The following is a 230686-nucleotide window of genomic DNA, read 5'->3' as shown; positions in this document are numbered from 1 at the left end:
GGTCCGCGCGGTGCGCCGCATCCAGAAGATCATCCACGTCACGAGTGCCACCGCGACCAGGCTCAGCAGGCCGCCGAACACCGCCTGGGCCGTGATCGACAGCTCGGCCCGGGAGAACGCCAGCACCGCGCCGAAACCCAGGGACAGCAGGGCCGCCGACAGCACGCCCAGCCACACCGGTCCGGTGCCGCGCCCCTGGCCGGCCCGGCGCACCGCGGCCAGCAGGATGCTCACGACCAGGCCGATCTCCAGCCCCTCGCGCAGGCCGATGACCAGATTGGGCAGCCCGTCCAGCCCCACAGCGGCACACTCCTTCGGTAAGGCTTACTTAACTCCGATCGGGATACTACACCGCTGTAGAGGCCTGCCCAGGATCTACTACAGTGTTGTAGTAGTTACCCGAGCGAAGGCGAGCGCGATGTCCGCACCCACCTATCCCGAGATGATCGTCGTCGGCCTGCTACAGGGCGTCAGCGAGCTGTTCCCGGTGTCCAGCCTGGGCCACTCGGTGCTGCTGCCGGCCCTGCTCGGCGGCCAGTGGGCCGCCGACCTGGACATGTCGACCAAGGGCTCGGCCTACCTGGACACATTGGTGGCCATGCACGTGGCCACCGCGGCCGCGCTGGTGATCTTCTTCTGGCGGGACTGGGTCCGCATCGTCGGCGGGCTGCTCACCTCCATCCGCGACCGCCGGATCGCCACCCCCGACCAGCGCCTGGCCTGGCTCCTGGTCGCCGCCACCGTCCCGGTCGGCATCGCCGGCATCGCACTGGACAGCGTCATGCGCCAGTACCTGGGCAAACCCGTGCCGGCGGCGGCGTTCCTCCTCCTCAACGGCGTTGTTCTCCTTGTCGTGGAACGCCTTTACCGGCGACAGCATGCCGACCCGGAGGCGACGACGGTCATGGCCGCGGTCTCCACGGAGGTCGCCAGCGACGCCCGCCTGTCGCGACTGGGCGTGTGGGAGGCCGTGGGCATCGGCGCGTGCCAGATATTGGCTCTGCTGCCCGGAATCAGCCGCTCCGGCGCCACCATGGCCGGCGGCCTGCTGCGCGGCCTGCGCCACGAGGACGCCGCCCGCTTCGCGTTCCTGCTGGCCACCCCGGCCATCGCCGGCGCCGGCCTGCTCAAGCTGCCCGAGCTGGCTCGGCCCGAGATGCACAGCGCCATCGGCCCCACCATCGTCGGCAGCCTCGTCGCCGGCGTCGGCGCCTACCTCTCGGTGCGTTTCCTGGTCCGCTACTTCGAAACCCGCACCCTGACCCCGTTCGCCGTCTACTGCGTGCTCGCCGGCCTGGGCTGCCTCGGCTACTTCACGCTCGTCCAGTCCTGACTCAGCGGTATTGGCTGCGGCAATCGTCGCCACCTGCGCCGACCGGTTGGCACGCGTGACGATCATCAGCTGCGCTTCAGACTGGCTCGTTACGTTCCGCTCATGACCGTGAACGGAAAGAACCGCCGCCGCTGGGCGGTCGCCGCGATCGCGCTGGCGCTGGGCACCACCGCCTGCGCGCTGCCCGGGGCGCAGGCGGCCTCCAGCGCCGCGCCGGCCAAACCGAACATCGTGTTCGTGCTGACCGACGACCTGGCCACCAACCTCGTCCAGTACATGCCGCACGTGCAGGCGCTGGCCAAGGCCGGCACGTCCTTCAGCAACTACACCGTGACCGACTCGCTGTGCTGCCCGTCCCGCTCCTCGGTGTTCTCCGGGAAGTTCCCGCACGACACCGGGATCTACACCAACGGCGGCAGCGACGGCGGGTTCGGCACGTTCCACGCCCGGGGCGAGGAGAAGGACACCGTCGCCACCTCGTTGCAGGCGGCCGGCTATCGCACCGGCATGATGGGCAAGTACCTCAACGGATACCAGCCGGCGTCCACTCTGGACGGTCAGGCGAACTATGTGCCGCCGGGCTGGTCGGAGTGGGATGTCGCCGGCAACGGCTATCCCGAGTTCAACTACAACCTGAACGAGAACCACAAGGTGGTGCACTACGGCAGCCAGCCGAAGGACTACCTCACCGATGTGTTGAGCGGCAAGGCCTCGGACTTCATCAACTCGTCCGCGTCCGCGCACTCGCCGTTCTTCCTGGAGGTGGCGACCTTCGCGCCGCACGCGCCGTACACGCCGGCGCCGGCCGACGCCAACTCGTTCCCCGGGCTCAAGGCCCCGCAGGGCCCCGCCTATGACACCCTGCCCAGCGATCCGCCGGCCTGGCTGGCCGGTCGCGCGCCGCTGACCGCGCAGGAGCAGCAGAACATCAACGCCGACTTCCGCAAGCGGGTGCAGGCGGTTCAGGCCGTCGACCGGATGCTCGCCTCCATCGAGCACACCCTTTCCACGGCCGGCGTCGCCGGTGACACCGATGTTGTGTTCAGCTCCGACAACGGTTACCACATGGGCGAATACCGACTGAACCCCGGCAAGATGACGGCGTTCGACACCGACGTCAACGTGCCACTGGTGGTGTCCGGGCCCGGGGTGCCGGCCGGCCGCACCGTCGGCGCGCCGGTGGAGAACATCGACCTGCGGCCGACCTTCGCCGATCTCGCCGGCGCGAACACCCCCACTGATGTCGACGGGCACACGCTGAAGCCGCTGCTGGCGAACAACAATCCCACCGGCTGGCGCACCGCCGGGCTGATCGAGCACCATGGGCCGGACACGGACCCGTCCGACCCGGACTTTCCCGCCGCCAACAGCGGGAACCCGACCACCTATGAGGCGCTGCGCACCGCCACCTACACCTACGTCGAGTACAGCGATGGCGGGAAGGAGTACTACGACCGGCGAACCGACCCGTCCGAGCTGCACAACACCGTGAAACAGCTGCCGGCCGCCACCCTGGCCGCGCTGCACAAGGATCTCCAGGCGATGACCGCCTGCCACGGCCAGACCGCGTGCTGGCAGGCGGCCCACGTGAGCTCCTAGGCGAGGGCTTCCGCCCGGCGGATCACCTCGCGGCAGAACGGGCCCACACCGGCCGGATCGTCGATGAACTGGCCGGGCTTGACACAGAACGTCGTGTAGCCGGCGGCGAGTTGGTCGGGGAGGTCAGCCATGGCCTCCCCGAGGTCGGCCGGCGACGTGGCGTCGGGAAAGGTGGCCCGGAGGCCGCCGATCAGTTCGAGGTCGGCGAGGTCGCGGCCGGCGCCGGCCAAGACGGTCGACAGGGTGGCGAGGTCGGCGGGAGTGGGCGTGCCAAGGGGATGAAAGCCGTGGCCATGGTCGCGGATCCGGGCGGCCAGGCGGGGGTGCATGTGCTGGCCGCCGAACCACATTCGGGGGCCGTCGGGACCGAAGGCCTTCGGCTCGAAATAGACGTCCTTGAAGGAGAAGAACTCCCCGCTGTGGGAGACGGGGGTTTGCCGCCACAGCAAGGCGAGGACGGCCAGCTGCTCGTCGAGGATGCGACCGCGTTGTGCGAAGGGCACGCCCAGCGCGGCGTATTCGTCACGGCTCCAGCTGACGGTGGGCTGCACGACCAGGCGGCCCTCGGACAGCAGGTCGAGGGTGCCGAGTTCGCGGGCCAGCAGCAGCGGGTGGCGCAGCGGGGCGAGCACGGCGCCAGCGACCAGGCGGATCCGGGTGGTCACGGAAGCGATGGCGGACAACAACATCAGGGAACTGGGCCAAGGCGTGGCCGGGTCCTGGTTGCCGGGCAGGGCGTACTCGCGGGGATTGGTCATCAGGCCGTCGGCGCCGGCGTCCGGGCCGAGCACGACGTGTTCGCTGATCATGACGGCATCGAAGCCGGCGTCCTCGGCCTCACGGGCCCAGCGGACCAGCGTGGGCAGGTCACGGCCGTCGGCCATGGTCCAGTTCTCGCTGAGGATCAACAACATTCGCGGCGTCATGAGTCGGCCACCGGCACGGACGCGGGGCGGCGCACGGCGGAGACGACGAGGCCGACGACGAACACGCCGATCGCCGCGTACGGCGCGTAGATGGTCGGCGCGGCGACGTGGTAGACGGAGCCGAAGATCGCGGCGGCGGTGACCAGCACACCTACCGTGCAGGCGAGGTAGACCGCCCACGGCTTGCGGTGATCACGCAGGCCGCGAATGGCGCCGACCGACATCAGCAGGTAGATCACGGACAGCGCGAAGCCGCCGAACGTGCTGCCCCAACTGAAGATAGCGGCGTAGTGGGGCATGCCGGACTGGGCGAACAGGTCGGGCCACAGCGCCGTGACGAGGATGGTGGCCAACCCGATCCCGAGCACGACGAGGCTGGCCGCCAGCGGACCGCCGCGCCGGGACACCCGGGACAGCACATGCGGCAGCCGGTGGTCACGGGCCATCGCGAACAGGCCGCGGGAGGCCGACACCGAGCAGCCGATCAGCACGGCCAGCATGTCGAACACCACCACCAGCTCCAACACCCGGCGCACCGCCGTGGAGCCGAAACCGCCGTCGGACACCGGTCCGGCCAGGCCGAACAGCGGCGCGCCGGCGTTCTTGCCGACCGCGTCCAGGTCGAAGTGGAAGCCGGCGACCTGCGCATAGGAGCCGATAACGTAGAAGCCGGCCACCGTGAGCACGGAGATCAGCACCGCACGCGGGATGTCCCGCTTGGGGTGCGCGGTCTCCTCCCCCAGGTTGGCCGCGGCCTCGAAACCGGTGAACAGCAGCACTCCGTAGAGCACGCCGAAGAACACACCGCCCAGGCCCTGCGGTGATCCGCTCGGGCTGAACGCGGCCGCGACCTGGTTGCCGGGGCCGACCTGGACGATCACGAAGATCATGAACGCCAGCACCACGGTGAACGAGACCAGGGCCAGCGCCAGCTGGGCCCGGGTGGACAGCGCGACGCCGAGGTAGAGCACGACGGCCAGGCCCGCCAACAGGATCAGGTCCCAGACCACCTCGGGCAGCGGCGTGATGCCGAACTCGCTCTGCAGGGTGTCGTGCACGGTGCCGCCGATCATCACCAGAATGCCCGAGCCCAGGGCAAGAATCCCGGCGTAGTACAGCAATCCGGCCGCGCCGCCGGCCCGGGCCCCGAGGCCGTCGGTGACGTAGTCGTAGAGCGAGCCGGCGGCGTGGATGCGCCGGGCGTACTCCGCGACAATCCAGCCCAGTCCCAGCACGCCGACGGCCGAGATCACCACCGACAGCGGGGCCGCCGTGCCCGCGCCGCTGCCGGAGGCGTTCAGCCCGACCAGCAGCGGCACCAGGAACGCAATGGAGAAGACCGGTCCGATCACGCCGACCGACTGGGCGGTGGCGTCGAGCAGATTCAGTGAACCGCCGAGGCGCTTGCCGTCCACGCCGGATTCCGTGCCAGCCATGAGACTCCTCCCAAGTCGGTCCCCCAGGAGATCGCTGGATCGTACGGGGTCAAACGTTCTGACCGCAACAGTGGATCGTCGTCAGATAGCCGGAAACCAGCGCCCGGGCCCGCTCCCGTGCCTCCGCGGCCAGCAGCCGCGCCTGCGCCAGCAGGTCGGCCGGCTCGATGCCCAACGCCCGCGCGTGGGCCGCGCCGCCGTTGTCCACCCACACCTCGATGCCCTCGGCCGTCGCCTCCGGATGGAACTGCACACCGAGGCACCGTCCGATCCGGTACGCCTGGGACGCGGCCGAGTTGCGGGCGATCTCCACCGCGCCCGGCGGTGGTGCGAATCTGTCGAAGTGCCACTGGAACCACGGCCCGGCCGGCACCACTTCCGGCACGTCCGAGTCCACCGGCACCCAGCCGATCTCCGGCGTCTCGGCCCGCCGCACACCGCCGCCCAGCGCGCGGGCCAACGCCTGAGCGCCGAAACAGATGCCCAGCACCGCGCCGCCGCGCGCGACCGCGTCGGCCAGCCAGCGCAGTTCCGGCGCGAGCCAGCGCCCGATCCGCTGGTCGTCGTAGGCGCTCCACGGCGCGCCGACCGGGACCAGCAGGTCGTAGTCCGCGCTGTCCGGGAACGACATCGCCACATTCGGTTCGTGGTGCGAGGAAGCCGGGACAACAGTGATCTCATCGACCCGCCAGCCCTGCTCACGCAGCGCGTCGCCGACCAGACCGGGGCTGGACATGGCGTCGTGCAACACACATAACGCCCGCACGTCAGTTGGCGCGGACGCGGATCGGGAACTGCTTGATACCGTTGACGAAGTTGCTGCGCACGCGCGTCACCTCGCCGGCCGGCTCGACGTTTTTCAGGCGGGGCAACAGGGTCTCGAACATCAGTCGGACCTCCAAGCGGGCCAGGTTGGCCCCGAGGCAGAAGTGCGGACTGTTCTTGCCGAACGTCAGGTGCGGGTTGGTCGTGCGGGTGACGTCGAACCGGTCGGGGTCGTCGAACACGGTCTCGTCGCGGTTGCCCGAGGCGAACCACATGACCACCTTGTCGCCGGATCGGATGTGCTGGCCGCCGAGTTCGACGTCACGGGTGGCGGTGCGGCGGAAGTGGTAGATCGGGCTGGCCCACCGCAGGATCTCCTCGACGGCGTTGGGGATCAGCGACGGATCCTGTTGCAGCAGGCGGAGTTGGTCGGGATGGTGCAGCAGGGCGTGCATGCCGTGGCTGATGGTGTGCCGGGTGGTTTCGTTGCCGGCCACCACCAACAGCAGGAAGTAGTTGTCGAACTCCCTGGCGGACAACGGCTCGCCGTCGACCGGCACCCGGTTGACCAGCTTGCTGACCAGGTCCTCGCCGTCGCCGCCGCGCCGCTGCCGGGCCAGCGCCCGACCATACTCGAAGACCTCCAGCGAGGCCGGCGAGCGGAACGGCACGTTCTTGTAGTGCTCGCTCGCCGCGTCGGACAGCAGCACGTCGGTGTACTCGGGGTCGGTGTTGCCGATGATCTGGTTGACCCACCTGATCAACTGCCCGGTGTCCCCCTCGGGCACGTCGAGCAGCCGGGCCAGCACCTGGATCGGGAAGTCGGCGCTGACTTCGCTGACGAAGTCGAACTCCCCCTTGCGCAGCGCGGCATCCACGGTGACGGCGGTCAGGTCGCGCAGGAAGTCCTCGAACCGGCGCAGGGCCGGGCCGCCGAACTCGCGCAGCAGCAGCTTGCGCAGGGCCCGATGCCGGACGCCGTCGGACTCCAGCATCGACCGACGGATCCGGATCTGGTCGTCGTCGACCTCTTCCAGGTTCACGAACTTGGTCGAGGTGAACGTCTCGGTGTCCCGGTCCACGGCGACGATGTCGGCGTGCCGGGTCACCGACCAGAAGCCGGAGTTGGGCGCCGGCTCGGGATTCCAGTGCACCGGCGCGTCCCGGCGCAGTCGTTCGAACACCGGCCACGCGGCGTGCCGCTCGAACAGGTCCAGGTCGGCGAGATCCACGTCGACCAGCACACGATCACCGAAGTCGCCCATGACGCCCTCCGCTACTCGTTTGCTTCCAAACGGTAGCGCTCCGGGCGGCGGCCGACAAGAACCAGGTCAGGGACCCGGCGGCTGGTCGGTGTGCTCACCGGGTGGCGGGAGCAGGAAGTTCCAGGCGTTCACCACACCGCTGAGGAACGCGACGAGGGCGGCCGGCACCAGCAGGTACAGCCCGGCGCTCGCCCCCGCGATCAGGACAGCGCCGCTGGCCACGACCAGCAGCATGACGATCACATTGGTGTCACGGCGATCGAAGACACTGACCAGCCACTTGTCCTCGGCCGGCTCGCGCCTCCGCCGCCCGATGTTCAGCAGGCTCACCGCCGCGCCCAGCCCCACGGCGATGAGCTCCGCGCCCAGCGCCCACTCGGGCTGGCCAGGGACGAGCAGCACGGTGGCCATGATCAGCGGCACCAGGAACAGCACCAGAGTCTGCCCGGCGCTGGCCCGTAGGGCCCGATGTCGGGCGATCCGGTTGGCGTTCAGGGACACCGCGACGAACAGCAGACCAGTGAGCGCGCCGCTGGCGCCACCGGTCATCACCGCGAAGCTCTGCCAGTCCGCGACCGAAGCCATGGCGAGAGGTCAGTGCACGTGGCTGCGCCAGTCGGCGGGCACCCGGTCGGCCGGGCCCGGGATGGCGGCGTCCACCGGGTGGTGCTGCGGGTCGGCCAGCGCCGGCCCCTCGTATGCCTGCTCGGTCTCGTAGTTCCAGAACCAGTCCTCGCCCGGTTCGAAGCTGCGGATGAACGGGTGCCCGGTGGCGGCGGCGTGGGCGCTGGCGTGCTGGGCCGGGGACGAGTCGCAGCAGCCGATGTGGCCGCACTGCGCGCACCGGCGCAGGTGCACCCACCAGCCGCCGGCGGCGTCGCACTCGACGCAGCCGGTCCCGCTCGGCGGCACGGACGGGTCGATCCCGGGAACGGTCATGGGGTTGCCTCCTGGGTGGTGAGCGGGATGCGCACCTGGAACCGGGTGTCGCCGGGCACCGACTCGACGGACAGGTCCCCGTGGTGCTTGTTGACCACGATGCGCCAGGAGATGTCCAGGCCCAGCCCGGTGCCCGAGCCCACCGGCTTGGTGGTGAAGAACGGTTCGAAGATACGGCTCCTGATCTCCGCCGGCACCCCGGGACCGGTGTCGCCGATCTCCACCAGCAACCGGTCCTCGTCGCGGGCGGTGCGCACGGTCAGCGTGCCGACGCCGTCCATCGCGGCGATGGCGTTGTCGATCAGGTTGGTCCACACCTGGTTCAGCTCGGCCGCGTACACCGGCACCTGGGGCAGGCTGTGGTCGTACTCCTTGACCACGGTGACCCCGTCGCCGATCTTGCGGCTGAGCATCAGCAGCGTGCTGTCCAGCAGCTCGTGCACGTCCACCGGACGGAACGGCGCGCGGTCCAGCTGCGAGTACTGCTTGGCCGCGGTGACCAGGGTGGACACCCGGGTGGTGGAGTCCTCGATCTCGGACATCAGCAGCTCGGTGTCGATGGTGTAGTTCAGCCAGCGCAGCGCGCCTTCCAGGATGGAGGCGTCCACGCTGCCGGCCACCGAGTCCAGCCACTCCACGTCCAGCCCGGCCTGCACGTAGGTCGGCGCCAGGTCCCAGCCGCCGGCGATGTCGTGCTCGTCGAACCAGTCGGCCAGCTCGTCCTCCCGGTCGGCGGCCTCCAGCGGGCTGAGCGGCTTGGCCTTGGCCACGTGCTCGACGGCCTGCTCCTGGAGCTTGATCAGCTTCTCCAGCGCCGTCCGGTCGTACGGACCGGCGGCGATCATGCCCAGCTTGTGTCGCATGCCGGCGACCCGCTCGCGCAGCGCGGAGGTGGCCCGCACGGCCGCGGCGGCCGGGTTGTTCAGCTCGTGGGTCAGCCCGGCCGACAGCGAACCCAGGGCCAGCAGCCGTTCCCGCTGCCCGACCGCCTGCTGGGTGTTCTGCATGCCGAAGAACAGGCCCTCCAGCATGTGCAGCGCCATCGGGAACCAGTCCCGCATCAGCTGCTCGAACAGCGCGGCGTCGAGCACGTAGAACCGGGACGGCTCGGTGACCCGCATCGAACCGTCGTAGTTCTGCGGCACCCGGTCGCCCAGGAACGCCCGCCACGCGCCGGCGTACACCCCCCGGGAGGTGGTCCGGGTGATCTCCACATCCTCGGCGCCGACCTTCCGCGACAGCGCCAGGCCGCCCTCGATCAGCACGTAGAAGCAGGTCGCCGGATCGCCCTCGTGATAGACCGGGCCGGGCTCGAAGTGCTCGATGTGCCCGTGCTCGCACAGCCAGTCCAGCTGCTGTTCGTCGAGCTTCTCGAACAGGAACAGTGTGCGCAGCTCAGCGATGTCGCACGGCAGATGGCTCATGTGCGCTCCAGATAACGGTGCACCAGCATGACCGCCATGGCTCCCTCGCCTACGGCGGAGGCGACCCGTTTGCCCGAGTCGCAGCGCACATCGCCGGCGACGAACACGCCGGGCACGTTGGTCTCCAGGTGGTACGGCGGCCGGTCCAGCGGCCAGTCCCGCAGCGCCTTCTCGACATCCAGATCCGGGCCGGCGATGACGAAACCGCGGTCGTCGCGGGCCACCACGCCGTCCAGCCAGTCGGTGCGGGGCGCCGCGCCGATGAACGCGAACAGGAACGACGCGTCCACGGTGTGCACCTCGCCGCTGCCGTTGTGCCGCAGGGAGATCTTCTCCAGGTGCTCGCCGCCGTGCGCCTCAACGACCTCGGTGCAGGTCAGCACCGAGATGTTGGGGATCGCGGCGATCTGCTGGATCAGGTAGTGCGACATGGAGTCGGTCAGCGAGCCGGCCCGCACCACGATCGTCACCGACCGGGCCGTGCGGGCCAGGTACACCGCGGCCTGGCCGGCCGAGTTGGCCCCGCCGACGATGTAGATGTCCTGCTCGGAGCAGTTGGTGGCCTCGGTCAGGGCGGAGCCGTAGTACACGCCGCGGCCGGTGAACTCGTCCAGGCCGGGCGCGACGAGCTGCCGGTACGACACGCCGGTGGCCAGGATGACCGCGTGCGCGTCGATGGCCTCGCCGTCGGCGAAGCGCACCGTGCGGGCCGAGCCGTTGACCTCCACGCCGACCACGTCCCGGGTGGTGATCAGCTCCGCCCCGAACCGGGTGGCCTGCCGCCGGGCCCGGTCGGCCAGCTGCGCGCCGGACACGCCGTCCGGGAAGCCCAGGTAGTTCTCGATCCGCGAGCTCTGGCCGGCCTGGCCACCGGTGGCCGTGCGCTCGATGAGCACGGTCCGCAGCCCCTCGGAGGCGCCGTAGACCGCCGCGCCGAGACCGGCCGGTCCGCCGCCGATGATGGCCAGGTCATAGAACCGCTCCGACGGCTTCGTGCTCAGACCCACCCGGTCGGCCAGCGCCGCGTCGGACGGCGCGATCAGGGCCTCGCCGTCGGCGGTGACCACCACCGGCAGGGTCCGCCCGTCCGCCCCGGCCGCGGCCAGCAGCCGCTCACCCTCCGGCTCGTCGACCTGGTACCAGCGGTAGGGCACCTGGTTGCGGGCCAGGAACTCGCGCACCTCCGAGGAGCGGGCCGACCACTGGTGGCCCACCACCTTGGTCTCCGGCACCCGCCTGTGGTCGGTGGCCGCCCAGGCGTCGAGCAGCGAATCCACCACCGGGTACAGCTTCTCCTCCGGCGGGTCCCACGGCTTGAGCAGATAGTGGTCCAGATCCACCAGGTTGATCGCGTCGATGGCCGCCCCGGTGTCGGCGTAGGCGGTCAGCAGCACCCGGCGGGCCGACGGGTAGAGGTCCATCGCCTGTTCGAGGAACTCGATGCCGTTCATGTCCGGCATCCGGTAGTCGGCCACCACCACCGCCACCAGCTCGCCACGCAGCTTCATCTCCCGCAACGTGTCCAGGGCCTGCGCCCCCGACTCGGCACGGATGATGCGGTGCTGGTCGCCGTAGCGGCGACGTAGGTCTCGGGCGACCGCCCGGGACACTCCGGGATCGTCGTCGACCGTCAGGATCGCGGTCCGCGCGGCGCGGGTCGGCGCGGTCACGCGGCCGTCATCGGGATATACCGTGGATGCACGAGCCAACAATACGACCGCCGTCTGGCCGGTGCGAACACGATCAGAGACGGGAGGCCGTCGTCGTGGCGTTGGTGTCGGTCGGTGCCGGGTGGCGGGGTACCCGTTGGGGGTATTTTCGGTGTTACTCAGGGTATGCGGTTGGTTTGGCTGTGTGGTTGTGCGTTTTGAGGGGTGTTGGGTTGGCGGTGTTCGCTGGTGATGGTTCTGGGGTGGATTTTTGGGTTATCCCCGGGTGGATTTTGCGTGGAGCCTCTGGGCGATGGCAATCGAGGCAATCATCAGGCAGGCTGCGCCTGCCTCGATTCGCGGACGAGCGTACGCCATCGCCCCCCTCCACGCAAAATCCACCCTCAAGCTGAGAGTGGACGGTTGTTGGGTTTGCGGGGTGACTTGGCAGGTTAGGGTTGCCAAATGAGCATGGGAGCGAATTCACCCGTTAGGGATTCGAGTTCGATCTTTGATCGGCGTATTCTGGAGGCATGGAAGAACTCACCCGAGAGTTGGAGAGTAGAGAGCCTTATGGGGCCCTGCTGGATCTGCTCATGGGTGTGGACCTCAACGCTCTGACCGCCGATCAACAGGTGACCGCATTCGTTCTGGCGCGGAAGATCAAAGCCTTCGCTGATCATGTGCAGTTGTCGATTCTGCGGGATGTGGAGGACACGGCTGAGATGGCGATGGCGGTGCATGAGCCGGAGCAGTCGGTAGTCCGGCAGAAGCGGTGCAGCGAGGTGTTGGACCGGTTGCCCCGACTGTCGGAACTGCTACGGCGAGGAGAGCTGGACCTGCGCAGGCTGGAGACCGTGGACGAGCGGATCGTCAACCTGCCCAACCCGGCCATGATCGCCAACGTCGAAGACGAACTGGTCGAGGTCGCCCCGAAGCTGACCCGTACCCAACTGGCCCGGCGCACCACCGCGCTGGTCGCGAAGGTCGATCCGACCGGGTACGACCAGCGTCGTCTGAAGGCCAAGCAGGACCGTCGGGTCGAGTTCACGCCCCTTCCGGACGGCATGGCCCAGCTGCGGATCACCCTGACCGCCTTGGATGCCCGCGAGGCGTACGACGTGCTGACTCAGGATGCGCGGGCCCTGGTCAAGGACGACCGCACCACCGACCAGAAACGGGCCGACGCCTTCCTGGACCGCTTCCTGGGCTACGGGGTGGACCGCAAGGTCAAGGTCCACGTCACCATCTCGCTGGAGACCCTGATGGGCCTGACCGAGGACCCCGGTCTCCTGGACGGCTACGGCCCCATCGCCGCCGACTCCGCCCGCGAACTGGCCATGCACGCCCCCTGGCGCGGCCTGCTCCTCGACCAGTACCGGCGGGCCTCCGAACTGAGCACCGACACCTACCGCCCCACCACCCGCATCAAGGAATTCGCCGAACTCAACGCAGGTGGAGTCTGCTCCGCCCCCGGCTGCACCACCCCCATCCAAGAACTCGACCACACCACCCCCTGGCCCACAGGAAAGACCGCTGCCACTCAGCTCAAGGGCTACTGCGCCCATCACCACCACCTCAAACACGGCAACCACACAGTCACCCTGGATACAGACAACACCCTCCACTGGGTCACCCCACTGGGCCGCCACTACACCACCCACCCCCACCAATACTGACCACCCGCCCCACCTGTTCTTTGACCACTCCACAGCGAAACCAGCCCAGCCCACTCAAGAACCCACAAGAACTCGAATCGGAGGGTGGATTTTGCGCGGAGGGGGGCGATGGCATACGCTGATCCGCGAATCGAGGCAGGCGGAGCCTGCCCGATGACGCCTCGATACGCCATCGCCCAGAGGCTCCGCGCAAAATCCACCCGGAGCCACTTCGTCAATCCAATCCGGATCGCCAAACCGAGCGACCTAGCCAACCTCCCCACCGGCCCGCAACCCCGAACCGCCCCGCGACAACGCCACAAACCACTACCTTGGCCAGATGACCGCGACAGAGGAAACTCCCGCGAGCGAGAACTTCCTGCGCGCCTATCACGACCGGACACCCGGATCGATGGCGAGCAGCGCCCTCGCGACTCGTATGTCTGACGGACGGACGAGTTACCAGTTCCTGGCCGATCACGTGACCGGTGCACAACACGTGCTCGATCTCGGCTGCGCCGACGGCACGCTGCTGGCGGTGCTGGCCGGCAACGGCGCGGACGGGCTCGCCGGAATCGATCTGTCGGAGGGGGAACTGGCCCTGGCCCGCAAACGGCCCGAGCTGCGTGACGCCGACCTCCGTCTGGGACGCGCGCAGCGGCTCCCGTTCGCCGACGACTCGTTCGACGCGGTGGTGTCCCACATGGCGTTGATGCTCATGTCCGACGTCGAGCGGGTCATTGCCGAGACGGCCCGGGTGTTGAAGCCCGGGGGCCGATTCGCGGTCGCGGTGGGGGCCGGTCCCGCACCAGGCAGCGGCTTCGACCTCTTCCTGTCGCTGGCCCGACCGATCTTCGCCGCCGTGCCGCCGGAGCGGCGTGTCCCGCGTATGGGTGACCGCCGCACGCGGAACCGGGCCGGCCTGGACGAACTGCTGGCGCCGGCTGGTTTCGACGCGGTCTCCTGGCAGGAGATCACGCTTGAGCTGACCGGAACTCCCGAACAGGTATGGGAATCCGCCGTCCCGAGCTACTACGACATGGCCACGCTCGACAGCGAAAACACCAACCGGCTCCGCCAGGAATTCCTCGCCCAGGCCTCGGCCTTGTTCCCGTCCGGTCGGCTCGACGGTGGGGCGCGCGTCGCGGTCGCCGCCACTCGGCTCGGGGCACGGTAGGGGGATCATCCGACCGCTGGACACGATCACGCCCGACGCGGACAATTCCGTCAGGGGGTGAGGCGTGCCTCGACGCGAGCAGCCGTTGCGACCGGGAGAGGAATCGCTGTCGGCCTTCGCGGCTGACCTGCGGGCGCTGCGGGTGAAGGCGAACAGTCCAGCGTATCGGGAGCTCGGACGGCGCGTGCACTACTCGGCGGCGACGTTGTCGGAGGCGGCGTCGGGGCGGAAGCTGCCGAGCCTGCCGGTGACCCTGGCCTACGTGCGGGGCTGCGACGGGGACGTGGTGGCCTGGGAGCGGCGCTGGCGGGAGATCGCGGCGGAGTTGGCCGACGAGACGTCCTCGGTTCAGGAGGACGACCGGGAGTCGCCGTACATCGGGCTCAACGCGTTCCAGCCGGAGCATGTGGGCAAGTTCTTCGGCCGCACAAGGCTGATCGACGAAGTGCTGGAGCGGCTGACGGCGCATCGGCTGGTGGCGGTGTTCGGACCGTCGGGCGCGGGCAAGTCGTCGCTGCTGAGGGCGGGGGTGATCGCCCGCTGGCGGGGGCCGTCCCGGCAGGTGGTGCTGTTCACGCCGGGGGAACACCCGCTGGCCGAGCTCGACGGGCTGCCGGAACGCGGCGAGACGCTGATCGTGGTGGACCAGTTCGAAGAGGTGTTCACCCGCTGCGCGGACGCCGCCGAACGGGCGGAGTTCATCGCACATCTGGTGGCGCTGGCCGACGAGCCGGCCGGACCACATCGGCTGCTGCTCGGCGTCCGCGCCGACTTCTACGGCCACTGCATGGATTCTCCCGACCTGCTGGCCCATCTGCGGGACGCGGTGGTGGCTGTCGGCGCGATGACCACCGAGGAGCTGCGCGAGGCCATCGTCGAACCGGCGGTGCTGGCCGGGACGCGGGTGGAGGGTCCGCTGCTGGCGGCGCTGGTGGCTCAGGTCGGCGGGCACGCGGGCCTGCTCCCCCTGTTGTCGCACGCGCTGCTGGAGACGTGGCGGCGGAGACGGGGCAACACGTTGACGCTGAGCGGTTTCGAGGCGGCGGGCGGCATCGACGGCGCGCTGGCCAAGACGGCCGAGGACCTGTACACGGAGTTCGATCCGGAGCAGCGGCTCCTGGTGCGGCAGCTGTTCCTGCGGCTGACGGCGGTCGGCGACGGCGTCGGCGACCTCAAGGCGAGGGTCGGTCGGGACGAGCTGGACAGCGACCCGGCCATGGCGGCGGTGCTGGAACGCCTCGCCGCGGCCCGGCTGGTGATGCTCGACCGGGAGTCGGTGGAGCTGACCCACGAGGCGCTGCTGCGGGCCTGGCCACGGTTGTGCGGCTGGCTGGCCGAGGATCGCGACGGCCGCCGCGTGCACCGGCAGCTCACCGAGGCCGCCAACACCTGGGAGTCGCTGGACCGGGATCCCGGCGCGCTCTACCGGGGCAGCCGGCTGGAGTCGGCGCGCGAGTGGGACAGCCGCGCCAACGATCCGCTCAACGCGCGGGAGCGGCAGTTCCTCGACGCCAGCATCGCCGCTCAGGAACAGGAGCGGACCCGCGAGCGGCGGCAGCGCCTGCGGCTGCGGCAGCTCGTGGCCGTGCTGTCGGTGCTGTTGGTGGTCGCCGTCGCCGCGACCGTGTACGCGTTCCGCTCCGAGCACAACGCCGGCCAGGAGCGCAACATCGCTGTGTCCCAACGGGTCGCGGTCGAGGCCGATGGGGTGCGCGCGGCGAATCCGGCCCTCGCCGCCCAGTTGTCCCTGGCCGCGTACCGCCTCTCGCCCACGCAGGAGGCGCTGAGCTCGCTGCTGAGCACGTTCGGCGCGCCGTACGCCACACAGCTGGCCGGCCACACCGCGGCGGTCGGCGGGGTGGCCTACTCCGCCGACGGCAAGCTGATGGCGACCGCGAGCATGGACCGCACGATCCGGCTCTGGGACACGCGGGATTCCCATCACCCCAAGCAGATCACCGCCCTCATCGGGCACACCGCCGGCGTGAACGCGGTCGCCTTCGGGCACAACGTGCTGGCCAGCGCGAGCTGGGACGGCACCGTGGGGATCTGGGACCTCACCGATCCCGCCCACCCCACCGGACCCATCATCCTGAAGGGGCACAGCGGGAACGTGACCTCGGTGGCGTTCTCCGCCGACGGGCGGACGTTGGTCTCCGGCGGCTTCGACCACACCGCACGGGTCTGGGACCTCAGCGACCCGCACCACCCCGCCCCGCTGGGCGATCCGATCCCGGCCCACGACGACATGGTGCTGGCGGTGGCGCTGCGCCCGGACGGAAAACTGCTGGCGACGGCGAGCGCCGACCACACAATCCGGCTGTGGGACTTGACTGATCCCCACCATCCGGTGGCCGACGGCGCCCCGCTGGCCGGCCACACCGGCGGCGTCGGGGCGGTCGCGTTCAGCCCTGACGGGCACATGCTGGTCAGCGGGAGCGCTGACCGCACGCTGGGGCTGTGGAACGTCACCGATCCCGGCCACGTCGTCCGGACGTCCTCCATCACCGCCGCGCAGGGCGACGAGATCCGGGCGGTCGTCTTCGCCCCCGACAGCCGCACCGTCGCGAGCGTGAGCGCCGATCGCACGGTTCGCCTGTGGGCCGTGGGCAACGGCGGACTGTTCGGGTTCGCCACGCTGGCCGGGCACAGCGCCGCGGTGTACGGCGTCGCGTTCAGCACCGACGGCCGCACCCTGGCCACCACCTCCGACGACCGGACCGTCCGGCTCTGGGACGTGACGGGAACGCAGCTCGGCGGGCACACCAACGCCGTCTACCACGCGGCGTTCTCCCCCGACGGCAAGACAGTGGCGACCGCTGGCTACGACGGCGAGATCCTGGTGCGCGGCATCGGAGATCCGGCCCGACCGGACGAGCCGACCGTCCTGAATGGACACTCTGGGCCGGTGAACTCCGTGGTGTTCTCCCCCGACGGCCGCACGCTGGCGTCCGCGTCGGCCGACCGCACCGTGCGCTTCTGGGACGTCCACGACCTGGCCCACATCACGCCGCTCGGCGACCCGCTGACCAGGTTCACCGACGCGGTGAACAGCGTCGCCTACAGCCGTGACGGCAAGCTGATGGCCACCGGTGGCAGCGACCGCGTGGCGCTGGTGTGGGACATGACGCAACCCGGATCGCCACGGGCGATCGCGTCGATGGACGTCGCCGCGGGCATCGACGAGGTCGCGTTCAGCCCGGACGGGCACCGGCTCGCCGCCGCCGGGGACGACGGCCGGATCCGGCTGTGGGACATGGCCGACCCCTCGCACCCCGCACCCTCCGCCACCCTGGAAGGGCACGCGGACGCCGTGAAGTCGGTGGCGTTCAGCCCGGACGGCCACATCCTGGCCAGCGCCAGCCAGGACCACACGGTTCGGCTCTGGGATCTCGACAACCCCACGGACCAGACCGCTCCACTCGCGTTCACCGACGCCGTCTACTCGGTGGCGCTCAACGGCAGCATGCTGGCCACCGCGAGCGCCGACGGTCAGGTGCGGCTGTGGGACGTCTCCGACCGCGCGCACCCCACCGAGCTCGCTGATCTCAGCGGACACGCCGAACGCGTGTACTCGGTGGCGTTCAGCCCCGACGGCCACACCCTGGCCAGCGCCAGCCAGGACCACACCGCACGGCTGTGGGACACCGACCCGGACCGCGTCGCCGCCCGCCTCTGCGCGACGGCCGCCCCGCCGCTCAGCCGCGCCGACTGGGACCGCTACTTCCCGGGCATGGACTACCAACCACCCTGCTGACCTGGGTGTTCGGCCGGCGATTACGCGGAAAGGCTGTGCAAGCCGTCGAAGCGGTCACCGCCGGGCCGCGAGGGCGTTGTGCCGGCGCTGGCCCGAATCAGGCACGATTCGCAGGGCATGCCGGTCAGGTCGGTGAGCAGGTCCGTCTCTCCCACGACCATCCGCTCGCCGCACAGGGCCTTGATCCAGCTGAACCCGCGGTCGACGGCGGTCACGTCCACCAGGTGAGTCGTCCGCTGGGACTCACCGACCACACCACGCCGCAATCTCACCAACACGAAAACGGGAGACGATTCGCGCCGATCGGAATCGGAAGCGTATTCCACGCCGTTCTCGGGGGCCATGCGCCAACTGTAGACAAAACGATCACGAATGGCTTCGTGTCCGGAACCCAAGGATGCGCCGCCACCTTGTGTCATCGAACCCGAGTCCGTCTCGTCTCGCCTCACCCCACCGTCAGCACCGCCGGGCCCAGCCACCGGCACAGCGAGAGGGCGGTCTCGACGTTGAACCGGTTCTCTGTCACGGGGTGGCCCAGTAGCTCCTCGGCCCTGCGCACCCGGTACTGCACCGAGTTCTTGTGCAAGGTCAGCGCGGCGGCCGCCGCGGTGTAGCTGGATCCCGCGGTCAGAAACGCCAGCAGGGTCTCGCGCAGCCGGCCGTGTGACTCGTCGTCGACCGCGAGCCGCCCCAGCGTCTGCCCCACCCACACCCGGGCGGCGGGCAGGTCGTCGGCCATCAATGCGATCGGGCCGATGGTGCGGAAGCGAAGCACCGCGTCGTCGCTGCCGTTGGCCACCAGCGCGAGCGCGTGAATCCGGAGGGCCTGCTGATGGGTGCGTCGGAATCCGTCCAGGCCGACGCCGGGCTCGCCCACCGCGATCCGGACGCCGCCGCCGGCCGTCGCGGTCTCGAACACGTCCGGTTCGATCGGGCCGTCGTGCTCGATCGGCAGCCACACCCACACCGTGTTCTCGTCGTGGGCGACCATCAGCGGCTCGCTCGCGCACCGCAGCCGGTCCGCCAGCCGGTCCACCACCGGCCCCAGCTGGTCGAGCACGTCCCGGCCGACGGGCGAGTCACGGTCACGGCACCAGCCGACCAGCCCGAGGTGCGTGCCGGACAGCTCGTACCCCAGCGCGGCCTCGGCCTCCCTCGTGCTCGTCTGAGTGTCGTCGAGCAGGGCGCGGACCTTCACCGCGCGCATGGCGCTGCGGTTGAGCTGCCAGTGGTTGCGTTCCTCCTCATAGGCGGTGACCGCCTGCTGGATGACCCGGTCGATCAGGGTCGCGGACACCGTCATCACGTGACGAATCATCGTCCCCAGCAGCGCGGCGTCGTCTATGTGTTTGATCCCCTCCCCCAGCGCGTGGTCGAGCATCAGGGTCTGCCCGAGGTTGTACGCCCGGACCAGGTCGACGACCGGGGTGCCGCGCTGCGCGAGCCGGCGCGCGTACTCCAGCGCGGCCGCCGGCGCCTCCACGTTGGCCGGATCCATGTTGTGCTGGAACAGGTGCACGGCCGTCTGCACGTTCTCCAGCACGCTCGCGGCCAGCAGCCCGACCATCTGCTCGTCATCCCGGACCAGCCGCGGCACCTCGCGCTCGTAGTGATGGACCATGCTCGCGGCGAGTTCGGGAAGTCTGGCGCTCATGTCCGCGGCGATTCGCGACGTCCATTCCACGGCAACCGGGTCCACGAGCACCTCGGCACGTTAGCGCTCACACCCCACGTCCAGCAGCCCTCTTCGCGCGCCGATGCCCAACCGTTGCGTCAGGCCGGCGTGAGACGAAGGGACAGGACCTGGAACGGCCGCAGCCGCAGGCGTACGGCGCCGTCCGGCTCCGGTCGCAGGTCCTGGCCCAGCGGGCGCTCCAACAGGTCGACGACCTGGGCACGGGCGACGGCGAAACCGGGGCGCAGGACGGTCTCCGCCCGGCCGCCGAGCGACTCGTAGAGCCGCACGACGACGTCACCGGACTGGTCGTCGGCCAGTTTGACCGACTCCACGGCGGCCTTGCGTCCGTCGAGTGTCACCAACGGCGTGGACGCCTGCTCGCCGCCGGGCACCACCCGCAGCGGCAGGTTGAGGGCGTAGCCGCCCTCAACGGCGTCGGCGACGGTGGCCCCGGGCAGCAGGGAGTAGGTCATCCGGTGCAGGCCCTGATCAGCCTGCGGATCGGGGCTGCGAGGCGCGCGGACCAGGCTGAGCCGCACGGTCGTGGTGGTGCCGCCGTCCTCGCGGGCGGTGCGGCCGACGTCATGGCCGTAGGTGGAGTCGTTGAGCACGGCGACGCCGTAGTCGGGCTCGGCGACGTGCACCCAGCGGTGGCCGAAGACCTCGAACCGGGCGGCCTCCCAGCTGGTGTTGGTGTGGGTGGGCCGGAAGACGTGGCCGAACTGGATCTCCGCGGCCGACCGGTCGGCGTGCACGTCCAGTGGGAAGGCGACCTTGATGATCTTCTCCCGCTCGTGCCAGTCGATCTCGGTCTCGATGTCGATCCGCGGCGAGCCGGCCCGCAGCCGGATGGTCTGCGCCAGCGTGGAGGACCCGAAGCGGCGTTCGACCCGCAGCGCACCGACCAACGGCCCGCGTTCGACCACGGTGATGGCCGAGGCCTCGGTGAGATCCACGTACTGGTGACGGTAGTGCTTGTCGATGTCCCAGGCGTCCCAGTGGTTCGGGAGATCGGTGTGCAGTCGAAGCAGGTTGCCACGCGCGCCAGGGGCCAACACCTCGCGGTCGTGGACCAGGTCGTAGACGGAGCAGAACAGGCCGTCGTCGTCGAACTCGACCCGCACCAAACCGTTGTCCAGCAACCGATCGCCGACCACCACGTCCGACTGCCCGGCGGCGGCGACGAGCGGACCCGCGCCGGAGCCCGGAGCGTCCACCAGCACGGCCACCGTGCCGTCCGACAGTTCCTGCCCACCGGAGGCCAATTCCTTCGGCAGCGCGATGACTTCCGTACGCTGACGAGGACCGGCGTTGAGCACCCACGGCACATCGTGCGAGGGGCCGGCCAGCGCCACCGCGGCATCGGCGATGATGGCGTGCAGCTCGTCCGAGACGCGTGCGTACGTCGCCTCGGCCTCGCGGTGCACCCAGGCGATCGAGCTGCCGGGCAGGATGTCGTGGAACTGGTGCAGCAGCACCGTCTTCCACAACCGGTCCAACTCTTCGTAGGGATAACGGAATCCGACCCGCAAGGCGGCGGTCGCGGCCCACAGCTCGGCCTCGCGCAACAAGTGCTCGCTACGGCGGTTGCCGGACTTGGTGCGGTGCTGGCTGGTGTACGTGGCCCGGTGCAGCTCCAGGTACAGCTCACCCGACCACACCGGCGCGTCGGCGTACTCGGCCTGCGCCTCGCGGAAGAAGGTGTTGGGATCCTGGACGACCACCCGCGGCGAGCCTTCGAGATCCCGCAGCCGCCGGGCCTTCTCCATCATCTCGCGGGTGGGGCCGCCACCGCCGTCGCCGTGCCCGAACGGCACCAGCGAGCGGGTGCCGCCGCCCTTGTCGGCGTAGTTGCGCACGGCGTGGGCCAGCTCCTCGCCGGAGAACACCGCGTTGTAGGTGTCCACCGGCGGGAAGTGGGTGAAGACCCGGCTGCCGTCGATGCCCTCCCACCAGAACGTGTGGTGCGGCATCTTGTTGGTCTGGTTCCAGGAGATCTTCTGGGTGAGGAACCAGCGCATGCCGGCCAGCTTGGCCAGCTGCGGGTAGGCCGCGGTGTAGCCGAAGGAGTCCGGCAGCCACACGCCCTCGCAGTCGACGCCGAACTCCTCGATGAAGAATCGCTTGCCGTGCACCAGCTGCCGGGCCAGCGCCTCGCCGCCGGGCAGGTTGCCGTCGGCCTCGACCCACATGCCGCCGACCGGAACCCAGTTGCCGGCCTTGGCCGCCTCCTGCATCCGGGCGTAGACGGCGGGGTGGTGTTCCTTGGCCCACGCGTACTGCTGCGCCTGCGAGCACGCGAAGACGAACTCCGGATAGTCCTTGGCCAGCGCCGTGACGTTGGAAAAGGTCCGCCCGGTCTTGCGGACCGTCTCCCGCAGTGGCCACAGCCAGGCGCTGTCGATGTGCGCGTGGCCCACCGAGGACAGGGTGTGCGCACTGGCATGTGCCGGCCGGGACAACACTTCGGCCAGCTCGGCTCGGGCCGCGGCGGCGGTCGACGAGACGTCGGCGATGTCGAGCGCGTCGAGCATCCGTTCCAACGCGCGGAGCAGTTCGTGCCGACGCGTGTCGTGTTCGCTCAGCTGCTTCATCAGCTCGCCGGCGACCTCGATGTCCAGCACCAGATGCCAGACGTCCTCGTCGAGCACGGCGAGATCGGCGCGGGCGAAGGTGTAGAGCGGGTCCGGCGGCGCGGTGAGCTTGTCGCCCAACGGGGTCGGGATGAAGCCGTTGGCCAGGATGTCGGGATTGCCGGCCGCCTCAAGGAGAAGCTCCACCGGCTCGCCGCCGGCAGCGGGGTTAGCCACCGGCACGTACTGGTTGCGCGGCTCGATGCCCTTCACCGGCTGCCCGGACGCGTCGTACACCAGCGCCTCGGCCTGCCCGCCCGGCCAGTCCCCGATGAACCCCAGATCGAAAACGGCCTCCACCCGCTTGCCGGCCCACTCCGCCGGCACAGTGCCGACGGCGCGAATCCAGCTGGTGGACCACGGCTTTCCCCAGCGCTCCCCCACGGCGAACGGCTCGTACGCCGCGGCCAGCGCCTCGGTCACCGGCACCGGCTCGTCCGGGACGTGCCACGCGGTCAGCGTCAGCGGGATCGCGGCACCGTAGACCGCGGGCCGGATCCGCTGCGTCAGCACGCGGTCCAGGCGGTCCTCGACCTGCTTGCGGTCGTCAAACACGGCTCTCCTCACGCAGGTAGTCCAGGCCCGGGGCGGTGGTCAGATAGCCGTCGAGCAGCCGCCGCGCGACGGCCACCGAGTCGACCAGGGGATGCAGGGCGAAGGCCCGCAGCGCGGCGGTCCGGTCGCCGGTGGTGGCGGCGCGAATGACGTCCCGCTCCACGGCCTTCACCGCCGTGACCAGGCCGGCGGCGTGCGCGTCCAGCGGCGAACCGATGATCGGCCGCGCGCCGTTGGCGTCCACATGGCAGTTGGTCTCGACCACTGCCTCGTCGTCCAACGGCTTGAGCGCACCCCGACCTCGCACGTTGAGGATCAGCGTGGTCCGCTCGTCCAGCGCGATGGCCCGCATCAGGGCGAGGGCGACCTTCTCGTAGCCGCCGGAGTCCAGGTCGCAGGAGTTGCGTTCGCCGGCGTCCACCGCCTCGCGGTTCTCCGCCATGTACGTGACTTCGCGCTCCAGCCGGGTGGCGTCCCAGGTGGCGAACGCGGGCGTGCCGGGGGCTTCCATCCGCTCGTAGAACCGGGACTGCTGGTCCAGCAGGAACGCGCCGCGGGTCTGGGCGGCCGCCTTGGCCCCGGCCACCGCCTCGCGGTTGAAGTAGTAGTAGTGCAGGTACTCGTTGGGCAGCGAACCCAAGGCGCGCAACCAGTCCGCGCCGAAGAGCTTGCCCTCCTCGAACGACGTCAGCGCGTGTTCGTCGGCCAGCAGCCGCGGCAGCACGTCCACGCCGTCGACCCGGATCGCCCGCAGCCAGCCCAGGTGGTTGAGGCCGGCGTAGTCGAGCCAGGTCCGCGCGGGGTCGATGCCCAGCGCCTGGGCGGCACGCCGGCCGAGGCCGACCGGCGAGTCGCAGATGCCGATCACCCGGTCGCCCAGGTGCGCGGCCATGGCCTCGGTGACCATGCCGGCCGGGTTGGTGAAGTTGATGACCCAGGCCTCGGGGGCCAGCCGGGCGATCCGCCGGGCGATGTCCACCGCGACCGGGATCGTCCTCAGTCCGTAGGCGATGCCGCCCGCGCCGACCGTCTCCTGGCCCAGCACGCCCAGCTCCAGCGCCACCCGCTCGTCGGTGGCCCGTCCGGCGAGGCCGCCGACCCGGATCGCGGAGAAGACGAAGTCGGCCCCGGCCACCGCCTCGTCCAGGTCTGTTGTCACGTCAACAGCCGGCGCGTCGTCGTGACCGGCAGCCTGGTCCCGCAACACCTTCACGATGGCGTCCAACCGGCGCGGATCCAGATCGTGCAGGGTCACGTGGGTGACCCGCCCCTCGCCCTTGTCCGCCAGCAGCGCCCGGTAGACCAGGGGAACCCGAAAGCCACCGCCACCCAGGATCGTCAGCCTCATACCGTCACGACCTCCACCCCAGCCTCGCGCAGTGCCTCACACGTCGCCGCGTCGGCGGCCGTGTTGGTCACCACGACGTCGAGATCCTCCGGCCCGCACACGCGGGCCATGCCGGTGCCGGGGAACTTACCGGCGTCGGCGGCCAACACCACCTTCTCGGCGGCGGCGATCATCGCCCGCTTCACCGGCACCTCGACCGCGGTCGTGTCCAGCACGTGGCCGTCCGGGCGGATTCCGCTCGTGCCGAGGAAGAGGACGTCGGCGTGCACCTGGCGGAGGTTGTCCTCGGTCAGGAAGCCGACCAGCGACCGGTAGTCGCGGCGGACCACGCCGCCCAGCAGGATCAGCTGGATGTCCTTGTCCTCCACCAGTTCCTCGTAGACGGCGAGGTTGCTGGTGATCACCGTGAGCGAGCGGCCGCGCAGGTGCCGGGCGATGCGGTGCGCGGTGGTGCCGATGTCCAGCAGCGCGGTCTGGCCGTCCCGCACCATCGACGCGCAGCGGGCGGCGACCGCGTCCTTGGCCTCGACCCGCACGTCGGCCACGTCGGCGAACGGGTCGTCGTGGCCGTTGACCGGCACCGCGCCGCCGAAGACCCGCCGCAGCAGGCCCTCCTCCTCCAACTGGAGCAGGTCACGGCGGATCGTCGCCTGGCTGGTGGCCAGCAGGTCGGCCAGCGCGGTCACCGTGCTGGGGCCGTCCGAGCGCAGTGCGCGCAGGATCAGCTCGTGTCGTCGGGCGGGAAGCACAGTCCGGACCCTACTCTTCAAACTCGCTCAAAGTCACGCAGCTATTGCCATTCTCGTGCACGCGGTGCAGTCTCTAGCTCAACTTCGAGCGGAACAGAAGGTTGCGCAGTGGCAACACCAGCCGCGGTCCCCGACGTCTTCCTGTCGGGCCTGCTCTTCTACGACATCGGCTTCGCCGGGCTGCCCGCCGCCCCGGCCGCCGGCGTCGAGGTGTGGGCCCGCGAGCGCGGCACCAGCCCCGGCGGAATCGCCAACTTCGCCGTGACGCTGAGCCGGCTGGGCCTGCGCACGTCGCTGGCCGCCGCGGTCGGCGACGACGTCACCGGCCGCCTGTGCTGGCAGGAACTCGAGTCCGACGGCGTCGACCTCTCGTTGTCGCGGCAGGTCCCGGACTGGCCAATGCCACTCACCGTGTCCCTCGCGTACGACAGCGACCGCGCCCTGATCACCCATGGCTCCGCCCCGCCGCTGTCCCCCGACGACCTCATCGACACGCCGCCGCCAGCCCGGGCGGCCGTCGCCCACCTCGGCCCGTCGCCGCAAGCCTGGATCGGCAAGGCCGTCGCCCAGGACACGCTGGTGTTCGCGGCCGCCGGCTGGGAGGAGGCATCGCTTCATCGCGAGGCGATCCTGGCCCAGTTGCCCGGCTGCCACGCGTTCCTGCCCAACGACCGCGAGGCCATGGCCTACACCCGCACGGATAGTGCCTCAGCCGCACTGTCTCGACTGGCCGATCTGGTGCCGCTCGCCGTCGTCACCCGCGGTGCCGACGGTGCGATGGCCATCGACGGCAGCACGGGCGAAACCGCCACCGTGCCCGGCGTCTCCGTGGACGCGATTGACACCACCGGCGCCGGCGATGTCTTCGGCGGCGCCTTGGTCTACGCCACCTTGGCCGGTCTGCCGCTGGCCGACCGACTCCGCTTCGCCGCCCTGGTCGCCGCGCTCTCCGTGCGGCGGATCGGCGGCGCCACCGCCGCGCCCCACTGGTCCGACCTGGAGCCCTGGCGGCGTCACGAGAACTACGCCTTCCTCGACGACCTCCCGCACGAGTAGGAGCGAGCCCATGGAACTCTCCCGCAGACGATTCCTCCAGGCGTCCGCGCTGACCGCCGCCGCGGCCGGATTCACCGCCGCCTGCGGCAGTTCCGGCTCCAGCGCCAACGGCAAGGACCTGACCCTGTGGTACTGGGGCGGCGGGCTCAGCGACAAGGTGGTGGCCGACGCCAAGACCCACTTCGCCGCCGACATCTCGCTGACCGCCAGCTCGGTCGGCGGCGACTTCAAGCAGAAGCTGGTGACCACGCTGGCCGCCGGCGGCAAGTCGGTGCCGGACATCACCGGCGTCAAGGGCGAGGACATGGCCTCGTTCATCCCCAGCGCCAGCCGGTTCCTCGACCTCAACGACCTCGGCTTCAAGGACGTGTCGTCGCAGTACCTGGCGTGGAAGATCAAGCGCGCCCAGACGCCGGACGGCAAGCAGATCGGCTTCCCGATCGACATCGGCCCGACCGGCATGTACTACCGCGTCGACCTGTTCGAGCAGGCCGGCCTGCCCACCGATCCGACCCAGGTCGCCGCGCAGGTCAAGTCCTGGGACGACTTCTTCGCCATGGGCGCGCAACTGCACCGGGCCGTGCCGAAGTCCTTCCCGATGCGCAACCTGCCCGAGCTGTTCAGCATCGTGATCAACCAGGGCACCAAGCGGTTCATCGACGAGAGCAACCACTTCATCGGCGACCAGGACCACATCCGCAACGCCTGGAACACCGCGGTCAAGGGCTTCACCGCGGGCCTGGACGGCAAGGTCGACGACAACAGCTGGAACGCCGCCATCGCCACCGGCACGCTCGGCGTCGAGCTCGGGGCCGCCTGGCACGCGCTGGACATCGAGCAGGCCGCGCCCGATCTGAAGGGCAAGTGGCGGGTCGCGCCGATGCCCGGCGGGCCCGCCAACGACGGCGGCTCGTTCCTGGCGCTGCCCAAGCAGTGCCGCAACCCCGACCAGGCATTCAAGATCATCAGCTGGATTCTCAGCCCCGAGAACGACGTCCGCGGCTTCACCGACGCGGCGCTGTTCCCGGCCGCCCCGGCCGCCTACAAGCTGCCGGCGATGACCGCGGGCGACCCGTACTTCGGCGGCCAGAGCACCATCGACGTGTTCGGCCCGGCGGCGCAGGCCATCCCGATCAGCTACGAGGCCCCGGCCGACGCGGCGGTGATGGCGCCGTACCGCACGGAACTGGGCAACATCGAGGCCAGCGGCAAGTCGCCGGACGCCGCCTGGCAGGACGCCGTGAGCCAGGCCAAGCAGATCGCCCAGCGGCAGGGGGTGAGCTGAGGTGGCGTCGCCGCCCGCCACCCGCCCGCGGCCGCTTTTCCGGCCCCGGCGAACACCCCCGCTCGACGCCCGACCACCTCGGCGCGGTGTGCTGTCGTACTGGCGGCAGTACCTGGCGATCTCGCCGTTCTACCTGGTGTTCGCGGTGTTCTCGCTGTTCCCGGTGTTCTTCTCGTTGTTCCTGGCCTTCCAGCACTGGGACGGCCTGGGCGAGATGCAGTTCGTGGGTCTGCAACAGTTCCAGTTCCTGGTGCGGGACCCGGTGTTCTGGCAGTCGGTGGGCAACACGCTGGCGATCTGGGTGCTGTCCACGGTGCCGACGCTGTTCGGGGCGCTGGTGCTGGCCGCGCTGGTGCACTCGGTGCGGCGCTTCAAGGGCTTCTACCGGATCGCCCTGTTCCTGCCCAACGTCACGTCCATCGTGGCCGTCACCATCTTCTTCGGCGCGGTGTTCAGCAACAACTTCGGTCTGGTCAACGCCGTTCTCGGCGCCGTCGGCATTCCGCCGGTGGCCTGGCTGACCAACCCGTGGCTGATCAAGGTGGTCATCGCGCTGCTGATGACCTGGATGTGGACCGGCTACAACATGATCATCTACCTGGCCGGGATGCAGGCCATCCCGGCCGAGATCCACGAGGCGGCCCGGATGGACGGGGCCGGGCCGGTGCGGTCGTTCTTCCGGATCACGCTGCCGATGCTGCGGCCGATCATCCTGTTCACCGTGGTCATCTCCACCATCAACGGCCTGCAGAGCTTCAGCGAGCCGCAGGTCCTGTTCGGCACCAACGCCGCCAACGCCGCTCTCGGCGGCCCGGGTCAGGCCGGCCTGACCACGCTGCTGTACTTCTACCAGGAAGCGTTCATGAACAACGACTACGGCTACGGGGCCGCGATCGTGTGGGCGTTCTTCCTGCTGATCATCGTCCTGGTCGTGGTGAACTGGCGGCTCGTGCAACGCGGGAGGAAGCCATGACCCGACGCTGGGGCGGGATCAGCACGCACGTCCTGCTCGTGGCAGCGGTGCTGATCTCGGTGTTCCCGTTCGTGTGGACGGTGGTGATGGCCACCAACACCACCACCGACATCTACCACAGCCCGCCCAAGCTCACCCCCGGCTCGCACCTGCTGGACAACATCGGCAACGTGCTGGCCAACGTCGACTTCTTCGGGTCGATGCTCAACACCCTGATCGTCGCCTGCGTGACCACCGCGCTGGTGGTGTTCATCGACTCGCTGGCCGCCTTCGCCTTCGCCAAGTTCGACTTCCCCGGCCGGAGAGTCCTGTTTGGACTGTTGCTGGTGTTCATGATGCTGCCGCTGCAACTGGGCACCCTGCCGCAGTTCATCATCATGTCCCAGATCGGCTGGGTCGGGACGCTGCAGGCGCTGGTGCCGCCGGCGCTGGCCAACGCGTTCGGCATCTTCTGGATGCGCCAGTACATCAGCGGCGGCGTGCCCGACGAACTGCTGGACGCAGCCCGCATCGACGGCTGCGGCTTCTTCCGCCAGTACTGGAACGTCGCCATGCCGCTGATGCGGCCCGCCCTGTCGTTCCTGGCGATCTACGCTTTCGTCAACGCGTGGAACGACTACATCTGGCCGTTGATCGTGCTCACCGACCCGGACCGGCTGACCCTGCAGGTCGCCCTGGCCCAGCTCAACGTCGGCCACAACACCGACTACAGCATGGTGATGGCCGGCGTGCTGATGGCCAGCGTGCCCATGGTGGCGGTGTTCGCGCTGTTCGCCCGCGGCTTCATCGCCGGCGCGACCGAGGGAGCTATTCGGGGATGACCTGGTTCCAGGACGCCAAGTTCGGCATCTTCATGCACTGGGGCGCGTACTCGGTGCCGGCCTGGGCCGAGCCGATCGGCGAGTTGGGGACGTTCGACTCGGAGTACTGGTTCGCGCACTGCCCGTACGCCGAGTGGTACTGGAACACCAGCCAGATCCCGGGCAGTTCTGCGTTTTCCTACCACGAGTCAGTCCATAATGGACGGCCGTACGACGAATTCCTCGACTCGTGGCAAGCCTCGCGCTTCGATCCGGCCGACCTGGCCGACCTGTTCGCTCGGGCCGGCGCCCGCTACGTCGTGCCGACCACCAAGCACCACGACGGCATCACGCTCTGGGACGCCCCCGGCACCGGCACCCGCAACACCGTCCACCGTGGGCCCCGCCGCGACCTGGTCGCCGAGCTGGCCCAGGCGTCTCGGAGCGCTGGCCTGCGGTTCGGCGTCTACTACTCCGGCGGCATCGACTGGCACGCCGGCCGTCGGGCCGTCATCCGGCACGAGGACCAGATCGACGATCACGGCCGAGCCAACGAGGCGGCCTACGCCGCGTACGCGCTGCGCCAGGTCCGTGACCTCATCGACCGCTACCGGCCCGATGTGCTGTGGAACGACATCGGCTGGCCCGACCTCGGTCTGGACGATCTGCCCGGACTGTTCGCCGCGTATCGCTCCGCGGTGCCGGAGGGCGTGGTCAACGACCGCTGGGAGGGCACCCATGGCCGCCGCCCGTCGGTCCAGGTCGACTTCCGGACCAGCGAATACCAGGCCAGCCGGGAGAACGAGGCCGGCGGGCCGTGGGAGAACTGCCGTGGCATCGGCTTCTCCTTCGGCTGGAACCGGGCCGAGGGCCCTTCGCACTACCTCAGCGTCGCCGATGCTGTGCGGCTGCTGGCCGACATCGTCTCGCGGGGCGGCAACCTGCTGCTGAACGTCGGGCCTCGTGATGACGGCACCCTTCCGTCCGAGCAGCGGGCCGTCCTGGAGGGCATGGCCTCGTGGATGGCCGTCAATTCCGGTGCTGTTCATGGGAGTCGGCCGTTGGACGACGTGACGCCTGTGGAGGGCTGTTGGGTCCGGTGGACTCAACGGGGTGATCACGCGTACGCCGTGCTCGCCGATGTCCCTTCGGGCGAGGTGACGCTGCTGCACCGCTCGGGCCTGCTCGATCCCGGGAGTGTCGTTCGGCTCGACGGCGAACCGGTCACGGCCCGGACTGTTCCGCAGGGCACGGTCGTCAGCGTCGGCGAGGTCGGGGCGCTGCCGGTCGTCGTGCGCTTCTCCTCACGGGAGGTCAGTGCTCGGTGAGATCGTCCCGGCCAGGAATTCCTTGCGCAGCTTGGAGTCGAACTTCTCGATGGCGTAGCGGAGCATCGTCCGGGGCATAGTCCGGTGGTGCCGGGCCAGCCAGGCCAGTGCCGCCTCGCGGTCCCGCTCGCCGACCTCGCGCAGCATCCAGCCCACTGCCTTGTGGATCAGGTCGTGGTCGTCGTGCACGAGCTTGTCGGCAAGGCGCAGTGTCCACTCGTGGTCGTCCCGGCGGATGAACGCGAAGGTCGCCATGATGGCGATCCGCCGCTCCCACCAGGCCTGTGACCCCGCCAGCTCGTTCAGCAGGCCTCGGTCACGGTCGATCAGCCACTCCCCCAGCAGCTGGAAGGCCGAGGAGTCCACCAGATCCCAATTGTTCACCGCCGCCGTGTCGGCGAGGTAGAGGTCGATGATTTCCTTCCTGCTGGCTTCGTCGGCCTTGGCGAACTTGCGCACCAGGATGAACAAGGCCGTCAGTCGCTCCTCGTGGGCACCAGTGATGAGCAGCGTGCGGACCTGGTCCAGTCCCAGCTCGGCAAACCGCCGCGCCACGCGCCGCTGATCCGGAACCGTCACACCCAGGAACCGGTCCCCCTCCCCGTAACCACCCGGCACGGCCTTGAAGAACCGGGCCTTGCCGTCGATCGTTCCCGGATCGGCCAACTCGACCAGCGCCTTCGTGACATCCCCTGCCTCCACGGCCGCCAAGCTACCCCGAGACTGTGCACGCAGCGCGGCGACTGTGCAGATCGCGCGACGATCATGGCTGGGGCGGGAGAACGGCCATACGGTCGGACGGGTGGCAGGAATCGACATGCACGCGCATCTGGCGCCACGGCACGACCTCGCGCCGATCTCATCGGACGTTCCCTCGGCGCTGTACGACCCGGACGAACTGGCACGGTGGCTGGACCTGACCGGCTTCGCCGAGGCTGTCGTGTCGGTGCCGCCGCCGTTCTTCCGGCAGCACCTTCCCGAGGAGGCGGCCGCCCGGTGGGTCGAGGTGGTCAATGACGGGATCTGCGCCGCCGTGCGTGGATATCCGCGGCTGCGGCCCCTGGGCTATCTCCCGCTGGAGCACCCCGAACTCGCCGTCGCCGAGTACGAACGGCTATGCGGCCTGCCGGTCGTCGGGGTGTGTGGCTCGGCCGGCGGCGGCTCCGTCTCCCTGGCCGACCCGCGGTTCGCCCCGCTCTGGCGAGCGCTGGACCGGGACGGCCGGATGCTCATGCTGCACCCCGGCACCGCCCCCGACCCCCGGCTGAAAGCCTTCTACCTGGCCAATCTGCTCGGCAATCCGACCGAGACGGCACTGGCCGCGGCCCAGCTGATCTTCGGCGACGTGCTGGCGCGCCACCCCGGCATGCGCGTGCTGCTGGTGCACTGCGGCGGCGCGGTGCCGGCGATGATCGGGCGGTGGCAACGGGGTTACGACACCAGCCGCCCGGGCATCAAGCCGCTGCTGGAGCCGCCCCGCGAGATGGTCCGCCGCCTGTACGTGGACTGTCTGGCCCACGATCCGCTGCTGGTGCGGCACGCCGTCGCCGTGTTCGGCCCGGACAAGCTGGTGGTGGGCAGCGACTGGCCGTTCGCGATGGGGCTCGACGACCCTCGCGGGCAGATCCGCGATCTCGGCCTGGACGACGCGGTGACCGCCAACGCGGTACGGCTCCTAGGATTGTGACCGCGCGCGACGCCACCAGAGCGAGACAGCCAGCACCACCACGACCAGGATGCCGGTGCTGGCCAACTGGCTGCGGGCGCTGGGGTCGGCGATCATGAGCGCCATGATCGCCACCATGGCGACCAGCGCCGCCCAGGTCAGGTACGGGAACCCCCACATCCGCACGGTCAGGCTCTCCGGCGCGGTGCGCTCCAGCTCGCGGCGCAGGCGCAGTTGCGCGCACGCCACGATGATCCACACCAGCAGCAGCATCGAGCCGACGGCGTCGAGCATGTACTGGAAGATGGTGTCGGGCCAGAACACGTTCAGCACCACGGCGACGAAGCCGAACACCACCGACACGGCCACGGCCGGGTAGGGCACGCCCCTGCGGTCCACCGTGGTCAGTGCGCGCGGGGCCTGGCCGCGCTGGGCCAGGGAGTACATCATGCGCGCCGCGCCGTACATGTTCGTGTTCAGGGCGGACAGCAGCGCCAGCAGCACGATCACGTTCATGATCTGGCCGGCGGCCGGGATGCCGATGTGCGTCAACACCGCCGCGAACGGACTCTGTCCGATTTGGACGCTCGTCCACGGCAGCAGGGTGACCACCACCAGCATGGAACCGATGTAGAACACCGAGATCCGCACCACCGCGGCGCGCACGGCCCGGCCGACGGCGTACGCCGGGTTGTCCGACTCGGCCGCCGCGATGGTCACGACCTCCAGGCCGCCGAAGGTGAACACCACCGCCAACAGCCCGGACACGACCCCCTGCCAGCCGTTGGGCAGGAACCCGCCGTTGCCGACGAGGTTGGCCGTGCCGACGAAGTGCGTGCCCGGCAGCACACCGAGGAAGGCCAGCACACCCAGGGCCAGGAACACCACGATCGCCGCCACCTTGAGCAGCGCGAACCAGAACTCGAACTCGCCGAACCTGGCCACCGCGGCCAGGTTGACCACGGTGAACACGGCCATGAAGGCGAACACCAGCACCCAGCGCGGGATGTCCGGCAGCCAGCCGTTGACGATGATCCCGGCGGCGGTGGACTCGACCGCCAGCACGACCACCAGCGTGGCCCAGTACAGCCAGCCGATGCTGAACCCGGCCCAGCTCCCGAACGCCCGCTCGGCGTGCACCGAGAACGAGCCACTGGTGGGGATGGCCGCGGCCATCTCGGCCATCATCCGCATCACCAGCATGGCCAGCGTCCCGGCCAGCACGAACGACAGCACGATGCCGGGGCCGGCCAGCCTGATGCCGGCGCTGGAGCCGACGAACAGACCGGAGCCGATCACCCCGCCCATCGCGAGCATGGTGAGGTGGCGCTGGCGCAGGCCGGCGGCCAGCCCTGGTTTCGCGGTGACTTCGGAACTCATGGGGAAATCCATAGCAGACACCGACGGACCCCCGGCCGTCGAGCACTCCTGGCAGCGCGACGCCGACCGACCCAGGCAATATGACTTGATAATCAAGCATCTCGGTTGGCAGGCTAGTTTTAGCTTAAACACCAAGTTAGTTGATAATCGAGAGATGTGATCGGCATGCGGCTGGTCAACGCTGTGCCCGCGTTGCGGCGCAAGTTCACCGAAAGCCTGTACGCCGACCGCAAATCCGACCGCGAGGACTGATCCCGGCCGCTACACCCCGACGATCCGCGCGGTGAACACAAGGTCGTCGAAGTCGGGCCCGCCGATGCCGTCGCTGCACCGGAAACGCCAGTGCCGCTCCCCCAGCTCGGTTACAGTCATGCCGGCATAGCGCAGCCCGGCGTCGATGCCGTCCGCCCCACGCCGCCACGCGTTCCACAGCACCACCTCGGCCGGCACGCGGTTGGTCAGGGTCGCGGTCACCACCCGCGGCGAGTTGTCGGCCCAGAACACCAAACGCCGGGACTTCTCGCCGTCGACCTCGAACATTCCCTTGGACGTCGCGCAGCACACCGCCTGCACCGGCTCGTCGACGTAGTCCTCGAACTCCACCACGAGCCGCGAGCCGCCGGCGACCGCGGGCACGACGTGTCGCAGCCGCACGGTGACGCCGTCGAAGTCAATGGCGGCGCCCTCGCTGAGGTATCGCTCGCCGAACTCCTCGGGCTCGATGTGCATGTCGCTCATCCCATCCCCTGTCGCCTGGATCCCTCGGGTCAGTAAATACCCGCCCGCTCAGACCCGGGCCGGCGCGGGGAAGCGGACTCCCAGGTCACGCAGCGCCTGGGCGATCACGTGATCGTCGGCGTCGTCGGCGGCCCACCAGACGTGCCCGTCGGGCCGGATCAGCATCGTGCTCTCGGCGGTGATCACCTCGATGCCCAGTTCCTCGGCCGCCGCGGCGGTAGCCGGTCCCAGCGCGGGCGTGCACAGCACCGGTCGGCCGTCCAACGAGACGTGTCCCCGCACCCTGATGCCGATCAGCGGATGGCCATCGGACTTGTAGGCGACGTCCAAAGCGGACAGTCGGCGGGCCAGGGCCAGCGCGAACTCGGGGACGTCCACGACCATGCTGTTCAGCAACGACCGCAGGGCCACGGTCTCCGGGGTGGTCGCGGCGATCAGCGCCGACTGGGCCATGGTGTGCTCGATGAGCTCTTCGCCGACTGCATGCCGCTCCTCGTGATAGTCGTCCAGCAGCGCGGGATCCGCGTCGCCCCGGGCCACGGCGGCCAGCCGCCAGCCCAGGTTCATCGCGTCCTGCACGCCGACGTTGAGGCCGACGCCGCCGGCCGGCACGTGCCGGTGGGCCGCGTCGCCGGCGAGCACCACCCGGCCCTTGCGGTAGTGCTCGGCCAGCCGGGTGGCGTTGCCGAACCGGGACAGCCAGGCCGGATCGTGCATGCCGAAGTCGCTGCCGGAGACGCGTTTCACCGTGGCCCGCAGGGCCTCCATGGTCATCGGGCCACGGTCGTTGTTGTCGTGCGCGTCGGTCCCGGCGAAGCGGTAGCGGCCGTCGGGCAGCAGCACGCTGAGGAACGCGCCGTGCTCGTTCTGCGCGCTGACCACCGGCGTCTCGGTCACCCGCACCTCGCCGAGGTAGTGGTAGCCCGTGGTGTCGGTGCCAGGGAAGGCGATCCCTGCCGCCGTGCGCACCACGCTGCCGACCCCGTCAGCGCCGACGACGTACTGGGTGTCGAGGGTGTAGTCGCCGTCCGGGCCGGTCACGTGCAGCCGCACGCCGTCGTCGTCCTGGTCGAGGCCGGTCACGGCGTGGCCGCGCCGGATCTGCACGCCCAGCCTGACCGCCTGCTCCTCCAGCAGCCGCTCCGTGCGCAGCTGGGGAATCGCCAGCATGTAAGGGAAGGGCGTGTCCAACACGCGGTAGTCCAGGCGGTTGGGCAGCATGCCGAAGTGCCAGGCCGGGACCTTCCGGCCCTCGTCGATCAGGCGCTGCGCCAGGCCACGCATGGCCAGCACCTCCAACGTGCGCGGCTGCACGCCCAGCGCCTTCGAGTACGGGCTGCGCTCCACTGCCCGCTCCAGGATCACCGCTCGGACGCCGCCCAGGGCCAGTTCCGCCGCCGTCCACAGGCCGACCGGGCCGGCCCCGACCACCACGACCGGTTCCCTTGATTGGATGCTCGTTGAATTCATAAGAATGACGTTACTACGAACTTGGGCGGGTAGCATCCTCCGCATGGCTGAGCGCGGCTACCGGTCCCCGGTGCGGGAGAAACACGCCGAGGACACCCGGCGGACCATCGTCGAGGCGGCCGCGGCGCTGTTCGCCGAGCGGGGCTACGGCCGGACCAGCGTCGCCGCCGTGGCCGCGGCCGCCGGCGTCGCCGTGAACACCGTCTACACCAGCGTCGGCGGCAAGCCCGCGCTGCTCATCGCCCTGGCCGAGGACGGCATCGCCGACGAGATCGCCGTGGAGATGGACGGGCGTGTCGCCGCCAGCACCGATCCCCGGGAGATCATCGGCCTGGTCGCCGACGCCACCGGCCGGGTGCGCCGCCGCCGGCAGCAGACCCTCGCCGTGCTGCTCGACAACCGCGACGCCGACCCCAACGTCGCCGCCGCCGCCGACGTCGCCGTCAAGGGCATCCGCGACCGCCTCGCCGTCGTCGCCGCCCGGCTCGTCGAGGTCGGCGGCCTCCGCGAGGGCTTGTCCCGCAAGAAGGTCGAGCAGATTCTCTGGTTCTTCTTCGGCATCGAGGCCTGGCGCACCGCCCGCGGCTTCGGCTGGAGCTGGTCCGAGGCGGGCAGCTGGCTCGCTGAGCAGGCCGGCCGGGCGCTGCTGCCCTGACGGGTGCCGGCTTGGCGATCCTGCGCCACGGCGGCCGGTAGTTGTGCCAACCTGGTTCGTTCTCGGACGACGGGGAGGCGCGGATGGCCGGCAGGGTGGCGTCGCGGATCGCGCTGTTCGTGGTGGGTGCGATACCGGGGGCCGCCGGCTTCTTCGCCGGTCAGCCGGTGTTGGGCGGTGCGCTGCTGGTCGCGTGCGAGGCGCTGGTCGCGGTCGGCTCGATCGCCGGCGACGTCGCCGCCGAGCTCCGGAAACGCTGGACGGCCCGGCTCGTCGACCGGGTGGACGCCGCCTTGAATCGTCGCGTCGCCGGCTTCGAGCGCGTCTACCGCGACAAGATGCTGAGCACCTTCCGTTTCATGGACTCCAAAGGCTTGCCCACCAAGGGCTTCTTCACCCCCGAGCTCGACGACGTCTACGTGCACGTCAAGGTCGCGCCCGGCGTCCCGCACAAGGTTCGAGCCGATCTGCTGGCCTCGGCCGAAGTCGCCGAACGGCACCAGCTCGGCGATTTCCTCAGCCATGCCGGCCCGCAGATCCTGGCCGTCGTCGGCGCGCCCGGCAGCGGCAAGACCACCCTGCTCCGGCACACCGCCAAGGAGGCCTGTGTCCGGCGGCGGGCCATCCCCGTGCTGCTCTACCTGCGTGATCACGTCGCCCAGATCGTGGAGGATCCCTCCGTCGCGTTACCCGTGCTGATCCGCTCGGCCCTGACCCGGCAGGGCATCACCGATCCCGACGGCTGGTTCGAGGACCGCTTGCAGACGGGCCGCTGCCTCGTCCTGCTCGACGGCCTGGACGAGGTCGCCCGTGCCGCCGACCGTCGTCTCATCGCCGAGTGGGTCGACGCCCAGGTCGCCCGCTACGCCAAGAACGACTTCGTCATCACCTCCCGGCCCGCCGGCTACCGCTCCGCCGAGATCGACAACGCCCGGGTGCTCCAGGTCTGCAACTTCAACTCCGAGCAGGTGCGCAGCTTCGTCCAGCGCTGGTACCTGGCTCTCGAGAAGGCCGTCACCAAGGCCGACGCCGATGTTGTCCAGAACCGGGCCCGCGAGTCCGCCGCCGACCTGCTCGAACGCCTCGACCGCGCCCCCGCCCTCTACGAGCTCACCGTCAATCCCCTGCTACTCACCATGATCGCCAACGTGCACCACTACCGCGGCGCCCTCCCCGGCAACCGAGTCGACCTCTACGGCGAGATCTGCCAGGCCATGCTCTGGCGCCGCCAGGAAGCCAAGAAGCTCTCCGCCGACGACGTCCCCGGCGAGAAGAAAGAGGCTCTCCTTCGCCGCCTGGCCTTCACCATGATGGAACGCGAACTCCGCGACCTCCCCCGCCCCGAAGTCCTGACCCTGCTCCGGCCCGCACTGCGGCGAGTGTCCCGTGACCTCACCGCCGAGGACTTCCTGGCCGACGTCAGCTCCAACGGCCTACTCATCGAACGGGAGAGCAGCCTCTACTCCTTCGCCCACCTGACGTTCCAGGAGTACCTGGCGGCGAGCTACATCCGCGACCGTAGCCTGGCCGGCGTCCTCGCCGCCAACGTCGACAACGTTTGGTGGCGGGAGACCACCCTCCTCTACACCGCCCGCTCCGACGCCGACGAGATCGTCCTGGCCTGCCTGGAGTCGGCGACCGTCCCAGCGCTTTCGCTGGCCTTCGACTGCGTGGACCAGAACAGCGAACTCGATCCCGAGCTTCGGGAGCAACTGGAAGAACTGCTCGCCACCGCGTTCAAACCAGACACGAACCCCGAGCAACGCCGCCTCATGACGGCCGTTGTGGTCATCAGGCACCTCCGCCAGCTCGTGCGCACCGACACCGGCATGGTGTGCGCCCGCCCGATCACCAACCAGATCTATCGGCTCTTCCTCATGGACACCGGCCGCCCGGAGCCCGACGGTTTCGACCCGTCCAGCCCTGACGACCACCTGGTCGTCGGTGTGCACGCCTCGGACGCGGCGACCTTCGCCGAGTGGGCCAGTGCTCTCACCGAGCACCAGACCGTCTATCGGTTGGTCCGGCGGATCGAGCTGTACAACGCCGATGTGAAGCGGACCATCATGGCATCGGCACCCAACGCCCCGAGTTGCGGCGTCTGGATGGACCCAAACTTCGATGACCAGTCCGATGTCCCGCACTTCTGGCCTTCCTCCACTGCAAACGAGGACCAGTACCGGGTCACGGCCCCGGAATTCACCGCGCAGGTACGGCGTGACGTGGAGCTCTTTCTACCCGACCTCATGCGACTGGCGCTGGTGCGCATGCTCATCGCAGTTGGCATGGAGGGCTACAACGCCGTTGAACTGGAAACTCACCTTCGAAGTCGACAGTTCCCCTTCGATCCCCAGGGCCGACAGACATTGGACACCGTCGTAGCCAACTTCCTGGAGATGCTGACGCCAGCCAACCACAATCGTGCCGACAAAATCATGGCGGCCGTCAGCCCGGAGTTGGCCAGCGTCCTCGCCCTCGAGCCGAGTTTCGACGGCACTCGAAGCGCGGACCAGACCATGGGAGTCGTCTGGTCCAGAACACTCCTCGATTTTCTACTCCAGAAAGCCAACATCACATCTTCGGATGATCTCGCCGGCACGTTTCTCCGCAACGTCGGCATGGCGGACAATGTCCACGTGTTGGCGCCGGCTGATGTGGCGGACAAAGCCGCCTTGCTGCGTGCGCTCGGGCATCTCGACCACACATGGGGCGGGCGGGTCGCCGCCGCGGTCGCGCAGATGGCGGAGTCGTTCGGCCGCTACACCCAGATGACCGAACGAGCCGCCGCTGCGCTTCGGCTGGCGGTGCTGTGTCTGGATCACGAGGAGGTCATGCGACTGGATCTCGACCTCGTCTTCGTCCCGCTGAAGATCGCCGCTGGCACGATGCTCATGGAGAAGCGCGCCCGGGGCGAGTCGCCGCCGACGGAGACGATCGTGCTGGCCGTGTCCTGAGTCGGCCTCGACGAACGACTGTGACCGGGGCTTGACGGCGGGAAAGGCGGGCGGCCAACATCCACCCCATCACCGTCTCATCGGGGAGCGGGTCGCATGCGCGGAGGACTGATCGGGTTAGCGGCGGTGCTGGCGCTGGTCGCGGCGTGTGCGCCCGGGCCGCTGGAGACCGGGGATAGTGACACTGGCCCGGTGAAGGTGGACTTCGCCAGCTTCAAGGGCAAGCACATGACGTACCTGTACTTCACCGACGGCCCGGATCTGGACGCGACGAAGGCGGCGATCGGGCGGTTCGAGCAGGCCACGGGGGCGACGGTCGACCTGCAGGTAGTGCCGTTCGCGGATCTGCAGCGGTCGTTGCAGGCCCGGATCTCGGGCAACACGGCGCCGGAGGTGGCGCGGGTGCAGGACTGGCATCCGTACGCGGGTGAGCTGCTGGACTTCGGGGACTACTTCGGCAAGGACTACCGGGGTGAGTTCACGGACGGCGCGGCGGCGACCACAGTGGACAGTGCGGGCCACATGTACGCGGTGCCGAGCGACCAGACGATCAACGGGCCGTTCGTGAACGTGGACGCCTTCAAGAAGGCCGGTGTGCCGGTGCCCGGTGGGAAGTTCACGTGGCCACAACTGGTGGACGCGGCGACGAGGGTGGCGGCGGCCAACCACATGCCGTCGGCGATGTCCATTGACATATCAGGAAACCGGCTCAGCACGGTGCTGAGCCAGTATGGCACGGCGCTGATCGGCGCGGACGGCAACGAGGGCCTGGACCAGGCCAAAGCCGAGCAGGCGCTGGGTATGGTCAACGACCTGCTCCAGCAGGGCAAGCTGTCCAAGGACTTCTGGCTCGGCGCGGGCACGAACTACAAGGGCGGCAACGACGCCTTCCTCGCCGGCCAGGCCCCGGTCTATCTGTCGGGTCCGTGGCAGATCGGGGCGTTCGCCAAGTCGGCGCCGTTCGCCTGGGCGGCGGTGCCGAACCCGTGCGCGGCCCAGTGCGGCGGCTTCCCGGGCGGCAAGATGATGGTGGCCTTCAAACACAGCAAGGAACCCACGCTCGGGGCGGCGTTCACGCAGTGGATGAACCGGGCCGAGAACCAGCGGGAGATCGACAAGACCGCCTACTGGCTGCCCACCCGCAAGGACCTGGTGTCCTCCGGTGTGCAATACCCGTCCCGCGACGCGGACATGAACATGTACATCTCGCAGATCACCACCACCCCGCAGGTCGACTTCACCACCCAGGCCAGCCCGGCGTTCACCGCGGCGGCGCTGGCGCTGATCAAGGAGTTCGACAAGGCGGTAGCCGGGCAGGAGAGCATCGCCGACTGCGTGCGGAACCTGAAGACGCAGGTGGCCCAGATCGTGCAGGCGTCCAAGTGACGGGGCGCAAGCTCGCGCCCTATCTCTTCGTGCTGCCGAACATGGTGGTGTTCGGACTGTTCACGATCTGGCCGGCGATCAACGGCTTCAACGTCAGCTTCTACACCAGCCACAACGGCCGCACCTTCCGCGCGGTCGGGCTGGACAACTACCACCAGATCCTGACCAGCGACGAGTTCTGGTCGGTGGCCGGCCACACGGTGCTGTTCGTGCTCGGCTTCGTGGTGCTGAGCACGGTGCTGGCCACCGTGTTGGCCTTGCTGCTGAACGGCCAGCGGCGCGGCCGCGGGGCGTTGAGCGCGGCCTACTTCCTGCCGGTGGTGGTGTCGCCGGTGGTGGTCGGCCTGATCTGGAATGCCGCGCTGCAAAGGCAAACCGGCCTGGTCAACGAGGCGCTGTCGGCGCTGGGCCTGGGCCAGCCGGCGTGGCTGGTGGACGGAAACCTGGCGCTGGTCTCGGTGATCGGCGTCGGGGTGTGGATCCACCTCGGCTTCTACGCCATGATCCTGTTGTCCGGCTTGCAGTCGATCGACGGGTCGGTGCACGAGGCCGCCACCATCGACGGCGTGACCGGCTGGCAGCGGATCCGGCTTGTCACCCTGCCACTGCTGCGGCCGACCACGACGGTGGTGATCACGCTGGCCACCATCACCGGCTTCCAGGCCTTCGACTTCATCTACACACTGACCGGCGGCGGCCCGGTGCAGGCGACCACGCTGATCATCCAGTACATCTACCAGAACGCCTTCACGCCGCCGATCGCCTACGGCCTGGCCAGCGCGACCGCGGTACTGCTGTTCCTGGCGGTGTTCGGGCTGACGCTGGTGAACTACCTCATCGGCCGACGGCGGGAGGCGGTGTGAGCCGCCGCGCGCCGACGTGGACGTCGACCAGCGGCCGGACCCCGTCCACCGGCGCGGTGCTTCGGACGACGGTGCTGATCGTGGGGGCGATCATCGTCGTCGCGCCGCTGCTGTGGGCCGGGCTGTCGTCGTTCAAGGGGCCGGCCGAACTGGCCGCCCAGCCGCCCACGCTCTACCCGCACGATCCCACCGCCGACGGCTACACCACCGGCCTGGCGGCCTTCGACTTCCCACGGTTCCTGGCCAACAGCGTCATCGTGACGGCGGCGGCCACCGCGCTGACGCTGCTGATCAACTCGCTGGCCGCGTACGCGTTGGCCAAGTACAACTTCCGCGGCCGCAACCTGCTGTTCCTGATCACCCTGGCCACCATCATGATCCCACTCCAGGTGATCCTGCTGCCGGTCTACCAGGTGGTGTCCGCGCTGGGCCTGACCAACTCGCTGCTGGGCATGATCATCCCGCCGGCGGCCACCCCGACCGGGGTTTTCCTGCTGCGCCAGTACATGCTCAGCCTGCCCGACGAGACCCTGGAAGCGGCGCGCATCGACGGCGCCGGCGAGTTCCGCATCTTCTGGCGCATCGTGCTGCCGCTGTGCCGGCCGGCCCTGGCGGTGGTGGCGATCTTCTCGGTCATCTGGCGGTGGAACGACTTCCTGTGGCCGCTGATCGTCGCGCAGGACGAGTCGGTGCAGACGCTGCCGGTGGCCATCGCCAGGTTCGCCGGGCAGCAGTCCATTCCGTTCAACCAGATCCTGGCCGTGTCGGTGGTCTCCATCGTGCCGGTGATCGTGCTGTTCCTGGTGCTGCAACGGCAGATCATCGCCGGGCTGGTGCGCGGCGCGGTCAGATGACCAGCCGCCGCAACTCCTCGGCCAGCAGCGCCGGCTGATCGGTGGGGATCATGTGGCCCGACTCGCTCGCGTAGACGTGACGACCTCGGGGCGACTGCTCCGCGCGGTGCCGGTGGGCCTTGTTCAGCGCCGCCCGCACGGTTTTGGTCATGCCCCGCGCGCCGGAGACGACCGTGACCGGGATGTCCGGCAGCGTCGGCGGATGGTCCCGCATCATCCGCAGGCCGTCGGGAACCTCGGCCAACTCGGCGGCCCGAGTGCGCATTGCCGCCGTGGTGAAGGCATTGGTCCGCATCTCCGCGCGGGCGTCCTCGGGCAACGCGTCCAGCAGTGAGCCGTACGCGAGGTGCAGCACCCCGAGACGGGCGGCCAAACTGCTGGCGACCTGGTTGACCTGCTCAGCTCGGCGCACCGACGGTCGGAAGGCCCATTCGCAGGCCTCGTCCGACGGATCGACCAGCAACAGAGCCTTGATCCGCTCCGGCGTCGCCGCGGCCGCCAGCCGCACGATCAGCCCGCCCCAGCTGTGTCCAACCAGGACAAACGGCCCGTCCAGCTGATCCAGCACGTCGCCGAGATCCTGGGCCATGCGTGTCAGGCTGCGCGGCTGGCTGTCCGGCACGCTCAAACCCAGGCCGCTTCGGTCGTACGCGACCGTCGGGGCCCACTTGGCCACCAGCGTCTGCACCGGCGCCCAGTACGAGCACGTGCCGGCCAGGCCGGCCTCGAACACCACCGTCGGCGTGGCGTCGACGAGCCCGAGTCGCCGGCAGTACAGGCCGCGTCCGTCCCGGGTCGTCAGCATCTGGCTGTTCACCGAACCTCCTCCACCCGCTTCGAAGTTAGGCTACCCTAACTTCAAGTGAGTGGAGGCGAGCGACGGTCGGGGCTATCGCGAGGACCACGTCCGCCGCGCGGGGGTCGTCGCCCCGGAGGACTTCCGCGCCGACAAGGAGGGCCAGACGCGCTGGCGGCGCTCGGGTTCGATGGACACGACAGCCACCGAGGTCCGACGGGCCGTCGGGCCGTCGGTTCCGGCTCAGGGCAGATGTACAGGGATACGGACATCCCCACTCCTCGTGGACTGCTTTGTTGCTGATCTGACCATGAGGGCGTCTATGTGGTGTCTATGCGAGTGTGAATGTTCGGGGTTAGGGTGGTATTATTGGGTGGCTCCGGGTGGATTTTGCGTGGAGCCTCTGGGCGATGGCGTATCGAGGCGTCATCGGGCAGGCTACGCCTGCCTCGATTCGCGGATCAGCGTATGCCATCGCCCCCCTCCACGCAAAATCCACCCTCCGAGGTGAGGGGTGAGGGTTCTTGGGGTGGAATGGTTGACAAAGGCTTGAATTCACCCATTAGTGAGTCGAGTTCGATCATGTGTGCGAGTATTCTGGAGGTATGAAGAAAATCACCCGAGAGTTGGAAGCCATGGAACCCTCAGGGGCCATGGTAGACCTGCTCCTGGGTGTGGATGTCGAGAGCCTTACCGATGATCAGAAGCTCACCCTGCTGATCGCGGCCCGCAAGGCAATGGCAGCTCTCCACTACGTCGAGCTCAGCCTCGTGCACGGGATCGAAGACACGGCCGAGATTGCTATGGCGGTTCACGAGCCGGAGCAGTCGATAGTCCGTCAGAAGGAATACAGCGACGTCCTGGACCGGCTACCCCGATGCGCGGAACTACTGCGGCACGGGGAGATCGATGCCCGCCGGCTCAAGACCGTCGATGACCGGGTGGTTCACCTGACCGACCGGGAGTTGGTCGCCCAGGTGGATACGGCCCTAGCGGACGTGGCCCCTGGCTTGACCCGGACCCAGTTGGCCCGTCGGGCCACCAAAGCAGTGGCTGAGGCGGACCCTCTCGGCTACGACCAGCGCCGCCTGAAAGCCCGCGAGGACCGGCGGGTCGAGTTCACTCCGCTGCCCGATGGCATGGCCCAGCTCAGTATCGTCCTGCCGGCCATCGACGCCCGCCAGGCCTACGACCTCCTCACCCAGGATGCGCGAGCCCTGGTCAAGGACGAGCGGACCACCGACCAGAAACGGGCCGATGCCTTCCTTGACCGCTTCCTGGGCTATGGAGTGGACCGCAAAGTCCAGGTCCACGTCACCATCTCGATGGAGACCCTGATGGGCCTGACCGAGGATCCCGGCCTGCTCGACGGCTACGGCCCCATCGCCGCCGACTCCGCCCGCGAACTGGCCATGCACGGCCCCTGGCGCGGCCTCCTCCTCGACGAGTACGACCGCGCCGACGCCTTGAGCAGGGAAAAGTACCGCCCCACCGCCAGAATCAAAGAATTCTCCGAACTCAGCGCCGGCGGAGTCTGCTCAGCACCCGGCTGCACCACACCCATCCAAGAACTCGACCACACCACCCCCTGGCCGGTCGGCAAAACCTCCGCCAACCAACTCAAGGGCTACTGCGCCCATCACCACCACCTGAAACACCGCGACTACACCGCCACCCTCGACCCCGACGGAACCCTGCACTGGCACACCCCACAAGGCCGCCACTACACCACCCAACCCCACCAGTACTGACCCACGCCCCACCCGTTCTTTGACAACTCCACAGCGAAACGGCCGACACAGGAAGGGGATGGAAAGCCGGGAATGGAGCGAAGGAGATCCATATCCAGCCAAAGCGCCGACGCCGAAAGGGCCCGATCCCCCAAGCACCCCTCACCCCAAACCTCGGAGGGTGGATTTTGCGTGGAGGGGGGCGATGGCATAAGCTGTCGGCGATCGAGGCAGGCGCAGCCTGCCCGCTTCTTTGCCTCGATGCCATCGCCCAGAGGCTCCATGCAAAATCCACCCGGAGCCACCCACAATCACCCGACTACCGCCACCGATACAAATCCCTCAACAACGATATCTCCGCCCCATGGTGCAACAATTCCCGATGAATATGCAACACCAACTCCGCCATGGTCAGCTCAGCAAACTCCCCCTCAGCCGGCCCACACTTGGCCGCCAAATCCACCCCACGCACCCCTTCGATCCAAGCGTGATACCCGGCATCCAACTGCGCCAACGCCGTATCAGCGTCCCCCGGATAGTCATGGCTGACATAATCCATCGCCGGCCCCCCGAAATGCGAAGCGACCCGCATCCCGAACACCCCGACCACAACATGTCCGATACGCCAGGCAATCGTCGTCACCGGCGCGGGATCCGGCGTGGGAAACTCCCAGTCGATAACGAAGTCCCCGACCCCCGCGGCCATCGGCGTGTGACTACTCCCCCGAGGCCGCACGTTCCACGCCCCGTCGACCGGCTCCCACAGGTATTCCGCGTCCGTCAGCCCTTCCAGCCGTGGCCGCAGCTGGTTCCGCCAGTGCCAGTCCGCCTGGTCGATGAGCAGCTCGTTCCAGTTCATGGCCGCGACGCTACGACCGATCGCGGACAGCTACTGTCCTCAACGCATCACGACTTCTTGGCGTACTCCAGCAGCGGTCGCATCGGCGACACGTCCACCCCGGCCCCGCGCAACGCCGCGATGATCTGCGCCGCCCGCCGGTACTCCTGCTCGTCGGCCAGCCGGTAGGCCACCTCGAACTGGTCGATCGGAACGGTCGTCGGCCGCAGCCGCACGCTGGTCTGGTCCCGCCAAGCCCAGCACTCGGCGACGGTGCCCTTGGCATCAGTACCGGTGACCCACACGAACCGCCCCTCGTCGACCCACAGCGTGTTCGGCGCGACCGACCTGACCGGCGCCGCCACCGGCGGCGGGGCAGCCGCCGCAGCCGCAGCAGCTCGACGCGACAGCCGTGTCGAAGTCCCACTGCTCACCGTGGGCGGAGCGGACAAACCCCCGTAACCCGCCAGCAGCGCGTCGTGGTCGGCCGCGGCCCGCAGCAACCCGGCGTAGTCGACGATCGCCCCGGCGGCCTGGATCTGCTGGATCACGGTGCGGGCGAGGTCGGACGCGGGGTGCGGCCCGGAACCCCGGTCGACCTCGGCCGCCGCGGCGTCCAGGGCGTCGGCGAGCCGGCGGAAGTCGTCCGCCGCGCGGCGGATCGGCGCCTGCACGGCGCGGCGGTACGGCGCCAGGTCGGACGGGTTGGCTGTGGTCATGGGTGCAAGGTTAGGAGAGGATCCGAATGTTCCGAGTCAAGGAGGTTCCCATGCCTGTGCTGGCCGGCCTGCTGTCCGCGTTGCGGTCCGGCGCCGTCGAGGTGCTCGACCTGACGGCGCCGCTCTCGGCGAGCACACCGGTGTTGCAGCTGCCGCCGCCGTTCTCCAACACAACGAGCTTCCGGCTGGAGGAGATCAGCCGCTACGACGAGCGCGGCCCCCGCTGGTACTGGAACGACATCCACACCGGCGAGCACGTGGGCACGCACGTCGACGCCCCGAATCACTGGCTGTCCGGTAAGGACGGCGCGAGCGTGGACCAGATCCCGCTGAGCACGTTCGTCGCCCCGGCGGCGGTGCTGGACGCCTCGGCCAAGGTCGCGCAGAACCCGGATTTCCTGCTGGGCGTCGACGACATCCGAGCCTGGGAGCGGGAGCACGGTCCGCTGCCGGACGGTGGCTGGCTGCTCTACCGCACCGGCTGGGACGCGCGCTCCGGCGACCAGGACGATTTTCTCAACGACACGCACACCCCGGGCGTGTCGGCGGAGTGCGCGCAGTGGCTGGCCGACGAGGCGCCGATCGCCGGCTTCGGGGTGGAGACCGTCGGCACGGACGCGGGCCAGGCGGCCGGCATGGAGCCGATGTTCCCCTGCCACGACCGGCTCCTGGGTTCCGGCAAGTGCGGGCTGACGCAGCTGCGGAATCTGGCGCAGCTGCCGCCGACCGGGAGTGTGCTGGTGGTGTCGCCGCTGCCGATCGTCGGCGGCTCGGGCAGCCCGGCCCGCGTCTACGCCCTGGTGGAGCGGTCGTGATCGTCGCCGAGGCGGTGGGCCGGGTGCTGGCCCAGTTGGGCGCCGGCCCGGCGTTCGGGGTCGTCGGCAGCGGGAACTTCCACGTCACCAATGCGCTCCGGGCCGGTGGCGTCCCGTTTCACGCCACCCGGCACGAGGGGTGCGCCGCCACGGCGGCCGACGCCTGCGCCCGCATGAGCAACCGGGTCGGGATCGTCACGACCCACCAGGGCTGTGGGCTGACCAACGCCGTCACGGGCATCGGCGAGGCGGCCAAGAGCCGGACGCCGCTGATCGTCCTCACCGCGGACACGCCGGATTCCGATCCCCTCAACAACTTCCGCATCGATCAGGATGCGCTGGCCCGCGCGGTCGGCGCGATCCCCGAGCGCGTCCACAGCCCCGAAACCGCTGTCGCCGACACGATCCGCGCCTACCGGACAGCCCTGGTCGAACGCCGCACCGTCGTGCTCAACCTGCCGCTGGACGTCCAGGTCATGGCGGTCCCCGCGTTCGAACCCGTTACGCCACCAGCACTTCCCGCCGTCACAGCACCCGATGTCACGGCATTGACGGCGCTGATCGCCGGCGCTCAACGACCGGTGTTCATCGCCGGTCGGGGCGCTCGCGCCGCCGGGAGGGAGATCGCCGACCTGGCCGAGGCCTGCGGCGCGCTGCTGGCCACCTCGGCCGTCGCACACGGTCTGTTCCACGACAGCCCTTGGTCCCTCAACATTTCCGGTGGCTTCGCGTCGCCGCTGACCGCCGAGCTGATCCGGGACGCCGACCTGGTTGTCGGTTGGGGCTGCGCGCTCAACCGGTGGACGACCCGCCACGGCAAGCTGCTCGGCCCCGACGCCCGGTTGGCGCAGGTCGACCTGGACGAGGAAGCGCTTGGCGCGCACCGGAGAATCGACGTCGGCGTGGTCGGCGACACCGCCGCCACGGCCCGCGCGGTGCTGGCCGGCCTCAGCCCGCAAGCCGGCTACCGCTCCCCCGAGCTCCGGGAGCGGATCGCCGCCCACGTCCGCTGGACCGCCGCCGACTTCACCGACGAGTCCACCGCCGACCTCATCGACCCCCGCACGCTTTCCCTGGAACTGGACCGAATTCTGCCGGCCGAGCGGGTCGTCGCCGTGGACTCCGGCAACTTCATGGGCTATCCCAGCGCCTACCTGAGCGTGCCCGACGAGTTCGGATTCTGCTTCACGCAGGCGTTCCAGTCCATCGGCCTCGGGTTGGCCACGGCCATCGGCGCTGCCGTCGCCCAACCTGACCGGCTGCCGGTGGCGGCCCTCGGCGACGGCGGCTTCCACATGGCCGCCGGCGAGCTGGAGACCGCCGTCCGGCTCGGGCTGCCGCTGGTGGTGATCATCTACAACGACGCCGCCTACGGCGCGGAGGTGCACCACTTCGACGGCGACCACGGCACCGTCACCTTCCCGCCCACCGACATCGCCGCCATCGCCCGCGGCTTCGGCTGTGCGGGCCTGACCGTGCGGACGGTCGACGACCTGAAACCCGTGCAGGACTGGCTTGACGGGCCACGGGACACGTCGTTGGTGATCGACGCGAAGATCACCAACGACGGCGGCTCGTGGTGGCTAGCCGAGGCCTTCCACGGGCACTGACCAGATGCGGCGCGAGGCCGCGAGCGGGTCGTCGACGTCTCGCGGCTCAACGTCCCAGATCCGGGTCCGGCGCTCCGCCCCGTAACGGGGCCAGCCGGGGTCGCCGGTGGCGGCGAAAGCCGTCCAGGCGCGACGGATCTGCGCGGACAGCGGTCCGAACGAGGCCGGCGGCGGCGAACCGAGATACCGGCCGGCGAACCGGGTCTCGGGAATCCCGAACACCAGAGGGATGTCCACGCCGTGGCCGGCCCCCAACCCGGGGCTGGCCCAGGCCAGTTCGTACACCCAACTCCGTCCGTGCGCCTCGGCCACCCGGACGGTCGGCATCCGAACCAGGGCATCGGACAGCATCGCGGTGAACGGATCGTCGAAGCCCTGGCGATAGTCCTCGGCCGCTTCCCCGGTCAGGCCAACAGAAGAAGCCACGACGGCAAGATCCACGCCGGGTGGAGCGGGTTGCCCCTGGCCACGGTATTCCTCACGGGTGTAGCCACACACAAGATCCACATCACGATCGGTCGACGCCCACGGCGGCCCGGTCACCAGCTCGCCGTCGACCACGGGACCGAACGCCGTGAACCCCTCGCGCACCGGAGTGTCTTGCACGGCAAGGATTGCCTCGGGCGGCAGTGCCGCGAGCCCATCCCACGTTGGCTCGACGCCGGCCGCCCGCGCGATGGTCGCCGTGACATCAGCGGCTTCGGCCGGGGATCGGTGGCCAGCGGGAATGCTCTGGGCGATCGCCCGCCGGAACAGGCCCTTCGTCGCCGACATCAGGAAAGCGATCGACGCCGCACCCGCCGACTGGCCGAACACCGTGACAGTGAAAGGATCCCCGCCGAAGCCCGCGATGTTCGCCCGCACCCACTCCAACGCCGCGATCTGGTCGCGCAGGCCGCGATTGTCGGCCGTGCCGTCGATGTGGCCGAATCCCTCGAAGCCGAGCCGGTAGTTGATGGTGACCACCACAACCCCGGACCGGGCCAGCACAGCACCGTCGTACTGCGGCATACGCGAGGACCCGTGCTTCCACAGCCCGCCGTGGATCCACACCATCACCGGCAGTCCAGCAGCGCCGAGGTCCGGGCTCCATATGTTGAGCGACAGGCAATCCAGGCCATCACCCGGCCGCCACACCGGCGGCGCACCCGGCGCGGGCGCGAGTTGCGGGGCGGCCGGCCCGAACTCCACGGCGGGACGGGTGCCCTCCCAGCCCGGAACCGGCGCCGGTACCCCGAACCGCGGCGCGGCGGCGTACGGAATGCCCTTGAACGCCTTCACGTCGCCGAGGTCCAGTCCTTCGACCCGACCAGAGCCCGTCTCCACCACCGGCCCATCCACCACGCGAGGGATCCTGCCACACACCTCGGAATAGATCGCCCGGGCCGGAGCTTGACCCCTGTATGGCGACTCTTGGACTGATCGGCAGCGGACACATCGGCAGCACCCTGGCCCGGCTGGCCGTGGACGCCGGCCTGGACGTGGTGCTCAGCAACTCCCGCGGCCCCGAGACCCTGAAGGACCTGGTTGCCGAGCTCGGTCCGAAGGCCCGGGCGGCCACCCCGGAGCAGGCCGCGGCGGCCGGGGACTGGGTGGTGGTGACCATCCCACTGCGGGCCGTCGACCAGGTGCCGGTGGCGCCGCTGGCCGGCAAGACGGTCATCGACACCGGCAACTACTACCCGGGCCGCGACGGCGACATCCCCGCGCTCAAGGAGGGCGCGAGCACCGACGCCCAGCTGCTCCAGGCCCACATCCCGGACGCCAACGTGGTCAAGGCGTTCAACAACATCTACTTCGGCCACCTGGCCGTCCTCGGCCGGGCGAAGGGCGCACCGGACCGCACCGCGCTGCCGATCGCCGGCGACGCCCCGGCCGCCGTCGCCCACGCCACCGAACTCCTGGACATCCTCGGGTACGACGCCGTGGCCTACGGCACGCTCGCCGACAGCTGGCGCTCCCAGCCCGGCACTCCCGTCTACGGCCCGCCGTACTCGGGTGGCTCCATGGACCTCGCGACTGCCCAGGCCACGCCGGCTTCGGCCGACGTCATCCGGACCGCGCTGGACGCTGCCACCCGGTAAGTCCACAGACGCAGCGCGCAGATGCCGGACCGCCCGGCAGTACGGTGCGACGCCGGCGGAATACCGTCCTCAGTAGACCACCGGCGTCACCCGATCGGCCGATCGCGCGCTTCGTGGGGGGAAACCCCACCGCTCGTCCACGACCATGGCGGCCACACCACCCGCAGTGCTTGGCTACGTACAGTCAGCGCGAGAGGTGGGAACCATGCATAGCGGGAGTGTGCCGTCATTTGGGCTGGTCGACCAGCTCGCCGCTGACGTTGAGCACCTCCGCGCAGCCGCTGGCCTGCTTGCCGGTGGCCGGCGTGCCGGGCGTGGCGCAAGTCACGTCAGCGCTGACCGTGGCGCCGGCCGGCACCTGGATCGGCGTGACCCAGTGGTAGTCCTGGTTGCGGAAGGTCTCCAGGGCGATGGTGGTGATCACCTGCGGGCCGAAGGACACGGTCAGCACGCCGACGTCACCCTGGAAGTTGGCCAGCACCAGGTCGGTCACGCGGAACAGCTTCTTGTCCGGCACCGTGTAGGCCTGGGTGGTGTGGCCGCCGCCCGCGGTGGTCACCTGGATGGTCGCCGAGTGCTGGACCCCCGCCCCGCCGCTGCTCACCCCCGGCTCGGGACTGCCGGCCGGCTGACCGCCGCCGGGCTGGCCCTTGGGCGCGTTGGTCGCCGACGGACCCGGCGCGAGCTGCCCGGACTGCACCTTCTGCTGCACGGCGTCGTCGGCGGCCTGCTTGGCCGCGCTGTCCACCGCCGGGCGAACCAGGGTCAGCCAGAACAGCAGCAGGGCCAGCAACAACGCCAGCAGGGCCAGCAGCCAGCGCGGCAGCACGGCCATCTGGACGAGTTCGCCGTCCAGCTCCTTGGCGCTCTGGTCGAGCTGAGGGTCGCTCGTCGGCGTGGCCACGACGTGGAACGGCGTGGTCACCGACTTGCCGAACCACATCGGCTTGGTGCGGCGGACCCGCAGCGGGGCCTCGGCTTCCTCACCCGGTTCCAGGGCGGTGCTCGACGCGATGCCGCGGTAGCGCAGCTCCTCGCCGGCGTCATTGGCGTCGAGGGCGACCGAGATCGGCGTGTTGCCCCGGTTGGCCAGCCGCACACTGAACCGCCCGCCGCGCCACCAGGTGCGCCGGCGCTGGGGCTCCAGCACCGCGTCGAGCTGCCCGTACGGCGCGATGGTCACCGTGGTCTCGGGGACCGTCGCCAGCTCGGGACGCTCCGCGGGCAGCACCCGCACCGCCAGCGGCAACTCCCCGGCCCGCACCTCGGGCGACCGGGGCGGGCTCAGCCGCACGGCGACCGTCCCCGAAGTGCCGGGATACAGCGAGAGCCGCTCCGGCTCCACCGCGGTCCACGGCGCGCACGGGCCCACCACTTCGAACGTGTAGGCCTCCACGATCTCGCTGTCGTTGCGAACGGTGAGGCTCGTCGTCTCGGTGTCGCCCGGGGCGACGACGACGGAGGCAAAGTCCAGTTCCGGTGAAGTCGTCACGGGCCCAACGCTAAGCGCGTGGGCCCTTTATCAGGCAGGTAACGGCGGGCAATCGCCCGGCAGACCCGATGTCCCGACGGGGCAGGGGCTTCTGCCCTACGCGCCGGGGGCGCCATAGCCCCGGCAGGAGGGAAACGGATCATGGGTGTCAGGGTTACGGTGGCGACCTACGCGGAGGACCCGGTGCTGCGGGCCGGAATCGCGCACCAGCTCCGGCCGCGCCCCGAGGTGGAGATGGTAGCCCCGGGCGAGGAGACCCGGGCCGCGGTCACGCTCGTGGTCGTCGACCAGATCGGGGACGACACTGTACGGCTGCTGCGAAAGCTGCGCCAGGGCAAGGGTTCCCGCACCGCGCTGGTGGTTGGCCGGTTCGAGGCGCCCGCGCTGCGGACGGCCATCGAGTGCGGGGTGGCGGCGGTGATCCGCCGCAGCGAGGCCACCGGGGACCGGCTGGTGTCGGTGGTCACAGCGGTGGCCCGGGGTGAGGGGGTGCTGCCCGGCGATGTGCTGGGGCAGCTGCTCGATCACGTCGGGCAGCTGCACCGGTCGTCGCTGGATCCGGGTGGGGTCACGCTGTCGACGCTGTCCGCGCGCGAGACCGACGTGCTGCGGCTGGTGTCAGAAGGCTTTGACACCAACGAGATCGCCGGCAAGTTGTCGTACTCCGAGCGCACCATCAAGAACGTGCTCTCGGAGATCAACACCCGGCTGCGGCTGCGCAACCGGGCGCACGCGGTGGGCTACGCGATGCGCAGCGGGCTGATCTGAGCGTGCCCGATCCACCGGTCGGGACTTCCCCGCGCGGTGCCCGCGCGACCCTGCCTACGGCCATCGGCTTCGCCGCACGATGGCCGGGCAGGCAGTCGCATGGAGGTGGATTGTGTCCGGAGCCCGACGGTTCGCACCCGGTGGGATCGCCGCGGTCGCGGCCGTCCTGGTCGCGGTGTCGGCGATCTCGGTGCCATCGCTGGAGAACGCGCCGGCCGCCGCGGCGACCTCGGCCCCGTCGGGGCGGATCGCCTACGCCGGCACGGCGCACCGCAGCCTCGGCGAAGTGACCAATCCCGTCAAGAACCAGCCGCAACCGTCGCAGCCGCTGTTCGGCGGCGGTCCCGCGCACCTGGACGACGACCCGGCCGCCCGCGGCGACATGATGGTGTTCACCAGCCTCCGTGACGAAGCGAAACCGCAGGTGTATCTGCGGGACGCCACCGGCGCGGTGAAGCGGCTCACCACCGCCATGAACGCCGCGCACCCGCAGCTGTCCCCTGATCGCCAGCTGGTCGCCTTCGATTCCGGCAACGCGATCTGGCTGGTGCACACCGACGGCACCGGGCTGCGGCGGCTCACCGACGGCGACGCCGCCGAGGTCTGGCCGACGTTTTCCCCTGACGGCCAACGCATTGCCTTTTCCAGCACCGTGACCGGCCGCGCGCAGATCTTCGCGCGCCCGGTCGACGGCGGGGCCGCCACCCAGCTCACCAACGAGCCGGCGGGCGCGGCGATCCAGCCGGCGTGGAATCCGCTCGACGACGACGGCCACCGCAACCAGATCGCCTACGTGCTGGAGAACGACGGCACCGACAGCCTTCGCCTGACCCCCGGCGCCACCGTGCTCAGCGGGGATCAGGCCGGCTGGCGGAGCTGGTCGCCGGCGTGGCAGCCGGACGGCAACGGCCTGCTTTTTGTCAGCGACACCGCCGCGAAGTTCGCCCAGGCGTACGTGATTTCCTGCCGCTGCGCCGGGGAGCAGGCCGACCTGTTGCTGGGCGAGAACCGGAACGTGGACTCGCCGACCTGGCTGGTGGACCAGGCCGGCACCCACCTGGTGGTCGCCCGCACCACCCAGGCCAGCCCGAACGTGGCTTCGTTGCAGGACATTCGCCCGGACGGCTCCGACCCGCGGGATCTCGGCACGGTCGTGCTCACCGAGGATCCCCGGGCCGCCACCGACAACAAGTACCTGTTCGCCCCGGATCCCCGCTTCGATCCGTGGACGATCCGGCAGACCTTCTCCCCCGACGGCCGGCAGCTGGCGGCGAGCCGGTTCGTGCGCGACACCAACGGCAACGCCTCGGAGCAGATCTGGATCAGCGACCCGGACGGCTCGCACGCCCACCTGCTGCCGATCGCCGACCGCCAGCCCGGCGACTGGGAGACCGACGCGGAATGGTCCCCCGACGGCACCATGATCGCCCTGGCTCGGCGCTCGCCCGGCGGGATCAACCGCACCGGCGGCCCGAGCCGGATCATCGTGGTCAAGGTGGCCACCGGCGAGATCGTCGCCCGGATCGCCAACAACGCCGACGTGGATGACGATCAGCCGGCGTTCTCCCCGGACGGCAAGCAGTTGGCGTTCAGCCGCGGCACCGTGGCCGGCGGCCCAGACGGGCAACCGCGCGACCAACACATCATGCTCACCAGCCTGGCCGCGCTGGACCAGCAGCGGGACCTGACCGCGGCGGTGTGCGCGGCCGGCTGCCGGGTCACCGACGACAGCCCGGTGTTCGCGCCGGACGGCCACAGCCTGGTGTTCAACCGGGAGACCGACGGCCTGCTCCAGGTCACCCTGGCCGACACGTCGTGCCGGGTGCTGCTGCCGGCCGGCGGCTCCTGCGCCGGACCGGTCGCCGCTGCGAACGGGCCGTACCAGCCCCGGGATGTGGCGTTTTCCCCGGACGGCAGGCGAATGGTGCTGACCACGCGGCGGTCCGCCGACCTGAACTCGCCGGAGATGCTGACCCTGTTCGACCCGGCCACCGGTGTGCTGACCTCGTTGACGCAGGCCATGCCGGGCCGGCAGAAAGAGCCGACGTGGCAGGCCAACGCGCACGTGACCTTGACGGCCCAGCCGAACACGCCGCCGCTGCCGGTCGGCTCGGAGACTTCCGTGACTGCCACCGTCACCAATCAGGGGCCGGCACCCAGCGGAGCCACCGTGACTGTCGCCGTGCCCGCCGGGTTGAAGCTCGACAAACTGACGCCGGCCCAAGGAAGTTGTGACGTCGCTGGGCTGGTGTGCGACCTGGGAGTGATCCCTTCCGGCGACTCCGTGACGATCACCGGGACGGTGACCGGGCTCGTGCCGGGCAACCAAGCCATTAGCTGGGCCGTCACCGGCGTCGTGCTCGACACGACCCCCGGCTCCGGCTTCGCGCAGACCGTGGTTCCGGTGGTCGCCGCGCCTTCCGCGCCACCGCCACCGCCGCCCGCGCCGACCGCCACTCAGCCCGGTGTTTCCGTTGTGGCGACGCCTGATCCGGCCTATGTGGGCGGCCGTGCGACCGTCCAGTACACGGCCACGAACAGCGGCAATGCCGCCGTCATCGGGCCTCGATTGACTCTTGGGCTGCCCACCGGCATGCCTGTCGCCGTGTTGCCCCCGGGCTGTACGCCGACCGAGTGTGCGCTGCCAGACCTCACGCCAGGGGCGACGGTGGTGATTCAGGTCGTGCTGGCCCCGGCCGCGCCGGGGACGTCGACGATCACGGCCACGCTGACGGCCGCCAACGGCGACCCGACCAGCGGCGAAGCCACGTTGCGAGTGTTGCAGCCGAAAATCGTCGCCGTGCCGGCGATCGGCAAGCCGGGCTTCGTGACCACCGTGCGCGGCACCGACTTCCCACCGGGTGTGCCGGTCGTGCTGACGTGGAAGCCGGGCATCACCGCCTCCGCCGCGCCGACCAAACCCAGCGCTGACGGGACCTTCATCGCCCAGCTGCTGATCCTGGCCAAGGACGAGACCGGGCCGCGCACCATCACCGCGACCGGCCCCGGCTTCGCCCCGGCGGTGACGCCGTTCCTGGTGGTGGCCGGCACGATCGGCCCGCCGTCCATGATCACCCGGCACTAGGAGACGACCGTGATCCACGAGGTGGACGAGGGGCTGCGGCTGCTGCTGGCCGACTCCGGGCTGCCCAGCGAGAACACCGAGCTGGTGTTCGACGCGCCGACCACGGAGTGGGCGGCCAAGCGCACCGTGCCGACGGTGAACGTGTTCCTGTACGACCTGCGCGAGGACCTGTCCCGGCGGGCCAGCGGCCAACTGGCCGAACACAACGCCGACGGCACCGTCGCCGGTTGGCGGACACCGCCGCGCTGGTACCGGTTGTCGTACCTGCTGACCGCGTGGACCGCCCGACCGACCGACGAGCACCGACTGCTGTCGGACGTGCTTCGAGGCGTGTCCCGGCACGACCAGCTGCGGCGGGAGTGGCTGACCGGGTCGCTGGCCGAGCTCGGGCTGGCGGTGCTGATCGACGTGGCCGCGCCGGCCGCCGAGGGCAGCGCGTCGACGTCCGACATCTGGCATTCCCTTGGCGGGCAACTCAAGCCGTCGATCAGCCTCCAGCTGACCGCGCCGCTGAGCGGCGAACGGGAGGAGGCGGGTCCGCCGGTGACCGAAGGCGTGGTCGTGCAGACCAATCCCGTGGACGGACAGGGCCGGCGGATGCGCTACGACGGCCCGACCACCGCTCAGGGCCAGGGTTTCTCGTCGAGCCGGCCACGGCCCCAGGCCGGCATCATGCGACGCCGCGGCGGCCACCTGTGACCTATCTGTCCACTGTGGAGGATCAGGTTCGGCGAGCGGTGACGGCGCGGCGGGCCGGCGACCCCAATCCCGACGACCCGTACCGGGGCCTCTACGTCAGCGACGACCAGGCCGGCCGATTCGTCGAGGACTTGACGCCACTGCCCGACCTGGACGCCCGGCTGGCCTCGTTGGCCGAGGCGTTCCGCCTGGATCCGCTGGATGTCGCGTTCCTCGTGCTGGCGCTGGCCCCGGAGCTGGACTTCCGGTTCGAGCGGCTGTACGGCTATCTCAACGACGACGTGACCCAGCGCCGCCCCACCCTGCGGCTGGCCCTTGAGCTGCAAGGACTTCCGACCACCGGGCCGGCGCGGTTCCGGCTGGCCCCGGGATCGCCGCTGATCGACGCCGGGCTGTTGGAGATCCACGACCAGGACCGGCCGGCGCTGTCGCGGGTGCTCCGGGTGCCGGACCGGGTCGTCGGCCATCTGCTCGGCCACGACGAGCCCGACGCCCGACTGGCCGGCATCGCCGCCGTCGTGAAGCCGGATCCCTTGCCCGAGGCCATGTTCGCCGCCGACGCGCTGGCCGCCGGCATTCCGTTCGTGTACCTGCGGGACGGCTGGCCCGGAGCGGCCGCCGCGGCCTTCACCGGCCGGCCCGCGCTCGTCGTCGACGCCAATGCCATCGACCTGGAGGCGCTTCCCGTGCTGGCCCGGGAAGCCCGCCTGCGCGGTGCCGGCATCGCCTTGGGGCCGGTCGAATCTGCCGTTCCGCTACTGCGTTCCATCACCGACCTGGCCCGGCACGTGCCGTTGGTCATGTACGGGCGACAGGCCTGGGATCCATTGTGGGCTAGGGAATCCCCGCTCACGGTGTCCATCGCCCCCGACGACACCGCGGCCCGGCTCGGGCGATGGCTGGACGCCGTGGGCTCTGAGGAGTTGGCCGTGGCCCTGTCCAGTTATCGGCTCGGTCCCGACCAGATCACCGCCGCCGCCCGGATCGCCGCGCAACGGGCCCGGGCCGCCGGGCGGCCGCTGTCTTTGGCCGACCTTCGGGCCGGGGTGTTGAGCCACAACGGAACCGGCCTCGAACGGCTGGCCCGGCGCATCGCCCCCGCCGTCGGCTGGGCCGATCTCGTCGTGCCCGAGCCCACTCGCCGTGGCCTGACCGACGTGATCGCCCGGGCCCGGCACCGGGACACCGTGCTCGGCCGCTGGCGGATGCGTCCCGGCGGCGGGCGCGGGCGTGGCGTCACCGCATTGTTCGCCGGCGAATCGGGCACCGGCAAGACCCTCGCCGCCGAGGTCGTCGCCGCCGAGCTCGGCATGGACCTCTACGTCGTCGACCTGGCCACCGTCGTCGACAAGTACGTCGGCGAGACCGAGAAGAACCTCGACCGCATCTTCACCGAAGCCGCCGGCGTGCAGGGCGTGCTCCTGTTCGACGAGGCCGACGCCATCTTCGGCAAACGCTCGGCCGTCCAGGACGCGCACGACCGCTACGCCAACCTCGAATCGGCCTTCCTGTTGCAGCGCATGGAGTCCTTCGACGGCATCGCCGTGCTCACCACCAACCTGCGGGCCAACCTCGACGACGCCTTCACCCGGCGCCTCGACGTCATCACCGACTTCCCCGTGCCCGACCAGGCCCAGCGCCTCTCCCTCTGGGACCGCTGTCTCGGCCCTTCCCTGCCCCGCTCCCCCGACGTCGACCTTGCCCTGTGCGCCGCCCGCTTCGAACTCTCCGGCGGCTCCATCCGCTCCTGCGCCGTGACGGCGGCCTACCTCGCCGCCGCCGCCGACCGCCCGGTGACCATGGCCGACCTCGTTTCCGCCGTGCAGCAGGAGTACCGCAAGCTGGGTCGCCTGGTCCGGCCCGACGAGTTCGCGGGCCTGGGGTGAGGTTCAGTCCGGGCAACGCCGGGTGCAGTCTCCGCTCACTGAGGGTGTCCGGACAGGCAACGGCGCTGCCCCGGGCGCGGGACGGCGGAACCTGCCCTGTTCCCACCGTTGCGGCGATGCTGGAGACCGAGCCAATCCGGGTCGACGAAGGAGCGAGCATGCCGTCCTATCTCTCGCCAGGCGTCTACGTGGAGGAGGTCCAGTCCGGCGCCCGGCCGATCGAGGGAGTCGGCACCGCCGTGGCCGCCTTCGTCGGCTTCGCCGGGCAGGGGCCGTTCCACCAGCCGACGCTGGTCACCAACTGGGACCAGTACGCCCGCACGTTCGGCGGCTTCGACGCGGACAACCACCTCGGTCACGCCGTGTACGGCTACTTCGCCAACGGCGGCGGCAGCGCGTACATCGTGCGCGTGGGCGGGCCGCGCGACGGGGCCGCCGTCCCCGTCGAGCGGCCCGCGCCCACGCCGGTGCAGTTGGGGGCGCTGACCATCGCCGCGCTGCCGGCCACCAGCGCCGACGTGACCGTTGAGGTCACCGACGTGGACGGGGAGAACCCGCCCGAGGACCGGTTCCGGCTCCAGGTGAGCCAGGGCGGGCAGGTCACGGAGACCTTCGACGTGTCGACGCGGCGGAACGTCCGCGGCTACGTCGTCACCCAGGTCAACGAGCGGTCCAAGCTGATCCAGGTCACCGAGCAGCCGGACGGGCCGCTGGCCCGGCCGGACAAGCAGACCGTCACCGTGCCGGCCGCGCCGCAACTGCCGGCCACGCCCGCGGCCAAGGGCCGGTTCGACCCCGCCGAGTACGTCGGCGGCCTCGCCGACCGGACCGGCTTCGGCGGCCTGGAGACCATCGACGCGGTCACCATGGTCGCGGTGCCCGACCTGATGAGCGCCTACCAGCGTGGCCTGATCGACGCCGAGGCCGTGCGCACCGTGCAGTTGGCCGTGATCTCCCACTGCGAGCAGATGGGCGACCGGGTCGCCGTGCTGGACGCGCCGCCGGGGCTGAACGCGCAGCAGGTCCGGGACTGGCGGATGGACGAGGCCGGCTACGATTCCCGTTACTCCGCACTGTATTACCCGTGGATCTCAGTGTTCGACCCGGCGTCCGGCCGCAACCGGATGGTGCCGCCCAGCGGGCACGTCGCCGGTGTGTGGGCCCGCAGCGACACCGAGCGCGGCGTGCACAAGGCGCCCGCCAACGAGGTCATCCGCGGCGCCGTGGACCTGGAGCTGTCGCTGAGCAAGGGCGAGCAGGATCTGCTCAACCCCATTGGCGTCAACTGCATCCGGCCGTTCCCCGGCCGCGGCATCCGGATCTGGGGCGCCCGCACCCTGGCCTCGGATCCGGCGTGGCGGTACCTGAACGTGCGGCGGCTGTTCAACTTCCTGGAGGAGTCGATCCTGGTCGGCACCCAGTGGGTGGTGTTCGAGCCCAACGACGACCGGCTGTGGTCCAGCATCCGCCGCAACATCAGCGCTTTCCTCACCGAGCAGTGGCGGGCCGGGGCGCTGTTCGGCCGCACCCCCGACGAGGCGTTCTACGTCAAGTGCGACCGGGAGAACAATCCCCAGGAGTCCATCGACCTGGGCCAGGTGGTCTGCGAGATCGGTGTGTCGCCGGTGAAGCCGGCCGAGTTCGTGGTGTTCCGGCTGTCCCAGTTCTCGGACAGCACCAGCCTGATCAACGAGTAGTCGCGAAAGGACGGTTGGCACCATGGCCACCGGAGACACCCTTGCCACGCACCGGTTCGGCGTCCAGCTCGGCGGCGTGACCGTGGAGTCCGTGAAGGAGATCAGCGGCCTGGTCGTCGAGCAGGACGTGGTCGAGACCATGCAGGTGTCGGCGCAGGGCAAGCCGATGAACAAGAAGCAGCCCGGGGCGCACAAGGGCGGGGAGGTGACCATCACCCGCGGCATGGACCCGAGCAACGCGTTCAGCGACTGGATCAAGAAGACCCTCAATGGCGACGTCGACTCGGCCCGGCAGAACCTGACCATCGAGATCATGGATCCCGACGGCAAGACCGTGCGCCGCATGCAGCTGTTCGACGCCTGGGTCAGCAAGTGGGAGGGGCCCAGCCTCAGCGCCTCCCAGTCCGCCGGCGCCGAGGAGAAGGCCACCGTCACCTTCGAGCGGATCGAGATCGAATGAGGCGCCAGATCACGTCCCTGCGGGAGCTGGACGAACTGGCCCGCGACCGCCCGGAGCCGGCCGCTGAACCGTCCACTTCGGACCTCCAGACCGAGTTCGAGTTCGAGCTCCCCCGGGGCTACCTGCACTCCGACGGCACCCTGCACCGCACCGGCCGGATGCGGCTGGCCACCGCCCGGGACGAGCTGCGCCCGCAGATCGACATCCGGGTCAAGGAGAACCCCGCCTATCTCAGCGTGGTTCTGCTGGCCCAGGTCATCACCCGCCTCGGCACGCTCACCGACATCCATCCCGGGCTCGTCGAGCAGATGTACGCCACCGACATCGCCTTCCTCCAGGAGTTCTACCGGCGTGTCAACAGCGAGGGCCACACCCGGGCCGCGATGCAGTGCCCGTCGTGCGGCTCCAGCTTCGAGGTCGACATCGCCGGCGGCCGCCTGGGGGAATCGTGACGTACGCGGTCGACCAGCTGCACGAGGAGATCGCGTACGTCGCCTATCACTTCCACTGGCCCCGCGCCGAGATCCTCGACCTCGAACACCATGAGCGCCGACGCTGGGTCCAACACATCTCCGACATCAACCTCCGAGCCCGCGAAGGCAGGTGATTCCCTTGTGGCGGCGGCTCTTCCGCAAAGCTTCCCCTCGCAATCCCCTTCCTTCTGGGGCGCCTTCCCCTCCCCCGCCGCCACGGCGGGAGTGGCCCCGGGTCTCCCCCATGGCCGGGGTCATCACCCCTTCCCCGTCCACCCTGGGCTCGGCCTTCACCGGCTCCCTCGCCACCTGGCAGAACCCTTCCCTCACCAGCGGTCTCGGCCACGCCGTCACCCCCGCCGCCCCCTCCGGCCGGGTCGACGGCGTGGTCCGGGTCGTCGCCGACTCCGCCCTCCCCATGCGGCTTCTGGCTGAGCCGGCTCCGATCGAGGTTCCCCTTCCCCCCGCCCGCCGCCTTCCCACCGTGCAGCGGCCGGTCGCCCCACCCGCTCCCCCGCTCGTGACCTCTCGCCCAGTGCCGACCAGTCAGCCGGCGGCGGGCGCCCATCCCATCCAGCGCTCGACCGCCGACCCGGCCGACCAGCCCGTTGTCCCCGCGGCCCAAGCCATCCAGCCGACGCTGCCGGACACTCAACTCTCGGCCACTCACCCAACGGACCAGCCCGCCGCACCGAAACGTGAAGTCGCTCCACTGGCGGGTGCCCATCCAACGAGCAAGGCCGCCCCGCTCGCGGGCAAGGCTGCCCCACTGACAACCGATTCTGCCCCGCACGCGGGCGAGAGTGCCCGGCCGACCGGCAAGGTGGGCGACATTGGCCAGGCAACAAGCCAGTCAGCGTCGCCGGCAGGAACGTTTGTCCGACCAACAGGCAAGGCAGCGCCACTGCCGGGCGAGAGTGCCGGACCGACTCGCGACGTTGCCCCACTGGCGGCTCGCGCCATCCAGCCCGCGCTCCAGCCGACCCTTCCGGACACCCGAGCCACCCAGCCCTCGGCCGTCCATCCGACAGCCCCTTCGGTTTCGCCGGCGGGCCCTTCGGTTCCACCGGCGGTCCAGTCCTCCCCACTGGTGCCCCGCTCCACCTTGCCTGCGGCGCAGCCCACCCACTCGGCAGTCCAGGCCGTTCATTTGCCGACCCGCGCCTTTCAGTCGGCGACGCAGGCGATTCAGCGAGTGGCCCGGGCCGTCCGGTCAACGCTCCGGCCGACCCGGCCGACCGTCCACCCCGCCGAGCCGGCATCCACACACTCTGCGGCCCATTCGGCCGCCGAACCGGCAATCCAGGCCGCTCAGCGATCCGCCAAGCCGGCGCAACCGGCTACTCGGAAGTCCGCCAAGGGCGGTCGATCGGCGGACCGGGCAACCAAGCAGGCCGCCGGACCTGCCCAGCCAGTTCAGCGATCCGCCGAACCTGCCCAGCCGAAGGGCCACGCAGCCCAGCGATCTGCCGAACCCACCCACCCTGCGGGTCTCCCTGCCGCTGAGCCGATCCGGCCGACAAGCCAGGCCGCTTCCCCACTCGCCAAGCCCATCCGGCCAACGGGTCCGGCCGATTCCCCTACTGCCGAACCCACGCATCCGGCGGACCAGACCGCTCAGCGACCGCCTGCCCCGATCCGACCAGCGGACCAGGCGATCAAGCAATCCGCCGCACCGATCCTGTCAACAGGACAGGCCATCCAGCGCTCTACCGCACCCACCCACCCGGCGGGTCCGGCCATCCAGCGATCAGCGGCAACCACCCAACCGACAGCCCAGCCGATCCAACAGTCCGCCGCGCCCACCCATTCGGCAGACCAGGCGACTCAACGGTCCGCTGCGCCCACCCATTCGACGGGCCGAACCGCCTTCCCGTCTTCCGAAACCAACCGGCCGGCAGACCAGGCGACTCAGCTGCCCGCCGCGCCCATCCTGTCGGCAGGGCAAACGCCCCAGCGCTCCGCCACGCCCACCAACCCAACGGGCCCGGCCATCCAGCGATCCGCCGAAACCACCTACCCAATGGGCTCGGCGGCTCTCCCCTCCGCCGAGCCCATCCAGCCGACGACCCCGATTAGCCAGCCGAGTCAGGCCGACCCGCACCCCATTCAGCGGGCAGCGCAGCCGAATGCTCGCCCGGCAGTGCAAACTGACCACCGCCAGCAGGCTCTGCCGGCGGACCAGGCTGTGCGGCCGACACTGCAGCCAACTCAGCCGACCACCCAGCCCGCCCCATCGACGGCCACCCAACGGACAACCCAGGCCACGGCGCCCACCTCCCCGGCGACCCAGCCGATTCAGCGTTCGGTGGAGCCCAGCCAAGTCGCTCAGCGATCCGCCGGGCTCGGCGAACCGCTGGCCCAGGTCACGAGGCAAGCCGTCGACTCCGTCCGACCGGTCGGCCCGGCCACGCAGCAAGCACTCCTGGTCACCCAGACCGCCCCGGCCATTCAGCGGGTGCGGCGACCGGATGCCCAGCAGGCGCAGGCCATCAAGCCGACGTCGCCACCGGCCCCAGCCGTCGAACAACCGCCGGCATCGCCGGCCCCGACCGAGGCGCCGGCGATTCAGCGCGTTGCCCGCGCGGGCACGAAGCCGGTGGTGCAAAGGCGAAGCATCGGCGAACCGCTGACCAGCATGCCCGATACGGCGACGCCGGTGGCCCGGCCATCTGAGCCGGTGGAGCCGCCCCCTGAGCGCGAGCCGGGACTCACCCCCATGCCTGGCTCGCACCGGCCGCCGGCCCGTCCCCAGAACGGGTCGGCGGCCCCACCGGCGGATCCGATCGACGGGCTGGACATGGACGAGCTGGCGAGACGGCTGTACGAGCCGCTGAACCGGATGTTGCGGGCGGAGATCCGCCTCGACCGGGAGCGGGCGGGCCGCGGTCACGAGCGTCGGTACTGAGAGGACGAAGGCGATGGCGAACTTCGGGTCAAGTGTGTTCTTCCGGCTCACGGTGGGCGGGGACGACCTGGGGGCGTTCCACACGTGCGCGGGACTGGGGGCGAGGGTGGAGATGGAGGAGTACGCCGAGGGCGGCAACAACGGGTTCACCTGGCAGCTGCCGTCCAGGATCACGTGGTCCAACATCACGCTGACCCGGCCGCTGACGCCGGACACGACGAAGGTGGCGACCTGGCTGGAGCAGATCATCCGCCAGGTGGAGCGCAAGGACGGCGAGATCGTCGCGCTGGAGCCGAATCTGACGCCGATCGCCCGCTGGCAGGTGCTGGGCATCGTGCCGGTGAACTGGCAGGGCCCCTCGTTCGACCCAAGCCGGTCGGAGGCGGCGGTGGAGACGCTGGAAATCGCCCACCAGGGCCTTCGGGCGTCCTAGAAGGAGCGAAGAGACATGGTTGTGGGCACCAGCCTGGCCCGGGCGCAGCTGCTGATCCGAGAGCCGCCGCCGCGGGTGGGGGCGCAGCCGGGGGCGACGATCGGCCGGATCAAGTTCCAGTTCAACCCGAACCGCCTGTCGCTGAACAAGACCACGGAGTGGCGGCGCAAGCCGGCGCGGATGGCCAAGAAGTCGGCGATGCCGGAGTTCGTGGGCAGCGGCCCGCGAACGCTGTCGCTGGAGATGTTCCTGGACGCGACGGCCGAGCACGACGACTCGGTGGAGCGGCAGGTCGAGCGGCTGATGGACGCCTGCGTGCCGACGCCGAAGAGCCTGAGCGCGAAGAAGCCGGCCAGCCCATGGGTCCGCTTCGACTGGGGCACGGCCCGGACGACGTCGTTCGACGGCGTCCTGTCCAGCCTCCAGGTCACCTACACGCTGTTCGACGTCGACGGCACGCCGCTGCGCGCCACCTGCGCGCTGTCGATCAGCGAGGCCAGCAACGACGTGCCCGGCCAGAACCCGACCTCCGGCGCTCTGGAGGCGACGAAGACGCACCAGGTGGTGGCCGGCGACAGCCTGGCCCAGATCGCCTGGCGCGAGTACGGCGACGCGACCGCCTGGCGGATGATCGCCGAGGCCAACAACATCGACGACCCGATGGCGCTCACGCCGGGCAGCGAACTGCTGGTGCCGGCGGTGTCGTCGTGACCGCGCCGGACCGCTCCTACGCCGCCGACCCGGTGATCGGCGTGCCGGGGCCGCTGCCACCGGCCTGGCAGGACCAGCTCACGCGCACGGTCGTCGACCAGAGCCTCGGCCGGCCGGACGCCGCGTTGCTGGCTTTCCGCGACCCGCACCAGGAACTGTGCGCGCAGACCGGCGTCACGATCGGCCGGCCGCTGACGGTATCCGTGGTGGTGCCGGAAACCCAGTCCACCACCCGGCTTTTCGTCGGTGAGGTGACGGCGCTGGAGTTGGAGGTCGACAGCACCGGCAGCTACACCGTGGTACACGCGCTGGGGCGGGCGCACCGGTTGCAGCGCGGGCGTCGTGTGTTGGCGTTTCGCGACATGAGCGCCGCCGCGATCGTGCGCAAGGTCGCCGCGAACGCCGGCCTCACGCCCGGCGCCATCGACGTGCCCTCGGTGATCTACCAACACCTGTCCCAGGCCGGCGTGTCCGACTGGGAATTCCTCCAGGACCTGGCCGCACAGCTGGGAGTCACGGTCCAGGTCGACGATCTGGGCCGACTCGACTTCGCGCCGCCCAAGCCCTCGGGCGTCCCGATGGAGCTGGCGCACGGCAAGAACCTGCTGGCGCTGCGGGCCGCGCTCACCTCGGCCGACCAAGTCGACACCGTACAGGTGCGGGGCTGGCATGTGGACGCCAAGAAGGCCTTGGTGGCAACTGTTCCCACCAAGCCCAGCAACACCGTCCAATCCGGACTCAAGGACGCGAAGATCGGCTCCGCCACGGCCCTGGTCGTCGGCACGCCCTACGGCACGCAGGCCGAGACGATCGCCGCCGCCCGTTCGCTGGCCGAGTCGATGAGCTCGGCGCTCGGCGAGTTGGAGGCCGTGGTCACCGGCGAGGCGGAGCTCAAAGCGGGAACCCAGATCAAACTCGCCCAGTGCGGACCCGACTTCGACGGCCAGTACACCGCGGCCTCGGTGCGGCACGCCATCGACGCCGACACCGGCTACCGCACCACCGTGCTGGTCGCCGCCACCCCGGACCGCTCGCTCGGCGGCCTCACCGCCGGCGTCGGACCCCGGGCTCGGGGTCCGCGTTTCCCCGGTGTGGCCACGGGAATCGTCACCGACATCCGGGAACCCGACGGCAAGCAGCGCGGCTGGGTGCGACTGAAGTTCCCGTGGCTGGACGACACCTACGAGACGGACTGGGTGCGCACGGCGCAGCTGGGCGGCCAGGGCGGCGGGGTGTTCAGCCCGGAGGTCAACGACGAGGTGCTGGTGGCGTTCGAACAGGGCTGCCTCGACCTGCCGTACGTGATCGGCGGCCTCTACAACGGCCGTGACCTGCCGTCGAAGCACGACATGCCGCTGGTCAACGGCTCCGGCTCGGTGAACCGCCGTTCCCTGGTGTCGCGCAAGGGACATCGGCTGGAGCTGATCGACGGCGTCGCCGGACCGCCGGGCGTGCGGGTGGCCAGCGGGGACGGCCAGCTGGAGATCAAGCTCAACGCCGCCCGCGACACGATCACCCTCAAGGCCCACGGCAGCTCGATCACCCTGTCCGCGCAAGGCATCACCGTCGACGCCGGGGCCGGGAAGCTGGAGCTCAAGGGCGGGACGGTGGCCGTGACCGGCACGACCGAGACCACTGTGGACGGTGGCCTGCTCGCGAGCCTGCGCGCGGCCCTGGTCAAAATCAACTAGAAGGGAGACGGACGTGCCGCCCGCAGCCAGGATCGGGGACGCCACCGACCACGGTGGCACGGTGCTGCCGCCGGTGCCACCGGTACCCGCCGCTCTCACCGTGCTGATCGAGGGCAAGCCGGCGGCGGTGGTCGGCAGCCTGCACGGGTGCGTCGTCCCGCCGCACGCCGCGATGGGCCCGGCCAACCGGGTGCTGCCAGCCATGGGCCCGCCGCGCACGGTGCTGATCGGCGGCCTGCCGGTGGCCTGTGTCCGCGACCAGACCTCCTGCGGGGCGCACATCGTGGTCGGCGCGTTCAACGTGCTGATCGGGGGTGCGCTGTGAGCTCGCCGTTCATCGGCCGGGGCTGGTCGTTCCCGATGGGTGTCGCGCCGACCGGCGGCGTGGCAATGGTGTCCCAGGACGTGGAGATCGAGCAGGCCATCCGGATCATCCTCGGCACCGCGCCCGGGGAGCGCCCGATGCGGCCGGAGTTCGGCTGCGGCATCCACGACTACGTGTTCGCGCCCGGCGACGGCGAGACCGCCGGCCGGCTCGCGCACGAGGTGCGGGTGGCGCTGGACCGCTGGGAGCCGCGCATCGAGGTCACCGACGTGGTCGTCGCCTACGACACGGTCAACGAGGGCGTGCTGTACCTGGACGTCCGCTACACCGTCCGGTCCACCAACAACCAGCGCAACCTGGTTTTCCCCTTCTACACCATCCCCGAGGACTGATCGTGCTGCCAGCACCCAATCTGGACGACCGCCGCTTCCAGCAGCTCGTGGACGAGGCCAAGCGGTACGTGCAGCAGCGCACGCCGGAGTGGACCGACCACAACGTCTCCGACCCCGGGGTGACGCTGATCGAGACCTTCGCGCACATGGTCGACCAGCTCGTGTACCGGCTCAACCGGGTGCCCGACCGAAACTACCTGGCGTTCCTGGACCTGTTGGGAGTGCGGCTTTTCCCGCCGACGACGGCCCGCGCCGAGGTGGTGTTCTGGCTGTCCGCGGCGCTGCCGGACACGGTTCTGCTGCCGGCCGGCACGGAGGTCGCCACCGAGCACCCGGCGGCCGGCGAGGCGGTTGTCTTCGCCACGGTCGAGGAGCTGCCGCTGCCGCCGTGCCAACTCAGCCGGTTGGTGACGGTGTCGGCCACCGGCGAGCAGGCGGACCGCACTCGTGATCTCGGCTCCGGCCGAGACGTGCCGTGCTTCCAGTCCCGACCGGCGCCTGGCGATGCTGTCCTGTTTGGACTGTCCAATGCGGTCCCGCGCTGTGTGGTGGCGGTGAGCCTGGACAGCCAGGTCGAGGGCATCGGCGTGGATCCGAGGCAGCCGCCGCTGGTCTGGGAGGCCTGGAACGGCACGGACTGGGCGCGGTGCGACACCTACGAAGACAGCACGGGCGGCCTCAACCGGCCGGGCGAGGTCCTGCTGCGGGTGCCGGCCACGCACGTGGTGTCGGCGGTCGGCGGCGTGCGCGCGGGATGGCTGCGCTGCCGGGTCATCTCGGCGGTTGAGGGCCAGCCGTTCTACTCGGAGTCCCCCACCTTGCGGGTCGCCGAAGCCGCCACCGTCGGCGGCGTGACGACCGTCGAGCACGCCGAGGCCATCGACAACGCGCCCCTGGGCGTGTCGGAAGGCGTTCCTGGACAACGGTTCCGTGTCGCTCGGACGCCGGTGTTGACCGACGGCGAGCCGATCGTGGTACAGGTGTCGGACGGCCAGGGCTGGCAGGAGTGGACGGTCGTCGAGCACTTCGCCGCCTCCCGTCCGACCGACCGGCACGTCACGCTGGACCCGACCACCGGTGAGTTCTCCTTCCCACCGGCCGTGCGAGAGGCCGATGGCGGCCTGCGGCACTACGGGGCCACGCCGCCCAAACAAGCGAGAATCCGGGTGCCACGCTACCGCACCGGCGGCGGCCGGGCCGGCAACGTGTCTCGCGGCGCCATCTCCGTGCTGCGCAGCTCGATCCCTTACGTGGCAAGGGTGGAGAATCGCGAGGCGGCCAGCGGCGGTGTCGACGGCGAGACGGTCGACGAGGCCAAGGTTCGCGCGCCGCAACAGCTCCGCGTGCAGGAGCGGGCCGTGACGGCCGCGGACCACGAGCACATCGCCCGTCTGGCCGCGCCGGCGGCGGCCCGGGTTCGCTGCGTGCCGACCGATGGCGGGGCCCGGGTGCTGGTGGTGCCGGACGCCGTCGCGGACGAAGGCGACCGCTACCGGTTCGAGCAGTTGATGCCGCCCGGCCCGATGCTCGCGACGATCGCAGAGCAACTGGAGCAACGGCGAATGCTGGGTGCCCGGATCGCCGTGGAACCTCCCTACTACCAAGGTGTCACGGTAGTGGCGCGGTTGACCGCCAATGGCCAAGGCGTGGACCGCGCCGCGGTCGACGCCCTCTACCGTTATCTCAGCCCGCTGCACGGCGGTGTCGACGGCACCGGCTGGACGTTCGGGCAGTCGCTCTACTTCGGCGAGATCTTCGCGGTGCTGCAACGGGTTCCCGGCGTGACGGCGGTGCAGGAGGTGCGGCTGTTCCCGGCCGATCCGATCACCGGACGACGCGGCAGCGCCGGCGACCGCATCGAACTGGCCCCGCATGCCCTGCTGTTCTCCCATCAACACCAGGTGGTCCTGTCATGACCCGAGCCGCCGTCCCCCACCTGCCCAGCCGCTACCCGATCGGCGATCGGCTGCCCTCGCTCTACGCCGCCGACGACTTCGCGCAGCGCTTCACCTCCGGCCTCGACGTCGTGCTGGCCCCGATTATGTCCACATTGGACACCATCGCCGAGTACCTCGACCCGATGCTGACGCCCGAGGATTTCCTGGCCTGGCTGGCCGAATGGGTCGCCGCCGACCTCGAACCCGACTGGCCGGAGCACGCCCGCCGCAGCGCGGTGGCCGAGGCGGTCGCCGAGCACCGCTGGCGCGGCACTGCCCGTGGACTGCGGGAACAGCTGCTGCGACACGCAAACGTGCACGCGCGGGTGCGCGACGGCGGCGGGGTGGCCTGGTCGACGACTCCGAGCGGCCAACTGCCCGACAGCCCGACCCGGGAGGTCGTCGTCGAGGTCTGGCCGGCCGGCCCGGAACCGGTCGACGAGCGGCGGGTGGCCGCGCTGGTCGCCGCCGCCTGCCCGGTCCACCTCAGCAGTTCCGTCCGCGTAGTCAGCGGGGAGTCGTAACATGCGTCCCTGTCCAGTGTGCGGCACGCTGACCGCGCCAACCGACGAGTTCTGCGGCAACTGCGGAACCTACCTGGGCTGGAACGAGTCCGCCCCAACAGCTTCGGCCACCGAGGCCACGGTGGTGCAGCCGCGACCGGTCCAGCCCGCCGTCCCGGCCACGCCGCGCCCGACCCGGGAGGCGGCGGTCGCCGAGCCGAGGATCGAGGGCCCGCCCTGCCCCAACTGCGGCACCGCGAACCCACCCGGCCGCAAGTTCTGCCGCAAGTGCGCCTGGCCCCTGACCGAACAGGAGCAGGTCGCCGCACCGCAGCGCCGAAAGAAGCGCAGGCGCGGCGGTTCCGGCCGATTGGCCCGCACATTGGTGCTGCTGGGAATCGTCGTCGCGCTGGTGATCGCCGGCTTCGTCCTGCGTCCGTACGGCGCTGATCTCGTCCAGGACATCCTGGACAAGACCTCGCGGCCGGCCCCGATCCACCCGACCGGCCAGACCGCCAGCGCCGACACGCCCGACCATCCCGTGGGCGACGCCGTGGACGGCGTGAGCAACCACTACTGGGGCGCGCCGGGCGTCGGGGCCTGGATCGACTTCACGTTCGATCACCCGTTCCGGTTGCTGAGCCTGGTCATCACCACCGGGGCGTCCATCGAGCCGAAGGAGTTCGACCAGCAGGGTCGGCCGACCCAGTTCGACCTGGAGGTCACCACATCGGACGGCACGGTGGCCACGGCGCCGGTGTCGCTGGCCGACCAGCCGGGGCCGCAGACCGTGCAGACCGGTGTCAGCGACGTGGTCCGGATCAGACTGGTGATCCGCTCGGTGGCCGGTGTCCAGCCGGGACGGCTCGCCGCGCTCGGCGAGGTCGAGTTCTTCCAACGGTCCTGACGTCGCCATACTGGAGCGCGTGAACCGTACGTGTCCAAACACGCACGCATCGTCTTCCTGGTGCCGGTGGCCGTGATGCCGGCGTCGGGAACCGAGGCGCCGCGGCTGGTCGGCCGCGACGAAGCGCTGGCCGATGTGCTCGCGGGGGCCGCGCCGGTCACGCTCGTCACCGGTCCGGCCGGCATCGGCCGCAGCGCGCTGCTGGCGGCGGTGCGGGCCGAACTGGTCCGCCGGGACGTGACGGTCGTCGAGATCCGGCTGACCCAGCCGGAACACGCCCAGCCACGCGCCGGTCTGCTGCGGCTGGGCAACGAACTGCTGGGCCTGCGCCGGCAGTGGCTCCCCACCGCCAACGCCGACACCCGGCCCGTGCTGGCCAAGGCCCAGCTCACCCAACTGCTCGCCGCGCTGGCCACGACCGGCCGGCCATTGGCCATCCTCGTCGACGACGCGCAGTGGCTGGACCCGCAGTCACTGGACACCATGCTGGCCGTCGCCGAGTCCATGACCGACATCGGCATCCGCGTGGTCTGCGCGCACCGCACGCCCACACCCGTCAAGGCCCCGGACACTGTCCACGAGGTACGGCTACGTCCCTTGCACCGCAAGGAAACCGAGCTCCTACTGACTCGGTCGCTGCAAGCGCGGCCGTCCCGGGACCTGCGCGCCGCCGTGCATCGGGACTGCCGCGGGATCCCCGCCCTCGTGCTCGCGGCCGTGGCCGGGCACCGCGGCTCCGGGGCGCTGAAGATGATCGACCAGCACGCCTATGTGGTGCCGGCCGACCAGCCCCCGGTGCTGCCGCCGGACAGCCCGGTGCTGCGCCAGCTCCAGCGGGACGACCCGCTGGTGTGGGAGATCTGCAAGGCGCTGGCCGTGTTCCAGCCGCTCGGCGACGCCGTCGTCGGCCTGATCGCCGAGGCCATCGAGGCCGACGAGCAGCAGGTGCTCACCGTCCTGACGGCGCTGCGCGCGGAGGGGCTGCTGTTGGAGGGCCCGTGGCGGTTCCGTGCTCCCCTGCTGGCCGCTGCTCTGCTGTCATGCCTTGGCCCGTACGACGCGCGCAGTCTGTCGGCGCTGGCCGTGACGGCGATCTGGGAGGGAACCGCGAAGAGCCCCGATCCCCGCTATCACCTGGACCGTCTCGTCGCCGCCGGCCGATTGGTCGCCCCCGATCGGGCCGCCGCCGAGCTGTTGGACGGCGGGAGCGCGCACCTGGTGACCGAGCCCGCGACAGCCGCCCGCTGGCTGGCCGCGGCCGCCGAGCGCAGCACCGACCCGGACCAGCGTGCGCTGGCCGTGCTCCGGCAGGCGGCGAGCTGCTCGATCGCCGGCGACCCGGCCGGCGCGGTGGCCAACGCGCGCATCGCGCTGGCCCGCGACGTGAACCACCACCCGTCGGGCGCGCTGCTGGAGCTGACCATCATCGAGCTGGTCGGCCTGATCATCAGCGTCGGGCCGGACGCCGTGCGGGAGTTCGCCGACAAGGGCTGGCGCTCGGCCCCGGGCGGCGAGACCAACCGACTGGTGGCCCGCGCGGCCGCGCTGAGCCTGCTGGACCAGGTCGCCGAGGCCCATGACCTGCTGTCCGCCTACCGGTCCGACTGGCTGTCAGCCGGCGCCACGACCACCTCGATGGGGTTGACCCTCAGCTCGTCGGCCGGGCTGCTGGGGCGGTGGGCCAACTTCCAGCTCGACCGCGAGCACGCGCCGCAACTGGCGCTGTGGCAGGAGGAACGGCACAAGGTCCTCGTGGTGACCACGTGGAACTGGGTGTGGCTGCTGTACGGCGAGCTCGGGGCGGCACGCCGGGTGCTGGACGAGAACGGCCTGTCGCCGGAGCAGCTGAACCCGCTGAACCTGATGCTGCACGCCAGCCTGGCCGGCCGCTGGGACGAGGCGCTGGACCTGGGCCGGCCGGCGCTGGCCGGCCCGGACACGACCACCGCCACCGGGGCCCGGGTCGTCGCCCACCAGCACCTGGCCGCCATTCTCACCGCCCGCGGCCTGCCCAACCGGGCCCGCAAGATGCTCGCGATGGCCCGCACCGAGCCGCCGTCCCTGGCCCACCTGCTGGCCGGGCCGGACGCCGACCTGGCCCGTCTGCTCGGCGCCCCGGCCCGGGCCCGGAGCGTGCTGACCGAGGGCATCGAGTACGCCGCGAGCCAGCAGCTGGTCGTCGGCGTGGACGAGCTGCGCTGGCGGCTGATCGAGCTCGACCTGGCCGTCGGCGACACCGACGCCGCCCGTCGCGGGCTGCGGGACCTGGTGCACGACGCCGAGTTCGCCGGCACCGAGCGGGCCCGCCGGCACCTGCTGCTGGGCCGGATCGCGGTGCTGCGGGACGTCGACGCGGCGGCCGAGGCCGTGCGGCTGGCCCGGCGGCGGGGCCAGCTGCCCGAGCTGGCCGGCACGCTGGCCATCGTCTGCGGCTACGGCCTCGGCGACCGGAACCTGCTGCTGGAGGCGTACGAGCTGTACGGGGAGCTCGGCGCGCTGGTGCCGCGGGCGCTGCTGCGGTCGCTGATGCGGGCCCAGCGGGTGACCGTGCCCGGACGGCAGGAGACCGTGCTGGAGACCGAGCGGCTGCTGGCCCGGCTGGTGGCCGAGGGGCTGACCAACCGCGAGGTCGCGTCCCTGCTGGAGACCACCGAGAAGAGCGTGGAGGGCCGGCTCAGCCGGCTGTTCCAGCGCATCGGCTACCAGTCCCGGGCCGAGCTCGCCAACGCCCAGCTGACCGGCGAGCTCGACTGCTGAGCTAAGCGCTCAGGCTGGCGGCGATCAGCTCCACCCGGGACCGGGTGCCGGTCTTGGCCAGCAGCTTGGTCAGGTAGAGCTCCACGGTCTTCGGGCGCAGCCCCAGCGCGGAGGCGATCTGCTGGTTGGTGCGGCCCTGCCGGACCATCGCGATCACGTCCAGCTCCGTCGCCGTGAAACCGTCCCGCACCGGCGCGTGCGGCATGGCCAGGCCGCGGGCGCGGATCACGTTCAGGGCGAGCTCCCGCAGCGAGGGCGCGCCGACCCGGTCGGCCAGCTGATACGCCTCGTGCAGCACCGCGTCGGGCTCCTCGGCGATCTCGCCCAGCCGGATCTGCCCGACCAGGATGTCGAACGTGTGGTTGCGGTCGCGCGCCAGGTCCACCGCGGCCGCGGCCGCCCGCGGATCCTGGTTGACCATCGCCCGCGCCAGCAACACGAACTCCTCGCCGATCCTGGTGGGGTCGGCCCGCCGGTGGGCTTCCAGCGCGCGCAGGAAGGACTGCGCGCTGATCCGGTCCCCCGAGGTCACGCCGGCCGTCGCGGCGCGGCTGAGCAACCGGTCGAGCCCGTACGACACGTTGTCGTGACAACGCTCCTGTCGGGCCAGCCGGACGGCGGCGTTCACGTCGCCGCCCCGCCACAGCATGCCGAAGCGCACCCAGACGTGCAGCGCTTCGTTGTCGCGATCCGGTGTCACGTCCGCCAGCCACTGCCTGGCCTGCTCGGTCTCGCCGTGCAACGCGCTGATCTCGGCGGCGAACAGCCGGCCGAACGCCAACGCCCGGGGCGAGGGCGCGCCGTGCAGTTCCAGCTCCCGGGCGGCCGACAGGGCCTCGGTCCACGCACCGTTCACGTAGCCGCGCAGCAGCCGCTGGTAGACGGCCGCCGGCCCCCGCTCGGGGACCTGGTACCGCTCGCCGAGCACGATCTCCAGCACGGTCGCGACGTCGCCGAGGCGGCCGGCGTTCAGCAGGTCGCCGAACTCCGGCCGGTCGCCCAGCCGGGCCCGGCACGCCTCGGTGTCGCCCTCCATGGCCAGGCGCACCAGCTCCATCTCCGCCGTGGAGACCAGCCGATGCCGGCTGGCGGCGTCGCCGATCGAACACACCTCGCTTCGGGTCTGCGCGGTCAGGTCGAACCACGCGCACGCGGCCGGCGACAACGACCGTCCGGTGTGGACAGTCGCCAGCCAGGACACCGTGTACAGCCCGGCTCGGGTCGCCACGGGCAGATCGCTCGGCCGCGGCCAGGTCTCGTCGATCCGGTGCACCCAGTCGTACCAACCGGTTCGCACAGTGAGCGCCAGCACGCGGTCCAGCACCGCCGCGCCCTGCCGCCCGAACCGCAGCGCCGTCACGTAGTGCCGCAACGCCCCGTCAGGGTCGATCGGCTCCACGTCCCGGGCCAACTCGACCAGCCACGCCGGGTCGGCCGGCGCGTGATCCACGTGCGCGAGGTGCTCGGCCAGCGCCCCCGGCTCCACCTCGGCGGCAGCCAGCACCTGGTGCACGTCCTCGGCCAGCTCCAGCACCGCGGCGGCCAGCGCCGGACAGGCCGGCCGCACCCGGAACCCGTCGGCCACCAGGACACCGGCTTCGACCAGCAGGTCCAGCATCCGGCCACAGGCCGCCAGGTCACCGTCGAGCACGTCCAGCAGCGGCGGCAGCTCGTCCACGTCCAGCTCACCGCGAGCGGCCACCGCCGCCGTCAGCCGCTCGGCCAGACCACCCATCCGTCGCATGACGGCGAGCAGTCCGTGGTTGGCCGGCAGGGCGATGGGAATTTCCTGATCCCGCAAGCACAACCGGCCGCGGTGCTCGACCAGGCGACCCCGTTCGTCCAGCGCGCGCAGGGTGTCCGCCGCGGTGCCGGGGTTGCCGAACCACGGGCCCAGCGCCGTGCGCAGCGCGTCGACCAGCCCGGCGTCCAGCGGCGCCGCCGCCTGCCTGTCCAGGATCGTCTCGATCACCTCATCGGCCAGCGGCCCGAGTTCGATCACCTCATCGGCCATCGCGACAAGCTCGGACGCCCCGTGATCACGGCAGGCCGCGACCACCAGACAACCGGGCCGGCGGACCGCTCGCAAAATTGTCGCGGGAATTAATTGAGCGTTATCGACCAGCAATGCCACTGGGCCGTTCGTGGCAATCCGATCGAACACTCCGCCCAACTCGACGGTAATCCGCGGCATCGCCCCGGCCCGCCCGTCGCCCACGATTTCGCGCAGGCGGCGCACCGCGTCGAGCACGCCGACGTGTTCGAACTCCTCGCGCAGGCCGGCGACGATCGCCGCCACGCCGTAGCCGTCGCCAACGTCCTCACCTGTGGCGATGACGCGCACGGCGTCGGCCCGCAGGGCGCGTCTGGCCGCCGACAGCACGGTGGTCGCGCCCATGCCGGCCGGGCCGCGCAACACGACCAGGCGGCCGTCGCGCCACTCGTCGCCGAGCAGCGCCGCGAGCTCGCGGTCACGACCGCGAGCCGTCAAGTGACTTCGAGTCATCACAGGTTCCGTTCCCCCGAGAAATAAACCGAACCGATAGTTCAAGACTAGAGCGCCACCGCTTGGATACGCATCCACCCCAGAAAAATGTGCACCCAATCAGGTCCAAAATAACCCTGGACAAAAGTCCCAGTTTCGTTGCCCGATCGGTCGGTGAGGGATAACCCCACGCTCGGCATTTTCCCCTCGCCCGGCGGGGCCGCCCTCTGCCAGCCTCGGCGAACATGAGGATCACTCTTGCCGTCACCCTGGTGGCGACTGTCATCGCCCTGGCCGGCTGCGGCTCCGCCATCGCCGCCGCCCCGAGCTCTCCCGCCCCGGCGCTGACCACCACCGCGAGCTCCGCCGTCCCCGCCGGCGCCGACGAGCCACCGGGGCGCTCGGCCCGCTGGTGCGCCGCCGGCAACCTGAACATCCACATCGACGAGGGCCACTCCCCCACCACCGCCAACCGCCTGTTCGTCGTCCACCTCGCCGCCCGTGCCGGCGTACGCTGCGTCATCGGCGGCGCCCTCGGCGACTTCACCTTCCGCGACGACGGCGGCACCCCACTGCCCGTCGACATCAGCCACAACGACGTCAACCACCCGCGGATCACCGTCCACGGCAACGCCGAGGCCGTCGCGTACGTCAAGACCGGCCCGACCAGCGGCAGCATCCCGGCCGCCTCCGTCAGCTTCGTCCTGCCCGGGCGGTCCGGCCCCAGCGCTGGCGTCTCCGTCATCTGGCCCGCCCCGGTCGACGGCCCGGTCGAGATCACCAACCTGATGTCCCCGGTGAGCTGAGAACCTGAGATTTCCCTTGTGCAACAAACACGCGACCAAGGCGAAGGTCAGCATCGCGCAGGACGGCACCGCTACCGTCGAGACGCGGCGGGGCAGACCTACACCACCAAGCCGGAACCGGTGGAAGAACCGCCGTTCTGAGAGCGTGTTTTGAGAAGGATCGACGCAGGGCTGATCGACTCCCAGACGGTGCAGGGTGCCGACGCTGTCGGGCGCGACTCCCGCGGTCAGAATGTGGCGATCGGGTTGACCGGGCTGCCGGACGTGCCGGCGAAGCGGACCGGCGCGACTGCCAGGTGGAAGTCCCACTGGCCGAGCTCGGCAGCCGTCGTCGCGCACACCTCGAGGTCGCAGTTGTCGAGCAGCCACAGACCCATCGCAACGAGGCCCACGGCGTGAACCGGCATCAACACGTCGTCGTACCCCGACGGCTGAACGTCCTGGGGCGTGTCAGCGCCGATCAGCGCGACCTCCCGTTCACGCAGCCACGGCAGGCAGGACGCGTGCCAGCCGGCCTGCGTGAAACCGCTGGCCGCACCGGCCTCGTGCCGGACGCGGCCATAGCCGGTCCGCAGGAGTACCGCGTCGCCGGGTCGCACCCGCACACCCTGGCGACGCTCGGCCTCCTCGAGATCGTCGGGAAACACACCCTGCCCCGGTTCCAACCACGGCACATCGCGAACCCTCGCGATGTCCAGCAGGACACCACGCGTGATGATCCCGTTCGCCGCCGCCGTGACGGCCGCCCACGCCGATCCCGTTGCGGCGTCGACCAACGAGTGCGACCGCCCGTTGTACATCGTGCCGTCCCAGAAGATGTGGCACGGCGAGTCGATGTGGGTGAGGGTGTTGCCGTGGAACGTGATGCCGAGCCGCTCGGACGAATAGCCCCAGCGCCGGTCGTTGCGGAATCCGGGCAGCGGCATGTTCTCGGCACCTGGCATGTCGGCGGCGCACGGGCACGTCGTCGTCGACCGCTCCATGTCTTCCGGTACGGCAACCTCCCATGCGCACGACACGCTCCTGCCGTGGCGCACGGCCCGCGCCGCCGCCAGCCGGACGTCGTCGGTGATGTGGTTCAGAGTGCCGAGCTCGTCGTCGTCGCCCCACCGTCCCCAGTTCGACAGCGTGTTGAAGTACCCGAGCACGTCATCCTGTGTGGGCATCGGTCCCCCTGCCGTCATCCCAGCATCGACTCCTCAGGTCACGCGGTTCGAGGCACCAAGGCCTGCCGAAGTGGTGTCACTCGCGTTCGACGCGACGCAGGCCGGCGGTGGGCGTCCACCATTCGACGACGAGGAGCGTGGCGGCCTCGTTGAGGTGGGTGTGCACGACCTCGGTGACGTCGACGACAAAGCGGTCGCTGTCCTTGCCCTCGGTGAGCACGGCCCGGCCGGCGATCTTGGCTTCGCCGGGCCAGTCCTTCTCGGCGCCTTCGACTGGATCGACGGTGGCGCTGTGCAGCGCGAACCGGGGATCACGGCGCAGGTCCGCGCCCTTGCGGGCCCGAGGCATCGAGCCGAAGACCAGCTCCCCGTCCTCAAACACGGCCTCGATGCCGGAGATCCGCGGCGAGCCGTCGGCCCGCAGGGTGGCGATGGTCTTGTGCCTGTGCGCGTCGAACAGCGCCCGCACCCGGCCGGCGAACTCCGGAGCCGACCGGTCGACGTCCTGCCAACTCGTCATGCGATCACTATCGCAGCTATTCGGTGCGGTGCATCACGAGCAGCGCCACATCATCCGTGGTGGGCTGGCCCGCGACGAACTCCGCCATGAGCTCGGCGCACACCGTCTCCGACGGCACGGCGGCGACGGCGTCCAACAGCTCGGACAGGCCGACATCGATGGGACGATCCCGACGCTCCACCAGTCCATCGGTGTAGAAGCACACCGTGGCGCCGGGCGGAATGTCGACGACCCGGCCACGGCGGGGCCGACCCCGCAGGGCGAAGCCGATGGGCGGATCAACAGGGACGTCCACGAACTCGCCCCGACAACCGGGCACAGCCAGCACCGGACGCAGATGCCCGGCCAGGCACAACGTCAACCGACCAGCAGCCGGCTCAACCACGGCATACGCCACCGTGGCCATCACACCAGCCTCAAAATGACTGGCCTTGCGGTCCAACTTGTCCAGCACCACCTCCGGAGCATCGTTGTCCAACGCATACGCCCGAAGAGCACTCCGCAGCCGACCCATCACCACCGCAGCAGGAAAACCATGCCCGGCCACGTCACCGATGACAATGCCAATCCGACCATCCGACAACGAAAACACGTCATACCAGTCACCACCGACCCCCAACTCCGCACCCGGGGCATAACGACCCGCGAAATCAAGACCGGCAACCGCCGGCAGACGACTGGGCAACAGGCTGCGCTGCAACGCAGTCGTCGCAGCGCTCTCCGCATCAGACGCATGCGCCTGCACAGCCAGCGCCAACCGGTCAGCAGCGACCTGAAGCAGACCCAGGTCGTCGTCGGTGAACACACGGTCCTCGTCACCGACCCTCAGCACGCCGACCAGTACGCCGTCGGCGATCATGGGCGCGGCGGCCAGGACACGGATCCCGTTCTCCAGCAACGACGGCACGTCGACCCGGTTGCTCGTCATCGCCACCCGCTCGGCGACCACCCGGCCGACCAGCCCCTCGCTCAGCGGTATCCGCACCGAGCGGACGATCTCCCGCTCCAGGCCGACCGCGACGGCGGCGACGAGATGATCGCCGGCACGGTCGTAGAGCAGCACGCTCGCCGTGTCCACCGACAGCTGGTCATACACCCGGGTCAGCAGCGCCCCGAGCACGTCGTCGGCGTCCAGCCGGGCCAGCGCGGCGTCGGTCATCGCCTCCAGGAACCGCAGCCGGGCCGACTGCCCGGTCGGCCAGCGCATCCGCACCGTGGTGCCGCTGGGCGACGGCATGACCGTCACATGCTCGGCCAGCCGCTCGATCAGCGCCAGCCCCCGGCCGCGGTGCAACTGCTCGGCCGGCGTGGTCACATGCCAATGACCCTCGTCGCCGACGATCGCCGCCACGGCCCCAGCCTCGTACCGCAGCTCCAGGTCCAGCGGCCCGGGACCGCCATCGCGGTAGGCGTGCTCCACGACGTTCGCCATCGCCTCGTACACCGCCAGCGACACCATCTGCGTCAGATCGACCGGCAGCCCGGCCCGCTCGCACCACTCATCGACCGACCGGCGGATGCCGGTGAGCTGTTCGGCCTTGGCCAGTCCACGCCATCTCAGCGGATCCACGCCGCTCACCCGGCGATCGCGGCGGTCAGGCTCGGCAGGATGGAGAGGTCTTCGGTCAGGCCGGTCAGCTCCAGCGGGCGCAGCACCGCCGCGTCGTTGGCCACGACCCGCAACTGGGTGCCCTCATCGGCCTCGCGGTGGGCCAGCGCCAGCACCGCCAGCCCGGCCGAGGAGAAGAACCGCACCTCGGTCAGGTCGATCACCAGCAGCCGCGGCTTCTCCCCCACCAGCGTCACCACCCGACTCTCCAGCGCGGGCGCGGTGATCATGTCGACCTCCCCCGACGCCCGGACCACCACGATGTCGTCGGCCGGCCGCTCGACGACCACGTTCGGACTGCTGAAGCTGGTCACCCGCTTATCATGCCTCCTGGGCCGCGCGTCCACCGATCGAGCGAACCCTGTCCGTTCGGGAACATTCGTCCGTGAGCCAGCACCCATTCCGGCGAATCAAGGAACCTTTCCGGCTCGCCGCCCGTAATTGATATACGTGACGTCCTCTAGCAGACCCCGGCTGGGAGCGATCGCGGTCGCGGCGGTCCTGGGGGCCGGCGCGGCCTCTGCCTATACCGTGACGACGCAATCACACCCCGCACACCAACAACCAGCCCGTAACACCGTGCTCACCGCCGGTAGCGCCGAACGTCCCCAGGTGACGACGCCGACGACGACAACCCCGCGGCCTGCGCCGATCCTGCCGTTCAACGCAAAGCTCACATCACCCGACATTCCCACCCCGGCCGGCGGTTTACGCAGCGGAGCCTGCAGCGGTTCGCTGGTGGCGCCGTTATGGGTCGTGACGGCGGGGCATTGCTTTCACGATGTAAATGGCACGAGAGTCAGCGGGGCGCCGCGCTATCACATGACGGTGACGGTCGGAAAGCTGAAGGACAGCGACCCCGGCGGCGAATCGGCGCAGGTCATGGACGTGCGCCAATCCCCGGTGAACGACCTGGCGGTGGTCCGGCTGGACGCGCCGATCACCGACATCACGCCGATCGCGCTCGCCGACCGGCCGCCGACGATCGGCGAGCCGCTCCAGTTCGCCGGCTGGGGGTCGCACTCCGCCGCCGGCGGCACTCCGTCCGACCACCTCAAGCGAGGCCAGTTCACGGTCGCCCACATCAACGCCGTGACCCTCGACGCGGCCCCGTCGGTCCCGCGCACCGTGGACAACAGCCCGTGCCCGGACGACTCGGGCGGCCCGTTCTTCACCTCCGCCGACGACCGGACCGGCACTCTGGTGGCGATCGTGGACAACGGCCCGGCCTGCCCGTCTCCCGGCCTGGAGGTCATCGCCCGGATCGACGCGGTGTCGCCCTGGATCCACCAGCAGATGAACGGCTAGTCAGGCGCCGCGGTCCAACTGGTCGGCGATGTCGCCCGGCACCCGCAGCCCGGTGCTGCGAAGATCACTGACCAGCTGGGTGACAAGCGGGTCGCGCGGGCCCGTGGTCATAGCGACCAGGCGTCGTGTCCACCGGGGTTCGAATGGCCGCACCGCCCCCGAGAAGCCGGCGGCGACGGCGCTGACCGGAACCACGGTCAGGCCAAGTCCGGCCGCCGCCAACTGGGGCGCGTGGGTCGTCACGGCGGTGCGCGCCACGACCGACGGCCTCAGGTCGACCTCGTCAAGGTGGCTCTCGATCCACGCGCCGAGCCTGTTCTCGGGCGTGAAGCGCACGAACGGCTGCCCTTCGAGCTCCCGGGGCCGAATGGCCGGCTGGGCGGCGAGCGGGTGCCGCGCGGGGAGGGCCACGACGACCTCCTCCTCGGCGACGGCGGTCGTCTCGAACCCCGCGTCGCCGAGATCAGGGAACAGCAGGAGGTCGGCCTCACCGGACTCCAGCATGGCGAAGGCCGCCTCCGGGTCCGTGCTCTCGCGCAGAGCGATCGTGACCCCGGGGCGCTCAAGGTTCCACTGGGTCAGCACGGGTGCCAGCAGTGCCACCGTGAGGCTCTGCGCGCACACCACCCGGACGACGCCGCCGACGCCCTGCCCGACCGCGCGGGCAATCCGCATGGCGTCGTCGGCCGCGGCCACGGCCCGGCGCGCTTCGGGCAGCGCCGCCCGCCCAGCGGCGGTCAGCCGGACACCGCGGCGCTCGCGGATCAACAGTGCGGTTCCCGCCTCCCGTTCGAGAGCGGCCAGCTGGTGCGAGATCGCGGGCTGTGAAAGATGCAGGCGCCGTGCCGCGCGGGTCACCGACCTCAGCTCGGCGGCGGCCAGCAGGCACTCCAGTGCTCGCAGACTTGGCATGAACAAAACTTATCGTAACTCGTACTTCTATCGATTGTGAGACGGGAAGAGCCGCTTCTCACCGGCCGTTGGACCGGTCATGAGCAGCATCAGCGTCATCGGTCTCGGCGGGATGGCCCGCGCCATCGCCATCCGCGCCCTCAAGGGCGGCAACGCCGTCCAGATCATCGGCCGCGACCCGGCCAAAGCCGCGGAACTGGCCCGCACACTCGGCGGCGGCGCCACGACGGGGACGTTCGGCGCCGTCCCGGCCGGCGACATCGTCGTCCTCGCCGTGCCGTACGCCAGCGCGGCGCCGGTCGTCCACCAGTACGGGGAATCGTTGGCCGGCAAGGTGATCGTCGACATCGCCAATCCCTTCGCCCCATCCTTCACCGAACTGCTCACCGCCTCCGCCGCGCGGGAGGTCGCCGGGGCCGCCCCCGCGAGCGCACACGTCGTCAAGGCGTTCAACACCGTCTTCGCCACCGTCCTGGCCACGGGCCGCCCGCTGGACGTGTTCATCGCCGGTGACGACACCCAGGCCAAGGCGAGCGTGTCGGCGTTTGTCGAGAGCCTCGGGCTGCGCCCGCTGGACGCCGGTCCCCTGGCGATGGCGGGCCCACTGGAGCAGACCGGCCTGCTAATGATGGGCCTGGGAAGCCACGGCGTGGGGCACTACGACTTCTCCCTCGGCGTGGAATCATGAAATTCGGACTGGCGCTCCCGCACCTGGGAGAACAAGCGACCACCGAGAACATCCGGGACTTCGCCCTGTACGCCGAGCGCAACGGCTGGGATTCCCTGTGGACCGGCGACCGACTGCTCTACCCCGTCAATCCGAGAACGCCCTATCCGGCCAACGCCGACGGCCGGCTGAGTCCGGCGGCCAAACGGGTCTTCGAGCACCTCACGGTGCTGGCCTACGTGGCCGCGATCACCGACCGGGTCCGGCTCGGGGTCAGCGTGCTCAACCTGCCCTTCTACAACCCCGTGGTACTGGGACGGCGGTTGGCGACCCTGGACCAACTGTCCCACGGCCGGCTGACGGTGGGGATCGGACTCGGTTGGTCGGAAGACGAATTCGAAGCCGCCGGGGCGTCGTTTCACGAACGCGGCAAGGTGGCCGAGGAGTCGGTTCGGGCGCTGCGCGCGGTGTGGGGCCCCGACCCGGTCGAATTCGCCGGCGACTACCACACCATCCCGGCGTCGATCATCGGCCCGAAGCCGGTGCAGAACCCGCTGCCGATCGTGATGGGCGGTTTCAGTCCGAAGGCGCTGGACCGGGTGGGCCGCATCGCCGACGGTTTCACCCCCGCCGCCGTTGACGTCGACCGTCTCATCGAGATGATCGGTCTGGCCCGGGCGGCCCGCGTGAGCGGGAACCTACCCACGTTGGTCCGCGCCCACGTCCAGCCGACCGACTCGGAACTTCCGGAGCAGGGGCGGCACATCGCCAACGGCAGCTGGGACCAGATCGCCAAGGACATCGACCGGATGGCGGCGGCCGGCATCGAGGAGGTCTTCTTCGACCTCAACTACGCGCCCGGGGCCGAAAACCTGCGGACCCAGGTCGACATCGCGAGGCGGCTGAAGGACATCTGCCAGTGAGGTGTCGGCTCCCGGGCCTTGACCAGCCCGGGAGCCGACAAGCCTCAGCCCTCCACGCGGTGCGAGGCCCAGAACGAGGTCAGGTCCGTGGACCCGGCCGCCGCCTGCGCCGCGGCCTTGAACTCGGCCACGGTGGACACCCCGTACCAGTGCGCCTGGGCGTACGACTTGAGCAGGGTGGTCATCGCCGTGTCGCCGATCAGCCGCCGCAGGTCGTGCAGCGTGCACTTGCCGTAGTTGTAGACCACGGTGGAGTACCGCGACGAGTGCGCGTCCCAGTACGCCATCGAGTTGGTCAGCTTCTCGGCGCTGGACTGCCACGTGATGCCGCAACCGGAACCGGTGACGCCGCGGTACAGATCGGTGGCGTAGTCGGTGAATCCCTCGTCCAGCCAAGGGGTGTTGTACTCGTCGTCGCCGACGATGCCGTACCACCACTGGTGCGCGATCTCGTGCGGCAGCGCCACATTCGACACCAGGTCCATCACGAAGCCCGGATACTCCATGCCGCCGAACCAGAAGTTGTTGTCCAGCACCACGTCCAGCTCACCGTACGGGTAGTCGCCGAAGCGGCCCGCGTGCACGTCGACCGCGTCGGCGGCCAGCGTCAGCATGGAGTTGGCGCTGCTGCTGGAGATCCCGCTGACCGAGTACACGTTGACCCGCACGCCTTTGCCCGAGGTGGTGCTGATCTTGGCGAAAGGCCCGGCGCCCCAAGCGAAGTCCCGCACCTTCGTGGCCACCGCGTGCGTGGTCGTGGTGCTGCCGCTGGTGGTCTCGGTGGACGTCCCGGTGGCCGGGGTGAGCAGGCTCGACGGGTGCGTCAGCGTCACGTCGAAGTCGCCGATCACCGTGTAGAACGACTCGCCGTTGTTGGTGTACGGATCGAGGTGCCAGCCGGACCCGTCCCGCACCGCCAGCACCGGCAGCGCGTTGCCGATCATGTTGTACGCGCCGTCGTGGCCGAACCGGTCGGCCCCGCTGGGCACCGCGATGCTCAGGTCGAAGCCGATGGTGGCCGACTGGTTCTGGGCCAGCGGCGACGGCAGCGTCACCTTCATCGCGGTGCAGCCGACGGTCAGCTCCGAAGCGGTGCCGCCGGTGAGGTTGGTGACGGTGATCGGCGTGGTCGGGCAGGAGCCGTGGTAGTTGTCCCACAGCCGCAGGTACACCTCGGGCAGCGCGGTCGGCGAGCCGTTGGTGAAGGTCACGCTCTGGTGCCCGGTCCACGTGTCGCCGGCGGCGTTGGACGTCAGGCTCGCCGTATACGCCGGGTTGATCGGCGTCCGGGTCGCGTCGGTGGTCGGCGGCGCGCCGGTGCCGGTGCTCAGCACGAAGTCGTCGAGCACGAAGTTGGTGGCCAGGCTGGAGTCCTCACGCCCGGTCAGGGTCAGCGTCATCGTCTGCCCGAGGTAGCGCGACACGTCGAAGCTGCGCTGCACGTAGCCGGTGTTCTTGTCCAGGTTGGAGTAACTGGCCAAGGTGTCCGACCCGATCTGCACCGCCAGCGTGTCGTACTTGGTGCTGGTGGTGGTCTCCTTGGTGTCGATGTGCGACCAGAACGTCAGCGTCGCCGACGAACACGCCGCCGGCAGCGTGATCGACTGGGACAGGGTGTCGGTGTGCGTGCTGCCGGTGCCGTCCAGCCGGGCCAGTTGGGTCCCGCCGTGCGCGGGTTGGGCCGTGGTGCCGGCGATGATCGCCGCCGTCGACCCGGTCCACGGCGCGCTCCCGGTCTCGAATCCGCCGTTGCCGATCACTTGGTCCCCGCACGCCGCCGCTTGGGCCGACGGGGCGACCGCGACTACGCCTAACAGTCCCGCCGCCAGTGTGAGGGCAGCACAGAACACCCTGCGACTCATGGGTTTTCCCTTCATGGCCCCGTCCGTCGGCGCCATCCAGAAGGGTCCCTAATCGGCCAACCGGCCAACACCCGCCATCAGTACTGTTTCCACTCACCCGGGGACAAATCGAGCACGTGCCGGCCCACGAGACGGAACCCGTACCGACGGGCCAGCTCCAGCGCCGCCGCGTCCTCGCCCAAGCCGATCAGGGCCCGGCACTCCTCGTGGCGGGCCACGATCTCCCGGGCCAGGTCCAGCGCTCGACGGTGGTCGTCGGAGGCGTCCTCGCCGAGCCCGGTCCGCGCCTCGGCGAGGGCGTTCAGGGCCAACACCTGGATCCGGGGGTGGGCCTGCTCGGCCAGCGTGACGGCCTGGCGGGCCTTGGCCAGAGCCTCTTCGTGGTCGCCGCCACCGGCGAGCACGAAGGACAGGTGCGCCAACGACGACGCCTCGTCGCTCGTCGCCTGCGTGCGATGGAAGGCGTCCACGGCCTCCTGGCACAGCCGGCGTGCCTCGTCGTGGCGTCCTCGCAGACTGGCGACCAGGCCCAGGGCGTAGAGGGCATGGCCGGGACCGTCGTTCCACTCGTGCCGGTCGGCCAGCTCCAGCGATTCGGCGGCGTCCTTGGCGACCTCGTCCAACTCGTTGCGCATCAGGTTCGTCAACGCCCGGTTGAGCAGCGCCGCGCTCGCCATCTGCCGCAGGCCCGCGGACCGGGCCAGGTCCACCGCACGGCCTCGATGCCCGACGGCGGCGTCGAGTCGGCCCAGGTCCTCCTCGATCCCACCGAGATTCGAGTGCACGGCCGCCTGGCCGTGCAGCCAGTTCATCTCCTCGTACATCCGCAGCGCGACCTCGTAATGCCCCATTGCCTCGTCGTGGTCGTCCGCGAGGTTGCCCAGGCTGAAGTGCGCCGCGCCGATCGCCCGCAGATCGCCGTCGGCCTCGGCGGCGGTCAGCGCCGCGGTCGCGACGATCCGCCACTCCACCCGGAGCGACTTCTTGAGCAGGTAGAACCGGAGCGAGTCGGCCAGCTCCCAGGCCGCCCGCCAGAACCCGTGACGCACGGCGTGCTCGACCGCGGCGACGAGGTTCCGCCGTTCGGCGTTCAGCCAGGCCAGCGCCCGGGCCGGCGCGTCGAACGCGACCGGGTCCGGCAGGTCAGTGCTGCGGACGAGCCGGACCGTGCCGGGATACAGGGACTCCACCGCGGCGACCGCCGTCCGCCGGTAGTACAGGAACAGCCGGTCCAGCGCCGCCTGGCGGTCCATGCCGGAGTCGGTGACCATGGCGGTCTCGCGGGCGTAGTCCCGGAGCAGGTCGTGGAAGCTGTAGCGACCATAGGACGGTTGGTCCACCAGGTGCGTGGTGGCCAGGTGATCGAGCAGCACTCTCGGACGGGCCGTGGCCGCCATACCCGCCATGGCTGTCATGGCTTCGGCGGAGATGTCCAGGCCGGGGGCGATGCCCATCAGCCGGAACACCCACTGCGCCTCGGGTTTCAGCGCGCCGTAGGACAGGGCGAACGTGGACCGCACAGCCACGGTCTCGTCCAGCTCCAACGCGTCCAGCCGGCCCTCGCCCCGCAGCTCGGCCAGGTAGTCGACGATCGGCCGGCCCGGGTGGTTGCTCAGGCTGGTGGCCGCGATCCGCAGGGCCAGCGGCAGGTAGGCGGCGGTGCGGGCCAGTTCGGCGGTCGCCTCCGGCTCGGCGTCCGTGCGCCCCCGGCCCAGGATCCGGGCCAGCAGATCCAGGGCCTCGGCGGCGGGGAGCACGTCCAGGCTGATCCGCCGGGCCGCGTTGATCACCACCAGACCGTCCAGGCGGTTGCGGCTGGTCACCAGCGCCACGCAGGTTTCACTGGCCGGCAACAGCGGCCGCACCTGCTCGGCGCTGGCGGCGTTGTCCAGCAGCACCAACACCTTCCGGTCGGCCAGCACCGTCCGGTACAGGCCGGACGCCTCGGCGAGATCGGCCGGCACCTGCTCGGCCGGCACGCCCAGCGCCCGCAGGAACTGGAACAGCACCTGCTCCGGGCGTAGCGGCGGGCCGACGGCGAAACCGTCCAGGTTGGCGTAGAGCTGGCCGTCGGGGAACCGGTGGCGAACCCGGTGGGCCCAGTGCAGGGCCAGGGCGGTCTTGCCGACCCCGGCCGTGCCGGCGATCGTGCTGATCACCACCGCGTCGCCGCCGGCCGTGTCCTCGTCCAGCCGCTTCAGGTGCTCCTCGCGGCCGGTGAAGTCGGCGACGCCGGCCGGCAGCAGCGCCGGCACGTCCAGGCGCACCGCCGCCGGGTCCAGGGCCGGGTCGTTGCGCAGGATCGCCAACTCCAGCCGGTGCAGCTCCGGGCTCGGATCGATGCCCAGGTCCTCGGCCAGCATCTCCCTGGTCCGGCGGAACACCTCCAGCGCCAGCGCCTGCTGCCGATCCCGGTACAGGGCCAGCATCAGCTGGCCGACCGGGCGTTCGCGGGTCGGATGGCGGTTCACGTAGGCCGTCAGCTCGTGGATCAGGTCCCGGCCCTGACCCAGGCGCAGCATCGCGTCGTAGCGGTCCTCCGCCGCCAGCAGCCGGCGCTCCTCCAGGCCGCCGCAGAGGCGTTCCCGCAGCTCCGGGTCGGCGACGTCGGCCAGCGCCGGACCCTCCCACAGGGCCAGGGCCTCGTCCAGCAGGGCCACCCGCTGCTCGTCCTCGGCGTCCTTCGAGCGGGTGACCAGGTCCTGGAAGCGGTGCGCGTCGATGCCGTGGGGGTCGGCTTTGAGGACGTAGGCCGGTCCCTGGGCGACGATCTCCGCGTCTGCCAGCGCCGACCTGAGCTGGGAGACATGCACCCGGACCGCGTGTTCGGCCCGGCGGGGCGGATCCGGCCAGATCCAGTCGATCATCCGCGACACCGCCACCGGCTGGTTCACGTGCAGTGCCAGCACCGCCAGCACCAGCCGCTGCTGCCGGCCGCCGAGCGGCGCCTCACTGCCGTTCACGATCACCCGCACCGTGCCCAGCAACCGAAGCTCCACGCCCGCACCCCGATGCCTTCAACGACGGCTGTTCTTCGGTCCAGTTTAGGCGTTCTGGCGCATTCGAGTACCCCTCGGCGGTTTGAAGATTATTTTCAGTCTTCACTGAAGTCATAGGGTCTTATATCTTCAGGGCGTCACACCCAACATCTCCTTCCCCGACCACTTCACCATCAACATCCCCCCCCACCCCACCCACTTCCCCTCGGCCCTCAAACCTTTCCACCCACCCACTTTCCCTCACCCGCCAAGCCTTCCACCCACACCATTTCCCTTATCCCCCAACAATTTTCCACCCGCCCGAGTGACGAGTTTGATCTTTGCGACGAGTAGAATCGCTGGTATGGAAGAGAAAGTCGCTCGCTTGATCGAATGCGAGCGAGTCCTTCGCAAGACTCAAGCCGAGCGGCTGCGGTTGATCGCCGAGTTGCACGTCGATGACTGGGCCGTCAATGACATCGGCATGGCCTTGCAGTTGTCGCCCAGCAACGCCTCCTCGCTTGTCGAGTGGGCTACCCGTGTGGCCACGGTGTTTCCTGACGTGCTGGACGCCATGGACGCCGGGGTGATCAGCGAGTGGTCCGCACACGGGTTGGTCGATCCGACCGAGAACTACAAGCCCGAGCTCGCACAGAAGGCCGTCACGAAGACCCTGGAAACCGCCGAAGGCCGGTGCTGCCAACAACTGCGGCGGTCGGTGCGGAGTCGGTTGCAGCGGGCGGATCCCGCCGGGCATGCGCAGCGGTGCGCGGAGCGGCGGCGGGACCGGAAAGTCGTGCTCTACGACGAAGACGACGGCATGGCCGCGATCAAGTGCGAGCAGCCGGTGGAGATCGCGCAGGCGATGTATGCGAAGGTCGATCGGTTGGCGCGGCAGGAAGCCAAGAACGGGCGGTCGATGGATGCGGTGCGGGCGGATGTGGTGGCCGCGTTGGTGTTGGAGGAACCGAAAAGCGCCGGGTCGAAGGCGCTGATCCAGGTCACCGTGCCGATCACCGCGCTACTGGGTGTCGACGATCGGCCGGGGCAGCTGGATGCCGGGCAGGTGATCCCGGCCGACGTGGTGCGGGACCTGATGGCCCATCCCGGGACAGTGTTTCACCGGTTGCTGACGGATCCGGCGGGGAACCTGTTGGAGTACAGCCCAGGGATCTACCGGCCCAAGGCCGAGGTGGATCGCTTCATTCGCACCCGGAACAGGACGTGTGTGATGCCGTGTTGCTCGCATCCGTCGAGATCGTGCGATGTCGATCACGCGGTGGCGTGGCCGGAGGGCAAGAGCACCGGCACCAATCTGGGGCCGTTGGATCGCAGGCATCACCGCTACAAGCACGCGACCAAGGCGAAGGTCAGCATCGCGGAGGATGGGACCGCTACCGTCGAGACGAGGTGGGGGCAGACGTACATCACCAGGCCGGAACCGGTGGAAGAGCCGCCGTTCTGAGATCGTCTCGGCGGCCCCGCCCTAACGGCTTGGAACATCACCGACTCCTGTGCTGGTGATCCGCTGCCGCGGCCACGACGGCCGACTCCTCCGCTGACGACTCCGGGGTGCCGTCGCGGCCTTGCCACCCGACACCGTGGCTGGGGTCCGTAGGTGCGTGCGTCAGGTGGGGGCGTTGGGTGGGTCGGCGGCGGGTGCGTCGTGGTCGGGTTGCGGGGCGCGTCGTGGGGCGTCGTGGTCGCCGTGGGGGCGCGTATGCGTTGCGGGGTGCGTGTTGGGTTGTTTCAGGTGGTGGTGCGGATTATGAGCTGGGGGGCCAGCAGGGTGCGGGCTATGGCGTGGTTGGGGGATTGGATGAGGGTTCTCAGGATTTCCGCGGCCTGGCGGCCGGATTCGGCGAAGGGTTGGCGGACGGTGGTGAGGTCGAGGCCTTCGGCCAGGGGGCCGTCGTCGATGCCGGTGACGGCGACGTCTGTGGGGACGGTGGCGCCGGCGGAGCGGAGGCCGGAGAGGAAGCCGGCGGCCAGGAGGTCGTGGTGGCAGATGACGGCGGTTGGGCGGGACTCGCGCGGGCGTGAGAGGAAGTCAGCGGCGAAGGAGCGGGCGGTGGACAGGTCGCTCTCTGGGAGGTCGAACTCCTCCAAAGGGGTTTCGCCGAGGGCACGATGGATGCCGGCGCGGCGAAGCATGCCGGGCGAGACGTAGTCGGGAGAGCGCTGGGTCTCGTGCAGGTAGCCGATACGGCGGTGGCCACGGTCCACAAGGTGGCTGGCCAGGAGGAAGCCGGCCTGCTCGTCGTCGAAGGTGACGCTGGTGAAGGCGGGATGCGAGGAATCGACCAGCACGGTGGGGGGACCCCAGCGGCGAAGGCGGTCGGCGCCCTCGTCGGCAAGGGGGATGCCCATGATCACGAGGCCGTCGACGTCGCCGCGGACGGGCAAGGTGGCCAGCAGGGGTGAGCCGGCGGCGGCGACCGAAGGGGCGTCGTGCACGACCACCTCGACGTCATCGGGGCCGAAAGTGTCGAGGATGCCGATCAGCCTGGTGCGATACGACTCGTAGCTGCTGAACGGGGCGACCACGGCGATCCGGCCGGTACGCCGCTTGGCCCGCGCAGACGGGGTCGCGCCCGGGCGGTAGCCGAGCTCGCCGGCCACTTTGATGATGCGCTCCCGGGTCCGTTCGCTGACCCGGTCCGGATGGTTGAGCGCCAGCGACACCGTCGAGATGCTCACCCCAGCGGTCTCGGCCACCTGGTAAATCGTCACGTCCGAACTCCCCACCCGATCACCCTATCCGCCGCAGCCGAGCGTTGACGCTCATCCACTCGAAGTTTAAAGTCCTTTGTCGAAGCACTTCGATAGGGGGTTCGATGACGACCTCAGCCGCGCTGGCCCGCTGCGAGCCGGCCGTGCTGGACTGGATCGGGGCGATCGGGGAGGTCGCCGCGGGCTTGCCCGATCTCCAGTCGACGGACTGGACCCGAGGACGGAAGGCGGCGCGAGAGCTGGCCGATGTGTTGGCCAGGAGATTCACGCTGCCGGGGCCGGCGGAGTGCCAGGTCGAGGAGTATCGGGCGGGCGCGGTCACGGTGCGGCGGTATCGAGCGCCGGGAGACGGCGTTCGGGCGGCGCATCTGTCGATCCACGGGGGCGGGTTCGTCCACGGCAGCATCTACGAAGAGATCAATGAGCGGCTGTTGCGGCGTAGGGCCGTGGACAGTGGCGTGGACATCTTCGCAGTCGCCTACCGGCTCGCGCCGGAGCACCCGTTCCCGGCCGGACTGGAGGACTGCATCGCCACGCTGGTCTGGCTCATCGACTCGGCACCGGAGCTGAGGATCGACCCGGAGCGCATCGGCGTTGGCGGCAGCTCGGCCGGGGGCAACCTCGCGGCGCTGGTCGCGGCGCACGCCCGCGACCTCGTCCACCACCAGGTGCTGGAGGTGCCGGCGGCGAGCCTGGACATCAGCCAGGACCGCTCGTTCCACGAATTCGGCGAACTGGAGCCATTCGGGGACCTCACCGAGCTCCGCGCCGTGTACCTCGGCACCAGCGGTCCGGTGGACGAGTGGACCGCACCCAACGAAGTGTCCCTTCTGGACGGTCTGCCGCCGGCCTTTGTGCTCACCGCCGAATGCGATCCGCTACGGGACTGCGGACAGGCCTACGCGGCCCGGATGGCCAGGGCCGGTGTCGACGTCCAGACCTGGTGCGGGCCCGGGCAGACCCACGGCTCCCCCAGCATCACCCGGACCTCCGCCATCGCACGGGAATGGCACGACCGGGTCAGCGACTACCTCCGAACGATCACCGCCGCCTGAACGGAGAACCACCATGCCCCTCGATCCCATGTTGCTCGCCGCCATCGTCGGCACCGGGATACTGCCGCCCTCCGAGGCGAAGGATCCTGAAGAGCAGCGGAAACTCGCCGTCGAGTACGAGCGGGCGGTGTTCCCGACGCTCGGCCTCGACGGCCCGGACGCGCCGACCAAGGACCACGTCCTGTCCATGGACGGCTACCCGGATGTGCTGGTACGCCTGTTCTACCCGAGCGAACCCGTTGCCGGGCAAGCGATCCCGGCATGCCTGTTCTTCTTTGGCGGTGCCTGGCGGCAGGGCGGCCTGCACCACCCGAGCGTGGCCGCGACGTGTGCTCGGCGGGCGGTCCAGGCCAACGTCGTCGTCGCGGCCGTTTCCTACGCGCTGGCGCCGGAACACCCCTACCCGGCCGCGCTGGAGCAGGGCTACGCGGCGCTGGAATGGCTGGTGCGCGAAGGGGAATCCCTCGGCGTTGACCCGAATCGCATCGGGGTGTCGGGACAGTCGGCCGGCGGGAACCTCACGGCGGCGCTGACCCACCTCAACCGCGCTCGCGCTCGGCATCCGCTGGCGTTCCAGATTCTTGAGGTCCCGGCGCTCGATCTGACCATGGGGAACCTCGACCATGACGCGGTCGAACTGCCCGAGGAGCAGTGGGCGTCGCTCCGACAGATGGTGGACGACTACGCGCCGAACGCCGAAGACGTGCTCACGCCCACGGTTTCACCGCTGCTGGCCGACAACTTCGACGGTCTGCCGCCGGCCTACATCTTCACCGCCGAGGTCGATCCGCTGCGCGGCGACGGCGAGGCGTACGCGATGGCGCTGGCCGCCGACGGCGTTCCGACGGCGGTGACGCGGCTGATCGGCCTGCCGCACGAAGGCCCGGCCTACGAACGGGTTTCCAGCACCGCCCGCGTCGCACAGGCCGCGATCGTCGACATCCTGCGTTCCCTGCACACCTGATCCGGGACCGTTCGCTAGGAGACGCGGTCGTTGATCAGGTACAGGGCGCGGGCCGTGGCCAGGGTGTGCCGGCCATGGGTTGTGGTCGGTGACTGCCCGGTGAGCTGGCCGATCCGCCGCAGACGGTAGTCCAGGGTGCTGCGGTGGATGTGCAGTCGGCTGGCGGCGAGGGCGCGGTTGCCGTCGGCGGCGATGAGGGCGGCGAGGGTGTCCATGAGCACCGGATGCGCGGTCAGGGGGCGAATGGTCTCGGTGAGGCCTTCGCACACGTCGGGGTTCTCGGCGGCGGCGTACTCGGTGAGCACGTGCATCACACAGTACGTCCCAGTCGGGCGGCCGGCGGCGACCAGCGCCACGACCTTGCTCGCCTGCCGTCGTCCCTCGGCCAGTTGCCCTCGCGGCCGCCAGGTGGCGGCGAGCCAGCATTCGCCGATCAGCTCCTGTAGCTCCTCGGCGCGGGCCCAGGCCGAGGGGATGTCGTCGGCCGACAGCAGGACCACGCCCCCGTTGGTGCCGAGCTGCGTATACGTGCCGTCGCCGCCCCAGGCCTTGATCCGCTCGGCCATCTGCTCCGGTGACCGCGGTTCCTGGTAGTACAGCGCGCAGAGGCTGTAGCTGTCGGGGACCGGGACCGGCACGGGCTGATCGGCCAGCAGCAGCGTGGCCATGTCGTGGGTGCCGCTGAACCCGTGCAGGAACTCGTCCACGACGGCGTTGCCGGCGGTGACCATGGTGGCCAGCACAGTCGGGTCGACCTGAGGGTGTAGGGCGGCCAGGGTGTTGACCAGGCGCGACGGGAGGTCTCCGAGCGCGCGCACGACGTCGTCGGTCCGCTGCGTAGTGTCCACTCAGGTCTCCCGGGGATCGTGGCTACTCGACCATGAGACGACGGTGGCGGGCGGTCATGACGCCGGTCGGCGGTACGTCCTTCCGCGATGTGCGGATGAGGGTCGCTCAGAATTCCGCGATGTGCGCGATTGCTGATTAAGAAACTCTCAGCCAGGATTCAGTTCGTACGGCGGACAAACTAACGAAGGACTCTCTCCCATGTGGACAAAACGTGTCGGCGCGCTTGCCGTGCTGGGCGCCGCGGCCATTGGACTCACGGTGGTCCCGACCGCCTCCGCGGCCAACTCCGACTGCGATTTCTCGACGACCACGGGCAAGTACTCGTGCAACGGCAGCAGCCAGGTGCGCGGCCCCAACGACGTCGTCGGGGCCAAGTTGTTCACCGGCCGCGACTACTCCGGCAACGAGGTCACCATCTGGGTGCCGAAGCCGTGCCCGAAGAACAACAAGGTCGACTATTCCATTGATCTGCACAACGAGCTGCGCAACAGCATTTCCTCGGTGCAGGGCTGGTCGACCTGCTGGGTGTGGCTGTCGCGGGCCGACGGCTATCGCGCCGGGCCGTTCCAGGGCAATCACCCCGACGTGGGCAGCGACATCGACAACCAGGCCGTCTCGGTCGGACTGAGCTGAGAGGAAACGAGCATGCGCGCGAAAGCACTCGGCGTCATCGCCGGACTGGCCACCATGACCGCGGTCGGCCTGGCCGCCCCGGCCTCGGCGGCCGACCAGCCCACCACCCAGCAGCTGCTGGACCAGTGCGCCCAGCACCGGACCGACTCCTGCGTCTTCCACCCGTCCGGCTCGATGGTCGTCTACACCGGCAGCCGGCGGTTCGTCGGCGGGGCCACCAACTGCACCAACGCCCCGGTGACCAGGACGTTCAAGTTCGAACACGCCGAGACCACCACCAACAGCTTCGGTGTGTCGATCAGCGCCGAGGCTCCGCTGGGCAAGATCTTCACCGCCGGCGTGGAGTCCAGCTACCACCGGGAGTGGTCCTTCACCGACACCCGCGGCGACGAGGTCCAGGCCACCGTGAACCCGCACACCGCGGTCCGCGCCTACGCCGCGCCGTCCAAGGCCAAGGTCAAGGGCACGTACGAGCTGCACTTCGGCAGCCGCTACTACGGCCATTACTACTGGTATGTCAACGGCGAGGTCGACGGGCAGACCGAGGGCCAGGCCTGGGAGACCACGGTCGATCCGGCTCAGGTCAACTGCCCCTGACCGCCGCGCCGATCAGGTCGGTGAGCTCGACGGCGACCCACTCGGCGTCGCCGTCGAGCGATTCCCCGACGGAAACGGCCAGCACGGGCCGGCCGGCGCCGACGAGTAGTTGCACAGCCAACGAATATCGAACCTTCGACCGAGCCGATCTCACATCACCAAAAATCGATGGTGTCAGAAAGATCACATGACTTCACCCGGGCGAACCAGGAAATCTGAACACCAGCTGGGAGTCGGCACACTGTCGCACGATCTGTCCCAATATCTCCCAGCCAACTTCCAGACTGCCGACAGCTGTTCTTCAGCTTCCACCAGGCGTCATTTGCCTGAAAAAACCCTGTGAATAAATATGGGGTAAATATGGTCGAGTTGGTTTCTTTCGGCCATGGAGGAACAGTGAGCGAGACGCTCTGGGGGGCGAATCGGTCCATCGACATCGTGCATCGGGAAATCGGCGCGGTGTGTCACGGGGGAAGCGCGGCGGCGGTCAGGACGTTGACGGACATTCTCGACGCCATGGCGGCGGCGTGCCCGGACGCGACGGCCATCGACGACGGCACCGAGGTGCTCACCTATCAGGACATGCTGCACCGAGTGGCCGGGTTCGCCGAACGGCTGCGTACCGCCGGCATCGGCGCTGGTGACCGGGTCGGGGTGCGCATCGCCTCCGGCACCGCCCGGTTGTACGTCGCCATTCTCGGGGTGCTCACGGCCGGCGCCGCGTACGTCCCGGTGGACGCCGACGATCCCGACGAGCGGGCCGAGGTGGTGTGGTCGCAGGCCGAGGTCTGCGCCGTGGCCACCGACAACGGCGGCCTGGAATACCGCAAGAATCCTCACGGCACAACAAACACGCCAGGTCCGGACAATGACGCGTGGATCATTTTCACCTCGGGTTCGACCGGCCTGCCCAAGGGTGTCGCGGTGACCCACCGCAACGCCGCGGCGTTTGTCGACGCCGAGGCCCGGCTGTTCTGCCCCCGCCGCCCGATCGGCCCTGGCGATCGAGTGCTGGCCGGCCTGTCGGTGGCCTTCGACGCCTCGTGCGAGGAGATGTGGCTGGCCTGGCGGCACGGCGCGTGTCTGGTGCCGGCGCCACGACAGATCGTGAAGGCCGGGGCCGAGCTCGGCGACTGGCTGACCGAGCACCGGATCAGCGTGGTGTCCACGGTGCCGACGCTGGCCGCGATGTGGCCGGTGGAAGCCCTCCACACGGTCCGTCTGCTGATCCTCGGCGGTGAGGCGTGCTCCCCCGAGTTGGCGGCCAAACTGGTCAAGGACAACCGTGAAGTGTGGAACACCTACGGCCCCACCGAGGCGACGGTCGTGGCCTGTGCCGCGCTGCTGACCGGCGACGGGCCGGTGCGGATCGGTCTGCCGTTGGCCGGCTGGGACCTCGCCGTGGTGGGGCCGGATGGTGTGCCGGTGGACTGGGGTGAGACCGGCGAACTGGTGATCGGCGGTGTCGGGCTGGCCCGCTACCTCGACCCCATCAAGGACGCCGAGAAGTACGCGCCGCTGCCGGCGCTGGGCTGGGATCGGGCCTACCGCAGCGGTGACATGGTCCGCGCCGAACCGGCGGGGTTGCTGTTCGTCGGGCGTGAGGACGACCAGGTCAAGATCGGCGGCCGGCGGATCGAGCTCGGCGAGGTCGACGCCGCGCTGCTGGCCGTGCCCGGCGTGGCCGCGGCGGTCACGGTGGTGCGCAAGACCGAGACCGGACGGCCGGTGCTGGTCGGCTACGTCCTGCTCGACGACGACGTCACGACGCTGGACCGGGACCTGGTCAAGCGGCGGCTGCCGGCGGCGATGGTACCGGTGATCGCGGTCCTCGACGACTTTCCGACCAAGACCTCCGGCAAGGTCGACCGCACGGCGCTGCCCTGGCCACTGGACAACAAGGCCGAAGAACTCGCTGGCACGCAAGGAGAGTTGGCCGCGTTGTGGGCGCGGGTGCTGGGTGTGCCAGCCGGCGCGGACACCGACTTCTTCGACGCCGGCGGCGGCAGCCTGGCCGCCGCGCAGCTGGTTTCCCTGGCCCGCAAGGACTACCCGGATCTGTCGGTGGCCGATGTCTACGCGCACCCGGTGCTGGCCGACCAGGCGAAGCGGCTCGACGAGCTCGGCGGACGCCAGGTCACCGAACGCACGGTGCGGCCCGTGCCGAGGGCCACGGGACTGGCCCAGCAACTGATTCTCGTCGCGCTGCTGATGGTTCGCGGCCTGCGCTGGCTGACCCTGTTGGGGCTGTTCGACAATCTCACGGACGCGGTGTTCGGCAATGACGTGTGGACGCCGAACGTGTCGTGGGCCGTGATCATCGTGTGCTGGCTGGTGCTGATCTCCCTGCCGGGCCGGCTGACCACCACGGTGCTGGCGATCCGTTTGCTGACCAGAGGGATGAAACCCGGCGAGTATCCCAGAGGCAAAAGCGTTCACTTGCGGCTGTGGACGGCCGAGCGGATCGTGCTGCTGAACGGCATGGCCGGCCTCGTCGGCACGCACTGGGCCCCGCGCTACGCCCGGCTGCTGGGCTGCCGGGTCGGCGAGAACGTGGAACTGCACACGCTGCCGCCGGTCACCGGCATGGCGACCTTCGGCGACGGCTGCACAATCGAGTCCGAAGTGGACCTCGCGGGGTGGTGGCTGGACGGCGACGTGCTCAAGGTCGGTACGGTGGAAATCGGCGTCGGGGCAAGGGTTGGCACACGCACGACGATGATGCCCGGGTCTGCCGTGGTGTCCGGGGCCGACGTGCTCGCCGGCAGCTGCGTGACCGGTACGGACGCGACACCCGTGCAGGACGAGTGGCCGGCGGCCCGCACAGCGCGGTCACCAAGGCTGCGCTGGGCGTGGTCGCTGGGCCTGCAAGTGTTGTCGTTGCTGCCGATCGTCGCCGCCGTGCCGGGCGTGCTGTACACGTGGCTGATGGTCGACAGCGACGCCACGCTCAGCCAGGTCCTGCTGGGCATGCTGGCGACGCTCGTGCCGGCGACCCTGCTGAGTCTGTTCTGCTACGCCGGATTGATCGTGGTCGCGGCGCGGTTGGCCGGTCGGTTCGTGCGTCCGGGCACGCATCCCTCGGACGGCGCGGTCGCCTGGTGTGCCTGGTTCACCATGCGGCTCACCGACACCGCCCGCAGCACGCTGTTCCCGATCTACGCCGGCATGCTCACCCCGTTGTGGCTGCGGCTGATGGGCGCACGCATCGGTCGCGACGTCGAGGCGTCCACCCTGCACGCCGTGCCCAGCCTGCTTCGCATCGAGGACGGTGCCTTCCTCGCCGACGACACTTTGCTGGCACCACTGCAATTCCGCGGCGGCTGGCTCAAGCTGGGGCCGGCCCTGATCGGACGGCGCGCGTTCGTCGGCAACTCCGGAATCGTCGACGCCGACCGGGAAGTGCCCGACGAGGCGCTGATCGGTGTGCTGTCCACCGCGCCGCAGGACGCGGCAGCCGGCTCTTCGTGGCTCGGGCGGCCGCAGATCAGCTTGCCCCGCAGCGCCGACAGCAGCGACGTCGAGCGCACCTTCGCCCCGCCGCGACGGCTCAAACTGGCCCGGGCCGCCGTGGAGACCGGCCGGTTGCTGCCCATCCTGGTGGCCGCCATGCTGGCCGAGATTGTCGCCGTCGCGCTGGAAGCCGCCTGGCAGCACTGGGGTTTCACCGTCGCGGTGCTGGTCTCCGGACCGGTGCTACTGGTCACGGGCGTGCTCGCCTGCTTGCTCGCCAGCGCGGTGAAATGGTTGCTGATGGGCCGGTTCCGCACCGCGCAGCACCCGTTGTGGAGCTCCTTCGTGTGGCGCAACGAGTTGGCCGACACCTTCGTCGAGGAGCTGGCCGTGCCGTGGCTCGGCCGGCTGGCCGGGGGCACGCCACTGTTGTCGGTGTGGCTGCGCACCCTCGGGGCGAAGATCGGCCGCGGCGCGTGGCTGGAGACGCACTGGCTGCCCGAGGCCGATCTGGTGCGCATCGGGGCCGGGGCGAGCGTCAACCGCGGCTGCGTGCTACAGACGCACCTGTTCCACGACCGGCTGATGCGGCTGGACGAGGTGCGGGTGCTCGACGGCGCCACCCTTGGCCCGCACAGCATCGTGCTGCCCGGCTCCACGCTCGGCGCGGCGGCCACCGTCGGCGCGGCCTCGCTGGTGATGCGGGGCGAGCAGGTGCCGGCCAACACCCGTTGGCTCGGCAACCCGGTTCGCGGCTGGCGGGACTGATATGGACGCTGGTGGGCCTCATCGCGAGGCCCACCGGCTCAGTGCCAATGGAAGTAAGCACCCTTGCCCAGTTTGCAGTCCAGCTCCATCGTGGACACGACCTTGTCGCCGGCGTCAAGGGCAGTCGTGGTCAGAGTTACTGCCCCGTCGGGCATCACGTGGTAGCGGATGAACTCGGTGATGCGGGTGTTCTGCGCGGTCAGCGACTGGTGCATGTCGGAGAACGCGATGTACTTTCCTTGCACCACCTGGAACGTGGCGATGTGCAGGCCGCCCGTGACCGCCGGGCCGGCGGCGCCCTGCGGCGTCGTGCACTGGGTGAGCTCGGTGGTGATCTCGACGTCCTTGCCCGCGGTCAGCTGGGCGACGATGTCGTCGTAGCCCAACGAGGAGGACACGTTGGCCACCTCAACCTGAGGTGTGCTCGGATTCGATGTGCCGCAGGCCGTGAGCACCCCGGCCGACAGCAGGACCATCACTAGGATTCGACGCACGCCGGTGATCGTACTGACCGCGAACCGCCTCGACCAGAACAAGTGCCACCCCGAACCAGACGTAGGAATTGCCCAGCAGCTGTTGCCATGGCGTCCACAGCAGCTCGCGGTTGTCGCTCTGCGGCAGGAGCCAGAACGGCCCGATGGCGAAGAGTAGCGCGGCGAGCACCCGGCGGCGCAGGCCCAGCACGAGCAGGACGGCCCAGACCCAGTGGTGCGACCACGAGACCGGCGAGACCAGCAGGCCGACGAGCCCGGTGAGGGCCACCGCCCGGACGTGCTGACGAGCGGAAATGGCCCGGTGGATGCCGATTGCGCCCAGCGCCACGACCGTCCCGGCCAGCAGTGCCCACAGCCAGGTCTGGTGGTCCAGGCCGTAGCGGGCCAGCACACCCTTGATCGATTGGTTGGTGGTGAAGGCCGAGCCGCCGACCCGAGAGCTGTCGAACACCAACCGCGTCCAGTACTCGACGGACGCCCGCCAGCTCACCAGGAAGCCAAACCCGGCCACCAGAACGAAGGTCACGGCGCTGACCGCGGCGGCCCGGAAGTCCCGACGTAGCAGCAGATAGAGCACGAACACCGCGGGCGTGAGCTTGATCGCCGCGGCGAGGCCGATCAACAGCCCGCGGGGCCAGCGGGGCGAGACCGCCAGGCAATCGACCACAACGAGGGCCATCAGCGCCAGGTTTATCTGGCCATACATCAGCGTCGAACGGGCAGGCTCGAAGAGCAGTGCCGCCGGACCGACCAACCACCACAGGCGCGACACGGTGGCCGTACGCAGAACCAGTGCGAGACAGCCGAGCGAGATCACGGTGATCACGGCGCCGACCACAGGTAACGGGACAAGCGTTAGCGGCGTGAACAGGACCGCCGCGAACGGCGGATAGGTGAAGGGCAGGTCCACACCGGGCAGTGGGCCGTACAGGTCGCCGCCGTGCAGCAGCACCGACGCGCCGATCCGATAGACATCCAGATCGAGGTGATAGGTGACGCCGTAACAGACCGCGACCACGGCTGCGGCCAGCAGACAGATCCGTTTGAGCACCGGCGGACCGTAGGAAAAGTCGACTATGGACACCGTTCGCGTGACGCTTATGCCGCGTTGACGCGGCCGCTGTTAGGGTTCCGCCGGAGGGAAGATGAGGGTTCTTGTTGCCGAGGACGAGGAAACTCTCGCCCACGGAATCGCCGAGGCACTGCGGCGCCGGTCCATGGCGGTGGACGTCTGCCACGACGGCGGCACGGCGCTGGAGATGCTGTCTGTCGACCCGTACGCGGTCCTGGTGCTGGACCGGGATCTCCCGGTGGTGCACGGCGACGAGGTGTGCCGGCGAACCGTGGCCGGGGGTGGTGACACCCGGATCCTGATGCTCACGGCGGCGATCAGCATCCGGGACCGGGTGGAGGGTCTGGGGCTGGGCGCGGACGACTACCTGACCAAGCCGTTCGCGCTGGCCGAGCTGATCGCCCGGGTGCAGGCGCTGGGCCGGCGGGCCCGGCCGGCGCTGCCGCCGGTGCTGGAGCTGGCCGGCGTGACCCTGGACGAGCCGCGGCATCAGGCGTTCCGGGACGGGCGGCTACTCTCCTTGTCCCCCAAGGAGTTCGCGGTGCTGACGGTGTTGATGCGGGCGGAGGGCGCGATCGTCACCGCGGAGCAGCTGTTGGAGCAGGCATGGGACAGGAACATGGATCCGTTCACCAACACGGTGCGGATGGCGGTGATGACGTTGCGGCGCAAGCTGGGCGACCCGCCGGTGATCACCACCGAGGCCGGCGTCGGCTATCGTTTCGCTCGCTGAGCGGGATCCGGGCCCGGGTCTGGCTGATCTGCGTCATCGCGGCGGTCGTGGGCACGGTGGCCGTGCCGGCGGTCATGACAATCGCCGTCGACATCCGGCTCCTGTTCCCCGGCCCGCCGTACATCACCGCGTGGCCCGGCCACGCGCTGAGCATCTTCCCGGTGGTGGAGCTCTGTCGAACGCCGGTGTTCGACTATCCGTGCTTCGGCGGCGGCCGACCGAGCTCACAGCTCGGCAGCCTGCTCGCGGCGTTGCTGGTATTGGCGGCGGCGGTGCTGATCGGCTGGGTGGCGATCCGGTGGGCGCTGCGCCCGCTCGGCCTGGTGTCCACTGTGGTCGATGAGCTCGGGCCGGGTAACCTCGGCCGGCGCGTCCGGCTGAGCGGCCGTCCCGGCGATCCGTTGAAGCAGCTGGCCGATTCTGTGGACGGCGCGCTGGACCGACTGGCCGCCGGCTACGAGGGCCAGCGCAGCTTCGCCTCCAACGCGTCCCACGAACTGCGCACTCCCCTTGCCGTGCAACGGATGCTGGTCGAGCTGGCCCTCGACGACGAGGACAGCACGCCGGACCTGAACCGCCTGGGCAGCTTGCTGCTGCGGGCCAACGAACGCAGCGAGCGGATGATCGAGGGCCTGCTCACCCTGGCCGAGAGCGAACGCGGGCTGACCGCCCGGGAACCGGTGAACCTGGCCGACATCACGCGCGAGGTGTTGGCCCTGCACGCGGACACCGCCGCCGCACGGTCGATCACGATCACCGCCGAGCTCGCGGAAACGGTGGTGCTGGGCGATTCCGTGCTGTTGGAGCGGATGATCGGCAACCTGGTGCACAACGCCGTCAAGTACAACCTGCCCAACGGCTGGGTGCGTGTCGAGCTGGCCGACCGACCGTCCATCACCGTGGCCAACGGCGGCGAGGTGATCCCGGCGGCGGTGGCGCCCACGCTGTTCGAGCCGTTCCGGCGGATGGCCGGCGAGCGCAGCGCCAAGCAGGGTGGTTCCGGGTTGGGCCTGTCGATCGTGCGGGCGATCGCCACCGCCCACGGCGGCACGGCGACGGCGCGGGCCAATCCCGACGGCGGCCTGACCGTCGAGGTCGACATTCCGTGACGGCACCAAAGTTGCCGGCGAATCCGAGCAGATTTCGGTTTACTTCGAACTTGGCGCGTGCACAGGAGAAGTCACGCGGATAGCCCGCGCCGGCGTTGACAGCGGTGGTACAAAGGATGTGTCGGTTACGGACAGTCGCTACTGGGGAACTGACCGACACGAGCCGACGTCAGGCCGCTGGGGGCGGAGAGCGGGGCCGAGGATCAGCGCGGCGTCCCGACTCTTCTCGACGACACGCTTCAATCGGGGGATTCCGCGTGGGTCAACACTTGCACTTCAATATTCTGGGGCCACTCGACGTGGTGGTGGACAACCGATCGGTGCCGATTCCGGTCGGGAAGCAGCGGATACTGCTGGCCGCCCTGCTGCTGAAGGCGAACGAGATCGTGCCGGTCGACGAGCTGATCGAGCGGTTGTGGGGGCAGGACCTGCCCTGCCGCCCGCGCAGTGCGCTGCACACCTACCTGACCCGGCTGCGGCACACCCTGTCCGAGCTCTGCCCGGGCCGGGCGATCCGCATCCACACCTCGGCCGCCGGCTACCTGCTGGAGGTCGGCGCGCACGACCTCGACCTGATCCGGTTCCGGCAGCTGCTGGCCCGCGCGCGCTGCGCCGCCGACGACAACGACCGGATCCGGGAGTCCACCGCGCTGACTGAGGCTCTCTCACTCTGGCGCGGGCCGGTGCTACCCGACGTACGCTCGGATTCACTGCACCGGGACGTGGTCCCGGAGATCACCGAGGACTGGCTGCGGGCGCTGGACCGGTTCTTCGAGCTGCGGCTGGCCCTGGGGCAGTTCGACGACCTGGTCGGGCCGCTGCGCGTGGTCACCCAGAAATACCCGTTCCACGAACGGCTCTGGCAGCGGTTCATGCTGGTCCTGCACCGCTGCGGCCGCCGGGCCGAGGCCCTGGCCGCCTACGCCGAGCTGAGCGACAACATGCGGGCCGAGCTGGGGGTCGACCCGAGCCCGGAACTGCGTCAGCTGCACGTCTCGATGCTGCGCGGTGAGGCCGACTCGGAATACGCCTTGTCGGCGAGGTGACGGCTCGCCCGTCGCCGGCGCAGCACGACCACCAGCACGAGCACCGCGACCGCCAGCACGGCCCCGGCGATGAGCGGGCCGCTGTCGCCGATGTCCAGCGCGTCGTAGGAAGTGGCGGCCAGATAACCGATTCCGCTCTCGGTGCAGGCCCAGAGCAGACCGGCCGCCACGCTGTAGGGCGCCAGCCGTCGGTACGCCATGCCGGCGATCCCGGCCAGGTGCGGTGCGATGGTCCGCACGATCGGCACGAACCGGCAGGCCAGCAGGGCCAGGCCGCCACGCCGCTGGATCACGTCGGCGGCCCGGTCCCAGGCCGTCTCCGGCAGCCGGCGGCCGACCCGGCTGCGCCGCAGACCTGGGCCGAAGTGCCGGCCGGTGTGGAAGGCGAGCAGGTCGCCGGCCACCACCCCGGCCGCGGCCGAGACCACGACGAGCGGCCACAGCAGCGTGCCCGCATGGGCGAGCACGCCGGCGAACAGCAACAGGCCGAGGGTGGGGACAAACGGGCCGAGCAGCAGCACCGACTCCAGCACCACCATCCCGAAGATCACCGCGTAGGCCAGCACCGGCGACAGGTCGCCGAGCACGGCGGCTGGAAAGATCATCGGGCCGGGGCCTGGAGGTGCGGCACGCGGGCCGGTGGCAGGTTGCGCCAGACGACGCTGCTGCCGACCCCGTAGCGCTGCTGGAACTCGTCCAGCACGGCCCGCACCGCCCGGTGCCGCGCCAGCTCGGTGCGGCTGTCGAAGACCGAGCGGGCGGCCTGGGTGCCCAGGTAGCCGAAGTAGGTAAGGTGCCCGCCGGGCACGAGGGCCGCCAGGTACCGGTCGAGGATGGCACGGACCTGCTCCGGCGGGAAGTTGGTGAACGGCAGGCAGGAGACGATCACGTCGTAGCGGCGGTCCAGGTCGACCGCGGTGATCGACTCGGGGATGAGCCGGATCCGGTCCGCGGCGCGGGCCAGCACCGGGTCGGTCGCCAGGGCGTGGGCAAGCACCTCGACGAAGTCCGGGTTGACCTCCACGGCGTCCAGCCGGTCGGCCGGCCCGAGCAGGCCGGCGATCTCCCTGGTGACCACGCCGGTCCCGGAGCCGACCTCCAGCACCATGGCCGGGTGGCGGACCTGGCCGCCGCGCAGCGGGGCGGCCAGCCGGGCCGCGAGGTACCGGCTGCTGGGCGCGAGGGCGCCGGTCGCCTGGAAACTGGTCCGGGCCACCCGCAGGAAGGTCAGCGCGCCACCGCGCGTCGTTCGGTCGATGGTGTTCCTTGCGTCCATGCCACCAAGCTAGGGACGGGCCCCGGCGGCCCGGATCCGTCGTTGTGCGACGACGTCCCGGTACCAAAGTAGGGGGTCGCCACCGTCCGACGTCCGGGGTGCGGTGACACGGCGCAGCCCTATGCTGACGCTGTGCTGATCAGGGGACGCCGGACGTGGCCGTGGTGGGCCGAGGCGCTTCTGGTCGGCGGCGTCACGGCGTTGTCCGTGCAGGAGGCGTACATCGGCGCCGGCGCGACGCTGCTCAGCCCACGGGTCGGCATCGTGGCCGTCGCGGGACTGGCCCTGCTGCTGCGCGAGCGGGCCCCGCTGGTCTCGGCGGTGTTCGCGGTGGGCGTGGCGGCCGGGCTCGGCTCCGTCCTGCCGTTGCTGGTGGTGCTGTTCACGCTGGCCGCGCGCGGCTGGATCGTGGCCGGGGTGGTGTGCGCGACGGTGGCGATGCTGGGCAACCTGGTGCTCCAGCCCCAGCTGAGCCTGTGGGTCACCCGGTCCTACGGCCCGGTGCTGCTGCTCGTCCTGGTGCTGTCGCTCGGTCTGTGGACCGGCAGCCGACGCCGCCTGGTCACCAGCCTGGCCGCGGAGGTGGACCACCTGCGCGTCGAACGGGAGCTGCGGGCCGAACAGGCCCGGCTGAACGAGCGGGCGCGCATCGCGGCCGAGATGCACGACGTGCTCGCCCACCGACTCAGCGTGCTCGCCCTGCACGCGGGCGCGTTGCAGCGGCGCTCGGCCAGTCTCCCGCCGCAGGTGGCCGACCGGATAGACCTGTTGCGCACCACGTCGACCGAGGCGCTGGGCGACCTGCGCGACGTGCTCGGCGCGCTGCGCGACCCGAACCTGGTGGAGACCAGCCATCGACGGGAGCCCGGGGTGCCGGAACTGCCCACCCTGCTCGCCGAGGCGAGGGCGGCCGGTCAGGTCGTCGAGGCGGTGATCGACGGCGACGCCGCAGACGTGCCGGTCAGCCACCGGCTGGCCGTGCACCGGCTGGTGCAGGAAGGGTTGACCAATGCCCGCAAGCACGCGGCCGGCACCCCGGTGCGTGTCGAAGTCCGTTACGGGCCATCGGTTTCCACCGTGTCGGTGGAGAACTCGGCCGGCGGATCCACCGCCGGGCCCGCGGTCGCCAGCGGGTTCGGGCTGATCGGGCTGACCGAACGGGTCGCCGCCCTCAACGGACAGCTCAGCCACGGCCCCTCCGGGTCCGGCGGCTGGCGGATCACCGCCAGCATCCCGCTCACCGGCCACAACCCCCAGGACACGCCATGATCCGCACGATGATCGTCGACGACGACACGCTGGTTCGGCTGGCACTGGCCGACATCCTGTCCGATGCGCCGGGCATCTGCGTGGTGGCCCAGGCCGGGGACGGGATCGAGGCCGTCGAGCAGGCGCGGGCGCATCGGCTGGACGTGGTGCTGATGGACGTGCGGATGCCTCGGATGAACGGCATCACCGCCACCGAACGGCTGCGGGCGCTGCCCGAACCGCCGCAGGTGATCACGCTGACCACCTTCGACCTGGACGAGTACGTGTACAGCTCGATCTCCGCCGGCGCGGCCGGGTTCCTGCTCAAGGACACCGATCCGGCCGAGATCATCCGGGCCGTCGAGGTGGTCGCCGCCGGGCAGGCCATGCTGCACCCGGTGGCCGCGCGACGGCTCATCGACCGCTACCACCACACCGCGCGGACCGAGACGGTCGCCGCCCGGTCCCGGGTCGACCGGCTCACGCCCCGTGAGCGCGACGTGCTGACCCGGCTGGCCGTCGGCGCGTCCAACGCCGAGATCGCCGCCGAGCTGCGCATGCAGCTGAGCACGGTCAAGTCGCACGTCAGCCGGGTCCTGGCCACGCTGGAGGTCGGCAACCGGGTGCAGGCCGCGCTGGTCGCCCGGGACGCCGGACTGACCGACTGACCTGGCGTGAATGCCGACCGAATGCGCAGTGAAAGCACGCCGCAGCTGAAGTGAAAGTGGGCTGAAACTCGCCCCTCCTACCCTCGATCCCAGCGGACGACCCGGGATTGGGGAGACATGAAGAGCGCGAAAGAACCGACGATTTATCTGGATGTCGACGTCATTCGCCGCGTTCAGGAGCTGATGGTGCTGTGCTCACTCCTGCCGCCGGACGGGAAACTGCGCGAGGTCCTGCAGCTCGCGTTGGAGCTGCACGAGGAGCCCACGCTCTCCCGGCTCTCCCCCGTCACCGACCTGCATCCACACGCCACGAAGGCCTGGCTGGAGTCGCTGTGGCTGCGGGATGGGCTGTCCGCGCCGGAAAAGAAGCTGGTGGCCTGGCAGAACAAGACCGAGAACATGGGCCCGGCGCTTCAGGAGCTGAAGAACGTCGAGCAGCAGACCGGCATCGCGCTGGTCGCCCAGCTGGTCACCCGGAAGTGATTTCCCGAAATTCATCCATCGCGAAGGAGTTCACATGTCGAGCACCATTGCACAGCAGGCCGCTGTCGACGCCGACTTCCGCAACGCGCTGATCGAGAATCCGGCGGCGTTCGGCGTGTCGGCGACGGACCTGCCCGCCCCGGTCGAGCAGACCGACCAGGACTCGCTGGACTACTGGGCCGAGGGCGTCGCCTCCGTCGAGCTGTACGCCTGCGTGCAGAGCTGCAGCTGGGGCCCGTTCACCGCCGTGTGCGACGGCAACACCAAGTGATCCGAGGGTAGTCCGCGCGGACGCGGTGAACCGGTGGCGGTTCGCCGGTTCACCGCGTCCGGTCATCCGAACCGAGAAACCAGGAGTCCTGCCGACATGGGTGAGACCTATCCACTGGACATCGCCGGGCGCGCCAGCAACCTGACGGAGCGGATGCGGATAGTCGCCGCCCTCGGCGACCGGCCGGCGCCGGCCGGCGAGCTGACTCCCTTCGACACGTGGAAGATCACTCGGCTGGCGGGCAAACTGGCCGACAAGTTCCAGCAGGAGTCGCTGCACCGTGGCCTGCCGCCCGAGCACACCGAGGCGGAACTGGTCGACGTGCTCACCGGCTACCAGCTGCGGCACGACGAAGCCGCGGAGCTGCTGGCCGAGGTCCACAGTGGATGGTTGCCGACCTATCGCGCCGCGCTCGACGGGTTCACCCCCGCTGCCGAGCCGGCGGCGAGCTGGCGGCAGTTCGACGTGTACTACGGGCGGTTGGCCAAGGCATGCGAACCGTTCCTGGCCGAGCTGGGCCGGACCCTGGACGCTGTGCTGACCAGCCTGTCCGGGCAGCCGGGCAAGATCGACCACCAGGTGGTCGACGACCTGCAGCGGCATTTCCTGGACCGGTTCGAGCTGACGCTGGCCTGGGCCCTGGAAGCCGACGCGAACGTGCACTGCGCGCGGACCGGCGTCGACCGGGCCAAGGCCAGCCGCGAGGACTACCTCCGTTATCTGGACTCGACGTTCCAGGATCGCGAGTCCTACCACCAGTTCTACCTCCGCTTCCCGGTGCTCGGCCGCTGGCTGGCCCGGGTGACGAAGCTGTTGGGCGACTACGGCTCAGAGCTGATCCGGAACCTGTCGGCCGATTCGGCACGGGTCGGCGAGGCGTTCTTCGGCCAGCCGGTCACCGCGGTGCGCACGGTCCGGCTGGGCAACTCCGACTATCACGCCGGGGCCCGCAGTGTCGCGCTGCTGGAGGTCGAACTGGCCGACGGCAGCGCGGAATCGGTGTACTACAAGCCGCGCTGCCTGCGGTCCGAGGCGGCGATGCAGGACCTGCTCGGCCGGTTGGCCGGGGACGGGGTGGTCGGGTTCGCGACCCGGCCGGTGCTGCCGATGGCCGGCTACGGCTACGAGGCGGCGATCCCCAGTGGGCGCAACCACGCCGAATCCATCGAGCAGGTGCGCCAGGTCTACCGGGAACTGGGCGGCTATCTGGCCGTGTTCTACGTGCTCGGCGGCGGTGACCTGCACTTCGAGAACATCCTGGTCGCCGACGGGCACGCCTTCGTCTGCGACGGCGAGACCACGCTCGGCGTGCTGCCCCGGGGCCGGGGCCGGTCCGCGGGCACCCTGCTCGACTCGGTGTTCAAGACCGGGCTGCTGGAATGGCCCCGGGGCGTTTCGGAGTCCGACGAGATGCGGATCAGCGGGTACGCCGGAGGTGAGGAGTACCAGATGCCCACCGCGGTGCCCCGGGTCAACGACCGGCGGCTCAGCTTCGAGGCCGCGGTGGTGCACCAGTCAGGCATCCAGGTGCGGCCCAGCGCCGCCAACCGGGTCTTCCTCGACGGCGAGCTGGTGCGGCCGCAGGAGCACGCCGCCGACATCATGGCCGGGTTCGACCAGGTCTACGCGTGGTTCCGGCAGCGGGCGGACGCCGCCGACGTGGTGTCGGCGACCTTCGACGGGGCCAACGCCCGGTTCATCAACTGGGGCACGCAGATCTACTCCCAGCTGCTGATCGCCGCCCGGCACCCGAAGTGCCTGACCGATCCGATCGAGGTCGACCTGCTGGCCAACACCGTGCGCACCTTCCCCCGCACCTGGGACGTCGAGGGCGTGCTGGCCACCCGGGAGGTGGCCTCGATGTGGCAGCTGGACGTGCCGATCTTCACCACCGACGCGCACGGCCGGCAGCTCACCCACGACCACCGCGAGCAGCTTCCCTCGTACCTGGAAACCTCCCCGATCGACTACGCGACGGAGCGGATCCGGCAGCTGTCCGAGGCCAACCAGGCCCAGCAAGGTCAGTACATCGCGGCCAGCCTGGCCACCGGGGAGGTCACCAGCGAGTCCTTTGTCTCGACGGCGCTGGACTACGCGGTCAAGATCGGCACGCGGCTGTGTCAGATGCTGCGGGACCCGGCCGCCGACGCGCCGTGGACCTCGTACCAGCTGCTCGGCGGCAAGGTCACCGGCGTCGACATCGAGGCCGACCTCTACCAGGGCTCGGCCGGCATCGCGTTGTTCCTGGCCTATCTGGACGATCTCGTGCCGCGGCCGGAGTTCCGCCAAGCTGCCCGCCGGGCCCTGGCTCACGTGCTGCGGTCGTGGGACCGGGATCGGCTCGGGACCTTCACCGGGCTCGGCGGCGTGATTTACCTGCTGACCCACCTCGGTTCCCTGTGGCACGACCAAAACCTGCTCGACCAGGCCGTCTCGCTGACGGCGGATCTGGACCAACGCATCGATCGCGACGAGCACCTTGACGTGCTGCACGGCAGCGCCGGGCTCATCCCCGTGTTGCTCGGGTTGGCCGAGCAGACCGGCGGGCAGGGCCTCGACCAGGCGCATCGGGCCGCCCAACACCTGCTGCGGCACGCCGAAGCCGTCGATGGCACGCTGAGCTGGCCGTCGTCCACCTCGGCCGAGGCGACCGCGAACCTGACCGGGTTCTCGCACGGCGCCGGCGGTGTCGGCTGGGCCCTGATCGCCCTGGGGCAACACACCGGCCGTGCGGAGTACGTCGATGCCGGGCGTCGGGCTTTCGCTTACGAGGCAACGCATTTCGACAGTGACGAACTGGACTGGCACGACCTGCGCAAGAGCCCGGGCGGGGTCCCGCGCAAGGGCCGGCACTTCGCCAACGCCTGGTGCAACGGCGCCGCCGGCATCGGCCTGAGCCGGATCGCCAGCTGGGCGATCCTGGGCGGGACCGACGAGGGGTTGCTGCGCGAGGCCCGCCAGGCGCTGACCGCCACCATGCGCAACTTTCCCAAGCTGGGCAACCACACCCTGTGCCACGGCACCTCCGGCAACGCGGAACTGTTGCTGCGGTTCGCCCTGCTGCGCGACGAACCGGCGTTCCGGCTGGAGGCCAACGTGCAGGTGCAGTCGCTGTGGCGGAGCTTCGACGACGCCGAGCACGGCATCGGCGAGAACAGCGCCAACTTCTTCCCCGGGCTGATGATCGGCATCACCGGCTTCGGCATGCACTTCCTGCGGCTGGCGCGGCCGGACCGGGTCCCGTCCGCGCTGCTGCTGGACCCGCCCTCAGCACACCTGTAGAAGGGGAGTCGCCACCATGTCCTTCCAAGCCTGCAAGGAGTTCATGCGGGTCGCCACCGACTCCGGCGAGGTCAGCCGGCAGCTGCGGGCGGTGACCGGCATCCGGGAGATCGTCGCGCTCGGCCAGCGGCACGGCTACGAGTTCACCGTGGCCGACGTCATGCGCGGGTCGGCGGAGTTCACCGGCGACGCGCCGTCCTCCAGCACACCCACCGCCGCCGTCACCACCGAGACGACCTCGTTCCTGCACCACGAGTACCAACTGGCCGACATCCCCGGCTTCGAGGCGGTCATCGACGAGCTGCCCCGGCTCAAGATCAAGCCGCCGTCGGTGGACCTGGACCGGTTCGACCGCGAGTTCGTCGAGGCCGACCTGCGGTCCACGTCGATGTCCCCCGACGACCCGGAATTCCAGGCCTGGCACCAGGACATGACGCGCCGGCACTGGCGGGACACCGGCGTGGACAACCCGCCCCGGCGGGACTTCCACCTGGTCAACCTGGACGAGCACACCGATCACGCCGGCTACGGCGGCTACTTCGAGGCCAAGACCCGGGTGATCGCCGCGCTGGAGAACGTGTTCGGCGGCGAGGTCCGGTTCTCCGGAGCCATGTGGTACCCGCCGTCGAGCTACCGGCTCTGGCACACCAACGAGAACCAGCCGGGCTGGCGGATGTACGTCATCGACCTGGACGAGCCGTTCACCGATGCCGAGGACACCTCACTTTTCCGGTACATGAACCCGCAGACCAAGGAGATCGTGACGCTGCGCGAGGGACCCAGGATCGTCCGGTTCTTCAAGACCGAGCAGGCCCCGAGCAAGCTGTTCTGGCACTGCATCGTCAATCCGACCATCCGGCACCGGTGGAGCTTCGGCTTCGCCGTCCCGGAAAACTGGATGGAGCGCATCCAGCCCTGAGGAGGGGACACCGTGCGCGCAGCGGAGCGGGAAACGCCGGCCATCGAGGTGGTCGGCGTGCACAAGAGCTACGGGCCGGTGGCCGCGGTGCGGGGCATCGACCTGACCGTCGCCCAGGGAGAGACTTTCGGCTTCCTCGGCCCCAACGGGGCGGGCAAGACGACCACGATCGCGATGCTGTGCGCCCTGGCCGTGCCGACCGCCGGGCGGATCGAGATCGCCGGACACGACACACGGACCGCTGCCAGGCAGGTCCGCCGCAACATCGGCCTGGTGTTCCAGGAGAGCACTGTGGACGGTGATCTGACCGTCGCCGAGAACCTTCGCTTCCACGCCGACCTCTACGCGCTGCCAACGGCTTCGCTGCCGGCTCGCATCGACGCCGTGCTGGATCTGGTGGGAATGGTCGACCGGCGGGACACCCTGGTCCGCACTCTGTCCGGTGGCCTGCGACGGCGGTTGGAGGTCGTCCGCGGCCTGCTGCACGGTCCACGGGTGCTGTTCCTGGACGAACCGTCCATCGGCCTGGACCCGCAGACCCGTGCGCAGATGTGGACTCATCTCCGCGACGTCCGCGAACGGGAGGCGACGACGGTTTTCCTCACCACGCACTATCTCGAAGAGGCCGAGCAGTGCGACCGGATCGCGATCATCGACGAGGGCCGCGTTGTCACGCAGGGCACGCCCGCGGAGCTGAAGTCCGTGCTCGGCGCCGACCGCGTCGAGCTGCGCACGGGCGACAACCCGGCGGCGGCCGAGCTGCTGCGTTCCCGATTCGGTCTGGATCCCGTTGTCGGCAAGGACAGTGTGTGCGTGCAGGTGGAGGAAGGCGCGCGGCTGGTGCCGATGTTGTGCGCCGGCCTGGACGTCGCGGTGTACGAGGTGACGGTCGCCCGGCCCAGCCTGGACGACGTCTTCATGCACCACACCGGGCGGGGCATCCGGGAAGCTCCCCAGCCAGTAGGAGGCCGAGCATGACAACACTGGTCGCCGAACCGCACCCGCTGGCGGCTGAGCTGCGGGCCGGGCGGATGGTGTGGCGCCGGGAGATGATCCACTTCTTCCGGGACCGCACCCGGGTCGCCGTCTCACTGCTGCAACCGTTGCTGTTCCTCTACATTCTCGGCATCGGCATCGCCCGCCTGGTCGCCGGCTCGGTCGGCGACTATCTGCTGTTCCTGTTCCCCGGTGTGCTGGTGATGGCCGCGCAGGCGCCCGCGATCTCGGTCGGGGCGTCCATCGTCTGGGACCGGCAGAGCGGTTTCCTGCGCGAGATGCTGGTGGCACCGGTGCGGCGCAGCACTCTGCTGATCGGCAAGTGCCTCGGCGGGGCCACCGTGGCCACCTGCCAGGGCGCGGTGGTGCTGGCCAGCGCGGGCCTGATCGGCGTGCCGTACCGCGTTGACCTGTTCGCCGCCCTGCTGGCCGAACTGCTGTTGGCGGCGCTGGCGATGACCGCGGTGGCCGCCGTCGCCGCGGTCACCATTCGCCGGGTGCAGACCTTCAACACCGTGCTGACAGTGCTGACCACGCCGATGATGTTCCTGTCCGGCCTGATGTTCCCGGTCAGCGCCATGCCGGCCTGGATGGCCACGCTGACCCTGGTCAACCCGCTGACCTACGCCGTGGACGCGATGCGGCGCACGGTGGTCGGCAGCAGTGACGACCTGCTCTTCCAGCCGGTCACCTGGGGCGGCTGGCAGGTGCCGCCGACGCTGGAACTGGCTCTGGTCTTCGGTTTCACGCTGGTGACCCTGGTGGTGGCCAGCCGCCGTTTCTCCCGGGTCGGCTGAATCCCGTTCAGTGCCGGGGAATACCGGTCACCGGGTGCCGGGCGGCCGACGCCGAGGAGGCGATCAGCGCCCGCACCGCGCGCTTGGAGCTGTTGTGCAGCGAGTGCACCACCGATGAGTCGAACTGCACGGAATCCCCTGGTGCCAAGGTGATCTCGTGGTCGCCGAGGCGGAGCAGCAGCGCGCCGGTGAGCGGATGCAGCCACTCCTCCCCGGTGTGGTGGGCCTCGGCGGTGCTGGCGCCGGCCGGCAGTTCGAGCGCCACCACGGAGATCGCGGCGTGCGCTCCGCTGAGCACTTCGTAGCGGGCGTCGCCGCTGTGGTGCACGGTCGCCTCGCCGGCCCGCACCAGGTGGTAGTCCCGCTCCGGCAGGTCCTCGACCAGGGCCCCGATCGACAGGCCGTAGTTGCGGGCCAGTTGGAGCAGGCTGCCGACGGACGGCTGCCGCTCCCCCTTCTCGATCCGGGACAGGTGCGCGACGGAGATACCGGTCTGCTGCGCGAGCTGGGTCAGGGTCAGGCCGCGGTCCAGCCGAACCTGGCGCAGCCGGCTTGCGACCAGCCGGTCAATGTCTCCGTCACTCATGGCCTCAGACCTTATTCCAGCACGTCCGGCTGGTCCGCGAGCACCACGTCGGCCATGATCCGGAAGCTCTGCCGGGCCATGGTGGCGTTGCCGAACTGCCGGTGGGCCAGCGTCGCCTCCTCGTCGGTCATGATCCGGGGCGTGCCGGCGGCGTCGGCCAGCAGCTGCATCTGGCAGGCCCGGTCCATGGCGATGAACCACCACGCGGCCTCGGCCACCGAGCGGCCGACGGTGAGCAGGCCGTGGTGGCGCAGGATGGCGGCCCGCTGATGCCCCAGCCGCCGCGCGATCCGCTCGCCCTCGGCCTGTTCCAGCACCAGACCCCGGTACTCGTCGAACAGCACGTGGTCCTGATAGAAGGCGCAGGACTCCTGGATGATCGGGTCCAGCGTCTTGCCCAGCGCCGCGAACGCCCGCCCGTGCACGCTGTGCGCGTGCGCGACGGCCACCACGTCCGGCCGGGCCTCGTGCACCGAGGAGTGGATCCAGAAGGCCGCCTTGTTGGTGCGGCGGCCGCCCTCGGCGACGTGGCCGTGCTCGTCGATCAGCAGCAGGTCGCTGACCTTGATGCGGGAGAAGTGCACCGCGTACGGGTTGACCCAGAACCGGTGCGGGAACTCGGGGTCGCGGACCGTGATGTGACCGGCGACGCCCTCGTCAAAGCCGTAGCGGGCGAACAGCCGGAAGGCGATCGCCAGGTCTCGTTTGCGGGCCAGCCGCTCCTCGGCCACCGAGTCGGCCACGGCCGGCAGATCACCCAGGTCGAGCAGGTCGTCCATCGCGCTGCCTCCTTGTCGGGGCTCCCAGTATCGGTAAGATTTGCCTAATAGGCAACAGGCATGCCTGTGTGACAAAGTGGCGGCAGGTCAACCGAAGGAGAGGAAGCCATGTCGCTGAGGGACAAGTCGGTCCTGGTCATCGGCCGGCCCAGCGGGATCGCCCGGGCCATCGTGGACGCCGCGCTGGCCGAGGGCGCGCGGGTCACGGTCGCCGGCCGTGACGCGGACAAGCTGCGCGAGGCCTACGGAGAGACCGCCAGCGCGGAGACGGTCGACGTCACCGACGACAACAGCATCCAGGCCCTGGCCGAACGGGTCGGGTCGCTCGACCACCTCGTCACCACCGCCTCGGCCCGCGCCCGCGGGCGGCTTCAGGACCTGGACCGCGAGTCGCTGCTGAAGTCCTTCGACACCAAGGTGATCGGGCCGGTCATGCTGGCCAAGCACTTCGCGCCGCGGATCACCGAGGGCGGCTCGTTCACCCTGTTCTCCGGCGTCGCCGCGTTCAAGCCTGCCGTCGGCTACCTCGGCGTGGCGATCACCAACGGGGCGGCCGACTTCCTGACCCGCTCCCTGGCCCTGGAGCTGGCCCCGATCCGGGTCAACGCACTGTCCCCGGGCGTGATCGACACCGGCATCTGGGACGCCCTGGGTCAGGACGGCAAGCGTGACTACTTCGAGCACTTCCGCACCCACAACCCGGCCCGCCGGATCGGCGACGTCGAGGACATCGCCCAGGCCGCGATCTTCGCGATGACCAACCGCTTCCTCACCGGGGTCACGTTGCGGGTGGACGGTGGCGAGCCGCTGACTTGATCGACTGGAGGGCGGCACGCCCTGGGCCGAAAAGGCCGTGCCCGCCCGGGACGTGGGAAATGTGAACGAGGCCCGTCAACCGGAAGTTGGCCGCACGCTCACCTGACCGGTGAATACTCGACCCGCCCTGCGAGATGAAATGGTTGGGAGACAACGATGAGCGATGTGACCCGGCGGGAGTTCCTGGCCGGCACGGCGGGTGCGGTGGCCTTGGCGGCCGTCGGCTCCGGCGTGGCCCAGGCCGCGACACTACCCGCGCCCGAGCAGTCGGGCATCGACCACATCGTCGTGGTGATGATGGAGAACCGCTCCTTCGACCACTACCTGGGCTGGCTGCCGGGCGCGGACGGCCGGCAGGCCGGGCTGACGTTCACCGACAAGGACGGCGTCGCCCACGACACCCACCACCTGACCGCGCCGCACGGCTGCGGCTTCAACGACCCGGACCACTCCTACGAGGGCGGCCGGACCGAGCTCAACAACGGCGCCTGCGACGGCTGGCTGCGGGCCGGCGACAACGACCTGCTGTCCATCGGCTACTTCGAGGCCGACGACCTCGGCTTCTACGGCAGCGCCGCCCGGGACTGGACGGTCTGCGACCGGTACTTCGCGGCGATGATGGCCCCGACCTTCCCGAACCGGTTCTTCCTGCACTCGGCCCAGACCGATCGCACCACCACCTCCGTGGACAAGCTGGCCACCATGCCGGCGATCTGGGACCGGTTGGATGCCGCCGGGGTCAAGGGCCGCTACTACTTCACCGACGTGCCGTACACGGCGCTGTGGGGCACCCGGTATCTGGGGATCAGCCGCCTGATCGGGGAGTTCTACGCCGACGCCGCGGCCGGCACGCTGCCGGCGGTGTCGTTCGTGGAGCCGGGTTTCCTCGGCGAGGCGATTCCCGGCCTGTCCCAGGACGAGCACCCGCTGGCCGACATCCGCCTCGGCCAGCACTTCCTCGCTTCCGTCTACAACGCCGTGGTGTCCAGCCCGAACTGGGAGCGGACCGCGCTCGTCGTCACGTACGACGAGTGGGGCGGCTTCTTCGACCACGTGGTGCCGCCGGTGGGTGAGGACCCCAACCCCGACCTGGGGGCCGGGCTGCGCGGCTTCCGCGTGCCGTGCCTGGTGATCTCGCCCCGGTCCCGGCGCAGCACCGTCGCCCACGGCCTGTACGACCACACCTCCATCCTGAAGATGATCGAGTGGCGGTTCGGGCTGGCCCCGCTGACCGTGCGCGACGCCGCCGCCAACAACCTCGCGGAGGTCCTGGACTTCGCCAACCCGCCCCAGCTGGCCGCGCCCCGCTACGACGTGCCGCTGCCGATCACCCTCGGCTGCCTGCTGCCCCATTCCGAGGACCACGCCCACCACGGCGAGGACTGGACCGACCTGGCCGCCCACGCCCTGACCCTGGGCTTTCCCCACTGACCGAGTAAGCGGGGTATAGTCCGTTTAAGCGCCGCCGGGCCGCCGGCGGCGCGACGGATCGAGCGATGGGGACGACAGACATGCCTCTCACCGGTGAATACGAGCCGAGCACGTTCGACTTCAGCCGCAACCAGGTCGAGCTCTACGAGCGCTCCGGCGGCACCGAGGGCACCGACAACCAGGGCCACCCGGTGATCGTGCTGACCTCGGTCGGGGCGAAGTCCGGCAAGCTGCGCAAGACCCCGCTGATGCGGGTCGAGCACAACGGCCAGTACGCGGTCGTCGCCTCGCTGGGCGGCGCCCCCAAGCACCCGGTCTGGTACCACAACCTCGTCGCCAACCCGCACGTGGAACTGCAGGACGGCCCGGTGAAGAAGGACTACACCGCGGTCGAGGTGGACGGCGCGGAGTACCAGGCCTGGTTCGACCGGGCCGTCGAGGCGTGGCCGGACTACGCCGAGTACCAGAAGAAGACCACGCGGATCATGCCGATCTTCGTGCTGACGCCCATCGAGGCGTGACCTCGTCCCGATCGGCGACGTCGCACGGCGTCGCCGATCGTGGCGCGTAGCGTCAGCGCCGTGGAACCGATCTCCCTGGGCCCGCCGCGCGAGGAGCGGGCCGACGCCGCCCGCAACCGGGCCCACCTGCTCCAGGTCGCGCGCCTGATGGTCGACGAGCTCGGCGCCGACAAGGTGACCATGGACGGGCTGGCCGCGCGGGCCGAGCTCGGCAAGGGGACGGTGTTCCGGCGGTTCGGCACCCGCGCCGGCATCTTCCTCGGGCTGCTGAACGAGGAGGAGACCCAGTTCCAGCAGCGCATCCTCAGCGGGCCGCCGCCGCTGGGCCCGGGCGCGCCGGCGGCGCAGCGCCTGGTCGCCTTCGGCCGGGCCCGCCTGGAGTTCCTGGTCCAGCACAGCGCCCTGTGCCGCGCGGCCATCGACCCGGGGCAGCCGGTCCCAATGGGACACAGCCCGTCCCGGTTCCACGTGCAGACCATGCTGCGCGAGGCCTGCCCGGACGTCGCCGACATCACCACCCTGACCCTGCAGCTGCTGGCCGCGCTGGAGGGCCCGATCCTGCTGTACGTCTACTCACCGGACAAGACCGACCCCCGCCCGCTGGTGGACAGCCTCGCCGAAGGCTGGCGGGTGCTGGTCGAGCGGGTGTGCGGTTAGGCTCGCGGCCATGATTACCGCCGTGCACACGCTGGTGTACGCCGAGGACGCCGACGCGGCCCGGGCCTTCTTCCGTGACGTGCTGGGCTGGCCGCACGTGGACGCCCACGACGGCTGGCTGATCTTCAGGACCGGGCCGTCCGAGCTGGGCGTGCATCCGGCCGAGGGCGCGCCCACTCACGAGATATCGCTGATGTGCGACGACCTCGAGACGACGATGGCGGAGCTGGCGGCCAAGGGCGCGGAGTTCGCCGGCGAGGTTCATGCCCGCGCCTTCGGCCGGGCCGTGCAGCTGAAGGTGCCCGGCGCCGGCGAGATCATGCTTTACCAGCCGCGGCATCCGACCGCCTACAATCTGTGACCCGGCGGGAGAACGTCACCACCGCGAGCACAGCGGCCGCCACGGCGGCGACGACTGTCGCGGTCGGCACGTCGACCACGCGGGCGACGACGCCGGCCGCCAGCGGGGCGATGGCCAGGCCGGTGGTGTAGGCCAGGTTGTAGAGCGCGAACGCGGCACCGTAGGCCGGCGGGCGGGTGTGCTCGGCCAGCACGCTGATCAGGACCAGAGTCGGGGCCAGCACGAGCTGGGCGCCGAGGCCGACGACGATCACGCCGGCGATGCTGACCGGCGTGGCTGCCATGCCGGACAACAGGAAGCCGACGGCGGCGAGCAGTGCGCCGATGGCCGCGGTCCGACCCGGGCCCAGCTTGTCGGCGCAGAAGCCGGCCAGCGGCGCGGTCAGCGTGCCGACCAGCGCCTCACCACTCCACACCAGGCCGATCGCCGTGCCGCCGAGGCCGAGCCCGCTGAGGTGCAGCGGCAGAATCGGTTCCAGGAAAGCGATGCTGGCCGCGCCGACCGCCGTCAACAGCACCAGCAGCGGCACGTTCGGACCCCGCGCCACCGTCCTCAATGGAGTCTGGGACTCCGACACGGGGACCGGCTTGATCAGGATCAGCCGGGCCACCGCGTCGCCGACCGCCAGCGCGGCCACCACGAGGAATGGCGCGGCCGTGCCGAAAGCGTCGGCCAGCGCCCCGCTGACCGCCGGGCCGAGCAGGACCCCGACACCGATGGCGCTCAACGCCAGACCCATCACCCGGCCGCGGCGTTCGACGTCGTGCGTGGCGGCGATGAGCGCGAGGCCGGCGATCCACGACGCCGCCGCGGCAACGCCCTGGGCGGCCCTCGCGATCAGCAGCACCGCCAGGCTGCCGCCGGCCACCCCGGCGAACAACACCGTCGTGACCGCCAAGCCGACCAGGCCGGCCAACATCGCCGGTCGCGGCCCGGCGCGGTCGACCCAGACACCGACGAACGGCGTCGCCACCAGCAGCGCCACGGCGTAGCTGGCGAACAGCAGGCCGGAGATCAGCGCGGATCCGTTGACTGCCGGCAGTTTCGGCAGGATCGGGACGATCGAGCCGTAGAGGAACATGTCGACGCCGAGCGCGATCACCGTGACCGCGACGGCGGCCCCGGGCTTGGTGGTGGTCATCCGAGCATCCCCCTGAGCAGTGGTGCGACCCCGTCCGCGTCGGCCGGCGGCAGCAGGCCCGGGGCGGCCGTCGCGACCATCGCCGTGCCGCACAGCCACGACAACAGATGGGTGGCGTTCTCCCCGGCGACCGGAGTCAGGCGGGCCAGCCAGTCGTCCAGCCCCCAGGCCTTGGCCGACACCTCGTCCGCGCCGGGCGGCATCGGATCGCGGCCGCTCATCGTGATCGTCAGCAACGCGCGGAAACGCTCGTCCTCACGCAACAACCGCAGCCAGGCGATGAGGAAGGCGGCCAGCCCCTCGCTTTCCAGCTCGGCCCAGACCTCGACGGTCAGCGTGTCCCAGCATTCGTTGAGGACAGCGGCATGCAGCGCCGCCTTGTCCTCGAAGTGGTGGTAGACGGCGCCTCTGGTCGCGCCGGCTCTCGTGGCGATGTCGGCGAGCCGGGCGTTGGCCACCCCGGTCTCGGCGAACACCAACAAGGCCGCGTCGAGCAGCGCGGACCTGGTCCTGGCGGCATCCGCCGCGGTTCGACGCATGCCCTATTCATACATGCATGTACGTATGTTAAGCAACCCGTCGTTGTCGGTCGTCACGTCCCGGCGCGGCGGAGACGGTCGGCTGCCTGGTCACGAAGTGCGGCGCCACACAGGGGGTTGTCGCCGTGCAGGGCCTCCCAACGGGCGTTGTGCACCGCGGGCCAGAGGCTGGCCGCCCAGGCGACCTCCAGCTCCGCGGCACTGAACGTGCGGCCGCGAAGGTCTTGGTAGGCGGTCAGGAACGCCTCGGAGCTGGCGATCGGGGCCAAAGTCGGCGGCCCGGAACTGGCGAAGGAGCCACTGGCGGCGCCGGCCAGGGCGGCCTCGGGCTGCCACGAGAGGCTGTCCCAGTCGTGCACGATCCACAGGTCCTGCCCGCGCCAGCGGAGGTTCTGGGCCTCGAAGTCACCGTGCCCCAACACATGCGGCAGGTCAGCGGCCAGCAGGCGTCGGCGGACCTGCTCCGCGGTGTCGACGACGTGCGCGGACACGAGGCTCTGGTCCCGGTCATCGAGGAAGTCGATCGCGGGCCAGAGTCCGGGATCCTTGTGGTCCCAACGGATCCAGCGCGGATTGGGGAGCGGCGGCGGTACTTCCACGGACGCCAGCTCGGCCATCAGGCGGGCGAACACCTCGGCGTAGTGCACCGCCACGTCCGGCGAGTCGCCCTCCAGGATGTCGCCGCCCTGGCGGAACTCCTCGGCGTGCACTGCCAATGAGCCAACGGCGACCACCGGCGTGAGGGGCCGGGCGCAAGGAAATCCGCGCTCGGCCAACAGGGCCTGCGCCGCGACGCACGACGAGGTCCGGCCGTCGTCAAGGCGGGTCTTGACCACTACGTCGGCGCCGTTGGTCAGTCGGAGACCGAACACCGTCGAAATCGACTCCCGCCAGAACAGCACCTCAGCCGGCGCGGCGCCCAGATGGTCCCGGCACCAGGCAGTTATCAGCTCACTGGGGCATGCCATGAGGACAAAATACGCAGCGCCTCGTGGGACGGTGATCCTGGCTCGGCGGTGAGCACCATCAGCCGTTGGTTGCTGTCGTCGGGACTGGCCCACATGTCACAGTCCAAGGTCAGGTCGCCGACGACGGGGTGGCGGTAGCGCTTGACGCCGTTGCTGGCGTCGGTGGCGTGGTGCGCGGCCCACCAGGTACGGAAGTCGTTGTCCTGCACGGCAAGTTCACCGACCAGGGCGGCGAGAGCGGCGTCCTGCGGGTCGTCGGCGGCCTCCATCCGCAGCACGGCGACGCCGGCGCTGGCCGCCTCATCCCAGTCCAGGTGCATGGCCCGCACGCCGGGATGGGTGAACACAAGGCGGACATAGTTGCGTTGGTTCGCCGGCAGGGCGTCGAAGTCCACGTACAGGGCACTGGCCAGCCGGTTCCACGCCAGGATGTCCAACCGGCGGCCGAGCACCAGCGCGGGGGCCTCGGTGAGCTGGTCGAGCAGCCGTCGCATGGCCGGCCGCACCCGCTGCGCGGCCCGACGCCGCGGCCGAGCCGGGGCCTTCCCGGCCAGGGTGTACAAGTAGGCCTGCTGCGTGTCATCGAGCCGCAAGGCCCGCGCAAGCGTGGCCAGCACGGCCGCCGAGGCGGCGACCCGCCCCTGTTCCAGGCGGGTGTAGTAGTCGACGCTGATCGACGCGAGCCGGGCGACCTCCTCCCGTCGCAGCCCGGCCACCCGCCGGTGCTCGTCGGCGTCGGGCAGGCCGACGTCATGGGGCGTCAACTCCGCCCGACGAGCCTTGAGGAACTCGCCGACACCTGAACTCATGGGTTCATTCTCCACCCGGGACGCCCCGGCGTGGGAGGGCAGGATCCTGCCCAGGAACACACCTGATCTGGTACGACGCGTCCAGCCGGACGACTGTGGTGGCCATGCGAACCGATGTGAGTTTCGACAGCGCCGGCCTGACCATCGCCGGCCACCTCTACGTCCCCGACCGCCCGGCTCCCGGGCCGGCGATCGTGGTGAGCCACCCCGCCGGCGGGGTCAAGGAGCAGGCCGCCGGCCACTATGCGCGCCAGCTGGCCGAGCGCGGATTTGTCACCCTGGCGTTCGACGCCGCCCACCAGGGCGAGAGCGCCGGCCTGCCGCGCGGCCTGGAGGACCCGGCCCAACGTGTCGAGGACGTCAAGGCCGCCGTGTCCTTCCTGACCACCCGCGACGAGGTCGACCCGGAACGCATTGGGGCGCTGGGCATCTGCGCCTCCGGCGGCTACGTCGTGGCGGCGGCGACCGACCAGCGGATCAAGGCCGTGGCGACGGTCAGCGCCGCCGACATCGGCCGACAGTTCCGGCGGGGCGCGGAAGACGACCAGGATCCGGCTGTCGTGCAGGGCATGCTCGCCGCCGCCGCGGCGGCCCGCACCGCCGAGGCCCGGGGCGCCGCGCCGGCGACGTTTCCCCTCTTCCCCTCGGACGAGCAAGCCGCGCGGGCCGGCGGCCAGCACGTGTTCGACGGCTGGGAGTACTACTGCACCGACCGGGCCCAGCACCCCCGCTCCGCCAAGGAGTTCACTCTGTCCAGTGTGGACCGAATCGTGGCCTTCGACCCGTTTCGCTTCATCGGCCTGATCGCCCCGCGCCCACTGCTGATGATCGTCGGCACCGAGGCCGTGACCAAGCACATGACCACCGAGGCGTTCGAACGCGCCGGCGAGCCCAAGCGTCTCCACTGGATTGACGGGGCCAGCCACGTCGACCTGTACGACAGGTACGTCGAGCCGGCCGCCGCCGAGCTCGCCGGCTTCTTCGGGAACGTGCTCTGAACTACCGCGGGCCGATCACCGGCAGCACCAGCCGACTCGGCGTCGACGGTCCCGAGTGGACAGTGTTCGCCGCGACCACCATGTCCGCCTCGGCGGTCTGGGCGATCACTCCCCCGGTGTTGCAGTTCCGGTCGTAGCGGGGGAAGTTGCTGCTCGACACCTCCACGCGAATCCGGTGGCCGGGCCGGAAGACATTGGCTGTCGCGCACAGGTCGATGTCCAGCTCGTAGACCTCGCCCGGGGTGGCGAGTTCCTCGTGTTCGAGCGAGTTCCGGTAGCGCAGCCGCTGGATGCCCTCGCACAGGATGATCGCCCGGCCGTCGGGGTGCACGTCGACCAGTTTGCCGGTGAAGTCGGTGTCCCGGGCCGAGGTCGAGACGTGCAGGGTGAGCCGCACAGGCCCGGTGACCTCGATCGCCTCGGTCAGCGGCGGCGTGCTGAAGCACAGCACGTCGTCGCGGGCCTCGACCTCGCGCTGGTCAACCGGTCCGGCCCAGGCGTCGGTGGTCATCGCGAGGATGGGGCCGCCGCGGGTCGGGACCGGTCGGCGCGGGTCGTAGTCGTAGGTCCGGGTGGCGTCCTCGGTCGGCTCCTCGACGGTCAGGACATCTCCGTCCAAGTGAAAGTCCGTGTACATGGTGCCGGGCAGCGGCCAGGACTGCTCGTCGCGCCAGGTGTCGATGCCCATCACGAAGATCCGCACCGGGGCGAAGGAATCCAACGCGTGCTCGTCGCCGCGCAGCCACCGGTCGAAGAACGCCACGTGCGCCTCGGTGATCTTCGCGGCCGCCATGCCGCTGAGCAGGCCGAAGCCACGGTCGGGGAACTTGCCCAGGTCACCGCCGGGACTGTGGGCCCACGGGCCGATGATCAGCCGCTGTCCCTCGCGGGCCTCCGGACTGCCGCCGTGCTCCCGCATCACCTGGTACGACCGGAGCGTCTCGCCGAGGAACAGGTCGTACCAGCCGCCGATGTTGAGCGCCGGCGCCGTGATGTCCGAGGCCTGGTCCAGGGCAGCCAGGTTCTGCCAGTACTCGTCCCTGACCGGATGGGCGATCACGTCGGCCAGCCACGGCAGGTATTTGGTCACCAGCGGCTGGTCCGCGACCGGGGTGTGGGCAAAGGCCGGAACCGGGTCGGCCATCACGCCGCCCAACGCCACCAGGTCCGCCTTGGCGCCGTCCTCGTGGTCGACCTTGTTGGCGGCCATCATCGTCGCCCAACTGAGCGCGCAGTCCAGGGACAACGCACCGCCCGGCGAGTACCACGGGGCCCGGTACAGGTCGCCCGAGGTGACGCTGGGGACCATCGCCTGCAACGCCCCGGTCGACGCCGTCTGCCACTGCACCATGCCGAGGTAGGACGCCCCGTACGAGCCGACGTTCCCGTCGCACCATGGCTGCTTGACCAGCCACTCCACCGCCGCCGCCCCGTCCGCCCGGTCCTCGGCGTGCGGCACGAACACTCCCGCTGACCGGAACGTGCCTCGGCAGTCCTGCACCGCCACCGCGTATCCGGCCGCCACCAGCGCGGGGATGGTCGGCGCCGAGCTCCCACCGAAGGACGGATCCTTGCCGTAGGGCGTGCGCACCAGCAACACCGGCACCGTCCCCTCGACCACCGGCCGCCAGATGTTCGTCGCCAGCGGCGTGCCGTCATGCCCCGGCACCTGGACGTCGATGTCCACCTCGAATCGCATGCCCCGACCCTACGCCCAAGTTCTACAAGTAGTCGACGCACAGCAGGGTGCTTGTAGTAATATCCGCATCACCGAAGATCCGCGCGCGGCAGCGCGACCGTGACGGTCAGACCGCCGGCCGGGTCGGCGAGCTGCTGGAGGTCAGTGATCTCCAGGTCGAGCAGATCGCCGTCACATGCGGACTTGGTAGCGGCACCACCCCCACCGCCTACCGGCGCACGTTCAGCCGAGGGTGACCGGCAGCTCCACGTGGCCGTTGGAGAGCATGGACCGGTTCGGCCGCAGCTCACCCGGGTCGACGGCCAGCGCGAGGCCGGGGAACCGCTCGAACACCGCCGGCAGCGCGACCTGCGCCTCCAGCCGGGCCAGCGCCGCGCCCAGGCAGTGGTGCACCCCGTGTCCGAATGAGAGGTGCTGCTTGTCCGGGCGGGTGAGATCGAAGTCCCCGGCCGTCGCGCCGAAGCGCTGCTCGTCCCGGCCGGTGCCGGCGAACCCGATGATGATCACGTCGCCCTGCGGGATCACCAAGCCGCCCAGATCGATGTCCTCGACGGCGTAGCGCAGCGACAGATAGCCGACCGGGCCCTGCCACCGCAGCGTCTCCTCGACCACATCCGACCAGTCGCGCTCGCCGTTCTGCACCAGGGCCAGCTGCTCGGGATGGCTGAGCAGCGCGGTGATCGCGTGGTCGAGCAGGTTGGCCGTGGTCTCGTAGCCGGCAGCCACCATCAGCGCCAGGGTGTCGAGAATCTCCTTGTGCGTGAAGGCGTCGCCGTCGGCCTGCGCGGCGATCATCGCACTGGTCAGGTCGTCGCCCGGGGCCTCCCGCTTGGCCATGATCAGCTCGTGGAGCAGTCCGAACACCGCCCCGATGCCGGCTCCGATGTCCTCCGGGCTGGCCGCGGTGTCGAAGGCGACGGCCAGGTAGCGCAGCATGTCCGGACGGACGTCGGCCGGCACGCCGAACAGCCGGCAGATCACCTCGGCCGGCAGCGGCATGGCGAACTCGCGCCGGAGATCCACCACGCCGTCCCGGTTCGCAACGGCGTCAAGGAGTTCGGCGGTCACCTGCTCGATCTGCGGCCGCAGCCCGGCGGTCCGGCTCGCGGTGAACGCGCCGCTGGTCAGGTTGCGCAGGCGGCGGTGCTCGGCGCCGTAGGCGGTGCCCATGTGCTCCACCTCGACCCACACCCGCAGCGGCCAGTTGGCCGGGATCTCCCCACGCTGCCACGCCGGCCAGTGCCGGTTGGCGTTCCTGGACACCCGAGGGTCGGTCAGAAGTCTTCTCGTGGTGGCGAAATCCGTGACGCCCCAGGCCGGAATCCCGTCCGGCAACAGGATTCTCGTGGCCGGCCGGGCCCGCAGCCGAGCGCCTTCGCCATGCACGTCCCGACCCTCGACGTCGAGGACGACGGGTTGCTCCATGGTGGTCACCCCAATGCCGATGCGCTGAACCGCTGGAAAGTGCCGTCGTTCAACGCGATGTTCAGCCACTGGTCGACCCACTGCTGGAACACGACGTCGCCGCGCGGCGTGAGATAGGCCTTCTGAGCGAAGGTGAACGGCTGGTCCGGGTGCACCGCGCACAGCTGCCCGGGGTGCTGCCCGGCCTGGTAGCGGGTCTCGGTGGCGTCGGTGATCATCAGATCGGCCCGGCCGGCCAGCAGCGCGTCGAAAATGGTGTTGTTGTCCGGATAGCGCACGATGGCGGCCTTGTGCAGATTGGCCGTGTCGAACTGCTCGTTGGTGCCGCCCGGGTTGACGATCACCCGCACCCCGGGCTGGTCGATCTGTTGCAGCGTCTGGTATTTGTCCACGTTCTCGCAGCGGGTGATCGGCGTTTTGCCGTCACGAAGGTACGGCTGGGTGAAAAACGCCGTCCTGGCCCGGGCCAGGGTGATCGAGACACCGCCCATGCCGACGTCGCACTTGGCTCCCACGTCAGTGCCGATGCCGGCCCAGGTCGACTGGTGGAACCTGAGCTTGACCCCCAACTGCTTGGCCAGGTCTCCAGCCATGTCCACGTCGACGCCGCTCCAGTTGCCGCCGGAATCGCGGTAGCTGAACGGTTTGTAGTCCCCGGTGCTGCACACCGTCAGCACGCCGTGCGCCGCGATCGCGTCCAGCCGGCTGTCGAACCTGTCGCCAGCGGAGGCGTCGGTGGCGGTCACCGTCGCCACCACTACCAGCACCGCCGCCACCCAGCCGGCGCGGCGGCTCCTCAGCCCATCGAAACCCATGCCGGCCAGCTTGGCAAAGATGAGCCCCGGTCGTCAGCCGTTCCGACAACTCACGCGAGGGTGGCGTGCATTTCCCAGACCAGGACCTCGGCCGGCTCGGTGGCGGTGAGGCGGTGGCCGGAGACGCCGGTGAGCCGAACGGCGTCGCGGCGAAGACGTGCAGGAAGGGCGCGTCCATCAACTCCACGTGCTGCCCCGGTTCGAGCCGGGCCACGTGCAGCGCCGCGTACTTGCTTCGCGAGGGTTGAACCGTCAAGTTCTCTTGTACGACCAGCGAATGACCACCGCCGACGAGCCCGCCGAGGCCCCCTGGCTCACCCCCGGCGAGCTGCGGGCCTGGCTGTCCGTGGTGGACCTGCTGGTTCGCCTGCCCGGCGCCATCGACTCCCAGCTGCAGCGCGACTCCCAGCTGAGCATGGCCGAGTACATGGCGCTGGCCATGCTGTCGCACAGCCCGCAGCGCACCATGCGGATGAGCGAACTGGCCAAGCGCACCAACGCTTCCCTGTCCCGGCTGTCCCACCTCGTCAAACGCCTGGAGCAGCGGGGCTGGATCCGCCGCGAGCAGGATTCCGTCGACGCCCGCGTCACCAACGCCGTGCTCACCGACACCGGCATGGCCGCCCTCACCGCCGCCGCCCCCGGCCACGTCCGCACCGTCCGCCGCCTCGTTCTCGACGCCCTGCCGGCCAGCCACCTCCGCCGCATGGGCCAGGACGCCTCCGCCATCGTCGCCGCCATCGACGCCGGGCCGGTGCCCTAGAGTCGCCGCTATGAACTCCCCGGTGCCGCAGCCTGCCGATCTCGCCGTCGTCCGCGATTCCTATGACCGTGTGGCCGACAACTACGTGGAGATGGTGACCACGACCGGCATCGGCGACGTCCGTGTCCACCCATGGCAACGAGCCGCGCTCGACGTGTTCGCCGACGCGGTCCGCGGGCTGGGCCCGGTGCTCGACGTGGGCTGCGGGCCGGGCACGGTCACCGCCTACCTGGCCGAACGCGGTCTCGACGTCGCGGGCGTCGATCTGTCGCCTCGCATGATCGAGCACGCCCGCCGTCTGCACCCGGAGTGCACGTTCAGCGTCGGCTCGTCGACCGAGCTCGACCTGGCCGAGGCCTCGTACGGCGGGCTGCTGGGCTGGTGGTCGTTGTTCAACCTGCCCCGGGACATCCTGCCGCGGGTGCTGTCCTCCTTCGCCCGCGCCCTGGTGCCGCAGGGTCAGCTGATCATCGGCACCCACGTCGGCGACGGCGACGCTCAACGCACCGAGGGCTACGGCGGAGTCCCGGTCACCTGGACCACCTACCGCTGGCAGCCGGAACAGCTTGCCGCCCTGGTGGAGCAGGCCGGCCTGCGCATCACCGTCGAGCTGCGGCTTCCCCCCGAGCCACCGGTCGGCCCCGGCGTCATCCTCGTCGCCCAGCGCGACGACTGAACGAGGGCCCTCACGCTTGACTTGAACCGTCAACCAATCCGCCATTGGTTGACGGTTCATGTTTTCGTCGAGTCGAGGGAGCGTCATGGCCATCCGGCAACTGCCCGTCGTGGGACGTCCGACCGACTACCCGTACGACATGGCCACCGACGCCGTCAGCTGGATCGAGGCCGCGCCGATCAGTGAGAGCGGGAAATCACCGCGCACGCCTACGACACCAGGGAATCCATCGCGCAGGCCGTCGACCACGTCCTCGTCCACAGTGGACTCGGTGACGAACTCCGCCGCCAGGTCGTCGAGGACAGCCTGCGCGCCCGCCCACCGGCCCGCGACGCCTGGCCGGCCAGCGGCCTGGTCGCCGACATCGACGTCACCGGGATCGAGGTGCCGGTGCTGGTCCTGGCCGGCCACCTGTCGCACTCGAAGTGCCCGAACGGATCGCCGCCCACATCACGGCTTTCACTCCGGCCTGAAGTACGGGCCCGCCGCCCAGTCGTGCAAGGCGTTCAGCGCGGGTTCGAGCGCGAGGCCGGCCGGGGTGAGGGCGTACTCGACGTGCGGCGGGACCTCCGGATAGACGGTGCGCTCGACCACCCCGTCGGCCTCCAGGGCGCGCAACTGCTGAATGAGCATCTTCTGCGTCACGGCCGGGATCGCCCGCTCCAGGTCGGAGAACCGGCGGGGCGCGCGGATCAGCAGGTGGTGCAGGATCAGCAGCTTCCAGCGCCCCTCGATGATTCCCAGCGCCCGCTCCACCCTGTCGATGGCGCACGTGGTCTGAGCAGCGGTTTCGATGCTTACTTTTTTGTCAGTACTCCCCATGCCGGGAGCTTAGGCATAGCGTTCGGCCCATGACAACGTCCATCGAGGCCCAGCTCCGCCACCTGTCCGACCGGTTCGAGATCCAGGACATCGTCGTCCGCTACGGTCTCGGGCAGGACCTGCACCAGAGCGGCGACAACAACGTGCTCGCCGAGTGGGACCAGGTGTTCACGCCCGAGTCCACTGTGGACTACTCCGCCGCCGGCACGCCCTCCGGCATCGGCTACAAGGAGCTGGCCGACATCATGCGCCGGCCCGGCGGCTCGATGAGCCACCTCCGCAACTGGCAACACTTCGAGGGCCTGCCGACCGTGCTCATCGACGGCGACACCGCCACCGCCCGCACCCCACACATCCACACCCACAAGGGCAACGGGGACTGGAACCTGATCGAGACCGGCTTCTTCGTCGACCGCCTCGAACGCCGCCCCGAGGGCTGGCGCATCGTGCACCGCAAGCTGGAGATCCTCTGGATGGACACCTTCCCCACCGCCGCCAGTGGCACCGGGCCGGCCTAATCCCCTACATCCACCGTCGAAGCACTGCCTTTTCGGACGACGTGTGCGGTGTGGGTCGGGGGTCGCTCACGCCGCATCACGTGTCGTTCACACCAGGCGAAGCAGGAGCTGGATCGCCGAACCCAACTCCCGCTGCTCCTTGGCGCTCAACCGCTCCCCCAGCACCCCGACCAGCCAGCTCTGCTTGACCGCCCGGGCCGCCGCCAACGCCGAAACGCCTTGGCCGGTCAGCGAAACGATGGACTGCCGGCCGTCGCTCGGATCGGGTTCGCGCCGCACCAGGCCAAGTTCCTCCAGGCTGGCCACCGTCGCCCCCATGGACTGCGACCGCACGCCCTCGACCCGGGCCAACTCGGTGACGGTGGTCGGCCCCTGCCGGTCCAGCAGCGACACCACACTCTCCTGCGACCAGGACAGCTCGCCGGGACGCGCCTCGGCACGCAGGCGTTGAGCCAGCAGCTTCACCGCCAGCCGCAGGTCGGCCGCGGTGGCGGACAGATCGGCCTCCACCCGGCGACCCTAGCAGGTGCTAAGGTCACCTACGAAGGTTACCTTCACACTTCGGGAGCGATGATGTCCCCAGAGACAGTGTCCCTAGAGGAGGCAGCCGACCGCCTGGCCATCCGGGAGCTGGTCGACGCCTACGCGCACTGCGCGGACCGCCGCGACGCCCAGGGGCAGATGGCGTTGTTCACCGCGGACACCCGGTTCCTGATCTACCTGGACCGCACCTCCGACCAGCCGAGCCAGGAACTGCACGGCCGCGAGTCGCTGGCCCCGGTGTTCGACAACCTCAACACCTACGACGTGACCACGCACTTCAACGGCCAGAGCACGATCGCCCTCGACGGCGACCGCGCCACCGGCGAGTCGTACTGCATCGCCCACCACCTCTACGACGTGGACGGCCAGCGGACCCTGATGAAGGCAGCCATCCGCTACCTCGACGAGTTCGCCAGGCAGCCCGACGGCTCCTGGCTGTTCGCCGAGCGCCGGCTGATGGTCGACTGGACGGAAACCCGCCCGTCCACTCCCTAGCCTTCCTTCCGTTGCTGCGCGAGGAAATCGTCGAGCGCGCTCTTGATATGCGGAGTAGCGGCGATGACGTGCCCGCCCGGATGAGAGACGACCACCGGCGACGTGAATGCCGTCGCGAGGTGGCGGGAATCGTTGGGATGCACCACCGTGTCCGTGTCCCCGATGATGTGGAACGACGGAATTCGATAGGCCTCGCGCTGGGCGAACAGCTCGCGGTGCTCCGGGGCCTCGCTCCGGAAGCCGCCGGCCATGATGGCGAACCGCAGGCCGATCGACAATTCCGCCGCGCTCAGACCGGGCAGCAGGCCGGTCAGGGCCGCCCCCTGGCTGAATCCCAGCACCCCGTCGAACGGGCCCTCGCGCGAGAAGAGTTCGACCAGCCAGTCCCGGGTGCGGGCCCAGCCCTGGAACTCGTCGCGATATCCAGGGATGTCCCCGTGCCACCAGCCGAAGTCACCCGCGGCCAGCGACGGGGCGTCCACGGCGACGAAGTCGACCGGCGTGGAAAGGCCGTCGCGAAGCGGCTGGAGCTGACCGGCGAGAATCCTCGAATTGCCGTGATAGCCGTGCAAACAGAGCACCCGCAAAGCCTTCTCTGACATGCGTCCATCTTCACCGCCCGGGACGTTCCCTGTCCAACAAGTAGTAAGTCTGGCGCTGATAGAATCCGTTCATGGCAGTTTCGCTCCGCCAGCTCGAGTACTTCGTCGCGGTGGTTGACGAGGGCTCGTTCACGCGCGCCGCCGAGGTCCTGCACGTGACCCAGCCGGGTTTGTCGCACCAGATCCAGGCGCTGGAGCGGGAGTTGGGCGGGCCGCTGCTGGAGCGGCTGCCCCGCAAGGTCCGACTCACCCCGGCCGGCCGCACCGTCCTCCCGCACGCGCGGGCCAGCCTGGCCCATGCCGAGCGGGTCAGCAGCGCCGCCAAACGGGCGTCCGGCCTGAACGCCGTGGAGCTGCACATCGGGACGCTGTTCTCGCTCAGCATCGGCGTGATGCCGGCCGCGTTCCGGGCCTGGCGGCGCGCCTATCCCGACGTGCAGGCGCACCTGGTGGAGTTCCGGCACGCCAACGACCTGGCCGCGGCGATGGACGCCGGCCGCGCCGACCTGGCGGTCGGGCCGATGCCGGACGACTGGTCCGGGCCGGCCCGCCCGCTCGGCGCCGAGGAGTTCGTCATCGTGGGCCACGCCGACGCCGGGCTGCCGCCCGAACCCGAGCGGGTGCGCTTCGCCGATCTCGCCGACCACCACTGGGTGCACTTCACCCCCCACAGTGGACTGTCGGAGTACGTGGACCGGGCCTGTGCCGAGGCGGGTTTCCAGCCCCGGGTGGCCATCCGAACCGAGCAAGGGCCGGCGGCGCTGGCCATGGTGCGGGCCGGCCTGGGCATCTCGCTGGTGCCGTGCAACATCATCCCGCCGGCCTTCGACGGTGTGGTGCTGCGGCCGGAGCAGCCGATCAGCCGGCCGCTCAGCGTCTACGCCCGGGACCGCCCGGATCCGATCACCGAGGCCTTCATCAGCGCGATCACCGACGACGCGCCGGTGATGCCGCCGCACATCGCCGAACGCCTGAAACTAAAGCAGCTCTAGCTGCCGGGCCCGGGCCACCGCCTCGGTCCGGTTGCGGGCCTGCAACCGGCCGAAGATCTGGTTGAGGTGCCACTTGGTGGTGCCGACGGTGATGAACAGCTTGTCCGCGACCTGCTGGTTGGACATGCCGGTGGCGATCAGGCCGAGGATCCGGCGCTGGGTCTCGGTGAGCGGTTCGACCACGCCGACGCCCTCGACGGTCAGCATCTCGCCGGTCGCCTTGGGCACCGAACCACCGCGTGTCCGGGACAGCAGATCAGCGACGAACGTCGGCGCCACCGACCGAACTTCCTTCAACAGCGGCACAATCGCCGGACCTTCGTCGAGGAAGGTCCGCCGATATCCGTCCGGCGCGGCGAGTTCGACGGCCCGGGCCACCGGGTCGGAGGCCGGTTCCCCGACAGCATGGCGAGCGAGCGCCGTCACGGCCAGAATCGCCACGAGGCTGCCGTCCCGGCCCTCCGCAACCGCCCGCGCCTCGATAGCGGCCAACGCCTCCAAGGCCTGGCGCGGTTTGCCACGGGCCAGCCACAATCGGGCCCACGTCAGCTGTTCATAGTCCGAAGAGGACGGTCGATCGTCGCCGATCTCCCGCATCGCCTGCTCGGCCGCCGCTGGGCTGCCGGACCGCAGGTGCAGTTCGGCGATGGTGGCCAGCACCAGCCGGGCACGCCGGTAATCCTCGGCGGCGTCGGCCTGACGGCGCGCGGCCAGCAGCGCCCGGAAGCCGTCGTCGACGCGGCCGGCGGCGTGCTGGAGCCGGGCCAGCGTGCGAAGGCCAAGCAGGGTGTACGAAGTCGTGCCGAGTTGTTCGCAGCGGGCGATGCCGTCGACCAGGTGCCGCTCCGCGTCCACGAGTTCGTCCCGCTCGTACAACAGAGTGCCCAGTGGCACCTCGACCAACCCGGCCATCGGCAACCCCGCGTGGCTGCGCAACGCGTCCTGGCAGAGCAACACCGCCTCCCGCAGCCGTCCCTGCACGTACAGCAGCGGGGCGAGATAACCACTGGCCTCCAACGTGCTCAACGCGTTGTCGCTGCGCTCCCCCAACGCCACGGCCTCGCGCAACACATCGATGGCCCCGCGCCGGTCCCCGGTGAGCCTTCGGGCTTGGCCCAGCACACCCATCGCCGCGGCTCGGAAGAAGGAAGTGCTGTCCCCCAACAACTCCAGCGCCTCGGTGGCCAACCTGGCCGCGTCGGCCGGGCTGCCATGGGTCAGCGCGAGATAAGCCTGGAACGTGCGCAGCATCGCCCGGTCGACGATCGGGGCCTCCGGGCTCATCCGCCGGTCGGCCAGCGCCGCGTACGACTCGGCCTCGTCGACCCGCCCGCCGAGGTAGAGCAGCCAGCCCTTGAACCCGGCCAGATCGGCCTGCGCCCGCACCTCCTCGTCCGGCAGCCGATTCAGCCACGACAGCATCGTCGCCAGCTCGCCCCGCCGGATCTGCTCGTCGGCCTGCCCGCGCACGGTGTCCACGGCCAGCCCGATCTCACGCCCGGCGACCGCGTGCCGGATCGTCTCCGCCGGCCTGTCGTGCGCCGCGTACCAACGAGCCGCCCGGCGGTGGCATTCCAGCGCCAGCTCGGGATCCAGCTCCGTGCGCAGGTAGTCGGCGAACAAACCGTGGTAGCGGTGCCATTCGCCGTGGTCGTCCAGCGGTGACAGGAACAGATTCGCCCGCTCCAGTTCCCGGATCACGAGTTCGCTGTCGGAACGGCCGGTCACGGCGTCGCACAGCGACGGCGACAGGGCGTCCAGGATGCAGGTGCGGAGCAGGAATTCCCGCAGCTCAGCCGGCTGCCCCCGCAGCACCTCCTCGGCCAGGTAGTCCAGGACATAGCGGTTTCCCGGCGCGTGCCGGACCGCCCCCGCCCCGGTCGACATCCCGTCCCGCAGGCCGATCCCCAGCATCTGCAACGCGGCCGCCCAGCCCTCGGCCCGCCGGGTCAGGACATCCACGGTCTCGCCGTCCACGGCGCGTCCCGTGACGGCTTCAAGGAGCTCGCCGGCCTCGGCCGGGGAGAATCGCAGCTGCGCCGCCCCGATCTCCACCAGCAGGCCTCGGCCACGCCAACGGGCCAGCGGCAGCTCGGGCTCGGTGCGGCCGAGCAGCAACAGGTGCAGCCGCGGCGGGCAGTGCTCGACCAGGAAGGCCAGCGCGTCCACGATCTCCGGCTCGGCCAGCACCTCGATGTCGTCGAGCACCAGCACCCGGTCGGCGTCGTCGCCGGCCAGCTCGTTGACCAGCGCCGTCATCACCGCGGGCGTCGAAGCGGAGCCGGAATCCAGCAGCGTGCGGTCGGCCTCCAGCGCCGTGACCAGGTAGTCGAGGAACCGGCCCGGCGTGTCGTCGTCCTCGTCCAACGTCAACCAGGCGGACCGGCCGTCGAAGCCACGCAGCCAGGTGGCGACCAGCGTGGTCTTGCCGAAGCCGGCCGGCGCGGTGATCAACGTGAGCGGATGGGTGGCGGCCCCGTCGAGCAGCCGCAGCAGGCGGGCCCGCACCACCGCGCCCGGGCGGGCCGGTGGGGCCAACAGCTTCGTCGCCACCACCTGCATAACCACCGACCCTAACCTTGGATAGGGCCGCCGACCAGCGCGCGAACCTAGCGTCATCCGCATGGACTTCTACCGACTGGCCGACGACCTCCCCGACCCCGACCTGGAACTGCTGGACCGGCTGCGGACCTTCCTGGACACCGAGGTCGCCCCGGTGGCCAACTGGCACTGGGCCCGCGAGCGCTTCCCGCACCACCTGATCGAACCGCTGGGCAAGCTCGACATCGGCGGGCTGTCCTACGCCGGCCACGGGCTGCCCGGCCGCACCAGCCTGCTCGACGGCTTCGTCACGCTGGAGCTGGCCAGCACCGATCCGTCCTTCGCCACGTTCTTCGGCGTGCACACCGGTCTGGCCATGGGCTCGATCTACCTGTGCGGCTCCGAAGGGCAGAAGGAACGCTGGCTGCCGCCGATGCACCGGTTCGAGAAGATCGGCGCCTTCGGTCTGACCGAGCCCGCCGTCGGCTCCGCCGCCGCCCGGGGCCTGACCACCACCGCCCGCCGCGACGGCGACGAGTGGGTGCTGACCGGCGAGAAGAAGTGGATCGGCAACGCCACCTTCGCCGACGTCACCGTGATCTGGGCCAAGGACGAGGCCGACGGCCAGGTCAAGGGCTTCCTGGTGGAGCAGGGCACGCCCGGATTCACCGCCACCAAGATCGAGGGCAAGATCGCCCTGCGCACGGTCCAGAACGCCCACATCGAGCTGGTCGGCTGCCGGGTTCCCGAGGCCAACCGCCTGCAGAACGCGCGGTCCTTCGCCGACACCGCCGCCGTGCTCCGGATGACCCGCACGTCGGTGGCCTGGCAGGCCGTCGGCTGCTCCATCGGCGCGTACCGGCGGGCCCTGGCCTACGCCAGGGAGCGCGAGCAGTTTGGCCGTCCCATCGGCGGCTTCCAGCTCGTGCAGGACCTGCTGGTCCGGATGCTCGGCAACATCACGTCGTCGCTCTGCATGGTCGCCCAGCTCTCACGGCTGCAGGACGCCGGCAAGATGACCGAGGAGCAGGCCTCCCTGGCCAAAGCCTTCTGCACCACCAAGATGCGCGAGACCGTCGGCATGGCTCGGGAGCTCATGGGCGGCAACGGCATCCTGCTGGAGCACGAGGTCGGCCGCTTCGTCGCCGACGCCGAGGCCATCCATTCCTATGAGGGCACCCGCGAGATGAACACCCTCATCGTCGGCCGGGCGCTCACCGGCCAGTCCGCCTTCGTCTAACCACAGCTAGGAGGAATTCCCATGTCCACCCCGGAGATCGCCGCTGACGCGATCGGCGGCCCGAATCCGATCGTCGGCTTCCGTCGTAAGGATCTGGTCGACTCGTTGCGCACGGTGGTGTTGGAGGCGGTCCGCAATCCCGGTCACGCCGCGGGCAGCCTGCGCCATCTGGCCAGGACCGCGGTTGACGCCGCCCGCGGTCGCGGCGAGCTGGCGCCCGGCCCGAAGGACCGGCGGTTCGCCGACACGGCCTGGAGCAAGAACTTCCTGTATCGGCGGCTGCTCGGCGTCTACCTGGCGGCGGACGCCGAGCTGGACAGCTGGCTGGCCGGCTCGGATATGTCCACTGTGGACAAGGAGCGGGCCCGGTTCGTGCTGACGCTGGGCCTGGACGCGCTGTCGCCGAGCAACCTGCCGTTGAATCCGGCGGCCGTCAAGCAGTTCCTGGACACTGGCGGTGAGAGCGCGGTCGAGGGCGTTCGCCACCTGCTCGGCGATGTCCGCCGCAATGGCGCGTTCCCGAGCCAGGTCGACGGCGAGAAGTTCAGCGTGGGCGGCAATCTGGCCACCTCCGAGGGTTCGGTGGTGTTCCGCAACGAGGTGCTGGAGCTGATCCAGTACGCCCCGAGCACCGAGCAGGTGCACGCCCGGCCGTTGGTTATCGCGCCGCCGCAGATCAACAAGTACTACGTGTTCGACCTGTCGCCGGAGAAGAGCATCGTCCGCCACGCCCGCGACAACGGCTTCCAGGTTTTTGTGGTGAGCTGGCGCAACCCGACGGCCGAGCAGCGCGACTGGGATCTGGCCACCTACCTGACCGCGATGGAGGAGGCGCTGGCGGCGGTCTGCTCGATCACCGGCAGCCCGGACGTCAACCTGACCGGCGCGTGCTCGGGCGGCATCACCTCGGTGGCGCTGGCCGCCTACCTGACCGCCCGCGGCAAGCCGATGATCAACGCCCTGACCTTGTTCGTCAGCGTCTTCGACATGGCCGAGGACAAGACCCTGCTCGGCGTGTTCGCCAGCGACGAGACCCTGGCCGCGGCCAAACGGCATTCGCACGTCAAGGGCGTGCTGGACGGCCGCGAGCTGGCCAAGGTGTTCAACCTGTTGCGCCCCAACGACCTGATCTGGACCTACTGGGTGAACAACTACCTGCTGGGCAAGCGGCCGCCGGCCTTCGACGTGCTGTACTGGAACAACGACACCACCCGGTTGCCAGCCGCCTTCCACGGCCAGCTGATCGACATCTACCGGGACAACCTGCTGGCGAAGCCCGGTCGGGTGGTGGTCAACGGCACGCCGCTGGACCTGGGCAAGATCACCGCGGACGTGTTCGTGATGGCCGGCACCACCGACCACATCACGCCGTGGGACGCCTGCTACCGGTCGGCCCGCCGGCTGGGCGGCAAGGTGGAGTTCACGCTGAGCAGTTCGGGTCACATCCAGAGCATCCTCAACCCGCCCGGCAACCCGAAGTCCAAGTACTACCGCAATCCCGAGCTGCCCGAGTCGGCCGAGGAGTGGAAGGACGGCGCGACAACGGTGTCCGGAAGCTGGTGGCCGCGCTGGATGGAGTGGCTGGGCCAGCGGTCCGAGGATCTGGTGGCCGCGCCCAAGAATCTGGGCAACGACCAGCACGCGCCGCTCGAGGCCGCGCCCGGCAGCTACGTGCTCGCGTGAGCACCGAACGCTGGGTGCGCGGGGTCCGGCTGCACGTCGACGTGCGGCCCGGCGAGGGCACGCCGCTGTTGCTGTGCAACGGCATCGGGGCCAACCTGGAGCTGTTGCAGCCGCTGGTGGACGCCCTGGGCGCGCAGCGCGGGCGACACATGCCGGTGATCCGGTTCGACATGCCGGGCACCGGCGGCTCCCCGACCACCAAGCTGCCACGGTGGATGCCGCAGGTGGCGCGGCTGGTCGCCGATCTCGTCACCGATCTCGGCTACGACGAGGTGGACGTGCTGGGCATCTCGTGGGGCGGCGCGCTGGCCCAGGAGCTGGCCCACCGCCGGCCGAAGCTGGTCCGGCGGGTCGTGCTCTGCGCCACCAGCATGGGCATGGTGATGGTGCCGGCCAAGCCGTCGGTGCTGCTCACCCTGACCAGCCCGCTGCGGTACTTCGGCGCCAACCGGATGCGCGACACCGGCGCCCGGATCTACGGCGGCGGGTTCGGCAACAACCCTGAGGTGGCAAGGCATTACGCCGCCGCCACCCGTGCCCCCGACCCGGTCGGCTACCTCTGGCAGATCCTGGCCGGCGCGGGCTGGACCAGCGCGCACTACCTGCCGCTGCTGCGCCAGCCGGTGCTGGTGATCGCCGGCGACGACGACCCGATCATCCCCACCGTCAACGCCCGGCTGATGGCCACGCTGCTGCGCCACGGCCGCCTGCACATCGTGCCCGGCGGCGGCCATCTGGCCCTGCTGACGCATTCGAACGACATCGTCCCGCTCGTGCACGGCTTTCTCACCGAAGGAGAAGACAATGCTGAACCTGGCCATGCTGCTCGACCACAGCGCCGCGTCTTTGCCCGAGCGCGACGCGATCGTCGCCGGTGACACCCGGCTGACCTACCGGCAGGTCGACGAAGCCGCCAACCGGGTGGCCAACCTGTTGGCCCGCAATGGGATCGGCCGCGGCGACACCGTCGCGCTGGCCTCGGTGAACATCCCCCAGTTCCCGATCGTCTACTACGGCATCCTCAAGGCCGGCGCGGCGGTGGTGCCGTTCAACGTGCTGCTGAAGGGCCGCGAGATCGCCTACCACCTGGCCGACTCGGGGGCCAAGGCGTTCTTCTGCTTCGCCGGCGGCCCCGGCCTGCCGCTGGCCGAGGAGGGCCGCGCCGGCTTCGACGCGACCCCCGGCTGCGAGCATTTCTTCCTGATCGACGAGTCGTTCGACCAGCTGCTGGCCGACCAGCCAACGACGTTCCAGACCGTCGACACCGAGCCCACCGACACCGCCGTCGTGCTGTACACCAGCGGCACCACCGGCCGGCCCAAGGGCGCGGAGCTCACCCACGCCAACATGGTGCTGAACGCCCTGACCTGCCACCGGTTGTTCGGCACCGTCGACCACGACGTGCACCTGGTGACGCTGCCGCTGTTCCACTCCTTCGGGCAGAGCGTGCAGCTCAACTCGGGTTTCGCCGCCGGGGCGACGCTGGTGCTGATGCCGCGGTTCGAGCCGAACAAGGCGCTGGCGCTGATGGAGCGCGAGGGCGTCACGTTCTTCGCCGGCGTGCCAACGATGTACTGGGGCCTGCTCGGCGCCGACTTCGGCCAGTACGACATCGAGGCTATCGCCGGCACGCTGCGGGTCGCCGTGTCCGGCGGGGCCGCGCTGCCGGTGGAGATCCTGGAGCAGGTGCACAAGGTGTACGGCGTGCAGATCCGGGAGGGCTACGGGCTTTCCGAGACCAGCCCGGTCGCCACGTTCAACCACCCGGGGCGGGTGGCCAAGGCCGGCTCCATCGGGCAGCCGGTGTGGGGCGTGGAGGTCAAGCTGGTCGACGCCGACTGGCGGGAGGTGCCCGAGGGCGAGGCCGGCGAGATCGCCATCCGCGGGCACAACGTGATGAAGGGCTACCTGGGCCGGCCGGAGGCGACCGCCGCGGCCGTCCGTGACGGCTGGTTCCGCACCGGCGACATCGGCACCCGCGACGCCGACGGCTACTACTTCATCGTCGACCGGGCCAAGGACATGATCGTGCGCGGCGGGTTCAACGTCTACCCGCGCGAGCTGGAAGAAGTGATCATGACCCACCCCGAGGTCAGCCTGGTCGCCGTGGTCGGCGTGCCGCACCCCAGCCACGGCGAGGAGGTCAAGGCCTACGTCATCCGCACGCCGGCGGCGACCGTCACCGAGGCCGAGCTCATCGCCTGGTGCAAGCAGAACATGGCCGGCTACAAGTACCCGCGGCAGGTCGAGTTCCGCGAGTCGTTCCCGATGACCGCCACCGGCAAGGTCCTCAAGCGCGAACTGCGCTGAGAGTGACACGACGGTATGCTGGACCGGCGACTTGGGGGCGTCGGGGCGGTCACGAGGGGGCAGCGGTATTGCGTGACGAGGAGATCCTTTCGGTTGCGCGGGCTATGCGCCGAAGCCCTGAGCTGGACGAACTGCTCGCGCGGGCCGACAAGGGAGAAACAGTCACGGGCGAGATCCTGGATCTGCTGACCGCGGATCCGGCGCTGTGGGAGGAGTTCCAGCGGCGCGCGCCACTCAATTGGCAGTTCCGCGGGCCTACCGGCGCGTACCTGGATCTGCCCGGGGATGGCGAGCCGTCGGCGGAAATCGTGTACCGCTGCACTGATTGCGAGTACAAGGAAGTCCTCTACGAAGTCGGTGAGCCGGTGCCGACCAGGTGCCCGCAGTGCAATTCGGCCGAGTTCCGGCGGGCGTGAGCGACCGTGCTGACCGCGATGTGGTCGGGGCTGGGCGGGAAAGCCGCCGAGCGGTGGGCGGCGCTGCTCACGTCGCCGGCGCTGCTGTTCTGGATTGGCGGAGTGCTCGCGTACGTGTGGGCCAACGGCGGTCTGTTCGGAACCGACGCGGGATGGTCGGCCCTGGCCGCCGTCTGGACCCAGACCTTCGGCACCACAACCCCCGTGTCGGAGGCGGTGCTGGCGGTGTGCGCGTTGCTGCTGGTCGCCGGCTCGGCCCGGTTGGCCGATCTGGTTACGCCAACCGTGCTGCGGCTGCTGGAAGGTTACTGGGGCCGGGTGGCGGGTCCGCTGACAGCGTTGCGGGGCAAGGCCATCGACCGCAAGATCACCCGCTGGCGTGACCTGGCCCGACGCCGGAGCGAGTTGAGCAACGGCGAACGTCAGCGATACCAACGGCTCAACGCGTGGCGAGTGGGCGTGCCGGCTGATCCGCGGGACCGAATGCCAACTCGCCTGGGCAATCTGCTCAAGGCCGCGGAGTCACGGCCTCGGCACCGCTACGGCCTGGACGCGGTGGTCTGCTGGCCGCGACTGTGGCTGGTGATGCCCGAAGCCGCGCGGACCGAGGTCACGGCGGCTCGTGCGCGTCTCGACGAAGGCGCGCGATTGTGGTTGTGGAGCCTGCTGTTCTGCGTGTGGGCGGTCTTCACGTGGTGGGCGTTGGCCTTCGCGCTGCTCGGCATGATCATCGGCTATCGCACGATCCTCGGCGGCGCCGCCGTCTACGGACGTCTGGTGCTCAGCTGTCACGACCTCTATCGCAAAGACCTGTACACGGCTCTGGGCTGGGAACTGCCGGCCGACGCGCGGGAGGAGATCCGGGCCGGCCAACGGCTGACCGCGTTCCTGGAACGTGGTCCCCAGCTGGCGGAGCCGACGTAGGAAGGAGCGGCATGGCGTGGTTCAGGCGCAACGAGCGGAGAACGGAGGCGGCTCCCGCCACCGGCGTGTGCGACGTGTGCGGCACGCCTGTTGTCCGGGCCGAGAGCTATTACCTCCGGACCAGGGACGTCGCGCTGTCCGAAGCGTACTGGCGCAAGAACTTCACGATGTCCAAGCCGTTACATGAGGGCTTCCAGCTCACGGATTCCCAACGGCTGTCCGCCTTCGGCGGCGCTGTGGAGCAGGTGGGCAAGGACCAGACCCCGTGGTGCGTCTGCGAGGACTGCAGCGAGCTGTTCATCTTCGATCGGGACCAGGCGCGGTCGTGCGCGGCCCGCGACGTCGCGCCGGAGGGGACCGGGCCGGTCGACCCGTCCGGCTTCGTCCAGGTCGCCGCCTCGGGCTGGGAGCACGTGCACGGCCGCTGGCCGGCCACCGTGCAGCAGCCGTCCGCGAGCGACTCGTGCGACTTCTGCGCGAAGAAGCTGTACCGCGGCGAGATCACCGGCCGCATCAAGAAGGACCAGGCTGAGCAGTACCGCGCCACCGGCATACTCGACCACGCCCCGCTGTCGCCGCCGCGCGACGACGGCGGCTGGCTGTCCTGCGCGATCTGCCTTGCCCGCACCTTCACCCGACTGCACCGTGCCCAGGAGAAGTCCCGCTAGCCCATGACATCCACCGACGACGCCAAACGGCTCTTCGAGGCCGGCAAGAGGTTCTTGCTCGAACACGGGGACAACGCCCGTGCGGCGGAGGCGTTCGAGGCGTCGCTGCGGCTCGAGCCCTTCCAGCCCCACGGTCAGTTCCTGCTCGGCGTGAGCCGCTTCCAGGACGGCGACTACGCGGGCGCGCTGCTGCCGCTGGCCCAGTGCCTGGAGCTCACACCAGACCACCGCGAGGGGCGCAACGCACTGGGCATGGCCCTGCAGCAACTGGGCTGGGCCGACGACGGGTTCGTCCATCTCGCCCGCGCCGCCCACATGGGCAATCCCCAGGCGCCGGACACGCTCGCCGCGGCGGGCAAGGACTTCTGCCGGCAGTGCGCCCGGCCCTTCGACCGTGGCGGTGAGTGCCGGCACCAGCCGGCTCGACGCACCTCGCCCCGGCCGCGCGTCTGGCCGTTCAGCCACCTGCCGGCCGAGGACTGGCGGTCCCGGGTGTCGCTGCCCAGCGAGGCGCTGTCCGAGCTGGGCGCGTACTATCTGGGGTGGCATCGACAGGGCACGGAAGACGCACTCGACCTGGCGCTCCCCTATCTCGAAATCGCCGCCGCGGCCACGAGTTCCGACGGTTTGCACACCGAGTACCCGAAGCGGCTGTCCGAGTTGGCCGTCGCGTACCGGGAACGCTTCGCCCACCTCGGCCAGTCCGACGATCTCGATCACGCGATCGACTGTGGCGAGTGGGCCTACGCGACCGCCGAGGCCGGCATCCCGGAACGGGCGTTGATCTGTTCCAATCTCGGCCTCGCCTACATGCAGCGGCACGACCACGCCGGTGCGGCCGCCGATCTGGATCGGGCGATCGTGATGCTGGACGAGGCGTTGACCGTCACCGACGTGCCCGCCGAGGACCGGGCCGCTGTCCTGGCCAACGCCGGCAACCTGCACCTGCGCGACTTCAAGCGGGGCAAGTCTCGGACCAGCCTCGACCGGGCCGTCGACCTGATGCGGCAGGCGGTGGACGCGACACCGGCGGATCACTGGCGGCTGGCCGTGCGGCTGAACAATCTCGGCAGCGGGTTTCAGGAACGCTTCGAACTCACCGCGGATCTCCAGGATCTGGACGAGGCCGTGCTGTTCCTCCAACGCGCGGTCGACGCGACGCCGGCCGGGGCCCGCGGTTTGCCGCACCGGCTGGCGAATCTCGGTTTCACGCTCGTGACCCGGTTCCTGAAACGACGCCACCGCGTGGATCTCGATCAGGGGATCGCCGTCCTCGAACGGGCGGCGGCGATCACACCGGATGACCGGCCGGAACTGTGCATCGTGCTTTCCCGTCTGAGCCAGGCGTATCGGGCGCGGTGGGAAGAGGATGGCGGGGGCGTCGATCGGGAGACGGTGCGGATGCTCGCGCGCCGGCTGGGCACGACCACCTCGGCCGCGCCATCGAGCCGAGCCATGGCCGGTCTCTCCTTGGGCCTGCTCGCACAGGCGGCCGGTGAGCACGCGATCGCCGTGACGGTGTTGGAGGAGGCGGTGCGCCTGCTGCCGGTCATCACCGCGAAGGACGCGGACTGGGGCGACAGCGAGTCACGGCTCGGCGTCCACGTCGGACTGGCGATCGAGGCCGTCGCCGCACACTGCGCGATCGGCGACGTGGTGGGCGCGGTGGAGACCGGCGAGCTGGGGCGGGGAATTCTGCTTGCGGCGCAACTGGAATCCCGTACCGACCTGACCGTGCTCGACGAGCAGCTGCCCGAACTCGCGCAGCCCTTCCGCCGGCTCCGGGAGCTGCTGAACTCCACCGCCGGCGACCGGACCGGCCTGTGGGCCCGGCACGACCAGGTGCTCGCCCAGATCCGCACCCGCCCCGGCTTCGAACGCTTCCTGCTGCCGCCGCTGCTGGACGACCTCCGCCCACCCAACCCCGGCGACACGATCGTGTTGGTCAACGCGGGATGGCGGCGTTCCGACGCGATCCTGATCGGCGCCGACCACGATCCCGTGCACGTGGCGCTGGATGGGCTCAAGCTCAGCCAAGTTCGGCGTCACAGCGAGGCGCTGCTGCGGGTCGTGCGCTCCACCGGATCCCGGGAACGCTTGCTGCTCCAGGAGATTCTCGGTTGGCTGTGGGACGCCGTCGTGAGCAAGGTCGTCAAAGCCCTCGACGCCTCGCCGGACAAGCCGCGCCGGGTGTGGTGGCTGCCGGTCGGCCATCTCGGGCTGTTTCCGTTGCACGCCGCGGGACATCCCGGCGGGCCCAGCGCGCTGGACAGCATCGTCTCCTCTTACACGCCAACGCTCCGCGTGTTGGCCCACACCCAGACCCGGCCACCGGCGGCCGCCCGCCGCCAGCTCACCGTCGCGCTCGCGCGCACCCCCGGGCTGCCCGATCTGGTCTACACCATCGGCGAAGCGCACGAGTTGCACCGTCGCAACCCCGGCGGGACCCGGCTGGCCAATCAGGAAGCCACCAGGGGTGACGTCCTGGCCGCGCTGCCGCAAGCCACCTGGACGCACTTCGCCTGCCACGCCCGCGCCGACCACGCCGCGCCGTCCACCGGCGGATTGTGTCTGTACGACGGCACGTTGACCATTCCGGAGATCGTGCGGCTCGATCTCGCCGACGCCGAGCTGGCGTACCTGTCGGCGTGCTCGACGGCCGACCGCAGCCCCGAGCACATCGAGGAGTCGATCAACCTGGCGTCGGCGTTCCACCTGGCCGGCTTCCGGCACGTCATCGCCAGCCTCTGGCCGCTGTCCGACGCGGTCGCCGTGGAGGCCGCGAAAGCCTTCTACCAGGCCCTGCCGGCCAATCCCACCGCGTCCACCGCCGCCATCGCGTTGCACCAGGTCACGCGCGAACTACGGGCCAAGTACTCGGACTACCCCGAGCTTTGGGCGCCGCTGATCCACAGCGGGCCCTAGGCGTCCAACCGGTCCAGGCCGCGCTCCCGGGCGTACGCGATCAGCTGGGCGGGGGCGCGTTCGATGTGCTGGACCAGAACCTCGACGGCGGCGTCGGCATCGCGGGCCAGGGCGAGGTCCTTGAGCTGGCGGTGTTCGGCGGGAATGTCGCGGCGGTGGTCGTCGGTGAGGACCCAGTACCAGCGGCGGTAGAGCTCGGAGCTGTCCCGCAGCGACGCGGCGACGGCCTCCAGACGGGGGTTGCCGGAGCCGGCGAGGAGGGCGGCGTGGAACTCGGCGTGCCGGAAGGCCCACTCCTCGTTGACGGAACCGTCGTCAAGGAGCACGGGGGTCTTCTCCATGCGGTGGTGGGCGGCGAGCACAGCGGTCTCCCATGCGAGGTCGCCACGGGCGATGGACCAACGTAGGGCCTGGGACTCGACGAGCACACGGGTCTCGGTGAGGGCGGCGATGTCGTCGATGGACAGGTCCCGCACCCGCACGCCTCGTTGCGGCTCGGCGACCAGCAGGTCCTGCTCGGTGAGCCGGAGCAGGGCCTCGCGGATCACCGACTGGCTGGCCCCGAACCGCTCCCCCAGCTCGACGACCCGCAGCTTCTGGCCGGGGGCGAACACGCCCTTGAGCAGCTCGGCCCGCAGGACCGCGTAGACCTCTTCGGTACGGGAAGTCGCCACCACCCGATCATATCGATATCCCAGGTCAGCGGCATACATCCAGAAAATATCGATATTTGGTTGAACTATCGACATCTTGGGTGCATGCTGGGTCACATGCGAGTACTGGTCACCGGGGAGCACCTCGCTGTACGGGAACGACCCGTCTTAGCACTCACCGTCGAGGGCTTGGAGGTCCCATGTCCACCACCGAACTGACCGTCCCGGTGCTCGTCGTCGGCGCCGGTCCCGCGGGGCTGACCGCGTCCCTGGCGCTGAGCCGCTACGGCGTCGACCATCTCCTGGTCGAGCAGTACCCGGGCACGGCGCACACTCCCCGAGCGCACATCGTCAACCAGAGAACCATCGAGATCCTGCGCCACCTGGGCGTCGAGGACCGCTTCCACGCGGTCGCGACGCCACAACACCTGATGGCCAACAACCTCTGGGTCACCAGCCTGGCCGGCCGCGAGGTGGCCCGGTCCGAGACCTGGGGCACCTCGCCCCGGCGAGCCGGCGAGTACGCCGCGACCAGCCCGGTGCCGATGGCCAACTGCCCGCAGACAGTCTTCGAGCCGATGCTGCTGGACGCCGCCTGGGAAGCGGGCGCGGACATCCGTTTCCAGCACGCGTTCGAGTCCGCCGTGTCCGATGAGGATGGTGTGACGAGCACGATCCTCAACCGGGCCAACGGTGATCGGCTCGTCGTCCGCTCGCGGTACGTGCTCGGTGCGGACGGGGCCCGCAGCAAGGTGCTGGCGCACGCGGGACTCACCGTGGAGGGGCCGGCCGGTCTGGCCCAGGCCGCGAACATCTGGTTCCGCGCGGACCTGACCAAATACCTGGCGCACCGGCCCGGAGTGCTGACGTGGAACGTCATGCCGGGCCCGCTGCCGCCGCTGCGGCTGGGCACGCTGATCTGCCACAAGCCGTTCACGGAGTTCGTGCTGGCCATCATGTACGACCCGGCCACGCAGAAGCTGGAAGACCTGACCGAGGCCGAGCAGATCGCCAAGATCCGTGCGGCCGTCGGCGACGAGACGCTGGACGTGGAGCTGAAGGGACTGGCCGGCTGGCAGGTCAACGCCCAGGTCGCGCCCCAGTACTCGGCCGGCCGGTACTTCTGCCTCGGCGACGCCGTGCACCGGCATCCCCCGACCAACGGGCTCGGGCTCAACATGTCCGTCGCCGACGCCTTCAACCTGTCCTGGAAGCTGGCGCTGGTGCTGACCGACCGGGCCGATCCGGCGCTGCTGGACACTTACTCGGCCGAACGCCAACCCGTCGGCGCGCAAGGCGTGCAGCGGGCGATCACCAGCCTGGGCGAGATGGCGGCGGTCGAGCAGGCGCTGGGCTTCGAACCTGGCCAGTCCACTGAGGATGGTTGGACGGCACTGCGGCAGCTGGACGAGCCGGGCCCGGCCGGCGACGCCCGCCGGGCGGCCCTACGGGACGCGGTGGCGCTGACCGATTACCAGTTCAACGCCCACGGGGTGGAACTGGGCTACCGCTATCACAGCGCGGCTGTCGTCGAGGACGATTCCCCGGAACCCCCAGCCGAACGCGACGCCCAGCTGCACTACATACCGACCACGCGCCCGGGTGCACGAGTGCCACACGCCCGCCTGGAACGCGACGGCGTTGCACTGTCCACTCTGGACCTGGCTGGCGACCTGAGTTTCGCGCTGATCACCGGGCCGGGCGGCGAGGCCTGGGCCGAAGCCGCCGAGCAGGCCGGCACCGCCGCCGGAGTGCGCATCGACGTGCATGTCATCGGATCGGGCGGGCTGCTCGATCCCTACGGCGAGTGGGCCGCGGTCCGCGAGGTCGGCACCACCGGCTGTGTGCTGGTGCGGCCGGACCGCCACATCGCCTGGCGCGCGGCCGGCCTCGAACCGGAATCCCTGACCGACGTCGTCCAGCGGGTCCTCGGCCGACGCGCCCTGGCCGCGACAACCGCACAGTAGGAGCGAAATCATGGGCTTGCACCGCCTGACCTCGATCACCCTCGGTGTGCCCAACGTGAGGGAGACCGCCGACTACTACACGAGTTTCGGGCTGACGCCGGTGGGCGACGGCACCCGGTTCGCCACCCAGGACGGCGGCGAGCAGCTGAAGATCGTGCACTCCCCGCTGCGCCGGCTGGTGGAGCTGGGTGTGGGCGTGGAGGACCCGGACGACCTCGACCGGGTGGCGTCGAGCCTGGCCCGGCTGGACGCCACCGGCAAGCGGGACGACACCTCGCTGCGCGTGCAGGACCCGAACTCGAACATCGAGGTGGTCCTGGAGATCGCCGGCCACCTGGAGCAGACGCCGGCCGAGCAGGCGCCCTACAACGGGCCCGGTCGCCCGTCCCGACCCAACGGCCGCGCGCCGGGTGTAGAGCGGGAGAACAAGGTGCGGCCGCGCAAGCTCGGCCACGTGGTGATCGGTTCCCGGGACCAGGAGGCCAGCCAGCGGTTCTTCACCGAAGGCCTGGGTTTCAAGGCCAGCGACCACGTGCCCAGCATCGCCAGCTTCCTGCGCTGCTCCACCGACCACCACAACATCCTGATCCAGCGGGCCCCGGTGGACTTCCTGCACCACACGGCGTGGGAGGTCGACGACGTGGACGAGGTGGGTCGCGGCGCGACGGCGATGCTGGAGGACCACCCCGAGCGGCACGTGTGGGGCCTCGGCCGGCACCACATCGGCTCGAACTTCTTCTGGTACCTCAAGGATCCGGCCGGCAACTTCTCCGAGTACTACAGCGACCTCGACTGCATCGTGGACGACGCGCTGTGGCAGCCGTCCGTTGTGGACGGTGCTCGGGGCATCTACAACTGGGGCCCGCCGCTGCCGCCGTCGTTCATCACCCCCGAGGACCTCGCGGCCCTGATGACCGGCTCGCACAGCACGCGCTGACAAGGAGAGACCATGCGTATCGGCAGGATCGACGGCCGGCTGAAACTGATCTCCGGCGAACTCGCGCTGGATGTGGAGGCGGCCAGCGACGGCCGCTTCAGCGCCGACCCGGACCAGGTCTTCCCACTCTGGCCGGAGTTCACCGCGTGGGCCGGCCGGCAGTCGCCGGGCGAGGGCGAGCCGTTCACCGCGGCCCAGGTCGGGCCGCCGCTACTGTGGCCGGCCCAGGTGTTCGGCATCGGCCTGAACTACCGCGCGCACAGCGAGGAGGCGGGCGTGGCCAAGCCGCCGACCTCGCCGGCGGTGTTCACGAAGTTCGCCAGCAGCATCACCGGTCCCTACGACACAGTGACGCTGCCCAGCGACAAGGTCGACTGGGAGGTGGAGCTGGTCGCGGTGATCGGCGAGCGGGCCTACCAGGTGTCCGAAAAGGACGCTTGGCGGCATGTGGCCGGACTGACCGTCGGGCAGGACCTGTCCGAGCGGGCCGTGCAGCTGACGGGCCCGGTGCCGCAGTTCTCGCTGGGCAAGTCCTATCCCGGGTTCAGCCCGATCGGCCCGGTCCTGGTCACGCCGGACGAGTTCAGCGACCCGGACGACCTGGCGCTGGGCTGCGCCGTGGACGGCGAAACCCTCCAGGACGGGCGGACCAAGGACCTGATCTTCTCGGTGCCGGAGCTGGTGGCCCGGCTGTCCGCGGTGCTGCCGCTGCTGCCCGGCGACCTGATCTTCACCGGCACCCCGTCCGGGGTCGGCATGGCCCGCGATCCCCAGCGCTACCTCAAGCCGGGCACGACCCTCGTCAGCACGATCGAGGGCATCGGCGAGCTGCGCAACCCGCTCGTCGGGCCATGAGCGCCCTCGCCGCCTTCGCCCGCTGATGCGCCATGAACCGCGGCGCACCGGTCGGCCACGACTACTGGTCGCTGTGGTCGTGGTCGGTGCGGGACCTGGCCTGATTCTGGTCCGCCGTCTGGGACTACTTCGATAACGTGATCCTCGACGACGACCTCGTCCTACGGATCAAGGCCGTCATCCGCGACGAGGCGTCGCCACGGCACGTGCCCGACGTGACCTGGCCGTGTCGGCCATTCTGCGCTCGACTGGTTCGTCGACTACCACGCCCGAAGGAGCGCTTCCCATGCTGCTGAGCTGTCAGATCCCCACCACCGTGCCGTTTCCGGAGATGGCCGCGCTCGCGCAGCTGGCTGACAAGCTCGGGTACGACACTGTCACCTGCTCGCACATCGCCGCCCGGGACTCGTTCACCGCGTTGTCCGGTTTGGCGATGGTGACCGAGCGCGTGCACCTGGCCACCGCCGTCGCGCCGATCTACCACCGCTCCCCCGCCTCCATGGCCCAGACCGCGGCCACCGTGGACGACCTGTCCGGCGGGCGGTTCCGGCTCGGGCTCGGCGCCGGGCACCGGGTCACCATGGGCGGCTGGCACGGGCAGGAGATCGGCCGGCCGGTGCCCGAGATGCGGGAATACGTCGAGCTGGTGCGGGCGCTGCTCACCGGGGCCGAGCCACCGCAAGGGAAACGCTGGAACTCCACCTTCCGATTCACGGCTTTCGAGCCCCGGCCCGACATCCCGGTCCTGTTGGCCGGGCTGTCGCCGGCGATGCTCCGGTTGGCCGGGGAGATCGCTGACGGTGTCGTGCTCTGGGCCTGCCCCGCCGACTACGTCCGCGATGTCGTCGTGCCCGAGGTGGCCAAGGGCCGGGCCGCCGCCGGCAAAACCCTGGACGGCTTCGCCGTCATGCCGGCGATCCCCGTCGCCGCCGGCTCCGATCGAACACAAGCGCTGGCCGTCATCCGGTCGGAGCTGCACCGTTACTTCGGACTTCCGTTCTACCGCAGCATGTTCGCCGCCGCCGGCTACGCCGAGGACCTGCGGGCCTACGACGAGGCCACCGGCGACCAGCCCCGGCAGGAGCAGACGATCAGCGAAAACCTCATCGATGCCTTGTGTGCCATCGGCGACGTCGCCCAGGTGCGGGACGGCATCGCCCGCTACCGCGCGGCCGGCGCAACGAACCCGATCCTCACCGGTATTCGCGGCACTGAATTCGCGTCCTCACTGCGGGCGGCCGCCGGCTAGTTCGTGCTTGTTGGCCGTGGCGCGGTAGCGCAGGCGCACGATCTGCGGCTGGACCAACAACAGTGCAAGTGTGTAGTAGCTCAACACCGGGAACGCGGTGACCAGCGCCAGAATCACGAAGAACGTCACCGCGCCGGTGATCGCGTCGAACCACCAGCGGTCGGAGACCGCGTCCGGTGCGCGCCGCACCTCGGGATCGTTGCGCACGATCCGCACCATCGCGGCCAGCAACACGCTGCTGACGAACAGGGTGCCGACGTACAGCATGAGCACCAGCCGGTCGTCGAGGGGGTAGTTGGCGATCAGCTCGGTCGGGAACGGCAGGAACACCACGGTGAGCAGCCAGCTCACGTTCACCATCACCAGCGACATGCTGTAGGCCTTGACCTGTTCGAACACCCGGTGGTGCACGATCCACAGCCGCACGATCACCACGAAGCTGATCAGGAAGCCGAAGATCACCGACCGGTTGTCCGCCAGCAGCTCCGGCAGCGGCGGCATCGGGCCGGCCTTGCGGGCGTCGCTGACGCTGTCGACCAGGGGCAGCACCAGCAGGGTCAGCGCGATGGCCACGACGGCGTCACTGAAGAACACCAGCCGTTCCGCGGACTTGGGCTTGTCGGACATCAGACGAGGGCCGGCTGACGGACGACGGCCAGTCGCTTCGAGCGGACGGCGAGGATGATCATGACGGCGGGGAAGAGCACGTCGCAGATCAGGACGCCGCCGGTGTTGCCGGGGGCGTGGTCGCCGCCGGCGAACCACTGGTAGACGTGCCCGATCACCGCGCCCCACAGGAACATGCCGGCGCCGAGGCCGACGGTGACGCGCTCGCGGGCGGTGGCGTGCGACGAGGCGGCGCGGAAGCCCATGACCGCCAGTCCGAGGTTGGCGAAGGCGATCTCGAACTCGAACGGGGTCTGGTTGAAGCCGATCGCGGTGGCCATCACCTCCGGGGCGCCGAGGAAGGCGAGCACCAGCCACAGGCTGCCGCAGCCCAGCGCGCCGGCGGCCCACCAGCGCTGCCAGGTCTCCAGCCGCGCTTCGCGGGACGGGCTGTGCCGGGTGGCGATCAGTGCGCCGACGACGGCCACCAGCACCCAGACCAGGGGAAACGCGGACTGCAAGAGGTATGAGGTCGTGTTCACGGCGACGAGTCTTGCATGGTTAATATTAACCAGTCAACATTCATGTATGATCGAACCGTGGACGACGGGCTTCCTGACTTGTTGCATCGAGTGGTGTTCCTGCTGGCCGAGGCCACACGGCGGCGTGGCGCCGATCCCGGCGGCCTCACGTACAGCCAGATGCGGCTGCTGGGCACGCTGGAGGACATCCAGCCGACGACCCAACACCGGCTGGCCGAGGCGCTGTCGGTGTCCGACCCGGCGATCAGCCGGGCGCTGCGACCGCTGGAGGCCGACGGTCTGGTGGAGGTGCGCCAGGACCCCGAGCACGCCCGGCGGCGGCTGGTCAGCCTCACCGAAGCCGGCAGCAAGGCGTTCCACAGCAACGGAAAGCCGCTCTACGAGGAGCTGCGCACCGCCCTGCTGGAAGCCGGCTTCCCCTACGAGCGGTACCTGCGCGACACCGAGACGCTGGCCCAGCTCCTCGAAACGCCCTGACGCGCGCCTCCCCCAGGGAGACGCGCGTCAGGAGTTGGTGTCAGCGCAGGGAATTCGTCTTGCTGATGAAGTCCTGGGCCTGGTCACGCAGCGCCGACGGCGCGGTCTGCGGGGCGAAGGACCGCGTGCCGGACGGCGGCGTCTTCACCGGGCCGGGGACCGGGAAGACCTGGGTCTCGCCGATCAGCGGCACGCCGGGGCAGACGCTGCTGCCGGGGCGGGAGTTCTGCAGCAGGAACACGTTGACCATGCCGTCGACGCAGGGGTTGGCCGTGAGGGCGTACTGCCCGTGGTACGGCGAGTCGTCGACGGAGATCAGGCTGACGCCGGGAGCGGCGGCGACGGCGGCGTGGGCCTGGTCGTAGCCGGTCTGCGGGTCGAACTCCCCTTGCACCACAAGGACGTTCTTGGCCACGGACGCCGGCAGGTTGGGCAGCGTCTGGCGCGGCGCGTCGGACCAGGGGCCACACACCTCGCCGAGACCGTAGGCCCAGCCGAACAGCGGATTGTTCGGACCCTGACGGTCGCTGAGCGACTTGTACCAGGCGGTGGACTTGGTCGGCTGGTCGCCGCAGGCCACGGCGTATCGCACGTCCTCGACGGCGGCGTAGTCGGGCGTGGTCGCGGCCTTGACGTCGGCGACGGTCAGCGCGGCGACCGGCTTGCCGAACCTGGTGTCCAACTGGGACTGAAGGTCGGCGGGCGCGGAGGCATTGCCGCCCAGCGCCTTGACCCCGGCCTCGAAGATCGCGGTGGCACTCAGCCAGGCGAACTTGCTGCCCATGCCGACAAAAAGGCCGTTGAAGCGGTCCGGGGCGATGCCCTGCGACTTGTAGTAGTCGCGGACCTGCTCCCACTTCTGTTGCACCGCGGCGGGAGTGGCGCCGAAGACGTCCGGCGCGGTGCGGGTCAGCCACGGCACGTACACCTGGTCGAACTGCCGCTGGTCGATGATCGGGAAGTCCTCGAAGTCGGCCTGCAGCCGGCCCTGCCAGTTCACGCTGGAGTCCAGCACGATCTTGCCGGCGCTGCCCGGGAACAGCGAGGCGTACTTGGCGCCGAGCCACGAGCCGTAGGAGTAGCCGAGGTAGTTCAGCTTGGCCTGGCCCAGCAGCTGCCGGATCAGCTCCATGTCGTGGGCGGTCTGCCAGGTCGACAGGAACGGCGACTCGGCGACGCTCTGGCACGCCTCGGCGATCGCCTGCGGCACCTTCTGGTGGTCGGCGATGCTCGCCGCCGACCGGTCGCGGGCGTCCAGCAATCCCTGCGGCAGCCGGCCGGTCGGCACCTGGCACAGCACCGGGTCGCCGCCGTCGGCCGTGGTCACGCCCTCGTGGCCGGTGCCGCGCGGGTCCATGCCGATGAAGTCGTAGCGGGCGCTGACGGTCGGCTCCAACCCGGCCAGCGCGCCGGCCAGCGAGGAGCCCTGGCCGCCGGGACCGCCCGGGTTGACCAGGATCGCGCCCAGCGACTGGCCCGAGGCCGCCACCCGGCTGATCGACACCTTCATGTCCACGCCCCCGGTCGGCGCCGCCCAGTCGCGGGGCACCGTCACCATCGCGCACTGGGCCGGCTTCGCGCCGGTGGACGTCGGGAAGGGGCACGCGCCCCAGGTGAGCTGCTGGTTCTCGTAGCCGGCGAACGGATCCGGGGCCGCCGACGCGGCGGCCGGCAGGCCTACCGCGAGCAGCGATGCACAGGTCAGCGACAAGGTCGCGGTTCTTAAGTTCACCGCTTCATGCTGGTTGGGCACACCGCCTGGGCACACCAGCCAAGCGTCGGTTCCCGGTCGGTAGTTTGTCCGACTGGGGTAGGACTCGGATCAGCCGTAAGTAGGACGTTGTCCCCTGGTGCGCGTCGGGGTGACGCTATCGTCGGCGGGGGAAAGATCGGAGGACTGGGGACATGGCCGTGACGCTGAGGGACGTGGCCCGGATGGCGGGCGTGTCGGTCAAGACGGCGTCCAACGTGGTCAACGGCTACTCGTTCGTGAGGCCCGAGAACCGCCGGCGGGTCGAGGAGGCGCTGGCCGCCACCGGGTACCGGCCGAACATCGGGGCCCGCAACCTGCGCCGGGGCCGCACCGGGTTCATCGCGCTGGTGGTGCCGGAGCTGGGCATTCCCTACTTCGGGGAGCTGGCCGGGCTGGTCATCACGGCCGCCCGCGAGCAGGGCTGGAACGTGCTGATCGAGCAGACCCAGGCCACCCGGGACGGCGAGCGCACGGTGCTGGAGGCGCTCGGCCCGCACCTGATCGACGCGGCGGTGATCAGCCCCGAGGCGTTGCACGCGGAGGACTTCGCCGCGCTGGACCCGGGGGTGCCGCTGGTGATGATCGGCGAGCACTCGGTCGACGTGCGCATCGACCACGTGGCCATCGACAACGTGCTGGCCGCCCGTACCGCGGTCGGCCATCTGGTGGAGATCGGACGCCGGCGCATCGCGGCCATCGGCGCGCACCCCTATCGCGGCACGGCGGCGCTACGGCTGGCCGGCTACCGGGAGGCGCTGGGTGAGGCCGGCCTGCCGGAGCTGGTCCGGCCGGCGCTGCACTACCACCGCCAGGACGGCGCGGCGGCCATGGCCGACCTGCTCGACCTGCCCGAACCGCCGGACGCGGTGTTCTGCTTCAACGACCTGCTGGCCGTCGGCGCGCTGCGGGCCATCGCCGAGCGCGGCCTGCGGGTGCCACAGGACATCGCGGTGGTGGGCTTCGACAACACCGAGGAGGGCGCGTACAGCCGCCCCTCCCTGACCAGCGTCGCCCCGGACAAGGTGGCCATCGCCCGGACCGCGATCGAGCTGATCCAGCGGCGCATCGGCGAGCCGTCGGAGGAGTTCGTGCCCGAGGACGTGCAGACGCCGTTCACCCTGGCGATTCGGGAAAGCACCGCGGGCTGACCTCACCGTCCGGTGTCTTGAACTGGACAGGCGCGTTTACAACGTTGTGCCAACGATGTAAAACCAGAGAGCCACGTGGTGTCCCTTTCCCCTGCGAGTACGGGAGACCCCTGTGCCCATCGACCGACGCGACCTGTTCCGCTTCTCCGGCGCCGCCGGCCTCACCATGGCGGCGTCGTCCCTGCTACCGGCCGCCGCCGCCCAGGCCTCCCCTGCTTCGAGTGCTGTCAAGTTCCGTCCGCCGGCCACGCCGCTGGCGGTGCGGTCGCCGTACCTGAGCACCTGGCTGGCCGGCGACTACCTGGCCGGCGAGTGGGCCGGCTTCTGGACCGGCCGGACCACCGCCATGACCGGCATCGCCCGGATCGACGGCGTGGCCTACCTGTTCATCGGCCAGCCCGGGCTGTCCCGGGCCATGACCCAGACCGACCTGACCGTCACGCCGACGCAGTCCCGGTTCGTGTTGCACGGCGGCGGCATCGAACTCACCGTCACCTTCATGTCCCCGATCGAGCCCGGTGACCTGCGGCGACAGTCGATGCCGCTGTCGTACATCTCGATGGGGGCACGGAGTCTGGACGGCAAGTCGCACCACGTCAGCCTGTACGTCGACATCAGCGCCGAATGGGCCCACGGCGACTCCAACGCCATGGTGGGCTGGGACTCCGCCGCTGCCAGCGGGGTGCGGATGTTGTCGTTCACGCCGTCCAGCCCAGGTGTGCTGGCGGAGAACGGGGACATGGCGTCCTGGGGCACCGTCACCTGGAGCACCCCCGAACGGGCCGGACTGACCTGGCAGATCGGCCAGGACACCGTGGTTCGCGGGGCCGCCGGTCAGTTGGCGGGAACGTCCGACACGGCCCAGCCGCGGCGGATCAGCGACCGGTGGCCAGTGCTGGGGCTCAACCTGGACCTCGGGGCCGTCCGCGGTCCCACGCAACCGTTTGTCGTCTCCGTCGGTCACTTCCGCACACCGGCGGTAAGCTACCTCGGCAAGCCGTTGAGTCCATTGTGGATGTCGTACTGGCCTTCCTGGTCGGCCATGGTGGCCGAGTTCCACGCGGACGCTTCGTCGGCCTTCGCCCGGTCGGAACGGCTGGACAACAAGATCACCGCCGACGCCCGCGCCGCCGGTGGCGACAAGTACGCGGCGCTGTGCGCGTTGGCCCTGCGACAGGCCTACGGCGGCACGGAGCTGGTGGTCCGCGACGGGAAGCCGTGGGCGTTCCTGAAGGAGATATCCAGCGACGGCAACGTCTCCACCATCGACGTGCTGTACCCGGCGATGCCGGTGTTCGCCTACCTCGACCCGCAGTACCTGCGCCTGCTGCTGGAACCGGTGCTGGACTACGCCGAGACCGGCGGCTGGCCCAAGACCTTCGCCGAGCACGACCTGGGCTCCAGCTACCCCAACGCCAGCGGGCACAACGACGGCAACGAGGAGGACATGCCGGTCGAGGAATCGGCCAACATGCTGATCATGGCCGCGGCCGCCGGAGTCACCGGCCACTACGCCATCCTCAAGCAGTGGGCCGACTACCTCGTCGACAACGCGCTGGATCCCGGCTACCAGAACCAGACCGACGACTTCACCGGCTTCATCGCGCACAGCGCCAACCTGGCTCTGAAGGGCATCATCGCCATCGGCGCGATGGCCAAGCTGGCCACGGCGGCCGGCAACACCGCCGACGCCACGCACTACCAGGGTGTGGCGTCTGACTACATTGGACAGTGGCGGACGAAGGCGACCGACACCACCGGCCAGCTCAAGCTCGCGTACGACATGTCCGGCACGTGGAGCCTGAAGTACAACGGATTCGCCGACGCCCTGCTCGGGCTGAACCTCGTGCCGGCCGCGGTGACGGCCGAAGAGGGCGCGTTCTACCTGGCCAACCGCAACCAGTTCGGCACCCCGCTCGACCTCCGGCACTCCTACACCAAGGCCGACTGGGCCCTGTGGACGGCCGGCTGGCAGCATGACCACCCCGCGGTCCGGGACGCGTTCATCAGCGACGTCTACGACTTCGTCACCACCAGCGCCAGCCGGGTCCCGTTCACCGACCTCTACGACACGATCTCCGCCCGCCAGTCGGGTTTCCAGGCACGACCGGTGGTCGGCGGCATGTTCTCGCTGCTGGCCCTGCGCGCCGGGAGGCACTGACCATGCGGCGGAGGTGGTGGGCCGCGGCGACCGCCGCGGTGATGCTGGCCGTCGCCGCGCCGACCGCCTCCGCCGTCGGCGGATCGGCCGCGGCGACCTCCTTCCTCAACCACTCGGCCCTGTTCGGGCCGGTCGAGGACCCGGGCTGGTACGAGGCCAACATCCCGTTCCTGGAGGTCCCCGACCAGCAGATCCAGTCCGTGTACTACTACCGTTGGCAGACCTACAAGGAGCATCTGGTCTACACCGGGCCGGAGTACGGCTGGCTGTCCAACGAATTCCTCCAGCCGGTCAGCTACGGGGCCCCGTACGGCGGCGTGGTGGCGGCCGCCGGGCACCAGATCACCGAGGGCCGCTGGCTGCGCGACCAGCAGTACACCAAGGACGACATCGACTACTGGCTCAACGGCCCGGGCCAGTTCCCCAAGCCCCGCACCGACGCCGTCAACCCGGACACCGGCGACTGGGCCCACGAGTACAGCTTCTGGGCCGCCAGCGCCGTCTGGCAGCAGTACCTCGCCGCCGGCGACGCCGGCTTCACCACCGGCGAGCAGCAGGCCCTGATCCGGCAGTACAACGGCTGGGCCAACCACTTCGACAGCAGTCTGGGCCTGTACTGGCAGGTGCCGGTGTGGGACGCCACCGAGTTCTCGCCGTCCTCGTACGAGTCCAGCGACCCCTACCACGGCGGCGCCGGGTTCCGGCCGACCATCAACGCCTACCAGTACGGCGACGCCATGGCCATCGCCCAGATCGCGTCGTTGACCGGCGACACGGCGACGGCCTCGGACTTCGTTGGTCGGGCTTCGTCGTTGCAGACCGCCATGCAGTCCCACCTGTGGGATCCGTCGCGCCAGTTCTTCTACGACATGCCACGGGACAACAACCCCTCGCACGCGCTGCTGGACACGCGTGAGGAGATGGGCTTCGTGCCGTGGATGTTCGACATGCCGGCGGCTGGCGATTCCCCGGCCTTCGCGCAGTTGAAGGACCCCAACGGTTTCGCCGCGGTCTACGGGCCGACGACCACCGAGCGGCGCAGCCAGTGGTTCATGCACGAAGCCGCCCAGTGCTGTCGCTGGGACGGGCCGTCGTGGCCGTACGAGACGTCGCAGACGCTGACCGGCGTCGCGAACCTGCTCGACGACTACCCGGCGCAGAACGTCCTCTCGGCCGCTGATTATGTGTCGATGCTGCACACCTATGCCGCTACGCAGTACCGCAACGGGCAGCCGTACGTGGCCGAGGCGCATGATCCCGACCAGGGCAATTGGATCTACGATTCAACCAACCACAGCGAGGACTACAACCACTCCACCTTCAACGACAACGTCATCTCCGGCCTGATCGGCCTGCGCGGCCAGGCCGGCTCCACGCTGACGGTCAAGCCCCTGGCTCCGTCCACTTGGGACTACTTCGCGCTGGAGAACACCCCGTACCACGGGCACAATGTCACCGTGCTGTGGGACCGCACCGGCTCCCGCTACGGCCAGGGCGCTGGCCTGCACGTCTATGTCGACGGCCACCTGGCCGCCTCCTCACCGGTTCTGGGCGCGGTGACCGTGCCGGTCGGGCCAGCTGTCACACAGTCTCACGGCCCGGTCGACCTCGCCGCCAACGGCCAGCGCTTCACCTACGGTCCGCAACCGTTCGCGTCCTACACCTCGCCGTACGACAACCCGTGGAACGCCATCGACGGCATCGTCTACCGCACCGGCATTCCCGAGAACAGCCGCTGGACCAGCTACAACTCCCCCAACGCCAGCGACTACTACGGCGTCGACTTCCAACGCAAGATCACGGTGAGCGACGTCCGCCTGTACTTCTACGACGACGGTGGCGGAGTCCGCACACCCACGTCCTACGATCTCCAGTACGACACCGGCAACGGCTGGGCCACCGTGCCCGGACAGAGCCGTGCGGGCGATGAGATCACCTTCCCCGCGTTGAACACCAACCGATTGCGGGTGGTGGCGCCCAACCGAGGTGGCGGAACCGGCTGGGGCCTGCAGGAGTTCGAGGTGTGGGGCCAGCCCGTGTTCCATATCCAGAACGTCAACAGCGGCCTCTTGATGGGCGTCTCGGGAATGTCCACTTCGGATGGCGCGTCCGTGGTCCAGTTCCATGACAACGGCACCGCTGACCATCTGTGGCGGCTCGTGCCGGCCGGCGGCGGCCAGTACAAGATCCAGAACATCAACAGCGGCCTGCTGCTGGGCGTGTCCGGTATGTCCACATCGGACAGCGCACAGATTGTCCAGTTCCACGACAACGGGACCGCCGACCACCTGTGGAGCCTGATCGACACCGGCGGCGGCCAGTTCCAGATCCGCAACGCCAACAGCGGCCTACTGCTCGGCGTAGCCGGAATGTCCACATCCGACAGCGCTTCAGTGGTCCAGTTCCACGACAACGGCACCGCCGACCATCTCTGGCGGCTGGAGCCGGCAAGCTGAACAGGAGCCCCTGCCCATGACACGCTTGCGAACAATCTTCCTGTCCATCGCCGCGGTGCTGGCCGGCCTGTTCGTCGCCGTGACGCCCGCACAGGCCGCCACCTCACAGCCGTGCGACATCTACGGCTCGGCCGGCACCCCCTGCGTCGGCGCGCACAGCACCATCCGAGCCCTCTACGCCGCCTACAACGGTCCGCTGTACCAGGTCAAACGGGCCGACGGCGCGCTGCTCAACATCGGGCTGCTCAGCCCCGGCGGCATCGCCAACGCCGCCGCGCAGGACTCCTTCTGCCTCAACTCGACGTGCATCATCAACGAGATCTTCGACCAGTCGCCCCGGCACAACGATCTCACCATCGAGGGCGCGGGCGGGGCCGGCAACGCCGACGTCGGCTCCCCGGCCAACGCGCTGCCGGTGAGCGTCGGCGGCCACACCGCCTACGGCGTCGAGATTTCCTCCGGCATGGGCTACCGGGACAACTCCACCAGCGGCGTCGCCGTGAACGGCCAGCCCGAGGGCATGTACATGGTCGCCTCCGCCACGCACGTCAACGGCGGCTGCTGCTTCGACTACGGCAACGCCGAGACCAACAACCAGGACACCGGCAACGGTCATATGGACGCCGTGTACCTGGGCCTTCGCTGTGAGTTCGGCGGCTGCAACAGCTCCGGTGGGCCGTGGGTCGCCGCCGACCTGGAGAACGGTCTCTACCAGTCCAACACCGGCACCCAGGCGTCCGACCCCGGCCCCGGCATCATCCCGTTCGTCACCGCGATGCTGAACAACAACGGCCAGAACCATTTCGCGCTGAAGCGGGCCAACGCCCAGACCGGTGGGCTCACCACCACCTACTCCGGCTCCGAGCCCACCGTGAAGACCGGCTACTCCCCCATGCACCAGGAAGGCGCCATCGTCCTCGGCACCGGTGGTGACAACAGCAACGCCGACGTCGGCTCCTTCTTCGAGGGCGTCATGACCGCCGGCGTTCCCACCGACGCCGCCGACAACGCCGTCCAGGCCAACATCGTCGCGGCCGGCTACGGCGGCTCCAACGGCGTCCCCGGCGGCACCCTCACCCCCGGCTCGTCCATTTCCCTGCGGGCCACCACCGCGTGCTGCACCACCCGGTACATCCGGCACTCCGGCGGCGACGCCATCACTTCCGTGATCTCGTCCAGCAGTTCCGACCTGGACCGCAACGACGCCACCTGGATCATCCGCCCCGGGCTCGCCAACAGCTCCTGCGTCTCCTTCGAGTCCAAGAACTACCCCGGCGACTACCTCCGGCACTCCAACTACCAGCTGCACCGCCAGCCCTTCGACGGCAGCTCCCTCATGGCCCAGGACGCCACCTTCTGTCCGGCGACCGGGAACACCGGGCAGTACACCTCTTTCCAGTCCTACAACTATCCCGGGTACTACATCCGGCACTACAACGCCACTGTGTACATAGCGCACAACGGCGGCAGCAACCCCTGGGACACCACGTCCTTGTGGGCCGACGACACCACCTGGCAGGTCAGTTCTCCCTGGGCGTGACATCCTGTCGGCGCCACGGCGGATTGTCGCCGTGGCACCGACGGATTCGTTTCCTGGCAATGGTTTCCCACTCTATCGTGTGACTCTTACGGTCGTTGGCGGGCGTAGAATTGCTGGCATGGAAGAGAAAGTCGCTCGCTTGATCGAATGCGAGCGTGTTATTCGTAAGACTCAAGCCGAGCGACTACGGTTGATCGCCGAGTTGAACGTCGACGAATGGGCCGACCGTGACATCGGCATGGCCCTACAGCTGTCCTCCTCCACCGCCTCCTCACTGGTCACCTGGGCCACCCGTGTAGCCACCGTGTTCCCTGATGTGGTGGAGGCCATGGAAGCCGGGGTGATCAGTGAATGGTCCGCTCACGGTCTGGTCGACCCCACCGAGCACTACAGTCGTGAGGTGGCGCAGAAAGCCGTCGCTAAGACCTTGGAGACCGCCGCAGGCCGCTGCTGCCAACAGCTTCGCCGGTCGGTGCAGGGTCGGTTGCAGCGGGCGGATCCGGCCGGGCATGCCCAGCGGTGCGCGGAGCGTCGTCGGGACCGCTCGGTCGTGATCTACGACCTTGACGACGGCATGGCCGTCCTCAAGTGCGAGCAGCCCGTGGAGGTCGCGCAGGCCATGTACGCGAAGGTCGATCGGTTGGCGCGTCAAGAACCTAAAAACGGCCGCTCGATGGACGCCATCCGTGCCGACGTCCTGGCCTCCCTGGTGTTGCAGGAACCCCAGAGCGCCGGCTCCAAGGCGCTCATTCAGGTCACCGTGCCGATCACCGCTCTGCTTGGTGTTGATGACCGGCCCGGCCAACTCGACACCGGCCAGCTGCTCCCCGCTGATGTCGTCCGCGACCTCATGACCCACCCCGGCACACTGTTCCACCGGTTGTTGACCGACCCCGCCGGCCAACTGCTGGAGTACAGCCCAGGGATCTACCGCCCCAAGGCAGACGTGGACCGCTTCATCCGCACCCGGCACCGGACGTGCGTGATGCCGTGTTGCTCCCACCCCTCACGGTCCTGCGACATCGACCACGCAATCGCATGGCCCGAAGGCACAACCACCGGGACCAACCTGGGGCCGTTGGACCGCAGGCACCATCGCTACAAACACGCCACCAATGCGAAAGTCGTCATCGCCGACGACGGGACTACGACGATCCAGACTCGGTGGGGTCAGACCTACACCACGAAACCGGATCCGGTGGAGGAACCACCCTTCTAACTCCACAACCGCACCGCACCACCCGGCCGGATCAAGCGAAAAGCCCCGTTCTGGGGTTGTATCGACACCTCCTCGCCCAATGGCTCGCCGTCTCACAGACCCTCGTGCTGGTGATCCGCTGCCGCGGCCGCGACGGCCGAATCCTTCGCCAATGACTCCTGTGTGCCGTCGCGGCCTTGCCACCCGACACCGTGGTTGGGATCCGTAGGTGCGTGCGTCAGGTGGGGCGTTCGTTGGTCCGCCGCCGGTCAGTCCGTGGTCACGTTGGTGCGTAAGTCGCGGTGTCCTTTGTCCCTCGCCCCCTGTCCCTCGCCCCCTGCCCCGCGCTCCTCGCTCCTCGCCCCTCGTCCTTCGGCCGGTAAATGTGTGGCGTGGTGTAGAGGCGGTGGGGACACTGCGTCGGTGAATGGTGCTGCGCTGCCTCAACTGCTTCGGCCTCGGGCTCTGAGGCCTGGAGATCTGGTTGTCATCGCCTCGTTGTCGGGACCGCTCCACGTCAGGTACGAGCCGGATCTGGAGCTGGCGGTGGCGGAGCTTGAGGGGATGGGGTTCAGGGTGCGGCGGGCGCCGTTGCTGGAGGTGGGGCGTGGGCGGTGGTGGAGTGGGGCTACGCCGGGGGAGATCGCGGAGGAGCTGAATGGGCTGCTGCGCGATCCGGAGGTGCGAGCGATCATCGCGCACGATGGGGGCCAGACGGCGCTGGGGTATCTGGATCTGATTGACGTTGAGGCGATCAAGGCCGACCCGAAGCCGATACTGGGGTACAGCGACATCTCGTTGCTACATCTGGTGCTTTACGCGCGGACGGGACTGGTGGGGTTTCATGCCGACCTGGCCACGCCGGGGCTGGGCGGGTACTGGCAGAGGGTGTCGGAGGGGCATAGGGCGGAGTTGAGGGAGCTCTACAAGAAGGTGCTGAGCGGGACGGAAGCGATTGGTGAGCTACCCGCCAGTGGGGAATGGGAATGCTGGCGGGAGGGGCGGGCGGAAGGGCGGCTGATCGGTGGGGTGATCAATCGCATTGTGCTGGCGCAGGCGACGTCTTATGCGCTGCCGCGCGAATGGTTTGACGGGGCGGTGCTGTTCTGGGAAGAGATGGGCGGCCAGGCGGCGTATGTCTGGAGCTATCTACAGGTGATGCGGCACGCCGGGATCCTCGATCGGATCGCGGGCATGGTGGTGGGGGTGCCGCACGCGATCGAGGGACTCGAAACGCCGGACGCGTCGCCGACGCTCAAGGAGATCGTCCTGGACGTGCTCGGGGACCGCGATATCCCGGTGCTGGGGAACATTGAGATCGGACACGCAGGGCCGAACCTGCCCATGCCGGTGGGGATTCGCGTGGCTCTGGATGCGGAGCAGAGAACGTTGTCGTTGCTGGAGGCGGCGGTGGTGCCGGGCGGCGCACCGGGGAGCGGTGCGCCGCGTCCAGCACAGTGAGGCGTTAGGGGGCCTTGGGGCCGACTTCGGCGGGGGTGAGGGGGTGGGCGGGAGTGGCGGAGTTGAACTGGTCGGCGCCGACGTCCTTGGCGGAGGGGCGGGACTGCTGGTCGATGTCCAAGGTCACCTGCGGGAAAGAGCCGGTGGCGGCGCCGATGACGGGGCTACCGGCGGTGGGACGCAGGAGGTTGTGGGCGTCACGGGTGAGCTTGGGGTCGATGGTGCGGTAGGAACCGGCGGGGAGTGAGCCGGCGGAAGAGCCGGAAAGGATGTTGCCGGTGAAGTGCAGGGTGGTGCCGGTGCCCGTGCCGGCGGCGGTGCCATGGCCGAGCAGGACGTTGTCGGCGAGGGTGTCGTCGGACGGCGGGTACTTCTTGCTGCTCTCGTACCAGACGAGATTGTCGCTGCCGGACAAGGTGTTGAAGGCGACGATGCAGTGGTCGGACGCCTCATGGTCGGTGCCGCTGGTGGTGTCGTCGCGAACCTCGCCGCCGCCGAACTCCATGGCGGGGCCGGAAGTGTCCTCCACCAGGTTGTTGACGATGACATGGTTGTTGCCGAAGAAGCGAATGCCGGTGCTGCCGCCGATGAGGATGTTGCCCTCGACTCGGGTGTTCCAGCCATGGCGCAGCGAAAGCGTGCCGCGGCTGTTGATGATGGTGTTGTAGCGCACGACGTTGTTGCTGGACTTGATGGAAATGGCCTCGGAGTCGCCGTCGGCCTTGTCGAACAGGTTATTCTCGATCAAGCCGTCGGCCACGGCGTGCTGCCGGCCGGAGAGGCCGAAGCGGATGGACTCGCCGCCGTTGGCGCCCTTGTACTGGTGGTTGTAGAAGTAGTTCTGGTGTATGTGGACCCGCTTGGCCATGTCGCTCGCACCGGGACCGACGACCTGGATGTAGTTGCCCTGGGCGGTGCGGTTCTCGAACGTGTTGTGGTCGACCTCGGTGTCGTCGGCCTTCACGGTCAGATCAGCGCCGCCCGTGTTGCCCTGGAACGTGTTGCGGGTGACGCGGTTGGCCTTGGCGTCGCCGGGCACGGTCAAGCCGCCGCCGTCAGAGAAGGTGAAGCCCTGCACGACGACGTGCGAAGCGCCAGCAAGGTCGAGACCGCCGGCGCCGGTGAAAGTCACGGGACCGGAGGCGGAAATGGTGATGGGGGCGGCGGCGGTCCCGGAACGGCCGACGTGGATGAGCCCGGTGGTGTAGACGCCGGAAGTGACCTCGACGTGGTCGCCAGGGCGGGCCTGCGACAGGACGGCGGAAAGCTGGGATGGCGACGCCATGAATGTGCGGGGCGTCGCCGAGTCGGCGGGTACGCCGGGAAGGGCGAGCGCCCCGGTCAAGCCGGTGACGATCAGTGCGTGGGCAAGCCTCATATCCGCGCTCCTGGCTGGGGGGCAGGGGTCCCAACGCGGCGGTGGTGCCAGCGAACCACCAGAGATCGGATGAGTCAAGACGAAATCGACAGGATCGATCGAACGATCAGTCTCGCTGCTGTCGAGCCCAGTTCACGAGGGCAGCTCGGGAAGTGACGCCCAACCGCTTGTAGCCGTTGCGAAGGTGGGTCTCCACGGTGCGCTCGCTGAGGAACAGGCGGGCGGCGATGCCGGCGTTGGACAGGCCCTCCCCGACCAGCAGCACGATCTCGGCCTCACGGCCGTCATCGCGCTCGGCGTGCTCCAGACGTGCTTGCGCGGCAAGGAGAGGCGCGCCCATCGCGGCGAGCCGGTCAGCTGCGGTGTCAAGCCCGGCGACCCGGTCAGCACAGGCGTCGACGAGTTGGGCGGTCTGGCCACCGGCCCCTAGCAGCCAGATGATCTGGCCGGCCGTCTCGCCGTCGCCGGCGGCCACCGCGGCCAGGCCGGCGAACAGCACGCGGGCGCAGCCCAGCAGCGGATCCTCGAAAGCTCCGAGGTCTTCCAGCGGCGGGGCGTCCTGCGGCCGGCCGCGGTGCAGGGCGATGGCGGTCGCGGCGAGCCGGTGGCCGGCGGTGTCCCGCCCCAGGTAGTGCAGCAGCTCGATGGTGCCGCGATCGGCCCAGTGCAGGTCGTCGACGAACAGCAGCGTGGGAGCCAGCCGTTCCATCAACCGGTGCACCGACTCGAACATCCTGGTCCGGGCCAGCGCCGGGTCGACCGAGGGCGACGGCTCCGGCAGACCCGGATGCGGGACCAGCCGGCCGAGATCGGGCAGCCCGGCCAGTTCCGGCTCCGGCAAGGTGTCCAGATGCCGGCGCAGCGCGGAGACGATCGGCGCGGAGGCGAGTCCGGTGAGCAGCGGATCGGCCTGACCGGCCAGGACCGTGAACCCACGTGCCCGGGCCACCCCGACGGCGTGCTCCCCACGACCAGTCTGCCCGAACGGGGTCGGCACGCATTGATCACCGGACACGCTATCCGCACAGCCGCCGCGCTGACGGGATAGCCGGCGATTCCACGGCCGCTTAGCGTTTCCGGCCATGACCGATCCGACCGTGGTGACCGCGAGCTGGCTGACCGACACGGTCGAGCAGATTTTCGCCGGCCTCGGCTTCTCGACGGTGGCGGCCCGAACGGTCGCGGAGTCGCTGGTGGCGGCCGATCTGCGGGGTGTGCCGTCGCACGGCGTGCTGCTGGTGCCGATGTACGTGGAGCGAATCCGCCAGGGCTCGGTCAGCCTGGCCGAGGAAGCCAAGGTGCTGCACGAGTTCGGCGCTGTCGCGACGTTGGACGCGCAGCATGGGCTGGGCCAGCTCAGCGGTGATCAGGCCATGCGGACGGCCATCGCCAAGGCCCGCGTCCACGGCATCGGCGCGGTCGCCGTCCGGCACGCATTCCATTTCGGGGCCGCTTTCCGTTATGCCGCAACGGCCGCCGCCGAGGGCCTGATCGGCCTGGCGGCGGCGAACACCCGGCCGCTGATGCCGGCGCCCGGCGGCGCTCGGCCGGTGGTGGGCAACAATCCGCTGGCCATCGCGGTTCCACTGCCGGGGCGGCCGCCGATCGTGCTGGACATGGCCCTGTCCGAGGCTGCCCTGGGCAAGATTCGGCTGGCCGCGCAGGAAGGCCGTGATATTCCGGCCGCCTGGGCGACGGATGCCGCCGGCCAGCCGACCACCGATGCGACGCGGGCGCTGGCCGGCATGCTGCTGCCGACCAGCGGCCCCAAGGGCTACGGCCTCGCGCTGATAATCGACGTGCTCACGGGAGCATTGTCCGGCGGCGCGTTCGGATCCGGTGTGCGCGGCCTGTACGCGGACACCTCCGTGCCGAACGACTGCGCGCACTTCTTCCTGGCCGTCGAGCCGAACGCTTTCGCCCCCGGTTTCGCCGACCGCGCTCGGCGCCTGGCCGAGGAGATCGAGGCGTCCCCGACCAGGCCTGGTGTCGACCGGGTCTACCTGCCGGGACAGCTGGAACAGGAACGGGCGGAAAGCACTCTCCGGGACGGTGTCCGGCTGGACCGCACCGTCTTGACGGCCCTCCGCGCGCTTGTGGACGACAGACCAGGAGACCGGTGATGAAGAGCAGTTTCGATGCCACGGGCGAGGTGCTGGTGGTGACCGGCGGGGCCAACGGGATCGGCGCGGCCGTGGCGCGGGGCTTCGCCGAGGCCGGTGGGGCCAGCGAGGTTCTGGACGTGGCGCGCTCCCCTGTGTTCGACGGCGTGGCGCAGCACGAGGTGGACGTCTCCGACCGGGACGCGGTGTTCGCGGCGGTGGCGGAGGTCTTGGCCCGGCACGGCCGGATCGACGGGCTGGTGTGCGCGGCGGCGGTCCAGCCCCGCACCGACGTGGTCGACACGGATCCGGCCGAGTGGCGCCGGACCCTGGCGATCAACCTGGACGGCGTGGTCTGGGCCTGTCAGGCCGTGCTGCCGCACATGATCGAGCGGCGGCACGGCACCATCCTGGTGTTCGCCTCTGGCCTGGCCCACATGGGCCGGGCCCAGGCCGCCGCCTACGCGGCCAGCAAAGGCGCGCTGATCTCGTTCGCCAAGTCGCTGGCGGCCGAGGTCGCGCCGCACCGGATCCGGGTGAACACGGTGTTCCCGGGCGTGATCGACACCGCCCAGTTCCGCGCGGCCAACCCGGACGGGCCGGAACGCGCGCACTGGGCGGCCACCACCGGCATCGGCACCCCGGAGGACGTGGCCGGCCCGCTGCTGTTCCTGCTGTCCGACGCGGCCACGATGACCGGCTCCACCCTCACCCGCGACCGCGCCTTCGCCAAGGAGTGATCCGCATGCGCAACCTGCCGGTGATCGTCGCCGGTGGCGGCCCGGTCGGCCTGATCACCGCGCTCGGCCTGGTCCACCACGGCGTGGACGTGCTGGTGTTCGAGGAGGACGACCAGCTCTCGCTGGACACCAAGGCTGGCACGGTGCTCACCCGCACGATCGAGGTGCTGGACCGGTACGACGCCGCCGCGGACGTGCTCGCCGCGTCGCTGCGGATCGACGAGATCGGCGACATCGACCGGTCCACCGGCACCGCGCGGGCGAGTGTCCACACGGGTGCGTTGGGCAGCGACACCAAGTTCCCTTTTGTCATCAACATCCCCCAACACCATCTGGAGCCCGTGCTGCGGGACCGGCTGGAACGACTCGCTCCTGACACCGTCCGCATGGGACGCCGGGTCACTGGTTTCACACAGCACCAGGACTACGTGGATGTCCAGGTCGGTGACGAGACCGTGCGCGGCAGTTATCTGCTGGCCTGTGACGGCGGCCGGTCCCAACTGCGGGAAGCGCTCGGCAGCACGGTCGAGGGACACACCCTGGCGCAGCGTTACATGCTGGTGGACCTCGAAGTCGACCTGGACGAGGCCAACCCGCGCGACTATCCCTATCTGGCCTACTTCGGTGATCCCGAGGAGTGGATGGTCCTGGTCCGCCAGCCGCACTGCTGGCGGTTCCTCTATCCGCTGGAGCCGGGCCGGCCCGAGCCCAACCGGGCCGAGCTGGCAGCCAAGGCCCGCCGGTTCATCGGCGAGGTCGACGGGCTGCGAGTGTTGGGCACCAACGTGTATCCGGTGCACCACCGGGTCGCCGACCGGTGGCGGGAGGGCCGGGTCTTCCTGATGGGCGACGCCGCTCATCTGATCACGCCGATGTGGGCGCTCGGCCTGAACACCGGCGTGTTGGACGCCTCGAACCTGCCGTGGCGGCTGGCCTGGGTGCTGCGGGGCTGGGCTGACGAGAGCCTGCTCGACGGCTACGAGCGCGAGCAGGCGCCGGTGGCTATCCGCGGTTCCGGCGAGATGGCTGAGGCCGCCCGCGCCTACATGGACCGGCGTGCCGCCGATGTGTCCGCAATGGACGGTGGACGCTGGGGTGTCGCCGTGACCCGGTCGCTGCTCGGGGTGCGCCTGGACGTAGACGGCAGCGGCGACTGGTCGATGATCGCCACCGGCGACACGCCCGCGCCGGTGCGCACCGGCGACCGGCTGCCCGATCTCCCCGTTTTCGGGCCGCAAAGCCGGATCCGGCTGCACGACCTGACCCGCGACGCCTTCGCCGCCCTCTACTTCACCGATGTACGCCGGCGGCCGCGCATCCCCGACACCGAGACTCCCGGGCTGAGCCGGCATCTGGTCAGCCGATGGGACGCGCCGCTGGACTCCGGCCTGCGCGACCAGGCCCTGTTCGACCCGGACGAGCACGCCACCAAGCGGATCGGGGTGCTGCCCGACACCGCTGTCCTCGTCCGGCCGGACGGCCATGTGGCGGCGATCCTGCCCTTCGACCCGGCGGACCCGGCCAAGGACCCGGTCCGCGACGCCTACGTCCAGATCACGCGAGGAGGCAGCCGATGACCGCGGGACAGATCGTGCACTCGCCGAGCGGTGAACGGATCGTGCTCGGGGAGATCGGGCAGACCGTGCTGCTGGACAACCCTCGGGTCCGGGTGTGGGAGGTGGCGCTGGCGCCGGGCGAGACCCAGCCATGGCACCTGCACCACAACCCCTATCTGGTGCTGAACCTGGAATCCTCGCCGTGCCACATGGACTGGCTCAATGGCGATCCGCCCCGGTTCCTGGAGGAGAAGCCGGGCGGCGTCGTGTTCCGGCCGCCGTCGCCCGTGCACATGCTGACCAACGACGGCGATCGTCTGTACCGCAACCGACTCGTCGAACTCAAGGACCTCGGCGAGGAGGCGAGCAAGGACGTGAGGCCCGGTTCGCCGGCCGCGCCGCTGCCGGGGCTGCCGCTCGTGTTCGACAGCGACGAGGTCCGGGTCTACGCCGTCGATCCGACGCCCGGCGAGCCGCTGGCCCTGTCCGGCCGGCACTTCGTGCTCATCGCACCGGATCGACTGATCGAGCTGACCTATCTCGGGGAGCGCCGATGAACATCAATCTGTCCGAGCCGGCGGCCTATTCCGGCGAGGCGCCGGACCAGGCCCGCGAGCACACCGAGACCGGGCCGGGCGGCGAGGTGCTGGGCCGGTTCCGGGAGATCCTGTTGCAGACCAAGGACCTCGGCTGGGTGGACAAGACCCTGGCCGGGTTGTCGCACAAGATGCTGTGGCGGGACGACGTCACCGGCGCCTCGATCGCGCTGGTGCGATTCCGGCCGGGGTCGGGAATTCCGTCCCGGCACGCGCACGCGTCCAACCAGTTCATGTTCTGCCTTCGGGGCCGCTACACCTACGTGCCGACCGGGCTGACGCTGACCGAGGGCTCGTTCTACTGGAATCCCAAGGGCAGCATGCACGGCCCGACCCGGGCCGAGGAGGAGACCGTGCTGCTGGAGATCTACGACGGCCCGCACTACCCGACCCAGCCCGACTGGTACACCAGCCCCGACGACGCTCGCTGACGAGGAAGCCCATGCCCAAGAACGAGATCGTGTCCCCGGCGCTGGCCGTCCCCAACGGGCACTTCGCCCAGGCAACGGTCGCCGAGCCCGGGCGGCTGGTGTTCATCTCCGGCATGACCGCGCGCAATGCCGAGGGTGGCGTCACCGGCGTCGGGGACATCACGGCCCAGACCCATCAGGTGTGCCAGAACCTCAAGGCGGCCATCGAGGCCGCCGGCGGCACGCTCGACGACCTCGCCCGGGTCGACGTGTACGTCCGGGACATCAACGACTTCGAGGCCATTCACGCTGTGCGGCGGCAGTACTTCACGGGCAGCGCCCCAGCCTCCACCATGGTCGAGGTCTCCGGCTTCGTCAACAAGGAATACCTCATCGAGATCAACGCGATCGGGGTGCTGTCATGAGACTGGCGTCGGTGTGGTTCGACGGCGGCTGGCAGCTGGGCTCGGTCGACATGGACCAGGCGGAAATCGCGCTGCTGCCCGGCAGCCTCGATGACGTGGTCCGCGGCGTCACACCGCTGGCGGCCGTCCGCGCGGCCGCCGCCAGCGCACCGAAGATGCCGTTGGCCGACGTTCGGCTCGGGCCGCCGCTGCGGCGGTTCAACCGGGACATCCTGTGCACCGGCTGGAACTACTGGGACCACTTCGAGGAATCCAAGGGCAAGCGCGAGGGCCAGGACCCGGCGGAGATCCCCAGGCATCCGACCTTCTTCACCAAGGGCCCGGACACCGTGATCGGCCCGTTCGACGACATCGCCTACGACCCTGAGCTCTCGAAGAAGTGGGACTACGAGGCCGAAGTCGCGCTGGTGATCGGCCGTGATGGTCGTGACATCCCGGAAGGCCAGGCGTGGCAACACGTTTTCGGCTTCTGTGTGGCCAACGACGTCTCGCAGCGGGACTTGCAACGAGCCCACGGCGGCCAGTGGCTCAAAGGCAAGAGCATCGACGCCACCATGCCGCTCGGCCCGTGGATCACCACCGTGGACGAGGTCACCGACCCGAATGGCCTGCGAATCCTGTGCGAAGTCAACGGGGAGCGGCGGCAGAACGCGTCGACCGGGCAGATGGCGTTCCGGTTCGAGCGGCTGATCGCCGAGCTCAGCCGGGGCATGACACTGCGGGCCGGCGACGTGCTGCTCACCGGAACTCCCAGCGGCATCGGCAATGCCCGGGAACCGCAGGTGTTCCTCGGTGAGGGCGACGTCGTTGTCACCCACGTGTCCGAGCTGGGCACGCTGCGGAACCGGGTCACCGCTCAGAGCTCGTCGAGGAACTGACCGATCAGCTTCAGGCCGGTGCGCAGTGTGTCGGTGTCGTCGGCGTAGCCGATGCGGATGGTGTGCTCGATGTCGAAGGCGGCGCCGGGAGTGACCATGACACCGGTCCGCTCCAGCAGGCGCGTGCAGAACTCGTACGAACCGATCGGCGCGTGGTAGCGCACCAACGCGGTCGTGCCCGATGTCGGCTTCACGTAGTCGACATCGGCGCGGCCGCGTACCCATTCGTCCAGAATGGACAGATTGGTGCGGGTGATGCGGCGCGCCCGTCCGAGGATGGCGTCCTTCTGCTCCAACGCGACGCAGGCCAACAGGTCGTCGACCCGGCCGACGCTGATCGTGTTGTAGTCGCGGTGGGTAGCGACGGCCCGCAGCAGGTCGGCCGGGGCGACGATCCAGCCCAGGCGCAATCCGGCCAGGGAGAACGGTTTCGACATGCTGCCGGTGGAGATGCCGCGCTCGTACAGGTCGGCGATCGAGGCCGTGAAGCCGTCCCCGCCCTGGTCGACGCCGCGGTAGACCTCGTCGCACAGCACCCAGGCCCCGACCCGGTCGGCGATCGCCACGATGCGGGCCAGGCCGGCCTCGTCGATGAGCGCGCCGGTGGGATTGTTGGGGTTGTTGACGGCGATCAGCTTGGTGTCCGGCGTGACCAGGCGGTCGAGTTCGTCCAGGTCGGGCAGCCAGCCGTGCTCCGCGCGCAGCCTCAGCAGAGAGACCCGGGCGCCGTAGCTGTCGGGGATGGAGTAGTGCTGCTGGTAGGTGGGGACCACCGCGACGACGTGATCACCCGGGTCGACCAGGGTCGTGTGCACGAGTGCGTTCGCGCCGATCGCCCCGTGGGTGATCAAGACGTTGTCCGCTCCCTGGTTCGCGTACAGACCGGCGACCAGTTCCCTTAGCCGTGGGCTGCCCGGGATCGGGCCGTACGTCAGCTGGGTGGCCGCCAGTTCGGCCAGCACGTCCTCGCGCCGCCCCGACATCTCCAGCAGCTCGCCCGCGGTGAGCGAGCGCACGCACGTCTCGGCCAGGTTGTGTCGGCAGGTCTCCTCGTACTCGTTCATCCACTGCTCGACCGCGAACTCACGAATCCTCACGAGTGAGCAATATATTTCCCATCCAGTCCGCTGGCAACCCTCGTGAGCACTATGCTGCTCACCATGGGGAGCACCGCGGAGTTCGTCACCCGCGTCGGCGGCCGCATCCGGGCCCGGCGCAAGGAGCGCGGCTGGAGCGTTCAGCAACTGGCCGACGCCAGCTCGGTCAGCCGGCGCATGCTCACCGACATCGAGCTGGGCCAGGCCAACCCCAGCCTCACCACCGTGGACCGGATCGCCCACGCTCTCGACGCGGACTTCGCCGCCCTGGCGCTGCCGGACGAGCCGGCGGTTGAGGGGACACTGGTGTGGCAGGATCCCGACGGCAGTCGGGCGGTGCTGCTTGGGGCGACAACAGAGCAGCGGGCCGAGCTGTGGCGGTGGGTCCTGGCTCCCGGCGGACGGTACGACGCGGAGCCCGACCGGGCCGGGGCACAGGAGATCCACCACGTGATTTCGGGACGGCTGACCCTGGAATTGGCGGCGGGTCGGCAGGTGTTGGCGGCCGGGCAGAGCGCGGTGATCGCCAGCGACCAGGAATACGCCTATGTCAACGAGACGGCGGAGTCGGTGGCGTTCATGCGGGTGGTCACCGGGGCTTGAGGAGTTGCTGGACGCGGTCGAGGTAAGGACGGGCGGTGGCGAGGCCGGGGCGTTCGCGGGCGGCGCGTAAGTCCCGCAGCCGGGCCAAGGTCTCGATGACCACCGCCAGCGGCGGACCGCTGGCGGTGAGGTCGGGGCGGCTGGGCGTGTTGGCAGCGGGTTCTTCCAGGTAGGGCACGACCAGACGATGGTGGTGGAAGACGGTGGCTGCGCCGTGTTGCTTGCACGCGGCCAGGAAGAGCTCGGCGTTCTCCCGTAGGGACAACGACACCGGGCCGGCCTCCAGTTCGCGGAGGAAGGCGGCCAGCAGGGATTCCGTGGTGGCGAGGGCGCGGAGGACGGGCTGGTCCTCGGGGGCGACGTAGGGGTACTTGTCGGCGGCGACCCACTGGTAGAAGGGATCGTGCGGGGAGCACAGGCCCAGCAGCACGTCGATGGTGTTGATGGCGGCGAAGTCGCCGGCGTTGGCGCCGCGGTACTCGGACCGGCCGACCCGGTAGCTCTTGAAGTACGGGCGGATGTTGTAGAAGAAGCGGTCACGGTCGAGCTCGTCGGCCAGGGTGCGGCTGTAGGCCATGACGTTGCCCAGGGCGGCCAGGGCGTCGGAGAAGTGATAGGTGGCCAAGGGGTTGGAGACGCCCAGGGGCGGGATGCCGAGCAGGGCGTGGGCGGCGCGGCGATAGGCCATCACGGCCAAGCCGTTGTAGGTCAGGAAGATCCGTTCGCTGTCCAGGGCGGTGAAGGTGTGGAAAGCGCCGCCCACGGCCCGGTTGTGGAGATGCTGGTGGGCCGAGGAGAACCGGGGCGCGACGCCCAGCGAGGTCGACAGGGCCAGGGCCAGCGGAGCGATTCGGGACTGGTCGGGCTCCACCTCGTGCCGGCGACAGGCGCCGAGGTAGAACCCGACCAGGCCAAGCAGTTCATAACGGGAGTCCTGGTCGGCCGGCAGCTCCTGGCGCTCAGCGACCCGGGCGATCAGGGATTCGCCTTCACGGACAAGGGTGTCCACCAGGGAGTCCACATCGGACCGGCCCGCCAGGATGATCGCCTTCTCAGTGAAGTAGAGCTCTTCCAGCTCGGTGTTGAGCTCGGTGAACTCGCCACGGATCCAGCGCTCCAGGTCGGCGACCGGTTGGCTCACGCTGTTTCCCTCGCCGTCACGGCGCTGGTGGCCTCATGGTGCCCGGGCCGCAGCCGCAGCGCGCCGTAGACCAGCAGCAGGAGGACGAAGAACGGGATGCCGAACTGCCAGGCGGGGCCGAGTCCGGGCACGAAGAACGTGGACACCAGCACGGCGAGCAGGAACACGGTGGTGACGCCGGAGGTGACCGGTGCGCCCAGCAGCCGGACCGGTGACGGCGGCAGGCCGGCCCGACGTCGGCGGATCCGGAAGGCGAAGTGGGACAACATGATCAGGATCCACACCACGATGGCGGCGAAGATCGAGACGCCGAAGATCACCAGGTACGCCTGCGAGTTGGACTGGGCCGACAGCACGGCGGCGATGGCCATGCCCACGGCCGACAGCGCCAGGGCGTTGCGCGGGACGCCGCTGCTGGTCAGCCGGCCGGCCCAGGCCGGCGCGAGCCGGTGCAGGGCCAGCGAATGGGCCATCCGGGTGGTCACGTAGAGATTGGTGTTGGCGCTGGACAGGGCGGCGGTGATGACGACGAAGTTCATGACGCCGGCGGCGGCCGGGATGTTGGCCGCGGCGAACACCTTCACGAACGGGCTCGCGTCCAGGGTGCCGCCCTGGGCGGCGACCGTCCACGGCACGATGGAGACGATCACGATGATGGCCAGCACGTAGAAGAAACCCACCCGAAGCACCATCTTCCGGGCCGCCCGCGGGATGTCCCGGGCCGGGTCCTTGGACTCGGCGGCGGTCACCGACACGACCTCGGTGCCGATGTAGCTGAACAGCGAGAAGATCATGGCCAGCCCGAGGCCGCCGATGCCGTTGGGGAGAAAACCGCCGTGCGAGGTGAGATTGCCGAAACCGGTAGCCGGTTGACCGGGCAACCCGAAGAAGATCAGCACGAAGCCCAGCACCACAAAAACGGCGATGGCGGTGACCTTCACCATGGAGAACCAGTATTCGAGCGAGCCGAAGAAGCTCACCGTGACGGCGTTGACCACCAGGATCACCGCCGACAGCAGCACGACCGGGATCCACAGCGGCAGCTGCGGCCACCAGTACTGCAGGTAGATGCCAGCGGCGATCACCTCACCGCCGACGGCGATGACCTGGCCGGCCCAGTAGGTCCAGCGCACGACGAAGCCGGCCCAGCCGCCGAGATAGCGGTGCGCGATGGCGCCGAAAGCGCCAGCCTCCGGATGCACGACCACCATCTCGGCCAGCGCCCAGGCGATCACCATCGCGACCAGTCCACAGAGGATGTACGCGACGATGGTGGCCGGGCCGGCGTTGCTGATGGCGAGCGTCGAGCCGAGGAACAAGCCGGTTCCGATGGCCCCGCCGATACCGATCATGGCTAACTGGCGGGACTTCAGCCTTCTGGACAGTTCGGGCGGTCCGTCCATGGTGGTCATCCTCCGATGCGGCGGTAGTCGCGGATGGCGGCGACGACAGTGTCGACGTCGTCCACTGTGGAGTAGTAGTGCAGGGAGAGACGCAGCAGCTCGCCGCGCGGGCTGGTGATGATGTTCCGGTCGGCGAGGTAGCCGGCCAGGTGATTGGGGTCGGCGGTGAGCACCGCGACCTGCGGGCCGCGCAGGGTCGGATCGGCCGGCGACCACAGGCGTTCCCCAGCGGCGACAAGGGATTCGTGCGCGTATTGGCCGAGCTCGGCGATGTGCTGCTGGACGGTCTTGGGGTCCAGACTGCTCAGCACACGGAGGCCGGCCACCGCGCCGTAGGCGGCGGGGATCGCCGGTGTGCCGCCCTCGAAGCGACGTGCTTCGACGGGATAGTCGATGTGGCGCGGGTCGAAGGCGAACGGGTCGCGGCGGCCGAACCAGCCGGTCGCCTGCGGGTCACGGGAGTCGCCGACGCCACCACGCACGTACAGGAAGGCGATGCCGGGAATGCCCAGCAGGTACTTGAGCGCCCCGGCGGCGAGGAAGTCGCAGCCGAGCTCCCGAACGTCGACGGGCTCGACGCCGGCACCCTGATAAGCGTCCACGAAGGTCAGCGCACCGGCCGACTGAGCGCTGGCCAGCACGTCCCGCACCGGCAGCCGAACCCCGTTGCGGTAGGAGATCAGCGGCACTGACACCAGGCCACAGGTCTCGTCGATCGCGGCGTGGTAGTCCTCGGCCGCCACGACGCCGGCCCGATCCTCGACATAGCGAACGGTTGCGCCGTTTCCCTGCTGGGCCAACCAGACGTGGGCGACCGACGGGAACTCCATGTCGGTGCTGACGATCGTCGGCCGCGACCTCCAGTCCCTTGTGGACGCCACCTGGTAGGCGGCGGTGGACACCGACGGCAGCACGGCGATCTCGTCCACGTCGGCGTTGATCAGGTCGGCGAACAGGCCGCGAGCGCGGTCCACTTCGGCCATCCAGATCGACCACGGGGCGCCGTGCCGCAACATCGTGTGCTGGAACTCCAGCAGCGCGGCGGCCAGCGTGTCCGACAACGCGCCCTGGCTGCACGACGCCAGGTAGGTCATCTCGGACAGTGCCGGGAACCGCAGCCGGAACTCTTCGGAGGAGGTCAACATCCGTTGTTTCCCTCTCGCTCAGGGCGAATTAGCCAGGAACCTTAAAGTGGCGACGCCAGCCGGGCTATCCGACCGGCGAGCCGGTTGTCCGAACCGCGCAGGCTAGCGCTGGAGCGTGGCCGACGGCTTCTCGCCGAAGCGCTCGCGGTAGAGCACCGAGAACCGACCGGCGTGCAGGAATCCCCAGCGCGTGGCCACCTCGGTGACGGTCACGCGACCGGGCTCGGCCGCCAGCAGTTCCGCGTGCACCCGGCGCAGGCGGACGTCACGCAGGTGGCACATCGGCGTGGTGTCGGCGAAGCGACGGAATCCCTCTTGCAGGGACCGAACCCCGACGCCGACCGCCTCGGCGATGTCCTCGACGGTCAGCGGCTCGGCCGCGTGGTTCTCGATCAGCGCCATCGCCTTGCGGATGGCCCGCGGCGCGACCGGCCGGTCCTCACGCAGGGCAGCGCTGTAGGTGTTCTCCTGGGCCAGCAGGAAACGCTGCAACACCAGAGCCTCCAGCTGTTGCGGCGCAACGGGATCCCCGGCCGAGACCTCGTCGATCAGCAGGGCCATGACGTTGAGCCAGGCCCGAGCGGCCGCGGTGGTCAGATCAAGGCCGAGCGCGAAGCGCAGCGGCCGGTCCAGGCTCCGCCCCAGGGTGCGGCACAGATGTCGTTCCAGGCGCTCGCGGTCGATGCCGACGATGAGCTGCGGCGTCCCCCGGGACCAGGTCATGTCCAGGTGTTCGGCCGGATCGACGACGACCGCGGTCGACGGGTCCGAGGTCACCGCGTCCCGACCGCAGGTGATCGCCGCCCGCCCGGTCAGCGGGATGTGCACCAGGTATCCGGTGCTGGGCGCGGCGGTGACGATCCGCACGCCGGCCCGATAGTCCACATGGGACACGGTGACGCCACCGACCACGGTGGACCGGAGCACGGCCCGGAAGTCGCCGCTGCCCGGCAACAGCTGGTGCGCGCGGAAGATCCGGCTGCCGACCAGGCGGGCCTCGTCGACGTCGGTGGTGTCGACGACCTCGTGACCGGCCAGCGTCGGCATGTCCATGGCCCGCTCCTATCGAATTCCGCCCTGGGGGTCGTCCGGCTCGGTGGGGTAAGCGCTGGTGCCGTCGGGCAGGTAGGCGGCCGCCGGCGAGCCGGCCGGCACGAACACCGCGACCTCGCGGATCGGCACGTCGCCGGTGTTCTCCACCTGGTGCAGGGTGCGGGCCGGCAGGTGGATGCAGGCGCCCGGGTAGAGCGGGTTGCGCTCGCCGTCGATGTGCAGGATCCCGTTGCCCTGCAAGACGTAGATGACCTCGTTGTAGCGGTGGTAGTGCAATGGCGCGGGCTCGCCGGTCGGCACGTCGCCGACGAAGTGCGTGCCGGAGCGGAAGCCGGTCGACGGGTCGGCCAGGATCCGGTACTCGCGGCCGGCCGTGGCCTGGCCGATCTGCTGCTCCTCCAACGCCGACACCGTGCGGCGCTCGCCGACCTCGACCGTCAGATCCGGACTGGTTATCCGGACGCTCACGATCTCCGTGGGTTCGGCGGCCTCCAGCCGGTAGGTCTCCCCTGGTCCGATGTAGATGCCGCTCTCCGGCCCGAACTCCTCGGCCGTGCCGTTGACCAGCAGCCGCCCACGGCCGTGCAGCACGAACAACAGCTCCTCGTGCTCGCCGGACTCAAACGTGGCGTCAGTGGTGATCGTGTGCACGGACTCAGTCAGGTAGTGGCAGCCGAAGGCCTCGGTCAGCACCGGCCGGCTCGACCCCGCCGGCTCGACGTCATCGCGGTACACGACGTAACGAGAGCCCATCAGCTCACCACCTTGGTCTGCGCCAGGGTGATTGTCGTCCCGGCCAGCGCCAGTGACACCGGGCAGGTGCGTTTCGCCTGGTCGGTGAGGCGGGCGAAGTCGTCGTCGGCGAGCCCGTCGGCCCGCCCGGTCACCGACAGGCCGATCTCGGTGATCCGGTAGCCCGCGCCGGTCTCCTCCAGCCGCACCACGGCGTTGGCCGTCACCTCGACGCCGTCGTAGCCCTCCTGCTCCAGCAGGTTGGCCACCGACATGGCGAAGCAGCCGGCCAGCCCGGCCCCGATCAGCTCCTCGGGGTTGGTGTTGAGCGGGGCGTCGTCGGTCTCGCGGGAGCGCAGCGAGTAGTCGCTGTCCAGCGCCTTGCTGGCCGTCCTGATGTGGCCGACACCGGTCGGAACGGTGCCGGCCCAGCGGGCCTCGGCCCGTCGGCGTACCTGAATTCCCATGACCAGCATGCTTGCCTGTTGCTTGCCACACAGTCAAGCACTTGCCTACCACTTGCCTGTCGCGCAAACTTGGCGGTTGTGACGCTCGACGAGACCCAGATCGACGCCCAGTTGCAGGTGATGGCCGAACGGCTGCGGGCCGCCCGGTTCGCGCGGGGGCTGCGGCTCATCGACGTCGCCGGCCTGACCGGGCTGTCCGAGGTGCACCTCTACCGGCTGGAGCAGGGCGAGCGTGCACCGTCGCTGCGGGCCCTGCTGGTGCTCGCCGCCGCCCTGGGCCTGTCCCCCGCCGACCTGCTCGACGGCGAGGAATCCCCGGCCGAGCGCAGCGCCCCGCACACCGGTCGGGCCGTGTGGACCGGCACCGAGAAGGCCGGCTCCGGCGAGATGATCAAGGGCGCGGTCCGGGTCCGCTACGACCTCGCGCGCCGGGTCAACCCCGAGCTCATCGAAGACACCGACGGCACCGTCGGCAGCCCCGAGTCCCTGCTGGGCATGGCTTTCGCCGGCTGCTTCTCGATGGCCCTGGCCGCCGACCTCGACGACGCCGGCTACCCGCCGCTGCGCATCGAGACGTTCGCCGAGGTGCAGACCGAGTCCGGCGCCGGCGGCATCGCCCTGTCCGACATCGAGCTGCGCTGCGAGGCCGCGGTGTCCGGCATCGCCGACGCCCAGTTCCAGGCCATGGCCGAGGCCACCAAGCGCAACTGCCTGGTGGCACGGGCACTGGTCGCGGTGCCGGCGCGCCTGGACGCCCGGCTGGTGGCGATCAGCGGGGATTGACCGCGAGCAACGCCTCGCCCGTCCGGTACAGCTCGACCAGCAGCGGCCGCAGCAGCTGGCCGGCCTCCGTGAGCCGGTATTCCGTGCGCGCTGGGAATCCGCCGAGCCGCCGCCGCGCCACGAGCCCCTGCTGTTCGAGGCCGGCCAGCCGCTCGGTCAACACCTTGGCGCTGAGGGTCGGCAGCCCGTCGGCCAGCTCCGTGAACGACCGCGGCCCAGACATCAGATCCCGCAGGACCAGCGTCGTCCAGCGGCCGCCGATGGCGGCCAGGGCGACTTCCACCGGGCAGGTGGCCTCGGGTCGTCGGGTCCGGCCGAGGTCGGAGGGCACGAGTTCGGCATCCCAGGCGTGACTCACCGTTTGGTGAGCCACGAAGGGCTCGGCTTGGCTGTCAGGGTGACCCACCAGCACAGTCTGACCCGAGAAGCCGCCGAGCATCCACACGTCTTCGCCCAGGCGTTCAACAGCGGAGACCCGGCGGCGGTGGAGGCGGTCTACGAGACCGACGGCCTCCTGGTGCCGACCCCGGGCCAACCGGTCAGCGGGACCAGCCGCGCCGAGGCCAACCAGCGACTGATGGACCTGGGGCTGCCGATCGAGGTGCGGCCCCGGCACGTCTACGTCAACGGGGACCTGGCGTTGCTGATCGTGGACTGGACGATCAGCGGCACCGGTCCCGACGGGCAGCCGGTGCACGTCGAGGGCACGGCCACCGACGTGGCCCGCCGTGGGGCGGACGGATTCTGGCGGTACGCCATCGACAATCCACTGGGCACGGCCTAGACGCCGAGCCGGTAGCCGCCGGAGACCTCGATGTCCTGGCCAGTGATCCACTGTCCCTCCTCGGACAGCAGGACCGCCACCATGGCCCCGATGTCGCGGGGGTCGCCGAGCCGGCCGAGCAGGGTCTTGCTGGCCAGCTCGGGCACGAGGTGGGCCATCTTGTCGAAGGCGTTGCCGGAGATGCTGGTGTGGGTCGGGCCCGGCGACACGGAGTTGACCCGGATCCGCCGGTCGGACAGCTCCACGGCCAGGTGCCGGGTCAGCACGATGACCGCGCCCTTGCACGCGGCGTAGGCAGAGTAGCCGCCGGCCAGGTCGATGGGGTTGGACCTGGCGCTGGAGCTGGCGACGTTGACGATGGCGGAGCCGTCGGCCAGCACCGGCAGCAGCCGCTGGGTCAGGAAGAACACGCCGCGGAACAGGACGTTCACGAGGTCGTCGAACCGTTCCTCGGTGGTGTCGGCGAACTTCGTGCCGCCGCCGATGCCGGCGTTGTTCACCAACGAGGTGATCCGGTCGGTCTGCCAGACGCTCTCCAGGGTGTCCCGCACCTCGTCCACAAAGGACGGAAAGGTCGAGCTGTCGCCGACGTCCAGGCGCAGCGCGACCGCGGTGCCGCCGGCCTGCCGGATAGCGGCCACCGCTTCCTCGGCGCCGTCCTTGTTGCCGTTGTACGTCAGGATGACGCCGTCGCCGCGCTCGGCCATCGCCAGCGCGGACGCCCGCCCGATGCCCGAGCTGGCCCCGGTGACCAGAGTGATACCCATGTCCGCACTCCCTACGTTGCTTGTGCCACAACGGTATGAGCCCGGGGCGGCGCACCGGCAGACCAATGCTGTCGACTTCTTGCCCGATCCTGACCCGTGGCCGGACCCGGCCGGCTCGGACATACTCGAGGTCATGACCGACACTCCCTACGCCGGTCCGCCGCGCCCGCGGTGGACGCACGTCGCGCTGCCGGCGGCCGATGTCGACGTGTCCCTGGCCTGGTACACCGAGTTCACGCCGCTGGTGAAGGTCGCGGAGTTCGCCGACGACACCGGCCGGTCGCTGTGGCTGTCCAACGACGGCCAGGTGGTCGACCCGTTCGTGCTGGTGCTGGTGACCTTCCACGCCGACATCGGCAAGCGGCAGCCGCACCTGGCCCCGTTCGCCCACCTGGGCATCGAGGTGCCGCGTCGGGAGGACGTGGACGCCATCGCGGCCAAGGCCGAGGCGGCCGGCTGCCTGCGCATGCCGCCGGCCGACATCCCGTTCCCGGTCGGCTACGTCTGCATGATCACCGACCCGGACGGCAACAACCTCGAGTTCTCGCACCAGCAACAGGTCTACGATCGGGTGCGGCGACTCTGGGGCGAGTGATCAGCCGCCGACCCGGTCCCTGGCCCGCTCGATGTCCCACCGCGCGCCGTAACTCCCATACACGGCAACGGCGTCGTCGAGGGCGGCCCGGGCTTCGGTGTGCTGGCCGCGAATGCTGTGCAGGACGGCCAGATCCTCCAGCGCCTGGCCGAGTTCGACGGCACGGCCGATGAGCCGGTAGTGCTCGACGGCTTCCCGGGCCGGCTCGGGATCGCCGGTGACCAGGGCCCGGCAGCGCAGCGCGGCGGTGTAGGCGCGGGCCGGCTGCTGTTCGCGACCGGCCTCGTCCTCGCACTGCTCCAGGGCTTCGCCGGCCAGCGCCAGGTCGCCGCTCTGCACGGCCAGCCGGGCCAGGTCCGGCAACCACTGGTGGCGCAGGGTCATCTGCGAGTAGTCGGCCTTCAGGTTCGGCTTCAACAACGACACGGCCTCGTCGAGGCGGCCCTCCCGTTCGGCCGCAACCGCTTGCGCGGCAACGAGAAAGTCGCAGTTCTCCCGCTCCGCCGGACTGGACACCGGTAGCTCGGCGGCGGCCAGCAGGTGCGCGTCCGCGGCGTCGTCATCGCTTCGGCGGAGTGCGATGAGCGCGGCCGCGCCGTGCAGCAGGAGCAGCGTCACGGTGCTTTCCCGCAGGCCGTAGAACGTCATCTCCGGGCTGTCCTGCACGGCGCTGTCGAGATCGACCAGCGCCTCGTCCCAGCGCCCGGTCCAGTAGTGGTGCACGGCCGCCGGCACGTGCATTTCCGTTGGCACGGCGTACTTCCGGCCGAGTTCGCGGGCGAACCGGATGGCGTCGTCGACCTCGGTCAGGCGGTCCAGGTTCTGCAGGGTGAACAGCCGGTTGTCCAGCAGGCTCAGCCGCAGCCCGACGAGTTCCGGCACGTCGGCGATGGCGGCGATCGCCTCGTCCACGACCTCGATGGCCGCCGCGTGCTCGCGGCGCACGGAGTGCACCACCCACAGCTCCTGGAGGCCGTGGGCGACGGCGAACTTGTCGCCGCACTCCTGGGCCCGTTTGACCGCGCGCCGGGCGCTGAGCTCATCGGCGGTCAGGTCCTGGTTGCCGGTCCGCTCGCAGATCGCGGTCAGCACCTCGTGCCGGGCCTTCCAGAACTCCGGCACGTCCGGGTTCTCCAGGGAGTCGCGCAGCATTTCCACCGCCGCCGCGCCCTCATCACGCCGGCTGTAGATGTGCGCGAGGATGGAACGCATCTCCGACAAGCGGTCGACGTCCTTCGTGCGGCCGATCACGTACCGCACCTCGGCTTCGGGTGCGCCGCCGAGGCCGAACGACAGCAGCGCCTGCTGAGCCGTCAGCTCCTCACGGGCCGGGGCGTCGATCGACGGCGTGGCCAGGGCCCGCCCGATCAGCTCCATGGTGATCTGCGGCGCCAACTGCCCGAGCGTGGATGCGTTGTCCCGCAACCAGGTCACGACCCAGCCGTCGACCGCGCCGGGCACGGCCAGCAGCTGCTCGGCGACCTGTTGCAGCGGCGCGCCGGCCTTGGCCAGCGCCTGCGCGGCGTGGCCGTGCAGGGCTAGGCGCAGGGCGTTCGGCGTGCCCTCGTACAGCGCCTGTCGGATCAAGCCGTGCCGGAACGCCAGGTACGGCCCATTGTCGATCAGTACCGCCCCGGTGACCGCCTCGTCCAGCCGGCTGCGGAGATCGGACCGTCCGGTGATCACGGCGAGGTCGTCGACGGCGAACTCGAGGCCCAGCAGCGAGGCCCATTGCAGGATTTCCCGCGTCTCGGCCGACAGGAAGCTCAGTCTGCTGGTCAGGGCGGCCACCAGCGAGCCTGGGGCCGCGGCGCCCCGCTCGACCTCGGCGCTGCCGTCAGCGACGGTGATGGCGTTCTCGCGGGCCAGCGCGTCCAGGAGTTCCCTTACGTACAAGGGATTTCCGCCGGCGCGGGCGGTCAGGTCGGTCAGCCGGGGCCCGGGCGGGGCGCCGGCCGACAGCCGGACGATGTCGCCGACATCGTCGGCCGACAACGGCTCCAGCGTGACGATGTAGCTGTGCTCGGCCTCGGCCGCCAGCCGCACCTGCTCCACGTGCGGCCGCCTCGGCACTATCCGCGCGCTGGCCACCAACAGCAGCGGCAGCCGGCTGGTGACGCGGCAAAGCCGATGCCACACCAGCAAACTCGTCTCATCGGCCCATTGCAGGTCGTCGATCACGAGCAGCAGCGGGCCGTCCTCGCACAGCGTCTCCACGAACGCCAGCAACCGGTCGACCGCGGCCGTGACCGGATCGGCCCCGGGTAGCAGCGCGTTCGACGGGCTGTGCAGGGTGTCGGCCAGCTCCGCCCGACGCGGGTCGGCCGAGCGGCCGTCCACGTCCAGGCATTCCAGCACGGTCCGCAGCGGAAAGCGCTGTCCCAGCTCGTCGGCCACCGCCCAGCCGAGCTGGCAGCCGGCTGGTTCCGCGCCGGCGAGACCGGCCGCGAGCAGCGAGGACTTGCCGATGCCGGGCTCACCCTCCAGCCAGACGACGCCACCCCGGCCGGCCACGACCTCGGCGACCATGGCCTGCATCCGGGCGACCTCGACGGCCCGGCTCACGAAGCCCTCCGGCACCCGGTTGCGGTGGCTCGCGCGAGCCGGCGGGCGCAGGTTGCCGGCGAGAATCTGCTGGTAGAGCTTGGTCAGCGGCGGGCTCGGCTCGATGCCCAGCTCGTCCTCCAGCAGCCGCTTCGCGTCCCGGTAGACCTCGACGGCCTCGGCCTGCCGGCCACATCGGTGCAGCGCGGTCATCAGCAGGGCCCGCACCCGCTCGCGCAGCGGATAGGTCCGGACCAGGTCGGTCAGCTCGTCGACCACGCCCCCAGCCGACCCGAGACCGATCAGCGCCTCGGCCCGCTGCTCCCGGGCGGCCAGCCGCAGTTCGGCGAGGCTGTCCCGGCGGCGCTGCGCGTACGGTCCGGGGATCTCGTCGAACGCCTCGCCGCGCCACAGCGCCAGCGCCGCGTCCAGGGCCCGCACCGCCTCGGCCGGCGTCAGCCCGGCGGCCTGCTGGCGCAGGATCTCGAACCTGGTCAGGTCCACGTTCTCGGCCGGCGTCCGCAGCACGTAGCCGGCGCCGGACGACTCCAGCAGGCTGCTCGGCGCCCGGTTGGCCCGGCCCGGCTCCAACGCCCGCCGCAGCTCCGAGACGTAGGTGTAGAGGCTGCCCTCGGCGCTGGCCGGCGGGTCCTCGCCCCAGATGCCGTCGATCAGCTCGCCGCGGGACACCACCGTGTCGACGCTGGCCGCCAGGATCGCGAACAGCGCCCGCTGCCGCGGTGGCCCCAGCGGGACCTCGCCACGGTCCGACCAGGCGCGGACCGGGCCGAGTAGTTCCACCTTGATCGATGAGGCTGCCGGCACGCGGCGGAGCATACTCATGCGCCGTCCTGAGGCGTGCTCGTCGGACCACTCACACTGCCGTCGGCCGCCGATCGGCCCAGGGCTGATGGGCCTCCAGCTGGCTTGCGAGGGCCAGCAGGGTCGGTTCGGTCCCGAGGCCGCCGACGAACTGCACGCCCAGCGGGAGGCCCTTCGCGGTGTGGTGCAGCGGCACCGACATGGCCGGGCGGCCGGTGATATTGGCCAGCTGGGTGAACGGAACCGGCCCGAGGTTGGCGACGATCTGGTCACGCCACGCCTTCGTCCGGCTGAAGGTGCCGACCATGTTGAGGCTCAACAGGATCTCGCCCAGAATCCGCACGGCCGGCGGAGTGGCGAGCTCGCCGACACGCACCGGCGGCCGAGCCAGCGTGGGCGTGAGCAGCAGGTCGTAGCGCTCGTGGAAGGCGGCCAGCGCCCGGCTGTACTCGTTCCACCGGGCGAGGGTCGCGACGTGCTCGGGGGCGCGCGTGCCCCACGCCGCCGCGCCGAGCAGGCGGGTGTCGAGCTCGAAGCCCGACTTCGGGCCGCCGATCCGGGCCATGACGAAGGCGGCGTTGGCGCACCAGGCGCCGAGGAAGTCCTGGGCGAGACGGTTCCCGTCGATGGCCGGCTCGGCCGGCTCCACCTCGTGGCCCAGCTCGGCCAACACCTTGGCCGCGTGTTCCACCGCGGCCACCGCCTCGGCGTCCACCGGCGCGCCGATCGGAGACTTGGTGGTGAAGCCGATCCGGAGTTTGCCGGGCTCGCGGGCGGCCAGGTTGCGATAGGAGTCGTCGGGCCGCGCCGACAGGTACGGGCCGCCGAGGTCGCGAGTGGCCGTCAGGACGTCCAACATCGCGGCGGTGTCGCGGACCGTCCGGGAGATGACGCCGTCGGTGGCCGCGCCGTGGAACGACTCCGCCGCCAGCGGACCGGCCGGCACCACGCCCCGCCCCGGCTTGAGCCCGAACAGGCCGCAGCACGCTGCCGGGATGCGGATCGAGCCGCCGCCGTCGCTGGCCCCCGCCACCGGCACGACGCCGGCTGCCACCGCCGCGGCCGTGCCGCCCGAGGATCCGCCCGGCGTGTGGTCCAGATGCCACGGGTTTCGGGTCGCGCCCGTGGCCACGGACTCCGTCACGGCCTTCGTGCCGAACTCCGGCGTCGTCGTCTTGCCGAAGACCACCAGCCCCGCGTCCAGCCAGCGCCGCACCACCACACTGTGCTCCGCCGCCCGGTGCCCGCGTAGCGACCGCGATCCCCCGCCCGTCGGCAGGCCCTGGTAGTCCTGGCCGAGGTCCTTGATCAGGAACGGCACCCCGGCGAACGGCCCCGACAGCTCGGACTTGGCCCGCTCGCGGGCGATGTCGTGCATCGGCCGGGCGATCGCGTTCAGGCGGGGATTGACCTGTTCGGCCCGCCCGATCGCCACCTCCAGCAGCTCCGCCGCCGACACCTCGCTCCGGGCCACCAGCTCGGCCAGGCCCACCGCGTCGAATCGCCGGTACTCGTCGTAGTCCACCCGGCCATCATGCCGTTACCCGGCAAGCCCCCGGAGTTCCCGCGTTACGTGTCGACGATCACCAGCGCTGCTCGCACGGCCCGTCCTGGTTGACGTATCTTTCTTCCTCGGCCCGGAGTGCCGACTACAACGGTCGTGAATCCGGAATCCCGCTCACCATCGTCCCGGAGGTTCACATGACCGAAGTCGTCGCGCACGCGATCCCCCCTTCCGCCGAGAGCAAGGGCCTGCGCCGGGGCGCTCTGAGCATGGTGTCCTCGGTGGTGATCGGCACCGCGTCGACGGCTCCGGCCTACTCCATCGCGGCCACGCTGGGCCTGCTGGTGATCGCCGGCACCGGCTTCCAGGCGGCCTGGTTCGTGTTGTTCGCGTTCGTGCCGGTGCTGTTCGTGGCGCTGGCCTTTCGTGAGCTGAACTCGGCCGAGCCGGACTGCGGCACCAACTTCACCTGGGCCACCCGGGCCTTCGGCAGCAAGGTGGGCTGGATGTCCGGCTGGGTGGTGACCATCGCCCAGCTGCTGGCCATGACCAGCCAGTCCGCCATCTCCGGCAAGTACACGCTGCTGCTGTTCGGCCTGGACTCGTTGGCCGACAACAAGTTCGCCGTGATGGCGGTCGGTCTGGCCTGGCTGGTGCTGCTGTGCTGGATCTGCTTCCGGGGCATCGAGGTCTCGGCCCGGATGCAGTGGGCGCTGCTGGCCGTCGAGCTCGCGGTGCTCGTGGTCTTCTCGGTGGTCGCGCTGTGGCGGGTGTTCGCCGGCACCGCCGGCCCGCAGGCGTCCACTCCGGACTGGAGCTGGCTGTGGCCGTCCGGCATCGGCCTCGGCGCGTTCGTCGCGGCCACGCTGCCGGCCGTGTTCCTGTACTGGGGCTGGGACAGCTCGGTGTCGGTGAACGAGGAGTCCGCCGATCCCCGCCGCAGCCCGGGCAAAGCGGCCGTGATCTCGACGGTGCTGCTGGTGCTGAACTACGTCGTCGTCACGATCGCCGCGCTGGCCTTCGCCGGCATCGGCAAGGACGGCATCGGACTGGGCAATTCCGACAACTCCGACGACGTGCTGGCTGGACTGGGCGGCGCTGTGTTCGGCGACGGCACCTTCGGCAAGGTCATGGGGGTGCTGCTGATCGTCTCGGTGCTGACCAGCGCGGCCGCCAGCAGCCAGGCCACGATCATGCCGTGCGCCCGCACCACGCTGTCGATGGCCGTGCACGGCGCGCTGCCGTCGGTGTTCGGCAAGGTGCACCCCCGCTACCTCACGCCGACCGTGTCCACCTGGGCCTTCGGCATCGTCTCGTTCGTCATCTACGTCGTGCTGTCGCTGGTCAGCACGGACGTGCTGTCCGACTCGGTGAGCGCCGTCGGGCTGACCATCGGCGTCGAGTACGCGATGACCTCGCTGGCCTGCGTGTGGATCTTCCGCAAGACCCTGCTGTCCAGCGCCCGCAACTTCGTCATGCGCGGCCTGCTGCCCCTGCTCGGCGGCCTGTTCTTCGCGCTGGTCCTGGTGGCCGCGGTGATCTACTACGCCCAGCCGGACAGCGGCGAGACCACCGTCTTCGGCATCGGCGGCGTCGCGGTGATCGGCGTGCTGGCCATCGCCGTCGGCGTGCCGCTGATGGCGATCGTCTACCGCAGCTGCCGTTCCTTCTTCGCCGGCCGCGGCCTGCCCCGCGGCTCGGTGCCGCCCGGCGGCGACTCGATCGTCGCCGACGTGGCCTGATCCTTTCGCACGCTGATCAGCACCACCCCGGCGATGCTGACCGCGCCGCCGATCAGTTCGATCGGCCGCGGCACTTCGCCCAGCCAGACGTAGGACACCGCGATGGCCACGACCGGCACCAGATAGAGGGCGGCCGTGGCCACGGTGACGCTGTAGCGGGCGACGCCGTAGCCCCACAGCACGAAGCCGACGGCCGAGGGCAGCAGGGCCAGGAACAGGACCGCCAGGGTGGACCCGAGCGGTGCGTGGGCGAGGCCCCGCACCGCGTCGGGGGCCAGCGGCAGGGAGAAGATCGTGCCGGCCCATATCGCGTAGCAGGCCACTTCGAGCCCGGAGTACTTGCGCAGCAACGGTTTCGTGGCGAAGTGGTAGACCCCCTGCACGGCCGCGGCGGCCAGCAGCACCCAGGCCGCGTCGGCGTACTGCACGGTGCCGCCGGAGACGGCGATCAGCGCGGAGCCGGCCAGCGCCACGACGCTGCCGACGATCTTGCGGCCGGTCAGGCGCTCCCCCAGCCAGATCGCGGCCAGGCCGGCACTGAACACCGGCGCGGTCGCCACCAGCAGGCTGGCCGTGCCGGCGGGCACGTGCACCTCGCCCCAGTTCAACAGCAGCTGGTAGGCGGCCATGCCGCTGAGCCCGCACAACGCGATCAACGGCAGGTCTTTTCGCGCCGGCAAGCGCACCCCCAGCAGCGGCGCGGCCGCCAGCAGGGCGACGGAAGCGACAGCGAGACGCAGGATGGACAGGCCGAACGGCCCGTATCCATCGAGGCCGACGCGGACCGCCGGGAAGGCCGACGCCCACAGGACAACGGTGGCGGTTATGGCCAACGGGGCTTTCATGACCCCAGTCTGGAGCGGTCAATCAATTAGGTCCATTTAGACTTTCCACTCCGATCAGTTAGTGTTGTTTTATGATTGACGTGCGTCGGCTGAAGTTGCTGCACGAGTTCGCCCAGCAGGGCACGGTGGCCGCCACCGCCGACGCGATGCAGCTCACCGGGCCCGCGGTGTCGCAGCAGCTGGCTGTGCTGGAGCGCGAGGCCGGCGTGCCGCTGCTGGAGAAGCGCGGCCGCAACGTCGTGCTGACGGCGGCCGGGCGGCTGCTCGTCTCGCACGCTGACATCATCTTCGGCGACCTCAACGCCGCGGAGTCCGCGCTCGCCGCGTTGAAGGCCAGCGGCACCGGCACTGTCCGCCTCGCCGCCTTCCCCACCGCCGCCCGAGCTCTCGTCGCTCCAATGTGGACAGATGTGCCCGGCGTCTCGCTGCGACTGGTCGAGGGCGAGCCGGATGCGGCGACGGCGTTGCTGCATGAGGAGGCCGACATCGCCATCGTGCACAGCTACACACTGCTCCCCCGGCCGACGCCGGCCAACTGCGAGGTGCACGACATCCTCGAGGAGCCGGTGCTGTTCGCGCTGTCGGCCGGGGCCGCGGCACGGCGAGGTCTCGCGCCGGGGCAGAAGGTCCGACTGGCCCGGTTCGCCGAGGACACCTGGCTCGCGCCGTCCAAGGAGTTCTCCTGCAACGAGATGATCCAACGGGCCTGCGGCGCGGCCGGCTTCGTGCCGGACATCGTGGCCGAGGCGTCCGATTTCAGCGTGCTCATCGCCCTGGTGGCCACCGACGCGGGCGTCGCGCTCGTGCCGCGGATGGCCATCCCCGACGGGCACGGCCCGATCAGTCTGCACCCGCTGGCCGCGCCGGTGACCCGCAAGGTCTACGCCCTGACCCGGATGGGCTCGGCCCGCCGGCCGGACATTCGGGCCGTGTTGGGCCGTCTCGGCGCGCACCTGGCCGACTGATCACCGTGTCCGCGGCTTAGGCTGCGGCCATGGGCTTCGAACTCGCGTACCGCAGCAGCGCCGGCACCGGCCGGACCGTCGTGCTGGTGCACGGCAACTCCTCGTCATCGGCGGTCTGGCAGGGCGTGCTCGACGGGCCGTTCGGCTCGCGCTTTCGGTGCCTGGCCGTCGATCTGCCCGGTCACGGGGCGTCGCCCCGGGTGGCCGGCTACTCGCTGCCGGTCTACGCCTCGGCGCTGGCCGACTTCGTGCCGAAGGACGCTGTGGTGGTCGGCTGGAGCCTCGGCGGGCACGCGGTGTTGCACGCGGCCCGGTCGCTGGACCACGCCGCCGGGTTCGTGATCTTCGGGACGCCGCCGATCGCCACCGCCGCCTCGCTGGCCGAGGCCTTCCTGCCCAACCCGGCCTTCAACGTCGGCTTCCAGGGCGAGGTGAGCACCGACGACGCCATCGCCTACGCCAACGCGATGCTCGCTCCCGGCTCGGCGGTGTCGCCGGACGTGTTCGTGCCGGACATCCTGGCCACCGACCCCGCCGCCCGCTCCGGGCTGGCCGCCAGCGTCGGCGAGGGCCGGTTCGTCAACGAGGTCGAGGTGGTGGCCTCGTTGACGAAGCCGTTGCTGGTGTTGCACGGCGGCGAGGATCAGCTGGTGTCGCTGGACTATCTGCGGTCACTGGGCCGGCCCGTCGATGTCCTCGACGGCGTCGGGCACGCCATTCCGGTCGAGGCGCCCGACCTGCTGGCCCAGCGGCTGGCAGATTTCCTGGCTACGCTGTGAACTTGGCCGCCAGCTGGGCGAACTCGTCCAAAGTGGACAGCGTCTCGTCCTTGGGCAGGGTCGGCAGCATCAGAGTGAGGTGGTCGACGCCGGCCTCCTGGTAGCCGGCGATCGCCTCGGCCTTGGGCGGGCAGCCGAAGAACGCGATCTTGGCGTCGCCCCGACCCTGGTCATCGAAGTGCTGCCGGGTCTGGCTGATCACCTTCGGCGGCACGGCCAACGCCAGCCAGCCGTCACCGTGCTCCACCACCCGGCGCAGCGCCGCCTTGCTGCCGCCACCGATGTAGATCGGCGTCCGCGGCGCCGGCTTGGGCCAGGCGAACATCGGCTCGAAGTCGATGTGCTCGCCGTGGAACTCGGCCTTCTCGTCCGCCCAGATCCGCTTCAGCGCCACCAGGGTCTCGTCCAGCCGCCGGCCACGGGTGGCTGGATCCGTGCCGTGGTCGCGCATCTCCTCGATGTTCCAGCCCGCGCCGACACCGAACAGGAAGCGCCCGCCAGACACCAGGTCGAGGCTGGCGACCTCCTTGGCCGTGTGGATCACGTCCCGCTGGATCGCCAGCGCGACGCCGGTGGCCACCTGGAGCCGGGTCGTCACCACCGCGGCCGCCGTCAGCGCGACGAATGGATCCAATGTGCGGTAGTAGATCCGGGGCAGGTCGCCGCCGGCCGGGTACGGCGTCTCGCGGCTGGCCGGGATGTGCGAGTGCTCGGCGACGAACAGCGAGTCGAACCCCCGCTCCTCCAGGGCACGGCCCAGGTCCGCCGGGCCGATGCCCTCGTCGGTGATGAATGTCGCTACGCCGATCTGCATGGAATCGACCGTAGACCAGCTAAGTCTAGTTGTGCAACCCAGTCGCGCGGTAGGGCCGGAAGAACTCACGCAACTCGGCCGCGTACAGCTCCGGCTCCTCGAACGACGGGAAGTGCCCGCCGCGCGGCATTTCCCTGAGGTGGACCAGATTGGCCGTGCGTTCCAGCCAGGCCTTCGGCGGCGTGAGCAGGTCCCCCGGGAACAGCGAGAAGCCCGACGGCACCTCGACCCGCCGCATGTGCTGGGCCGGCGGAATCTTGCCGTTGACGTGGTACATCCGCATCGAGGAGCCGATGGTGCCGGTCAGCCAGTAGATCATCACGTTGGTGAGGATCTCGTCCCTGGTGTAGCTCCGGTCGAAGTCGTCGCTCCAGGAGCGCAGCTTCTCCACGATCCAGGCGGCCAGCCCGGCCGGCGAGTCGGTCAGGCCCACCGCCGCCGTCTGCGGCTTCGTCCGGTGCATCGCCGCGTACGCGCCCTCGGTCGCACCCCAGGCCGCCGCGCCCTGCATCCAGTCCCGTTCTTCCTGGGTCAGCTCGGCCGGATCGCCCGTGTAGACCGGAATGCCGCCGTCCGTCCGGTGCACCGCCACCACCCGCTCCGGGTGGTCCAGCCCCAGGTACCGGCTCACGTGGCTGCCGATGTCGCCGCCGGCTGCCCCGAACCGCTCGTAGCCCAGCTCCCTCATCAGCCGCGCCCACATGCCCGCCACCTCGATGGAGTTCAGCGGTTGAGCCGGCCGGTCCGAGTACCCGTAGCCCGGCATGTCCGGCACCACCACGTGGAAGGCGTCGGCCGGGTCCTCCGGGTTCGTCAACAGCCCGATCACCTTCTCGTACCGCCAGAACGAGTCCGGCCAGCCGTGGCACAGCACCACTGGCAGCGCCGGCTCCTTGGCCTTGGCATGCACGAAATGGATCCCATCGGACCGGAATCGCGGGAACCTAGCCAGCCTCGCTTCCTGGGCCCGCCAGTCGAACCCGTCGGCCCAGTACTCGACCAGGTCCCGGAGGTAGTCCACGTCCACGCCCAGGGACCACCCCGCGTCCTCCGGCGCGTCCGGCCACCGCGTGGCCCGCAACCGGGCCTGGAGATCCGCCAGTTCCTCGTCGGTGGCGCGCGGCACAAAGGGTTCCATACCCTCACCCTACGACTTTCCCTTCTAGGCGACCCATCACGTGCCGTTGATCAGCCGGACGGCCAGGTCGGGGTTGAACTGCCCGGCCGGTGTCGACGGCGCGACGCCGCACTGACCGTCGGACACGCCGGGAGTCTTGACCCACAGCAGCATGTCCGCGCCGCCGCCGGTCTGCGGCGGTGTGCCGAGCTTGCGTCCGGCGGGGTTGCACCACTCGCCGTTGGAGCCGTTGCCGTTGCGGCTGGTGTCGATCACGAACTTCGGGCTGTAGCCGAGGGCCGCGTTGACGGAGTTGGCGTAGCTGATCGAGGCGCTGGTGGTCTGGAAGTTGGACACGTTCAGCGCGAACCCCCGGATGTTGTGGATGCCGGCCGAGTTCAGCCGGCTGGCCATGGTCGAGGCGTCGATCCAGCCGGCATGGCCGGCGTCCAGGTAGACCTGGGCGTTGGGGGCCTTCTGCTGGAACATCTGGGTGGCGAAGCTGAGCTCGGTCAGCCGGTCGGAGATGTCCGAGGACGAGGTCATGCAGCTGATGCCGGCCAGCGCGTCGGGCTCGATCACCACAGCCGCTGCCTTGCTGCCGACACCCGCGGCGAAGCCGGCGATCCAGGTCTCGTAGTCACCGACACCGCTGGCACCGCCGCTGGATTCGCCGGCACAGATGTCCCGTTTGGGAATGTTGTACGCCACCACCACCGGCAGCTGGTTGTGGCTGGCCGCCGCGCCGACGTAGCTGCCGACGGTGGTCCCGATGTTCGGATCAGCGCCGAACCAGCGGGCGATCGGCTTGCCGGCGATGGCGGACTGGATGGCGGCGGCCCGGGAATCGTTGGGGTTGTTGCGAACCCACACCGCCGGGGCCGAGTCGGGGTTGACGTAGAAGCCGATGGTGGCCGCGTTGACCGGGACGGCTAACGCAATCAGCAGGAGCAGAGCGGCGGTCCACCTCATTGTGGACCTCCTTTCCGTTACGGTCGCAGGGAATCCGCGAAGCCGGCCAGCCAGGCCAGCGAGGAGTTCCAGTTGATGGCCATCTCGTTGGTGGAGTACGAGTCGATCTCGTCGACGTAGCACTTCGCCGGCCGGCAGCCGGGCAGGTTCTGCTGGGCCACCGGATCCTGCAGACCGGAGTTGGGGCCGCCGGCCAGCGCGCCGGCGGGCGGGCCGGGCAGCTTGGGATCCAGCTCGTGGGCGAAGATCCGGGTGTGCTCGTTGTGGCTGGCCCACTCGCCGTAGCCGGCGACGAAGGACTGGTTCAAGGCGTTGCGCCCCAACAGGTAGTCCATCGACTCCAGCACGGCGTCGCGGTAGGCCGGTCGGTGGGTCAGGTCATAGGCAGTGGCGATGACCAGCGCGTTGTTGGTGGTGGCGCTGTTGGAACCCCACACGTACTGACCGTCCGTGGGCAGGTACGGGTTGGGGTAGCCCTGGGACTTCAGGTCGCGGACGTAGCCGTCGGCGACCTTGAGCACCCGGGCGCGGGCAGCGGCGACGTGAGCCGGCGGGAACCGCCACGGCACCCGCACGATCGTCAGGTCGGTCAGCGCACCCGTGTCCCGCCAGGAGAAACCGTCGGAGGTGATCTTGCCGGTCACTTGGGCCAGGTACTGCTTGTCACCAGTGGTGGCGTACAGCTCGGCCGCCGCCCAGGAGAACTCGTCGCTGACGTTCGTGTCGTCGTAGGCGCCGCCGCCGACGCTGTCGTCGGCCGGGGCGTAGATCGCCGGGTGGGCCAGCGCGGCCTGCCAGGCCGTGCGTGCGGCGGCCAGGCACTGTTGGGAGAAAGCCTTGTCCCAGCGGGCCCACACGCGTGCGCACTGGGCCGCGGCCGCGGCGAGGTTGAGCGTGGCGGCCGTTGACGGCGGGTGCAGGTAGCGCGGCTGGGGGTCGTTCTGGGGCTGTGTCGGCAGCGGCGTCCACGCCAGGTCATGGATCTTGTGGTGGGCCATGCCGGCCAGCGGCTGGCCGGCCGGCACCTGCATGCTCAGCAGGAACTGCATCTCCCACCGGGACTCGTCGAGGACGTCGGGGATGCCGTTGCGGTTCTCCGGAATCGCCAGCAGTCCGTCCTTCAGGCCGGCGCGGTCCCCGGTGTCCAGCGACCGTTCGTACGCGTCCATCAGCTGCCACGCCGCGATGCCGCCGTTGACGACGTACTTGCCCTGGTCCCCCGCGTCGTACCAGCCGCCGGCGACATCGAGGCTGTAGTCGCAGGTTCCGGGCAGGCATGGCACGCTGACGTCGCCCTTGTTCGGCACCACGCCGACATGCCCGGCCGGCCGGGCGTAGGCGTCACCGACGTACTGGGCTTCGATCGGTGTGCCGCTTCGGTTGTAGTAGAAGTACTCCAGCGAGTCGCGGCGCAGCGAGTCGTAGAGATCGCCGGCGATGTCGAACGGTTGGCTGACCGCCGACCCGACGGCCAGGGTGTAGCCCTTGCCGGCGCGACGGAACCCGGAGAAGTCGGCGATGTGCACGTGGTCCCCGGACATGGCGTCGTCGCCGGAGACCCGGGTCCGGCCACTGTCGACCGCCCGGCCAGCGGAGTCCTTGAGCTGCCAGGCCAGCGGTTTGCTCGAAGAGTCCACAATGGACGCCTGCTTGGGCCCGTCCGGCAGATAGCCGAGCTGGTTGACCCGAACCGGGGAACCGTAGTCGTGACCGCCGCCGGGCGGGATCACGCCACCGGTCAGCGACACGTCGTCCAGGCAGAACGTGTACGCACCGCCATTGCCGCCGAGTTGGAAGCCCAGCTGGCCGCTCAGCGTCGCGATGGTCGCCGTTCCGGTGAGGGTGAACGTCTTCGGGGTGGTGGTCACCGAGGCGGTCTTGGTGAACATCGACGTGTTCGGCGGTGTGGCCAGCGCCAGGCCGGCCCGGATGGTGACGTTCGCGGTCGCGGCGGCGGTGAAGCGCAGGGTGTAAGGCTGGCCGGTTTCCAGCGGGATGTCGTTCTCGCCGATCATCGAGTCCCACGGGTTGACCGTGCCGGCCGGCACGTTCGCACAGAGTCGTCCGCCGTCCACCTGGGACGGTGTGCTACCACTGCTCCACCACGGCGTCTTGCCGGCGGCGAAGGAGCCGTTGAGCACGCGTTCATAGGCGTCAGCGTGTGCCGGGGGCGCGAGCCCGACGACGAGGGCAGCGGTCACGAGCAGCAGGGCACGTCTCACGAGTGCGTCACCACCAAAGGTTCGAAGCTGATCCGGGTGTGGCTGCCGTCCCTCCAGTGCACGATGATCCGGTCCCCTTCGGGGACCTCGACGACCGGCGGCGACGGCGGCGCCAGATCGGCGGTGAGCAGGGCCAGCGCGGCGAACAGACAGGTCCCCTCCGCGTCGGCCGTGAGCCGGGGCATCACGGCCCAGCGGGTGTACGCGGTCCCGTGCGGGGCCCTCACCTCATCCGGTGTCTCCCAACCGTGCAAGGGAAACAGCTCGGAGGTCGCCTCAAGACCAACCGCCCACCCGGTGAGCGAGACCCGGCTGCCGCAGGGCGCGGCGACGATCCGGTGCGCGCGGAGCTCCCACGGTCCGCGCGCCAACGTCATCGACTCGACCCGCAGGCCCGGACGCATCGGCGAACCCGACACGAACACCGGCCGATGCCAGGACGCGGCCCAGTCCGGCCCGGTGCCCAGCGGATGGATCCGCCGCCGGACGCTGCGAACTCCGTCCACGATGACGTCCAGGTGGTTGTCGGCGGGGTTGCCGACCGCTGTCGGCCCGGTGTGGGTGGAGTACGCCAGCCGGCCGTAGTGCGGATCGTCGCCGGCCGCCCCCTCGCCTTCCTCTGGGCGCACGTGGTCGCTGCCATGGTTGTGCAGACGAACGATTCCATCCGCCACAGTGGACTGGAGCAGCAGGCCCGGAGCCGGCAGTGCGACCACCCGGTCCTCTTCCTCCACTGGGGCCGGCAGTTCCGGGTCCGTCCACAACGGATGGTCAGGCGGTGCGAGCAGGCACACGAACGCCTTCGACGCCCAGTACGGCGATCCAGGGCCGGAGTAGTGCTGCGCGGTCGGCCGATGCGGCCCGTGCCAGCCGATACTGAGCAAGCCGTCCGGGGAGAAGGCCCCTCGGTCGACGAAGTGCCGCAGCGCCCCGCTCAGCAGCCGACGGGAAACCCCGGGCGCGAGCGGCGTGTCGCCGGTGACCGCGCCGAGGCCGATCGCCGACGCGGCGGCGAACCGATAAGTCAGTGAGCGGCCGAAGTGCAACGGCGCGCCGTCGCCACCGAACATCAACGACAGATCCGCGAGATGCCGGCGCAACCGGTCCCCGTGCACGTCGTGCTTGCCGGTCAGATGCGCGTCGAGCACCGGGTACAGGTGCAGTGCCCAGCCGTTGTAGTGGTCGAAGGCCCGGCCGTCGCCGTCCGAATACCAGCCGTCACCTCGATACCAGGCGTCGAGCAGTTCCAGGGCGCGAGTGCGGGCCCGTGCCGTCTCGCCGTCGCCACGGCCGACCGATTCCAGGAAACCCGCCACCGTGAACGGAAACAGGTACCAGTTGTTCGGCGACGCCACGTGCCGCAGCGCCCCGCGCAGCCAGTTCTCGACGCGGTCCTGGGCCGGCTCGTCCAGCCGGTCCCACAGCCAGGGCCGGGTCAGCCGCAGCCCGATGGCCACCGACGCGGACTCGACCATCGGCTGGCCGGCCACGTCGTGATCGAGGATCGTCGGCCACGAGTCGGCATCGTCCCGACCGGGGGCGCGGGTGCCGGCCCGGAGGCCTTCGGCGTAACGGGGAAGCCAGTCGTGCGGGTCGTCGCCACCAGCTCCGGCGATGCGGAACGCGGCGGCGAGGAAGGTCCGGGCATAGCCTTCGAGCCCGTCCGAGCGGGCCCCGTTCGACGACGGCGGCCCCGGCAGGTCGAGCCGCGCCCCACGTGGGCTCGCCCACCGCCACGCCGCCTCGACCAGCCCGTCGGCGATCGCCTCCCAGTGCCGGCGCGTGTAGCCGGTGTGGGGGTTCAGTCGCCGGTCTTCCGTGGTCATGCGATACGGCCCAGACCCTCGCGCGGCACGGAATGCGCGAATCCCCGGCCCGCCGCCCACCGCGCGACCTCCGCCACCGCGGCATTGGCCAGGCGACGCCACTCGGTGCCCTGTGAGCCGGCGAGGTGGGGCGTGATCAGCACGTTGTCGTGGTCCCACAGGGGGTGGTCGGCTGGCAGCGGTTCGGGCTCGGTGACGTCGAGCACCGCGCGGATCCGGCCGGCCGCGGTGGCCTCGGCCAGCGCGTCGTGGTCGAGGATCGCACCGCGAGCGGTGTTGATCAGCACGGCGTCGGGCCGCATCGAGTCGATGAGTTCTCGCCCGACCAAACCCCGGGTCGCCGGCAGCAGCGGCGTGTGCACGCTGACCACGTCACTGCGCGCGAACAGGTCGGCCAGGCCGACCAGCTCCGCGCCGAGGTCCGCTGCCTGCGCCGCCGTCACGTACGGGTCGTGCAACAGGATCCGGAAACTGTGCTGCCACAACAACTCGATGACGCGCCGCCCGATCATCGAGGCCGACAGGATGCCCACCGTGCGGTCGAAGTTGCCCACGCCCGCCGGTACCGCAAGCCAGTCGCCCTCGTGGCGGGCCGTCCGGTAGTCCCGGGCCCGTTCGAGAATCCGCTTGCCGCTCAACAGAATCATCGCCACGGTGTACTCCGCGACCGGCAGCGCGTTCGCCGCGGCGGCGGAAGCGACCTCGATGCCCCGCGCCCAGCACTCCTCGGTGATGTGGCCCCGCACGGAGCCTCCCGTGTGCACCACCGCGCGCAGGTTCGGGGCCGCGGCCAGCACTGCGGCGTCCAGTGGCGGGCAGCCCCAGCCGGTGACCAGTAACTCGACGTCCCGCAGGACATGCCGGGCCTGCCGCGTGGTCAGGTCGTCCAGTGCCGGCCCGGGCGCCAGCTCGCAGACCCGGCGCAACGCGGCGAGGGCCGGCTCGTCGAGCACGGCCGCAGCGGCGGCCGGCGCCATGGCGAGGGCGGTTCGTGGTCTGCGCACGGGCCGAGTATGTGCGGATGAGCGATTAACGGTCAATCCATCGCGATGATTCGATCAAACGATCAGAGTTGACCGCCGGATCTTCAGCTCGGGCAGCACGGTCACGTGCCGGGGCCGCCGCTCGCGGCCGGCCAGCCGGGCCAGCAACAGCTCCGCCGCCGCCCGGCCGACCTCGTCCTTCGGCGGCGCGACCGCGGTCAGTGGCGTGCTGCCCATGGGCGCGACCACGTCGTCGTAGGCCACCACCGAGCAGTCTTCCGGCACCCTGATCCCGGCCTCGTCCAGCTGCTGGACCAGCATCAACGCGTCCACATCGCTGTGCATCACCGCCGCGGTCGCGCCCACGGCCCCGATCAGCTCGACCACCGGCAGCGAGGGCTCCGGGTCATTCGGGTCGGCGCACGCGTCCGGCGCGCTCAGCGTCACCGCCCACTCGTCGACTTCCAGCCGGGCCATGACGATCTCCTCGAACGCCGACCGCAGCGTGCGCGCCGTCGGACTGTCGTCGCGGGCGGCGAGCACGATCCGCCGGTGCCCCAGCCCGACGAGGTGATCGATCGCCAGGTGCATGCCGTACCAGTGGTCCGTGCTGGCCGAGTCCGCCGCATAGAGCACACTTCCCGGGCGCGGGCGGCGCTCCATCATCACCACTGGCACGGCCAGCCCGGCCAGCCACTCGTAGTCGGCCTCCTCCGCCTCCCGCGTCCGCCAGCGGGGAGCGATCAGCAGGCCACAGACGCCGTCGGCCACGGCGCGCTCCGCGATGGGTTGCTCGGCACCAGCCACTCGCGGCGCGATGTGCAGCACTGCCCGCAGGCCAGCGGCAGCCAGCGCCGCGCGGGCCCCGTTCACCGCCTCGTCCAGATAGGCGTGCCGTTCCGGGATCACCAGCGCCACGTCCTTGCCCCGGGCCGGCGGCCGAGGCTGCGCGGCAACCTTGGAGCGGGCCACTCCGTGGCCCCGGTCGAGTCGGCCGGCCAGCGCCAGCTCCTCCACGTCCCGGCGCACGGTCACCACCGACACCGCCAGCTCGGCGGCCAGATCGGTGACCCGGGCCTCGCCCCGCTCGTCGACCGCCGACTGGATGCGCCGCCGCCGGTCCTCGCCCGATTCCCGCATGCCCCCGCCTCGCTGATCGTTTGATCGTTCCGTCGATCATAGCGATCGCCTGCGGTGTTGCGGTTTCGGCAAAGAGCTTTGTCACCGTCGCCGGGCGTCATGCAGGTTGACCGGCATGGATCAACGGTACTGGGACGAGCTGTACGGCAGCCGGGACCAGCTTTTCAGCGGCAATCCCAACGGCGTGCTGGTGACGGAAGTGGCCGGCATGACGCCGGGACAGGCCCTCGACGTGGGCTGCGGCGAGGGGGCCGACGCGCACTGGCTGGCCAGCCGGGGATGGATGGTCACGGCCGTGGACATCTCCCGGACGGCGCTGGACCGCGCGGCCAAACTGAACGCCGGCGATCGGGTGAGTTGGACACATGCCGACCTGGCCGTCACGCCCCCGCCCGCGCGCGCGTTCGACCTGGTGTCGGTGCAGTACTTCCCGCTCACCAAGGAGAATTCCAGCGTGCACGGCCTGCTGGCGGCGGTCGCACCGGGCGGCACACTGCTGGTCGTCGGCCACGACCCGGCCGATCTCCCGGCGGAGTTCGACCGGGACGACTATCACTGGCCGTCCGAGATCGCCGCGACACTGGGTGACGAGTGGAAGGTGCTGGTCGACGAGACACGGCTGCGCACCACACCCCCGCCGCCGGGCAGTCACCACGTCCGGGACACTGTGCTACGGGCGGAAAAGCGCCACTGATACCGGTATGCCCGATTTCCGAGTAGGACTCACAAAAAGCGGAAAAGGTTACCAGTAGTGCATAATTGGCCACAATGAGTCGCGCCTCACAATAGCGCTGGGTAGACCAGCCGCCACCCAGGGGTAGATAGTTAGAGAATGCAACTATCTGGGGAAGATCGGTCGTCCTCGACCGGTGCGCAGAGTGACAGGGATCGGCGGCTGGCTCACCTGCTGGCCACCGACCACCAGCTTCGGGACGCGATGCCGGACCAGGCCGTCACGGCGGTGATCCGGGATCCGGACACTCCCCTCCACCGGCAGATCGAGCTGGCGTTGACCGCCTACGCGGACCGGCCGGCCCTGGGTGAGCGGGCCACCGAGCCCGTGACCGACCCGGCCACCGGGCGCACCACGCTGCGACTGCTGCCGCGTTTCGACACCATCGCCTACCGCGAGGTGCAGGACCGCACCGCCGCCATCGCCGCTGACTGGTGTCAGCACGGCGAGCACCCGCTCCAGCCCGGCGACGTTGTCTGCACATTGGGTTTCACCAGCAGCGACTACGCGATCGTCGACCTGGCCTGCGTGCGCGCCGGCGCGGTGGCCGTGCCGCTGCAGAACAGCGCCACGGCCGCCCACCTCGCGCCGATCGTGGCCGAGACCGAGCCGCTGATCGTCGCCACCAGCATCGACCTGCTCGACCTGGCCGTCGAGACGACGGCCGAGGCCGCGTCGCTGCGCCGGGTCGTCGTGTTCGACTACCACCCCGAGGCCGACGACGAGCGGGAGAAGTTCGAGGCGGCCCAGCAGCGACTGGCCGAGTCCGGCCGCCCGGTCGTGCTCGACTCGCTGACCGACGTGATCGCCCGCGGCCGCGCGCTGCCGGCCCAGCCGGCGCACGAGTGGGAGCCCGACGAACTCGCCCTGCTGATCTACACCTCCGGCAGCACCGGTGCACCCAAGGGCGCAATGTACCCGTCCCGCCTGGTCGGCAACCTGTGGCGCGGCTGGTTCCCGGAGGCCGCCGAGCACCCCAGCGTGGGCCTGAGCTTCATGCCGCTCAGCCACGCCGCCGGGCGCGCGATGCTGGTCCGGAACCTGGCCACCGGCGGCACCAGCTACTTCACCGCCAGCAGCGACCAGTCCACCCTGTTCGAGGACATCGACCTGGTCCGCCCGGCCGAGCTGATGATCGTGCCGCGGGTGTGCGACATGCTGTACCAGCGGCACAAGGGCGAGGACCCGGCCACGCTGCGGGAGACGTTCCTCGGCGGCCGGCTGGTGTGGGCCGTGACCGGCTCGGCGCCGCTGTCGGCCGAGGTCGCCGCATTCATCACCGAATGCCTGGGCTTCCCGCTGCGTGACGGCTTCGGCTCCACCGAGGCCGGCGCCATCATGATCGACGGCCGGGTCGCCCGCCCGCCGGTGCTCGACTACAAGCTGGACGACGTGCCGGAGCTGGGCTACTTCAAGACCGACAGCCCGCACCCGCGCGGCGAGCTGCTGCTGCGCACCGAGACGATCATCCCCGGCTACTACAAGCGGCCCGACGTCACCGCCGAGCTGTTCGACGCCGACGGCTATTACCACACCGGCGACATCATGGCCGAGATCGAGCCGGACCACCTGGTGTACGTGGACCGCCGCAAGAACGTGCTCAAGCTGTCGCAGGGCGAGTTCGTGGCCGTGTCCAAGCTGGAGGCCCTGTACGCGGCCAGCCCGCTGATCAACCAGATCTACGTGTACGGCAGCAGCGAGCGGGCCTACCTGCTCGCCGTGGTCGTGCCGGCCGACGGCGCGTCCAAGCCCGACATCGCCGCCTCCCTGGGCCAGATCGCCAAGGAAGCCGGGCTGAACTCGTACGAGATCCCGCGCGACTTCCTGATCGAGACCGAGCCGTTCAGCACCGAGAACGGGCTGCTGTCGGACATCCGCAAGCTGATGCGGCCGCGGCTGCGGGACCACTACGCCCCGCGGCTGGAGCAAATCTACACCGAGCTGGCCGAGCGGGAGGCCAGCGAGCTCGACGAGTTGCGCCGGTCGGGCCGGCAGCAGCCGGTGTTGGCCGCCGTGCTGCGGGCCGCGCAGGCCGTGCTGGGCCAGTCGTCCGGCGCGCCGTCGCCGGACTCGCACTTCACCGACCTCGGCGGCGATTCGCTGTCCGCGCTGACGTTCTCCAACCTGCTCAAGGACATCTTCGAGGTCGATGTGCCGGTCGGCGTGGTGATCAGCGCCGCCAACACGCTGCGCCGGCTGTCCGAGATCATCGAGTCGCAGGTGGAGTCCGGCTCCGAGCGGCCCACCTTCGCCACCGTGCACGGCGTCGGCAGCACCCAGGCTCGGGCCGAGGACCTGAAGCTGGCCAAGTTCATCGACGCTTCGACCCTGGCTGACGCCACGTCGCTCCCGCGGGCCGACGGTCCTGTTCGGACAGTCCTGCTCACCGGGGCCAACGGCTACCTCGGCCGGTTCATCTGCCTTGAGTGGTTGGAACGGCTCGCCCCGGTCGGCGGCAAGCTGATCTGCATCGTCCGCGGTCGGGACGCCGAGGCCGCCCGGGCCCGGTTGGAAGAAGCCTTCGACAGCGGCGATCCGGCGCTGCTGGCCCACTTCCGTGAGCTCGCGGCCAAGCACCTGGAGGTGCTGGCCGGCGACATCGGCGAGCCCAACCTGGGCCTCGATTCGCTGACGTGGCAACGACTTGCCGACACCGTGGACTTCATCAGCCACCCGGCCGCCCTCGTCAACCACGTGCTGCCGTACGACCAGCTGTTCGGCCCCAACGTCGTCGGCACCGCCGAGCTGATCCGGATGGCGCTGACCACGCGGATCAAGCCGATCACCTACTTGTCCACCGTCGCCGTCGTCTTCGACGACCCGGCCATCGGCGTCGAGGATGCCGACATCCGGGTCACCAGCCCCGTGCGGGAGCTCAACGACGGCTACGCCAACGGTTACGCCATCAGCAAGTGGGGCGGCGAGGTCCTCCTGCGGGAGGCCCACGACCTGTGCGGCCTGCCGGTGTCGGTGTTCCGCTCCGACATGATCCTCGCGCACAGCCGCTACCACGGGCAGCTCAACGTGCCCGACATCTTCACCCGCCTGCTGCTCAGCCTCATCGCCACCGGCGTCGCCCCGAAGTCCTTCTACCGCCCCGGTTCCGGGCCCGCGCACTACGACGGCCTGCCCGCGGACTTCACCGCCGAGGCCATCACCACCATCGGATCCGAGACCAGCCAGGGGTATCGCACCTTCAACGTGCTCAATCCGCACGCCGACGGCATCTCCCTGGACATCATCGTCGACTGGCTGGTCGACGACGGCAACACCATCGTCCGCATCGACGACTACACCGAGTGGTTCGAGCGGTTCTCCCAGGGCATCAGGGCCCTGCCCGAGAAGCAGCGGCAGCACTCCTTGCTACCCGTGCTGCACGCCTACACCCAGCCCGCCGAGGCCGTCAACGGCGCCGGTGTCCCCACCGACCGCTTCCAGGCCGCCGTCCAGGCCGCCAAGATCGGTCCCGACAAGGACATCCCGCACATCACCGCCGACCTGATCCGCAAGTACGCCGCCGACCTCCGGCTGCTCAACCTGGTCTGACCGGTCTGACTGGTCTGCCCCCATCGCCCGTCCCGGCCTGGCATGATCCCAGGCCGGGACGGTCCGTATTTGGGGGACGCATGGCCACCGCACGGCAACGCTGGACCCAGCTGGAACGCCGCCTGTGGACCGCCTTTCGCCGCGGTGACCTGGTCGACGTCCGCCCCGAGGGCACCGACCCGACGCACATCTGGGGCCCGACCCGCACAGTGCGGGCCGAGGTCCTTCGCGAGTTGCTCCTGGCATGCCCACCCTCGCTCCTCGGGCATGTCGGCGGCCTGCAACTGGCCGGCGCCCGCATCACCGGCTCCCTCGACCTCAGTCACGGCCGCATCGACCAGCCCTTCGCCTTCCTCGAATGCTGGTTCGACGAGCCGATCGATCTCAGCGCCACCCGCACCCAGGCCGTGTTCATCCAGGACTGCCGAGTGCCCGGCATCAACGCCGACGGTCTGCGCACCGACGGCGAACTGAACCTCGACGGCCTCCTGTGCACGGGGCGGCTGGACCTCGACAACGCCCATGTCAGCGGCCGCCTGGAGCTGAGCGGGGCACGCCTGTTCAACCCCAACGGCATCGCCCTGAGCGCGGCCGCCGCGGATTTCGGTCGCGACGTGCTCCTCCACCGTGGTTTTAGCGCGGTCGGAGAGGTCTCGCTGCCTGGAGCCCGGATCGAGGGCGACTTCAACCTTTCCACCGCGACCATCTCGAACCTCTCCGACGACGCCATCTACGCCGACTCAGCCAAGATCGGCGGCAACGTGTTGGCGGGCGTCGAATTCAGGGCAATCGGGCGAATCTGCTTCGCTTCCGCGACGATAGGTCGAGACTTCATCCTCTCGGACGCCATCCTCGACTGTCCTGAGGCCACCGCAGTGGCCTTCGACAAAATGCATGTCGAAGGCGATCTCGTGGCGAACCGGAGCGTTGTCGTCGGTGGCTTCTCCATGATGAGCGCCCGTGTCGACGGTCAACTCGGACTCAATGGCACCGTCTTGTCGAACCCGGGTGGCGATGCCTTCAGTGGAGACAGTCTGCACGTTGGCACTGGCGTGTTCGGTCGTGGCGGGTTGCGGGTGACTGGGGCGTTCCGGCTTCCCGGTGCTCGCGTCGGCGGCACTCTCACCCTCAAGGCCGCCACCCTGTCCAATCCAGACGAGGTCGCACTCATGGCATCGGCGATAGTCGTGGACGGTGACGTGTTTTTGGACTTCGGATTCTCCGTGGTCGGCGAGACACGCCTTTCGGGAGCGCACATCCGCGGTCAACTGAGTCTCGTGAACGCTGTGCTGAGCTACTCCGACGCCATAGCATTCAACGCCGACAGCATGTCGGTCGACTCCGGCTTCTTCGTCCGCCAGTGCCACGTCGACGGTGAGATGCACATGATCGGCGCCCACATTCGGGGCGACCTCGACCTTGAGGGCGCCGTGCTCGTCAGCGAGGGCAACACGCTGAACGCGGAAGGTCTCGACGTCAGCGGCAACGTCTTCTGCTGGTTCGGCTTCCACAGCACTGGCACCATGCAACTCGGAGGTGCTCGCATCGGAGGACAACTGACGCTGCGTGACGCCACCTTGCACAATCCGGATGGCTACGTGCTGCGAGCCAATCATCTGACCGTCGGAGAAGACATACTGGCCGATGAAAACTTCACGGTTCGTGGAATGCTGGACCTCTTCTCCTGCCGGGTCACCGGCGTTATCCGTTTGGCCGTGGAGAACGTCGACACAGTCGGCCTGCCCCAGACACGTGCCGACCGGCTGAGGCTGACCGGCACGCCGCACGGCCGCATGCGCCTGACTGACGTGACTGTCCGCGTTCTGGAACACCACCCTGATGACTGGCCCGAGCCCGGCAAGCTCAGCCTGCACGGCCTGACCTACTCCGCCCTGCACCCGCTCGACGTGCCCGCCACCCGCTGGCTCGACTGGCTTCGCCGCGGCCTTCCCGACGGCTACCGCCCTCAGCCCTATGCCCAACTGGCCAGCACGCTCCGCAACGTCGGCAACGACCGCGACGCCCGCGTTGTTCTCCTTGCCCGGCAACGGCATCGACGCCGTCATCTGCCGTTGTGGAGCAAGCCTTGGGGTTGGTTGCAGGATGTGGCGGTCGGCTATGGCTACGTGCCGTGGCGGGCGGCGGGGTGGCTGGGGATCCTGTGGCTGGCGGGGTGGCTGTACTTCCGGGACCAGCGGCCGCTGCCGGGCAGCTCCGGCGACTACCAGCCGGCGCTGTACGCCCTGGACCTGCTGCTCCCGGTGCTGAGCATCGGCCAGCGCGGCACCGTCCATTTCACAGGGGCAGCCCAGATCGTCGCCGCGGTGATGACGGTGTGCTCATGGATCCTGGGCATCGCTGTCCTCGCCGGCCTGACCCGGGCGCTGACTCGGAACTAGTGGCCGAACCTCAGCCCTACCCGGAAGGATGCCTCGCCACCCATGTGCCCTCCCCAGCCATGTGTAGCGAGGCTACCTACCCGCTACTGGAAGTCGCAGCCGGGGTTGGGGGCGTCCACCGCCAGCGGCTGGCCGACCGGGTTCACGTACAGCACTTCCAGCACCACCGGGGTGTCGCCCAGGTTCCGTCCGATGTGGACGTAGCCCGGTCCGGACTCCTCGGTGATGAACTGCCCCTGCCGGTCGACGCCGTCCACCGAGCAGTCCGACTTGTTGTGGGTCAGCGTGCCCTGCTTGACGATGGCGTAGACGTGGCCCGGGTGGTAGTGCCAGCCCGTGCTGCCCGTGTGCGGGGCGAGGGTGATGTCCTTGAGCACGTACTCGGTGTCACCGACCGTCTTGTCAAAGATCGTGACCGCGCTCACCCCCGTCCCCGGGGTGGCGTTCGCGGCGGCCGGCAGCAGCACCGCGGACGCACCGACGAGGGCTGCAGTGGCGACAGCCGCGCGGAAGGCTCTGCGCATCGGATCGAACTCCTTGTTCCGGAACCTGAACGGCGCCAGTGAACCAGGCCCGGCCGCCACCCGCAGCACTTCTCCCCCTTCGCTGACCCTTTGGGCGAAATCCCATGTCAACGCGCACAGCAGCCCACGTCCACCACTGCGAGGAGGAGGCAGGAGAGATAAAAGGGACCAGCAAGGACAACGCGACGTGCGCACCAACGTGACCACGGACTGACCGGCGGCGGACCTCCCAACGCCCCCACCTGACGCACGCACCTACGGACCCCAACCACGGTGTCGGGTGGCAAGGCCGCGACGGCACACAGGAGTCGTCGACCAAGGAATCGGCCGTCGTGGCCGCGGCAGCGGATCACCAGCACAAGGGCCTGTGAGAGTACGGGCCGTTGGGCGAGAGAGTGTCGAAACAATCCCAGAACGGGGATTTCGCTTGATCCGGCCAGGTGGTGCGGTTCTACGGCGGTGTTGGCGGGGCGGTTGTGGAGTTAGAACGGTGGCTCCTCCACCGGATCCGGCGTCGTGATGTAGGTCTGACCCCACCGCGTCTCGATCGTCGTAGTCCCATCGTCGGCAATGACGACCTTCGCCCTGGTCGCATGCTTATACCGATGATGCCCGCGATCCAACGGCCCCAGATTGGTCCCAGTACTCTTCCCCTCCGGCCACGCCACCGCATGATCGACATCGCAGGACCGCGAGGGATGCGAGCAACACGGCATCACACACGTCCGGTGCCGGGTCCGGATGAACCGATCGACCTCCGCCTTCGGCCGGTAGATCCCCGGGCTGTACTCCAACAACCGCCCAGCCGGATCGGTGAGCAGACGGTGGAAGACAGTGCCGGGGTGGGACATGAGGTCCCGCACCACCTCCGCCGGCAGCAACTGACCGGCATCGAGCTGCCCCGGCCGGTCGTCGACACCCAACAACGCGGTGATCGGCACCGTGACCTGGATCAACGCCTTCGAGCCAGCACTCTTCGGCTCCTCCAACACCAACGACGCCAACACATCCGCCCGCACGGCGTCCATCGACCGGCCGTTCTTGGGCTCCTGACGGGCCAAGCGGTCGATCTTGGCGTACATGGCCTGGGCGACTTCCACTGGTTGTTCGGTTTTGAGGGCGGCCATACCCTCCTCAGTGTCATAAAGGATCACAGTGCGATCCCGACGACGCTCCGCGCATCGCCGGGCATGCCCGGCCGGATCCGCCCGCTGCAACCGACCCTGCACCGACCGGCGAAGCTGTTGGCAGCAGCGGCCTGCGGCGGTCTCCAAGGTCTTAGCGACGGCTTTCTGCGCCACCTCACGACTGTAGTGCTCGGTAGGGTCCACCAGGCCGTGGGCAGACCATTCGCTGATCACCCCGGCTTCCATGGCCTCCACCACATCAGGGAACACCGTGGCCACACGAGTAGCCCACTCAACGAGGGACGAGGCGTTGGAAGAGGACAGTTGCAGGGCCATCCCGATGTCACGGTCGGCCCACTCATCGACGTTCAACTCAGCAATCAGTCGTAGCCGCTCGGCTTGAGCCTTACGAAGGAGACGCTCGCATTCGATCAAGCGAGCGAGTTTCTCTTGCATACCAGCAATTCTACTCGCCCACCAAGATCGATCTCGCTCCCCGAATGAGTGAAAAGTGTTATAAGGCAAGGCTTTTGAAGATCAAGAGAGTGACTCAAGGAGATGCGCATCCCCAACCCCAACGGGCCGCCGGCCCGCCAGATCCGAGACGGCCAGTCCCGCACGACATCCGACAGGTCGAAGTCCACAGCACCCAGAAGTTGACGCTCACGCTCCGTACATTAAATCAGACTCATCGTCACACCCCTTGCGCATCGACCCTGATAGTTCATACTCATTCGCAGATGAGTCAGGTTCATTGACGAACGAGGGGGCCATGGACAGCGCCGAGCGTGCCGCCGACGGCGGGGGTGACCGGTACCGGCCGGGATACGAGCTGGTCGCGGAGCGGCTGCTGCAGCACATCGCCGAGCAGGGCCTGCACCCCGGCGACCGGTTGCCGACCGAGCAGGGCCTGGCCGAGCTGCTGGGCACTACTCGCAACCAGATGCGCGAGGCGGTCAAGGTGTTGGCGGCCATCGGCCGGCTGAGCGTGCGCCGCGGCGCGGGCATCTTCGTGGCCGCGGCCGACCGGACGCTGGCCGACGAGGAACTGGCCCACTTCCAGCCGACCGACATGGCACACGTCTCGATGCTGCTGGACTTCCGCCGGCTCATCGAGGCGGAGACGGCCCGCCGGGCGGCATCCCTGGCCACGCCGATCCAGGTACGCAAGATCCGGGAGAGCGCCGAGGAGTCGCTGCGCCTGGGCACAGCCAACGAGGTGCGGGGATTCGCCCGCGCCGACCAGCAGTTCCATGATGCGGTGGCGATCGCCGCCGACAATATCTTCCTCCAGTCCAATGTGGCCAATATCCGGCGTTTCGCCGCGCAGACCGACACGTTGCTGTTCCACGGCGACGTGCCCGGGTCGCTGGAGGTGGCCGGTCGGCAGCACGTGGCCGTGGCCGAGGCGATCGCCGAGGGCGACCCGGACCGCGCCGTGCAGCTGATGACGGCCCATATCGACACCACGCAACGCCAGTTCGAACGCAAGATCCGCAACCGGATGTTCACCCAGGGACCTCAGCAGTGAGGATCACGCACGTCGAGTCGCACCGCATCGAGGTCCCGCCGGCCGATCCGCCTTTCCACTGGCGTGACGGGCTTTCCGGCAGCCCGGCCCAGGGCGACGGGGCGGTGCTGCGCATCGGCACCGACGCCGGCGTCGAGGGTGTCGCCGTGTTCGCTCGCCCAGGTGCAGGTGTGCTGCTGGACGATCTCGTGAACCGAATCTTCCGGAAAGAACTGATCAACCAGGATCCGCTCCGACGCGAGTGGATCTGGCACCGGATGTGGGAGCTGGACCGGATCCACGAGCTGCCGCTGCCCACCCTGGGGCTGGTGGACATCGCGCTGTGGGACCTGGCCGGCCGCCTCTACGACCAACCCGTATGGCAAGTGCTGGGCGGCTACCGGGACAAGATCCCGGCCTATGCCTCAACGTCCACTTTCGACAGTACCGAAGAATTCCTTGACGTAGCAGACCAATGCCTCAAGCTCGGCTACCGTGGCATCAAGCTGCACGCCTGGGGCGACGCCCGTCGCGACGCCGCGCTGTGCACGGCGTTACGTGAGCACGTCGGGCCCGATCTGCCGCTGATGTACGACGGATCCGCCGGCTTCGACCTGCCGGACGCCGTGTACCTCGGGCACGCGCTGAGCGAGGCCGGCTACCTCTGGTACGAGGAGCCGATGCGGGAGTTCAGTGTGACGGCCTACCGACAGCTCGCACAAAAGGTGCGAATCCCGTTGCTGGTGGCGGAAACCTCCGACGGGGCCCACATGAACTCCGGCGACTTCATCGCCGCCGGGGCCGCCACCTTCGGCGTCCGCACCGGAACGACGCTGCGTGGCGGCATCACCGGCGCCATGCGGACCGCCCACCTCGCTGACGCCTACCGGCTACGGGCCGAGGTGCACGGCTCGGACATCCCGAACCACCACCTGTGCATGGCCATTTCCAACACCACGTACTACGAGTCGCTGGTGACGTCGACGTCCGTGCGGCGGGAACGCCACGTGGACGCCGAGGGGTTCGTCCACGCCCCGACTTCGCCCGGCATCGCCCTGCCCGCCGAATTCGGCTACGGCGCAGCATTGTCGCCGTACGTGGAGCGCGCCGCCTGATCTCCAGAAACCCCGCCCCGAAGGACCGACAATGATGTCACACCAGCGCCGAACCGTGTCCGCGATCGCCGCCTTACTGGCCGTCGGCGTGCTCACCGCCGCCTGCGCCAGCGCAGATCCCAACGCCGGCAGCGAAACCACCGCGGCCAGTTTCACGCAGCAGCCCCAGGACACCAACGCCAAGATCACGGTCTGGACCGACTCGACCCGCCTGGCGTCGGTGCAGGCCTACCAGAAGGCCAATCCGGGCGTGCGGATGGACGTCGTCACCTACGACGGATCGGCCGACGGCTCGACCTATCTGCAGACCAAGGTGCAGCTGTTCGACCGGACCGGCAGTGGCTGGCCGGACGTGGTGTTCGCGGCGCCGACCGACGTGACCTGGGCGTCGCAGCCGACGAGCCCGAGCGCACAGGCTTTCGCCGCTCCGGTCGACGAGGGCCTGGTGCCAGCCGACACGCTGAAGAACTTCGCCACCGGCTCGCTGGCCCCATGCCAGTTCAACGGCCACACCTACTGCCTGCGCAACGATATCGCCCAAGTCGTGCTCTGGTACAACAAGTCGCTGCTCGACCAGTTCGGCTACCAGGTGCCCACGACCTGGGAGGAATACCAGGCGCTGGGCGAGAAGGTGGCCAAGGAGCACCCCGGCTACCTGGTCGGCGCGATCGGCGACACCAACTCGCACGAGTCGTACTTCTGGTCCGCGCAGTGCCCGGTCCAGCAGCTGACCGGTCCGACCGCGCTGCGCTCCAACCTCCAGGACCCGCACTGCACCAAGATGGCCTCGCTGCTCGACAGTCTGATCAAGGCCGGTTCCGTTACCACCCAAGGGTTCTTCGGGCAGGGCTTCGCCAAGGACTACGGCAGCAAGGTGCTGATGGCGGTCGGACCGTCCTGGTACGGGCAGTACCTGTTCAACTCGGCGTTCAAGACGCCGGCCGGGCAGATCACCGCCGCGGCCCCGCTGAAGTGGCAGGGTGAGTCGCAGGCCCACACCGGCAACGTCGGCGGCGGCGTGTGGATGGTCTCCTCGCACAGCAAGAATCTCAAGGCCGCCACCGCGCTCACGACCTGGCTGACCACCTCGGACGACAATCTCAAGGCCGCGCCGACCTATCCGGCCTACTCCCCCGGCGCCAAGGCCTGGCTGGCCAACCCGGCCAACAAGGACTACTTCGCCACCGACGTGTCCACCGTGTTCCAACAGGCCGCCGACGAGGTGTGGACCGGTTGGGGCAACACGAAGTTCAGCGACGCCACCGCGTGGTCGAGCGTGGTGCTGCCGGCGGTGACCGCGGGCAAGACGCTCACCGCCACGCTTCCCGCGTGGCAGAACGAGATCGCCAGCGAAGCCAAGTCCGTCGGATACACGGTGACCACGCAGTGAACCAGCCGGTCCGGCGGGCCCGGGAGGGCGGCGTCTCCGGCCCGCTGTTCGTGAGCGGATACGTCATTCTCCTACTAGCCTTCGGTGTGCTGCCCACGCTGTACGCGGTGTACCTGGCGTTCACCAATGTGCGCGGGCAGTTCACCGGCCTGAACCAGTTCCTGCGAGTGTTCCAGGACTTCCGGTTCTGGCCCGCGTTCGGGAACATCGTGGTGTACCTGGTGTTCTGGCTGCTGCTGATCGTGATCCTCACCGTGGGGGTGGCGATCCTGCTGCGCAGCCGGATGCCGGCCCCGCTGTCTGCGGCGATCCGGTTCCTGTACTACATCCCGGGCGCGCTGGCCGGCGTGGCCAGCGTGCTGGTGTGGCTGTTCATGCTGGACCCGTCGGTCAGCCCGGTGAACTGGCTGCTGAAGGCCCTCGACCTCGCCACCTTCGCCCAGGTGCTGGCACCGGGCCACCTGTCGCTGATCTTCGCGCTGATCGCGTTCTGGACCGGGGCCGGCGGCTGGATCGTGGTGATGTACGGGGCGCTGAACAACATTCCCCAGGAGGTGCTGGAAGCGGCCCGGATGGACGGGGCCGGGCCGTGGCGGATGGCGCTGCACATCCAGATCCCGATGATCCGCAAGTGGATCGTCTACATGGCGATCCTGGCCTTCGCCGCCGGCACCCAGCTCTTCGTGGAGCCGCAGCTGTTGCAGACGGCCTCGCTGGGCCGGGTCAGCCCGACCTGGTCGCCCAACCAGCTGGCCTACGTGTACGCGTTCCAGCACGGCGACTTCAACGGGGCCGCCGCGATCTCCCTGGTGCTGCTGGTGATCGGCCTGCTCGGGGCCGGGCTGCTGGTCACCCGGTCGGGACTGTTCAAGGTGGACGAGCAATGAAGCGGATCATCGGACTCACCGCGATCACCATCGTTCTGTTGGCACTGCTGGCGTTTTTCGTGCTGCCGGCGATCTGGCTGCTACTCGCCCCCACGAAGACCGCCGCCGAGCTGGCGGGCGACTCGCCGCTGTCGTTCGGCTCGCTGGCCAACATCGGCCTGGCCTGGCAGCACCTGGCCGGCTTCGAGGACGGCGTGCTGTTCACGTGGCTGCGCAACTCCGCCGTGTACTCGGTCGGCGCGCTCATCGTCACGCTGGTCACCAGCATTCCCGCCGGCTACGCCCTGGCACTGACCAAGTTCCGGGGCCGCAAGCTGCTGCTGACCGTCACGCTGATCGTGATGATCATGCCGTCGGCCGCGCTGGTGCTGCCGGTGTTCCTGGAGCTCAACGTGGTGCATCTGATCGGCACCGCGTGGTCGATCATCCTACCGTTCTCGTTCTACCCGTTCGGCGTGTACCTGGTGTACATCTACTTCGCCACCAGCCTGCCGCGCGAGCTGCTGTCGGCGGCCCGGCTGGACGGGGCCTCGGAGTGGCAGGTCTTCACCCGGATCGCCCTGCCGCTGGCCACGCCGGTGGTCGGCCTGGTGGCGTTCTTCAGCTTCGTCGGCAACTGGAACAACTTCTTCCTGCCCTACCTGGTGCTGCCGGGCAGCGACCAGTTCCCGATCCAGGTCGGGCTGAACCAGCTGCTGTCGTCGACGCCGTCGTTCAACCCGGTCGCCGGCGCCGGCCTGAACATCACCAGCCCTGAGCTGGCGCTGGCGATCATCGTCGCCGTTCTGCCGGTGCTCGTGCTGTTCCTGTTCTCCCAGCGCACCCTCGTGTCGGGGATGCTCGCCGGGGCCACCAAGGAATAACCGTCCATTCTCGACAACGACGTCTCGGGAGTGTTCATGCGCCACCGTCCCCTCGGCGCGGCCTTGGCCGTGCTGCTGGCGGCTGCCGCCGTCACTGTGTCCACAGCGGACGCATCGGCGGCAGCCACCACCACCTACACCGTCTCCCCAAACGGCCAGGGCTCCGCCTGCACCGCGAGCAACCCCTGCTCCCTGCTCACCGCCCAGGGCAAGGTCCGCAAGGCCACCGGTTCGATGTCATCGGACATCGCGGTGGTGCTCAAGGACGGCACGTACCGGCTGGACAAGACGCTCACCTTCGATGCCGCACAGGGTGATTCCGCGACCAACGGGCACACCGTCACCTACGAGGCCGCCGCGGGCGCGCACCCGGTGATCAGCGGCGGCGAGCAGGTCGGCGGCTGGAAGCAGGGCGTCGACGGCGTCTGGACGGCGAATGTGCCGGCCGGCACCGACACCCGGCAGCTGTACGTGGACGGCGTGCGGGCCAACCGCGCCTCCGGGTCGAACCCGACCGGCTTCTCCCGCACCGCCACCGGCTACACCACGTCCGACGCCACGTTGGCCGGCTGGCACAACATCTCCGACGTCGAATTCGTCTACAACGTCAGCTGGACCCAGGTGCGCTGCGGCGTCGCCTCAGTGTCCGGCACGACCGTGACGATGAAGCAGCCGTGCTTCGACAACTCCAGCAAGAAGCAGTACGGCGTCAACATCGACCAACCGTCCTTTGTAGAGAACGCCAAGGAGCTGCTGAACGACCCCGGCGAGTTCTACCTCGACAAGCCGGCGCACACGCTGTACTACATCCCCCGCGAAGGCCAGGATCCGCGCACCGCCGACGTGGAGATCCCGCGCCTGCAGACGGTGGTCGCCGGCACCGGCACCGTCGCGAACCCGCTGCGGGGGCTCGTTCTCCGGGGCATCACCGTCCAATACGGAGGGTGGACCGACCCCAACAGCGCCGACGGCTTCTCCGAGGTGCAGGCCAACATGCACCTCACCGGCCCGGACGCATGGGAGAAGCAGGGCTCCTGCGACCGGTTCTCCAAGACTGATCCCGGCACCTGCCCGTACGGCAACTGGACCATGACACCCGGCAACGTGGTCTTCGACCACACCGACGGACTGAGCTTGCAGGGCAACACCTTCCAGCACCTCGGCGCGGCCGGCCTGCAGCTGGGCCAGTACGTGCACAACTCGTCGGTGGCCGGCAACGTGTTCACCGACATCTCGGCCAACGGCCTGGAGATCGGCAACGGCGCCGACGCCAATCCCGGTGACCTCAACGTGATCCCGGCGAACAACACGATCGCCGACAACTGGGTGCACCACGTGGCCGTGGAGTACACCAGCGGTGTCGGCATCTTCCAGGGCTACGCCCGCTACGACACGATCACCCACAACCAGGTCAACGACGTACCCTACAGCGGCATCAGCTCCAACTGGGGCTGGGGCTACAACCCGAACACCCGGACGGCCGGCAACAAGATCACCAACAACCTGGTCTTCGACCACCTCCAGCAGCACATCGACGGCGGCGGCATCTACGTCGTCGGCGAGGAGGGCCAGTCGATCGACACCGGCCTGCTGATCAGCGGCAACGTGGTGCGCAACGGGGACGGCTTCGGCCACTCCATCTACACCGACGGCGGCAGCCACTACATCACCGAGACGGGCAACGCCGAGTTCGGCAACGACACCAACTCCTTCGGCGGCAGCAAGGAAGCGGCCAACCCGTACGGGGACTTCGTCTTCACCGACAACTACTACGAGCACACCACGCCGGACTTCCCGGCCGGCGACCCCACCAATCTCACGCTGGCCAACAACCACCAGGTGTCCTACGACGGCACCGGCGTGCCGGCCTCGCTGCTGGCCAACGCCGGCCTTGAGCCGCAGTACCAGAGCCTGACCGCGCCGCCGGCCGGCAGCGCGCCGAAGAACCTGGCCACCGGCAAGCCGGTGCAGGCCCAGTTCCTCGACAGCAGCACCGCCACGCTCCAGCCCGAGTCGCAGCTTTCCTATGCCACCGACGGAAATCCTGCCACCTACGCGCAGGCCAGCGGGCAGTTCAGGTGGCAACTGGTGGTCGACCTCCAGCAGTCCCAGACTCTGGGCTACGTCACGGTCGGCATGCCGCGGCCGCACTTCGCCACCGACTTCCACGTCGACGCCTCCGCCGACGGCAGCGCGTGGACCACGGTCGGCACGGTGCACGGCAGCTGGGGAACCGTCCCGGTCGACTTCGCCACCCCGATCACGGCCCGGTACCTGCGAATCGTCGCCGACAAGCCGGACGACTGGGGCCAGCGCGGCGATCAGATGGCGATCAGCGAGGTCGGCGCGTTCGCCCCGACCAACCTTGCCGCCGGCGCCCGCATCCAGGACGGCACCGCCGATCTCGGCTCGGTCAAAGGGCTCACCACCGTCACCGCCACCGAGTGCGACGGAAAGCCTTACAGCGTCGCCACTTCCACCGACGGCAAAACGTGGACCACGGTGATCGCCGACTCCCGGACCGCCAAGCTCCAGGCCCCGGTCACCGCCCGGTACCTGAAGTTCAGCGGGGTCAAGGGTTCCGTGCAGATCAGCGGCGTCACCGCGTACGGGCCGAACGACACGGCCCTGAACAAGCCTGCGGCGGCCCTGTTCATCGACGACACGCAGGCCCTGATGCAGCCCAATTCCACGCCGGCCCTCGGCGATGACGGCGACCCGAACACGTGGACCCAGGCCACCCAGCGCTATCGGTGGGCCTATCAGGTGGATCTCCAGCAGCCGCAGTCGATCGACGTGGTGTCGCTGCTGATGCCGGATGACAAGTTCGCCACCCGGTTCCACATCGACGTGTCCCTGGACGGTTCGACGTTCTCCACCGTGGCCCGGCGGGTGGACAGCGCCGGCGGCATCACCGGCGTCCAACTGGATCAGACGGTGCAGGCCCGCTACATCAAGGTGGTGGCCGACCGGCCCGACGACGGCGGCCAGACCGGCGGTCAGATGGCCGTCAGCGAGCTGGCGGTTTACGGCTCCAGGTAAGGGAACGACGCCGCGCCGGGCAACCGCCCGGCGCGGCCTCAACGCTACGGCAACAGGACCCGGAACAGGCGCTCCAGTGTCTCGGTCAGCTCGGCCTCGTCCGTCTCGTTGAGCGCGGTGCTGCCGATCACCTTGCGCATCAACCAGAATCCGTTGATCAGCGCGAGCGCGACCGCCGTGTCGGCCCGGCTGGCGCCGGAAACCTCCAGGGCGTGGCGTTCCACGTGCTTCTCGATGCCGGCCCGCAGGATCTCCGCGGCGCGCGGGTTGGGGGCGGAGCGGAGCGCCAACAGGAACGGGTCGAGGCTGTCGGCGTCCGGCGCGGTGCGACGGACCAGCGTGGCGGCGATGTCGCGGGCCAGCGTGGCCGGGTCGTCGCCGAGCACGGTGCGCTCGGTCATCGACACCTCCACGACTTCGGCGAACAGGCCCTCCTTCGATCCGAAGTAGCGGTTGACCAGCATCGCGGTGACGCCGGCGGACTGGGCGATCTCCCGGACGCCGACGCCGTCGTAGCCGGCGCGGGTGAAGGCCTCCACCCCGGCGCGCAGGATCGCCTCCCGGGTGGCCGCGGCATCCCGCTTGTGAGTCATGTCTACGAGTGTAGACTAGCCTCCGAAGTCTACAGGCGTATACATGAGAGGAACCGTTATGGACCTGCGAATCGACGGTCGTCGCGCGCTCGTCACGGGATCGAGCTCGGGCCTCGGCGAGGCGATCGCGCGGTTACTGGCCGAGGAAGGCGCGGAGGTCGTGGTGCACGGCCGCGACGAGGCGCGGACCCGGGCGGTGGCCAAGGACATCGGCGCGGCGGCGGTCGCGATCGGCGACCTGGCCACCGATGCCGGCGCGGACGCGGTGGCGGCCGCCGCTGGGGAGATCGACGTGCTGGTCAACAACGCCGGCCGGTACGACACCGTCGGCTGGACCGACTCCACGGCGGAGCACTGGCAGGAGTTCTACAACGTCAACGTGGTGTCGGGCATTCGCATGATCCATCGGCTGGTGCCGGGCATGCGGGCCCGCGCTTGGGGGCGGGTGATCCAGATCGGCGGCGGCCTGGCCGTGCAGCCGATGGCCATGCAGCCGCACTACAACGCCACTCTCGCCGCCCGGCACAACCTCACCGTCTCGCTGGCCCGCGAGCTGTCCGGCACCGGCGTGACGTCCAATGTGGTCGCACCGGGAGCGATCCTGGCCGACGCGACCCAGCGGCTGATGACCAGTCTGGCCCCCGAGCACGGCTGGGGCGAGGAGTGGCCGGAGATCGAACGCAACGCCGCGCGGAACTTCGTGCCCAACGACATCGGCCGGTTCGGCCGTCCCGAGGAGATCGCCGGCGCGGTGGCCTACCTGTGCAGCCCGTACGCCGACTACGTCAGCGGCGCGACGTTGCGAGTGGACGGCGGGGCGATTCGCTCGGTGGCCTAGGTGGACGGTGCGAGCTCGTCGATCGCCTGCCCCAGAACCGTTTGCTCGTCGTCGGGCAGCGACCGGCCGGCGTGCACCATCTGCGCCGCGGTCAGCAGCGCCATCCGGTCCTCCATCGTGCCGAGATCGCCGAGGTAGGCCGGCAGCAGCAGACCGAGGGCGGTGAGATCGGCACGGGCGGACAGCTTGGCCAGCAACTCGGCCAAGGACACCGACGAAGACCGCGATCCCAGGCCGGCGGCGACGGCGTAGCGGATGCCGTCCCGATACGGACCGACGGGAGCGTCCTCAATGCACTCGGCGGCGAGCCGGTAGTGCTCGTGCGCATCGTCCTCGGCGCCGAGATCGGCGTGCGCGCGGGCGAGATTGAGGTGCAGCGAGGGATAGAAGCCGCGGACCCGGTCGTCGCCGACGAGGTCGGCCCGTTCCAGGCACAGGGTGTTCCAGCGCAGCACGTCCTCGGGCGTTTCCTGGTGCCGGGCCACATAATGCGCCGCGACGCACGCCTCGTAGTCGTCGGCGGCGACCTCCCACGCCTGCCGGAACAGGTCCCGCGCGTCGGCGGCGCGGCCCTGGGTCTCGGCCTGCATGCCCTGGCCGACAAGTCGCACAACCGGGTTGTTCGGGTCCATGGACCTACGCTACCGGCGTGACGACTACCAGCGACGACCGCCAGGGTATTCAGTCCGTGGAGATCGCGATGACGGTGCTGGACGCGATCGAACGCGGCCGCGGCCCGATGAGCCTGTCCCAGATCGCGGCCGCGGCGGACATGGCCACCAGCAAGGCACATCGCTATCTGGTGAGCCTGGGCCGGGCCGGTCTGGTGGCGCAGCTCAGCTCCGGCCGGTACGACCTGGGGCCGGCGGCGCGACGGCTCGGCGTGGAGTCGCTGCGCCGGATGGACGAGGTGGGGCTGGCCTCCGAGCACCTGCCGGGGCTGCGGGACCGCACCTCGCACGCCGTGAACCTGGCGGTGTGGGGTGATCACGGGCCGGTGCTGGTGCGCTGGGAGTACGGCGTGCATCCACTGCCGATCACCATCCGCATCGGCGCGACGATGCCGCTGGCGACTTCCTCGGTGGGCCTGGTGTTCCTGGCCCACCTCCCACGGGCGCTGACCGATCCACTGGTCGAGGACCGTAACGAGGAGGCCGTTACCAAGGTGCTGACTAACGGGTACGCCGTTACAACGGGGGTGATGATCCCGGGCATGAAGTCGGTGGCCGCGCCGGTGTTGACGACGTCGCTGCCGCTGGCCGTGGCGTTGGCGCTGCCGTCCACGGTGAGCGACGAGGAGTTGGCGGCCGCCACCGCCGACCTGATGGAGACCACCACGCGGATGACCGTGGAACTGGGTGGTGCTGTCTAGAACCACCCTCTCGACAGCCGTCGTTCACCAATCGTAAGCTTGCTACACATTGGTGAATCCCAACGGCGGGAGGAACGGTTGTGGACACGCTTGTCGTGCCCGAGGTGCGGGCGGACCTCGTGTGGTGGCGCTGGTGCGCCCGCCACCCCGTGGCATCGGTGCTGGTCACCGGGTTCGTCGCGACCCAGATGGCCACCACGCTCGGCTACTTCATGCCGGCCGTCGGCCTGCCCGAGTTGCCCTGGCCGCTGCACAACGGCATCGTCGCCGCGCCCAACACCCCCGAGGGCACGGCGGCGTCCTACTTCGCCGGGCAGTTCATGCACTACCTGGACGGCATCGCGTTCACGCTGGTGTTCGCGTTCCTGGCCCATCCGCGGCTGCCGTTCCGGGACACCGACACCGGCAACTTCCTGAAGGCGCAGGCGTTCTGCACGATCCTGACGCTGGTCGCCGTCACGCTGCTGGTGCCGTTCGTCTACGCGCCGGGCAAGGGCTTCGGGGTGTTCTCCTTCGGCCACGGCTGGCAGTTCCCGTTCGCGGTGTGGCTGTGGCACCTGATCTTCGGCGCGCACCTGGCCGCCCTCTACAACCCGGGCCGGGTCCGCCGGCAGCTGATCGCCGACCGAGGAGAATGATGCAGGGCAAGATCGCGTTGGAAGAGCACTTCTCCACCGAGGAGACGATCGGCGACTCACAGCGCTACGCCCCGCCGACGCACTGGCCGGAGCTGCGCGAGCGGCTGCTGGACATCCAGAACCGGCGGGTGCGGGAAATGGACGAGAACGGCGTCGAGCTGATGCTGCTGTCGCTGAACTCGCCAGCCGTGCAGGCCGTGCCCGACGCCACCAAGGCCGTCGACCTGGCCCGGCGGGCCAATGACCACCTGGCCGAGGAGATCGTCAAACGGCCGGACCGGTTCAAAGGCTTTGCCGCGCTGCCCATGCAGGATCCGGAGGCGGCGGCCGCGGAGCTCCGACGCGCCGTTGTCGACCTCGGCTTTGTCGGCGCGCTGGTGAACGGGTTCTCCGAGTTGGACGCCGACGGCACCGTCAGCCACTACGACACCGCGGAGTACCGGCCGTTCTGGGCCGAGGTCGAACGCCTTGACGTGCCGTTCTCTCTGCACCCGCGCAATCCCCTGCCGCCGGACGCCCGAGTGTACGGCGACCACGAGTGGCTGATCGGGCCGGCTTGGGCCTTCGGGCACGAAACCGCCGTGCATGCCTTGCGGCTCATCGGATCCGGGCTCTTCGACGCCCATCCGGGACTGAGGATCGTGCTCGGACATCTCGGCGAGAACCTGCCGTACGGCTTGTGGCGACTGGACAATCACAACGCCTGGCACGGGCAGCGGGCACCGGGCTACCAGGCCCGGCGGGATGTCACTGACTACTTCCGGAAGAACTTCCTGATCACGACGTCCGGGAACTTCCACACCGAGACGCTGGTGGCGGCGATCATGGCGGTGGGGGCGGAGCGGATCCTGTTCTCCACCGACTGGCCGTTCGAGAACGTCGACCACGCGGCGGGGTGGTTCGACTCGGCGAAGATCAGCGACGAGGATCGACGGAGGATCGGGCGGGACAACGCGGTGCGGGAGTTTCGGCTGGCGGCCTGATTGTCAGTGCTCCTGCGTAGACTCCGGCCCATGGGAGTCAGCAGTGCCGTGTTGCACCGCGTGTTGGACGCGCTCGCCGAAGTGGAGCAGTCGCAGGCCCGCGACTGGACGTCGTTCGGCGTGCGGGGCAAGCGGTTCGGCTACTACTGGCCGCGGACCGAGACCGTCGGCCTCAAGCAGACCATCGCCGAGCAGCAGGCCCTGGTGGCCGAACGCCCCGAGGTGTTCGAGGAGCAGTTCACCATGGGCGGCTTCGGCTGGGTCGTCGTCCAGCTCGCCGGCGTCGAGGCCGACGAGCTGGCCGAGCTGGTGTACGAGGCGTGGCGGCTGACCGCCCCGGAGGAGCTGGCCGACGGGCTGCCCTTCGCCAAGGTGGCCAAGGTGTTGCCGCGGCGGCGGGTCAAGAGGTGAGGTCCTCCATGGCGATCAGGCCGTCCTGGATCGCCCGCTCCACCAACGCCGCCTTCGTGCGGGCGGGCCGGCCGGTGTTGGCGTACTTGATCCGCACCCGGTCGATGTAGGTCTCCACGGTCTTGATCGACACGCCGAGTTTGCCGGCCACCAGGCGCTTCGAGTCGGACTCGAACCAGGCGACCAGCGTCTCCATCTCCCGCTCGGACAGCTGCGGCCGGCTGGGCCGCCGGTCGGTGCTGATCGCCCCGCCCAGCGACGGCGAGGTGTACGGCAGGTCGGCGGCGGCGGCCCGGATCGCCGGGATGAGGTGGTCGGGTCCCTCGGCCTTGGTGAGATAGGTGAACACGCCGAGGTCCAGGCACGTCAGCACGGTGTCGCGGTCGGCCCGCTGGGAGTAGACGATCACCTGCCGGCCGGCGTCGACCAGCCGCTCCAGCTCCCGGAACGCGGGCGGCCCGCCCAGCTGCAGGTCGAAGATCACCACCTGGGCCGAGGCCCCGGGTTCGGTCCAGGCCCGGCCGATCTTGCCGTCGGCGTCGACCAGCTCCACCGGCGGCCGGGCGGCAGCGCACCAGGCCCGCACGCCGGCGGTGATCGCCGGATGGTCGTCGATGATCACGGCGGTGATCACGCCCTGACTCACGTCCGGCTGATTCAGGTCGTCTGCCACGTCGCCTTCACCCACAAGCGGTCCTCGTCCTCAACGGTGGTGATCCTCACGGCGCCGTCGGCCTCGGCCGGGATGCCGGCGGCGTCGCCGTCGGCGACCACGCTGACCGACACCCCCGAATCCGTGCCCAGCACCGTAACGCGCGCCCAGTTACGTGCGGTGCTCAACACCCGCACCGGCGCCTCGGTCAGCCCGCGCCGCACGTCCAGCGGCAGGCCGGGCCAACTGCCCTGGGTGGCCAGGTCGACCAGAATCCCGCGCCGCTCGGCCACGTCCACACAGGCCTTCAGCTCGTGCAGCAGCCGGTCGTCGACGTCGTCGCCCTCGGCGAACAGCCGCCGCATCCGGGCAGCGGCGATGGCGCTGTCGCGGCGGGTCTGGTCGGTGGCCGGGTCGAGCTCGCCGTCGGCCAGGCCGATCAGCAGCGGCCGGACCACGGCGTCGAGCTGCTCGGAGCGCCGGCGGCGGTCCTCGTGCACGCGGGCGGCGATCACCTCGGCCGCCCGCACGGCTTCCTCGGCCTCGGCGGCGCGGGCGGCGGAGTTGGCCGCGGACCGCAGCATTCCGGTCGCCACACCGGCCATCACCTGGAACGCGCCGATCGTCACGACGTCGGTGCCGACGTTGATCAGCGGCACCGGGGCCAGCTGACCGGCCACCGCCAGGTGCACGAAGTTGGTGGCGAAGTGCGCGGCGAGGACCGCCAGCAGCACCGCCAGGTCCACGTCCAGCAACAGCACCACGGCGATCCAGCCGATGGCGTCGAGCGGCCAGTTCGCGTAGCCGGGCACTTCGCCGGCCGGGATCAGGGCGTTGACCAGCACCGAGATCGCCAGCGTGAGCCCGAGCGCCGGCCACCGCCACCAGCCCCACGACCGGCCGCGAGTGATCAGCACTCCTTCGACGGCCAGCATCGCGAGCAGCGCCAGGTAACCGGCGACCACCGGCCACGCCACGATGTAGACGTCCAGGTGCGTAAGCAGTGCCGGCACGTCCAGGGCGATCAGGTCGGCCAGGGAGACGATCAGGATGGCAACCCGGAGCCGGCCGCGAAGGCGCGCCATGGTGGCGCGGGCGTCAGCCACGATCCCACTCCAGCCGCACGGTGGTGCCCTCGCCCGGCGCGGAGGTGATCACGGCCCGGCCGCCGGCCGACGAGAGCCGTTCGACGATCGAGTTGGCCACACCTCGCCGCCGCTCCGGCACCGCATCAAGCCGGAATCCCCGGCCACGATCGGAGATCACCACGGATTCGGCGGTGATGATCACCTTCGCCGACGTCTCCCCCGAGTGCCGGGCGACGTTGTTGAGCGCCTCCCGGAGCGCACCCCGTACCGCCCGGGCGATCTCCGGCGACAGCGGAAGGATGTCCGGTGCCGACAGGTCGACGGCCACGCGGCTGGCGGTGACCACTTCGAGCAGCGCGGGCAGGGCGTCCCCCTCGGGCGTCTCGGCCTCGCCGGCCAGCGCGGTCAGGTCGCGGGCCGCCTGCGCCCGCACCCAGGCGTGATTCGAGCCAACCTCGCCTAGCCCGACCATGAGCAATGTCGTCGCGGCAGTGTCGTGCAGCATCGCGTTGTAGGCCCGCTCGTCGGCGCGGACGGCTTCTGCCACCGCCGCGTCCCGCCGGGCTACCTCAGCCCTGGTCTCCTGGGCGTCGGCGATTCGGGCCCCCTGCACCAGCAACGTCGCCAACACGCGGGACAGCACCGCCTGCACGGGCGTCCACGCGCCGATGGCCAACGCACCAACCCACAATTCCGGCGTGGTCCACCACGCGCCGACCAGGAACGCCGCCGTGACGGCCAGCGCTGTCGCCAACCCCGGCGCCATCCGGGTGTGCCATTGGTGGACGACCACCGACACCGACACGAGCGTGATCACCCAGCCCTGGCCGTTGCCGATGGACACCGCCGGCACCGTCCACGGCTGGGTCAGCCCGGCCACCGCGAGCACCGCCACGTCGGCCCAGGCCAGCCCAGCCCAGGTCAGATCGGTTTGCGGGCCCCGCCACAGCCACCGCCCGTAGAGCAGGCTCCAGGCGACCACGGTGATCACGATCACCGCGGTCCGCAGCTCGTGGCCGGCGGGGGCGGACATCACCCCGAGCAGGCCGCCCACCAGGGCGACCACCGCGCGCGCCACAGCCAGGATGCGCTGCGCGGCCCGCGTCAGCTGTTCCTCGACCGCTCCCCTTGTGGGGTGTTCACCCGACACCATCGGCAGCGAGTATGGCGCATCGTTGTCCGTGGACGGGGAACTGTCCGCGGGGGAGAGTGAAACGAATGAGGGGAAGACGGGCTCGGTGAATCTGTGCACCGAGCCTGTCTGTTTGTCCGGGACCGTGTCGACCGGGGAGTCCGCACGGTCCCGGACCTCTCTCAGACACCGCGAGTCCCGCTCTCGGGCACCTGAATGTCGAGTTCCGAAACCCGCATCATGGCTGCCTGAGAGCGGGACTCGCCGGGTTTCAGCGCTCGGTGAGACCGCTCAGGGCGGTCGGCAGCGGGCCCTGGTGTAGGACGCCGAGGCGCTGCGTGGCCCGGGTGAGGGCGACGTACAGCTCGGCCGCCCCACGCGGGCCGTCGGCCAGGATCCGGTCCGGATCGACCACCAGCACGGCGTCGAACTCCAGTCCCTTGGTCTCCGACGCCGGCACCGTGCCCGGCACGCCGGGCGGCCCGATCACGATGCTGGTGCCCTCGCGGCCGGCCTCGTCCCGGACGAACTCCTCAATGGCCACCGGGAGTTCATCGGCGGTGACCTTCCGCGACCACGGCTGCGCGCCGCAGGCGCGGACCGACTCCGGCGGCCGCACGGTCGGCGCGAACTCGGCCAGCAGCGCCGCGGCGACGGCCATGATCTCCGCCGGCGTGCGGTAGTTCACCGTCAGCGAGCGGTAGACCCAGCGGTCGGCGACGTACGGCGCCAGCATGGCGTCCCAGGACCGGGCGCCGGCCTCGGACCGGCGCTGGGCCAGGTCGCCGACCACCGTGAACGACCGGTTGGGGCAGCGCCGCATCAGCACCCGCCAGTCCATTTCGGACAGTTCCTGGGCCTCGTCCACCACGACGTGCCGGTACGTCCAGTCGCGGTCGGCGGCGGCCCGCTCGGCCAGGTCGCGGGTGTCCACCTCGTCCTGGCGCTCGGCCAGCTCGATGGCGTTGACCACGTCCTTGGCCAGCAGCGAGTACTCGTTGTCGACCTCCTCGTGGTCGAGTTCGAGCATGTTCATCACGCCCTCGGCGTACTCGGCCGCGGCCCGGCGTTCCCGCGCCGCCGCCTGCTCGGCCGCCTTGTCCAGCGCCTTGTCCCGGCCGAGCAGGTCGATCAGCTCGTCCAGCAGGGGCACATCCGACACCGTCCACGTCTCGGGCTCGGCGCGGCGCAGCTCCGGGTGCTGGGGCGACCGGTAGAGCTCGGCCAGCACCGACTGCGGCGTCAGGATCGGCCACAGCTGGTCGAGGGCGCCGGCGAACACGTCGTCCGCGTTCAGTTGCTTGACCAGGTGGGCCCGCTGGTTCTCCCACTCCTTCTTGTCGCTGCGGTTCAGCCAGCCCTTGCCGATCCGGCCCAGCGCCCGCTCGGTCAGCACGTAGGTGACGATCTCGGTGAACACCGTCCGGGCCTCGTTGTGCGGGAGCCCGCTGTCCCGGGCCTCCTGCCGGGCCCACTCCGCGGTCGCGGCGTCGATCCGCAGCGTGATGCCGCCCAACTCGATCTCGATCGGCTCCTCGGGCAGCCGCTGCCGGTCGGCGATGGCCGCCCTGAGCACGTCCAGGATCTTCAGCGACCCTTTGAGCTTGGCCACCTCCGGCGGGTCCTCGGCGGTGGCCCGCAGGCCGGGCACGAAGTCGCCGGTGGTCGTGAACACCACGTCGGACTCGCCGAGCGAGGGCAGCACCCGGCTGATGTGGTTGAGGAACGACGGGTTGGGCCCGACCACCAGCGCGCCGTGCCGCTCCATCCGGTCCCGCTGCGTGTACATCAGGTAGGCGACGCGGTGCAGCGCCACCACCGTCTTGCCGGTGCCCGGGCCACCCTCGATCACCAGCACGCCGGGGTGGTCCAGCCGGATGATGTCGTCCTGCTCGGCCTGGATGGTGGCCACGATGTCGCGCATGCCCTCGCCGCGCGGCGCGTTGACCGCCGCGAGCAGGGCGGCGTCGCCGTGGTCGCCGGCCTGCGGACGGCCGAGCACCTCGTCGGTGAACTCCAGCACCTGCCGGCCGCGGGTGTGGAACTGGCGCCGGCGGCGCATGTTCTTCGGCGTCGCCCCGGTCGCCGTGTAGAAGGCGCTGGACGCCGGCGCCCGCCAGTCCAGCAGCACCGGCTCGTAGTCGTGCTCGTCGTCGAACAGGCCGATGCGGCCGATGTAGAGCCGCTCGCCGGTCACGGTGTCCAGCCGGCCGAAGCACAGCCCGTTGTCGGCGATGTTGAGCCGCCGGATCTCCCGGGTCAGCGCCCGCACCTCGTCGTCCCGCTCCAGGGGCGTGCCACCGGTCCCCCGCAGCGCGGCTGTGTGCCTCTCCTTCACCCGCACCCGCTCGGCGTCCAGCCTCGTGTACAGCCCGGCGACGTAGTCCCGCTCGGACCGCAATTCGTCCTCGTACCCCTGAGTTGACACAGGCCCCTCACACTGCCTAAAATGTAACTAGGAACGGCGGTCTAACCATGTTCATATGGTCGGGCACGCCGATTTTTTATTATCCGCCTCGTGTCAAGCCCGCGCCTTTTTCAGGCACCGAGCAGCAGATTCGCCGCCATCGACGCCCCGTCGCCACGAATCGTGCCAGCGACCACGGCCGCCCGCGCGCGGGTCGCCGGCCGCAGCGCCACTTCGAGCGCCGCGGTCAGGGACTCCACCGTCGGCACCGGGCCGTCGTGCGCCGCGCCGATGCCCAGGGCCGCGACCCGGCTCGCCCAGTACGGCTGGTCGGCGGCCTGCGGCACCACCACCTGCGGCGATCCCGACCGGGCGGCCGTCACCGTGGTGCCCGCGCCGCCGTGGTGCACGATCGCCGCCGCCCGGCGGAACAGCGCCTGGTGGTTGGACTCCCCCACGACGAAGCAGTCGTCGGCGACAGCGCCCAGGTCGGCCCAACCACGCGAGAGGACCGCCCGGCGGCCGTGCGCGCGGACGGCGTCGATCACCACGCGGCCGAGGTCGGTCGAGCCGCGCATCGGCATGCTGCCGAAGCCCACGTAGACCGGCGGCTCGCCGGCGTCCAGGAACTCCCGCAGGTCAGACGGCAGCGGCCGGTCGTCCGGCAGCAGCCAGGCCCCGGTCTGGACCACGTCCAGGTCGGCCGGCCGCCGCCACGGGCTGAGCACCGGATCCGCCGCCAGCAGCGGCCGGTCGCCGATCACGTACTCGCGGACGTCGTCCACCGGCGGCAGGCCCAACTCGGTCCGGTGGGTGTTGAGGGCGTCCCGGAACAACAGGTTGATGCTGTCCCGGTCCCACTCCCACATCGCCGGGATGTCGGCGTCCGGCGGGAACGCCCGCCCTGGGTAGGCGATCGGCGGGTGGTACGGCGACGGCAGCGTGAGCTGCTGGAACGTCGCATAGACATACTTAAGGCCGCGCTGGTCGGCCAGCGACCGGGCGCCGGCGCAGGCCGGCATCACGCCGGTCGCCACCAGCACGTCGGCCCCGTCCGCCGCCTGGTCGAGAGCCAGGTGCTGGTTCGCGATCACCTGCGCCGCCCGTTGGGGCAGGCTCTGCGCCGCCACCGGTGTGGCCGCG

205 protein-coding genes (2 of these 205 running past the window's edge) are annotated in these 230686 nt (G+C 70.0%); 119 read left to right on the top strand and 86 right to left on the bottom strand.

The annotated features are described in order from the left end of the window. Positions 1-300, bottom strand: the start of a protein-coding gene (efeU, locus tag JJ691_RS07625) for an iron uptake transporter permease EfeU (protein WP_249227759.1). Its footprint begins 1647 nt before the window's first position; 300 of the gene's 1947 nt are visible here — the first part of the coding sequence; the start codon lies at positions 298-300; its stop codon lies beyond the left edge, outside the window. 118 nt (positions 301-418) lie between these two features. Between efeU and JJ691_RS07620 the strand changes: the two genes are divergently transcribed. Both JJ691_RS07620 and JJ691_RS07615 read left to right on the top strand, forming a co-directional pair. Further along, entirely contained in the window at positions 419-1333 is a 915-nt protein-coding gene (locus JJ691_RS07620) for an undecaprenyl-diphosphate phosphatase (RefSeq protein WP_211768081.1), read from the top strand. A gap of 102 nt (positions 1334-1435) precedes the next feature. Then, positions 1436-2932 (top strand): sulfatase family protein, encoded by a 1497-nt coding sequence (locus JJ691_RS07615; protein WP_211768080.1) that lies wholly within the window; start codon positions 1436-1438, stop codon positions 2930-2932. On the opposite strand, the gene JJ691_RS07610 is transcribed toward JJ691_RS07615, so the two are convergent. From JJ691_RS07610 to JJ691_RS07575, 8 genes are all read right to left on the bottom strand, one after another. Then, the gene (locus JJ691_RS07610; protein ID WP_211768079.1) at positions 2929-3846 is read right to left on the bottom strand and encodes a TIGR03619 family F420-dependent LLM class oxidoreductase; all 918 of its coding nucleotides are present in this window, start codon (positions 3844-3846) and stop codon (positions 2929-2931) included. The two genes, JJ691_RS07615 and JJ691_RS07610, sit on opposite strands and share 4 nt — an antisense overlap. Before the next feature lie 8 nt (positions 3847-3854). Next, positions 3855-5294, bottom strand: coding sequence for an APC family permease (locus JJ691_RS07605; protein ID WP_211768078.1), 1440 nt, complete (start codon positions 5292-5294; stop codon positions 3855-3857). A 49-nt stretch (positions 5295-5343) separates the two neighbouring features. Then, positions 5344-6030, bottom strand: coding sequence for a type 1 glutamine amidotransferase (locus JJ691_RS07600; protein ID WP_211768077.1), 687 nt, complete (start codon positions 6028-6030; stop codon positions 5344-5346). A 31-nt stretch (positions 6031-6061) separates the two neighbouring features. Next, positions 6062-7324, bottom strand: coding sequence for a cytochrome P450 (locus JJ691_RS07595; RefSeq protein WP_211768076.1), 1263 nt, complete (start codon positions 7322-7324; stop codon positions 6062-6064). A gap of 66 nt (positions 7325-7390) precedes the next feature. Next, positions 7391-7909 (bottom strand): hypothetical protein, encoded by a 519-nt coding sequence (locus JJ691_RS07590; RefSeq protein WP_211768075.1) that lies wholly within the window; start codon positions 7907-7909, stop codon positions 7391-7393. A 9-nt stretch (positions 7910-7918) separates the two neighbouring features. Further along, a complete protein-coding gene (locus tag JJ691_RS07585) occupies positions 7919-8263 on the bottom strand; it encodes a UBP-type zinc finger domain-containing protein (protein ID WP_211768074.1) in 345 nt (114 codons plus the stop codon). Then, positions 8260-9687, bottom strand: a complete 1428-nt coding sequence (locus JJ691_RS07580; protein ID WP_211768073.1) for an ATP-binding protein — start codon at positions 9685-9687, stop codon at positions 8260-8262. Before JJ691_RS07580 ends, JJ691_RS07585 begins: the two co-directional genes overlap by 4 nt. Beyond that, positions 9684-11357, bottom strand: coding sequence for an FAD-dependent oxidoreductase (locus JJ691_RS07575; RefSeq protein ID WP_211768072.1), 1674 nt, complete (start codon positions 11355-11357; stop codon positions 9684-9686). Before JJ691_RS07575 ends, JJ691_RS07580 begins: the two co-directional genes overlap by 4 nt. 512 nt (positions 11358-11869) lie before the next feature. Here JJ691_RS07575 and JJ691_RS07570 point away from each other — a divergent pair. From JJ691_RS07570 to JJ691_RS07560, 3 genes are all read left to right on the top strand, one after another. Continuing rightward, positions 11870-13015, top strand: a complete 1146-nt coding sequence (locus tag JJ691_RS07570) for a DUF222 domain-containing protein (RefSeq protein WP_211768071.1) — start codon at positions 11870-11872, stop codon at positions 13013-13015. 319 nt (positions 13016-13334) lie between these two features. Continuing rightward, positions 13335-14171, top strand: a complete 837-nt coding sequence (locus JJ691_RS07565) for a class I SAM-dependent methyltransferase (RefSeq protein ID WP_211768070.1) — start codon at positions 13335-13337, stop codon at positions 14169-14171. Between the two features lie 64 nt (positions 14172-14235). After that, on the top strand, positions 14236-17928 hold the full coding sequence (locus tag JJ691_RS07560; RefSeq protein ID WP_249227758.1) for an nSTAND1 domain-containing NTPase: 3693 nt from the start codon (positions 14236-14238) through the stop codon (positions 17926-17928). 20 nt (positions 17929-17948) lie between these two features. On the opposite strand, the gene JJ691_RS07555 is transcribed toward JJ691_RS07560, so the two are convergent. The 5 genes from JJ691_RS07555 to JJ691_RS07535 form a co-directional block, all read right to left on the bottom strand. After that, positions 17949-18272 (bottom strand): hypothetical protein, encoded by a 324-nt coding sequence (locus tag JJ691_RS07555; protein ID WP_249227757.1) that lies wholly within the window; start codon positions 18270-18272, stop codon positions 17949-17951. Positions 18273-18373: 101 nt separating this feature from the next. After that, positions 18374-19582 carry a PucR family transcriptional regulator gene (locus tag JJ691_RS07550; RefSeq protein WP_211768069.1) on the bottom strand — a complete coding sequence of 403 codons (1209 nt, stop codon included), beginning with the start codon at positions 19580-19582 and terminating at the stop codon, positions 18374-18376. Positions 19583-19701: 119 nt separating this feature from the next. Further along, entirely contained in the window at positions 19702-22806 is a 3105-nt protein-coding gene (locus JJ691_RS07545) for an alpha-mannosidase (protein ID WP_249227756.1), read from the bottom strand. Next, positions 22787-24142, bottom strand: a complete 1356-nt coding sequence (locus JJ691_RS07540; protein ID WP_211768068.1) for a 6-phospho-beta-glucosidase — start codon at positions 24140-24142, stop codon at positions 22787-22789. The genes JJ691_RS07545 and JJ691_RS07540 overlap by 20 nt, the downstream gene beginning before the upstream one ends. Continuing rightward, positions 24139-24891 carry a DeoR/GlpR family DNA-binding transcription regulator gene (locus JJ691_RS07535; protein ID WP_211768067.1) on the bottom strand — a complete coding sequence of 251 codons (753 nt, stop codon included), beginning with the start codon at positions 24889-24891 and terminating at the stop codon, positions 24139-24141. Before JJ691_RS07535 ends, JJ691_RS07540 begins: the two co-directional genes overlap by 4 nt. Before the next feature lie 108 nt (positions 24892-24999). Here JJ691_RS07535 and JJ691_RS07530 point away from each other — a divergent pair, with 108 nt between their 5' ends. The 5 genes from JJ691_RS07530 (at position 25000) to JJ691_RS07510 (ending at position 30333) form a co-directional block, all read left to right on the top strand. Then, positions 25000-25947, top strand: coding sequence for a PfkB family carbohydrate kinase (locus tag JJ691_RS07530; protein WP_211768066.1), 948 nt, complete (start codon positions 25000-25002; stop codon positions 25945-25947). A 10-nt stretch (positions 25948-25957) separates the two neighbouring features. After that, on the top strand, positions 25958-27232 hold the full coding sequence (locus tag JJ691_RS07525) for an ABC transporter substrate-binding protein (protein ID WP_211771335.1): 1275 nt from the start codon (positions 25958-25960) through the stop codon (positions 27230-27232). An 88-nt stretch (positions 27233-27320) separates the two neighbouring features. Next, the gene (locus tag JJ691_RS07520) at positions 27321-28205 is read left to right on the top strand and encodes a carbohydrate ABC transporter permease (protein WP_211768065.1); all 885 of its coding nucleotides are present in this window, start codon (positions 27321-27323) and stop codon (positions 28203-28205) included. Continuing rightward, positions 28202-29026: a carbohydrate ABC transporter permease gene (locus tag JJ691_RS07515; RefSeq protein ID WP_211768064.1), complete on the top strand. Its 825-nt coding sequence runs from the start codon at positions 28202-28204 to the stop codon at positions 29024-29026. The genes JJ691_RS07520 and JJ691_RS07515 overlap by 4 nt, the downstream gene beginning before the upstream one ends. Continuing rightward, positions 29023-30333 carry an alpha-L-fucosidase gene (locus tag JJ691_RS07510; RefSeq protein WP_211768063.1) on the top strand — a complete coding sequence of 437 codons (1311 nt, stop codon included), beginning with the start codon at positions 29023-29025 and terminating at the stop codon, positions 30331-30333. Before JJ691_RS07515 ends, JJ691_RS07510 begins: the two co-directional genes overlap by 4 nt. On the opposite strand, the gene JJ691_RS07505 is transcribed toward JJ691_RS07510, so the two are convergent. Next, a complete protein-coding gene (locus JJ691_RS07505; protein WP_211768062.1) occupies positions 30310-31035 on the bottom strand; it encodes a DNA alkylation repair protein in 726 nt (241 codons plus the stop codon). The two genes, JJ691_RS07510 and JJ691_RS07505, sit on opposite strands and share 24 nt — an antisense overlap. A gap of 100 nt (positions 31036-31135) precedes the next feature. Between JJ691_RS07505 and JJ691_RS07500 the strand changes: the two genes are divergently transcribed. Further along, the gene (locus JJ691_RS07500) at positions 31136-32020 is read left to right on the top strand and encodes an amidohydrolase family protein (RefSeq protein WP_211768061.1); all 885 of its coding nucleotides are present in this window, start codon (positions 31136-31138) and stop codon (positions 32018-32020) included. Here the strand turns inward: JJ691_RS07500 and JJ691_RS07495 are convergent. The 3 genes from JJ691_RS07495 to JJ691_RS07485 all read right to left on the bottom strand — a co-directional run bounded on the left by JJ691_RS07495 (position 32009) and on the right by JJ691_RS07485 (position 35587). Further along, entirely contained in the window at positions 32009-33379 is a 1371-nt protein-coding gene (locus tag JJ691_RS07495) for an amino acid permease (protein WP_211768060.1), read from the bottom strand. The genes JJ691_RS07500 and JJ691_RS07495 overlap by 12 nt on opposite strands. 261 nt (positions 33380-33640) lie before the next feature. After that, positions 33641-34117, bottom strand: coding sequence for a hypothetical protein (locus JJ691_RS07490; protein WP_211768059.1), 477 nt, complete (start codon positions 34115-34117; stop codon positions 33641-33643). Positions 34118-34165: 48 nt separating this feature from the next. Then, positions 34166-35587 (bottom strand): FAD-dependent monooxygenase, encoded by a 1422-nt coding sequence (locus JJ691_RS07485; protein ID WP_211768058.1) that lies wholly within the window; start codon positions 35585-35587, stop codon positions 34166-34168. Between the two features lie 43 nt (positions 35588-35630). Between JJ691_RS07485 and JJ691_RS07480 the strand changes: the two genes are divergently transcribed. From JJ691_RS07480 to JJ691_RS07460, 5 genes are all read left to right on the top strand, one after another. Continuing rightward, positions 35631-36242, top strand: a complete 612-nt coding sequence (locus tag JJ691_RS07480; protein WP_211768057.1) for a TetR/AcrR family transcriptional regulator — start codon at positions 35631-35633, stop codon at positions 36240-36242. A gap of 83 nt (positions 36243-36325) precedes the next feature. Next, positions 36326-39196: an NACHT domain-containing protein gene (locus JJ691_RS07475; protein WP_211768056.1), complete on the top strand. Its 2871-nt coding sequence runs from the start codon at positions 36326-36328 to the stop codon at positions 39194-39196. Positions 39197-39292: 96 nt separating this feature from the next. After that, positions 39293-40582: an ABC transporter substrate-binding protein gene (locus JJ691_RS07470; RefSeq protein WP_211768055.1), complete on the top strand. Its 1290-nt coding sequence runs from the start codon at positions 39293-39295 to the stop codon at positions 40580-40582. Next, complete coding sequence (locus JJ691_RS07465) at positions 40579-41445, top strand: carbohydrate ABC transporter permease (RefSeq protein ID WP_211768054.1); 867 nt, start codon at positions 40579-40581, stop codon at positions 41443-41445. Before JJ691_RS07470 ends, JJ691_RS07465 begins: the two co-directional genes overlap by 4 nt. After that, positions 41442-42299 carry a carbohydrate ABC transporter permease gene (locus tag JJ691_RS07460; protein ID WP_211768053.1) on the top strand — a complete coding sequence of 286 codons (858 nt, stop codon included), beginning with the start codon at positions 41442-41444 and terminating at the stop codon, positions 42297-42299. Before JJ691_RS07465 ends, JJ691_RS07460 begins: the two co-directional genes overlap by 4 nt. On the opposite strand, the gene JJ691_RS07455 is transcribed toward JJ691_RS07460, so the two are convergent. Then, on the bottom strand, positions 42292-43116 hold the full coding sequence (locus JJ691_RS07455; protein ID WP_211768052.1) for an alpha/beta fold hydrolase: 825 nt from the start codon (positions 43114-43116) through the stop codon (positions 42292-42294). The genes JJ691_RS07460 and JJ691_RS07455 overlap by 8 nt on opposite strands. Positions 43117-43700: 584 nt before the next feature. Here JJ691_RS07455 and JJ691_RS07450 point away from each other — a divergent pair. Further along, positions 43701-44846 (top strand): DUF222 domain-containing protein, encoded by a 1146-nt coding sequence (locus JJ691_RS07450; protein WP_211768051.1) that lies wholly within the window; start codon positions 43701-43703, stop codon positions 44844-44846. A gap of 298 nt (positions 44847-45144) precedes the next feature. On the opposite strand, the gene JJ691_RS07445 is transcribed toward JJ691_RS07450, so the two are convergent. Further along, complete coding sequence (locus JJ691_RS07445; protein WP_211768050.1) at positions 45145-45684, bottom strand: DinB family protein; 540 nt, start codon at positions 45682-45684, stop codon at positions 45145-45147. 47 nt (positions 45685-45731) lie between these two features. Next, entirely contained in the window at positions 45732-46382 is a 651-nt protein-coding gene (locus JJ691_RS07440; RefSeq protein WP_211768049.1) for a hypothetical protein, read from the bottom strand. 50 nt (positions 46383-46432) lie between these two features. On the opposite strand from JJ691_RS07440, the gene JJ691_RS07435 reads away from it, so the two are divergent. Both JJ691_RS07435 and JJ691_RS07430 read left to right on the top strand, forming a co-directional pair. Continuing rightward, the gene (locus tag JJ691_RS07435; RefSeq protein WP_211768048.1) at positions 46433-47197 is read left to right on the top strand and encodes a cyclase family protein; all 765 of its coding nucleotides are present in this window, start codon (positions 46433-46435) and stop codon (positions 47195-47197) included. Further along, positions 47194-48807, top strand: coding sequence for a thiamine pyrophosphate-binding protein (locus JJ691_RS07430; protein WP_211768047.1), 1614 nt, complete (start codon positions 47194-47196; stop codon positions 48805-48807). The genes JJ691_RS07435 and JJ691_RS07430 overlap by 4 nt, the downstream gene beginning before the upstream one ends. Here the strand turns inward: JJ691_RS07430 and JJ691_RS07425 are convergent. Next, complete coding sequence (locus tag JJ691_RS07425) at positions 48781-50151, bottom strand: carboxylesterase/lipase family protein (protein WP_211768046.1); 1371 nt, start codon at positions 50149-50151, stop codon at positions 48781-48783. The genes JJ691_RS07430 and JJ691_RS07425 overlap by 27 nt on opposite strands. Positions 50152-50210: 59 nt before the next feature. Here JJ691_RS07425 and JJ691_RS07420 point away from each other — a divergent pair, with 59 nt between their 5' ends. Beyond that, complete coding sequence (locus tag JJ691_RS07420) at positions 50211-50891, top strand: NADPH-dependent F420 reductase (RefSeq protein WP_211768045.1); 681 nt, start codon at positions 50211-50213, stop codon at positions 50889-50891. A 226-nt stretch (positions 50892-51117) separates the two neighbouring features. On the opposite strand, the gene JJ691_RS07415 is transcribed toward JJ691_RS07420, so the two are convergent. Continuing rightward, complete coding sequence (locus JJ691_RS07415; protein ID WP_211768044.1) at positions 51118-52383, bottom strand: COG1470 family protein; 1266 nt, start codon at positions 52381-52383, stop codon at positions 51118-51120. Between the two features lie 141 nt (positions 52384-52524). On the opposite strand from JJ691_RS07415, the gene JJ691_RS07410 reads away from it, so the two are divergent. The 18 genes from JJ691_RS07410 to JJ691_RS07325 all read left to right on the top strand — a co-directional run bounded on the left by JJ691_RS07410 (position 52525) and on the right by JJ691_RS07325 (position 74015). Then, entirely contained in the window at positions 52525-53151 is a 627-nt protein-coding gene (locus JJ691_RS07410) for a helix-turn-helix transcriptional regulator (protein ID WP_211768043.1), read from the top strand. Between the two features lie 112 nt (positions 53152-53263). Beyond that, positions 53264-56236: a hypothetical protein gene (locus tag JJ691_RS07405; protein ID WP_249227755.1), complete on the top strand. Its 2973-nt coding sequence runs from the start codon at positions 53264-53266 to the stop codon at positions 56234-56236. 9 nt (positions 56237-56245) lie between these two features. Then, a complete protein-coding gene (locus JJ691_RS07400; RefSeq protein WP_211768041.1) occupies positions 56246-56935 on the top strand; it encodes a DUF4255 domain-containing protein in 690 nt (229 codons plus the stop codon). A gap of 14 nt (positions 56936-56949) precedes the next feature. After that, positions 56950-58821 carry an ATP-binding protein gene (locus JJ691_RS07395; protein WP_306291355.1) on the top strand — a complete coding sequence of 624 codons (1872 nt, stop codon included), beginning with the start codon at positions 56950-56952 and terminating at the stop codon, positions 58819-58821. A gap of 158 nt (positions 58822-58979) precedes the next feature. Further along, positions 58980-60518: a phage tail sheath family protein gene (locus JJ691_RS07390; RefSeq protein ID WP_211768039.1), complete on the top strand. Its 1539-nt coding sequence runs from the start codon at positions 58980-58982 to the stop codon at positions 60516-60518. A 22-nt stretch (positions 60519-60540) separates the two neighbouring features. Beyond that, positions 60541-60978 (top strand): phage tail protein, encoded by a 438-nt coding sequence (locus tag JJ691_RS07385; protein ID WP_211768038.1) that lies wholly within the window; start codon positions 60541-60543, stop codon positions 60976-60978. Continuing rightward, positions 60975-61430: a hypothetical protein gene (locus JJ691_RS07380; RefSeq protein ID WP_211768037.1), complete on the top strand. Its 456-nt coding sequence runs from the start codon at positions 60975-60977 to the stop codon at positions 61428-61430. The genes JJ691_RS07385 and JJ691_RS07380 overlap by 4 nt, the downstream gene beginning before the upstream one ends. Then, entirely contained in the window at positions 61427-61585 is a 159-nt protein-coding gene (locus JJ691_RS07375) for a DUF6760 family protein (protein ID WP_211768036.1), read from the top strand. Before JJ691_RS07380 ends, JJ691_RS07375 begins: the two co-directional genes overlap by 4 nt. A gap of 2174 nt (positions 61586-63759) precedes the next feature. Next, positions 63760-64359, top strand: a complete 600-nt coding sequence (locus JJ691_RS07370; RefSeq protein WP_211768035.1) for a hypothetical protein — start codon at positions 63760-63762, stop codon at positions 64357-64359. 13 nt (positions 64360-64372) lie between these two features. Continuing rightward, on the top strand, positions 64373-64792 hold the full coding sequence (locus JJ691_RS07365; RefSeq protein ID WP_211768034.1) for a phage tail protein: 420 nt from the start codon (positions 64373-64375) through the stop codon (positions 64790-64792). Between the two features lie 15 nt (positions 64793-64807). After that, positions 64808-65503: a CIS tube protein gene (locus tag JJ691_RS07360; RefSeq protein WP_211768033.1), complete on the top strand. Its 696-nt coding sequence runs from the start codon at positions 64808-64810 to the stop codon at positions 65501-65503. Further along, complete coding sequence (locus JJ691_RS07355) at positions 65500-67194, top strand: VgrG-related protein (RefSeq protein WP_211768032.1); 1695 nt, start codon at positions 65500-65502, stop codon at positions 67192-67194. Before JJ691_RS07360 ends, JJ691_RS07355 begins: the two co-directional genes overlap by 4 nt. A gap of 13 nt (positions 67195-67207) precedes the next feature. Beyond that, complete coding sequence (locus JJ691_RS07350; RefSeq protein WP_211768031.1) at positions 67208-67519, top strand: PAAR domain-containing protein; 312 nt, start codon at positions 67208-67210, stop codon at positions 67517-67519. Beyond that, positions 67516-67911 carry a GPW/gp25 family protein gene (locus JJ691_RS07345; protein ID WP_249228199.1) on the top strand — a complete coding sequence of 132 codons (396 nt, stop codon included), beginning with the start codon at positions 67516-67518 and terminating at the stop codon, positions 67909-67911. Before JJ691_RS07350 ends, JJ691_RS07345 begins: the two co-directional genes overlap by 4 nt. Beyond that, complete coding sequence (locus JJ691_RS07340; RefSeq protein WP_211771333.1) at positions 67911-69827, top strand: putative baseplate assembly protein; 1917 nt, start codon at positions 67911-67913, stop codon at positions 69825-69827. Before JJ691_RS07345 ends, JJ691_RS07340 begins: the two co-directional genes overlap by 1 nt. Then, positions 69824-70372, top strand: a complete 549-nt coding sequence (locus JJ691_RS07335) for a phage tail protein (protein WP_211768030.1) — start codon at positions 69824-69826, stop codon at positions 70370-70372. Before JJ691_RS07340 ends, JJ691_RS07335 begins: the two co-directional genes overlap by 4 nt. 1 nt (position 70373) lies before the next feature. Next, positions 70374-71258 carry a zinc ribbon domain-containing protein gene (locus tag JJ691_RS07330; RefSeq protein ID WP_211768029.1) on the top strand — a complete coding sequence of 295 codons (885 nt, stop codon included), beginning with the start codon at positions 70374-70376 and terminating at the stop codon, positions 71256-71258. Positions 71259-71288: 30 nt separating this feature from the next. Beyond that, positions 71289-74015 (top strand): AAA family ATPase, encoded by a 2727-nt coding sequence (locus JJ691_RS07325; protein ID WP_211768028.1) that lies wholly within the window; start codon positions 71289-71291, stop codon positions 74013-74015. Position 74016: 1 nt separating this feature from the next. Here the strand turns inward: JJ691_RS07325 and JJ691_RS07320 are convergent, their stop codons facing one another. Beyond that, positions 74017-76029, bottom strand: coding sequence for a helix-turn-helix transcriptional regulator (locus JJ691_RS07320; RefSeq protein WP_211768027.1), 2013 nt, complete (start codon positions 76027-76029; stop codon positions 74017-74019). A gap of 93 nt (positions 76030-76122) precedes the next feature. Between JJ691_RS07320 and JJ691_RS07315 the strand changes: the two genes are divergently transcribed. Together JJ691_RS07315 and JJ691_RS07310 are read left to right on the top strand one after the other, a co-directional pair. Next, positions 76123-76548 (top strand): hypothetical protein, encoded by a 426-nt coding sequence (locus tag JJ691_RS07315; protein ID WP_211768026.1) that lies wholly within the window; start codon positions 76123-76125, stop codon positions 76546-76548. Between the two features lie 197 nt (positions 76549-76745). Then, complete coding sequence (locus JJ691_RS07310; protein WP_211768025.1) at positions 76746-77306, top strand: hypothetical protein; 561 nt, start codon at positions 76746-76748, stop codon at positions 77304-77306. Positions 77307-77533: 227 nt separating this feature from the next. Here the strand turns inward: JJ691_RS07310 and JJ691_RS07305 are convergent, their stop codons facing one another. From JJ691_RS07305 to JJ691_RS07290, 4 genes are all read right to left on the bottom strand, one after another. Further along, positions 77534-78472 carry a cyclase family protein gene (locus JJ691_RS07305; RefSeq protein WP_211768024.1) on the bottom strand — a complete coding sequence of 313 codons (939 nt, stop codon included), beginning with the start codon at positions 78470-78472 and terminating at the stop codon, positions 77534-77536. A 76-nt stretch (positions 78473-78548) separates the two neighbouring features. Continuing rightward, the gene (locus JJ691_RS07300; RefSeq protein ID WP_211768023.1) at positions 78549-78992 is read right to left on the bottom strand and encodes a pyridoxamine 5'-phosphate oxidase family protein; all 444 of its coding nucleotides are present in this window, start codon (positions 78990-78992) and stop codon (positions 78549-78551) included. 16 nt (positions 78993-79008) lie between these two features. Continuing rightward, entirely contained in the window at positions 79009-80562 is a 1554-nt protein-coding gene (locus tag JJ691_RS07295) for a SpoIIE family protein phosphatase (RefSeq protein ID WP_211768022.1), read from the bottom strand. A gap of 5 nt (positions 80563-80567) precedes the next feature. After that, positions 80568-80915 carry an STAS domain-containing protein gene (locus tag JJ691_RS07290; protein ID WP_211768021.1) on the bottom strand — a complete coding sequence of 116 codons (348 nt, stop codon included), beginning with the start codon at positions 80913-80915 and terminating at the stop codon, positions 80568-80570. 136 nt (positions 80916-81051) lie between these two features. On the opposite strand from JJ691_RS07290, the gene JJ691_RS07285 reads away from it, so the two are divergent. After that, on the top strand, positions 81052-81909 hold the full coding sequence (locus tag JJ691_RS07285) for a S1 family peptidase (protein ID WP_306291354.1): 858 nt from the start codon (positions 81052-81054) through the stop codon (positions 81907-81909). Here the strand turns inward: JJ691_RS07285 and JJ691_RS07280 are convergent, their stop codons facing one another. After that, entirely contained in the window at positions 81910-82821 is a 912-nt protein-coding gene (locus JJ691_RS07280) for a LysR family transcriptional regulator (RefSeq protein WP_249227754.1), read from the bottom strand. It abuts the gene before it with no gap. A gap of 79 nt (positions 82822-82900) precedes the next feature. Here JJ691_RS07280 and JJ691_RS07275 point away from each other — a divergent pair, with 79 nt between their 5' ends. Both JJ691_RS07275 and JJ691_RS07270 read left to right on the top strand, forming a co-directional pair. Further along, a complete protein-coding gene (locus tag JJ691_RS07275) occupies positions 82901-83509 on the top strand; it encodes an NADPH-dependent F420 reductase (protein WP_211768020.1) in 609 nt (202 codons plus the stop codon). Then, positions 83506-84411 carry an LLM class F420-dependent oxidoreductase gene (locus tag JJ691_RS07270; protein WP_211768019.1) on the top strand — a complete coding sequence of 302 codons (906 nt, stop codon included), beginning with the start codon at positions 83506-83508 and terminating at the stop codon, positions 84409-84411. Before JJ691_RS07275 ends, JJ691_RS07270 begins: the two co-directional genes overlap by 4 nt. Before the next feature lie 44 nt (positions 84412-84455). Here the strand turns inward: JJ691_RS07270 and JJ691_RS07265 are convergent, their stop codons facing one another. Beyond that, entirely contained in the window at positions 84456-86273 is a 1818-nt protein-coding gene (locus tag JJ691_RS07265) for a M1 family aminopeptidase (RefSeq protein WP_249227753.1), read from the bottom strand. Between the two features lie 77 nt (positions 86274-86350). After that, positions 86351-89272, bottom strand: a complete 2922-nt coding sequence (locus JJ691_RS07260; protein ID WP_211768018.1) for an AfsR/SARP family transcriptional regulator — start codon at positions 89270-89272, stop codon at positions 86351-86353. Positions 89273-89576: 304 nt separating this feature from the next. Between JJ691_RS07260 and JJ691_RS07255 the strand changes: the two genes are divergently transcribed. Further along, on the top strand, positions 89577-90716 hold the full coding sequence (locus JJ691_RS07255; protein ID WP_211768017.1) for an HNH endonuclease signature motif containing protein: 1140 nt from the start codon (positions 89577-89579) through the stop codon (positions 90714-90716). Between the two features lie 284 nt (positions 90717-91000). Here the strand turns inward: JJ691_RS07255 and JJ691_RS07250 are convergent, their stop codons facing one another. Beyond that, on the bottom strand, positions 91001-91984 hold the full coding sequence (locus tag JJ691_RS07250) for a LacI family DNA-binding transcriptional regulator (protein ID WP_211768016.1): 984 nt from the start codon (positions 91982-91984) through the stop codon (positions 91001-91003). A 104-nt stretch (positions 91985-92088) separates the two neighbouring features. Here JJ691_RS07250 and JJ691_RS07245 point away from each other — a divergent pair, with 104 nt between their 5' ends. Beyond that, the gene (locus JJ691_RS07245) at positions 92089-93039 is read left to right on the top strand and encodes an alpha/beta hydrolase (protein ID WP_211768015.1); all 951 of its coding nucleotides are present in this window, start codon (positions 92089-92091) and stop codon (positions 93037-93039) included. A 13-nt stretch (positions 93040-93052) separates the two neighbouring features. Then, positions 93053-94003 carry an alpha/beta hydrolase gene (locus tag JJ691_RS07240; protein ID WP_211768014.1) on the top strand — a complete coding sequence of 317 codons (951 nt, stop codon included), beginning with the start codon at positions 93053-93055 and terminating at the stop codon, positions 94001-94003. A 14-nt stretch (positions 94004-94017) separates the two neighbouring features. Here the strand turns inward: JJ691_RS07240 and JJ691_RS07235 are convergent, their stop codons facing one another. Next, positions 94018-94851: a PucR family transcriptional regulator gene (locus JJ691_RS07235; RefSeq protein ID WP_211768013.1), complete on the bottom strand. Its 834-nt coding sequence runs from the start codon at positions 94849-94851 to the stop codon at positions 94018-94020. 199 nt (positions 94852-95050) lie between these two features. Between JJ691_RS07235 and JJ691_RS07230 the strand changes: the two genes are divergently transcribed. Both JJ691_RS07230 and JJ691_RS07225 read left to right on the top strand, forming a co-directional pair. Continuing rightward, positions 95051-95485, top strand: a complete 435-nt coding sequence (locus JJ691_RS07230) for a hypothetical protein (protein WP_249227752.1) — start codon at positions 95051-95053, stop codon at positions 95483-95485. Between the two features lie 12 nt (positions 95486-95497). Further along, positions 95498-96082: a hypothetical protein gene (locus JJ691_RS07225; RefSeq protein ID WP_211768012.1), complete on the top strand. Its 585-nt coding sequence runs from the start codon at positions 95498-95500 to the stop codon at positions 96080-96082. On the opposite strand, the gene JJ691_RS52900 is transcribed toward JJ691_RS07225, so the two are convergent. Continuing rightward, a complete protein-coding gene (locus JJ691_RS52900; protein WP_256449374.1) occupies positions 96069-96203 on the bottom strand; it encodes a hypothetical protein in 135 nt (44 codons plus the stop codon). The two genes, JJ691_RS07225 and JJ691_RS52900, sit on opposite strands and share 14 nt — an antisense overlap. A gap of 275 nt (positions 96204-96478) precedes the next feature. Here JJ691_RS52900 and JJ691_RS07220 point away from each other — a divergent pair, with 275 nt between their 5' ends. Further along, the gene (locus tag JJ691_RS07220; RefSeq protein ID WP_249227751.1) at positions 96479-100303 is read left to right on the top strand and encodes a Pls/PosA family non-ribosomal peptide synthetase; all 3825 of its coding nucleotides are present in this window, start codon (positions 96479-96481) and stop codon (positions 100301-100303) included. Positions 100304-100341: 38 nt separating this feature from the next. On the opposite strand, the gene JJ691_RS07215 is transcribed toward JJ691_RS07220, so the two are convergent. Both JJ691_RS07215 and JJ691_RS07210 read right to left on the bottom strand, forming a co-directional pair. Further along, on the bottom strand, positions 100342-100701 hold the full coding sequence (locus tag JJ691_RS07215; RefSeq protein WP_211768010.1) for a VirK family protein: 360 nt from the start codon (positions 100699-100701) through the stop codon (positions 100342-100344). A 10-nt stretch (positions 100702-100711) separates the two neighbouring features. After that, positions 100712-101848 (bottom strand): glycosyltransferase 87 family protein, encoded by a 1137-nt coding sequence (locus tag JJ691_RS07210; RefSeq protein ID WP_211768009.1) that lies wholly within the window; start codon positions 101846-101848, stop codon positions 100712-100714. Between the two features lie 94 nt (positions 101849-101942). On the opposite strand from JJ691_RS07210, the gene JJ691_RS07205 reads away from it, so the two are divergent. The 3 genes from JJ691_RS07205 (at position 101943) to JJ691_RS07195 (ending at position 104757) form a co-directional block, all read left to right on the top strand. Beyond that, the gene (locus tag JJ691_RS07205) at positions 101943-102602 is read left to right on the top strand and encodes a response regulator transcription factor (RefSeq protein WP_211768008.1); all 660 of its coding nucleotides are present in this window, start codon (positions 101943-101945) and stop codon (positions 102600-102602) included. 47 nt (positions 102603-102649) lie between these two features. Continuing rightward, positions 102650-103711: a sensor histidine kinase gene (locus JJ691_RS07200; protein ID WP_211768007.1), complete on the top strand. Its 1062-nt coding sequence runs from the start codon at positions 102650-102652 to the stop codon at positions 103709-103711. A gap of 257 nt (positions 103712-103968) precedes the next feature. Beyond that, complete coding sequence (locus JJ691_RS07195) at positions 103969-104757, top strand: AfsR/SARP family transcriptional regulator (protein WP_211768006.1); 789 nt, start codon at positions 103969-103971, stop codon at positions 104755-104757. On the opposite strand, the gene JJ691_RS07190 is transcribed toward JJ691_RS07195, so the two are convergent. After that, complete coding sequence (locus tag JJ691_RS07190; protein ID WP_211768005.1) at positions 104694-105362, bottom strand: DedA family protein; 669 nt, start codon at positions 105360-105362, stop codon at positions 104694-104696. The two genes, JJ691_RS07195 and JJ691_RS07190, sit on opposite strands and share 64 nt — an antisense overlap. Next, positions 105359-106033, bottom strand: coding sequence for a class I SAM-dependent methyltransferase (locus JJ691_RS07185; RefSeq protein ID WP_211768004.1), 675 nt, complete (start codon positions 106031-106033; stop codon positions 105359-105361). The genes JJ691_RS07190 and JJ691_RS07185 overlap by 4 nt, the downstream gene beginning before the upstream one ends. Positions 106034-106165: 132 nt before the next feature. Between JJ691_RS07185 and JJ691_RS07180 the strand changes: the two genes are divergently transcribed. The 8 genes from JJ691_RS07180 (at position 106166) to JJ691_RS07145 (ending at position 114697) form a co-directional block, all read left to right on the top strand. Next, positions 106166-107302, top strand: coding sequence for a sensor histidine kinase (locus JJ691_RS07180; RefSeq protein WP_211768003.1), 1137 nt, complete (start codon positions 106166-106168; stop codon positions 107300-107302). Continuing rightward, on the top strand, positions 107299-107949 hold the full coding sequence (locus JJ691_RS07175) for a response regulator transcription factor (RefSeq protein ID WP_249227750.1): 651 nt from the start codon (positions 107299-107301) through the stop codon (positions 107947-107949). Before JJ691_RS07180 ends, JJ691_RS07175 begins: the two co-directional genes overlap by 4 nt. 117 nt (positions 107950-108066) lie before the next feature. Then, complete coding sequence (locus tag JJ691_RS07170) at positions 108067-108432, top strand: DurN family substrate-assisted peptide maturase (RefSeq protein WP_211768002.1); 366 nt, start codon at positions 108067-108069, stop codon at positions 108430-108432. A 34-nt stretch (positions 108433-108466) separates the two neighbouring features. Beyond that, positions 108467-108703 carry a cinnamycin family lantibiotic gene (locus JJ691_RS07165; protein WP_211768001.1) on the top strand — a complete coding sequence of 79 codons (237 nt, stop codon included), beginning with the start codon at positions 108467-108469 and terminating at the stop codon, positions 108701-108703. Between the two features lie 96 nt (positions 108704-108799). Then, positions 108800-111985, top strand: a complete 3186-nt coding sequence (locus JJ691_RS07160; protein ID WP_211768000.1) for a type 2 lanthipeptide synthetase LanM family protein — start codon at positions 108800-108802, stop codon at positions 111983-111985. A gap of 16 nt (positions 111986-112001) precedes the next feature. After that, positions 112002-112904, top strand: a complete 903-nt coding sequence (locus tag JJ691_RS07155) for a Nif11-like leader peptide family natural product precursor (protein WP_211767999.1) — start codon at positions 112002-112004, stop codon at positions 112902-112904. Between the two features lie 12 nt (positions 112905-112916). After that, a complete protein-coding gene (locus JJ691_RS07150) occupies positions 112917-113882 on the top strand; it encodes an ABC transporter ATP-binding protein (RefSeq protein WP_211767998.1) in 966 nt (321 codons plus the stop codon). After that, on the top strand, positions 113879-114697 hold the full coding sequence (locus tag JJ691_RS07145) for an ABC transporter permease (protein WP_211767997.1): 819 nt from the start codon (positions 113879-113881) through the stop codon (positions 114695-114697). The genes JJ691_RS07150 and JJ691_RS07145 overlap by 4 nt, the downstream gene beginning before the upstream one ends. A 7-nt stretch (positions 114698-114704) precedes the next feature. On the opposite strand, the gene JJ691_RS07140 is transcribed toward JJ691_RS07145, so the two are convergent. Together JJ691_RS07140 and JJ691_RS07135 are read right to left on the bottom strand one after the other, a co-directional pair. Next, positions 114705-115283, bottom strand: a complete 579-nt coding sequence (locus JJ691_RS07140) for a helix-turn-helix domain-containing protein (protein WP_211767996.1) — start codon at positions 115281-115283, stop codon at positions 114705-114707. An 11-nt stretch (positions 115284-115294) separates the two neighbouring features. Then, positions 115295-116062 carry a class II aldolase/adducin family protein gene (locus JJ691_RS07135; protein WP_211767995.1) on the bottom strand — a complete coding sequence of 256 codons (768 nt, stop codon included), beginning with the start codon at positions 116060-116062 and terminating at the stop codon, positions 115295-115297. A gap of 108 nt (positions 116063-116170) precedes the next feature. Between JJ691_RS07135 and JJ691_RS07130 the strand changes: the two genes are divergently transcribed. The 5 genes from JJ691_RS07130 (at position 116171) to JJ691_RS07110 (ending at position 119848) form a co-directional block, all read left to right on the top strand. Beyond that, entirely contained in the window at positions 116171-116878 is a 708-nt protein-coding gene (locus JJ691_RS07130) for an SDR family oxidoreductase (protein WP_211767994.1), read from the top strand. Between the two features lie 156 nt (positions 116879-117034). Beyond that, positions 117035-118309, top strand: coding sequence for an alkaline phosphatase family protein (locus tag JJ691_RS07125; protein WP_211767993.1), 1275 nt, complete (start codon positions 117035-117037; stop codon positions 118307-118309). A gap of 80 nt (positions 118310-118389) precedes the next feature. Then, positions 118390-118830 (top strand): nitroreductase family deazaflavin-dependent oxidoreductase, encoded by a 441-nt coding sequence (locus tag JJ691_RS07120; RefSeq protein ID WP_211767992.1) that lies wholly within the window; start codon positions 118390-118392, stop codon positions 118828-118830. Between the two features lie 60 nt (positions 118831-118890). Further along, positions 118891-119487, top strand: a complete 597-nt coding sequence (locus tag JJ691_RS07115) for a TetR/AcrR family transcriptional regulator (RefSeq protein WP_249227749.1) — start codon at positions 118891-118893, stop codon at positions 119485-119487. A gap of 10 nt (positions 119488-119497) precedes the next feature. Further along, positions 119498-119848: a VOC family protein gene (locus tag JJ691_RS07110; protein WP_211767991.1), complete on the top strand. Its 351-nt coding sequence runs from the start codon at positions 119498-119500 to the stop codon at positions 119846-119848. Here JJ691_RS07110 and JJ691_RS07105 read toward each other — a convergent pair. From JJ691_RS07105 to JJ691_RS07090, 4 genes are read right to left on the bottom strand one after another with little or no spacing between them, the layout of a single operon-like run. Further along, positions 119805-120989 (bottom strand): MFS transporter, encoded by a 1185-nt coding sequence (locus JJ691_RS07105; protein ID WP_211767990.1) that lies wholly within the window; start codon positions 120987-120989, stop codon positions 119805-119807. The genes JJ691_RS07110 and JJ691_RS07105 overlap by 44 nt on opposite strands. After that, positions 120986-121528 (bottom strand): TetR family transcriptional regulator, encoded by a 543-nt coding sequence (locus JJ691_RS07100; RefSeq protein WP_211767989.1) that lies wholly within the window; start codon positions 121526-121528, stop codon positions 120986-120988. The genes JJ691_RS07105 and JJ691_RS07100 overlap by 4 nt, the downstream gene beginning before the upstream one ends. A gap of 53 nt (positions 121529-121581) precedes the next feature. Next, positions 121582-122496 (bottom strand): phosphotransferase, encoded by a 915-nt coding sequence (locus tag JJ691_RS07095; protein ID WP_211767988.1) that lies wholly within the window; start codon positions 122494-122496, stop codon positions 121582-121584. Next, positions 122475-123305: a helix-turn-helix domain-containing protein gene (locus tag JJ691_RS07090; protein ID WP_211767987.1), complete on the bottom strand. Its 831-nt coding sequence runs from the start codon at positions 123303-123305 to the stop codon at positions 122475-122477. The genes JJ691_RS07095 and JJ691_RS07090 overlap by 22 nt, the downstream gene beginning before the upstream one ends. A 104-nt stretch (positions 123306-123409) precedes the next feature. On the opposite strand from JJ691_RS07090, the gene JJ691_RS07085 reads away from it, so the two are divergent. Beyond that, positions 123410-124303 (top strand): alpha/beta hydrolase, encoded by an 894-nt coding sequence (locus tag JJ691_RS07085; protein WP_211767986.1) that lies wholly within the window; start codon positions 123410-123412, stop codon positions 124301-124303. A gap of 1 nt (position 124304) precedes the next feature. On the opposite strand, the gene JJ691_RS07080 is transcribed toward JJ691_RS07085, so the two are convergent. Beyond that, positions 124305-126002 carry a CocE/NonD family hydrolase gene (locus tag JJ691_RS07080; RefSeq protein ID WP_211767985.1) on the bottom strand — a complete coding sequence of 566 codons (1698 nt, stop codon included), beginning with the start codon at positions 126000-126002 and terminating at the stop codon, positions 124305-124307. A gap of 47 nt (positions 126003-126049) precedes the next feature. On the opposite strand from JJ691_RS07080, the gene JJ691_RS07075 reads away from it, so the two are divergent. Beyond that, positions 126050-126238, top strand: a complete 189-nt coding sequence (locus JJ691_RS07075) for a hypothetical protein (protein ID WP_211767984.1) — start codon at positions 126050-126052, stop codon at positions 126236-126238. Here JJ691_RS07075 and JJ691_RS07070 read toward each other — a convergent pair. Both JJ691_RS07070 and JJ691_RS07065 read right to left on the bottom strand, forming a co-directional pair. Further along, positions 126225-127427, bottom strand: a complete 1203-nt coding sequence (locus tag JJ691_RS07070; RefSeq protein ID WP_211767983.1) for a cytochrome P450 family protein — start codon at positions 127425-127427, stop codon at positions 126225-126227. The genes JJ691_RS07075 and JJ691_RS07070 overlap by 14 nt on opposite strands. Positions 127428-127432: 5 nt before the next feature. Continuing rightward, the gene (locus JJ691_RS07065) at positions 127433-128242 is read right to left on the bottom strand and encodes a transporter substrate-binding domain-containing protein (RefSeq protein ID WP_211767982.1); all 810 of its coding nucleotides are present in this window, start codon (positions 128240-128242) and stop codon (positions 127433-127435) included. Between the two features lie 277 nt (positions 128243-128519). On the opposite strand from JJ691_RS07065, the gene JJ691_RS07060 reads away from it, so the two are divergent. Then, on the top strand, positions 128520-129005 hold the full coding sequence (locus JJ691_RS07060; protein WP_211767981.1) for a MarR family winged helix-turn-helix transcriptional regulator: 486 nt from the start codon (positions 128520-128522) through the stop codon (positions 129003-129005). 10 nt (positions 129006-129015) lie between these two features. Next, positions 129016-129681: a class I SAM-dependent DNA methyltransferase gene (locus tag JJ691_RS07055; protein WP_249227748.1), complete on the top strand. Its 666-nt coding sequence runs from the start codon at positions 129016-129018 to the stop codon at positions 129679-129681. 126 nt (positions 129682-129807) lie between these two features. Here JJ691_RS07055 and JJ691_RS07050 read toward each other — a convergent pair whose 3' ends face one another. Both JJ691_RS07050 and JJ691_RS07045 read right to left on the bottom strand, forming a co-directional pair. Further along, the gene (locus JJ691_RS07050) at positions 129808-130092 is read right to left on the bottom strand and encodes a hypothetical protein (RefSeq protein ID WP_211767980.1); all 285 of its coding nucleotides are present in this window, start codon (positions 130090-130092) and stop codon (positions 129808-129810) included. Positions 130093-130140: 48 nt separating this feature from the next. Then, entirely contained in the window at positions 130141-130503 is a 363-nt protein-coding gene (locus tag JJ691_RS07045) for a winged helix-turn-helix transcriptional regulator (protein ID WP_211767979.1), read from the bottom strand. 29 nt (positions 130504-130532) lie between these two features. On the opposite strand from JJ691_RS07045, the gene JJ691_RS07040 reads away from it, so the two are divergent. Beyond that, positions 130533-131021: a nuclear transport factor 2 family protein gene (locus JJ691_RS07040; protein ID WP_211767978.1), complete on the top strand. Its 489-nt coding sequence runs from the start codon at positions 130533-130535 to the stop codon at positions 131019-131021. Positions 131022-131108: 87 nt separating this feature from the next. Here JJ691_RS07040 and JJ691_RS07035 read toward each other — a convergent pair whose 3' ends face one another. After that, positions 131109-131531 carry a MarR family winged helix-turn-helix transcriptional regulator gene (locus tag JJ691_RS07035; protein ID WP_211767977.1) on the bottom strand — a complete coding sequence of 141 codons (423 nt, stop codon included), beginning with the start codon at positions 131529-131531 and terminating at the stop codon, positions 131109-131111. 63 nt (positions 131532-131594) lie between these two features. Here JJ691_RS07035 and JJ691_RS07030 point away from each other — a divergent pair, with 63 nt between their 5' ends. Continuing rightward, positions 131595-132059: a nuclear transport factor 2 family protein gene (locus JJ691_RS07030; RefSeq protein ID WP_211767976.1), complete on the top strand. Its 465-nt coding sequence runs from the start codon at positions 131595-131597 to the stop codon at positions 132057-132059. Here JJ691_RS07030 and JJ691_RS07025 read toward each other — a convergent pair. Beyond that, positions 132056-132661 (bottom strand): hypothetical protein, encoded by a 606-nt coding sequence (locus JJ691_RS07025; protein WP_211767975.1) that lies wholly within the window; start codon positions 132659-132661, stop codon positions 132056-132058. The genes JJ691_RS07030 and JJ691_RS07025 overlap by 4 nt on opposite strands. A gap of 71 nt (positions 132662-132732) precedes the next feature. Between JJ691_RS07025 and JJ691_RS07020 the strand changes: the two genes are divergently transcribed. Then, positions 132733-133653 (top strand): LysR family transcriptional regulator, encoded by a 921-nt coding sequence (locus JJ691_RS07020; RefSeq protein WP_211767974.1) that lies wholly within the window; start codon positions 132733-132735, stop codon positions 133651-133653. On the opposite strand, the gene JJ691_RS07015 is transcribed toward JJ691_RS07020, so the two are convergent. Continuing rightward, on the bottom strand, positions 133639-136215 hold the full coding sequence (locus JJ691_RS07015) for a LuxR C-terminal-related transcriptional regulator (protein ID WP_211771325.1): 2577 nt from the start codon (positions 136213-136215) through the stop codon (positions 133639-133641). The two genes, JJ691_RS07020 and JJ691_RS07015, sit on opposite strands and share 15 nt — an antisense overlap. Positions 136216-136276: 61 nt before the next feature. On the opposite strand from JJ691_RS07015, the gene JJ691_RS07010 reads away from it, so the two are divergent. The 8 genes from JJ691_RS07010 to JJ691_RS06975 all read left to right on the top strand — a co-directional run bounded on the left by JJ691_RS07010 (position 136277) and on the right by JJ691_RS06975 (position 146360). Beyond that, on the top strand, positions 136277-137434 hold the full coding sequence (locus JJ691_RS07010) for an acyl-CoA dehydrogenase family protein (RefSeq protein ID WP_211767973.1): 1158 nt from the start codon (positions 136277-136279) through the stop codon (positions 137432-137434). 21 nt (positions 137435-137455) lie between these two features. Then, entirely contained in the window at positions 137456-139117 is a 1662-nt protein-coding gene (locus JJ691_RS07005) for an alpha/beta fold hydrolase (protein ID WP_211767972.1), read from the top strand. Further along, the gene (locus tag JJ691_RS07000) at positions 139114-139995 is read left to right on the top strand and encodes an alpha/beta fold hydrolase (protein WP_211767971.1); all 882 of its coding nucleotides are present in this window, start codon (positions 139114-139116) and stop codon (positions 139993-139995) included. The genes JJ691_RS07005 and JJ691_RS07000 overlap by 4 nt, the downstream gene beginning before the upstream one ends. Then, positions 139922-141427, top strand: coding sequence for a long-chain-fatty-acid--CoA ligase (locus JJ691_RS06995; RefSeq protein ID WP_211767970.1), 1506 nt, complete (start codon positions 139922-139924; stop codon positions 141425-141427). Before JJ691_RS07000 ends, JJ691_RS06995 begins: the two co-directional genes overlap by 74 nt. 68 nt (positions 141428-141495) lie before the next feature. Then, positions 141496-141843, top strand: a complete 348-nt coding sequence (locus JJ691_RS06990) for a hypothetical protein (protein WP_211767969.1) — start codon at positions 141496-141498, stop codon at positions 141841-141843. Positions 141844-141849: 6 nt separating this feature from the next. Further along, positions 141850-142767 (top strand): hypothetical protein, encoded by a 918-nt coding sequence (locus JJ691_RS06985; protein WP_211767968.1) that lies wholly within the window; start codon positions 141850-141852, stop codon positions 142765-142767. An 11-nt stretch (positions 142768-142778) separates the two neighbouring features. Next, entirely contained in the window at positions 142779-143435 is a 657-nt protein-coding gene (locus tag JJ691_RS06980) for a hypothetical protein (RefSeq protein WP_211767967.1), read from the top strand. A gap of 3 nt (positions 143436-143438) precedes the next feature. Beyond that, positions 143439-146360, top strand: a complete 2922-nt coding sequence (locus tag JJ691_RS06975) for a CHAT domain-containing protein (RefSeq protein ID WP_211767966.1) — start codon at positions 143439-143441, stop codon at positions 146358-146360. On the opposite strand, the gene JJ691_RS06970 is transcribed toward JJ691_RS06975, so the two are convergent. Next, on the bottom strand, positions 146357-147034 hold the full coding sequence (locus JJ691_RS06970) for a GntR family transcriptional regulator (RefSeq protein ID WP_211767965.1): 678 nt from the start codon (positions 147032-147034) through the stop codon (positions 146357-146359). The genes JJ691_RS06975 and JJ691_RS06970 overlap by 4 nt on opposite strands. 179 nt (positions 147035-147213) lie before the next feature. Here JJ691_RS06970 and JJ691_RS06965 point away from each other — a divergent pair, with 179 nt between their 5' ends. From JJ691_RS06965 to JJ691_RS06950, 4 genes are all read left to right on the top strand, one after another. Continuing rightward, entirely contained in the window at positions 147214-148980 is a 1767-nt protein-coding gene (locus JJ691_RS06965; RefSeq protein WP_211767964.1) for an FAD-dependent monooxygenase, read from the top strand. 10 nt (positions 148981-148990) lie between these two features. Then, a complete protein-coding gene (locus JJ691_RS06960) occupies positions 148991-149917 on the top strand; it encodes a VOC family protein (protein WP_211767963.1) in 927 nt (308 codons plus the stop codon). Positions 149918-149929: 12 nt separating this feature from the next. Further along, positions 149930-150772: a fumarylacetoacetate hydrolase family protein gene (locus JJ691_RS06955; protein ID WP_211767962.1), complete on the top strand. Its 843-nt coding sequence runs from the start codon at positions 149930-149932 to the stop codon at positions 150770-150772. 286 nt (positions 150773-151058) lie between these two features. Then, positions 151059-152021, top strand: a complete 963-nt coding sequence (locus JJ691_RS06950; protein ID WP_211767961.1) for an LLM class flavin-dependent oxidoreductase — start codon at positions 151059-151061, stop codon at positions 152019-152021. Here JJ691_RS06950 and JJ691_RS06945 read toward each other — a convergent pair. Together JJ691_RS06945 and JJ691_RS06940 are read right to left on the bottom strand one after the other, a co-directional pair. Beyond that, a complete protein-coding gene (locus JJ691_RS06945; protein ID WP_211767960.1) occupies positions 151998-152648 on the bottom strand; it encodes a TMEM175 family protein in 651 nt (216 codons plus the stop codon). The two genes, JJ691_RS06950 and JJ691_RS06945, sit on opposite strands and share 24 nt — an antisense overlap. Then, a complete protein-coding gene (locus JJ691_RS06940) occupies positions 152648-153169 on the bottom strand; it encodes a DUF6790 family protein (RefSeq protein WP_211767959.1) in 522 nt (173 codons plus the stop codon). The genes JJ691_RS06945 and JJ691_RS06940 overlap by 1 nt, the downstream gene beginning before the upstream one ends. A gap of 57 nt (positions 153170-153226) precedes the next feature. Between JJ691_RS06940 and JJ691_RS06935 the strand changes: the two genes are divergently transcribed. Continuing rightward, positions 153227-153646 (top strand): MarR family winged helix-turn-helix transcriptional regulator, encoded by a 420-nt coding sequence (locus JJ691_RS06935; RefSeq protein WP_249227747.1) that lies wholly within the window; start codon positions 153227-153229, stop codon positions 153644-153646. Between the two features lie 40 nt (positions 153647-153686). On the opposite strand, the gene JJ691_RS06930 is transcribed toward JJ691_RS06935, so the two are convergent. Further along, a complete protein-coding gene (locus tag JJ691_RS06930) occupies positions 153687-155378 on the bottom strand; it encodes an alpha/beta fold hydrolase (RefSeq protein ID WP_249227746.1) in 1692 nt (563 codons plus the stop codon). Between the two features lie 173 nt (positions 155379-155551). Between JJ691_RS06930 and JJ691_RS06925 the strand changes: the two genes are divergently transcribed. The 6 genes from JJ691_RS06925 to JJ691_RS06900 all read left to right on the top strand — a co-directional run bounded on the left by JJ691_RS06925 (position 155552) and on the right by JJ691_RS06900 (position 165363). Beyond that, complete coding sequence (locus JJ691_RS06925; protein ID WP_211767957.1) at positions 155552-156547, top strand: LacI family DNA-binding transcriptional regulator; 996 nt, start codon at positions 155552-155554, stop codon at positions 156545-156547. Positions 156548-156659: 112 nt separating this feature from the next. Then, complete coding sequence (locus JJ691_RS06920) at positions 156660-158708, top strand: glutaminase family protein (protein ID WP_211767956.1); 2049 nt, start codon at positions 156660-156662, stop codon at positions 158706-158708. 2 nt (positions 158709-158710) lie between these two features. Further along, positions 158711-161164 carry an MGH1-like glycoside hydrolase domain-containing protein gene (locus tag JJ691_RS06915; RefSeq protein ID WP_211767955.1) on the top strand — a complete coding sequence of 818 codons (2454 nt, stop codon included), beginning with the start codon at positions 158711-158713 and terminating at the stop codon, positions 161162-161164. 16 nt (positions 161165-161180) lie between these two features. Then, positions 161181-162704: an alpha-L-arabinofuranosidase B gene (locus tag JJ691_RS06910; RefSeq protein ID WP_211767954.1), complete on the top strand. Its 1524-nt coding sequence runs from the start codon at positions 161181-161183 to the stop codon at positions 162702-162704. 118 nt (positions 162705-162822) lie between these two features. Next, entirely contained in the window at positions 162823-163923 is a 1101-nt protein-coding gene (locus JJ691_RS06905; protein ID WP_211767953.1) for an HNH endonuclease signature motif containing protein, read from the top strand. 162 nt (positions 163924-164085) lie between these two features. Then, the gene (locus JJ691_RS06900; RefSeq protein ID WP_306291353.1) at positions 164086-165363 is read left to right on the top strand and encodes a S66 peptidase family protein; all 1278 of its coding nucleotides are present in this window, start codon (positions 164086-164088) and stop codon (positions 165361-165363) included. 4 nt (positions 165364-165367) lie between these two features. Here the strand turns inward: JJ691_RS06900 and JJ691_RS06895 are convergent, their stop codons facing one another. Then, on the bottom strand, positions 165368-166741 hold the full coding sequence (locus JJ691_RS06895; RefSeq protein ID WP_211767951.1) for a polysaccharide lyase 6 family protein: 1374 nt from the start codon (positions 166739-166741) through the stop codon (positions 165368-165370). Positions 166742-166847: 106 nt separating this feature from the next. After that, on the bottom strand, positions 166848-167738 hold the full coding sequence (locus tag JJ691_RS52100) for a response regulator transcription factor (protein WP_249227744.1): 891 nt from the start codon (positions 167736-167738) through the stop codon (positions 166848-166850). A gap of 85 nt (positions 167739-167823) precedes the next feature. Here JJ691_RS52100 and JJ691_RS06885 point away from each other — a divergent pair, with 85 nt between their 5' ends. The 7 genes from JJ691_RS06885 to JJ691_RS06855 are packed head-to-tail and all read left to right on the top strand — an operon-like array spanning position 167824 to position 173448. Then, a complete protein-coding gene (locus tag JJ691_RS06885; RefSeq protein WP_211767950.1) occupies positions 167824-168864 on the top strand; it encodes an Ldh family oxidoreductase in 1041 nt (346 codons plus the stop codon). Then, positions 168864-169583 carry an SDR family NAD(P)-dependent oxidoreductase gene (locus JJ691_RS06880; protein WP_211767949.1) on the top strand — a complete coding sequence of 240 codons (720 nt, stop codon included), beginning with the start codon at positions 168864-168866 and terminating at the stop codon, positions 169581-169583. The genes JJ691_RS06885 and JJ691_RS06880 overlap by 1 nt, the downstream gene beginning before the upstream one ends. 5 nt (positions 169584-169588) lie before the next feature. After that, positions 169589-171160, top strand: a complete 1572-nt coding sequence (locus JJ691_RS06875; RefSeq protein WP_211767948.1) for an FAD-dependent monooxygenase — start codon at positions 169589-169591, stop codon at positions 171158-171160. Further along, positions 171157-171696, top strand: a complete 540-nt coding sequence (locus JJ691_RS06870) for a hypothetical protein (RefSeq protein ID WP_211767947.1) — start codon at positions 171157-171159, stop codon at positions 171694-171696. The genes JJ691_RS06875 and JJ691_RS06870 overlap by 4 nt, the downstream gene beginning before the upstream one ends. Continuing rightward, a complete protein-coding gene (locus tag JJ691_RS06865) occupies positions 171693-172166 on the top strand; it encodes a cupin domain-containing protein (protein ID WP_211767946.1) in 474 nt (157 codons plus the stop codon). Before JJ691_RS06870 ends, JJ691_RS06865 begins: the two co-directional genes overlap by 4 nt. A gap of 11 nt (positions 172167-172177) precedes the next feature. Then, a complete protein-coding gene (locus tag JJ691_RS06860) occupies positions 172178-172570 on the top strand; it encodes a RidA family protein (protein WP_211767945.1) in 393 nt (130 codons plus the stop codon). Further along, positions 172567-173448, top strand: coding sequence for a fumarylacetoacetate hydrolase family protein (locus JJ691_RS06855; RefSeq protein WP_211767944.1), 882 nt, complete (start codon positions 172567-172569; stop codon positions 173446-173448). The genes JJ691_RS06860 and JJ691_RS06855 overlap by 4 nt, the downstream gene beginning before the upstream one ends. Here JJ691_RS06855 and JJ691_RS06850 read toward each other — a convergent pair. Then, entirely contained in the window at positions 173427-174545 is a 1119-nt protein-coding gene (locus JJ691_RS06850) for an aminotransferase (protein WP_211767943.1), read from the bottom strand. The genes JJ691_RS06855 and JJ691_RS06850 overlap by 22 nt on opposite strands. A gap of 63 nt (positions 174546-174608) precedes the next feature. On the opposite strand from JJ691_RS06850, the gene JJ691_RS06845 reads away from it, so the two are divergent. Next, the gene (locus tag JJ691_RS06845) at positions 174609-175148 is read left to right on the top strand and encodes a helix-turn-helix domain-containing protein (protein WP_211767942.1); all 540 of its coding nucleotides are present in this window, start codon (positions 174609-174611) and stop codon (positions 175146-175148) included. Here JJ691_RS06845 and JJ691_RS06840 read toward each other — a convergent pair. The 6 genes from JJ691_RS06840 to JJ691_RS06815 all read right to left on the bottom strand — a co-directional run bounded on the left by JJ691_RS06840 (position 175135) and on the right by JJ691_RS06815 (position 181089). Continuing rightward, a complete protein-coding gene (locus JJ691_RS06840; RefSeq protein ID WP_211767941.1) occupies positions 175135-176289 on the bottom strand; it encodes a monodechloroaminopyrrolnitrin synthase PrnB family protein in 1155 nt (384 codons plus the stop codon). The two genes, JJ691_RS06845 and JJ691_RS06840, sit on opposite strands and share 14 nt — an antisense overlap. Next, positions 176286-177692: an amino acid permease gene (locus tag JJ691_RS06835; protein ID WP_249227743.1), complete on the bottom strand. Its 1407-nt coding sequence runs from the start codon at positions 177690-177692 to the stop codon at positions 176286-176288. The genes JJ691_RS06840 and JJ691_RS06835 overlap by 4 nt, the downstream gene beginning before the upstream one ends. Before the next feature lie 5 nt (positions 177693-177697). Continuing rightward, positions 177698-178837: an aminotransferase class V-fold PLP-dependent enzyme gene (locus tag JJ691_RS06830; RefSeq protein WP_211767939.1), complete on the bottom strand. Its 1140-nt coding sequence runs from the start codon at positions 178835-178837 to the stop codon at positions 177698-177700. 102 nt (positions 178838-178939) lie between these two features. Further along, positions 178940-179890, bottom strand: a complete 951-nt coding sequence (locus JJ691_RS06825; protein ID WP_211767938.1) for an AraC family transcriptional regulator — start codon at positions 179888-179890, stop codon at positions 178940-178942. A gap of 9 nt (positions 179891-179899) precedes the next feature. After that, positions 179900-180643, bottom strand: coding sequence for a cupin domain-containing protein (locus JJ691_RS06820; protein ID WP_211767937.1), 744 nt, complete (start codon positions 180641-180643; stop codon positions 179900-179902). Further along, on the bottom strand, positions 180643-181089 hold the full coding sequence (locus JJ691_RS06815) for an OsmC family peroxiredoxin (RefSeq protein ID WP_211767936.1): 447 nt from the start codon (positions 181087-181089) through the stop codon (positions 180643-180645). The genes JJ691_RS06820 and JJ691_RS06815 overlap by 1 nt, the downstream gene beginning before the upstream one ends. Before the next feature lie 78 nt (positions 181090-181167). Here JJ691_RS06815 and JJ691_RS06810 point away from each other — a divergent pair, with 78 nt between their 5' ends. Next, positions 181168-181872 carry an OsmC family peroxiredoxin gene (locus JJ691_RS06810; RefSeq protein ID WP_211767935.1) on the top strand — a complete coding sequence of 235 codons (705 nt, stop codon included), beginning with the start codon at positions 181168-181170 and terminating at the stop codon, positions 181870-181872. Here JJ691_RS06810 and JJ691_RS06805 read toward each other — a convergent pair. Next, positions 181859-182245, bottom strand: coding sequence for a winged helix-turn-helix transcriptional regulator (locus tag JJ691_RS06805; RefSeq protein ID WP_249227742.1), 387 nt, complete (start codon positions 182243-182245; stop codon positions 181859-181861). The two genes, JJ691_RS06810 and JJ691_RS06805, sit on opposite strands and share 14 nt — an antisense overlap. A gap of 24 nt (positions 182246-182269) precedes the next feature. Between JJ691_RS06805 and JJ691_RS06800 the strand changes: the two genes are divergently transcribed. Continuing rightward, a complete protein-coding gene (locus tag JJ691_RS06800) occupies positions 182270-182656 on the top strand; it encodes a YybH family protein (RefSeq protein ID WP_249227741.1) in 387 nt (128 codons plus the stop codon). On the opposite strand, the gene JJ691_RS06795 is transcribed toward JJ691_RS06800, so the two are convergent. Beyond that, positions 182653-183423 carry an SDR family NAD(P)-dependent oxidoreductase gene (locus tag JJ691_RS06795; protein WP_211767932.1) on the bottom strand — a complete coding sequence of 257 codons (771 nt, stop codon included), beginning with the start codon at positions 183421-183423 and terminating at the stop codon, positions 182653-182655. The genes JJ691_RS06800 and JJ691_RS06795 overlap by 4 nt on opposite strands. 133 nt (positions 183424-183556) lie before the next feature. Here JJ691_RS06795 and JJ691_RS06790 point away from each other — a divergent pair, with 133 nt between their 5' ends. Next, positions 183557-184018 carry a VOC family protein gene (locus JJ691_RS06790; RefSeq protein ID WP_211767931.1) on the top strand — a complete coding sequence of 154 codons (462 nt, stop codon included), beginning with the start codon at positions 183557-183559 and terminating at the stop codon, positions 184016-184018. Here JJ691_RS06790 and JJ691_RS06785 read toward each other — a convergent pair whose 3' ends face one another. Together JJ691_RS06785 and JJ691_RS06780 are read right to left on the bottom strand one after the other, a co-directional pair. Next, positions 184019-187387, bottom strand: coding sequence for a BTAD domain-containing putative transcriptional regulator (locus tag JJ691_RS06785; RefSeq protein WP_211767930.1), 3369 nt, complete (start codon positions 187385-187387; stop codon positions 184019-184021). Between the two features lie 49 nt (positions 187388-187436). Then, positions 187437-188909 (bottom strand): amidase, encoded by a 1473-nt coding sequence (locus JJ691_RS06780; protein WP_211767929.1) that lies wholly within the window; start codon positions 188907-188909, stop codon positions 187437-187439. 176 nt (positions 188910-189085) lie between these two features. Here JJ691_RS06780 and JJ691_RS06775 point away from each other — a divergent pair, with 176 nt between their 5' ends. After that, positions 189086-190630 (top strand): APC family permease, encoded by a 1545-nt coding sequence (locus JJ691_RS06775; protein WP_211767928.1) that lies wholly within the window; start codon positions 189086-189088, stop codon positions 190628-190630. Here the strand turns inward: JJ691_RS06775 and JJ691_RS06770 are convergent. After that, complete coding sequence (locus JJ691_RS06770) at positions 190537-191475, bottom strand: DMT family transporter (RefSeq protein ID WP_211767927.1); 939 nt, start codon at positions 191473-191475, stop codon at positions 190537-190539. The genes JJ691_RS06775 and JJ691_RS06770 overlap by 94 nt on opposite strands. 71 nt (positions 191476-191546) lie before the next feature. On the opposite strand from JJ691_RS06770, the gene JJ691_RS06765 reads away from it, so the two are divergent. Both JJ691_RS06765 and JJ691_RS06760 read left to right on the top strand, forming a co-directional pair. Further along, a complete protein-coding gene (locus JJ691_RS06765) occupies positions 191547-192440 on the top strand; it encodes a LysR family transcriptional regulator (RefSeq protein WP_211767926.1) in 894 nt (297 codons plus the stop codon). A 29-nt stretch (positions 192441-192469) separates the two neighbouring features. After that, the gene (locus JJ691_RS06760; protein WP_211767925.1) at positions 192470-193219 is read left to right on the top strand and encodes an alpha/beta fold hydrolase; all 750 of its coding nucleotides are present in this window, start codon (positions 192470-192472) and stop codon (positions 193217-193219) included. Here JJ691_RS06760 and JJ691_RS06755 read toward each other — a convergent pair. From JJ691_RS06755 to JJ691_RS06725, 7 genes are read right to left on the bottom strand one after another with little or no spacing between them, the layout of a single operon-like run. Continuing rightward, on the bottom strand, positions 193209-194033 hold the full coding sequence (locus JJ691_RS06755) for an LLM class F420-dependent oxidoreductase (protein WP_211767924.1): 825 nt from the start codon (positions 194031-194033) through the stop codon (positions 193209-193211). The two genes, JJ691_RS06760 and JJ691_RS06755, sit on opposite strands and share 11 nt — an antisense overlap. 25 nt (positions 194034-194058) lie before the next feature. Further along, complete coding sequence (locus JJ691_RS06750; protein ID WP_211767923.1) at positions 194059-195171, bottom strand: epoxide hydrolase family protein; 1113 nt, start codon at positions 195169-195171, stop codon at positions 194059-194061. A gap of 36 nt (positions 195172-195207) precedes the next feature. Further along, positions 195208-196122 carry a glycoside hydrolase family 6 protein gene (locus JJ691_RS06745; RefSeq protein WP_211767922.1) on the bottom strand — a complete coding sequence of 305 codons (915 nt, stop codon included), beginning with the start codon at positions 196120-196122 and terminating at the stop codon, positions 195208-195210. Between the two features lie 17 nt (positions 196123-196139). Then, positions 196140-198344 carry a glycoside hydrolase family 9 protein gene (locus tag JJ691_RS06740; RefSeq protein ID WP_249227740.1) on the bottom strand — a complete coding sequence of 735 codons (2205 nt, stop codon included), beginning with the start codon at positions 198342-198344 and terminating at the stop codon, positions 196140-196142. Then, positions 198341-200170: a DUF2264 domain-containing protein gene (locus tag JJ691_RS06735; RefSeq protein WP_211767921.1), complete on the bottom strand. Its 1830-nt coding sequence runs from the start codon at positions 200168-200170 to the stop codon at positions 198341-198343. Before JJ691_RS06735 ends, JJ691_RS06740 begins: the two co-directional genes overlap by 4 nt. Further along, positions 200167-201174 (bottom strand): hydroxyacid dehydrogenase, encoded by a 1008-nt coding sequence (locus JJ691_RS06730; RefSeq protein ID WP_211767920.1) that lies wholly within the window; start codon positions 201172-201174, stop codon positions 200167-200169. The genes JJ691_RS06735 and JJ691_RS06730 overlap by 4 nt, the downstream gene beginning before the upstream one ends. 54 nt (positions 201175-201228) lie before the next feature. Further along, complete coding sequence (locus JJ691_RS06725) at positions 201229-202293, bottom strand: substrate-binding domain-containing protein (protein ID WP_211767919.1); 1065 nt, start codon at positions 202291-202293, stop codon at positions 201229-201231. 115 nt (positions 202294-202408) lie between these two features. Here JJ691_RS06725 and JJ691_RS06720 point away from each other — a divergent pair, with 115 nt between their 5' ends. The 3 genes from JJ691_RS06720 (at position 202409) to JJ691_RS06710 (ending at position 208971) form a co-directional block, all read left to right on the top strand. Next, the gene (locus JJ691_RS06720) at positions 202409-202987 is read left to right on the top strand and encodes a class I SAM-dependent methyltransferase (protein ID WP_211767918.1); all 579 of its coding nucleotides are present in this window, start codon (positions 202409-202411) and stop codon (positions 202985-202987) included. 138 nt (positions 202988-203125) lie between these two features. Next, positions 203126-206572, top strand: coding sequence for a carboxylic acid reductase (gene car / locus JJ691_RS06715; RefSeq protein ID WP_249227739.1), 3447 nt, complete (start codon positions 203126-203128; stop codon positions 206570-206572). 80 nt (positions 206573-206652) lie between these two features. Further along, positions 206653-208971: a hypothetical protein gene (locus JJ691_RS06710; protein ID WP_211767917.1), complete on the top strand. Its 2319-nt coding sequence runs from the start codon at positions 206653-206655 to the stop codon at positions 208969-208971. Between the two features lie 83 nt (positions 208972-209054). Here JJ691_RS06710 and JJ691_RS06705 read toward each other — a convergent pair whose 3' ends face one another. Both JJ691_RS06705 and JJ691_RS06700 read right to left on the bottom strand, forming a co-directional pair. Beyond that, the gene (locus JJ691_RS06705; RefSeq protein ID WP_211767916.1) at positions 209055-209495 is read right to left on the bottom strand and encodes a cupin; all 441 of its coding nucleotides are present in this window, start codon (positions 209493-209495) and stop codon (positions 209055-209057) included. Positions 209496-209977: 482 nt separating this feature from the next. Beyond that, positions 209978-211078: an HNH endonuclease signature motif containing protein gene (locus JJ691_RS06700; protein ID WP_211767915.1), complete on the bottom strand. Its 1101-nt coding sequence runs from the start codon at positions 211076-211078 to the stop codon at positions 209978-209980. Positions 211079-211394: 316 nt separating this feature from the next. On the opposite strand from JJ691_RS06700, the gene JJ691_RS06695 reads away from it, so the two are divergent. The 6 genes from JJ691_RS06695 to JJ691_RS06670 are packed head-to-tail and all read left to right on the top strand — an operon-like array spanning position 211395 to position 219429. After that, positions 211395-212153, top strand: a complete 759-nt coding sequence (locus tag JJ691_RS06695) for a FadR/GntR family transcriptional regulator (protein WP_211767914.1) — start codon at positions 211395-211397, stop codon at positions 212151-212153. Next, complete coding sequence (locus JJ691_RS06690) at positions 212150-213247, top strand: enolase C-terminal domain-like protein (RefSeq protein ID WP_211767913.1); 1098 nt, start codon at positions 212150-212152, stop codon at positions 213245-213247. The genes JJ691_RS06695 and JJ691_RS06690 overlap by 4 nt, the downstream gene beginning before the upstream one ends. A gap of 31 nt (positions 213248-213278) precedes the next feature. Continuing rightward, positions 213279-214637 carry an ABC transporter substrate-binding protein gene (locus tag JJ691_RS06685; protein ID WP_249227738.1) on the top strand — a complete coding sequence of 453 codons (1359 nt, stop codon included), beginning with the start codon at positions 213279-213281 and terminating at the stop codon, positions 214635-214637. Then, a complete protein-coding gene (locus tag JJ691_RS06680) occupies positions 214634-215524 on the top strand; it encodes a carbohydrate ABC transporter permease (RefSeq protein WP_249227737.1) in 891 nt (296 codons plus the stop codon). The genes JJ691_RS06685 and JJ691_RS06680 overlap by 4 nt, the downstream gene beginning before the upstream one ends. Continuing rightward, complete coding sequence (locus JJ691_RS06675; RefSeq protein ID WP_211767912.1) at positions 215521-216387, top strand: carbohydrate ABC transporter permease; 867 nt, start codon at positions 215521-215523, stop codon at positions 216385-216387. Before JJ691_RS06680 ends, JJ691_RS06675 begins: the two co-directional genes overlap by 4 nt. 36 nt (positions 216388-216423) lie before the next feature. Beyond that, the gene (locus JJ691_RS06670; RefSeq protein ID WP_211767911.1) at positions 216424-219429 is read left to right on the top strand and encodes a discoidin domain-containing protein; all 3006 of its coding nucleotides are present in this window, start codon (positions 216424-216426) and stop codon (positions 219427-219429) included. Between the two features lie 44 nt (positions 219430-219473). Here JJ691_RS06670 and JJ691_RS06665 read toward each other — a convergent pair whose 3' ends face one another. Next, positions 219474-220022: a TetR/AcrR family transcriptional regulator gene (locus tag JJ691_RS06665; protein ID WP_211767910.1), complete on the bottom strand. Its 549-nt coding sequence runs from the start codon at positions 220020-220022 to the stop codon at positions 219474-219476. 58 nt (positions 220023-220080) lie between these two features. Between JJ691_RS06665 and JJ691_RS06660 the strand changes: the two genes are divergently transcribed. Further along, entirely contained in the window at positions 220081-220860 is a 780-nt protein-coding gene (locus tag JJ691_RS06660; protein ID WP_211767909.1) for an SDR family NAD(P)-dependent oxidoreductase, read from the top strand. Here the strand turns inward: JJ691_RS06660 and JJ691_RS06655 are convergent. Further along, a complete protein-coding gene (locus tag JJ691_RS06655) occupies positions 220857-221492 on the bottom strand; it encodes a hypothetical protein (protein ID WP_211767908.1) in 636 nt (211 codons plus the stop codon). The two genes, JJ691_RS06660 and JJ691_RS06655, sit on opposite strands and share 4 nt — an antisense overlap. A 17-nt stretch (positions 221493-221509) precedes the next feature. Here JJ691_RS06655 and JJ691_RS06650 point away from each other — a divergent pair, with 17 nt between their 5' ends. From JJ691_RS06650 to JJ691_RS06635, 4 genes are all read left to right on the top strand, one after another. Further along, on the top strand, positions 221510-222232 hold the full coding sequence (locus JJ691_RS06650) for an IclR family transcriptional regulator (RefSeq protein WP_211767907.1): 723 nt from the start codon (positions 221510-221512) through the stop codon (positions 222230-222232). An 80-nt stretch (positions 222233-222312) separates the two neighbouring features. After that, positions 222313-222870, top strand: coding sequence for a hypothetical protein (locus JJ691_RS06645; protein WP_211767906.1), 558 nt, complete (start codon positions 222313-222315; stop codon positions 222868-222870). After that, complete coding sequence (locus tag JJ691_RS06640; protein ID WP_211767905.1) at positions 222870-223853, top strand: amidohydrolase family protein; 984 nt, start codon at positions 222870-222872, stop codon at positions 223851-223853. The genes JJ691_RS06645 and JJ691_RS06640 overlap by 1 nt, the downstream gene beginning before the upstream one ends. 30 nt (positions 223854-223883) lie before the next feature. After that, positions 223884-224264 carry an MmcQ/YjbR family DNA-binding protein gene (locus JJ691_RS06635; RefSeq protein WP_211767904.1) on the top strand — a complete coding sequence of 127 codons (381 nt, stop codon included), beginning with the start codon at positions 223884-223886 and terminating at the stop codon, positions 224262-224264. Here JJ691_RS06635 and JJ691_RS06630 read toward each other — a convergent pair. The 5 genes from JJ691_RS06630 to JJ691_RS06610 form a co-directional block, all read right to left on the bottom strand. Then, a complete protein-coding gene (locus tag JJ691_RS06630; protein ID WP_249227736.1) occupies positions 224254-224937 on the bottom strand; it encodes a DNA-binding response regulator in 684 nt (227 codons plus the stop codon). The genes JJ691_RS06635 and JJ691_RS06630 overlap by 11 nt on opposite strands. Then, positions 224922-226022 (bottom strand): hypothetical protein, encoded by a 1101-nt coding sequence (locus tag JJ691_RS06625; protein WP_211767903.1) that lies wholly within the window; start codon positions 226020-226022, stop codon positions 224922-224924. Before JJ691_RS06625 ends, JJ691_RS06630 begins: the two co-directional genes overlap by 16 nt. Next, complete coding sequence (locus JJ691_RS06620; RefSeq protein WP_211767902.1) at positions 226015-227157, bottom strand: sensor histidine kinase; 1143 nt, start codon at positions 227155-227157, stop codon at positions 226015-226017. Before JJ691_RS06620 ends, JJ691_RS06625 begins: the two co-directional genes overlap by 8 nt. 250 nt (positions 227158-227407) lie before the next feature. Next, positions 227408-229564 (bottom strand): RNA polymerase recycling motor ATPase HelR, encoded by a 2157-nt coding sequence (helR, locus tag JJ691_RS06615; protein WP_211767901.1) that lies wholly within the window; start codon positions 229562-229564, stop codon positions 227408-227410. 110 nt (positions 229565-229674) lie between these two features. Next, a protein-coding gene (locus JJ691_RS06610) for a glycosyltransferase (RefSeq protein WP_211767900.1) crosses the window boundary here: on the bottom strand, positions 229675-230686 show its 3' portion. The gene runs 191 nt beyond the window's last position; 1012 of the gene's 1203 nt are visible here — the last part of the coding sequence; its start codon lies off the right edge, out of view; it ends in the stop codon at positions 229675-229677.

Origin of the sequence: Kutzneria sp. CA-103260 (assembly GCF_018263855.1) — a bacterium.
Taxonomy (GTDB): Bacteria; Actinomycetota; Actinomycetes; order Mycobacteriales; family Pseudonocardiaceae; genus Kutzneria.
The sequence above is the reverse complement of the archived record's forward strand: the minus strand, read 5'-3'. Positions and strand labels throughout refer to the sequence as shown.

Excerpts from the sequence above, each read along its gene's own strand:
- JJ691_RS07620 (WP_211768081.1), top strand. The coding sequence starts at position 419 with ATGTCCGCACCCACCTATCCCGAGATGATCGTCGTCGGCCTGCTACAG.
- JJ691_RS07615 (WP_211768080.1), top strand. The coding sequence starts at position 1,436 with ATGACCGTGAACGGAAAGAACCGCCGCCGCTGGGCGGTCGCCGCGATC.
- JJ691_RS07610 (WP_211768079.1), bottom strand. The coding sequence starts at position 3,846 with ATGTTGTTGATCCTCAGCGAGAACTGGACCATGGCCGACGGCCGTGAC.
- JJ691_RS07605 (WP_211768078.1), bottom strand. The coding sequence starts at position 5,294 with ATGGCTGGCACGGAATCCGGCGTGGACGGCAAGCGCCTCGGCGGTTCA.
- JJ691_RS07600 (WP_211768077.1), bottom strand. The coding sequence starts at position 6,030 with ATGTCCAGCCCCGGTCTGGTCGGCGACGCGCTGCGTGAGCAGGGCTGG.
- JJ691_RS07595 (WP_211768076.1), bottom strand. The coding sequence starts at position 7,324 with ATGGGCGACTTCGGTGATCGTGTGCTGGTCGACGTGGATCTCGCCGAC.
- JJ691_RS07590 (WP_211768075.1), bottom strand. The coding sequence starts at position 7,909 with ATGGCTTCGGTCGCGGACTGGCAGAGCTTCGCGGTGATGACCGGTGGC.
- JJ691_RS07585 (WP_211768074.1), bottom strand. The coding sequence starts at position 8,263 with ATGACCGTTCCCGGGATCGACCCGTCCGTGCCGCCGAGCGGGACCGGC.
- JJ691_RS07580 (WP_211768073.1), bottom strand. The coding sequence starts at position 9,687 with ATGAGCCATCTGCCGTGCGACATCGCTGAGCTGCGCACACTGTTCCTG.
- JJ691_RS07570 (WP_211768071.1), top strand. The coding sequence starts at position 11,870 with ATGGAAGAACTCACCCGAGAGTTGGAGAGTAGAGAGCCTTATGGGGCC.
- JJ691_RS07565 (WP_211768070.1), top strand. The coding sequence starts at position 13,335 with ATGACCGCGACAGAGGAAACTCCCGCGAGCGAGAACTTCCTGCGCGCC.
- JJ691_RS07555 (WP_249227757.1), bottom strand. The coding sequence starts at position 18,272 with ATGGCCCCCGAGAACGGCGTGGAATACGCTTCCGATTCCGATCGGCGC.
- JJ691_RS07550 (WP_211768069.1), bottom strand. The coding sequence starts at position 19,582 with ATGAGCGCCAGACTTCCCGAACTCGCCGCGAGCATGGTCCATCACTAC.
- JJ691_RS07540 (WP_211768068.1), bottom strand. The coding sequence starts at position 24,142 with ATGAGGCTGACGATCCTGGGTGGCGGTGGCTTTCGGGTTCCCCTGGTC.
- JJ691_RS07525 (WP_211771335.1), top strand. The coding sequence starts at position 25,958 with ATGGAACTCTCCCGCAGACGATTCCTCCAGGCGTCCGCGCTGACCGCC.
- JJ691_RS07515 (WP_211768064.1), top strand. The coding sequence starts at position 28,202 with ATGACCCGACGCTGGGGCGGGATCAGCACGCACGTCCTGCTCGTGGCA.
- JJ691_RS07510 (WP_211768063.1), top strand. The coding sequence starts at position 29,023 with ATGACCTGGTTCCAGGACGCCAAGTTCGGCATCTTCATGCACTGGGGC.
- JJ691_RS07495 (WP_211768060.1), bottom strand. The coding sequence starts at position 33,379 with ATGAGTTCCGAAGTCACCGCGAAACCAGGGCTGGCCGCCGGCCTGCGC.
- JJ691_RS07490 (WP_211768059.1), bottom strand. The coding sequence starts at position 34,117 with ATGAGCGACATGCACATCGAGCCCGAGGAGTTCGGCGAGCGATACCTC.
- JJ691_RS07485 (WP_211768058.1), bottom strand. The coding sequence starts at position 35,587 with ATGAATTCAACGAGCATCCAATCAAGGGAACCGGTCGTGGTGGTCGGG.
- JJ691_RS07480 (WP_211768057.1), top strand. The coding sequence starts at position 35,631 with ATGGCTGAGCGCGGCTACCGGTCCCCGGTGCGGGAGAAACACGCCGAG.
- JJ691_RS07475 (WP_211768056.1), top strand. The coding sequence starts at position 36,326 with ATGGCCGGCAGGGTGGCGTCGCGGATCGCGCTGTTCGTGGTGGGTGCG.
- JJ691_RS07470 (WP_211768055.1), top strand. The coding sequence starts at position 39,293 with ATGCGCGGAGGACTGATCGGGTTAGCGGCGGTGCTGGCGCTGGTCGCG.
- JJ691_RS07450 (WP_211768051.1), top strand. The coding sequence starts at position 43,701 with ATGAAGAAAATCACCCGAGAGTTGGAAGCCATGGAACCCTCAGGGGCC.
- JJ691_RS07445 (WP_211768050.1), bottom strand. The coding sequence starts at position 45,684 with ATGAACTGGAACGAGCTGCTCATCGACCAGGCGGACTGGCACTGGCGG.
- JJ691_RS07440 (WP_211768049.1), bottom strand. The coding sequence starts at position 46,382 with ATGACCACAGCCAACCCGTCCGACCTGGCGCCGTACCGCCGCGCCGTG.
- JJ691_RS07435 (WP_211768048.1), top strand. The coding sequence starts at position 46,433 with ATGCCTGTGCTGGCCGGCCTGCTGTCCGCGTTGCGGTCCGGCGCCGTC.
- JJ691_RS07420 (WP_211768045.1), top strand. The coding sequence starts at position 50,211 with ATGGCGACTCTTGGACTGATCGGCAGCGGACACATCGGCAGCACCCTG.
- JJ691_RS07410 (WP_211768043.1), top strand. The coding sequence starts at position 52,525 with ATGGGTGTCAGGGTTACGGTGGCGACCTACGCGGAGGACCCGGTGCTG.
- JJ691_RS07390 (WP_211768039.1), top strand. The coding sequence starts at position 58,980 with ATGCCGTCCTATCTCTCGCCAGGCGTCTACGTGGAGGAGGTCCAGTCC.
- JJ691_RS07385 (WP_211768038.1), top strand. The coding sequence starts at position 60,541 with ATGGCCACCGGAGACACCCTTGCCACGCACCGGTTCGGCGTCCAGCTC.
- JJ691_RS07380 (WP_211768037.1), top strand. The coding sequence starts at position 60,975 with ATGAGGCGCCAGATCACGTCCCTGCGGGAGCTGGACGAACTGGCCCGC.
- JJ691_RS07365 (WP_211768034.1), top strand. The coding sequence starts at position 64,373 with ATGGCGAACTTCGGGTCAAGTGTGTTCTTCCGGCTCACGGTGGGCGGG.
- JJ691_RS07360 (WP_211768033.1), top strand. The coding sequence starts at position 64,808 with ATGGTTGTGGGCACCAGCCTGGCCCGGGCGCAGCTGCTGATCCGAGAG.
- JJ691_RS07335 (WP_211768030.1), top strand. The coding sequence starts at position 69,824 with ATGACCCGAGCCGCCGTCCCCCACCTGCCCAGCCGCTACCCGATCGGC.
- JJ691_RS07330 (WP_211768029.1), top strand. The coding sequence starts at position 70,374 with ATGCGTCCCTGTCCAGTGTGCGGCACGCTGACCGCGCCAACCGACGAG.
- JJ691_RS07320 (WP_211768027.1), bottom strand. The coding sequence starts at position 76,029 with ATGGCCGATGAGGTGATCGAACTCGGGCCGCTGGCCGATGAGGTGATC.
- JJ691_RS07310 (WP_211768025.1), top strand. The coding sequence starts at position 76,746 with ATGAGGATCACTCTTGCCGTCACCCTGGTGGCGACTGTCATCGCCCTG.
- JJ691_RS07305 (WP_211768024.1), bottom strand. The coding sequence starts at position 78,472 with ATGCCCACACAGGATGACGTGCTCGGGTACTTCAACACGCTGTCGAAC.
- JJ691_RS07300 (WP_211768023.1), bottom strand. The coding sequence starts at position 78,992 with ATGACGAGTTGGCAGGACGTCGACCGGTCGGCTCCGGAGTTCGCCGGC.
- JJ691_RS07280 (WP_249227754.1), bottom strand. The coding sequence starts at position 82,821 with ATGCCAAGTCTGCGAGCACTGGAGTGCCTGCTGGCCGCCGCCGAGCTG.
- JJ691_RS07275 (WP_211768020.1), top strand. The coding sequence starts at position 82,901 with ATGAGCAGCATCAGCGTCATCGGTCTCGGCGGGATGGCCCGCGCCATC.
- JJ691_RS07270 (WP_211768019.1), top strand. The coding sequence starts at position 83,506 with ATGAAATTCGGACTGGCGCTCCCGCACCTGGGAGAACAAGCGACCACC.
- JJ691_RS07265 (WP_249227753.1), bottom strand. The coding sequence starts at position 86,273 with ATGAGTCGCAGGGTGTTCTGTGCTGCCCTCACACTGGCGGCGGGACTG.
- JJ691_RS07245 (WP_211768015.1), top strand. The coding sequence starts at position 92,089 with ATGACGACCTCAGCCGCGCTGGCCCGCTGCGAGCCGGCCGTGCTGGAC.
- JJ691_RS07240 (WP_211768014.1), top strand. The coding sequence starts at position 93,053 with ATGCCCCTCGATCCCATGTTGCTCGCCGCCATCGTCGGCACCGGGATA.
- JJ691_RS07230 (WP_249227752.1), top strand. The coding sequence starts at position 95,051 with ATGTGGACAAAACGTGTCGGCGCGCTTGCCGTGCTGGGCGCCGCGGCC.
- JJ691_RS07225 (WP_211768012.1), top strand. The coding sequence starts at position 95,498 with ATGCGCGCGAAAGCACTCGGCGTCATCGCCGGACTGGCCACCATGACC.
- JJ691_RS07205 (WP_211768008.1), top strand. The coding sequence starts at position 101,943 with ATGAGGGTTCTTGTTGCCGAGGACGAGGAAACTCTCGCCCACGGAATC.
- JJ691_RS07190 (WP_211768005.1), bottom strand. The coding sequence starts at position 105,362 with ATGATCTTTCCAGCCGCCGTGCTCGGCGACCTGTCGCCGGTGCTGGCC.
- JJ691_RS07185 (WP_211768004.1), bottom strand. The coding sequence starts at position 106,033 with ATGGACGCAAGGAACACCATCGACCGAACGACGCGCGGTGGCGCGCTG.
- JJ691_RS07175 (WP_249227750.1), top strand. The coding sequence starts at position 107,299 with ATGATCCGCACGATGATCGTCGACGACGACACGCTGGTTCGGCTGGCA.
- JJ691_RS07170 (WP_211768002.1), top strand. The coding sequence starts at position 108,067 with ATGAAGAGCGCGAAAGAACCGACGATTTATCTGGATGTCGACGTCATT.
- JJ691_RS07165 (WP_211768001.1), top strand. The coding sequence starts at position 108,467 with ATGTCGAGCACCATTGCACAGCAGGCCGCTGTCGACGCCGACTTCCGC.
- JJ691_RS07160 (WP_211768000.1), top strand. The coding sequence starts at position 108,800 with ATGGGTGAGACCTATCCACTGGACATCGCCGGGCGCGCCAGCAACCTG.
- JJ691_RS07155 (WP_211767999.1), top strand. The coding sequence starts at position 112,002 with ATGTCCTTCCAAGCCTGCAAGGAGTTCATGCGGGTCGCCACCGACTCC.
- JJ691_RS07145 (WP_211767997.1), top strand. The coding sequence starts at position 113,879 with ATGACAACACTGGTCGCCGAACCGCACCCGCTGGCGGCTGAGCTGCGG.
- JJ691_RS07140 (WP_211767996.1), bottom strand. The coding sequence starts at position 115,283 with ATGAGTGACGGAGACATTGACCGGCTGGTCGCAAGCCGGCTGCGCCAG.
- JJ691_RS07135 (WP_211767995.1), bottom strand. The coding sequence starts at position 116,062 with ATGGACGACCTGCTCGACCTGGGTGATCTGCCGGCCGTGGCCGACTCG.
- JJ691_RS07130 (WP_211767994.1), top strand. The coding sequence starts at position 116,171 with ATGTCGCTGAGGGACAAGTCGGTCCTGGTCATCGGCCGGCCCAGCGGG.
- JJ691_RS07125 (WP_211767993.1), top strand. The coding sequence starts at position 117,035 with ATGAGCGATGTGACCCGGCGGGAGTTCCTGGCCGGCACGGCGGGTGCG.
- JJ691_RS07120 (WP_211767992.1), top strand. The coding sequence starts at position 118,390 with ATGCCTCTCACCGGTGAATACGAGCCGAGCACGTTCGACTTCAGCCGC.
- JJ691_RS07110 (WP_211767991.1), top strand. The coding sequence starts at position 119,498 with ATGATTACCGCCGTGCACACGCTGGTGTACGCCGAGGACGCCGACGCG.
- JJ691_RS07105 (WP_211767990.1), bottom strand. The coding sequence starts at position 120,989 with ATGACCACCACCAAGCCCGGGGCCGCCGTCGCGGTCACGGTGATCGCG.
- JJ691_RS07100 (WP_211767989.1), bottom strand. The coding sequence starts at position 121,528 with ATGCGTCGAACCGCGGCGGATGCCGCCAGGACCAGGTCCGCGCTGCTC.
- JJ691_RS07095 (WP_211767988.1), bottom strand. The coding sequence starts at position 122,496 with ATGGCATGCCCCAGTGAGCTGATAACTGCCTGGTGCCGGGACCATCTG.
- JJ691_RS07090 (WP_211767987.1), bottom strand. The coding sequence starts at position 123,305 with ATGAGTTCAGGTGTCGGCGAGTTCCTCAAGGCTCGTCGGGCGGAGTTG.
- JJ691_RS07085 (WP_211767986.1), top strand. The coding sequence starts at position 123,410 with ATGCGAACCGATGTGAGTTTCGACAGCGCCGGCCTGACCATCGCCGGC.
- JJ691_RS07080 (WP_211767985.1), bottom strand. The coding sequence starts at position 126,002 with ATGCGATTCGAGGTGGACATCGACGTCCAGGTGCCGGGGCATGACGGC.
- JJ691_RS07070 (WP_211767983.1), bottom strand. The coding sequence starts at position 127,427 with ATGGAGCAACCCGTCGTCCTCGACGTCGAGGGTCGGGACGTGCATGGC.
- JJ691_RS07065 (WP_211767982.1), bottom strand. The coding sequence starts at position 128,242 with ATGGGTTTCGATGGGCTGAGGAGCCGCCGCGCCGGCTGGGTGGCGGCG.
- JJ691_RS07060 (WP_211767981.1), top strand. The coding sequence starts at position 128,520 with ATGACCACCGCCGACGAGCCCGCCGAGGCCCCCTGGCTCACCCCCGGC.
- JJ691_RS07055 (WP_249227748.1), top strand. The coding sequence starts at position 129,016 with ATGAACTCCCCGGTGCCGCAGCCTGCCGATCTCGCCGTCGTCCGCGAT.
- JJ691_RS07045 (WP_211767979.1), bottom strand. The coding sequence starts at position 130,503 with ATGGGGAGTACTGACAAAAAAGTAAGCATCGAAACCGCTGCTCAGACC.
- JJ691_RS07040 (WP_211767978.1), top strand. The coding sequence starts at position 130,533 with ATGACAACGTCCATCGAGGCCCAGCTCCGCCACCTGTCCGACCGGTTC.
- JJ691_RS07030 (WP_211767976.1), top strand. The coding sequence starts at position 131,595 with ATGTCCCCAGAGACAGTGTCCCTAGAGGAGGCAGCCGACCGCCTGGCC.
- JJ691_RS07025 (WP_211767975.1), bottom strand. The coding sequence starts at position 132,661 with ATGTCAGAGAAGGCTTTGCGGGTGCTCTGTTTGCACGGCTATCACGGC.
- JJ691_RS07020 (WP_211767974.1), top strand. The coding sequence starts at position 132,733 with ATGGCAGTTTCGCTCCGCCAGCTCGAGTACTTCGTCGCGGTGGTTGAC.
- JJ691_RS07015 (WP_211771325.1), bottom strand. The coding sequence starts at position 136,215 with ATGCAGGTGGTGGCGACGAAGCTGTTGGCCCCACCGGCCCGCCCGGGC.
- JJ691_RS07010 (WP_211767973.1), top strand. The coding sequence starts at position 136,277 with ATGGACTTCTACCGACTGGCCGACGACCTCCCCGACCCCGACCTGGAA.
- JJ691_RS07005 (WP_211767972.1), top strand. The coding sequence starts at position 137,456 with ATGTCCACCCCGGAGATCGCCGCTGACGCGATCGGCGGCCCGAATCCG.
- JJ691_RS06995 (WP_211767970.1), top strand. The coding sequence starts at position 139,922 with ATGCTGAACCTGGCCATGCTGCTCGACCACAGCGCCGCGTCTTTGCCC.
- JJ691_RS06980 (WP_211767967.1), top strand. The coding sequence starts at position 142,779 with ATGGCGTGGTTCAGGCGCAACGAGCGGAGAACGGAGGCGGCTCCCGCC.
- JJ691_RS06975 (WP_211767966.1), top strand. The coding sequence starts at position 143,439 with ATGACATCCACCGACGACGCCAAACGGCTCTTCGAGGCCGGCAAGAGG.
- JJ691_RS06965 (WP_211767964.1), top strand. The coding sequence starts at position 147,214 with ATGTCCACCACCGAACTGACCGTCCCGGTGCTCGTCGTCGGCGCCGGT.
- JJ691_RS06960 (WP_211767963.1), top strand. The coding sequence starts at position 148,991 with ATGGGCTTGCACCGCCTGACCTCGATCACCCTCGGTGTGCCCAACGTG.
- JJ691_RS06955 (WP_211767962.1), top strand. The coding sequence starts at position 149,930 with ATGCGTATCGGCAGGATCGACGGCCGGCTGAAACTGATCTCCGGCGAA.
- JJ691_RS06950 (WP_211767961.1), top strand. The coding sequence starts at position 151,059 with ATGCTGCTGAGCTGTCAGATCCCCACCACCGTGCCGTTTCCGGAGATG.
- JJ691_RS06945 (WP_211767960.1), bottom strand. The coding sequence starts at position 152,648 with ATGTCCGACAAGCCCAAGTCCGCGGAACGGCTGGTGTTCTTCAGTGAC.
- JJ691_RS06925 (WP_211767957.1), top strand. The coding sequence starts at position 155,552 with ATGGCCGTGACGCTGAGGGACGTGGCCCGGATGGCGGGCGTGTCGGTC.
- JJ691_RS06915 (WP_211767955.1), top strand. The coding sequence starts at position 158,711 with ATGCGGCGGAGGTGGTGGGCCGCGGCGACCGCCGCGGTGATGCTGGCC.
- JJ691_RS06910 (WP_211767954.1), top strand. The coding sequence starts at position 161,181 with ATGACACGCTTGCGAACAATCTTCCTGTCCATCGCCGCGGTGCTGGCC.
- JJ691_RS06905 (WP_211767953.1), top strand. The coding sequence starts at position 162,823 with ATGGAAGAGAAAGTCGCTCGCTTGATCGAATGCGAGCGTGTTATTCGT.
- JJ691_RS06895 (WP_211767951.1), bottom strand. The coding sequence starts at position 166,741 with ATGAGGCTTGCCCACGCACTGATCGTCACCGGCTTGACCGGGGCGCTC.
- JJ691_RS06885 (WP_211767950.1), top strand. The coding sequence starts at position 167,824 with ATGACCGATCCGACCGTGGTGACCGCGAGCTGGCTGACCGACACGGTC.
- JJ691_RS06880 (WP_211767949.1), top strand. The coding sequence starts at position 168,864 with ATGAAGAGCAGTTTCGATGCCACGGGCGAGGTGCTGGTGGTGACCGGC.
- JJ691_RS06875 (WP_211767948.1), top strand. The coding sequence starts at position 169,589 with ATGCGCAACCTGCCGGTGATCGTCGCCGGTGGCGGCCCGGTCGGCCTG.
- JJ691_RS06870 (WP_211767947.1), top strand. The coding sequence starts at position 171,157 with ATGACCGCGGGACAGATCGTGCACTCGCCGAGCGGTGAACGGATCGTG.
- JJ691_RS06865 (WP_211767946.1), top strand. The coding sequence starts at position 171,693 with ATGAACATCAATCTGTCCGAGCCGGCGGCCTATTCCGGCGAGGCGCCG.
- JJ691_RS06860 (WP_211767945.1), top strand. The coding sequence starts at position 172,178 with ATGCCCAAGAACGAGATCGTGTCCCCGGCGCTGGCCGTCCCCAACGGG.
- JJ691_RS06855 (WP_211767944.1), top strand. The coding sequence starts at position 172,567 with ATGAGACTGGCGTCGGTGTGGTTCGACGGCGGCTGGCAGCTGGGCTCG.
- JJ691_RS06845 (WP_211767942.1), top strand. The coding sequence starts at position 174,609 with ATGGGGAGCACCGCGGAGTTCGTCACCCGCGTCGGCGGCCGCATCCGG.
- JJ691_RS06835 (WP_249227743.1), bottom strand. The coding sequence starts at position 177,692 with ATGGACGGACCGCCCGAACTGTCCAGAAGGCTGAAGTCCCGCCAGTTA.
- JJ691_RS06830 (WP_211767939.1), bottom strand. The coding sequence starts at position 178,837 with ATGTTGACCTCCTCCGAAGAGTTCCGGCTGCGGTTCCCGGCACTGTCC.
- JJ691_RS06825 (WP_211767938.1), bottom strand. The coding sequence starts at position 179,890 with ATGGACATGCCGACGCTGGCCGGTCACGAGGTCGTCGACACCACCGAC.
- JJ691_RS06820 (WP_211767937.1), bottom strand. The coding sequence starts at position 180,643 with ATGGGCTCTCGTTACGTCGTGTACCGCGATGACGTCGAGCCGGCGGGG.
- JJ691_RS06815 (WP_211767936.1), bottom strand. The coding sequence starts at position 181,089 with ATGGGAATTCAGGTACGCCGACGGGCCGAGGCCCGCTGGGCCGGCACC.
- JJ691_RS06795 (WP_211767932.1), bottom strand. The coding sequence starts at position 183,423 with ATGGGTATCACTCTGGTCACCGGGGCCAGCTCGGGCATCGGGCGGGCG.
- JJ691_RS06790 (WP_211767931.1), top strand. The coding sequence starts at position 183,557 with ATGACCGACACTCCCTACGCCGGTCCGCCGCGCCCGCGGTGGACGCAC.
- JJ691_RS06775 (WP_211767928.1), top strand. The coding sequence starts at position 189,086 with ATGACCGAAGTCGTCGCGCACGCGATCCCCCCTTCCGCCGAGAGCAAG.
- JJ691_RS06770 (WP_211767927.1), bottom strand. The coding sequence starts at position 191,475 with ATGAAAGCCCCGTTGGCCATAACCGCCACCGTTGTCCTGTGGGCGTCG.
- JJ691_RS06765 (WP_211767926.1), top strand. The coding sequence starts at position 191,547 with ATGATTGACGTGCGTCGGCTGAAGTTGCTGCACGAGTTCGCCCAGCAG.
- JJ691_RS06760 (WP_211767925.1), top strand. The coding sequence starts at position 192,470 with ATGGGCTTCGAACTCGCGTACCGCAGCAGCGCCGGCACCGGCCGGACC.
- JJ691_RS06755 (WP_211767924.1), bottom strand. The coding sequence starts at position 194,033 with ATGCAGATCGGCGTAGCGACATTCATCACCGACGAGGGCATCGGCCCG.
- JJ691_RS06750 (WP_211767923.1), bottom strand. The coding sequence starts at position 195,171 with ATGGAACCCTTTGTGCCGCGCGCCACCGACGAGGAACTGGCGGATCTC.
- JJ691_RS06745 (WP_211767922.1), bottom strand. The coding sequence starts at position 196,122 with ATGAGGTGGACCGCCGCTCTGCTCCTGCTGATTGCGTTAGCCGTCCCG.
- JJ691_RS06735 (WP_211767921.1), bottom strand. The coding sequence starts at position 200,170 with ATGACCACGGAAGACCGGCGACTGAACCCCCACACCGGCTACACGCGC.
- JJ691_RS06725 (WP_211767919.1), bottom strand. The coding sequence starts at position 202,293 with ATGCGGGAATCGGGCGAGGACCGGCGGCGGCGCATCCAGTCGGCGGTC.
- JJ691_RS06720 (WP_211767918.1), top strand. The coding sequence starts at position 202,409 with ATGGATCAACGGTACTGGGACGAGCTGTACGGCAGCCGGGACCAGCTT.
- car (WP_249227739.1), top strand. The coding sequence starts at position 203,126 with ATGCAACTATCTGGGGAAGATCGGTCGTCCTCGACCGGTGCGCAGAGT.
- JJ691_RS06710 (WP_211767917.1), top strand. The coding sequence starts at position 206,653 with ATGGCCACCGCACGGCAACGCTGGACCCAGCTGGAACGCCGCCTGTGG.
- JJ691_RS06705 (WP_211767916.1), bottom strand. The coding sequence starts at position 209,495 with ATGCGCAGAGCCTTCCGCGCGGCTGTCGCCACTGCAGCCCTCGTCGGT.
- JJ691_RS06700 (WP_211767915.1), bottom strand. The coding sequence starts at position 211,078 with ATGCAAGAGAAACTCGCTCGCTTGATCGAATGCGAGCGTCTCCTTCGT.
- JJ691_RS06695 (WP_211767914.1), top strand. The coding sequence starts at position 211,395 with ATGGACAGCGCCGAGCGTGCCGCCGACGGCGGGGGTGACCGGTACCGG.
- JJ691_RS06685 (WP_249227738.1), top strand. The coding sequence starts at position 213,279 with ATGATGTCACACCAGCGCCGAACCGTGTCCGCGATCGCCGCCTTACTG.
- JJ691_RS06675 (WP_211767912.1), top strand. The coding sequence starts at position 215,521 with ATGAAGCGGATCATCGGACTCACCGCGATCACCATCGTTCTGTTGGCA.
- JJ691_RS06670 (WP_211767911.1), top strand. The coding sequence starts at position 216,424 with ATGCGCCACCGTCCCCTCGGCGCGGCCTTGGCCGTGCTGCTGGCGGCT.
- JJ691_RS06665 (WP_211767910.1), bottom strand. The coding sequence starts at position 220,022 with ATGACTCACAAGCGGGATGCCGCGGCCACCCGGGAGGCGATCCTGCGC.
- JJ691_RS06660 (WP_211767909.1), top strand. The coding sequence starts at position 220,081 with ATGGACCTGCGAATCGACGGTCGTCGCGCGCTCGTCACGGGATCGAGC.
- JJ691_RS06655 (WP_211767908.1), bottom strand. The coding sequence starts at position 221,492 with ATGGACCCGAACAACCCGGTTGTGCGACTTGTCGGCCAGGGCATGCAG.
- JJ691_RS06640 (WP_211767905.1), top strand. The coding sequence starts at position 222,870 with ATGCAGGGCAAGATCGCGTTGGAAGAGCACTTCTCCACCGAGGAGACG.
- JJ691_RS06635 (WP_211767904.1), top strand. The coding sequence starts at position 223,884 with ATGGGAGTCAGCAGTGCCGTGTTGCACCGCGTGTTGGACGCGCTCGCC.
- JJ691_RS06620 (WP_211767902.1), bottom strand. The coding sequence starts at position 227,157 with ATGGTGTCGGGTGAACACCCCACAAGGGGAGCGGTCGAGGAACAGCTG.